This window comes from Pseudoalteromonas sp. L21 (genome assembly GCF_021728035.1).
In the GTDB taxonomy this organism is placed as follows: Bacteria; Pseudomonadota; Gammaproteobacteria; order Enterobacterales; family Alteromonadaceae; genus Pseudoalteromonas; species Pseudoalteromonas arabiensis.
In genome coordinates this window covers 917,561-1,147,479 of record NZ_JAKKCV010000001.1, presented here as the reverse complement: position 1 = coordinate 1,147,479, position 229,919 = coordinate 917,561, and the positions used below count along the sequence as shown (strand labels likewise).

General features: G+C 41.6%; 213 protein-coding genes, 5 tRNA genes, 1 other RNA gene, 2 pseudogenes and 1 riboswitch (1 of these 222 cut by a window edge). Of the genes and pseudogenes, 139 read left to right on the top strand and 82 right to left on the bottom strand.

From position 1 onward, the window contains the following. A pseudogene (locus tag L3V41_RS05280) lies at positions 1 to 269 on the top strand (elongation factor Tu); the annotation flags it as partial. A gap of 1,018 nt (positions 270 to 1,287) precedes the next feature. Here the strand turns inward: L3V41_RS05280 and L3V41_RS05275 are convergent. After that, positions 1,288 to 1,431 carry a hypothetical protein gene (locus L3V41_RS05275; RefSeq protein ID WP_193987902.1) on the bottom strand — a complete coding sequence of 48 codons (144 nt, stop codon included), beginning with the start codon at positions 1,429 to 1,431 and terminating at the stop codon, positions 1,288 to 1,290. A 38-nt stretch (positions 1,432 to 1,469) separates the two neighbouring features. Between L3V41_RS05275 and L3V41_RS05270 the strand changes: the two genes are divergently transcribed. From L3V41_RS05270 to L3V41_RS05215, 12 genes are all read left to right on the top strand, one after another. Continuing rightward, positions 1,470 to 2,429: a TOMM precursor leader peptide-binding protein gene (locus L3V41_RS05270; RefSeq protein ID WP_237127261.1), complete on the top strand. Its 960-nt coding sequence runs from the start codon at positions 1,470 to 1,472 to the stop codon at positions 2,427 to 2,429. A gap of 187 nt (positions 2,430 to 2,616) precedes the next feature. Then, positions 2,617 to 3,759 carry a YcaO-like family protein gene (locus L3V41_RS05265; protein WP_237127260.1) on the top strand — a complete coding sequence of 381 codons (1,143 nt, stop codon included), beginning with the start codon at positions 2,617 to 2,619 and terminating at the stop codon, positions 3,757 to 3,759. Positions 3,760 to 3,769: 10 nt separating this feature from the next. After that, a complete protein-coding gene (locus L3V41_RS05260; RefSeq protein ID WP_237114528.1) occupies positions 3,770 to 4,597 on the top strand; it encodes a SagB/ThcOx family dehydrogenase in 828 nt (275 codons plus the stop codon). After that, positions 4,594 to 5,922, top strand: a complete 1,329-nt coding sequence (locus L3V41_RS05255) for a hypothetical protein (protein ID WP_237114527.1) — start codon at positions 4,594 to 4,596, stop codon at positions 5,920 to 5,922. The genes L3V41_RS05260 and L3V41_RS05255 overlap by 4 nt, the downstream gene beginning before the upstream one ends. A gap of 10 nt (positions 5,923 to 5,932) precedes the next feature. Then, positions 5,933 to 6,829, top strand: a complete 897-nt coding sequence (locus L3V41_RS05250) for an ATP-binding cassette domain-containing protein (RefSeq protein ID WP_237127259.1) — start codon at positions 5,933 to 5,935, stop codon at positions 6,827 to 6,829. A gap of 2 nt (positions 6,830 to 6,831) precedes the next feature. Then, on the top strand, positions 6,832 to 7,935 hold the full coding sequence (locus tag L3V41_RS05245) for an ABC transporter permease (RefSeq protein ID WP_237114525.1): 1,104 nt from the start codon (positions 6,832 to 6,834) through the stop codon (positions 7,933 to 7,935). Continuing rightward, positions 7,935 to 8,363 carry a DUF2141 domain-containing protein gene (locus tag L3V41_RS05240; RefSeq protein WP_193987895.1) on the top strand — a complete coding sequence of 143 codons (429 nt, stop codon included), beginning with the start codon at positions 7,935 to 7,937 and terminating at the stop codon, positions 8,361 to 8,363. The genes L3V41_RS05245 and L3V41_RS05240 overlap by 1 nt, the downstream gene beginning before the upstream one ends. An 8-nt stretch (positions 8,364 to 8,371) precedes the next feature. After that, the gene (locus tag L3V41_RS05235) at positions 8,372 to 9,055 is read left to right on the top strand and encodes an ABC transporter ATP-binding protein (RefSeq protein ID WP_228074345.1); all 684 of its coding nucleotides are present in this window, start codon (positions 8,372 to 8,374) and stop codon (positions 9,053 to 9,055) included. Beyond that, a complete protein-coding gene (locus L3V41_RS05230) occupies positions 9,055 to 10,278 on the top strand; it encodes an FtsX-like permease family protein (RefSeq protein WP_193987894.1) in 1,224 nt (407 codons plus the stop codon). The genes L3V41_RS05235 and L3V41_RS05230 overlap by 1 nt, the downstream gene beginning before the upstream one ends. Further along, positions 10,271 to 11,005 carry an outer membrane lipoprotein-sorting protein gene (locus tag L3V41_RS05225; RefSeq protein WP_193987893.1) on the top strand — a complete coding sequence of 245 codons (735 nt, stop codon included), beginning with the start codon at positions 10,271 to 10,273 and terminating at the stop codon, positions 11,003 to 11,005. Before L3V41_RS05230 ends, L3V41_RS05225 begins: the two co-directional genes overlap by 8 nt. Before the next feature lie 11 nt (positions 11,006 to 11,016). Beyond that, entirely contained in the window at positions 11,017 to 12,276 is a 1,260-nt protein-coding gene (locus L3V41_RS05220) for a hypothetical protein (RefSeq protein ID WP_237127258.1), read from the top strand. Positions 12,277 to 12,290: 14 nt separating this feature from the next. After that, positions 12,291 to 13,490, top strand: coding sequence for an aromatic ring-hydroxylating dioxygenase subunit alpha (locus L3V41_RS05215; RefSeq protein WP_193987891.1), 1,200 nt, complete (start codon positions 12,291 to 12,293; stop codon positions 13,488 to 13,490). Here L3V41_RS05215 and L3V41_RS05210 read toward each other — a convergent pair. Next, a complete protein-coding gene (locus L3V41_RS05210; protein ID WP_193987890.1) occupies positions 13,468 to 14,214 on the bottom strand; it encodes a LytTR family DNA-binding domain-containing protein in 747 nt (248 codons plus the stop codon). The genes L3V41_RS05215 and L3V41_RS05210 overlap by 23 nt on opposite strands. Before the next feature lie 33 nt (positions 14,215 to 14,247). Then, positions 14,248 to 15,255 carry a histidine kinase gene (locus L3V41_RS05205; protein WP_193987889.1) on the bottom strand — a complete coding sequence of 336 codons (1,008 nt, stop codon included), beginning with the start codon at positions 15,253 to 15,255 and terminating at the stop codon, positions 14,248 to 14,250. A 631-nt stretch (positions 15,256 to 15,886) separates the two neighbouring features. Here L3V41_RS05205 and L3V41_RS05200 point away from each other — a divergent pair. From L3V41_RS05200 to L3V41_RS05170, 7 genes are all read left to right on the top strand, one after another. Continuing rightward, complete coding sequence (locus L3V41_RS05200; RefSeq protein WP_062568487.1) at positions 15,887 to 17,476, top strand: alkaline phosphatase; 1,590 nt, start codon at positions 15,887 to 15,889, stop codon at positions 17,474 to 17,476. Between the two features lie 11 nt (positions 17,477 to 17,487). Further along, a complete protein-coding gene (locus L3V41_RS05195) occupies positions 17,488 to 19,284 on the top strand; it encodes an alkaline phosphatase (RefSeq protein WP_237127257.1) in 1,797 nt (598 codons plus the stop codon). Positions 19,285 to 19,362: 78 nt separating this feature from the next. After that, complete coding sequence (locus L3V41_RS05190) at positions 19,363 to 20,079, top strand: hypothetical protein (protein ID WP_237127256.1); 717 nt, start codon at positions 19,363 to 19,365, stop codon at positions 20,077 to 20,079. Between the two features lie 98 nt (positions 20,080 to 20,177). Further along, a complete protein-coding gene (locus L3V41_RS05185) occupies positions 20,178 to 20,843 on the top strand; it encodes an SDR family oxidoreductase (protein WP_062568490.1) in 666 nt (221 codons plus the stop codon). A gap of 137 nt (positions 20,844 to 20,980) precedes the next feature. After that, complete coding sequence (locus tag L3V41_RS05180; RefSeq protein WP_062568491.1) at positions 20,981 to 21,361, top strand: hypothetical protein; 381 nt, start codon at positions 20,981 to 20,983, stop codon at positions 21,359 to 21,361. Next, the gene (locus tag L3V41_RS05175; protein WP_237127255.1) at positions 21,358 to 23,694 is read left to right on the top strand and encodes a fatty acid cis/trans isomerase; all 2,337 of its coding nucleotides are present in this window, start codon (positions 21,358 to 21,360) and stop codon (positions 23,692 to 23,694) included. Before L3V41_RS05180 ends, L3V41_RS05175 begins: the two co-directional genes overlap by 4 nt. Before the next feature lie 94 nt (positions 23,695 to 23,788). Further along, the gene (locus tag L3V41_RS05170; RefSeq protein ID WP_237127254.1) at positions 23,789 to 25,537 is read left to right on the top strand and encodes a response regulator; all 1,749 of its coding nucleotides are present in this window, start codon (positions 23,789 to 23,791) and stop codon (positions 25,535 to 25,537) included. Positions 25,538 to 25,552: 15 nt separating this feature from the next. Here L3V41_RS05170 and L3V41_RS05165 read toward each other — a convergent pair whose 3' ends face one another. After that, a complete protein-coding gene (locus L3V41_RS05165) occupies positions 25,553 to 26,176 on the bottom strand; it encodes a hypothetical protein (RefSeq protein ID WP_237114521.1) in 624 nt (207 codons plus the stop codon). Between the two features lie 130 nt (positions 26,177 to 26,306). On the opposite strand from L3V41_RS05165, the gene modF reads away from it, so the two are divergent. Next, complete coding sequence (modF, locus tag L3V41_RS05160) at positions 26,307 to 27,764, top strand: molybdate ABC transporter ATP-binding protein ModF (protein WP_237127253.1); 1,458 nt, start codon at positions 26,307 to 26,309, stop codon at positions 27,762 to 27,764. Positions 27,765 to 27,801: 37 nt separating this feature from the next. Here modF and L3V41_RS05155 read toward each other — a convergent pair whose 3' ends face one another. Then, positions 27,802 to 28,680 carry a TraB/GumN family protein gene (locus tag L3V41_RS05155; RefSeq protein WP_237127252.1) on the bottom strand — a complete coding sequence of 293 codons (879 nt, stop codon included), beginning with the start codon at positions 28,678 to 28,680 and terminating at the stop codon, positions 27,802 to 27,804. A 536-nt stretch (positions 28,681 to 29,216) separates the two neighbouring features. Here L3V41_RS05155 and ilvG point away from each other — a divergent pair. The 7 genes from ilvG to can all read left to right on the top strand — a co-directional run bounded on the left by ilvG (position 29,217) and on the right by can (position 37,667). Continuing rightward, the gene (ilvG, locus tag L3V41_RS05150) at positions 29,217 to 30,866 is read left to right on the top strand and encodes an acetolactate synthase 2 catalytic subunit (RefSeq protein ID WP_237127251.1); all 1,650 of its coding nucleotides are present in this window, start codon (positions 29,217 to 29,219) and stop codon (positions 30,864 to 30,866) included. After that, positions 30,863 to 31,108, top strand: coding sequence for an acetolactate synthase 2 small subunit (ilvM, locus tag L3V41_RS05145; protein ID WP_054554110.1), 246 nt, complete (start codon positions 30,863 to 30,865; stop codon positions 31,106 to 31,108). Before ilvG ends, ilvM begins: the two co-directional genes overlap by 4 nt. A 104-nt stretch (positions 31,109 to 31,212) precedes the next feature. Then, complete coding sequence (gene ilvD / locus L3V41_RS05140) at positions 31,213 to 33,069, top strand: dihydroxy-acid dehydratase (RefSeq protein WP_237127250.1); 1,857 nt, start codon at positions 31,213 to 31,215, stop codon at positions 33,067 to 33,069. A 2-nt stretch (positions 33,070 to 33,071) separates the two neighbouring features. Then, positions 33,072 to 34,625 (top strand): threonine ammonia-lyase, biosynthetic, encoded by a 1,554-nt coding sequence (ilvA, locus tag L3V41_RS05135; RefSeq protein WP_062568499.1) that lies wholly within the window; start codon positions 33,072 to 33,074, stop codon positions 34,623 to 34,625. Between the two features lie 128 nt (positions 34,626 to 34,753). Then, positions 34,754 to 35,758, top strand: coding sequence for an ABC transporter substrate-binding protein (locus L3V41_RS05130; protein WP_237127274.1), 1,005 nt, complete (start codon positions 34,754 to 34,756; stop codon positions 35,756 to 35,758). 49 nt (positions 35,759 to 35,807) lie between these two features. Further along, positions 35,808 to 36,986 (top strand): methyltransferase, encoded by a 1,179-nt coding sequence (locus tag L3V41_RS05125; RefSeq protein ID WP_062568500.1) that lies wholly within the window; start codon positions 35,808 to 35,810, stop codon positions 36,984 to 36,986. 18 nt (positions 36,987 to 37,004) lie between these two features. Further along, positions 37,005 to 37,667 (top strand): carbonate dehydratase, encoded by a 663-nt coding sequence (can, locus tag L3V41_RS05120; protein WP_062568501.1) that lies wholly within the window; start codon positions 37,005 to 37,007, stop codon positions 37,665 to 37,667. A 51-nt stretch (positions 37,668 to 37,718) separates the two neighbouring features. Here can and L3V41_RS05115 read toward each other — a convergent pair whose 3' ends face one another. Continuing rightward, entirely contained in the window at positions 37,719 to 37,982 is a 264-nt protein-coding gene (locus tag L3V41_RS05115) for an accessory factor UbiK family protein (protein ID WP_054561163.1), read from the bottom strand. Between the two features lie 111 nt (positions 37,983 to 38,093). Here L3V41_RS05115 and rep point away from each other — a divergent pair, with 111 nt between their 5' ends. Then, a complete protein-coding gene (gene rep, locus L3V41_RS05110; protein WP_062568502.1) occupies positions 38,094 to 40,106 on the top strand; it encodes a DNA helicase Rep in 2,013 nt (670 codons plus the stop codon). On the opposite strand, the gene L3V41_RS05105 is transcribed toward rep, so the two are convergent. From L3V41_RS05105 to elbB, 3 genes are all read right to left on the bottom strand, one after another. Continuing rightward, positions 40,096 to 42,660, bottom strand: a complete 2,565-nt coding sequence (locus L3V41_RS05105; protein WP_237127249.1) for a diguanylate cyclase — start codon at positions 42,658 to 42,660, stop codon at positions 40,096 to 40,098. The two genes, rep and L3V41_RS05105, sit on opposite strands and share 11 nt — an antisense overlap. A 202-nt stretch (positions 42,661 to 42,862) precedes the next feature. After that, positions 42,863 to 43,255: a cytochrome c5 family protein gene (locus tag L3V41_RS05100; protein ID WP_062568504.1), complete on the bottom strand. Its 393-nt coding sequence runs from the start codon at positions 43,253 to 43,255 to the stop codon at positions 42,863 to 42,865. 171 nt (positions 43,256 to 43,426) lie between these two features. Then, entirely contained in the window at positions 43,427 to 44,077 is a 651-nt protein-coding gene (gene elbB, locus L3V41_RS05095; RefSeq protein ID WP_237127248.1) for an isoprenoid biosynthesis glyoxalase ElbB, read from the bottom strand. Between the two features lie 511 nt (positions 44,078 to 44,588). On the opposite strand from elbB, the gene polA reads away from it, so the two are divergent. The 3 genes from polA (at position 44,589) to L3V41_RS05080 (ending at position 49,001) form a co-directional block, all read left to right on the top strand. Next, on the top strand, positions 44,589 to 47,324 hold the full coding sequence (polA, locus tag L3V41_RS05090) for a DNA polymerase I (protein ID WP_237114517.1): 2,736 nt from the start codon (positions 44,589 to 44,591) through the stop codon (positions 47,322 to 47,324). 571 nt (positions 47,325 to 47,895) lie between these two features. After that, on the top strand, positions 47,896 to 48,483 hold the full coding sequence (locus L3V41_RS05085; protein WP_062568508.1) for a YceI family protein: 588 nt from the start codon (positions 47,896 to 47,898) through the stop codon (positions 48,481 to 48,483). Further along, positions 48,483 to 49,001, top strand: a complete 519-nt coding sequence (locus L3V41_RS05080) for a DUF1285 domain-containing protein (protein WP_237127247.1) — start codon at positions 48,483 to 48,485, stop codon at positions 48,999 to 49,001. The genes L3V41_RS05085 and L3V41_RS05080 overlap by 1 nt, the downstream gene beginning before the upstream one ends. A 4-nt stretch (positions 49,002 to 49,005) precedes the next feature. Here L3V41_RS05080 and yihA read toward each other — a convergent pair whose 3' ends face one another. Then, positions 49,006 to 49,653 carry a ribosome biogenesis GTP-binding protein YihA/YsxC gene (yihA, locus tag L3V41_RS05075; RefSeq protein WP_062568510.1) on the bottom strand — a complete coding sequence of 216 codons (648 nt, stop codon included), beginning with the start codon at positions 49,651 to 49,653 and terminating at the stop codon, positions 49,006 to 49,008. Positions 49,654 to 49,936: 283 nt separating this feature from the next. On the opposite strand from yihA, the gene L3V41_RS05070 reads away from it, so the two are divergent. The 3 genes from L3V41_RS05070 to L3V41_RS05060 all read left to right on the top strand — a co-directional run bounded on the left by L3V41_RS05070 (position 49,937) and on the right by L3V41_RS05060 (position 52,436). Beyond that, a complete protein-coding gene (locus L3V41_RS05070) occupies positions 49,937 to 50,569 on the top strand; it encodes a c-type cytochrome (RefSeq protein ID WP_062568511.1) in 633 nt (210 codons plus the stop codon). Positions 50,570 to 51,321: 752 nt separating this feature from the next. Continuing rightward, complete coding sequence (gene yihI / locus L3V41_RS05065) at positions 51,322 to 51,924, top strand: Der GTPase-activating protein YihI (protein ID WP_062568512.1); 603 nt, start codon at positions 51,322 to 51,324, stop codon at positions 51,922 to 51,924. Continuing rightward, the gene (locus tag L3V41_RS05060) at positions 51,921 to 52,436 is read left to right on the top strand and encodes a DUF2489 domain-containing protein (RefSeq protein WP_062568513.1); all 516 of its coding nucleotides are present in this window, start codon (positions 51,921 to 51,923) and stop codon (positions 52,434 to 52,436) included. Before yihI ends, L3V41_RS05060 begins: the two co-directional genes overlap by 4 nt. 72 nt (positions 52,437 to 52,508) lie before the next feature. On the opposite strand, the gene hemN is transcribed toward L3V41_RS05060, so the two are convergent. Beyond that, complete coding sequence (hemN, locus tag L3V41_RS05055) at positions 52,509 to 53,882, bottom strand: oxygen-independent coproporphyrinogen III oxidase (RefSeq protein ID WP_237127246.1); 1,374 nt, start codon at positions 53,880 to 53,882, stop codon at positions 52,509 to 52,511. Positions 53,883 to 54,153: 271 nt separating this feature from the next. On the opposite strand from hemN, the gene L3V41_RS05050 reads away from it, so the two are divergent. The 3 genes from L3V41_RS05050 to L3V41_RS05040 all read left to right on the top strand — a co-directional run bounded on the left by L3V41_RS05050 (position 54,154) and on the right by L3V41_RS05040 (position 55,337). Further along, positions 54,154 to 54,230 (top strand) — tRNA-Ile (locus L3V41_RS05050). 202 nt (positions 54,231 to 54,432) lie between these two features. Further along, positions 54,433 to 54,918, top strand: coding sequence for a hypothetical protein (locus L3V41_RS05045; RefSeq protein WP_237127245.1), 486 nt, complete (start codon positions 54,433 to 54,435; stop codon positions 54,916 to 54,918). Further along, the gene (locus L3V41_RS05040) at positions 54,915 to 55,337 is read left to right on the top strand and encodes a hypothetical protein (protein WP_237127244.1); all 423 of its coding nucleotides are present in this window, start codon (positions 54,915 to 54,917) and stop codon (positions 55,335 to 55,337) included. The genes L3V41_RS05045 and L3V41_RS05040 overlap by 4 nt, the downstream gene beginning before the upstream one ends. Before the next feature lie 136 nt (positions 55,338 to 55,473). On the opposite strand, the gene galE is transcribed toward L3V41_RS05040, so the two are convergent. After that, positions 55,474 to 56,487: a UDP-glucose 4-epimerase GalE gene (gene galE / locus L3V41_RS05035; protein ID WP_062568517.1), complete on the bottom strand. Its 1,014-nt coding sequence runs from the start codon at positions 56,485 to 56,487 to the stop codon at positions 55,474 to 55,476. A gap of 211 nt (positions 56,488 to 56,698) precedes the next feature. On the opposite strand from galE, the gene L3V41_RS05030 reads away from it, so the two are divergent. Continuing rightward, positions 56,699 to 57,202: a DUF3016 domain-containing protein gene (locus tag L3V41_RS05030; protein ID WP_237127243.1), complete on the top strand. Its 504-nt coding sequence runs from the start codon at positions 56,699 to 56,701 to the stop codon at positions 57,200 to 57,202. A 134-nt stretch (positions 57,203 to 57,336) separates the two neighbouring features. On the opposite strand, the gene L3V41_RS05025 is transcribed toward L3V41_RS05030, so the two are convergent. Beyond that, on the bottom strand, positions 57,337 to 57,627 hold the full coding sequence (locus L3V41_RS05025) for a prephenate dehydrogenase (protein WP_237114499.1): 291 nt from the start codon (positions 57,625 to 57,627) through the stop codon (positions 57,337 to 57,339). Positions 57,628 to 57,699: 72 nt separating this feature from the next. On the opposite strand from L3V41_RS05025, the gene L3V41_RS05020 reads away from it, so the two are divergent. Continuing rightward, the gene (locus L3V41_RS05020) at positions 57,700 to 57,912 is read left to right on the top strand and encodes a hypothetical protein (RefSeq protein ID WP_193987872.1); all 213 of its coding nucleotides are present in this window, start codon (positions 57,700 to 57,702) and stop codon (positions 57,910 to 57,912) included. Here the strand turns inward: L3V41_RS05020 and epmB are convergent, their stop codons facing one another. Then, entirely contained in the window at positions 57,913 to 58,926 is a 1,014-nt protein-coding gene (epmB, locus tag L3V41_RS05015; protein WP_193987871.1) for an EF-P beta-lysylation protein EpmB, read from the bottom strand. 41 nt (positions 58,927 to 58,967) lie between these two features. Here epmB and efp point away from each other — a divergent pair, with 41 nt between their 5' ends. After that, complete coding sequence (efp, locus tag L3V41_RS05010) at positions 58,968 to 59,534, top strand: elongation factor P (protein ID WP_062568522.1); 567 nt, start codon at positions 58,968 to 58,970, stop codon at positions 59,532 to 59,534. A gap of 67 nt (positions 59,535 to 59,601) precedes the next feature. Beyond that, positions 59,602 to 60,576, top strand: coding sequence for an elongation factor P--(R)-beta-lysine ligase (gene epmA / locus L3V41_RS05005; RefSeq protein WP_237114497.1), 975 nt, complete (start codon positions 59,602 to 59,604; stop codon positions 60,574 to 60,576). 68 nt (positions 60,577 to 60,644) lie between these two features. Here epmA and L3V41_RS05000 read toward each other — a convergent pair whose 3' ends face one another. After that, positions 60,645 to 62,744 (bottom strand): TonB-dependent receptor, encoded by a 2,100-nt coding sequence (locus L3V41_RS05000; RefSeq protein ID WP_062568524.1) that lies wholly within the window; start codon positions 62,742 to 62,744, stop codon positions 60,645 to 60,647. Positions 62,745 to 62,895: 151 nt separating this feature from the next. Here L3V41_RS05000 and L3V41_RS04995 point away from each other — a divergent pair, with 151 nt between their 5' ends. The 8 genes from L3V41_RS04995 to L3V41_RS04960 all read left to right on the top strand — a co-directional run bounded on the left by L3V41_RS04995 (position 62,896) and on the right by L3V41_RS04960 (position 70,447). After that, positions 62,896 to 63,285 (top strand): acyl-CoA thioesterase, encoded by a 390-nt coding sequence (locus L3V41_RS04995; RefSeq protein ID WP_062568525.1) that lies wholly within the window; start codon positions 62,896 to 62,898, stop codon positions 63,283 to 63,285. 189 nt (positions 63,286 to 63,474) lie between these two features. Further along, entirely contained in the window at positions 63,475 to 63,810 is a 336-nt protein-coding gene (locus L3V41_RS04990) for an META domain-containing protein (RefSeq protein ID WP_284438293.1), read from the top strand. Between the two features lie 65 nt (positions 63,811 to 63,875). Further along, positions 63,876 to 63,977, top strand: a riboswitch (TPP riboswitch). 146 nt (positions 63,978 to 64,123) lie between these two features. After that, the gene (gene thiC / locus L3V41_RS04985) at positions 64,124 to 66,076 is read left to right on the top strand and encodes a phosphomethylpyrimidine synthase ThiC (RefSeq protein WP_228074338.1); all 1,953 of its coding nucleotides are present in this window, start codon (positions 64,124 to 64,126) and stop codon (positions 66,074 to 66,076) included. Between the two features lie 68 nt (positions 66,077 to 66,144). Then, a complete protein-coding gene (locus L3V41_RS04980; protein WP_193987868.1) occupies positions 66,145 to 67,149 on the top strand; it encodes an FAD-dependent oxidoreductase in 1,005 nt (334 codons plus the stop codon). A gap of 8 nt (positions 67,150 to 67,157) precedes the next feature. Continuing rightward, entirely contained in the window at positions 67,158 to 67,355 is a 198-nt protein-coding gene (gene thiS / locus L3V41_RS04975) for a sulfur carrier protein ThiS (protein ID WP_237127242.1), read from the top strand. 1 nt (position 67,356) lies between these two features. Beyond that, on the top strand, positions 67,357 to 68,139 hold the full coding sequence (locus tag L3V41_RS04970) for a thiazole synthase (protein ID WP_237127241.1): 783 nt from the start codon (positions 67,357 to 67,359) through the stop codon (positions 68,137 to 68,139). Between the two features lie 15 nt (positions 68,140 to 68,154). Then, on the top strand, positions 68,155 to 69,678 hold the full coding sequence (gene thiE, locus L3V41_RS04965; protein WP_062568530.1) for a thiamine phosphate synthase: 1,524 nt from the start codon (positions 68,155 to 68,157) through the stop codon (positions 69,676 to 69,678). Between the two features lies 1 nt (position 69,679). Continuing rightward, positions 69,680 to 70,447 (top strand): HesA/MoeB/ThiF family protein, encoded by a 768-nt coding sequence (locus L3V41_RS04960; RefSeq protein ID WP_237127240.1) that lies wholly within the window; start codon positions 69,680 to 69,682, stop codon positions 70,445 to 70,447. A 51-nt stretch (positions 70,448 to 70,498) separates the two neighbouring features. Here L3V41_RS04960 and asd read toward each other — a convergent pair whose 3' ends face one another. Both asd and rsgA read right to left on the bottom strand, forming a co-directional pair. Further along, a complete protein-coding gene (asd, locus tag L3V41_RS04955) occupies positions 70,499 to 71,365 on the bottom strand; it encodes an archaetidylserine decarboxylase (protein ID WP_171038291.1) in 867 nt (288 codons plus the stop codon). A gap of 18 nt (positions 71,366 to 71,383) precedes the next feature. After that, the gene (rsgA, locus tag L3V41_RS04950; RefSeq protein WP_237127239.1) at positions 71,384 to 72,442 is read right to left on the bottom strand and encodes a small ribosomal subunit biogenesis GTPase RsgA; all 1,059 of its coding nucleotides are present in this window, start codon (positions 72,440 to 72,442) and stop codon (positions 71,384 to 71,386) included. A gap of 122 nt (positions 72,443 to 72,564) precedes the next feature. Between rsgA and orn the strand changes: the two genes are divergently transcribed. From orn to L3V41_RS04925, 5 genes are all read left to right on the top strand, one after another. Then, entirely contained in the window at positions 72,565 to 73,110 is a 546-nt protein-coding gene (orn, locus tag L3V41_RS04945; protein WP_237127238.1) for an oligoribonuclease, read from the top strand. A 260-nt stretch (positions 73,111 to 73,370) separates the two neighbouring features. Then, positions 73,371 to 73,446 (top strand) — tRNA-Gly (locus L3V41_RS04940). An 85-nt stretch (positions 73,447 to 73,531) separates the two neighbouring features. Continuing rightward, positions 73,532 to 73,607, top strand: a tRNA-Gly gene (locus L3V41_RS04935). Positions 73,608 to 73,708: 101 nt separating this feature from the next. Next, positions 73,709 to 73,784, top strand: a tRNA-Gly gene (locus tag L3V41_RS04930). A 256-nt stretch (positions 73,785 to 74,040) separates the two neighbouring features. After that, a tRNA-Gly gene (locus L3V41_RS04925) sits at positions 74,041 to 74,116 on the top strand. A gap of 69 nt (positions 74,117 to 74,185) precedes the next feature. On the opposite strand, the gene L3V41_RS04920 is transcribed toward L3V41_RS04925, so the two are convergent. From L3V41_RS04920 to L3V41_RS04910, 3 genes are all read right to left on the bottom strand, one after another. Next, complete coding sequence (locus L3V41_RS04920; RefSeq protein WP_237114491.1) at positions 74,186 to 74,611, bottom strand: secondary thiamine-phosphate synthase enzyme YjbQ; 426 nt, start codon at positions 74,609 to 74,611, stop codon at positions 74,186 to 74,188. Then, on the bottom strand, positions 74,608 to 75,075 hold the full coding sequence (locus L3V41_RS04915; RefSeq protein WP_062568535.1) for a chemotaxis protein CheX: 468 nt from the start codon (positions 75,073 to 75,075) through the stop codon (positions 74,608 to 74,610). The genes L3V41_RS04920 and L3V41_RS04915 overlap by 4 nt, the downstream gene beginning before the upstream one ends. Before the next feature lie 76 nt (positions 75,076 to 75,151). Continuing rightward, entirely contained in the window at positions 75,152 to 75,586 is a 435-nt protein-coding gene (locus tag L3V41_RS04910; RefSeq protein ID WP_062568536.1) for a transcriptional repressor, read from the bottom strand. 95 nt (positions 75,587 to 75,681) lie between these two features. On the opposite strand from L3V41_RS04910, the gene L3V41_RS04905 reads away from it, so the two are divergent. Further along, positions 75,682 to 76,302: a MarC family protein gene (locus L3V41_RS04905; RefSeq protein WP_062568537.1), complete on the top strand. Its 621-nt coding sequence runs from the start codon at positions 75,682 to 75,684 to the stop codon at positions 76,300 to 76,302. Positions 76,303 to 76,400: 98 nt separating this feature from the next. Then, positions 76,401 to 76,880 carry a hypothetical protein gene (locus L3V41_RS04900; RefSeq protein ID WP_237127237.1) on the top strand — a complete coding sequence of 160 codons (480 nt, stop codon included), beginning with the start codon at positions 76,401 to 76,403 and terminating at the stop codon, positions 76,878 to 76,880. Between the two features lie 238 nt (positions 76,881 to 77,118). On the opposite strand, the gene L3V41_RS04895 is transcribed toward L3V41_RS04900, so the two are convergent. Further along, a complete protein-coding gene (locus L3V41_RS04895) occupies positions 77,119 to 78,504 on the bottom strand; it encodes a HipA domain-containing protein (RefSeq protein WP_237127236.1) in 1,386 nt (461 codons plus the stop codon). Further along, complete coding sequence (locus L3V41_RS04890) at positions 78,491 to 78,757, bottom strand: helix-turn-helix transcriptional regulator (RefSeq protein WP_083515294.1); 267 nt, start codon at positions 78,755 to 78,757, stop codon at positions 78,491 to 78,493. The genes L3V41_RS04895 and L3V41_RS04890 overlap by 14 nt, the downstream gene beginning before the upstream one ends. Positions 78,758 to 79,371: 614 nt before the next feature. Here L3V41_RS04890 and dusA point away from each other — a divergent pair. From dusA to L3V41_RS04855, 7 genes are all read left to right on the top strand, one after another. Next, entirely contained in the window at positions 79,372 to 80,385 is a 1,014-nt protein-coding gene (gene dusA, locus L3V41_RS04885) for a tRNA dihydrouridine(20/20a) synthase DusA (protein ID WP_267135527.1), read from the top strand. 236 nt (positions 80,386 to 80,621) lie between these two features. Then, complete coding sequence (locus tag L3V41_RS04880; protein WP_237127235.1) at positions 80,622 to 81,296, top strand: PspA/IM30 family protein; 675 nt, start codon at positions 80,622 to 80,624, stop codon at positions 81,294 to 81,296. A 10-nt stretch (positions 81,297 to 81,306) separates the two neighbouring features. Further along, positions 81,307 to 81,513 carry a PspC domain-containing protein gene (locus L3V41_RS04875; protein WP_193988998.1) on the top strand — a complete coding sequence of 69 codons (207 nt, stop codon included), beginning with the start codon at positions 81,307 to 81,309 and terminating at the stop codon, positions 81,511 to 81,513. A gap of 9 nt (positions 81,514 to 81,522) precedes the next feature. Continuing rightward, the gene (locus L3V41_RS04870) at positions 81,523 to 81,849 is read left to right on the top strand and encodes a hypothetical protein (protein ID WP_062568543.1); all 327 of its coding nucleotides are present in this window, start codon (positions 81,523 to 81,525) and stop codon (positions 81,847 to 81,849) included. A gap of 80 nt (positions 81,850 to 81,929) precedes the next feature. Continuing rightward, on the top strand, positions 81,930 to 82,436 hold the full coding sequence (locus tag L3V41_RS04865) for a copper chaperone PCu(A)C (RefSeq protein WP_062568544.1): 507 nt from the start codon (positions 81,930 to 81,932) through the stop codon (positions 82,434 to 82,436). A gap of 8 nt (positions 82,437 to 82,444) precedes the next feature. Then, positions 82,445 to 83,431 carry a DUF2333 family protein gene (locus L3V41_RS04860; RefSeq protein WP_062568545.1) on the top strand — a complete coding sequence of 329 codons (987 nt, stop codon included), beginning with the start codon at positions 82,445 to 82,447 and terminating at the stop codon, positions 83,429 to 83,431. Between the two features lie 4 nt (positions 83,432 to 83,435). Next, entirely contained in the window at positions 83,436 to 84,203 is a 768-nt protein-coding gene (locus tag L3V41_RS04855; RefSeq protein ID WP_130149630.1) for a TIGR04219 family outer membrane beta-barrel protein, read from the top strand. 30 nt (positions 84,204 to 84,233) lie between these two features. On the opposite strand, the gene L3V41_RS04850 is transcribed toward L3V41_RS04855, so the two are convergent. Both L3V41_RS04850 and L3V41_RS04845 read right to left on the bottom strand, forming a co-directional pair. Continuing rightward, positions 84,234 to 85,121 carry a TIGR03899 family protein gene (locus L3V41_RS04850; protein ID WP_237127234.1) on the bottom strand — a complete coding sequence of 296 codons (888 nt, stop codon included), beginning with the start codon at positions 85,119 to 85,121 and terminating at the stop codon, positions 84,234 to 84,236. Next, positions 85,090 to 85,575: a hypothetical protein gene (locus L3V41_RS04845; protein WP_237114486.1), complete on the bottom strand. Its 486-nt coding sequence runs from the start codon at positions 85,573 to 85,575 to the stop codon at positions 85,090 to 85,092. Before L3V41_RS04845 ends, L3V41_RS04850 begins: the two co-directional genes overlap by 32 nt. A 277-nt stretch (positions 85,576 to 85,852) precedes the next feature. Here L3V41_RS04845 and L3V41_RS04840 point away from each other — a divergent pair, with 277 nt between their 5' ends. Together L3V41_RS04840 and L3V41_RS04835 are read left to right on the top strand one after the other, a co-directional pair. Further along, the gene (locus tag L3V41_RS04840; protein ID WP_237127233.1) at positions 85,853 to 88,048 is read left to right on the top strand and encodes an EAL domain-containing protein; all 2,196 of its coding nucleotides are present in this window, start codon (positions 85,853 to 85,855) and stop codon (positions 88,046 to 88,048) included. Positions 88,049 to 88,170: 122 nt separating this feature from the next. Continuing rightward, positions 88,171 to 90,351: a YgiQ family radical SAM protein gene (locus L3V41_RS04835; RefSeq protein WP_237127232.1), complete on the top strand. Its 2,181-nt coding sequence runs from the start codon at positions 88,171 to 88,173 to the stop codon at positions 90,349 to 90,351. A gap of 35 nt (positions 90,352 to 90,386) precedes the next feature. Here L3V41_RS04835 and mgtE read toward each other — a convergent pair whose 3' ends face one another. The 12 genes from mgtE to L3V41_RS04775 form a co-directional block, all read right to left on the bottom strand. After that, positions 90,387 to 91,745, bottom strand: coding sequence for a magnesium transporter (gene mgtE, locus L3V41_RS04830; protein WP_062568551.1), 1,359 nt, complete (start codon positions 91,743 to 91,745; stop codon positions 90,387 to 90,389). Positions 91,746 to 91,954: 209 nt separating this feature from the next. Beyond that, positions 91,955 to 92,227 carry an HPr family phosphocarrier protein gene (locus tag L3V41_RS04825; RefSeq protein WP_062568552.1) on the bottom strand — a complete coding sequence of 91 codons (273 nt, stop codon included), beginning with the start codon at positions 92,225 to 92,227 and terminating at the stop codon, positions 91,955 to 91,957. Positions 92,228 to 92,240: 13 nt separating this feature from the next. Beyond that, positions 92,241 to 93,086 carry an RNase adapter RapZ gene (gene rapZ / locus L3V41_RS04820; RefSeq protein ID WP_062568553.1) on the bottom strand — a complete coding sequence of 282 codons (846 nt, stop codon included), beginning with the start codon at positions 93,084 to 93,086 and terminating at the stop codon, positions 92,241 to 92,243. Beyond that, positions 93,087 to 93,539: a PTS IIA-like nitrogen regulatory protein PtsN gene (gene ptsN / locus L3V41_RS04815; RefSeq protein ID WP_062568554.1), complete on the bottom strand. Its 453-nt coding sequence runs from the start codon at positions 93,537 to 93,539 to the stop codon at positions 93,087 to 93,089. Positions 93,540 to 93,542: 3 nt separating this feature from the next. Further along, positions 93,543 to 93,830, bottom strand: coding sequence for a ribosome hibernation promoting factor (gene hpf, locus L3V41_RS04810; protein ID WP_062568555.1), 288 nt, complete (start codon positions 93,828 to 93,830; stop codon positions 93,543 to 93,545). A gap of 26 nt (positions 93,831 to 93,856) precedes the next feature. Then, positions 93,857 to 95,356, bottom strand: a complete 1,500-nt coding sequence (locus L3V41_RS04805) for an RNA polymerase factor sigma-54 (protein ID WP_062568556.1) — start codon at positions 95,354 to 95,356, stop codon at positions 93,857 to 93,859. A 108-nt stretch (positions 95,357 to 95,464) separates the two neighbouring features. Then, positions 95,465 to 96,190: an LPS export ABC transporter ATP-binding protein gene (gene lptB, locus L3V41_RS04800; protein WP_062568557.1), complete on the bottom strand. Its 726-nt coding sequence runs from the start codon at positions 96,188 to 96,190 to the stop codon at positions 95,465 to 95,467. Then, positions 96,187 to 96,708 carry a lipopolysaccharide transport periplasmic protein LptA gene (gene lptA / locus L3V41_RS04795; protein WP_062568558.1) on the bottom strand — a complete coding sequence of 174 codons (522 nt, stop codon included), beginning with the start codon at positions 96,706 to 96,708 and terminating at the stop codon, positions 96,187 to 96,189. Before lptA ends, lptB begins: the two co-directional genes overlap by 4 nt. Next, entirely contained in the window at positions 96,698 to 97,252 is a 555-nt protein-coding gene (gene lptC, locus L3V41_RS04790; protein WP_062568559.1) for an LPS export ABC transporter periplasmic protein LptC, read from the bottom strand. Before lptC ends, lptA begins: the two co-directional genes overlap by 11 nt. Further along, positions 97,249 to 97,800 carry a 3-deoxy-manno-octulosonate-8-phosphatase KdsC gene (kdsC, locus tag L3V41_RS04785; protein ID WP_062568560.1) on the bottom strand — a complete coding sequence of 184 codons (552 nt, stop codon included), beginning with the start codon at positions 97,798 to 97,800 and terminating at the stop codon, positions 97,249 to 97,251. The genes lptC and kdsC overlap by 4 nt, the downstream gene beginning before the upstream one ends. A gap of 2 nt (positions 97,801 to 97,802) precedes the next feature. Further along, positions 97,803 to 98,774 (bottom strand): KpsF/GutQ family sugar-phosphate isomerase, encoded by a 972-nt coding sequence (locus L3V41_RS04780; protein ID WP_062568561.1) that lies wholly within the window; start codon positions 98,772 to 98,774, stop codon positions 97,803 to 97,805. Positions 98,775 to 98,777: 3 nt separating this feature from the next. Beyond that, on the bottom strand, positions 98,778 to 99,749 hold the full coding sequence (locus L3V41_RS04775; protein ID WP_193987852.1) for a calcium/sodium antiporter: 972 nt from the start codon (positions 99,747 to 99,749) through the stop codon (positions 98,778 to 98,780). 246 nt (positions 99,750 to 99,995) lie between these two features. On the opposite strand from L3V41_RS04775, the gene L3V41_RS04770 reads away from it, so the two are divergent. From L3V41_RS04770 to murA, 7 genes are read left to right on the top strand one after another with little or no spacing between them, the layout of a single operon-like run. Further along, positions 99,996 to 100,814, top strand: a complete 819-nt coding sequence (locus L3V41_RS04770; RefSeq protein ID WP_083515295.1) for an ATP-binding cassette domain-containing protein — start codon at positions 99,996 to 99,998, stop codon at positions 100,812 to 100,814. Beyond that, complete coding sequence (mlaE, locus tag L3V41_RS04765; protein ID WP_062568564.1) at positions 100,807 to 101,586, top strand: lipid asymmetry maintenance ABC transporter permease subunit MlaE; 780 nt, start codon at positions 100,807 to 100,809, stop codon at positions 101,584 to 101,586. Before L3V41_RS04770 ends, mlaE begins: the two co-directional genes overlap by 8 nt. Positions 101,587 to 101,599: 13 nt before the next feature. Further along, positions 101,600 to 102,148 (top strand): outer membrane lipid asymmetry maintenance protein MlaD, encoded by a 549-nt coding sequence (mlaD, locus tag L3V41_RS04760; RefSeq protein ID WP_062568565.1) that lies wholly within the window; start codon positions 101,600 to 101,602, stop codon positions 102,146 to 102,148. A 2-nt stretch (positions 102,149 to 102,150) separates the two neighbouring features. Further along, positions 102,151 to 102,828, top strand: coding sequence for an ABC transporter substrate-binding protein (locus tag L3V41_RS04755; RefSeq protein WP_062568566.1), 678 nt, complete (start codon positions 102,151 to 102,153; stop codon positions 102,826 to 102,828). After that, positions 102,821 to 103,114, top strand: a complete 294-nt coding sequence (locus tag L3V41_RS04750) for an STAS domain-containing protein (RefSeq protein ID WP_062568567.1) — start codon at positions 102,821 to 102,823, stop codon at positions 103,112 to 103,114. The genes L3V41_RS04755 and L3V41_RS04750 overlap by 8 nt, the downstream gene beginning before the upstream one ends. Before the next feature lie 5 nt (positions 103,115 to 103,119). Beyond that, complete coding sequence (locus L3V41_RS04745) at positions 103,120 to 103,377, top strand: BolA family protein (protein WP_062568568.1); 258 nt, start codon at positions 103,120 to 103,122, stop codon at positions 103,375 to 103,377. A 15-nt stretch (positions 103,378 to 103,392) separates the two neighbouring features. Continuing rightward, positions 103,393 to 104,652: a UDP-N-acetylglucosamine 1-carboxyvinyltransferase gene (gene murA, locus L3V41_RS04740; RefSeq protein ID WP_062568569.1), complete on the top strand. Its 1,260-nt coding sequence runs from the start codon at positions 103,393 to 103,395 to the stop codon at positions 104,650 to 104,652. A 55-nt stretch (positions 104,653 to 104,707) separates the two neighbouring features. Here the strand turns inward: murA and L3V41_RS04735 are convergent, their stop codons facing one another. The 3 genes from L3V41_RS04735 to L3V41_RS04725 all read right to left on the bottom strand — a co-directional run bounded on the left by L3V41_RS04735 (position 104,708) and on the right by L3V41_RS04725 (position 107,851). Then, positions 104,708 to 105,790: a trypsin-like peptidase domain-containing protein gene (locus L3V41_RS04735; RefSeq protein ID WP_062568570.1), complete on the bottom strand. Its 1,083-nt coding sequence runs from the start codon at positions 105,788 to 105,790 to the stop codon at positions 104,708 to 104,710. A gap of 98 nt (positions 105,791 to 105,888) precedes the next feature. Then, complete coding sequence (locus L3V41_RS04730; RefSeq protein ID WP_062568571.1) at positions 105,889 to 107,241, bottom strand: Do family serine endopeptidase; 1,353 nt, start codon at positions 107,239 to 107,241, stop codon at positions 105,889 to 105,891. 166 nt (positions 107,242 to 107,407) lie between these two features. Further along, positions 107,408 to 107,851, bottom strand: coding sequence for a YhcB family protein (locus L3V41_RS04725; RefSeq protein WP_062568572.1), 444 nt, complete (start codon positions 107,849 to 107,851; stop codon positions 107,408 to 107,410). 176 nt (positions 107,852 to 108,027) lie between these two features. Here L3V41_RS04725 and zapE (L3V41_RS04720) point away from each other — a divergent pair, with 176 nt between their 5' ends. The 8 genes from zapE (L3V41_RS04720) to L3V41_RS04685 all read left to right on the top strand — a co-directional run bounded on the left by zapE (L3V41_RS04720) (position 108,028) and on the right by L3V41_RS04685 (position 114,582). Next, the gene (gene zapE, locus L3V41_RS04720; RefSeq protein WP_193987850.1) at positions 108,028 to 109,116 is read left to right on the top strand and encodes a cell division protein ZapE; all 1,089 of its coding nucleotides are present in this window, start codon (positions 108,028 to 108,030) and stop codon (positions 109,114 to 109,116) included. Positions 109,117 to 109,392: 276 nt separating this feature from the next. Next, entirely contained in the window at positions 109,393 to 109,821 is a 429-nt protein-coding gene (gene rplM, locus L3V41_RS04715; RefSeq protein ID WP_062568574.1) for a 50S ribosomal protein L13, read from the top strand. Positions 109,822 to 109,829: 8 nt separating this feature from the next. Then, a complete protein-coding gene (gene rpsI, locus L3V41_RS04710; protein WP_095209788.1) occupies positions 109,830 to 110,222 on the top strand; it encodes a 30S ribosomal protein S9 in 393 nt (130 codons plus the stop codon). A gap of 624 nt (positions 110,223 to 110,846) precedes the next feature. Continuing rightward, positions 110,847 to 111,437 carry a ubiquinol-cytochrome c reductase iron-sulfur subunit gene (petA, locus tag L3V41_RS04705; RefSeq protein ID WP_062568575.1) on the top strand — a complete coding sequence of 197 codons (591 nt, stop codon included), beginning with the start codon at positions 110,847 to 110,849 and terminating at the stop codon, positions 111,435 to 111,437. Then, entirely contained in the window at positions 111,437 to 112,702 is a 1,266-nt protein-coding gene (locus L3V41_RS04700; protein WP_062568576.1) for a cytochrome b N-terminal domain-containing protein, read from the top strand. The genes petA and L3V41_RS04700 overlap by 1 nt, the downstream gene beginning before the upstream one ends. Continuing rightward, a complete protein-coding gene (locus L3V41_RS04695; protein WP_062568577.1) occupies positions 112,699 to 113,436 on the top strand; it encodes a cytochrome c1 in 738 nt (245 codons plus the stop codon). Before L3V41_RS04700 ends, L3V41_RS04695 begins: the two co-directional genes overlap by 4 nt. A gap of 79 nt (positions 113,437 to 113,515) precedes the next feature. Continuing rightward, the gene (gene sspA, locus L3V41_RS04690) at positions 113,516 to 114,142 is read left to right on the top strand and encodes a stringent starvation protein SspA (protein ID WP_062568578.1); all 627 of its coding nucleotides are present in this window, start codon (positions 113,516 to 113,518) and stop codon (positions 114,140 to 114,142) included. Then, positions 114,142 to 114,582 carry a ClpXP protease specificity-enhancing factor gene (locus tag L3V41_RS04685; protein WP_062568579.1) on the top strand — a complete coding sequence of 147 codons (441 nt, stop codon included), beginning with the start codon at positions 114,142 to 114,144 and terminating at the stop codon, positions 114,580 to 114,582. The genes sspA and L3V41_RS04685 overlap by 1 nt, the downstream gene beginning before the upstream one ends. Before the next feature lie 59 nt (positions 114,583 to 114,641). Here the strand turns inward: L3V41_RS04685 and dolP are convergent, their stop codons facing one another. From dolP to L3V41_RS04665, 4 genes are read right to left on the bottom strand one after another with little or no spacing between them, the layout of a single operon-like run. Continuing rightward, a complete protein-coding gene (dolP, locus tag L3V41_RS04680) occupies positions 114,642 to 115,208 on the bottom strand; it encodes a division/outer membrane stress-associated lipid-binding lipoprotein (protein WP_062568580.1) in 567 nt (188 codons plus the stop codon). After that, positions 115,201 to 115,794 (bottom strand): SIS domain-containing protein, encoded by a 594-nt coding sequence (locus tag L3V41_RS04675; protein WP_062568581.1) that lies wholly within the window; start codon positions 115,792 to 115,794, stop codon positions 115,201 to 115,203. The genes dolP and L3V41_RS04675 overlap by 8 nt, the downstream gene beginning before the upstream one ends. A 32-nt stretch (positions 115,795 to 115,826) precedes the next feature. Next, positions 115,827 to 116,198 (bottom strand): YraN family protein, encoded by a 372-nt coding sequence (locus L3V41_RS04670; protein WP_062568582.1) that lies wholly within the window; start codon positions 116,196 to 116,198, stop codon positions 115,827 to 115,829. 24 nt (positions 116,199 to 116,222) lie between these two features. Next, positions 116,223 to 118,100, bottom strand: a complete 1,878-nt coding sequence (locus tag L3V41_RS04665; RefSeq protein WP_062568583.1) for a penicillin-binding protein activator — start codon at positions 118,098 to 118,100, stop codon at positions 116,223 to 116,225. Between the two features lie 61 nt (positions 118,101 to 118,161). Here L3V41_RS04665 and rsmI point away from each other — a divergent pair, with 61 nt between their 5' ends. From rsmI to L3V41_RS04645, 4 genes are all read left to right on the top strand, one after another. Beyond that, the gene (gene rsmI / locus L3V41_RS04660; protein ID WP_062568584.1) at positions 118,162 to 119,019 is read left to right on the top strand and encodes a 16S rRNA (cytidine(1402)-2'-O)-methyltransferase; all 858 of its coding nucleotides are present in this window, start codon (positions 118,162 to 118,164) and stop codon (positions 119,017 to 119,019) included. Between the two features lie 42 nt (positions 119,020 to 119,061). Continuing rightward, positions 119,062 to 119,427: RNase P RNA component class A (gene rnpB, locus L3V41_RS04655), an RNA gene on the top strand. A 283-nt stretch (positions 119,428 to 119,710) separates the two neighbouring features. Next, positions 119,711 to 119,953 (top strand): DUF465 domain-containing protein, encoded by a 243-nt coding sequence (locus L3V41_RS04650; RefSeq protein WP_062568585.1) that lies wholly within the window; start codon positions 119,711 to 119,713, stop codon positions 119,951 to 119,953. Positions 119,954 to 120,122: 169 nt separating this feature from the next. Beyond that, positions 120,123 to 122,807, top strand: coding sequence for a M14 family metallopeptidase (locus L3V41_RS04645; RefSeq protein WP_062568586.1), 2,685 nt, complete (start codon positions 120,123 to 120,125; stop codon positions 122,805 to 122,807). A gap of 29 nt (positions 122,808 to 122,836) precedes the next feature. On the opposite strand, the gene L3V41_RS04640 is transcribed toward L3V41_RS04645, so the two are convergent. Both L3V41_RS04640 and L3V41_RS04635 read right to left on the bottom strand, forming a co-directional pair. Continuing rightward, positions 122,837 to 124,681, bottom strand: a complete 1,845-nt coding sequence (locus tag L3V41_RS04640) for a metallophosphoesterase (protein ID WP_237127231.1) — start codon at positions 124,679 to 124,681, stop codon at positions 122,837 to 122,839. Between the two features lie 49 nt (positions 124,682 to 124,730). Then, positions 124,731 to 127,487: a TonB-dependent receptor gene (locus tag L3V41_RS04635; RefSeq protein ID WP_193987840.1), complete on the bottom strand. Its 2,757-nt coding sequence runs from the start codon at positions 127,485 to 127,487 to the stop codon at positions 124,731 to 124,733. Between the two features lie 233 nt (positions 127,488 to 127,720). Between L3V41_RS04635 and L3V41_RS04630 the strand changes: the two genes are divergently transcribed. From L3V41_RS04630 to L3V41_RS04615, 4 genes are all read left to right on the top strand, one after another. Further along, positions 127,721 to 128,260 carry a sigma-70 family RNA polymerase sigma factor gene (locus tag L3V41_RS04630; protein WP_062568589.1) on the top strand — a complete coding sequence of 180 codons (540 nt, stop codon included), beginning with the start codon at positions 127,721 to 127,723 and terminating at the stop codon, positions 128,258 to 128,260. A gap of 45 nt (positions 128,261 to 128,305) precedes the next feature. Further along, the gene (locus L3V41_RS04625; protein ID WP_193987839.1) at positions 128,306 to 129,187 is read left to right on the top strand and encodes a FecR domain-containing protein; all 882 of its coding nucleotides are present in this window, start codon (positions 128,306 to 128,308) and stop codon (positions 129,185 to 129,187) included. A gap of 71 nt (positions 129,188 to 129,258) precedes the next feature. Further along, complete coding sequence (locus L3V41_RS04620) at positions 129,259 to 132,123, top strand: TonB-dependent receptor (protein WP_237127230.1); 2,865 nt, start codon at positions 129,259 to 129,261, stop codon at positions 132,121 to 132,123. Between the two features lie 99 nt (positions 132,124 to 132,222). Continuing rightward, positions 132,223 to 133,143 carry an NPP1 family protein gene (locus tag L3V41_RS04615; protein WP_237127229.1) on the top strand — a complete coding sequence of 307 codons (921 nt, stop codon included), beginning with the start codon at positions 132,223 to 132,225 and terminating at the stop codon, positions 133,141 to 133,143. 62 nt (positions 133,144 to 133,205) lie between these two features. On the opposite strand, the gene L3V41_RS04610 is transcribed toward L3V41_RS04615, so the two are convergent. Next, complete coding sequence (locus tag L3V41_RS04610; protein ID WP_237127228.1) at positions 133,206 to 134,666, bottom strand: Gfo/Idh/MocA family oxidoreductase; 1,461 nt, start codon at positions 134,664 to 134,666, stop codon at positions 133,206 to 133,208. A 274-nt stretch (positions 134,667 to 134,940) separates the two neighbouring features. Here L3V41_RS04610 and L3V41_RS04605 point away from each other — a divergent pair, with 274 nt between their 5' ends. From L3V41_RS04605 to L3V41_RS04575, 7 genes are read left to right on the top strand one after another with little or no spacing between them, the layout of a single operon-like run. Further along, positions 134,941 to 136,206, top strand: a complete 1,266-nt coding sequence (locus L3V41_RS04605; RefSeq protein ID WP_193987835.1) for a D-tagatose-bisphosphate aldolase, class II, non-catalytic subunit — start codon at positions 134,941 to 134,943, stop codon at positions 136,204 to 136,206. A 23-nt stretch (positions 136,207 to 136,229) separates the two neighbouring features. Then, entirely contained in the window at positions 136,230 to 137,348 is a 1,119-nt protein-coding gene (locus tag L3V41_RS04600; protein WP_237127227.1) for an SIS domain-containing protein, read from the top strand. A gap of 17 nt (positions 137,349 to 137,365) precedes the next feature. Then, positions 137,366 to 138,289, top strand: a complete 924-nt coding sequence (locus tag L3V41_RS04595) for an ROK family protein (RefSeq protein ID WP_237127226.1) — start codon at positions 137,366 to 137,368, stop codon at positions 138,287 to 138,289. Beyond that, positions 138,267 to 139,430: an N-acetylglucosamine-6-phosphate deacetylase gene (gene nagA / locus L3V41_RS04590; RefSeq protein ID WP_237127225.1), complete on the top strand. Its 1,164-nt coding sequence runs from the start codon at positions 138,267 to 138,269 to the stop codon at positions 139,428 to 139,430. The genes L3V41_RS04595 and nagA overlap by 23 nt, the downstream gene beginning before the upstream one ends. Positions 139,431 to 139,445: 15 nt before the next feature. After that, the gene (locus tag L3V41_RS04585; protein WP_237127224.1) at positions 139,446 to 139,757 is read left to right on the top strand and encodes an FAD-dependent oxidoreductase; all 312 of its coding nucleotides are present in this window, start codon (positions 139,446 to 139,448) and stop codon (positions 139,755 to 139,757) included. Continuing rightward, positions 139,758 to 141,140: a GMC family oxidoreductase gene (locus L3V41_RS04580; RefSeq protein ID WP_346656314.1), complete on the top strand. Its 1,383-nt coding sequence runs from the start codon at positions 139,758 to 139,760 to the stop codon at positions 141,138 to 141,140. It abuts the gene before it with no gap. Beyond that, on the top strand, positions 141,133 to 141,645 hold the full coding sequence (locus L3V41_RS04575) for a hypothetical protein (RefSeq protein ID WP_237127222.1): 513 nt from the start codon (positions 141,133 to 141,135) through the stop codon (positions 141,643 to 141,645). The genes L3V41_RS04580 and L3V41_RS04575 overlap by 8 nt, the downstream gene beginning before the upstream one ends. A gap of 30 nt (positions 141,646 to 141,675) precedes the next feature. Here L3V41_RS04575 and L3V41_RS04570 read toward each other — a convergent pair whose 3' ends face one another. Further along, a complete protein-coding gene (locus tag L3V41_RS04570; protein WP_237127221.1) occupies positions 141,676 to 143,007 on the bottom strand; it encodes a sugar MFS transporter in 1,332 nt (443 codons plus the stop codon). Between the two features lie 160 nt (positions 143,008 to 143,167). On the opposite strand from L3V41_RS04570, the gene agaR reads away from it, so the two are divergent. From agaR to tatA, 3 genes and pseudogenes are all read left to right on the top strand, one after another. Continuing rightward, entirely contained in the window at positions 143,168 to 143,932 is a 765-nt protein-coding gene (gene agaR, locus L3V41_RS04565) for a transcriptional repressor AgaR (protein ID WP_062568600.1), read from the top strand. 314 nt (positions 143,933 to 144,246) lie between these two features. Further along, a complete protein-coding gene (locus L3V41_RS04560) occupies positions 144,247 to 147,063 on the top strand; it encodes a TonB-dependent receptor (RefSeq protein WP_062568601.1) in 2,817 nt (938 codons plus the stop codon). A 69-nt stretch (positions 147,064 to 147,132) separates the two neighbouring features. Beyond that, positions 147,133 to 147,282: pseudogene (tatA, locus tag L3V41_RS04555) on the top strand (twin-arginine translocase TatA/TatE family subunit); the annotation flags it as partial. 18 nt (positions 147,283 to 147,300) lie between these two features. Here the strand turns inward: tatA and L3V41_RS04550 are convergent. Further along, on the bottom strand, positions 147,301 to 148,374 hold the full coding sequence (locus tag L3V41_RS04550) for a mechanosensitive ion channel domain-containing protein (RefSeq protein WP_062568602.1): 1,074 nt from the start codon (positions 148,372 to 148,374) through the stop codon (positions 147,301 to 147,303). Between the two features lie 122 nt (positions 148,375 to 148,496). On the opposite strand from L3V41_RS04550, the gene L3V41_RS04545 reads away from it, so the two are divergent. The 3 genes from L3V41_RS04545 to L3V41_RS04535 all read left to right on the top strand — a co-directional run bounded on the left by L3V41_RS04545 (position 148,497) and on the right by L3V41_RS04535 (position 151,371). Further along, positions 148,497 to 149,474 carry a YihY/virulence factor BrkB family protein gene (locus L3V41_RS04545; RefSeq protein ID WP_062568603.1) on the top strand — a complete coding sequence of 326 codons (978 nt, stop codon included), beginning with the start codon at positions 148,497 to 148,499 and terminating at the stop codon, positions 149,472 to 149,474. A gap of 73 nt (positions 149,475 to 149,547) precedes the next feature. Next, positions 149,548 to 150,390, top strand: coding sequence for a pirin family protein (locus L3V41_RS04540; protein WP_237127220.1), 843 nt, complete (start codon positions 149,548 to 149,550; stop codon positions 150,388 to 150,390). A gap of 9 nt (positions 150,391 to 150,399) precedes the next feature. Then, complete coding sequence (locus L3V41_RS04535; protein WP_062568605.1) at positions 150,400 to 151,371, top strand: glutathione S-transferase family protein; 972 nt, start codon at positions 150,400 to 150,402, stop codon at positions 151,369 to 151,371. Between the two features lie 31 nt (positions 151,372 to 151,402). Here L3V41_RS04535 and L3V41_RS04530 read toward each other — a convergent pair whose 3' ends face one another. The 4 genes from L3V41_RS04530 to L3V41_RS04515 form a co-directional block, all read right to left on the bottom strand. Continuing rightward, the gene (locus L3V41_RS04530) at positions 151,403 to 151,978 is read right to left on the bottom strand and encodes an AAA family ATPase (protein ID WP_237127219.1); all 576 of its coding nucleotides are present in this window, start codon (positions 151,976 to 151,978) and stop codon (positions 151,403 to 151,405) included. A gap of 95 nt (positions 151,979 to 152,073) precedes the next feature. Continuing rightward, the gene (locus L3V41_RS04525; protein WP_062568607.1) at positions 152,074 to 152,331 is read right to left on the bottom strand and encodes a hypothetical protein; all 258 of its coding nucleotides are present in this window, start codon (positions 152,329 to 152,331) and stop codon (positions 152,074 to 152,076) included. Further along, entirely contained in the window at positions 152,328 to 152,777 is a 450-nt protein-coding gene (locus L3V41_RS04520; protein WP_062568608.1) for a hypothetical protein, read from the bottom strand. The genes L3V41_RS04525 and L3V41_RS04520 overlap by 4 nt, the downstream gene beginning before the upstream one ends. A 5-nt stretch (positions 152,778 to 152,782) precedes the next feature. Continuing rightward, positions 152,783 to 153,124, bottom strand: a complete 342-nt coding sequence (locus L3V41_RS04515; RefSeq protein WP_130149392.1) for a DUF883 domain-containing protein — start codon at positions 153,122 to 153,124, stop codon at positions 152,783 to 152,785. Positions 153,125 to 153,594: 470 nt separating this feature from the next. Between L3V41_RS04515 and mraZ the strand changes: the two genes are divergently transcribed. The 16 genes from mraZ to lpxC all read left to right on the top strand — a co-directional run bounded on the left by mraZ (position 153,595) and on the right by lpxC (position 171,320). Further along, on the top strand, positions 153,595 to 154,053 hold the full coding sequence (mraZ, locus tag L3V41_RS04510; RefSeq protein ID WP_036971213.1) for a division/cell wall cluster transcriptional repressor MraZ: 459 nt from the start codon (positions 153,595 to 153,597) through the stop codon (positions 154,051 to 154,053). 30 nt (positions 154,054 to 154,083) lie between these two features. Further along, complete coding sequence (gene rsmH, locus L3V41_RS04505; protein WP_062568610.1) at positions 154,084 to 155,019, top strand: 16S rRNA (cytosine(1402)-N(4))-methyltransferase RsmH; 936 nt, start codon at positions 154,084 to 154,086, stop codon at positions 155,017 to 155,019. Then, complete coding sequence (gene ftsL, locus L3V41_RS04500) at positions 155,019 to 155,345, top strand: cell division protein FtsL (RefSeq protein ID WP_062568611.1); 327 nt, start codon at positions 155,019 to 155,021, stop codon at positions 155,343 to 155,345. The genes rsmH and ftsL overlap by 1 nt, the downstream gene beginning before the upstream one ends. Next, positions 155,342 to 157,159, top strand: a complete 1,818-nt coding sequence (locus L3V41_RS04495) for a penicillin-binding transpeptidase domain-containing protein (RefSeq protein ID WP_062568612.1) — start codon at positions 155,342 to 155,344, stop codon at positions 157,157 to 157,159. The genes ftsL and L3V41_RS04495 overlap by 4 nt, the downstream gene beginning before the upstream one ends. After that, entirely contained in the window at positions 157,152 to 158,630 is a 1,479-nt protein-coding gene (murE, locus tag L3V41_RS04490; protein WP_193987824.1) for a UDP-N-acetylmuramoyl-L-alanyl-D-glutamate--2,6-diaminopimelate ligase, read from the top strand. The genes L3V41_RS04495 and murE overlap by 8 nt, the downstream gene beginning before the upstream one ends. Further along, positions 158,627 to 160,015 carry a UDP-N-acetylmuramoyl-tripeptide--D-alanyl-D-alanine ligase gene (murF, locus tag L3V41_RS04485; protein WP_237114463.1) on the top strand — a complete coding sequence of 463 codons (1,389 nt, stop codon included), beginning with the start codon at positions 158,627 to 158,629 and terminating at the stop codon, positions 160,013 to 160,015. The genes murE and murF overlap by 4 nt, the downstream gene beginning before the upstream one ends. Next, positions 160,009 to 161,091 carry a phospho-N-acetylmuramoyl-pentapeptide-transferase gene (gene mraY, locus L3V41_RS04480; RefSeq protein WP_193987822.1) on the top strand — a complete coding sequence of 361 codons (1,083 nt, stop codon included), beginning with the start codon at positions 160,009 to 160,011 and terminating at the stop codon, positions 161,089 to 161,091. Before murF ends, mraY begins: the two co-directional genes overlap by 7 nt. Beyond that, a complete protein-coding gene (gene murD, locus L3V41_RS04475; RefSeq protein ID WP_062568616.1) occupies positions 161,092 to 162,417 on the top strand; it encodes a UDP-N-acetylmuramoyl-L-alanine--D-glutamate ligase in 1,326 nt (441 codons plus the stop codon). Beyond that, positions 162,414 to 163,586, top strand: coding sequence for a cell division protein FtsW (ftsW, locus tag L3V41_RS04470; RefSeq protein ID WP_062568617.1), 1,173 nt, complete (start codon positions 162,414 to 162,416; stop codon positions 163,584 to 163,586). The genes murD and ftsW overlap by 4 nt, the downstream gene beginning before the upstream one ends. Further along, positions 163,583 to 164,659, top strand: coding sequence for an undecaprenyldiphospho-muramoylpentapeptide beta-N-acetylglucosaminyltransferase (gene murG / locus L3V41_RS04465; RefSeq protein WP_193987820.1), 1,077 nt, complete (start codon positions 163,583 to 163,585; stop codon positions 164,657 to 164,659). Before ftsW ends, murG begins: the two co-directional genes overlap by 4 nt. Further along, positions 164,659 to 166,110, top strand: coding sequence for a UDP-N-acetylmuramate--L-alanine ligase (murC, locus tag L3V41_RS04460; RefSeq protein ID WP_062568619.1), 1,452 nt, complete (start codon positions 164,659 to 164,661; stop codon positions 166,108 to 166,110). The genes murG and murC overlap by 1 nt, the downstream gene beginning before the upstream one ends. Continuing rightward, positions 166,107 to 167,027, top strand: coding sequence for a D-alanine--D-alanine ligase (locus tag L3V41_RS04455; protein WP_193987819.1), 921 nt, complete (start codon positions 166,107 to 166,109; stop codon positions 167,025 to 167,027). The genes murC and L3V41_RS04455 overlap by 4 nt, the downstream gene beginning before the upstream one ends. Before the next feature lies 1 nt (position 167,028). Beyond that, complete coding sequence (locus L3V41_RS04450; protein WP_237127218.1) at positions 167,029 to 167,808, top strand: cell division protein FtsQ/DivIB; 780 nt, start codon at positions 167,029 to 167,031, stop codon at positions 167,806 to 167,808. Then, on the top strand, positions 167,805 to 169,037 hold the full coding sequence (gene ftsA / locus L3V41_RS04445) for a cell division protein FtsA (RefSeq protein ID WP_062568622.1): 1,233 nt from the start codon (positions 167,805 to 167,807) through the stop codon (positions 169,035 to 169,037). Before L3V41_RS04450 ends, ftsA begins: the two co-directional genes overlap by 4 nt. 21 nt (positions 169,038 to 169,058) lie before the next feature. Beyond that, positions 169,059 to 170,306: a cell division protein FtsZ gene (gene ftsZ, locus L3V41_RS04440; RefSeq protein WP_062568623.1), complete on the top strand. Its 1,248-nt coding sequence runs from the start codon at positions 169,059 to 169,061 to the stop codon at positions 170,304 to 170,306. 102 nt (positions 170,307 to 170,408) lie between these two features. After that, a complete protein-coding gene (gene lpxC, locus L3V41_RS04435; RefSeq protein WP_062568624.1) occupies positions 170,409 to 171,320 on the top strand; it encodes a UDP-3-O-acyl-N-acetylglucosamine deacetylase in 912 nt (303 codons plus the stop codon). Between the two features lie 59 nt (positions 171,321 to 171,379). Here lpxC and yjjG read toward each other — a convergent pair whose 3' ends face one another. The 3 genes from yjjG to L3V41_RS04420 are packed head-to-tail and all read right to left on the bottom strand — an operon-like array spanning position 171,380 to position 173,554. Further along, positions 171,380 to 172,054 carry a pyrimidine 5'-nucleotidase gene (yjjG, locus tag L3V41_RS04430; RefSeq protein WP_062568625.1) on the bottom strand — a complete coding sequence of 225 codons (675 nt, stop codon included), beginning with the start codon at positions 172,052 to 172,054 and terminating at the stop codon, positions 171,380 to 171,382. 11 nt (positions 172,055 to 172,065) lie between these two features. Beyond that, positions 172,066 to 172,605, bottom strand: a complete 540-nt coding sequence (yjjX, locus tag L3V41_RS04425; protein WP_193987818.1) for an inosine/xanthosine triphosphatase — start codon at positions 172,603 to 172,605, stop codon at positions 172,066 to 172,068. A gap of 49 nt (positions 172,606 to 172,654) precedes the next feature. Then, complete coding sequence (locus L3V41_RS04420; protein WP_062568627.1) at positions 172,655 to 173,554, bottom strand: phosphoribulokinase; 900 nt, start codon at positions 173,552 to 173,554, stop codon at positions 172,655 to 172,657. Positions 173,555 to 173,720: 166 nt separating this feature from the next. On the opposite strand from L3V41_RS04420, the gene L3V41_RS04415 reads away from it, so the two are divergent. Together L3V41_RS04415 and L3V41_RS04410 are read left to right on the top strand one after the other, a co-directional pair. Continuing rightward, positions 173,721 to 174,590 (top strand): hypothetical protein, encoded by an 870-nt coding sequence (locus tag L3V41_RS04415; RefSeq protein WP_237127217.1) that lies wholly within the window; start codon positions 173,721 to 173,723, stop codon positions 174,588 to 174,590. A gap of 64 nt (positions 174,591 to 174,654) precedes the next feature. Beyond that, positions 174,655 to 175,020, top strand: coding sequence for a hypothetical protein (locus tag L3V41_RS04410; protein WP_062568629.1), 366 nt, complete (start codon positions 174,655 to 174,657; stop codon positions 175,018 to 175,020). Between the two features lie 41 nt (positions 175,021 to 175,061). On the opposite strand, the gene L3V41_RS04405 is transcribed toward L3V41_RS04410, so the two are convergent. From L3V41_RS04405 to L3V41_RS04380, 6 genes are all read right to left on the bottom strand, one after another. Continuing rightward, positions 175,062 to 177,632 carry a M1 family metallopeptidase gene (locus L3V41_RS04405; RefSeq protein WP_237127216.1) on the bottom strand — a complete coding sequence of 857 codons (2,571 nt, stop codon included), beginning with the start codon at positions 177,630 to 177,632 and terminating at the stop codon, positions 175,062 to 175,064. Between the two features lie 112 nt (positions 177,633 to 177,744). Then, positions 177,745 to 178,422, bottom strand: coding sequence for a hypothetical protein (locus L3V41_RS04400; RefSeq protein WP_062568631.1), 678 nt, complete (start codon positions 178,420 to 178,422; stop codon positions 177,745 to 177,747). 102 nt (positions 178,423 to 178,524) lie between these two features. After that, complete coding sequence (locus tag L3V41_RS04395) at positions 178,525 to 178,875, bottom strand: DUF2750 domain-containing protein (RefSeq protein ID WP_062568632.1); 351 nt, start codon at positions 178,873 to 178,875, stop codon at positions 178,525 to 178,527. A 17-nt stretch (positions 178,876 to 178,892) separates the two neighbouring features. Next, a complete protein-coding gene (locus L3V41_RS04390) occupies positions 178,893 to 179,471 on the bottom strand; it encodes a glutathione S-transferase N-terminal domain-containing protein (RefSeq protein ID WP_237127215.1) in 579 nt (192 codons plus the stop codon). A 57-nt stretch (positions 179,472 to 179,528) separates the two neighbouring features. Beyond that, positions 179,529 to 179,810, bottom strand: a complete 282-nt coding sequence (locus tag L3V41_RS04385) for a peptidylprolyl isomerase (RefSeq protein WP_062568634.1) — start codon at positions 179,808 to 179,810, stop codon at positions 179,529 to 179,531. Between the two features lie 77 nt (positions 179,811 to 179,887). Further along, entirely contained in the window at positions 179,888 to 180,457 is a 570-nt protein-coding gene (locus L3V41_RS04380; RefSeq protein ID WP_237127214.1) for a glutathione peroxidase, read from the bottom strand. A gap of 73 nt (positions 180,458 to 180,530) precedes the next feature. Here L3V41_RS04380 and L3V41_RS04375 point away from each other — a divergent pair, with 73 nt between their 5' ends. The 3 genes from L3V41_RS04375 to L3V41_RS04365 all read left to right on the top strand — a co-directional run bounded on the left by L3V41_RS04375 (position 180,531) and on the right by L3V41_RS04365 (position 184,269). Beyond that, entirely contained in the window at positions 180,531 to 181,022 is a 492-nt protein-coding gene (locus L3V41_RS04375) for a GNAT family N-acetyltransferase (protein WP_062568636.1), read from the top strand. 142 nt (positions 181,023 to 181,164) lie between these two features. Next, positions 181,165 to 183,120, top strand: a complete 1,956-nt coding sequence (locus L3V41_RS04370) for an ATP-binding protein (protein WP_062568817.1) — start codon at positions 181,165 to 181,167, stop codon at positions 183,118 to 183,120. A 21-nt stretch (positions 183,121 to 183,141) separates the two neighbouring features. After that, positions 183,142 to 184,269, top strand: a complete 1,128-nt coding sequence (locus L3V41_RS04365) for a response regulator (RefSeq protein ID WP_193987813.1) — start codon at positions 183,142 to 183,144, stop codon at positions 184,267 to 184,269. A gap of 18 nt (positions 184,270 to 184,287) precedes the next feature. Here the strand turns inward: L3V41_RS04365 and queG are convergent, their stop codons facing one another. The 7 genes from queG to L3V41_RS04330 form a co-directional block, all read right to left on the bottom strand. Further along, on the bottom strand, positions 184,288 to 185,421 hold the full coding sequence (queG, locus tag L3V41_RS04360; RefSeq protein WP_193988992.1) for a tRNA epoxyqueuosine(34) reductase QueG: 1,134 nt from the start codon (positions 185,419 to 185,421) through the stop codon (positions 184,288 to 184,290). Positions 185,422 to 185,493: 72 nt separating this feature from the next. Beyond that, the gene (locus L3V41_RS04355; protein ID WP_237115275.1) at positions 185,494 to 186,711 is read right to left on the bottom strand and encodes a methyl-accepting chemotaxis protein; all 1,218 of its coding nucleotides are present in this window, start codon (positions 186,709 to 186,711) and stop codon (positions 185,494 to 185,496) included. An 84-nt stretch (positions 186,712 to 186,795) separates the two neighbouring features. Beyond that, positions 186,796 to 187,494 carry a glycerophosphodiester phosphodiesterase family protein gene (locus tag L3V41_RS04350; protein ID WP_193987812.1) on the bottom strand — a complete coding sequence of 233 codons (699 nt, stop codon included), beginning with the start codon at positions 187,492 to 187,494 and terminating at the stop codon, positions 186,796 to 186,798. After that, positions 187,491 to 188,357, bottom strand: coding sequence for a DMT family transporter (locus L3V41_RS04345; protein WP_193987811.1), 867 nt, complete (start codon positions 188,355 to 188,357; stop codon positions 187,491 to 187,493). Before L3V41_RS04345 ends, L3V41_RS04350 begins: the two co-directional genes overlap by 4 nt. 87 nt (positions 188,358 to 188,444) lie before the next feature. Then, positions 188,445 to 189,971 (bottom strand): polyamine aminopropyltransferase, encoded by a 1,527-nt coding sequence (locus tag L3V41_RS04340; protein ID WP_193987810.1) that lies wholly within the window; start codon positions 189,969 to 189,971, stop codon positions 188,445 to 188,447. Beyond that, on the bottom strand, positions 189,961 to 190,779 hold the full coding sequence (locus L3V41_RS04335; RefSeq protein WP_237127213.1) for a hypothetical protein: 819 nt from the start codon (positions 190,777 to 190,779) through the stop codon (positions 189,961 to 189,963). The genes L3V41_RS04340 and L3V41_RS04335 overlap by 11 nt, the downstream gene beginning before the upstream one ends. A gap of 20 nt (positions 190,780 to 190,799) precedes the next feature. Next, a complete protein-coding gene (locus L3V41_RS04330) occupies positions 190,800 to 191,648 on the bottom strand; it encodes a DUF350 domain-containing protein (RefSeq protein WP_228074320.1) in 849 nt (282 codons plus the stop codon). Between the two features lie 181 nt (positions 191,649 to 191,829). Between L3V41_RS04330 and rnr the strand changes: the two genes are divergently transcribed. From rnr to L3V41_RS04315, 3 genes are all read left to right on the top strand, one after another. Continuing rightward, positions 191,830 to 194,313, top strand: a complete 2,484-nt coding sequence (gene rnr, locus L3V41_RS04325) for a ribonuclease R (protein ID WP_237127212.1) — start codon at positions 191,830 to 191,832, stop codon at positions 194,311 to 194,313. Next, entirely contained in the window at positions 194,310 to 195,056 is a 747-nt protein-coding gene (gene rlmB / locus L3V41_RS04320) for a 23S rRNA (guanosine(2251)-2'-O)-methyltransferase RlmB (RefSeq protein WP_062568643.1), read from the top strand. Before rnr ends, rlmB begins: the two co-directional genes overlap by 4 nt. Before the next feature lie 168 nt (positions 195,057 to 195,224). Then, positions 195,225 to 197,129 carry an alpha/beta fold hydrolase gene (locus L3V41_RS04315; protein ID WP_237114452.1) on the top strand — a complete coding sequence of 635 codons (1,905 nt, stop codon included), beginning with the start codon at positions 195,225 to 195,227 and terminating at the stop codon, positions 197,127 to 197,129. A 97-nt stretch (positions 197,130 to 197,226) separates the two neighbouring features. Here L3V41_RS04315 and L3V41_RS04310 read toward each other — a convergent pair whose 3' ends face one another. After that, positions 197,227 to 198,153 (bottom strand): manganese-dependent inorganic pyrophosphatase, encoded by a 927-nt coding sequence (locus tag L3V41_RS04310; protein WP_062568644.1) that lies wholly within the window; start codon positions 198,151 to 198,153, stop codon positions 197,227 to 197,229. Positions 198,154 to 198,303: 150 nt separating this feature from the next. Here L3V41_RS04310 and L3V41_RS04305 point away from each other — a divergent pair, with 150 nt between their 5' ends. Further along, positions 198,304 to 198,795: a hypothetical protein gene (locus L3V41_RS04305; RefSeq protein WP_062568645.1), complete on the top strand. Its 492-nt coding sequence runs from the start codon at positions 198,304 to 198,306 to the stop codon at positions 198,793 to 198,795. Positions 198,796 to 198,806: 11 nt separating this feature from the next. Beyond that, positions 198,807 to 199,616: a bifunctional DNA-formamidopyrimidine glycosylase/DNA-(apurinic or apyrimidinic site) lyase gene (gene mutM, locus L3V41_RS04300; protein WP_062568646.1), complete on the top strand. Its 810-nt coding sequence runs from the start codon at positions 198,807 to 198,809 to the stop codon at positions 199,614 to 199,616. A 45-nt stretch (positions 199,617 to 199,661) separates the two neighbouring features. Here the strand turns inward: mutM and L3V41_RS04295 are convergent, their stop codons facing one another. From L3V41_RS04295 to L3V41_RS04280, 4 genes are read right to left on the bottom strand one after another with little or no spacing between them, the layout of a single operon-like run. Further along, on the bottom strand, positions 199,662 to 200,117 hold the full coding sequence (locus tag L3V41_RS04295) for a DUF3299 domain-containing protein (protein WP_228074505.1): 456 nt from the start codon (positions 200,115 to 200,117) through the stop codon (positions 199,662 to 199,664). A gap of 41 nt (positions 200,118 to 200,158) precedes the next feature. After that, entirely contained in the window at positions 200,159 to 201,427 is a 1,269-nt protein-coding gene (locus L3V41_RS04290; protein WP_237127211.1) for an ABC transporter permease, read from the bottom strand. Beyond that, a complete protein-coding gene (locus tag L3V41_RS04285; protein WP_062568649.1) occupies positions 201,414 to 202,112 on the bottom strand; it encodes an ABC transporter ATP-binding protein in 699 nt (232 codons plus the stop codon). The genes L3V41_RS04290 and L3V41_RS04285 overlap by 14 nt, the downstream gene beginning before the upstream one ends. 16 nt (positions 202,113 to 202,128) lie before the next feature. Then, complete coding sequence (locus L3V41_RS04280; protein ID WP_193987804.1) at positions 202,129 to 203,202, bottom strand: CDP-glycerol glycerophosphotransferase family protein; 1,074 nt, start codon at positions 203,200 to 203,202, stop codon at positions 202,129 to 202,131. A 217-nt stretch (positions 203,203 to 203,419) separates the two neighbouring features. On the opposite strand from L3V41_RS04280, the gene L3V41_RS04275 reads away from it, so the two are divergent. The 5 genes from L3V41_RS04275 (at position 203,420) to L3V41_RS04255 (ending at position 208,898) form a co-directional block, all read left to right on the top strand. After that, a complete protein-coding gene (locus L3V41_RS04275) occupies positions 203,420 to 204,526 on the top strand; it encodes a phosphoribosylaminoimidazolesuccinocarboxamide synthase (protein WP_237114450.1) in 1,107 nt (368 codons plus the stop codon). A 171-nt stretch (positions 204,527 to 204,697) separates the two neighbouring features. After that, positions 204,698 to 205,351, top strand: a complete 654-nt coding sequence (locus L3V41_RS04270) for a methylamine utilization protein (protein ID WP_062568651.1) — start codon at positions 204,698 to 204,700, stop codon at positions 205,349 to 205,351. Further along, entirely contained in the window at positions 205,344 to 207,659 is a 2,316-nt protein-coding gene (locus tag L3V41_RS04265) for an EAL domain-containing protein (protein ID WP_237127210.1), read from the top strand. The genes L3V41_RS04270 and L3V41_RS04265 overlap by 8 nt, the downstream gene beginning before the upstream one ends. Further along, positions 207,646 to 208,479 carry a DUF3034 family protein gene (locus tag L3V41_RS04260; protein ID WP_193987800.1) on the top strand — a complete coding sequence of 278 codons (834 nt, stop codon included), beginning with the start codon at positions 207,646 to 207,648 and terminating at the stop codon, positions 208,477 to 208,479. Before L3V41_RS04265 ends, L3V41_RS04260 begins: the two co-directional genes overlap by 14 nt. After that, on the top strand, positions 208,479 to 208,898 hold the full coding sequence (locus L3V41_RS04255) for a group 1 truncated hemoglobin (protein ID WP_062568654.1): 420 nt from the start codon (positions 208,479 to 208,481) through the stop codon (positions 208,896 to 208,898). The genes L3V41_RS04260 and L3V41_RS04255 overlap by 1 nt, the downstream gene beginning before the upstream one ends. On the opposite strand, the gene L3V41_RS04250 is transcribed toward L3V41_RS04255, so the two are convergent. Next, positions 208,895 to 209,899 (bottom strand): glycosyltransferase family 9 protein, encoded by a 1,005-nt coding sequence (locus tag L3V41_RS04250; protein WP_193987799.1) that lies wholly within the window; start codon positions 209,897 to 209,899, stop codon positions 208,895 to 208,897. The two genes, L3V41_RS04255 and L3V41_RS04250, sit on opposite strands and share 4 nt — an antisense overlap. Positions 209,900 to 210,283: 384 nt before the next feature. On the opposite strand from L3V41_RS04250, the gene L3V41_RS04245 reads away from it, so the two are divergent. Next, complete coding sequence (locus L3V41_RS04245) at positions 210,284 to 211,123, top strand: sulfurtransferase (RefSeq protein ID WP_237127209.1); 840 nt, start codon at positions 210,284 to 210,286, stop codon at positions 211,121 to 211,123. Here the strand turns inward: L3V41_RS04245 and L3V41_RS04240 are convergent. The 3 genes from L3V41_RS04240 to L3V41_RS04230 all read right to left on the bottom strand — a co-directional run bounded on the left by L3V41_RS04240 (position 211,098) and on the right by L3V41_RS04230 (position 215,714). Beyond that, on the bottom strand, positions 211,098 to 212,636 hold the full coding sequence (locus L3V41_RS04240) for a sulfotransferase (RefSeq protein WP_237127208.1): 1,539 nt from the start codon (positions 212,634 to 212,636) through the stop codon (positions 211,098 to 211,100). The genes L3V41_RS04245 and L3V41_RS04240 overlap by 26 nt on opposite strands. Before the next feature lie 108 nt (positions 212,637 to 212,744). Further along, the gene (locus L3V41_RS04235; protein WP_237127207.1) at positions 212,745 to 215,177 is read right to left on the bottom strand and encodes a TonB-dependent receptor; all 2,433 of its coding nucleotides are present in this window, start codon (positions 215,175 to 215,177) and stop codon (positions 212,745 to 212,747) included. A gap of 180 nt (positions 215,178 to 215,357) precedes the next feature. Then, positions 215,358 to 215,714, bottom strand: coding sequence for a DUF5522 domain-containing protein (locus L3V41_RS04230; RefSeq protein ID WP_193987795.1), 357 nt, complete (start codon positions 215,712 to 215,714; stop codon positions 215,358 to 215,360). Positions 215,715 to 215,757: 43 nt separating this feature from the next. Between L3V41_RS04230 and L3V41_RS04225 the strand changes: the two genes are divergently transcribed. Beyond that, a complete protein-coding gene (locus L3V41_RS04225) occupies positions 215,758 to 216,081 on the top strand; it encodes a hypothetical protein (RefSeq protein WP_062568660.1) in 324 nt (107 codons plus the stop codon). A 40-nt stretch (positions 216,082 to 216,121) separates the two neighbouring features. Here L3V41_RS04225 and L3V41_RS04220 read toward each other — a convergent pair whose 3' ends face one another. After that, entirely contained in the window at positions 216,122 to 217,090 is a 969-nt protein-coding gene (locus L3V41_RS04220) for a class 1 fructose-bisphosphatase (protein ID WP_062568661.1), read from the bottom strand. 161 nt (positions 217,091 to 217,251) lie between these two features. On the opposite strand from L3V41_RS04220, the gene L3V41_RS04215 reads away from it, so the two are divergent. Then, positions 217,252 to 219,681, top strand: coding sequence for a zinc-dependent metalloprotease (locus L3V41_RS04215; protein WP_237127206.1), 2,430 nt, complete (start codon positions 217,252 to 217,254; stop codon positions 219,679 to 219,681). A gap of 104 nt (positions 219,682 to 219,785) precedes the next feature. Next, a complete protein-coding gene (locus L3V41_RS04210; protein WP_062568663.1) occupies positions 219,786 to 220,568 on the top strand; it encodes a YggN family protein in 783 nt (260 codons plus the stop codon). A 53-nt stretch (positions 220,569 to 220,621) separates the two neighbouring features. Here L3V41_RS04210 and L3V41_RS04205 read toward each other — a convergent pair whose 3' ends face one another. Beyond that, positions 220,622 to 222,247: a methyl-accepting chemotaxis protein gene (locus L3V41_RS04205; protein ID WP_062568664.1), complete on the bottom strand. Its 1,626-nt coding sequence runs from the start codon at positions 222,245 to 222,247 to the stop codon at positions 220,622 to 220,624. 115 nt (positions 222,248 to 222,362) lie between these two features. Continuing rightward, positions 222,363 to 223,061 carry a 16S rRNA pseudouridine(516) synthase RsuA gene (gene rsuA / locus L3V41_RS04200; protein ID WP_062568665.1) on the bottom strand — a complete coding sequence of 233 codons (699 nt, stop codon included), beginning with the start codon at positions 223,059 to 223,061 and terminating at the stop codon, positions 222,363 to 222,365. Between the two features lie 58 nt (positions 223,062 to 223,119). Here rsuA and zapE (L3V41_RS04195) point away from each other — a divergent pair, with 58 nt between their 5' ends. Next, positions 223,120 to 224,232 carry a cell division protein ZapE gene (gene zapE / locus L3V41_RS04195; RefSeq protein ID WP_062568666.1) on the top strand — a complete coding sequence of 371 codons (1,113 nt, stop codon included), beginning with the start codon at positions 223,120 to 223,122 and terminating at the stop codon, positions 224,230 to 224,232. Between the two features lie 58 nt (positions 224,233 to 224,290). On the opposite strand, the gene L3V41_RS04190 is transcribed toward zapE (L3V41_RS04195), so the two are convergent. Further along, the gene (locus tag L3V41_RS04190; protein ID WP_062568667.1) at positions 224,291 to 227,311 is read right to left on the bottom strand and encodes a TonB-dependent receptor; all 3,021 of its coding nucleotides are present in this window, start codon (positions 227,309 to 227,311) and stop codon (positions 224,291 to 224,293) included. A gap of 336 nt (positions 227,312 to 227,647) precedes the next feature. Between L3V41_RS04190 and L3V41_RS04185 the strand changes: the two genes are divergently transcribed. Beyond that, entirely contained in the window at positions 227,648 to 229,777 is a 2,130-nt protein-coding gene (locus L3V41_RS04185) for a winged helix-turn-helix domain-containing protein (protein WP_062568668.1), read from the top strand. A 2-nt stretch (positions 229,778 to 229,779) separates the two neighbouring features. Here L3V41_RS04185 and L3V41_RS04180 read toward each other — a convergent pair whose 3' ends face one another. Further along, positions 229,780 to 229,919 carry the 3' portion of a 5-carboxymethyl-2-hydroxymuconate Delta-isomerase gene (locus L3V41_RS04180; RefSeq protein ID WP_062568669.1) on the bottom strand. 190 nt of this gene lie beyond the right edge of the window, so 140 of the gene's 330 nt are visible here — the last part of the coding sequence; its start codon lies off the right edge, out of view; it ends in the stop codon at positions 229,780 to 229,782.

The window sequence follows — 229,919 nt, the reverse complement described above, 5'->3', positions numbered from 1 at the left end:
CTTCAGAAGTATACGTACTTTCTAAAGATGAAGGTGGTCGTCACACGCCATTCTTCAAAGGTTACCGTCCACAGTTCTACTTCCGTACAACTGACGTAACAGGTGACGTACAGTTACCAGACGGCGTAGAAATGGTAATGCCTGGTGACAACATCAAGATGACTGTAGAACTAATCGCTCCAATCGCGATGGACGAAGGTTTACGCTTCGCTATCCGTGAAGGTGGCCGTACAGTTGGTGCTGGTGTTGTAGCTACTATCGTTGAGTAATCAACTATAGTGATGCATTAAGCATTAAGAAAAACCCGAGCTTAGTCTCGGGTTTTTTTATGGCTGTGGAAAAGGTATTCGCTGATGAAAGGCTAATCTTCCGCCTTCACATTCTCAATGGACGAAGATTTACGCTTCGCTATCCGTGAAGTCAAAGAGCTCAGCGATGAGCCGTAGGCCGTACAATTTATGCTGTTGCAACTATCGTTTACTATCACATCTTTAATTTTTGTAGTGCTTAAGCCTATTTTAATGTTGAGCCTCTCATCGCATCTTCACTAGGGATCTCTTTGACTGCTTTAAGACTAGTGCTTAACTAAGCTTATATATGGTTTTACAACTTAAATAACTATGATGCTCAGGTAGCAAAATTGTGAATAGCTACGAGGGCAGCGAATAAAGTGATACCAATCTACTTAAATATATGAGCTTAGTCGATGAATTCTCAAACATGAGAATGACTTTCTTTCCGTGCTAAACGGGTGAAAAATATGTTATCTAGTGTGAATTAAGTTGACTTAATCTTTATACAGGTTGGTGTGTTTGGGCAAGGTATGCTTGTTCCTAAAAGAGGAGGTAAACAATCTTGATATCAATATGTTATTAATTTATCCAAACAAAAATGTCTTAACTTAAACAAATAACTTCAAAACTTTCTAAAATTAATGAAAACTGTATGCTCACTACTTTAAGTGAGTTTTTGATAGATACATTTTCATTACTATTTCTATTTACCTATAAATTAACTTTTATAACTATAAGTTGATTCAACTTACACGCCCCCTTGCTATGTATGAAAAGCTGTATCTTCAGTTGTACGTATATTTATATGATTTTTCTTCTCACATACTTATTTTGTCGATTTAAGTTGTTTTTGTGTCGGTTAATGTGAAGTTTGAGTTTTTCATAATAATTTTTCTTTAGTTTAGTATCGTCGGCAAATAACTGACTGACAAAATTTACGTTAATAACAGGAAATAAAAATGAAAAATGTAAAAACTTCTAAAAAGCTCTCATTCTATGTTTCTAATGATCGGTCTCGTGGAGTGAGTTCCTTTGGCTTAGCGATTAAAGCTGGACGCTGTTCATCAACATCAAGCACATGCTGTTGCTGTTGCGCATCAGCTAACCCCCAGTAGTACTCAAGGCGAAGTCTTCGCAATGAAGACTTCCTTTTCCAATAATAAAAAAGGCAAGGGTATGAGACAGGTAGAAAGCTTACTATACGTTCACTCAGCTGTTTCTTGGTTACAGTGCGATGATAAACGCCTCCAAATTCGTGTACCAGATGGGCAGAACCTAACCATTGATGAGTCATCTTACGAGGTCGAAAAAATTTTACAGCGTTTGAGTAAGCCTCATACGTACAATAACACTGTGCAATGGGCACTGAAAAATAATATTGACCCTGAAGTATTGGATATAGCGTTAAGCACGTTGAATGAATACTCGATTATTTTGGAGACTTCAAACAATAACGATACTTCATTACCAAGTATCTTCAAAAGCGTGCTGGATTTTAATATTAACTCAAGCAAAGCACTTCGTTCAGGTTTACCGTTTCCCTATTTCAATCATATTGAGGTTTCTGGAAAGGGGGATTTGAAACATCTAACTGAGGACGTTGCTCAGGACGTTAGGAAATTTTTAAATGCATACAACCAGCCTTCTGAATTACGCTCATTGCGAGTGGTGTGTTCAACACCTGGTGATCAACAATACCTTCGAGAACAAAACAGAAAGGCTGTAAAAGGTGGGGTTCCCATGCTAACGGTGCAATGGAGCGATGAGATGCTATCAATTGGGCCACTATATATTCCTAATGAGTCTGCATGTTATGAATGTTTAACGGTTCGCCGTCGTGCCGCCACAAATTTCCTCATAGAGGTGGATGCATCATTAAACAGCCAGATACAACGAGCACATGAATTAAAACTGGATAAGGTAATATCCCAGCTTGCAGGTTTCGTAATTGGTAGATACCTCTATATTGTTACCACGGGTATGTTCCATCTAATTAAGCCCAATGAAGTTGAAACTTGGGATGTTGTTAAAGGCGAGAAGCATATCGGTGAGGTTTTGAAAGTACCTCGCTGTGATGTGTGCGGTCGGAAAAAAGCTTCTGATCCTATTCGCGCCATCCGTGACTTAAACAGCTAAGTGGATTGTCATCATGGAACAATTAACTGATATATTAGCGCGTCTAGTTGCGCCACATTTCGGGCTTCTGACATATGTGAGTGAAGTGCAAATTCAAGCAACCGAACCCAATATTTTTGTAGCGGTAGCCGAATATCAAGATTCTATAAAGGTGTCGGAATATACACGTCATTTAAACTTGAAAAGTATGGATGAACGGCAAGCCTCGGGAGCCGGTTTAGATCGCGAGTCTGCATTATGGTCGACGATTGGTGAAGCTATAGAGCGTTATGCAAGCAGTGTTGTCGATACGAGCAATCTGGTATATGCATCACTGCATGAACTAAGCGGTAATGTTCTTGATCCCCAAGACATGATTCTATTCGCGGATTGGCAATATGAGCAAGCCGACTTTCCTTTCGCACGGTTTGACGAAACGAAGCCGTTTGGTTGGGTGAAAGGATTCAATCTTACAAAGAATGTCGAATCTTATTTACCGGCACGTTTTGTCTACCTTAACTATGTCTCACGTTTTCAACACGAGAATATAGATAATGGATATAGCACAGGCTTGGCTGCTGGCCCATCAATAGAGTCTGCAATTTGTTCAGGTATTCGTGAGGTGCTGGAGCGTGACGCTTTCTCTTGTTATTTTCTAAATGGTATTTCGGCACCGAGGATTGCTAAGGAGCTGATTTGGGACAACTTACCTGAAAAGCTTCAAAAAGCGATGTCGGTATCGAATATTGACTACAGCATTAGCAATATTACTACTGAGTTCAACGTGCCAACTGTGATGTCTGTATTGAAGTCAGGAAAAAAATTGGGATTTTCTACAGGCACGTGCTGTCATACAAAAGCGGGTATCGCGCTTGAGAAAGCTGTTGTTGAGTCATTTCATACTTTTAACTGGGTGCTTGATATCAACCGTTGGCAAGAACCTATCACTAAACCAGAGGATATACGTTCTTTTGCTGATCACGTTGCATATTATTTAGATTCATCTCGTCATGAAGAGCTAGACTTTATGATGAATTTGAAACCACCTACGATATTTAGCGTTGCGCCAGAAGATTTTACCGCTTCAGCCTTTGGCGATAAAACAGAGTTAAATACGCTAGTTAATATGCTTGCCACACATGGCTATCAAGTATTCGTGACCGATTTGACCACTGATGATATTGATTCGTTGGGTTTCAAAGTTGTGAAGGTTGTGGTCCCAGGTCTTCAGCCACTTTATTGCGGCTATGGAAATCAACATCTAGATCCACGCAGATTGAACAAGTTCACAGAAAACATGGGTTACGAGGCGCCTATGAAGTTTAATCAAACCTTACATGCCTTCCCATAGGAGAACAACGATGAACACGGACTATCAACAATATATGACCAATATAGGCTTGAGTGCAGCGGATACTGATTTGCTTGAGCTGTTTCATGAATCATCAAAGGTAATGTACACCACTGCGCTTAAACGAGATATAAGAATAGGTGCTTACCTTTACGATCCACGCTGTGTGCTTGAAGCGAGCCGTAATAAAAAATTGTATCAGACATGTCCAGTCGTCACGCTACCTATACCTAAACGCCTAAATATGGCACTTGATGACGTGTTTGATAACAGAGCATCGTGCCGTGCTTTTTCCGGCAAAGATATAGGTGCTCAGTCACTTATAAATATTTTGAACTCACTACGTGTAACACGTCGTGGTTACTCGACAGAGTTTGAAGAAGTGCCAATGGCTATGCGTTCATATCCTTCTCCAGGTGGTTTGTATCCTGTAGAAGTTTATATTCTATCGATTAACAGTGAAGACGTACCGCAGGGTGTATATCACTTTGATTTTGATACGCAAGAATTAGCTTTGATTAATCCTTTACCAAAAAAGGAAAAACTACGTTATATGGTGGGTGATCACGACAGTATGTGTATTGATACGGCAAGTTTCGCTGTGGTTATTACAGCTGTACTGCCAAGAATTACGGTTAAGTACGAGTCACTTGGTTATCGTTTTTCAATGATTGAATCAGGTATCGTTGGGCAGCACTTATCACTGGCTGCTACTGCTGAAAATGTTGGCAACTTATACTGGGGTAGTTATTACGACAACGAAATTCATGACATTCTTGGCGTAGACGGTGTTGAAGAGATAGTGACTAATTTCATGTGGTTGGGAGATAAACAATGATCAATCCGACAACCACAGTAAACAACATACACAAAAATACCATCAATGACATCTTCACAACGTTTTGTAAAGCAGCTGCAGACCGACATTTAGTTATTTGTGATGAACTTGCACGTTTGCTCACGGCAGTAGCGGGGCCTGGCGAAATGGCTGCATTGTTAGTAAGCATCGCAAATGGTGAACGGTCTTTCGTAGAAAGAGGCGGATTGTTTTTCACAGGTCAAGTTGAGGATGTCAGTATTTCTATTGTAGAAATGATAGTCAGAATGAGGGAAAAAGTTGTGTCGCAATTTGGTTGTGCGTCACCCCTTATATTGATCAATATGCTAGATGATGCATCGCTTCCTCCTTATTTTCAGCAGCTTTCTTCAGGTGTCGGTGTACTTGCAGCGCATAAATATTGCTACTCTGAAAAAGTCGTTATTCATGAGCTCACACATGCTGCAGTATTAACAGGTCACCATGGTATTGATGAGGCTCTAGCATACTACATGGAGAGCACACAGGATAATACGGTATCGCTACCTACACCAAAGCTAGTGGATGTGGAATCATTGCTAGCATTACAGCACATCGAGTCTGTAGTGCAAGACAGAGCAGTTGCTGAGGCGATGTATAAAGATGGGGCTGCATTTATTCATTGGCTCGTGGCACATAGTAGTGTGGCAAGTGTCTATGAGTACTGTCGTCAATTTTCTTACTTAACTGCAGGGCAAAGTGTGAGAAATACAATTGAACAGTACTTTAATGTCAATTTAGATGCGTTGCGTAGCAAAGAAAAGGGATTACAAAACAATGGTTTTGAGCGTTCTATTAATGAGCTAAATGAAGCTTATTTTAGCGGCAATTTAGATAATATCTCGTCACCATTAGCTACGTTACAAACCCATGTAGACGTTTTGGAGCTTCGAGCGTTTGCCGCATTACTGCGTGGCTTATTTGCCAGCATTAATTATTTCAATGATCACACCGCTCAGCGCGAAGCTCAGTTTATTGCGTTGGCACAACGCTACTGTGAGCAGCATTCAGCGCCAAGTGCTACCGTGTACTCAGTGAATATTATGGTCGCATGTATCCAAATGCGCTCTGTGTCGTCTTACATCGAAATTCAGGAACTGGTTACGCATATTAATTACTGCTTTGATGAGGGGTTAACACAGTTTCCCCACAATGGTGAGCTTGCGCTGATGAAAGCGAAAAGTCTACATGATACACCTACTTCACAAGGCGGTGATCGTGAACTAGCTAAAACGTTTTTTATAAAAGCACAAGAAGACGCTGAATTTGGCCAGTATATACAGCGTTTCGTGAGAAAGTATATTTAGGAGTGTTTCTATGAAAGCTGTTGTTTCTATTGTTGAGTTGCAGGTTTTATATAGTCAAGGTACGTTGCTCGATATTCCTAAATTAGATATGTATAAGGGAAGTCAAATTGTCATAGTCGGGGGTAATGGTGCGGGTAAAACAACGTTTTTAGAGACGGTATTGGGGTTGCGTAAAACGCATCATGGAGAAGTGCTTATACAAATTGACAAGCAAGATCTCGGCGTACAGCTACAAAATGTAACATATAACCCAGAGATATTGGTGAGTGATGTAGTTGCGATGCATAAATGTGTATATCGCGTTGCAAATAGCGCGTTAAAAACAGCGTTTAATTTGAGTGAACTTGTAGATAAGCGCTATGGGAAGTTATCTCGTGGTCAGAAGCAACGTGTCGATTTATATGTTGCAATGGCACATCAGCCTTCTACGTTAGTTCTAGATGAGCCAGGCACTGGTTTAGACCGAAAGTACAGTGATTTGTTTATCAACCTTATTAACGAATATCGTCAAAGAGAAGGCAATACACTGTTGATGGCATCACACACTTCAACAGAACTAGAGCAGGCGTCACATATTCTGTGGATAGCAGATGGGAAGGTTGTCGACTTTACACCTGCTGCTCTAATGCTGAATAAGCACTTAGGAGAATTCAAGGCCAGCTTTACATTTCCTTGTTCAAAGGTGCAAAGCCTTATTATTGATGAACTGCAAAATTATAAAGGTATACAGCGCATAGATGCTTCATCGCAGGGAGAGTTGCTGATTTATGGCAAGGAAACTATTCGTGGATCACTACTTGCGCTCATTCAGCGTTACCATCTTGAGAATTTCTCATTTAGTAAGACCTGTTATGACGACTTTCTAAATCTTGTATCACAAAAACAACACACTCGAAAAGGAGAGTAGCCATGCCAATAATAACAACGTTAGCAATGATTGAGATCAAAGCTTTTCTCAGAAATTGGACTGCTATTTTTTGGACTTTTGCATATCCTGTTGCGTTACTTGTGATTTTGAGTTTGGTTTTTGGTGGCTCTAATACCGTTAAAGCAAAGATCGAAGTCATTGATGAGGCGAAAAATATATATTCAGAGCGCTATCTAAACACTATACATGACAAAATTGATATGGTGCCAAGAATGTCATTAGCCACGGTCTATGTCAAATTAGACAAACCCATAACACCTAGTGTAATCCGCCTACATTTGCCTAAAGGTTTCGGTGAGCAGTCAATGCCATCAGCAGTGAAAGTAATAGTCAAAGGTGCGCTTGATCCAGATATAGGTGGGTTGCTAGCAATAATCTCTGAAGCTACTGAAGTATATAACCGCGCAACAACAGGTTCACCGCAACAGTTTTATTTAGATTATTCGCAAAGTAACTTCGAGCAATCGAGTGGACAAGGATACAATGCATTCTTAGTAAGTGGACTTACGGCACTGACAGTGGTATCGACGGCTATGTTTGGCTTCACCTCTGTTTTGGTGGAGATGAGACAAAATGGTGCACTAAAGATGTTTCAGGTCTTTCCCATGAAAAAGCATCATTTTATAGCGGGGTTTGTGCTTTCTAGAACGTTAGTACTTTCCTTTTTTTGTGTCTTATTCTTTTATATCTCCAATTGGGTACTTGGCACAAATGTGAGTGTATCAGCTTTACATGTTGCTAGTTTCGCGTGGCTTTTATTCTTGGGTATAGTAGCGTTTCTTGGAGTGGGCTTGTTGTTAGTCAGTATGGTTAAGAAAGGGGCTACCGCCATCGCCATCATAAACATCATCAACTTACCAATCATTTTTCTCTCAGATCTTTTTATTCCTGTAGCGTCAATGCCAGAGGTTATTCGAAGTATCGCTGAATGGTCACCAGTATACCTGTTCGTTAACGCAATGCGAGGGGTGACACAAGCCGAATTTGTGCTTTCTGAACTTATGATTCCGTCAGTTACGCTTCTTTTGGTGGCTGCGCTGACACTTGGTGTTTCATCAAAATTATTCCAGTGGAGGACGTCATAATGGGGAAATTGAATACAGAACTTTCCTTGATAGGCTTAGTGTTAGTGGCGTTTAGTGGTTCTGCAGAGGCTGGTAATATTGAAGTGACTGTTAATAACCTTCAAGCTAATAAGGGAAAGCTATATGCAAGCTTATGCACTCGTGACAGGTTTTTTAAGGGCCGATGCCATTTTGAAATAGTTCGCCGTGTAACGGCTAATGTGCATGTGCTGACATTTAGCCAAGTGGACGAAGGTGAATATGCAGTGAGCTTGTTTTACGATGTTAATAATAACGAAAAGCTTGATACCAACATGTTCGGTATTCCTAAAGAGCCTACCGGTGTAAGTAACAATGTACCTGCAACTAATGGGCCTCCAAGTTTTGAGGCTACGAAGTTTTCTGTTACCGCTAACAGCGAAGTAAGACTCTATATCAGTGTGTTTTAAGGGAAGTCATGACTAATCAGCGCGAAGAAATAGCAACCTGTTCACAGGTAACAAAATACTATAAAAAGGGCGAATTCACAGTAACTGCGCTGAAAAGAGCCTGTTTATCTCTTTTCAGCGGAGAGTTAGTTGCCGTTACAGGCCCATCTGGCAGTGGTAAAAGTACGTTACTCAATGTATTAGGATTGCTTGACGCACCGTCCGATGGAGAGCTTCACCTATTTGGTGAAGCGTGTCACAGTATGTCTCGCAACGAAAAGCAATCTATGCGTCGTCGTTATATGGGGTTTATTTTTCAAAACTTTAATCTTTTGCCGGTATTAAGTGCGGTAGAGAATGTTGAGTTGTCGCTCTATGGGCTATCGCTTAGCAAGACAAAAATGCGAGAGGCTGCAATAGCTATGCTGGCAAAAGTCGGGTTGGAACAACGTGCTTATCACTACCCAAGCGAGTTATCTGGTGGGCAACAACAGCGTGTAGGTATTGCCAGGGCCTTGGTGCATAACCCTAAATTGGTGATGGCTGATGAACCAACCGCAAATCTTGATTCGGAAACAGCCAGTCAAATTGTGCAACTTATGCGTAAATTGGCGCATGAGCAGGGCACAACGTTCTTGGTTTCGTCACATGATGCACGATTAATGAGCAAGGTTGATCGAACCCTCTCTCTTACCGATGGAGTGCTTATGTAATGATTTGGTTAACATTGGCATGGCGCAACTTTATCCGAAATACACGTAAATCTTATTTCACACTATTGATTATCATTATAGGTACAGTGGCTTGTTCTGTTGGTATTGCGTATATCAATGCCACTTATTTGCTTGTGAAAGAAGGAACTATTAGAGGTGGTGTAGGGCATCTTCAGATAGCGACGGCAGACTACTTTGATAGCTTTGAGGAGTCGACATTAGAAAATGGCATGAATGATGACCAAGTGAATCGAGTAATGGCTCAGCTTGATGGTAATAGTGCGGTAGATATTGTTACACCTCGTATCGCTTTTCATGGACTTATTAGCCACGGCGATAAAAGTTTAGTGTTTGTTGGGGATGCAGTGAATTCGAAAAAAGAGCGTCGCTTATCCCAATCTTTTATAAGTACTGTAGACGGACGAGGCCTCGAATATTTAGCTAATGATGATATTTATCATATTGTGATTGGTAGTGACTTGGCACGTTTGCTTGGCGTTGTGCCTGGTGATTCTGTTACTTTGATGGCCGTTACAGCCCTTGGCGGACTTAATGCTATAGACGTTACAATTCAGGGTATCAGTAAAACAGGAAGTCCTGAAGTTGATAAGATGCAGCTAAAAGCACCATTGCAAATGGCTCAAGAGCTACTGCTTACCGATAAAGTATCTCGCTTAGTTATACTACTGAATGACGAATCTCAACTTAAAAATCTTCAAGGTAGTCTATCTCAAACATCGCCTGAACTATCAACACGAGCATGGCAGCAACTAGCTCCTTTCTATGGTCAGATGGTGGCACTGTACACTCGTCAATTTCTTGTGTTTGGTGTAATTATGGGGTTAGTCGTTACGCTTACCATGGGCAACGCTATGTTGATGAACTTATTCGAGCGTAAGCGCGAACTTGCCACTATGGCCAGTATGGGACTTCCTCAATATGGCATTCGTGCAAGCTATTTACTGGAGGCCGGAATATTAGGCGTGTGTGCGGGTGTTCTTGGACTTTTAGTTAGTTACTTTTCGTCATTAGGTATAAATTCATTGTCTATTGACATGCCGCCCCCCCCAGGAAGAACCGAGGGATATCAATTGTTCGTACTGTTCGACCTGAATTCTAGTGTCTTATTACTTCTAGCTGTGGCAATACTTTGTGTCATTGCTGCTTGGTTTGCGACAAGCCATATTTCAAAAATTAGTCTTTTGGAGGCAATCAATGATTAAGTACATTTTTATTTCACTTAGTATCAGTTTAGTTTTTTCACCTTTAGCATTAGCCGAGCACAGCACTGATAGCCTTGAAAAGGCAAAAGCTATTTTAACCTTTATAGATAAAGGCAGAACGGCAGACTCTGCATTTGAAACCGTTATGGAAGTGTCAAATGAAAAGGAAAATAGTACCCTTAAATATCGCTTAGTGGACAATGGAGAGAATAAGTCGATTTTATACTTTCTTGATGAGCGTCAAAAAGGACAACGCATACTCACAACACAAGATGAAACATGGCTTTTTACAAATAAAACAAAGCGAGCAATAAAAATTCCATCTATTCAAAAGCTGTTTGGAGACGCAAGTATTGGTGATGTTGCCCGTCTGCGTTTCTCGAAAGATTACGAGACCAAAGAAATAATGTGTACGAATCGCATATGTCAGCTGGTGCTAAAAAGCTTAAATGCGCAATCTACTTATGCTGCTATTACACTTGATGTGGATGCCAAAAACTGGCTTCCTATTAGCGCCGAATTGTATGCAGCGTCAGGCAAGCAATTGAAAAGTATGCGCTTTACTTCGGTGCGAATTGAAGACAATACGCCAGTAATTGAAGAATGGCTACTATATAGTCCAAGTCAACCCGAGAATGTCACTAAAATAAATGCTTCATCATTTTCTTTAGTTTCAATTCCTTCAGTGACATTTACTAAGGCTTACTTGCTCATGTCTAACAGATAGGACGCGAAGTTATGATATTTAGGCGACTATTTTTGTTATATGTGGTTATGCCTCTTTCTGTACAAGTATCTGGCCAGACAAATGAGCTTCTTCATACAGTAACTTGGACTGAGCAGCAAGATACATTACTTGATCCTTCAGGTGCAATTTCGATTCGCTCTCCTGTTAATAAGACTGCGTTAGTGTCTTCGAACAGTATGGCGATAGCCGAAGAATATATATTTAATTACCGAGTGCGCTTTGAGTACGACCAAGCGCAAGAGGCAAACCGGTTTGATGCGCAAGTGCAAGAATTCTCTATAAGCACTTTTGCTTTTGAACAGTGGCTTTTTAATGCGGGCAAAACCCAAATTAGCTGGGATATGGGAAGCTCCTTTCAACCGCTAGGTTTTTTTCAACCTACGCAAAACTTATTTGACTTGAATGATCAGCAAAGCTTATTCGGCGGTTTACCACTTGTTGCAGCTACTTATTTGAACGACGGTTGGAGCACTAGTTTTGTATATAGCAATGACTACTGGTCAAGTGATGATGGCTTTAATAGCGGCGTTGAGCAATGGGCTTCGCGTATACAATGGATGAGTGATAGCTTCGACTGGTCATTAGTTATACAAAAACCATCAGGTCAAAATAGTGGTATAGGTACGAGTGTTATTACATCGTTTAACGAGCATACGGTATCATATTTTTCTGCATTTTATCGTCAGGGGACACGTCAGCCTCAGAATATGTTGTTACAAGCTAACATGCCGGTGTTTGCTGATTTCTACCCTTTTCAAACGAACCTAAAGCAAGCAAATGTTCCATTTTGGCGAGGCGTAGTCGGTACTTCTTTGAGCACATCTATAGGGGATTTTACTTTTGAATTTACTTTTGATGAACGTAACCTTGATGAGCAAAAATGGTCTCAATTAACTTCACTTATTGATTTGCATGGTAATACGGTGGTAAATGATACAGACCCTAGCTTACAACAGCTTGCAGCAATGAATTTGTTCTATGATAGTCAATCTTTGCGTTCTACAGGGGCTCAACAGCGCTATGCTTTTGTCAATTTTCAGCGACCCTTTTTAGATGGTAGTGTTTCATTATTCACTCGAATTTCTATGCAAGATAAAAGTGGATTTTATGGGTTTTCCTACACTAAAGAATTAAACCGAAAACTGAATCTATTCTCATCGATACAAATCTATATGGGTGAAGATAAGGATGAGTTTGGCCTGATACCTATTAACAGTTCTATACAACTTACGTTACGGTATTTTATGTGATAAGAGGATCTATCATGCAGACACATCGCGTCTTACAACATACGCTAGCCCCTGTTTATTATTTCGATGACAGTATATTTTCATCTGAGCGCACACGAATACTTGCAAATCAATGGTTTTTTGTTGGGCATAGAAGTGAATTTTCATCTGTGGGTGACTTTAAACGCGTAACCTTGTTAAAAACGGATGTGCTAATTGTTCTGCAAGAAACGGGGCGAATTGAAGCCGTATCGAATCGTTGCATACATCGAGGTGCAACGATTGTAAGTGAATCATCAGGTCGGGCAGAGTGCTTTACATGCCCTTATCACGGATGGTGTTTCACGCAAAATGGGACACTGAAGTCTACTCGCGGACAAGCCAAAAACTTGGAAGACAACTCTGCTTTACCTCGGTTTGAAGCAACAGAAACGGCGGGAGTGATTCTGCTTCGGTTGAAGAAAAAACAGAAATCAAATAATAAAGCGATTGATACACTCACTCCCTACTGGCAATTCTATGGTATGGAATCAGCCGAAAAGCTTCATTATAAGATCATCACTTGTAAAGCAAATTGGAAAATAGCGGTGGAGAATTTCTTAGAGTGCTTTCATTGTTCGTCTAACCATCCCCAATTGTCGGAAGCAGAAAAACACGTAGAGTTGCTAGAGTCGAACAATATTCAAAAGTTTATCTCTTTGCAACAGGCGTATTTTAAACGTGCTGAGTCGCTTGGACATCCCATTCCTCCTTCACAGTTCATTGATAGTAGCACTGAAGAATATGCTGTCATCAATGCAGTACCATTGTGCGGCGATGTTGAAACGGGTACGCAAGATGGCAAGCTTCAGGCTCCATTGATGGGAGAGCAGAAAACCTCAGACGGCGGTTTTCTATATGGCTCCTTAGGACCATTAGTTCATTTTAGTTTGTACTCTGACTACTGTGTTTTTTTCAGTTTTATACCCACTTCTGCGACAACTACTGATATAGAAGTAACATGGTGGGTGAAAGCGCTGAATAATAATCGAGAGTTAATCAACAAAAATGCGATTTGTTGGCTCTGGGAGCCAACGATTAAACAAGATGCCGCTTTGTGTGAGTTGGTACAACAACAGGTAGAGAGCTTTGAAGCGCGGCCCGGAGTTTATACACAGATGGAAGAAGATTCAGCAAGTTTCTGTCGCTGGTATCAACAGCAGATGCCTATTCTTAAAAATGAAACTGTCGTTTGAGGATACGAGCGCCATCGCGACTACTCGTAATTTCTGTTTTGTCGTTATCCGACATGATAACGAGTAGTTTTGCCCCAAACCAGCGTTGTACTTCTTTGATGTAGTTTACATTAATAATAAAACTACGGTGGAAGCGAACGAAATCTTTGGTAGGAAGTGATAATGCTAGCTTTTCCATGCTCATGGCAATAGGAAAAGCTTTACTTTGAGTGTGTGCCATAACCGAACCTTGTGATGAGTTTATGTAATAGATGTCATCGATGTTGACGAAAAACATGCGTTCGCCTTGTTTTGAGATAAGTTTCCTATGTTGCATTAAGTTATTACTGGTATCTGGGTGGTTAGCGTGTCTAGTAGTCAATGCTAACAATGCTTTGTCTAGACACTTTAATAGACGCTTAATACTTACTGGTTTCAATAAATAGTCGATAGCAGGAGTATCAAATGCGTCTGCTGCATACTCTTGGCTGGCGCTTACAAAAGTAAATAAACAGGTTTCAGGTATAAATGAAATGATGTCGAAACCATCAAGTTCGGGCATATTGATGTCGAGAAAAATAAGATCAGGCTTGAGTTGTTTGATCTCTCCTACACCTTTACTTGGTGACTGTGATGAGCCAATTAGCTCAACGGAATCAATATTTGAAAGTTGCATCGAAAGTTTATTAATGGCAGGGAGTTCATCATCAATGATGTACACGCGCAGCTTTTGATCATGCTCCATAACTACCTCTCTATTTGATAAGTTCTGATATACTTACGCAATAGCAAACGATATTGTGATGTTGGCACCACTACCTAAAACTTCAGAGTGATTAGCAAAATTTACTCGCCCTTCACGCAACAGTGCTATTTGTGCTTGGATGTTTGATAACCCTATACCGCCAACTCTCTCTTTTCGCTCGTTTTGAAACCCTTTGCCGTTGTCTGATACCATCAGATTTACTCGTCCATTGTCTATAAAACAAGTAATGTTAATATATAACTGTAACTTAGTAGCGTTATGCTTGATGGCATTTTCAACCAAGGGTTGTAGAATGAGAGGTGGAACACGAATATTTAAACATTCTTCGTCGACTAAAATAGTGTATTGAAGGCTATCGCCGAAACGCACACACTCAAGTTCAATAAACTTCTCTAGAATCCCAAGCTCTTCATAAAGCGGAACACGTGTTTTGCGGGACATGCTCAAGGTATAGCGGAGCAAGTCAGCCACATCGTGGAGCATTTGATCTGCTTTCTCTGGTTGAGTGTAAATGAGGCTGGAGATAGAGTTAATGCTGTTAAACAACATATGTGGATTGATTTGATAACGTTGAGCTTCAATTTTGGCGATAGTTTCTTGAAGCTTAAGTGCAACCAGATTTTTACTAAGTATGATAAATCTGTCGGTACCGTAAAAGAATGCGGTCCACCAAATACTCATGGCAAGTAGGCTATGAATGTCAGTATCTCGGGCGCCGAAATAATAGCGATCAAAGGCCGATTTCATGATTGAACCAAGAAAAAGTAAAACTAACAAAATAATGATTTCTATGGCAACGTAACTTTTGGTCTGTTTTCTTAGGTGCGTGATGCAATAAACGCTTGTCCAAAGAGGTATAAGGAAAACTAAGAATAACCAAGTAAGAGTGTTTATGATGAAATCATGAATAGTTATGCCTGATTTTATAAAAAATAGCGAAGAAAATAGCACAATGACAAATGACAGTGCAAAGGTATTGAGATAGTAGTTTTTAAAAATAGAAGTAAGTTGCAAACTCATATGAAACCCAGCTTCTTTGCGAAGTTTTTAATACATCAGTGATACTGATAAATAATGTACTTGAACGTTTTAGTACTTAAATGCATGCCAATTACTTATTCAGTATAAAACGATTTGTACCTGTATACTACCCATTATTATTGTTTATAAATCAAAACCGCGATTAGTTAACAAAAATAAGAGTTATCGTTATGGATAGAATGATGTGTGTCCTTTATGCTTGTGGGTATAGAGCAAGAAAACATAAGGATTACTGATATTGCTCACCAGAAGAGCACTATATTAACAAGACATTCTGTGCGGCAATGATTATTGGACCCAGTAACAGGTTCTGTGCAACCGCTTATTAGTTAATATGGCGTTCGAGGCATTCCTCTAATAAGCCGATAATAAAACGACTTATTGCCTGACGTATGTGCAAAGACAGTTTGATACCTTATCGTTGTTACCACTTTTTATTTTTTAAAACTGATCACTTTACCCCTAGGCTTCCTCTTTTGTTTCATCATTTCGTCATGAAAAGTCACTTTTTAAGTAACAAAACCTTTTTACCATAACCGCGCTGATTACTCTTGTGCAGTTTAGTTAGCACTCTAACTCTTTAAAAATAACGTACTAACGGAACGTAACGATGAAAATTAATAAAATTGCCACTGCAATTGGCTTAACGTTGGCATTCTCAGCCACCGCCAATGCGGGCGTGTTACCAGATAGTCAAAAACAAAATGATTGGTATAGTGCCGCAGAAGCTAAAGTAATAAAAAAAGAAGCGGCAGCTCAGGCTGAGCAAACGTTTAAAGCGAAGAATGTCATTCTATTTGTTGGTGACGGTATGGGTATCTCAACGCTCACTGCATCCCGCATCATGGCAGGGCAAATGGAAGGTAAGACGGGTGAAGAAGGCCTACTTAGCTTTGAGGAGTTTCCTTATTCTGCGCAAATTAAAACGTATAACGTTGATGCGCAAACCCCTGATTCAGCGGGGACGATGACGGCCATTATCTCAGGGGTTAAAACGGATGTTGGCGTAATTGGGGTTAATGAAAATATTGAACGTGGCAAGTGTGCGACAGTTGCTGGCAATGAGTTAATCACGGCGACTGAACTGGCTGAAATTAAGGGCCTAGCAACTGGGGTAATATCAACAGCACGTATCACACACGCAACACCAGCAGCGACCTATGCAAAATCGGCTGATCGTAATTGGGAAGATGTATCAGATATGCCAGCGGATGCAATAGAAGCTGGTTGTGAAGATATTGCCTCACAACTGGTTAATTTTGAGAAAAATCTAGAAGCGCGTTTCGTTGGTACGGATGTAGATGGTCTTGATGTGGTAATGGGCGGCGGTCGTCGCCACTTCTTACCAAAAGATGTGTCATTTAATTCGGCTGATGCTGTCAGCAGTGTTGAAGGTGACCGTACCGATGAGCGTGACTTAACTGCTGAATGGCAAGCAATGTACCCTGATGGCAAGTATGTGATGGACCAAGCTGGCTTCGATGCACTGGTTGGCGATGAGAAAAAAGTTTTTGCATTGTTTAACGAATCACATATGCAGTATGAAGCAGATCGTGATAATGACGTTGCAGGTGAGCCTTCACTTTCACAAATGACAACTAAAGCAATCGATATATTGAAGAATAATGAAAAAGGCTTCTTTTTAACTGTTGAATCAGGTCGTATTGATCATGCCCATCACGCAGGCAACGCTTATAACGCGTTAAACGATACTATTGAATTTGCTAAAGCGGTGCAATCAGCAGTCGATAACACGAACCCTGAAGAAACATTAATCCTTGTTACTGCTGATCACAGCCATGTATTTACGATTGCTGGCTATCCCAAGCGTGGTAATCCAATCCTAGGTCAAGTAGTTGCAGTGGGTAGCGAAGAGCCAAGTCTTGCTGCAGATGGTATGCCTTATACCACCGTTGGTTATGCAAATGGTTTAGGGTTTCGTGATTTAGGCGATGAAACTGATGCAGATGCATCATATAACGACGCTGCTTTTGCAGGCCGCGCTGATTTAGTGGGGGTTGATACGACTGCACCAGGTTATCACCAAGAAGCCATCGTGCCGTTAAGTTCAGAGACTCATGCTGGTGAAGATATTTCACTGCATGCGAAAGGTCCAGGTGCGCAACTTGCGCAAGGGGTTGTGGAGCAGAATGTAATTTTCCACATCATTAATCAAGCTCTCGAACTAATTGAAGAATAATGGCGACGACGATGAAAAAACTAAATTTAATTTCTCTTGCTGTAGTAGTGGCATTAACGGGTTGTTCTGATGATGATGACAACTCACCAAAAACGTTAACGGTTGAAAACACACTCGCTGTGGGGTCAGAGCAGTGTGTAAACGGTGGTACAGAAACGCTAACTGGCACCGATAGCAATGATAACGGTACATTAGACTCAGCAGAAGTTACCGATACAACTTTGTCATGTAATGCACCGGCAACCACCTTAACAGCAGCACAGCTAGCGCCGCTTACGGATAATGACTGGTTTAAAGAAGCGCAAGTCAAAGTGGCTACTAGCGAAGAAAACATTGCTGCAGTTGCGAAAGACTCAGGTAAAGCGAAAAACGTGATCCTGTTTGTAGGTGATGGCATGGGTATTTCGACCGTGACTGCTGCACGTATTATGGCAGGTCAGCTAGAAGGTAAGCTAGGTGAAGAGCACCAACTTAGCTTTGAAGCTTTACCGTTTTCTGGTTTTGCTAAAACCTATAACGTGGATGCGCAAACACCTGATTCAGCGGGCACGATGACGGCAATGGCATCAGGTGTAAAAACCGATGCAGGTGTTATCGGCGTTGATGAAGATATCGAACGTGGCAACTGCGCAACGGTTGCGGGCAATGAGCTGGTAACGGCGACGGAGCTGGCTGAGATTGCTGGTAAGTCGACAGGGATTGTATCGACTGCGCGTATTACACACGCAACGCCTGCTGCAACGTATGCAAAATCGGCAGATCGTAACTGGGAAGACGTATCAGATATGCCTGAAGCTGCAGTTACTGCTGGCTGTGAAGATATTGCATCGCAGTTAGTTAATTTTGAGGCAAACTTAGAAGCACGCTATGCCGGCTTAAATGTTGATGGTTTAGAAGTTGTGATGGGCGGCGGTCGTCGTCATTTCTTACCTAAAGGCGCTGCATTTAACTCAGCAGATGCTGTGAGCTCTGTGGAAGGCGACCGTACCGATGGTCGCGACCTAACTGCAGAATGGAAAGCGAAATACCCAGCGGGTCAGTACGTGATGGACCAAGCAGGTTTTGATGCAATCAATGCAGATACAACAGAGCGCGTATTTGGTCTGTTTAATGAATCACATATGCAATACGAAGCAGACCGCGCGAACGATGTTGCTGGTGAGCCGTCACTTTCTGAAATGACCGCAAAAGCAATTGATGTACTCGATAACAACGACAATGGTTTCTTCTTAACTGTTGAAGCTGGTCGTATTGATCATGCTCACCATGCGGGCAATGCATACAATGCATTAAGCGACACAGTTGAGCTTTCAAAAGCTGTGCAAGTTGCCCTTGATAAAACCAGTATTGAAGACACGTTAATAATCGTAACAGCTGACCACAGCCACGTATTTACCATTGCAGGCTACCCAAAACGTGGTAACCCAATACTAGGTAAAGTGGTACCAGTGGGGAGTGATGAACCATCACTTGCCGCCGATAATATGCCGTACACAACGGTTGGTTATACCAATGGCGGTGGTTTCCGTGACCTAGGTGATGAAACCGATGCTGATGCAGGTTATAACTTTGCACCGGTGACAGGTCGCGTTGACCTTACCGATGTTGACACAACAACACCAGGCTTCCACCAAGAGGCTGTTGTACCATTGGGTTCCGAAACACATGCTGCAGAAGATGTGGGTGTGTATGCAGTAGGCCCTGGCGCGCATTTAGTAACGGGTACTAATGAGCAAAGCCTTATTTTCCATGTAATGGATTATGCCGCTGACCTTGTTAAACAAGCCGATGCTAAATTAGCACAGTAATGAGTTTTTGGGAGGCACTTAGAGCCTCCCTTACTCTGTAAGTTATTGATAGAAAACCGCAGATAAAAAGAGAATACCGTGAAAGCAGCTATCTTAATTGCTACATTAATGAGTCCACTCGCCGTTGCTGGCCAATGCAACATGAACACAGGTTTTACGCAAGCCAACTACAAAGTGACGACAGATACTATTACTAATAAACAGCACACAGAAAGCATTTTTACTCTTTGGCGTACGCCGCATCAAGTGGCTAAACAAAACCCACAGTTTATTGAATTATGGCAAGAGTTACGGAATCAACAAATAAGACCAATTCGTTACTTTCAAGAGGCTCAGCGCGGTATTGAGTATCAACCCTCAGAAGTGCAAGGCAAGCAAGATTGGAGTAGTAAGTATCAGTTAGTCAGCGATAAGCTTTTAGCCTCAATGACGCACCAGAAAAGTACAGGTGAAGGCTGTGAGCTGGTGGAGTATTATACAAAGCAGCAAGGTGAGAGCAAGATAGAGCTAAGCTGGCTTGCGAATCAAAAATTACTAAAATCAATTCGCATTTCATCACCACGCTATAGTCGTGAAATTGTTTTAACAGCCAGCAATCATAATCAACAAAAGGTGAAGGCACAGTTTGCAGAGTGGGATAACTATCAAACCACAGATTACGCAGACATTGGCGACAATGAAAACGACCCATTCCTCGCAAAAATGATTAACCAAGGCTTTGTTGAACATGGCGCTAGTGGTTTTTATGATGCTCAAGGTAACCAGTTACAAGGCTCACACAAACATCATCATTAATAAGAGTTATTGGCCATAATTGCTTATGGGCTTTAGCTCTTGGTTTTTTCTTATTAACCCCAAGGTTATAGGATACAAGATAATTTTAGGAGTGTGTGATGACAAAGCATGTTGTGGTAACAGGTGCAAATAAAGGTATTGGCCTTAATTTTTGCAAGCAATACGTGACGAAAGGGTATCGAGTAACCGCCGTTGTTCGTTCCCCTAGTGAAGAGCTTAAAGCATTAGATATCAAAATCATTAGTGATATTGATGTGGCCAACGCCGATGATGTTACCACGTTAGCAAATCACCTCCATGGTGACAAAATTGATATTTTGATTAACAACGCAGGTGTTTTTCATAACGAAACTTTAGACGATATGGACTTTAGTGCAATTGAAAAACAACTTCACGTGAATGCTATCGCCCCTGTTCGAGTCACTCACGCACTACTACAAAGTTTGGGCCTTAATGCGAAGGTTGCGATGATCACATCACGAATGGGGTCAATTGCCGACAATAGTTCTGGTGGTTATATTGGTTATCGTATGTCTAAGGCTGCACTGAATGCCGCAGGGGTAAGTTTGGCGCACGAGCTTAAAGATAAAAAAATTGCGGTTGGATTATTTCATCCTGGGTTTGTGCAAACGCAAATGGTTAATTTTGCAGGTGATATTAGCCCCGACACAGCAGTAGAGCGTTTAATAAAACGTATTGATGAACTAAACCTGAGTAATACCGGAGGCTTTTGGCATTCCAATGGTGAAACCTTACCTTGGTAAGGCAAGCTCACCTTGTTTAAAAATAGGGTAGTTAGTGGTTAAATTGCTACTAACTACTGATAACTTTCGCTAATTTTTGAACTTATTGTTTGCTATACTCGTACAATTGAAAGCCATATCGATGTAGAGAGCAGCACATGGAATTAGAGCAGAATAGCGATTTAACTCTTCCCCTTTTTTATTTTGACGAGAACCTTCACCGTCGTGACATTGAGTCCCCAGATTTACTTTTGCATGTCACGCTCAGTGAAGAGTTGCTGACTCAGCTTTGTCAAAACCCTGCGCAAGATAGCAGCGTAGCTATAACACTGACAGATTACCGTGTTGATGTTCTTAGCGTTGATTACCAATCGCTTATTGATACAGAACACGATGCCCAATTAACCCTTGTTCGAGGCCCCTTACTAAGTGCAATGTTAAGCACCGAAGGGGAGCATAGCTTTGTTTCGCCACAAGTCGATATGATGCCAACATTTGATTTGGGTGATGACATCGAAGATAGTGAGGAAGAAGGATGAAAAAGGCCTTAACCACGCTGTTTGGTTTAATATTATTAAGCGGTTGTGCTTATTTAGGTGCAGCGCATTACGATGAACTTTTTGGCAAAGAGCAGCCTCAAGAACGAGTAGTCGCTGCAGCCTCAGCTGAAGGTGTAGAGTTTTTAACGGATGTAAAACCTGTGCTTGATAGCCGATGTGTTGTGTGCCATGGCTGTTATGATGCACCGTGTCAGTTAAAACTATCATCAGTAGAAGGAATTGATCGTGGCCTTAGTAAAGAGCGCGTTTATGATGGGACACGTTTACTTGCTCAGGAGCCTAGCCGACTACTGTTTGACGCACTTGATACTGCTCAGTGGCGTGAAAAAGGTTTTACTCCGGTGCTCAATGAGCGCATTCAAACTGAAGAAGCCAACCTTGCAGGCAGTGTGCTTTATAATGCCCTAGTGCTTAAACAAAGCAGCCCATTACCTGCGCAAGCAATTTTAGGCGATGAATTTGATTTCAGCCTTGATCGCGAGCAAACCTGTACCACAATGGGTGAATTCGATTCATTTGCTAAAAATAACCCTCACAGTGGTATGCCTTATGGTTTACCGGGGATTTCAACTGAAGAGTTTCAGCATCTTGCTAAATGGTTAAGAAAGGGGGGCTATTTAGCTCACATCGAGCCACCAGAGCCCGATGTTCTTGAGCAGGTTAAGCGTTGGGAAGCATTTTTTAATCAAGATGATCTAAAAGCTCAGCTAGCTGCGCGCTATATTTATGAACATTGGTATTTGGCTCATATTTACTTCCCTGAGCATGCTGATAAGCATAGTTATTTTAAACTCGTGCGTTCATCAACTCCGCCAGGGCAAGATATCAAAGTAATAAGTACTCGTCGCCCGTATGAAGATCCTAAAGTTGAACGAGTTTACTATCGCTTAATGCATGATCGCTCAACTATCTTAGCGAAAACGCACCTGCCTTTAGCACTTAATGATGAGAAGCTTGAACGCTTACATTCGCAATTCATTGAGGCTGAGTATCAGGTAAATAAGCTACCGAGTTATAAACCTGAGGTTGCATCAAACCCATTTAAAGCATTTGCTGCAATCCCTGTTAACTCACGCTATCAATTTATGCTTGATGAAGCTGAGCTGATAATTATGGGCTTCATAAAAGGGCCTGTATGCCGTGGTCAAATAGCCTTAAATGTTATTAATGATCAATTTTGGGTGGCCTTTGCAAAGCCTGAAATGGCAGCTACACCTAAAGTGGGTGAGTTATTATTACAGCACGAAGATGCACTTGCGTTGCCAGCTGAAGAAGAGAGTAATGCTTTACCAATTTCCAGTTGGGTAAAATACTCTAAACGTCAAAACCAGTATTTGTCGGCAAAAGTCGCGCTGGCCAATAAAATGTTTGAAAATGGCCAACATTTAACAACAGACTTACTTTGGCAAGGTGACGGGCATAACCAAAATGCGGCGCTAACAGTTTTCCGTCATTTTGATAGCGCAACGGTTGTCAAAGGTTGGATAGGCCAGCAGCCAAAAACAGCGTGGGTGCTTGATTATGCGTTGTTTGAACGTATTCACTACTTGCTGGTGGCAGGCTTCGACGTGTATGGCAATATAGGCCATCAGTTACTTACCCGTTTATATATGGACTTTTTACGTTTAGAAGGTGAAGCTAATTATTTGGCACTGCTACCAGAGGCAAAACGTAAGGAAATTAAAGCGCAGTGGTATCGTAAATCGCCACCTAGCTTAACTAACTTCTTCGAAGATGAGTTATCGTTTAGTCAACCAACAGGCATTGATTATAAAACATCAGATCCGCAAGCTGAGTTGTTCACTATGTTAAAAGCAAAGTTGCAGTCTGTTTTGAGCCCTCGATTTGACTATACAAAGGTACCAGAGCCGTTAGCCAGTATTAATCATTTACCTGTTAAGGCAGTGAATCTATTGCCACAAATATCGTTTGTGTTAGTAAAAAATGGCAGCGATAAACACAAGGCATACACACTTATTCATCATAATGCTCACTATAATATTTCGAGCTTGTTGAATGAAGAAGGGCAACGTGCTTATGCAGAAGACACTGTCACTATTGTGCCTGGTTTTATTGGTGATTACCCTGAAGCTATTTGGTATCTACACAATGAACAGCAAGTCGCTGCGTTTGCATCTGGACTTGCAAAAGTAACGGATGAAGCTGCATATCGAGATTTAAAAAGTGAGTTTGCAATTCGCCGAACCCATCCGCAGTTTTGGCAGTACAGTGATATTTTGCACCAAACAGCGAAAGAATACCGTGGTGTTGAGTTTGGCCTATTCGATTACAACCGCTTAGAGAATAGGTAATAACGAGTAAGTAGTCTGATTTATAAAGCCTACAGCTATAGGCTTTATAAATCTTTTTATACTACACTGAATATAAAAAATACTTGAGTCGGATATGTTAGATCTGGTTGTAGATATCAGGAAACGATATCGCTGGGGATTGTTGGCAATCGCCATTTTAATTTCGGTATCTGTGTCTTTGATGCAGTATTTACTTTATATTCAAAAAGGTGATGCGCAAGTTATTAACATCGCTGGTAAACAGCGCATGTTGTCACAAAAAATAGCGCTTTATGGAAATGCGCTTATCTTCGAACCATCAGGGCAAACACAGCAGCATCGCATGCTATTGCAGCACGCTGTAGAGCAATTCGTGGCGGGTCATCAGTTTTTACTTCAAAAAGATAGCAGTGGACAGTTTCTTTATTTAAATGATGCGCTAAAGGCTCACTATTTCTCTTCTCCAACACAGCTAGACTTGCACGTTAAGCAATACATTAGTAAAGCGCAGCAGCTATTAAATAGTCGCTCTAATTATGGTACTCAAGGTCGCTCCCCATTTAGCAGTGAACATTTAGAAAAGCTTTTAATGGACTTAGATAAAACTGTTTATCTCTTAGAGCAAAGCGCTGTTACCAAGGTAAAAGTCATTTCTATATTAGAGATTGTTTTTTGGGTTATTGCGATTGGATTGCTGATTGTGGAGCTTATATTTATCTTCAAACCAATGGAAAAGCTCATTGCAAAAACAATAAAACAATATCAGCAACAAAAAGAAGTGGTAGAGCGTGTTAGCCATAATAAAGAGCGTTTTATAGCTCGCGCCAGTCATGAATTTAGAACACCATTGCAAGGATTGACAGCGTCAATAGGGGCGCTGGATATTAATGATAATCAGCAATTCACAAAAAAGCAGGCTTTATACTGCGTAAATAGGTTAGTCTCAATGCTGGATGAGCTACTTGATTTGCAGAAGCTTACTACAGGGGAGTGGCAGCTGAATTTAGCACAAGGCAATTTATTAACTAGCCTTCAGCAGGCCGTTACTCCGTTTGAATATGCGTGTAATGATAAAAAAATTACTTTTACGATTAACTTTGCAGAATCAGTAAACAAAGAGGTTATTAGTGATCATGGGCGACTCCAACAAGTATTTGCAGAGCTTGTAAACAATGCTGTCAAGTTCACTCCAACACAAGGGCGTATAGCGGTTACAGCCAGTTGCCAAGGTGAGAAAGGTTTTGTATTTGAGGTGCAAGATAATGGTAAAGGGTTTGACCACTCATCCAGTGATTTTTTAAATGACGAGCAAGATGCAGAGCAGAATTTTCAAGGTTTAAAAACGGGACTGCTTAGGGTAAAACAAATTATTAAAGCGCTTGAAGGGGATATTCAGTTTTTTAATGTCCAGCCCCATGGCGTGAAAGTGGTAGTAAAGCTAACCTTTAAGCAAGCATCCAAAGAGGCAACTAAGGCATTATTACCTAGTAGCTTGCATTGTTTAATTGTTGAAGATAACACTTTAAATGCGACAATATTAGGCCGCATTCTGAGCCAATTTAATTATACTTATGATATAGCGCCAAACGGTTTAATCGCGACAGATATGACCGAAACTAAGCCATATGATGTGATATTCATGGATCTCAACATGCCTGTGATGGATGGCTTTCAAGCAATCGACATAATTAGAAATGAGCAATGTCAACTGACGCCTATTTTGGCTGTAACAGCCAATACCTCCAGTGAAGATTTGCAACGCATCTATGCGTTAGGTGCAAACCTTCACTTATATAAACCAATAACAGCCGATACAGTAGAAAAAGCCTTGACGATTATGTTTGCTGAAAATAGACCAGAATAAGCGCCATTAAAGGTTTTAATTACTGACTTTTATATCGCCGACGCCCACCTCAACATCAATCTCAAATTGCCCATTACCACTATACTTTGAGTGTGAACTGACAATTTTTCTGCTTTGTTTTGCTTCATTTAGCATGCCACGAATTTTTGTATCACCCACACCTGTTTCCAGCTCAATACGTTTGTAGTCATCAAGTGCACTATCGATACGCACCGCTCCCACTCCAAGCTCAATATCCACAGAGTTACTTGTATCATTTATTTCAATGTCACCCACACCTAGCTCTACATCAATCGCCATAGTGCTGGGCATTTTTACTAACCAATTTTGTTGAATATCATCGTTATCAAGCTTTAAGCTCAGTGAGCCTGCGCTTTGTGAATGACTTAGTTTAATATCTGATAAGTCCATTTCAGAGCCAAACCAACCTGTATCGTTTTTTGGCTCAATACGCACTGTGACCACCACTTCGCTGCCTGCGTAGTTTTGTACTTCTAAGCTGCCAACTGGAAAATCGATTTCAAGCTGGCTTGCGCCATTAATTGCAAAGGTGTGATTGAGCTCTCGTGAATCTTTTGCTGTAGAGTCTGAGGTTGCCAATATCAGGCCTATTGCAGCCACACAAAGTAATTTTTTCATTGTTTTTTTTCCTGTAAATGACCTTTTATACCTTAGTCGCAGCTGTATTCAAAAAAGGTTTAAACGATTTTTAATTTTTTATCGAATGGGGTAACGTCAAGCTAACGGTAACTTAGAATGAGGATTCAACGTGCAACAAGTGCAGTTGGTTAATGTTAAAGCCAGCCTAAAGGGGCAGGGTAATGATATTTATTTTTTAGATGATCTCAATATTAATGTATCGGCATTGCAGCAATGGGTTTTACTTGGCGCCAATGGCGCGGGTAAATCAGCAGTGGCTGCAGCCATTGCCGGTTTTGCTAAAATAGAGCAAGGCCACTATGAGAATAGCTTTGAGCGCGTTGCATTGGTCTCACCAGACAGCCAAAAGCAGCTACTCGCGGCGGAGCTAACAAAAGATCAAGATGACATTGTTGAGGGTGTTACTGTCTCTAGCACCGTTTACGAGATTATGATTGCTGGCCGTGATGAGCAGCAGCTTGATAATGAGTTGCTACAACAATTAATTGCCATGTTTGATTTTAAAGATAAGCTTAGCAAGGCATTTCGCGATTTATCAACCGGAGAAACCCGTAAATTATTGTTAATTCAGGCTTTGGTAGGGCGACCAGATTTACTTGTGCTTGATGAGCCGTTTGATGGTTTAGATGTCACAGCGATGGCTGAGCTAAATCAATTATTAACAAGGTTAAGCGCAACAACAACTCTCATTTTTGTACTCAATAGATTAACTGAAATCCCTGATTTTGTTGATCACTACGGCTATGTTAAAGCGGGTCATGTGGCTCAGCAATTAGCAAACCCCACAATTGAGCAGCGCGATGATTTATTAAAGCTATTGCATCTAACTCATACAGAGCTACGAATACCTGACGCAGATAGTGATCATCAAGCACCCACACTGACTGATTCGATGTTAGTAAAACTAAAAAATGCTTCAGTGAGCTATGCGGGTGAGACAGTTTTTGAAAACCTAAACTGGCAAATAAATCAAGGCGAACATTGGCAGTTAACCGGCAAAAATGGCTCAGGTAAAACCTGCTTGCTGAACCTTATCACTGGCGATAACCCGCAGTGTTATAACAACGATATTAAGGTGTTTGGTTTTCAGCGTGGCAGTGGTGAGAGTATTTGGCAAATTAAACAGCACATTGGTTATATCTCTAATGCGCTGCATATGGATTATCGAGTCAGTATCACGGCACTCAATACCCTTGTATCGGGTTTTTATGACAGTATTGGCCTTTATCAAAAAGCCACTGATAAACAGCTAGAAATTGCTACCAAGTGGTTAGCTTTGCTGGGTTTAAGTGACAAAAAAAATAGCTCTTTTAGTCAGCTATCCTTTGGTGATCAGCGATTATTATTGATTGCGAGGGCAATGATAAAACACCCTAATTTATTAATTTTAGATGAGCCTTGCCTTGGTCTTGATGAAGCAAATAGGCAGCGAGTGCTATTACTGATAGAAAAAATCTGCGCCGCAGGGACAAGTACTGTTGTGTACGTTAATCATCATGCAAGTGACAAAATCACAGGTATTGAACACTATTTAGAGATGGCTGATTTCACAAAAAAAGCGCCATAAAAGGCGCTTATAAAATTTGAATTTGGTTATAGAACATTTAGATACGTGTAACCGTGAAGCCTTTATCGGTTAGCTGCTTTAGCAAACCATGTTGTTCAGGCAAGTGCAAAGCACCAACGGCAATAAATAGTTTTTCTTTGCCAATACGTGATGAAAGTTGCTTTACCCAATTATTATTGCGATCGATTAGCATTACTTGCTCACTTAGTTCACCATATTGAGAATCATCAAAACTTTCGTTATAAAACTTTGCTAGCGTTTTCATATCGCCAGATTTCCACGCATTGATAAGGCCAAAAAAGTAAGTGTCGACATCAGCTAGTTGCTCAAATGTTTCTTCAATCATCTTATCGTTCATAACTGCTAAATGAGTAAACATTTCCATTTGTAGCTCAAGAGTTTCTAATTCACCGATAGGTTTATTGTGTGCTTGCGCATAAGCAAGTACTTGTTTGTCTATACCATACTGGTCAGAGAATCCCACATTTTGAAACTCCATCTGCATCATGGTGACCATCACAGCCCACGGTGCTAAGTTTTTAAACATTGCGATATCGATAGACTTATCGGCAAAGTATTTTTGTAGCTTATTGAAGTTATCTACAGAAAGCTCTGATTGCAGTGTTTTTCCATCTTTAAGCATCATAAAAGGCAATGAGCGGCGCTGCATTTCGGTTGCTGAAATGGTGCTGATATCTACCTCAACAATCACTTCATCACTATCCTCAATTGCAGATGTAACCTTATTTGGTAGACCTTGCATGCTTTTATCACCCACATGCACGGTGCCAAATAAATAGGATGAAATACCGTTTTTTTCTATTTTCCATAGTCCAGGCTCTGCCAATGCACATTGGCTAAAACCAAGTAATAGCACCATAAAAAACAGAGCATTAAAGCGCTGAATGAATCTCATAATTTTCTCTTTCAAATTGTGACTGTTTTCAATACTAAACTAATTTTCCACAAGCAGTTAAATTAAATCGAATGAAAGCAGAAAAAATACCAGACAAGAGCTAAAAATTAATCAGCTATAGAATAGCTAATAAACAGGTATGAAATTTCCATATTTGTATAAAAGTGAAATATAAACCCTTTTTAAATCATATTTTAAATATTAATTTCTTTTTAAGTGTTTTTTATATGTTTTTTTGAATTAATTTTATTGTTGACTTGAAGGGCTTAGCGCGGTACTAATAGAAAAAGGCAGCGGGATGGCTAGATTTCCGCTACAAATGAACAAAATTTGGTTACAGATAAATGCTTACAAACAAACTTTCTCTAATTCTGATTAACGTCGTGGTGATTATTATTACCGCGGGGGCGAGTTAGTGCTTAGAGAAAAGTGAAGCATTTAAAAAGCCCCCCGCACTTAACAGTTCGGGGGGCTTTTTCGTTTTAAGGTTTGAGTTGCAGCAAATACACAATGTCACTGAAGAATGAGGATTTACGATGACAGGCGCAGAGTTAACAATCGATTTATTGGCCAAACATGGCGTTAAGGATGTTTTTGGTTACCCAGGTGGTGCCATCATGCCTATTTACGACGCTTTGTATGGTGCGCCAGTCAAACATTATTTGACGCGCCATGAGCAAGGGGCTGGCTTTGCAGCGGTGGGCTTTGCGCGAAGCACAGGTAAGTTAGGCGTGTGTTTTGCAACTTCCGGTCCAGGGGCGACCAACTTAATAACCGCGCTTGCCGATGCGATGATGGATTCGGTGCCATTACTTGCTATCACAGGTCAAGTACCAACCGCAGCGATAGGTTCCGACGCCTTTCAGGAAGTGGATGTGTTAGGCATGTCGTTATCATGCACTAAACATAGTTACATGGTTGAAAGAGCTGAAGACTTAGCCGAAATCCTACAAGAAGCCATTCATATAGCACAAAGCGGCCGCCCAGGCCCTGTATTAGTTGATATCCCTAAAGACATCCAAATGGCTCAAGTACCATTCCACCCTTGGTTAGCCGCCGAAGATCACTTACCAACATTAGATTCAAACCAAGTTACTATTGCCAATCAAATCTTAAGTGAAGCGCAGCGCCCTGTAGCGTATATCGGTGGTGGTGTACAAGCTGCCAATGCGCAAGATGAATTAATGCAGTTTTTAGAAAAAACACATATGCCTGCAGTATCAACGTTAAAAGCGTTGGGTAGTGTATTACCTGATTATGAATATGACTTAGGCATGCTAGGTATGCATGGCGGTAAAGCGGCTAACTTAGCGGTGCAAGAGTGTGATGTTTTGGTCTGTATTGGTGCCCGCTTTGACGACCGTGTCACTGGCAACTTAAGCAAGTTTGCGGCAAAAGCAAAGGTTATTCACCTTGATATTGATGCGGCAGAGGTTGGTAAGCGTAAGCCTGCAAAAGCGTCATTAGTGGCAGATTTAAAAACGTCTTTACCGCAACTTGATTGTTTTGTTACACCAGATGAGTGGCTAACGCATATCGAAAGCATGATGAAAGAGCATGCGTGGCGTTATGACTATCCAGGCGAAAAAGTGTTTGCCCCTTACTTATTAAACCAGCTAAGCCAAAAAATGCCATCAACGGGTGTTGTGTGTTGTGATGTGGGTCAGCACCAAATGTGGGTGGCACAGCACATGAAGTTTAGCCACCCAAGTAATCATTTAAGTAGTGGTGGAGCTGGTACCATGGGTTTTGGTTTACCAGCCGCTATTGGCGCGCAAGTTGCTCGCCCAAATGACTTTGTGATCACGGTCTCGGGTGATGGCTCAATCATGATGAACATTCAAGAACTGGCAACAATTCGCCGTAACAATCTGCCAGTTAAAATTCTAATCTTAGATAACCAGCGCTTAGGCATGGTACGTCAATGGCAGCAGCTATTTTTTGAAGGTCGTTATTCTGAAACAAACCTTTCTGATAATCCTGATTTTGTGCAGTTAGCAGCGGTGTTTGGCATTCCAGGTCAAACTATCACTAAAGCAGATGAAGTTGATGCTGCGGTTGATGCGTTAGTAAATAGTGAAGGCCCATACATTCTGCATGCCTGTATCGATGATAAAGAAAATGTATGGCCGCTTGTACCGCCCGGTGCTGCCAATGATGAAATGATGACGGAGACAGTAAAATGAAACACACCCTAACGATTGCACTAAAGAATCAAAGTGTTGCGGTAGAGCGCTTTTTACGCGTAGCGCGTCATCGCGGCTTTGACCTAACAACCATGAATTTAGAAATGGCTGACGAAGCGTTTCACGTCACTATGACGGTAGACAGCGATAAGCCAATTTATCTACTAACATCACAATTAAATAAATTGGTCGATGTTAAACACGTTAATGTTGAAAACCAATTTCAACAACAAGCAATCTAGTAAAAAATCAACAGGTAACTAGAGCAATCAGATTGATGTTTTAGTGAGAAATAAATTAGGAATGAGGAAGTCAGTGGCATGCCACTGCAACAACTGAGGTAATTATGGCTAAATTAAGAAGTGCAACAACAACAGAAGGTCGCAAACGTGCTGGGGCGCGTGCTTTATGGCGTGCAACAGGGATGACAGATAAAGACTTTGGTAAGCCAATTATCGCTGTTGTTAACTCGTACACTCAGTTTGTACCAGGGCACGTTCATCTTAACCAACTCAGTGAGCTAATGGCCGAAACCATCACCGAAGCGGGTGGTGTACCAAAAGAATTTAATACCATTGCAATCGATGATGGTATCGCAATGGGTCACGGCGGCATGCTGTATTCACTCCCATCGCGTGATTTAATTGCTGACTCAGTGGAATACATGGTTAATGCACACTGTGCCGATGCCATGATCTGTATTTCTAACTGCGACAAAATCACCCCAGGGATGATGCTGGCAGCACTGCGTTTAAATATCCCCGTTATTTTTGTATCAGGTGGTCCAATGGAGGCGGGTAAAACACGCCTTGCTGATATCGACATTAAACTTGATTTAGTGGATGCCATGGTAAAAGGCGCAGATACCTCAGTAAGCGATGAAGACTCAGACAAAGTTGAGCGCTCTGCCTGTCCTACTTGTGGTTCATGTTCGGGCATGTTCACTGCCAACTCAATGAACTGCTTATTAGAAGCGATTGGCTTGGCACTGCCGGGTAACGGTACCATACTTGCAACGCATAAAGACCGTAAACAACTTTACGTTGAAGCGGGTGCGCGCATTGTTGATTTATGCCGTGAGTATTATCAAAAAGATAATGCAGCAGTATTACCGCGTGCTATTGCTAATCGCACTGCCTTTATGAATGCCATGGTGGTTGATATTGCCATGGGTGGTTCATCAAATACGGTTTTACACTTATTAGCTGCAGCGCAAGAGGCAGGTGTTGATTTTGATATGTCGCACATCGATGCGCTTTCTCGCAAAACTCCTTTCCTTTGTAAAGTGGCACCCGCAACCAATAAATATCACATTGAAGATGTACACCGCGCTGGTGGCATGATGGCAATTATTCGTGAATTAGGTAAGGCAGGCCTTGTCGATTTATCTGTTGATCACGTGGCGGGTCATACTATGGCTGAAATGGTGACTAAATGGGATGCGACTGACCCTAATAATGAAGTGGCGCAAAAATTCTATAAAGCAGGCCCAGCGGGTATCCGTACAACAAAAGCAATGAGTCAAGAATGCCGCTGGCCAGAACTTGATAATGACCGTGAAAACGGCTGTATCCGCAGTGTTGAAAATGCCTTTCGTCAAGATGGCGGCTTAGCAGTACTATCAGGTAACTTAGCCCTTGATGGCTGTATTGTTAAAAGTGCCGGTGTCGTTGAAGAAATGCTGCACTTTGAAGGCCCCGCAGTTGTATACGAATCACAAGATGATTCAGTTGAAGGGATTCTTAACGGTGAAGTGAAAGCGGGTGATGTGGTTGTTATTCGCTACGAAGGACCCAAAGGCGGCCCAGGCATGCAAGAAATGCTGTATCCAACGAGTTACTTAAAATCAATGGGCTTAGGTGAAAAATGTGCGCTTATCACAGATGGTCGTTTCTCGGGTGGTACATCAGGTTTATCCATTGGTCACGTTTCACCAGAAGCAGCAAGCGGTGGGGCAATCGCCTATGTTGAAAATGGCGATAAGATAGTGATTGATATTGCAACCCGTGAAATCACCTTAGCCCTGTCTGATGAAGAGCTTGAAGCGCGTAAACAAAAGCAGCTAGCACGCGGTAAAGATGCGTATAAACCACTGGACCGTGATCGCTATGTTTCATCTGCACTTAAAGCTTATGCGTTACTTGCAACCAGTGCAGACAAAGGGGCTGTGCGCGATTTAGCAAAACTTGAGGAGCTCAGTTAATTATGGTTTCTCAAGAGCTCGATTATTTTCGCGCTATCATTCAAGCGAACATGGAGCCGCTTGCAAAAGTCACCGAGGTCAGCGAAATGGCTGATCTTAGTGCACGGCTAGGCAACCATGTGTGGTTAAAGCGTGAAGACCAACAACCGGTTTATTCATTTAAACTTCGTGGTGCCTTTCATAAACTGAGCAAGTTGCCAAAAGGCTCTGATGTGATCACCGCTTCAGCGGGTAACCATGCGCAAGGTGTCGCACTCAGTGCCTCATTTTTAGGGCATAAAGCAACGATTGTAATGCCAGTCACAACACCAGAAATTAAAGTGAATGCAGTGCGTGCGTTAGGTGGTGAAGTGGTATTACACGGCCATCATTTTGATGCAGCAAAAGCCCATGCTTTAGAGCTTACTGAGCAGCGTAATGGGGTGTTTGTGCCACCGTTTGATGATCCCGATGTGATTGTTGGCCAAGGTACGGTTGCCCGTGAATTAATGCAGCAACTGAATGACCTTGATGCCGTCTTTATTCCTGTTGGCGGTGGTGGCTTACTTGCAGGCATGGCTGTGTATATAAAGTCGTTACGTCCTGATATCAAAGTCATTGGTGTTGAAGCTGATGAGAGTGCTTGCCTAAAAGCCGCGCTTGAAGCAGGCAAGCCCGTTGAGCTTGATCGTGTTGGTAGCTTTGCAGATGGCGTAGCCGTAAAAGTTATCGGCACAGAAACGTTTCGTTTAGCACAAAAATTTTGCGATGAGGTTGTCACTGTAACGGGCGATGAAATCTGCGCCGCAATGCAAGATATCTTTGTTTCAACCCGCGCTATAGCGGAGCCTTCAGGGGCGCTATCAACAGCGGGTCTGAAAAAGTGGTGCCAACAAAATGGGGTGAAAGGCTTAAACGTGGCTGCGATTTTATCGGGTGCGAATTTAAACTTTGACCGCTTACGTTATGTTGCTGAGCGAACGGCGCTAGGTGAAAAGAACGAAGCACTCCTTGCTGTGACGATTAAAGAAGAGAAGGGCAGCTTTAAGCAGTTTTGTAACTCGTTAGGCGGCAGGGCCATCACCGAGTTTAATTATCGCTATGCAGGTCCTGGCGAAGCGCAAATTTTTGTCGGTATTGCACTAAGGCAAGGCCAACAAGAGCTTGATGAGCTAAAAGCGGCACTGACAGAAAATGATTATACATTTTGCGATCTATCAGATAACGAGCTGGCTAAATTGCATATTCGTTATATGGTGGGAGGTAAAGCGCCAGCCCAACTTCATGAGCGATTACTGCGCTTTGAGTTTCCTGAATACCCAGGTGCATTAGCACGATTCTTAGATACCCTTGGTAGCAATTGGAATATCACTTTATTCCATTACCGCAATCATGGTGGATCGATTGGTAATGTGCTGGCTGCCTTTGCGATTGAACCGAGTGATTATGAGGTATTCAATGAGCATTTGAACCGTTTGGGATACAACGTTCAAGATGAAACGAACAATCCATGTTTCACCCAGTTCTTAACTAGCCAAGGTCAAGAATTGAGTGAAGTCAAAGCAGCTAATCAGTAACTAAATATAATCAAGACTGCTAATGAGGAGTCTTGATTTTCCCTCTATTTTTCCTATAGTTAATGCACGGTTTCAAGCAAGGATGTTGCGTGCAAGGTATAAAAGGCCTACTAGGGTTAACCTGTTTAATGCTCTCTATGAGCGCACAATGCGCTGATAAAGTTAGCCTACAACTAAAATGGACTCACCAGTTTCAATTTGCAGGCTACTATATGGCTGCAAAAAAAGGCTTTTATAAGGAAGCGGGCCTCGATGTTTCCATAATACCTGCCGATCCGAATGCGCCAGATACCTTCCCAAAACTGTTAAGTGGCGAAGCCGATTTTGCCATCACTCACTCAGGCATATTACAAAAGCGCCAGCAAGGCGCGCCAGTTGTTGCCCTTGGAGCCATACTGCAGTTTTCGCCATATTGTTGGATGGTAAAAAATAACTCAGATATTTTTCAGCCCAGAGACTTTGCTGATAAGAAGCTTAGTAAAATCGGTTCAGTTGAAAATGCAGAGTTATTGGTAATGTTGCAACGCGCGGGGCTTGATCAACAAAGTTTAATAGCTGCAAGTCATGAAGGGGGCATTGAACAGTGGCTTGCCGGTGACTTAGATGCGGTGCAAGTTTATGTCACCAATGAGCCCTACACGATGACATTACAAGGAGTGGGTCATCGACTCATTTGTCCGCAAAAGTTTGGTTTGAATGTGTATGGTGATATTTTATATACCAGCGAAGCAATGGTTGAAAAAAATCCAGATATCGTTGAGCGCTTTTATCATGCAAGTATTAAAGGCTGGCGTTACGCGTTATTACATTTAGAAGAGAGTATTGCCGTTACTCAACATGATTATGCTATTCATAAAAGCTTACAAGAGCTTGCTTATGAAGCAAATGTATTAACGAGTTATATTAAGCCGCCAGGCGTAAATCTTGGCAGTATGTCGATGGCAAAGTGGCGTTTAATTGCTGAACTATATGGCCTAGATCAAACCGAGTTTGACCGCGCGTTTAAAAACTTTATGTATCAACATCAAGACGATGGCGGCTTTGAATTATCTTGGATGCTTATTCTAGCTATTGTACTGAGTATTTTATGCATCCCTCTTTATATCCGTTTAATCAGCAGTGGTAGGCGTTAAAGGGTGAAAAACTGTTATAATCACTTTTATTTTTTGTCGTTTAGAAGTTATGACGCTTGCTCAGCAATTTATTGCCTTAGATACGCTGCTTTTTAAAACTCGCCAATACTGGCAATGCACCGCCTTCGATTTTGATGATCTTCCTTGGCCTGAATTAGCCAACTTACTATGGACGCTGGATGACCAACAAGTTAGCGAGCTTGATGCCGATCAGCCAGCTTTATATCGTTATTTTGCTGAGGCAATTGAGGGCATCGACCAGTTGGCTCTGTTGTGTGAACTGCCAGCGATCAGTACTGCCCGTAATGAGTTTCCGTTTTGGATAAGTAATGGCATTAAAGGTCGTAAATTTGAGCAACTACAAGACTTTGTTGCAGCGATTAGTCAGCAGTCATTAAACCGGCCTGTTTTAGAGTGGTGTGCAGGTAAAGGGCATTTAGGTCGTATGCTGGCATTCAATGGTGCGCCAAGTGTACATAGCATTGAGCTGCAACAGCACTTATGTGAACAAGGCCAGCACAGCGCTACACAACAGCACTTGGCAATGCAGTTTTCACAAGCTGATGTATTAACCGACAATACCGATGATTTTTTTGAAAGCCAGCAGCATGCTGTGGCTCTCCATGCCTGTGGTCGTTTGCATCAAACATTTATGCAGCAAGCAAGCAAAGCGAAAACCCAGCAAATCAGCTTTTCACCATGCTGTTATCATTTATTCACAGATAACGCTTATCAAGCAATGAGCGAGCCAGCAAAACAAAGTCAGCTTGCGCTTACGCATCGTGATTTAAAACTGGCACTACAAGAAACGGTAACGGCACCGAGTCGCGTCGATAAGGTAAGAAAAACAGAGGTTGAATGGCGTCTTGGGTTTGATGCGTTACGTAAATCAATCACTGGTGAATTACACTATGTGAGTGTGCCGTCAGTGAACAAGGCAATCTTCTCTGATTCTTTTGAATCATTTTGTTTATGGGCGGCTGAGAAAAAATCATTACCCCTACCTAAAGGTATTGATTACAATGAATTTTTAGAGGTAGGCAAAAAGCGCAAAAGGGTCACCGAGCGAGTTGAACTCGTCCGACATGTGTTCAGAAGGGCAATTGAAGTTTGGCTCGTGCTCGATCGTGCTTTATATTTGCAACAACAAGGATATCAAGTAACGGTGAGCACGTTTTGCGAGAAACAACTGACACCAAGAAATATCTTGATCCAAGCTAATTATTAAAAACCGTAAAGAGGCGCAATGAGAAAGTTAAAAAATTTATTCGAAAATAATAGACGTTGGGCAGCACGTACGAGTGAAAATGACCCTGAGTTTTTTAAAATTCTATCAATGCAGCAAAATCCAGAGTACTTATGGATCGGTTGTTCTGACTCGCGTGTACCTGCAAACGAAATCGTAGACTTGTTACCGGGTGAGTTATTTGTCCACCGTAACGTAGCAAATGTGGTTGTTCATACCGACCATAACTGCCTTTCAGTGATGCAATACGCTGTTGAAGTGCTAAAAGTAAAGCACATCATGGTAGTAGGTCACTATGGCTGTGGTGGTGTACAAGCGGTATTAAACGAAGCACGTTTTGGCTTAATCGATAACTGGCTACGCCATGTGGGTGATGTAAAAGAAAAACATATCGAACAACTCAATGCATTACCTGAGCAAGAGCGTTTAAATAGCTTGATCGAACTAAACGTTATCGAACAAGTGCGTAACGTATGCCGTACTAATATTGTGCAAGATGCTTGGGCGAAAGGCCAAGAGTTAACAATTCATGGTTGGGTGTATGGTTTAGCAAATGGTCATTTGAACGACCTAGAGTCGGTCGTAACCTGTGCTGAAGAAGCCAGTGATACCTATGGCATTGCAGTAAAGCGCGTTTTTGAACGTGTTGCTGAAAAAAGCTAATAACCAAAACTAGCTAGATAGAAAAAAGGAGAGCGAATTCGCTCTCCTTTTTTATTGTTCGTCTTGTTTGCTAGCAAGTTGTTGCTCTAATAAAGCCACTTTTTCTTCAAGCTCAGTGAGTTTTTCACGAGTACGAATAAGTACTTGGCTTTGAATATCAAATTCATCACGGCTTACAAAGTCCATCTCAGCAAGTTTGTTTTGAATAGCTTGCTTGGTTTTACCTTCGACTGTTTCGGCAAGGTTTTTCACGCCTTGCGGCATGTTATCGGTGATTTGCTTAGCGATTTCTTCAAGTTTTGCTGGGTTGATCATCTTCGTCCTTTGAGTCACGTAAAAAAACAATCTTACCTTATTGGCTAGGCGTAGTGTAGTGATTACGGTAAAATTGCCCGTCCTGTCTTTGGATAATTTCTTTAGGGGCTTATGAAACTCAACCCAAAACAAGATGAAGCGGTAAAGTATATTAGTGGGCCGTGCTTAGTATTAGCCGGTGCGGGCTCAGGTAAAACGCGTGTTATTACTAATAAAATCGCTTACTTGGTGCAAAAGTGTGAGTATCAAGCACGCAATATTGCTGCGGTAACCTTTACCAATAAAGCGGCAAAAGAAATGCGTGAGCGTGTAACGCAAACACTTGGCAAGCAGGAGTCGAAAGGCTTATGGGTTTCAACGTTTCATACCCTTGGGCTTGAGATCATCAAAAAAGAGTTAACGACGTTAGGTTTTAAACCTGGGTTCTCATTATTTGATGATCAAGATACCAACCAGCTATTAGCTGAACTGACCGAAGAAGAGCTTAAAAAAGACAAAGATCTACTCAACCTTCTGAAGATGCAAATAGGTAGCTGGAAGAACGAATTGATTCTACCAGAGCGTGCTATTCGCGAAGCCCGTGAGCCACAAAAAGCGTTGTTTGCTCAGCTGTATGCGCGTTATCAAAATCAATTGCGTGCTTACAACGCCCTTGATTTTGATGATCTGATCATGATCCCTACCTTATTGTTAGGCCAAAATGCTACGGCACGTGAACGTTGGCAACAGCGTTTTCGTTACTTGCTGGTGGATGAGTATCAAGATACTAATACCAGTCAGTATCAACTGGTTAAGCTATTGGTGGGTGAACGCGCTCGTTTTACCGTGGTAGGCGATGACGACCAGTCTATTTACTCTTGGCGTGGTGCTAAGCCACAAAACCTTGTGCTATTGAGTAAAGACTTTCCGGGCTTGCGTTTAATTAAGCTTGAACAAAATTACCGAAGTGCTGGGCGAATTCTTAAAGCGGCGAATATTTTGATTGCCAATAATCCTCATGAGTTTGATAAAAAGCTATTCAGTGAGCTAGGTTATGGTGAGCCTATTAAAGTGATTGGCTGTCGTGATGAAGAGCATGAATCTGAACGAGTGGTCGCTGAGATCATTTCACATAAATTTATGAAGCGCACCAGCTATAAAGATTACGCGATTTTATACCGTGGTAACCATCAAGCGCGTGTGTTTGAAAAAGCACTCATGAGCAACCGCATTCCTTATAAGATCAGCGGCGGCATGTCGTTTTTCTCTCGTTCAGAAATCAAAGACATCATGGCGTATTTACGTTTGTTAGTGAACCAAGATGACGACAATGCCTTTTTACGTATTGTAAATACGCCTCGCCGTGAGATTGGTACGGTGACACTGGAAAAGTTAGGCACCCTAGCTAATGAAAAACACATTAGTTTATTTGCTGCCTGTTTTGAACCTGAGCTTGCGCACCGATTAAAAGGGCGTGGCTTTAATGCCTTAGCTGGCTTTGCTCGCTGGGTGGTTGAGCTTTCTGATAATGCGGTACGGGGCGATACCCTTGAAGCTGTAAAAGAGTTAGTTAGGCAAATTAATTACGAAGCATACCTATATGAGTCGTCACCGAGTGCAAAAGCCGCTGAAATGCGCATGAAAAACGTCTCTGAACTTTATCGTTGGATCACCGATATGTTAACAGGGGACGCAGACAATCCACCGCTGAACCTTGCTGAGGTGGTCAGTAAACTGACCTTGCGCGATATGCTTGAGCGCAACGAAGAAGAAGATGAATCTGATGCGGTACAATTGCTGACTCTGCATGCTTCAAAAGGTTTGGAGTATCCGTATGTGTTCATGGTAGGCATGGAAGAGGGCTTATTACCGCACCAAGTGAGTATTGATGAAGATAACGTTGAAGAAGAGCGTCGTCTTGCTTATGTAGGGATCACGCGTGCTCAGCAAGAGCTGGTCATGACCTATGCTAAGTTACGCCGTCAATTTGGTGAAACCTCAGACACAGAGCTGAGTCGCTTTGTGCAAGAATTACCACAAGATGATCTAGCCTTTGAAGCGAAGAAACCACCGTCTTCACAGGCTGAGCGTATGGAGAAAGGCCAAGCACGAGTCGCTAATCTAAGAGCCATGCTTAAGAAGTAATACTTTGTACTGTTTGTGAAAAAGGACTAAAAGGGGCTAGGGCGTGTTGTTTGCCTATAAACAAGGATAAACCGTGCTTATCTAACAAGGTGCGGTAGTTAAAAATCGATGGCCCCTTGGCGATTACCTGAATATTTTGGATATTCGTAATGGCCAACACGCCTTGCAATTGTAGGTGATAATTATCTTGTTGGAGCACACGTTTACTGAAAGTAGAACTAAGTAGTAAGTAATCAAAGTTAAACTCAGTCAGTAAATTAAGCTCACATCTGTCTTTTGCGAACTCGTTTAGTCCTACCGAAAACCCTTGTTCAATTAAGCTTTTTAAGTTTTCAATTTGTACCGCAGATGCATAACGTATTTCTTGCTCATTAAATAACAAACACATTCTCTGTGCGTTGTGTGCATTTAATAATTGGCGTAACGATTGAAAATTAATACGTTCTAACACTAAGCCTGAACAGGGGAAGAGTACTTTTTGTAAGTTAGCATTATGGGCTAATTCGAAAGCTTGTTTTAATAAGCTAAGCTCCACTTCGAAATGTTGAACTTTATCGGTTGCAAACTTTTTCAATACCTCAAAACTGGTACTGCCAAGCACGGGGTGTTCACCAAATGCTTCCAATAATGACTCAGCTCTAGATTCCTCATTGAGTGTGATGATTTCTGCGCTTCTAAAATGCATTGGCAGATCATCAAGATGATGCATACTCTCGGTTTCATGTTGAGAAGTGGTTGTTTTCAATAAAGGGTGGAAGCACTCAAAACGATTACGCCCTGCATTTTTTGCATAATACATCGCAGCATCTGCATCACGAATAATTTCATCGGTATGTTTATAACTTGCTTTTGAGTAAGTAATGCCAATACTTGCGCCACTTTGAACGCACTGACCTTTCATGCAGAAAGGTTTTTTCATTATCTCAATAATACGTTTTGCAACATCTTCTGCTTGCTGTCTTTCGGTTAAATGATTTAACAGTACCACAAACTCATCACCGCCTAGGCGAGCTAATAAGTCGTGCTCTCTTATACAATGTGAGAAAGACTCGGCAACACCAATTAAAAATTGATCCCCTGCTTGGTGACCAAGTTGATCATTTATATCTTTAAATTTATCTAAATCAATAAATAAAACCGCAAATTGTTGCTCAGGATAACGTTGATAATGTTGTAATGTTTTTTCAAGTTGAGTTAAGAATAAGCTACGATTGGGCAAGCTGGTTAGTGAGTCATGATGTGCATCATGATATAGCTGTTGTTCTATTTTTTTACGCTCTTCAATTTGCATTTGTAAATGCATATTTGCTTGGCGGAGTTCTTTCGTTTTTTCTGTAACCCGTTGCTCAAGTTTTTGGTGGCTCAGCTTTAACTCTTGGCTTGCTAAATGAGCCTGAATTACGCTTGCTATTTGATGTGATACAAAAGTAATTAATTCGCAATCATCTTGGCTAAATTCATGTTTATTACAATAAGCTTGGCAAACAATAAGACCAATGACCCCTTGTGACGTTTTTAGTGGTGCGCCTAACCAACTGGTTGCTCTTCTTTGTGGTGGGACATCGATAGGGCGTTCAATGACGCCTAGTTTTATTAAATCTTTTGCTCTTTGCTCATCTATCACTTGGCACTTTTCTGTACTAAGTACTAATTCACTGTAGCCTTTGGCGAAAGGCCTAGGTTTTGCGTTGTCATTAAATTCATCGACGCAATAGGGGAAGCTTAACCAATTAGTTGTTTGATCATACAAGGCAATGTATAGGTTATCGGCATAGGTGATGGTTTTAATAATTTCATGCACATGGGCATAGACGTCTTCAACGTTTTTACTCAAAGTTGCCAGCTCTGAGATTTTGAATAAAATTTGTTGGCGATCGAGTGCTTTTTTACGTTGTAAAATTTCATCATTTAAAGCTTGGTTACTTTGCGTCAGTGCACGGGTGCGAATTTTTACTTCAGACTCAAGTAACTCGCGTTTTTTCACCCGTTCGATTGCTGTTGCAAGGTAAAGCGACATGACTTCTAGTAGTTCTATTTGCTGCTCTGTATAGTTTTGTGCCTTGTCATAACTTTGCGCGACCATGACACCAATGATGGCTTTCTCACGGTAAACGGGTACGCCTACCCAATGCTCTGCTGGCGTGCCGTATGCTTTAAACAACCCCTTCTCAACGGCTTCTTGTGTTTGCTGTTTAGAAAAATAGCTTGTTTTGCCGTGCTTAAATACGTACCCAGTTAAACCATCTTTGAAGAAATGTTCATATTTTAGAGGGACAGACAGGCCATCTTTTTCATCGGCAAAATAAGAAAGTTCAAGGTTATCTGTAACAGGGTTATTTAGTACGACATAAAAGCTTTTACTGGGTATAAAGTCTTGAAGAATATTATGAATAGCAGGGTAGAGCAGGGTTAATTCGGCAACAGTACTTGCTTGCTCTGAAAGTTGTAGTAGAGCATGCTGCAAGTGATGTGATTGCTTATATTTCTTTATAAGCGATTTTAAGCGAGCATTTTTATGGGCTAGCTTTTCAATGTGTGTTGCTGAATCTTCCAATGATTTAGAACCAGTTATTATTTTTGTTTATTTATTGTTCTCTATAGTTCCACTTTTTTCGTAGATCGTCAAGTAGATGATGGTCTCTATTAGTAGTGAAGATATGCGATTATAGGTACGAATTGCTTGGGTTTGAGAGGAGTTAAAGAGCAAAAAAAAGGGCTTAACAGAGTTAAGCCCTTCATCGTTATTTATTTAGCAATTATTTGCTAGTCATAAAGTCGATTGCTGCACTGATTTCTTCATCAGAACAGTCCATACACGTCCCTTTCGGCGGCATGGCATTGAAACCATTGATTGCGTGATCTAATAAGGTATCTTTACCTTTCGCAATTCGAGGAGCCCAGTCATCTGCTGATTTAGGTGCGCCAAGAGCACCTGTGCCGTGACATGCAAAACATGCGGCTTGATAAACTTGTTCACCAGAACGTGGACCTGTTGGCTCAGCAGCTGCAGCCGCTTTATCACCTTCTAGATATACAGAACCAATTGGCGCTAGACGCTTTTTAATGGCATCTTCAGTCAAAGAGTTGTCATATGCTTGCGCATATGCCGTTGTTGCTAGCAGTAATAATGCAGCTGATAGTTTTTTCATTTTGCCTTGCTCACTTCGATTTGAACGTGATCAATCACGATATATATGACGGAAATTAGAACGATTATAACGCTAAGCCACAATTTATAAAATGATCTGAAAGGCTTTTTCTTTATAAAAAGCGTCATTTTTTGCGTTAGCGCAATAAAAATTAGCTGCTTAAATAGCGCACTATGCCAATTCGAGTACTTTTTTAACGAGTTTTTGAATCCCTGCATCAGCATCTAATAAACTCTGCGCTAACATATAGGCGGGTGTGGTGACGACTTTATGTTGCTCATCAATAACAATATCGTCAACAGCACACGCTTGGTGATCGCCGCCTAGCTTTTCGATGGCAGAGGCTGTGTCTGTATCATTACCAATGGTTGTTTTAACACCTTGACCGTAAATAAGAGGTAGCATAGCGGGCGCAATACACATATAACCTGCGGCTTTATTAGCTTTAACAAAATCTGTACAGGCTTTTAGTACGTCATTTTGCACCTGAGCTGCAGGGCCTTTTACTGCAAAGTCAGATAGATTTTTAGCGGCACCAAAGCCACCTGGGACAATTAACGCATCAAATTCATTTATCTTTAACTCTGTAATTGCTTTTATATCACCACGAGCTATGCGAGCAGCTTCTACTAACACATTACGGTTAGGTGCCATTTCTTCACCGGTTAAATGGTTGATTGTGTGTAGTTGGTCAATATCGGGTGCAAAGCATTGATAAGATGCACCTGCTTTTGCAATGTGCAACAGGGTAAGTACTGCTTCGTTAATCTCTGCGCCATCGTAAACACCGCAACCTGCTAAAATAACAGCCACTTTTTTCATTTGATATCTCTCCTTAATGCAACTGGGTTTAGTGTAGCAAGTATCTAAGTAAGACCACAAAATAAAATAATTTTGTCGTTAAAATGCTCGCAACATACGATGAATCGCTGTTTATGCCTTTTCATAAAATACTAACGTTAAAAAAAGTATAAAGGATCGCTATGATCTTTGATCCATTGTGCTAGAATACTCCTCCGGTTATGGAAAGGGACGTTATATTCGTTGTCGAATAGACACAGGACGTGAATAGATAAAACCGTTTTCCACATTGGGTAAAATAATAAAAAAAGAACCTCGTATTATCTTTTTTAAATAAAAACATAAACTTACATAAAATTCCTAAGTGTAAATCTTCTTCGGGAGGATTGCTTGTGGGTTTTATCTACAAAGTTATCCACAGCTTGCTATTATAGAAACCGTTATTGGTTAATAATTCACAGTCGTTTTCTTCATAGCCTTATGGCATGCTTACAGACAATTTAATGTTATTCAATTAGGATCCAATTTCACCATGGCTCAGATCCCTGAAAATCCACTTGTTCTTGTTGATGGTTCTTCTTATTTATTCCGTGCATATCATTCGCCACCACACCTTACTAACTCAAAAGGTGAAGCGACAGGCGCAATCTATGGCGTAGTTAATATGCTGAAAAGTTTGATCAAACAATATGATCCATCACACATGGTGGTAGTGTTCGATGCCAAAGGTAAAACCTTTAGAAATGACATGTACAGCGAATATAAAGCCAACCGCCCACCAATGCCGGATGACTTACGCACACAGATCGCACCACTGCATAACATTATTAAAGCAATGGGTTTTCCACTTATTAGTATTGAAGGTGTTGAAGCGGATGATGTGATTGGTACCTTTGCACGTATTGCCTCTGAACAACAACGTCATGTGCTGATCTCCACGGGCGATAAAGACATGGCGCAGCTTGTTAATGAGCACGTAACGCTTATTAACACGATGACCGATAGCATTTCAGATCCAGAAACCGTGGTTGAGAAGTTTGGCGTGGGGCCTGAGCTGATCATTGATTACCTTGCCTTAATGGGCGACAAAGTCGATAACATTCCTGGTGTTGATGGTTGTGGTCCAAAAACGGCGGTGAAATGGCTACAAAAATATGGATCATTACAAGGGGTGATTGATCATGCTAGTGAAATCAAAGGCAAGATTGGTGAAAAGCTTGCTGCAGCACTTGATCATCTACCACTTAGCTATGAACTAGCGACGATTAAATGTGATGTTGAGGTTGAATCGGAGCTTGAAAATTTCAAACTACAAGAGCCTAATCGTGATGAACTGATTGCACTCTACGGCGAATGTGAATTCCGCCGTTGGTTGGCAGAACTACTGGATAACCCTAAAGACGCTGACACACACTTGGATGTGCCAACAGAAGCTAACGAACTACCAAAAGTCGCTGATGCACACTACGAAACTATTTTAACTGAAGAGCAACTTGATACTTTAGTAAAGCAATTAAATGACGCTGAACTTTTTGCTTTTGATACTGAAACAACCAGCCTTGACTATATGCAGGCGCAATTGGTTGGCATGAGCTTTGCGGTTAAAGCGGGTGAAGCAGCGTACATTCCAGTTGCTCACGATTACCCTGATGCGCCTGAGCAATTAAGCTTAGAAACCGTTATGGCAAAAATTGGCCCAATCCTCGCGGATGAAAACAAAGCCAAAGTCGGACAAAATCTTAAGTACGATAAAAGCGTATTAGCTAACGTCGGCTTTGAATTAAACGGTATTAAGTTCGACACTATGTTGGAGTCGTATGTTTTTAATAGTGTGGGTAGCCGTCATGATATGGACTCGTTGGCACTTAAATACCTAGGCCATAAAAATATCAGCTTTGAAGATATCGCAGGCAAAGGTAAAAAACAGTTAACGTTTAATCAAATTGAGCTAGAAAAAGCGGCGCCGTATGCCGCAGAAGATGCTGATATAACACTTCGTCTTCACCAAGTGCTATGGCCAAAAATTGATGCTGACAGCCAATTAAAATCAGTCTTCGAAGACATTGAGTTACCACTCGTTTCTGTGCTGTCTGATATTGAACGTACCGGTGTAGCGATTGATAGTAATATGCTTGCTGCTCATAGCCAACGCTTAGGCGAACGCCTGTTAGAGCTTGAGCAAGAAGCTTATGATATGGCTGGTGAAAAGTTTAACTTAGGCTCGCCTAAGCAGCTGCAAGCAATTTTGTTTGAAAAGCTAGCACTTCCCGTTATTAAGAAAACACCAAAAGGCGCACCTTCAACAGCTGAAGAAGTATTGCAAGAGCTGGCTCATGACTATCCGTTACCTAAGGTGATTATCGAACACCGTGGTTTATCTAAACTAAAATCAACGTACACAGATAAACTACCGCTAATGGTTAATGAACGCACAAAGCGAGTACATACCTCTTACCATCAAGCAGTAACAGCAACAGGGCGCTTAAGCTCAACGGATCCTAACTTGCAGAATATTCCAATTCGTTCGGAAGAGGGACGTCGTATTCGTGAAGCCTTTGTTGCTGCAAAGGGGCATAAGATAGTGGCTGCGGATTACAGCCAAATTGAATTACGTATCATGGCGCATTTATCACAAGATAAAGGTCTACTTACCGCGTTTGCTAATGGTTTAGACGTACACAGTGCAACGGCCGCAGAAGTCTTTGGGGTAAATCTTGAAGACGTAACCAGCGATATGCGCCGTAAAGCAAAGGCTGTTAACTTTGGTTTAATTTACGGTATGTCGGCGTTTGGCTTATCACGTCAATTAGATGTACCACGTCATGAAGCACAGCATTATATTGATAAATACTTTGAGCGTTTCCCAGGTGTGCTTGAGTACATGGAAACAACCCGTGAAAAAGCAGCTGATAAAGGCTATGTAGAGACTATTTTTGGTCGCCGATTACATTTACCAGAAATCAACGCAAGAAACGGGGCTCGTCGTAAAGCGGCAGAACGCGCTGCTATCAATGCACCAATGCAAGGCACCGCTGCTGATATCATCAAAAAAGCGATGCTGAAAGTTCACCAGTGGGTAAACGCACAAGCTGAAGGTTCTGTTAAATTACTTATGCAAGTACACGATGAATTAGTGTTCGAAATTAAAGAAGAATCTGTGGACGATTATAAAGCAGAAATTTGTAAGCTAATGTCTGAAGCCGCCACGCTTGATGTACCACTGATTGTTGAAGCCGACAGTGGTGACAACTGGCAACAAGCTCACTAATCGCTGAATTAGGAGCCGCGAGTATAAAATACAAGTGGCTCTGCAGGATTAAAATGTAGTCGCGGGTTTATCCCGCGCTTTCACTTTTATAGATTTCGCGACATACAATCACTCCTCCCAGTTTGGCCGACTTACAGCCACAAGATCACTCACGTAAATGATTAAGTACTTCACGGCAAAACGACTCCTTATAAAGGAAAAGTTACTTACGCCACACGTTGAATAACCGATAATGTAAAACGGCTTTCATTGTAAAATTAAAGTTAACAAGAAAAGACCGTTTTATCGTTTCGTTATATGTTTATCAATTCGTGTTTTTTAGTAGCAGATTTAATTTATTTTTAACTGAGTATTTGCTAAAGTCCGCGCCGTCCTCATCCTGTAGGACATCCTGTTGATGATGCATCTGAAAAGATGCAACGTATTGATAGCTTCTCCCCAGTTTGCTATACCGACTCACTCCTTGTTGAGTGAGTCGCTTTTTCTTTGTCTTATCATACAATTCATTGCACAAATTAACCTAGATGATACCATCAAAAGTGATTCTTATTTACTTTCGAAGGAATGCGTTATGTTTAAATCTATGGCAATTGCTGCCTTTTCATTATCGAGTTTATTAGTTGCCCCTTTAGCCAGCGCAAACTGGCAAGTTAATAATGAGCAAAGCAAAGTGAGCTTTGTCTCTATCAAGAAGAATTCAATCGCTGAAGCACACCATTTTAAAAAGCTATCAGGAGGCTTGAACGAGCAAGGTCAATTAAAATTAATGATTGATTTGACGTCTGTTGAAACTCTCATTCCAATTCGTAACGAGCGTATGACTAAATTACTGTTTGAAACACATGAATTTCCAAACGCAATTTTGACGGCAGATCTCAGTAAAACACTTGCAACCCTTAAACCAGGCCAACATGTACTAAAAGGTTTAAAGGCTGAATTAGACTTTCATGGTAATAAGAAAGAGTTAACGATTGATGTACTTGCTAATATGTCACCGAAAGGCGATGTAACCGTATCATCTCTTACGCCAGTTATTATTAATGCAAGTGATTTCAAAGTAACAGAAGGCATCAGCGAATTACAAAAGCTAGCGGGTTTACCATCCATTGCAACAGCTGTCCCTGTTACTTTTTCGCTCACGCTTGATAAAGAAAAGTAATGCAATCGCTTGCTGAGTTAGAAGCCGCCCTTCAGACACCCGATAAACCGTTTGATCAATGGCAGCCACAAAGTTGTGGGCAATTGCCAATAACGATTGATGCGCAAGGGCGGTGGTTTTATGCCGGCAGTGAAATAAAACGCGAGGCAATGGTTAAACTCTTTGCCTCCGTGCTTTGCCAAGAAGCTGACAGCTATTTTTTAAAAACGCCTGTTGAGAAAATGGCTATCACAGTCGATGATGTCCCCTTTATTATTGTTGATTGGCGTTTTGAAGAGACTGAACAAGGTCGTGCGCTTTGCTGTGTTGATAATTTACAGCGCAACTGGTTGGTATCAGAAAAACAGCCATTAGAGCTACGTGAATTTGCTGGGGTGAGTGTACCTTACTTACAATTGGCCCATGGCTTGGCTGCAAGGGTATCGAGAAAGGTGTATTATCAGTGGGCGGAAATAGCCTGCTCAGACGAGCAGGGCTATTACATAGAATCATTAGCCAAGCGTTATTACTTAGCCTGATTGGTTACGCTTCTGGTTGTTCTTCAGACTCAGGTGCTTGAGCTTCAATTGGTCCTAAAAACCACTCATCTAGCTTTTTAGCAACTTCAGGTAAGCCTGTGCCTTTTAGTGAAGAGAAGGCATGAACTGTAATATCACCCTCTAAGCTACTTAACTCACGGCGAACGTGTAAAACTTGCGCTTTGCGTGCGCCTTGTTTGAGTTTGTCGCACTTGGTTAATAGTGCCAGCACTGGAATTTCACTGCCCACAGCCCAGTCGATTAAGTCACGGTCTAAATCTTTTAACGGATGGCGAATATCCATTAAAACAACGATACCTTTTAAGCTTTGACGCTTTTGTAAGTATTCACCTAGCGACTTTTGCCATTTTTTCTTCATTTCGATAGGAACTTTAGCGAAACCGTAACCCGGTAAGTCGATAAGGCGTTTATCGGCATCAAGTTCAAAGGTATTGATCAACTGAGTACGACCTGGTGTTTTAGAAGTACGTGCTAATTTTTGATCTGTTAAGGTATTAAGGGCACTTGATTTACCCGCATTCGAACGACCAGCAAACGCGACTTCAATCCCCGTATCAGCAGGTAAGCGTGAGATATCAGGTGCGCTAGTAACAAAGGACGCAGTATTATATTTGATACGAGATTTGAGCACAGGCTCTCCTAGTCTTTTAAAAATAATGGTAGTCAGTGGCCTAAATCCACTCAAGGCTCGTATTTTATACTATTAAAGCAGCATTCAAAAGCGTATTTAAGAGTGCTAAGCTGGCTTTGAATGAGGAAAATTTCTAGGTAGAAACTTAATCTAAGTCAAATCCCTATAAATTATGAGCTTAATGTGGGCAGAAAACGTGCCAGAGAATTTATTATCGTGTAGAATATAGAAATCACAACATCCATATTGTAGATGATACAGGGTCGGAAACAGAGAATTCACCATGAAAAAAATAGCACTATCTTTAACTATATTGCTTGGTACGTTGTCAGCAAGCAACGCAACAGCATTTGATGGCGATGTAAACGCAGGTAAAGAGAAATCGGCAACGTGTGCGGCTTGTCACGGCCCAGACGGTAATGCACCGGTTACTATCTACCCTAAAATTGCAGGCCAACACGCAGATTATATCTATAAACAATTACAAGAGTTTAAATTAGGTATGACATCTGGTGGCAAAGAAGGTCGTATGGATCCAGTCATGAGTGGCATGGCAATGCCACTTAGCGATCAAGACATGAAAGATCTAGCAGCTTACTTCTCTTCTTTAAATATGTCTGAAGGTACAACACCTAAAGATGTAGTCGAAGTAGGTCAACAGCTTTATAAAGCAGGCGATGCTGAGCGTGGCATTCCAGCATGTGCGGCGTGTCACGGTCCTCGTGGTAACGGCACGTCACTTGCTAAATTCCCGAAAGTTTCGTTTCAACATCCTGAATATATTAAGTCGCAACTTGAAAAGTTCCGTGATGGCACGCGTAATAACGACTTAAACGGTATGATGCAAGACATCGCTAAAAAACTAACAGATAAAGACATCGAAGTGCTTTCAAAATACTTAGGTGGCTTACACTAAAGTCTGATTGCGAGCTGTATTGCTTCGCACTAAAATTTATTTAGTTTGGAAAAAGCAGCGTAAGCTGCTTTTTTTATCTTTATCCTGTGTCGAAATATCCTACTCTTGTGTGAGACATTGACCATACCTTGGTGTGAGCTAAGTCTTATTTTTATTTTATCTTTAAATGTAACTTATTGTTATTGAATGAAATGAGCTTGTTTCAATATCTTCAATGTAAGAAAAGTTATATAAATTAGTTGTAACAAAATTATTAATAAGTAAATTAACCACTGTCGCTGAAACAATAAAACAACATGGACAATGTTAATAAGGAAAGTCATTGCGGCGAATCTTTAGGGGTAGACACTGGTTAGGTGTCCTAAAGGAAATAACAAAAAAGTGTCAGGATTGACCGAGAATAATAAAAGCTCATGGAAGTTTAATAATAAAAACAAAATGGAATGCTACACGGAAGGTAAAAATAATAACAAAATGGAAAACAATAATAATAAAAATAATAAAGACTAAAAAAGTCGAAGGGAGAAGTGTCCAGATAACTGGCGCTCAGATTAGTAGGCGGTAGAGATGTTTTCTCTACCGCCTTTTTATTTGTCCTGTTACAATAGCCCCCGTTTATACGATAAGTATAAAAAGTGCGCAGGTTATCGTGTTGACCAATATCATCCGCACACACCAAATTCTTCTGGTTATGCCAGCATTACAATGCCTAGAGGCGTTGTGCACAACCTCTTAAGTGAGACGATCAAGATATGAGTAGAAAGAAAAAGTCGCGTAAAATTCCATCGAATGGTCCAGTACGTCTAAGTAAAGAAAAGCTTAGAGAAATGCGCGCATTAAAAGAGCAGCGAGTAAAGAAAACAAAAGGGGCAAAAGCCGGTACTCGCAATGCACCTGATGCTTTAAAAGATGATAAAGCGACAACAAACAGTCAGCCTAAAGATAAGCGAACGGGCAGTAAAAAGCCTGTTTCATTGGTGGCACCAAAAGCTGAACCAAAAGTTGAAATGAAACGTAACTTAAAACCAATGGTTGAGCTCAAAAAGGTGAATGAGCCTGAGTTAACGCCAGAGCAAGAGTTAGAAGCACTTGAAAGTGACGAGCGCCTGCTTAAGCTTGTTGAGCGTCATGAACGTGGCGAGTTACTAACAGGCAAAGATGCCAAATACTTTAACAGCCGTATTGCGCGTCACCAAGCGCTCTGTGAGCTTTTAGGTATTGAAGATGAAGATGATGATTACGAAGACGACTTTGAAGATGACTTTGACGCTGAAGGTGAGTCTGATTTTGATAAGTACCTATCAGATGACTTAGCCAACGAATGGTTTGATGAAGACGATGAGGATGAGCGATGAGCACGAGCTTGATTATTGCCATAGTAATTGGTGCGGCAATTATCGCAGGGCTTGCGTTTTATGCAGGACAACTTCTGTATAAATTAAAAGAGCAAAATAAGCTGATCGCCAAGAAGCAGGCTGAGCATGAGCAGCAGCTTGCAGCATCAAAAATGAAACGTAACGCAAAATTGGCTGATAGCATTCACTTGATAGCGCGTGCTATGAATGAAGAGCAGTGTGAATTTTCAGAAGGCTGCTTACGTATCTGGGTATTGATGTCTCAATACAGCTTTGCTGAAGAGTTCGAGTTGAGTGAGCGCTATCCTGGCATTTTTAAAATGTACGAAGTGGTCAAAGATATGCCAACTCACGATGCCCGTAAAAAATACTCTAAAAAAGAGGTTTTCAAGATGGATACAACTCGTTGGCGTGCAGAAGAACAACATAGCGACGAGATAAAAGCAGATTGTGCACGTTTGATCGAAGAATTTAAAGCTGCACCTGGCAGTGAAAACGTCGTATTCAATTAAGCGGGTTGGTAAAGCCGTTATAAAAAAGCAGAGCATTTTATTGCTCTGCTTTTTAGTTTGGGCGTGAAAATATCAAATAACCCGTGAAAAACGTGTTTGTTTGATTTGTTGTTGTAAGTGCGCATCAAAGCACATACAAATAATACGAATAAATAAGTTACCACGTGCAGTGACCGTGATTTTATCTTGGCTAACTGACACTAAACCATCAGCACGTAATGGCTCGAGAGCGAGTAGAGCTTCACTGAAATAGCTTGTAAAGTTAATTTTAAACTGCTGCTCGATTACAGGAATATCAAGCTCAAACTGACAAATCAGTTGTTTTATTACAGCTGCACGCAAGGTATCGTCATCACTGAGTAAAACACCTTTACATACCGCGCTGCCAAAATCTTCTTGCACAGCTTTATAATAGTGCTTAAGCTCTTTTTCATTTTGTAAAATGGCATTGCCAATTTGCGAAATTGACGACACACCTAAGCCTAATAAATCACATTGACCATGCGTGGTGTAGCCTTGGAAGTTGCGGTGTAACTGACCTTCGTTTTGTGCAATAGCGAGCTCATTATCTTTACGGGCAAAGTGATCCATACCGATAAACTGATAGCCTGCAGCTAACATCTGCTCAAGCGTATTTTTAAACATTGTGAGCTTGTCACTAGCAGACGGTAAGTCGGCATCCTTAATTTTACGCTGCGCTGCAAATCTATCTGGTAAATGAGCATAGTTAAATACCGAGACGCGATCTGGGTTTAATTCAATTAACTGCGCAATCGTCTCTTTAAAGCTCTCTGGAGTTTGTAGTGGCAAACCGTAAATCATATCTGCATTAATTGATTTGAAGCCAAGCTTACGAGCCTCACTGATTAAACCTTTTACTGACTGCACGCTTTGCGGGCGATTAACTGCCAGCTGTACAGCATCATTGAAATCTTGAATACCAAACGAGACACGATTGAAGCCAAGCTTGCGCAGGTGTACTAGCATGTCATCAGCTAAAGAACGAGGGTCAATTTCAATACCGCGCTCGGCATCATCAGCAAAATTAAAGTGCTGCTCAACCAACGCCATTAAACGGCTCATTTGCTCTGCCGATAGAAAGGTTGGTGTTCCCCCCCCTAAATGCAGTTGTTCAACGCTATAATCAGCAAATAGCGTTGCCTGCTCAGCAATCTCAAGCGCCAAGTTATCCAGGTATAAATCGGCTTTCGATTGATGACGAGTGATCACTTTATTACAACCGCAGTAATAACAAAGCTGACTGCAAAATGGGATATGGATATACAAAGATAAAGAACGGCTCTTCGAGGCCGCAATCGCATTGATCATATCTTGTTGTTTATAACCATCAGCTAAAGACAATGCGGTGGGGTAAGAAGTGTATCTAGGCCCAGAAATATTGTATTTGTTGATCAAAGATTGATCCCAGCTTGGTAAATTTATCACAGTCAGCACTCCGCAATTAATAGAGTGACCATTTTAACGAGTTTACTCATTCTGCTATTTGATCTAGGACAATATCGACGCCTACAAACTAGCCAGCATAGCAGAGGTAATTGAAAAATAGATAAGTTTACTATTTGAGCAGTTAGAGTATTGATTGTTAAAATAAAGAGTTTTGCTAGTGACAAGGCTAAAAAAAGTTTTTATACTGCAACCCGCTTTAGAGACTTATGTCTACAAACGCATCTAAAAAATTAGCTTTCGCTAATAGCATGGCCCCTTAGCTCAGTTGGTTAGAGCACACGACTCATAATCGTTAGGTCCCCAGTTCAAGTCTGGGAGGGGCCACCATTTTTACAGGCTTTCCAAGTAACCACCTACTAACAGAAATTACCCAAACTATTTTTACAATAATTTACGAGCTGTATTGGCTTTTGACCAACAAGAACATTCAAGTATAGAAAGTAATCAAAAATTGATGTCCCCTTTTTCTTTTATTAACGAGGGAATGTTATGTCAACTGAAAAAATGATCGAACGAAATAATAGGTGTATTGCGCGATAAAATCAGAAATGCAGATACAAAAACCGTTATGGGCTGTGTTGCGATTGCAACGAGCGCGGATATGTTATCTGGTGCAAAACTATCTAAGTCACAATATAGTCATATTGTTAATAACCCTCAGCGATGTAATTTAATTAAAATCGCTTTATATAAAGATTTAACTAGATTAATAACAGAGAAAGCTATACCCAAATTATTATCTGCTGCAGATCCAACTTCAGATTTATCTGAAGTAGCTTTTATGTCCGAAGCATTAGCTGATGCTGCTGGCAAGACTTTAGAATTAAAAACTGGTATACCTGCATTTAAAACAGTAGCTGTTTTGAATGCATTAAGTGCAGGTATTCAAATTAAAACCATGTGGGATATACAGGCGATTGAAAGTAGCTTTGCGCAAAGTCCCATGCAGTTTGAAAAGTTATTCGCCGATTGGAGAAGCTGGAATATCGCAGAGCGTTATCAGGTGGCACAATGAAAAAGTTTTTAGTTTTATTATTACCAAGTACATGCTTTGCACAGTTTTCAGATTTATCTTTGTGTGAGGATAAGCAAACTATGCTAGGTATGGACTTTTATGATAAGTGCGTAGGTGTAGCAGACGCCTCTGTACAAAAGTTAAAGTCTGATATAACAGCGAAGCAACTTTATGATTACATCACAATGGGCATCAAAGATGTGAACGCTTTGGAAAAACACCTTTCTGATGACTTGATTGGTATAGTGCACGCATTAATATCGATTGACCCAAACCCGCTTTATTACACGACTGTTGGTAATAATATTTTAGTGAACACAAGAGAAGGGCTAAATATTTTTGAAAAGCATGATGGCTACTGGTTGCAAAAGTTAGTATCAAATAGACCTCGTGAGGAATATGATTCATCCGAAAACTAATTCCATATTGAATAATCATTTAAGTAAACCTCACTTATATAGTTTAAGGTTTAGTGCAGATTAAAAGTTATTCGCCGCTTAAAAAGCCGGCATAAACACCGGCTTAAAACATATTTAAGGCGCTAATACTGGCTGATTACTTATAACCATTAGGGTTATTGCTTTGCCAACGCCACGTATCTTGCATCATTTCATCAATACCTCGCTCAGCTTGCCAACCTAGTTCATTGAATGCCTTTTCAGTTGCAGCATAACAGGCGGCTATATCGCCAGAGCGACGTGGTGATATTTGGTAAGGTACGGCTTGACCACTGGCTTTCTCGAAAGCGTTGACCATCTCTAGTACTGAATAGCCGTTTCCTGTGCCAAGATTATAAATATGGGCGCCTGTATTATCGGCAATGCGTTCTAGTGCTTTTAAGTGACCTAACGCCAAATCAACCACATGGATATAATCACGAACACCGGTACCATCTTTTGTATTGTAGTCATCGCCAAATACGCTGAGTTTTTCGAGCCTTCCTACAGCAACTTGTGAAATATACGGCAACAAATTATTTGGAATATCATTAGGGTCTTCACCAATGAGGCCTGATTTGTGCGCCCCTACAGGATTGAAGTAGCGTAGTAATGCTAGGGCAAAACGGTCATCTGATTTAACAATGTCTTGCAGTATCATTTCAACCATAAGCTTAGATGTGCCATATGGGTTGGTTGTGCCACCCACAGGAAAATCTTCACGAATAGGTAAACTCGCAGGGTTACCATAAACCGTTGCAGATGAACTAAAAACTAATTTGAATACACCTGCATCACGCATGGCATCCACTAATGTAAGGGTACCTTGTACATTGTTTTGATAGTACTCAATAGGTTTAGCAACAGATTCGCCTACAGCTTTTAAACCAGCAAAGTGGATGACGCTATCAATGTTATGATGCTTGAAAATCTCATCAAGGCATTCTCTATCTTGTACATCACCTTGATAAAAAGTAATTTCTTTTTCAGTGATTTGCTTAACGCGTTTAAGCGATTCGTTGGATGAGTTACTTAAGTTATCAAGAACAATAACTTCACTGCCTTGTTGGAGTAGCTCTAACACTGTATGAGAACCGATGTATCCAGCTCCGCCGGTGACTAAAATGGCCATAAAAGCTCTAAGATTAATACGTGGTTGAATAGCCTCTATTTCATCATACTTTGTAGCAAAATTATATTCTAAATTTACAATAGTAAGGGGTGTCTATTGTCTTGCTTTGGGTTACATTTTATACCATATTGGTTACAAGTGAACGATGTGGTTAAGCTATAGTTAAAGGTGACTGTTTAGTTTATATAATCGTATTTCGATGGAGAGAAAGATGAATACATTAAAGAAAATAACTCTCGCTATGATATTTGTATTGCCAGCCTTCACCTATGCGGGAGAGGCAAAGGTAAAATGGCACGACTTTGATGATTATCGGGATGTACGCCCAGGGAATAACTCAACTAAAGGATCATTTCATAAAAGCGTAGCGAACAACCTTGAAAAACACTTTAGCAAGCTTGCTGAAAAACTACCAGAAGGGTATACGCTTAATGTTGAGGTGACGGATCTTGATCTTGCTGGTGATGTTCGTTTTGGTTCGATGAACGAACTGCGCATTATTAAGCCAATTTATTTTCCTAGAATCGATTTAAATTATTCAGTGACAGACAAAAGTGGCAAGGTATTAAGCGAGGTCAACGATGTAAAACTCAAGGACATGGGCTTTATGGATCGTATGAAAATGGGCCGTGATGAAGCTTATTATTACGATAAACGTTTAATCACGGATTGGTTTGAAGATGAGCTATTACCATCGTTAAACCTTGGCGAGTAATCACTATAAGCTGTAAGCCGTCAGCCATCAGTTAGGCACGGCCAAGCAGGCTTGACGTCTACGTTTGATGTAGGCGTGAAATTTATTCCGCGCGATAGCCTCTATTTACAATAAATGAAATAGAGGCTTCTACGTTACTTGAACGTCGCTAATAGTTGTAATAACTGTTGAAGCTTAATAACTGTTTTTTTCAGTTTTTCTTCGTCCATCCCGTCGTTGCTTAAGCTTTCTACATCAGCAGCAACATCGAGAACATAAGGTTTAAAGCGTTTGGCTTCAAATTCAAAACCAGCGTCTTGTGCAAATAAGGCTTTAAACTTACCATGGCCTTGTTGTTGTAGGTCATCTAATTTTTTATCGGCATCAAGTGCCTGACGATAAACAATTTTTAAATTAGCATTGAGCTGTTCAATGATCGAATCCATTTTTTTCCTAAAGCTTTAGACTGCAATGCCGATATAGTACGTGGATTGTTATAAAAAGTCAGGTAGTGAACTATGAATATATCAGGATCAAATTTACCGGCAATGAGTGGCGGTGGCGAAAGTGCGGAGCTTTATAGTGCTGCTCTTGCAAAAAAACAGCAAAAAGCTGAAGGTGCTGCTGCACTTGCGCTTATTGAAGGTGCTGCAGTAAATACGAGCGCCGCACAAACACCTGCAAAGTCTGTAACCGCAACGCTGGGTAATAATATAAACGTTTACGTGTAACTAAACTAGATTGAGGTCGATAGGGGTTTTACTTTTTTCGCCACCGATCTCTCTAACTAGTTTGGGTACTAAAAACCCAGGTAATGCTGCTAGCATGTCTGACATTATTTTTTTTGCTAGTTGCTCAGGTATATCAAAATGACTCGCCCCTTCCACTTTATCGAGTAGGTGCAAGTAATAAGGCAGTATGTCAGCATCGAATAGAGCCTCACTGAGGGCTATTTGCGCGCTTGCTGTATCATTTATATCTTTTAATAACACCGCTTGATTTAACAAAGTGACCCCCACTACTTTTAGCTTTTGCATAGCCGCTTTAAAGTCATCATCAATTTCGTTTGCATGATTAATATGGTTGATAAACACCACTTTTAAAGGTGATGCTGCAAAACGGGCACACAGCTCATCGGTAATTCTTGCTGGGATCACCACAGGCAAGCGGCTATGAATACGTAGGCGTTTAATTTGTGGAAGCTGTTCTAACTCATCCATAAACCAACTAACAGCATCATCTTTAGCCATTAATGGGTCGCCACCACTTAAAATAACTTCGTTAATGTTGGTATCTGCTTTTATATAGGCGAGGGCTTCAATTAAGCTGCGCTTATTCAATTGATTTTCTTGATACGGAAAGTGGCGTCTAAAACAATAACGACAATTGACCGCACAGCCTGTTTTAAACATAACCAAAACACGAGAGCGATACTTGTGTAATAAACCAGGTTGGTCGTTATCTTGCTCTTTTAATGGATCTTTGTTGTATCCTGTTTGTGCTAAAAATTCTTGGTGCCTTGGCATTACTTGCAGCAAAAGTGGGTCGTTGATGTCGCCATAACGCATTTTTTTGATAAAAGGCTGCGGCACGCGGACAGGAAAAAGACTGCGTGCTTTGAGGTCTTTTTCGTCTACTTTGCTTGATAATCCTAGCATTTCTAGCAAGCGTTCAGGGCAAGTGACAACATTTGCCAATTCTTTTTGCCAGTTTTTATGCAAATTTACTTCATTTCTTTGTATCATTGACACGTAGACTACTCGAAATTATTTAGACAGAGGAAACGATGGCGAATTATAGCACCAATGAGTTCAAGGGCGGCCTAAAAATTATGTTAGACGGCGAACCTTGCAGCATCTTAGAAAATGAAATGGTAAAACCAGGTAAAGGCCAAGCGTTTAACCGTGTTCGTATTCGTAAACTTATCACAGGTAAAGTACTAGAAAAAACATTCAAGTCAGGTGAAACAGTTGAAGGTGCAGACGTAATGGATACAGATTTAGCGTATCTATACACTGACGGTGAGTTCTGGCACTTTATGAACAACGAAACATTTGAGCAAATCGCTGCTGATGAAAAAGCGCTTGGCGACAATGCAAAATGGTTAGTTGAAAATGACGTGTGTACAATCACACTTTGGAACGGTAGCCCAATCGCTGTGACGCCACCAAACTTTGTTGAATTAGAAATTACTGAAACAGATCCAGGTCTAAAAGGTGATACAGCGGGTACTGGCGGTAAACCAGCAACATTAAGCACAGGTGCTGTTGTTCGTGTTCCTCTATTCGTTCAAATCGGCGAAGTGATCAAAGTTGATACACGTAGCGGTGAATACGTGAGCCGTGTTAAGTAATAGGCTTAATTAAGCAATTTATTATAAAATCCCAGCTTCTGCTGGGATTTTTTTTGGGAATCACTTTATGTCTAATGTCCTTTGGCAACCAAGCGCCGATATTGAAACATTACGCGAGCGCGCTGCAATCATTCGCTGCATTCGTGAGTTTTTTTACACTCGTGATGTGATGGAGGTTGAAACGCCCAGCCTTAGTGCTGCCAGTGTAACCGATGTGCATTTAGCCACATTTAGCACAAAGTTTGTTGGCCCAGGCCATGCTGGTGGCTTGCCATTGTATTTACAAACGTCACCTGAGTTTGCCATGAAGCGTTTACTTGCTGCGGGCTCTGGTGCTATTTTTCAGCTTTGTAAAGCATTTCGAAATGAAGAAGCAGGAAGCCATCATAACCCTGAATTTACAATGCTTGAGTGGTATCGCCCTGGTTTTGATGAATTTGCGCTTATGGATGAAATGGATGAGCTTATGCAATTAGTGCTCGGCGTAGAACCCGCAGAGCGACTAACTTATCAGCAAGCCTTTATTAATGCTTTAGCTGTAGACCCTTTAACGGCTGATATCAGCACATTACAGCAACTAGCAACAGAGCAGGGTTTTGCCGATATTGCTGCGCATGAAACACATCGCGATACCTTGTTGCAGCTATTATTTTGTATGAAGGTAGAGCCAACGATTGGCCAAGAAAAGCCTTGTTTTATCTATCATTTTCCGGCTTCGCAAGCAGCGCTTGCACAAATTTGCCAGCATGATGAGCGGGTAGCAGGGCGCTTTGAGTTGTATTTTAAAAATATGGAACTGGCAAATGGCTTTAATGAATTAACGGATGCTAAAGAGCAGGCTGCTCGCTTTAAAGAAGATAACCAATACCGTGAAGCGAATGGCTTAAAACAAGTGCCAATGGATGAGCGTTTAATAGCAGCACTTGAAAATGGGCTACCGCAATGTGCGGGTGTGGCACTGGGAATTGATCGACTCATTATGCTGGCAACGAATAAGCAAAAGATTAAAGACGTACTCGCCTTTGATGTTGAAAGGGCTTAATTGTAGAGCGGGTTTACCCCGCGATTTTCGTTGATTTTAAAAGCGCGACATAAAGTCGCGCCTACGATTTATAGCTCGTAAATAAATGTCACGCCGGCAACCATAGGTTCGCCTAGTTGTGTGTAAGTGTGAGTCGCGTAACCATCTAATGGGTCGTTACCAAACTCAAAGCCACGGGTTGGTACGTCTTCGTCAAATAAGTTACGTGCCCATGCATTAATGCTCCAATTATCACTTTCATAACCAAACGAAGCATTCACTAAGTTAGTGCTTGGCGCTTTTGAGTTATGGCTATCAGAGAAGTAGTAATCGTCTTTGCCTTCTACACCAATTGATGCGTAAAGTGCTGGCGTAAAGTTATAGCGCGCAGTGAATGCATATTGGTATTTAGGTGCTTGTGCTTGGTCACGACCATCTTGATCAAGGCCTGATTGTGCAACAAAGTCATTAATTTCAGTGTGTAGATAACCCGCACTACCAGTGAGTAGCAGATTATCGGTGGCTTGGAAGCTGCCTTCAATTTCTAAACCGTAGTTTTCGCCAGAGCTTGCGTTATCGATATAGCCTGTGAACTTTTGACCTTCAACTTGCCACGATTTTAGCTGCATATCTTCGCGATACATGTAAAAAGCGGCGAGGCGTAATACAAATCTATCGTCAAGTGAGCTGCCTTTCACACCAAACTCACCGCTCCATAAATATTCAGGGGCAAATGATGTGTGATTCGCAAAGAAATCAGCATCTAGATTTAAGCCTTCATCTTTTGCTTTTGCCAGTGCTTCAGAGTTAATACCGCCCGCTTTGTAGCCACGAGTAATACTGGTGTAGATCATGGTGCGATCAATCACTTGGTATTCAAGTGCAAGCTTACCACCTACCATGACATCATCGGTTTCTTCAATAAAGCCATTGTTATCAATGTAGTCGCCTTGGTATTGCTCAACGCGCAGACCCGTAATTAAGGTTGTTTTTGGTCCTATAGGGGTTGCTACTTGACCATATGCAGCGATGTTGCTGGTTTCATAATTTGAGGTAAATGGTTGTGTCAGCCATGTGTATTGGCGTTCTAAATCAACTTCACGACCTTGATAATAAATGCCCGCTACCCATTCGCCAGACTTGCTATTAAATTGTAGTTCGGCCGCTTGATCTTTACGATCGCGCAAGTAAGTATCTGTTGAGCTATAGCCCCACTCATGTAAACCTGCGGCGCAAAGCTCTGGCTGAGCTTCATCATTACACACCCAATCTTCGTCAAAACTGTAAAGTAGCTCACTGTCGATACCTGACACATTAAGGCTTACATCAAATAAATCGAAGCCGGTGTACGTATTGGCAAGGCCAACTGCAATGCTTTCTTGGTTATCTTCGCCAGGCTCATCAGCAACACTGTAACGGCTATTATCGAGTGTGAATGCATCGTAGCCATTATTAATATCAATATAGTGAACACTCAGTTCTGTGCGTAAGTTGTTTGTTAGCTGGCTGTGTAATTTAAAGCGAGAAACGAGCTCGTCTTGTTGCTGGGTATCTTTATTTAAATAACGGTTTTCAACATAACCATCAGACTCACGTTGATAAATGCTGGCGCGCACTGCGGTGTCGTCGGTAATACCCGTGCCGGCAGCAATACCTGCCTCATAGCTGTTGTAATTACCTGCGCCAAGCTGCACTTTTACACTTGGATCAAGGGTTGGTGCCGCTGATTCCATTTGAATCATACCGGCAAGTGCATCAGCACCAAAGCGTGTACCTTGTGGTCCACGGTAAATTTCAACTTGGTCAACATCAAATAATAATGAACTACCACCAAGGCCAGAGTAGTTAATACCGTCGATCACCAAACCTACGGATGGGTTAATTGGGTCAACAAACTGTGAGCGTAAACCAACACCACGAATTTGCACATAACGACCACGTGATGCGCCAGACGTAAAGTTTACATTCGCGGCACTTGCTAGCATCTCATCTAAAAACTTAGCGCCTCGCTGATTGATCTCATGATCAGAAAATAAGCTGGCGCTGGCGCTAAGTGTTTGAATACTTTCTTTTTGGAAATCACCAGTGACTAAAATTTTTTCTAGCTCACCGTCTTCAGCATAAGCGATTGTTGATGCTGCAAATAATGGCAAAATAGCAGCAGATAATAATGATAAACGTCGTTTCATGCGGTTCTTAACTCCATTTTAGGGACTGCTATTCTAGCAAGCCTGCTGGCCAAATGGCTATTGCTACCCAAACAAAGTGAATCTTTAGGTTGTTTAGGTATTTATGATATAAACGCAGGCAATTATACGTAAATTGATTAGGAATACGACTATGACCTTTAAAGTTGACTTTAAAGTGCGAGATTATGAGTGCGATTTACAAGGCATTGTTAACAACAGTGTGTATTTTAATTATCTTGAGCACGCACGTCATGAGTTTTTACATGCTAAAGATATCGATTTTGCAAAATTAGCCAAAGAAAAAGTGAATCTTGTAGTGCTTCGCAGTGAAATGGATTACAAAGCCTCTTTAGTACCTGGCGATGAATTTTATGTTGTGGTAGAACCTGAGCGAGTTAGTCGACTAAAGTTTGCTTTTAGACAAACTATTTATCGTAAATATGATGATAAAGTTATGCTGCAAGCATTTGTAATTGGCACGTCAGTTAATGAAAAAGGTCGTCCTTTTTTACCAGAAGAAATCGATAAGTTATTCAAATAACCCGTGTTGTTCTATAAAGAGCTAGCTTAGAACATTTTTTTACAGATAAAACATGTTTTTTTAACGATCAAACACGTTAAATATTGTTATCATTACTAAATTGAAAATAAAGTCGAAAAACATATGAAGCTAGTCGCCTTGCCAATTCTTTTTGTATTATTTTGTGTGGGATGCTCATCAACTGGGAGCGTGTCAAGCGAACACTTAAAATACACACAATGGCAGCTATCAAAAATAAATGGTTTATCTATCCCTGTGTCACAAAGTGCATCAATGCGTTTTATTGAAGCCATGCAAATCAATGGCTTTGCGGGCTGTAATAAATTTTTTGGTGAAGGGCAGCTCGTCGAAGACACATTGAAAGTAAATAAGCTAGGTATGACTCGTAAGTCATGCGGTGAAAAAGTGGATGAGCTAGAACAGAAATTATTAATGACTTTAAAGCAAGGCGCAGCAATTTCACTGAATGATGAAAAGTTGGTGTTACAAGGCGAGCATCACTTCACTTTTATCGTTAAAAACTAAAACGCTTAGCTTGCAGCTATTTTTTAACTCACGTACACTCATTGTGTTTTTATAAAACAACGAATTTAAACTTGTCGGAGTGCCTTTAATAAGGCTGAGATCGCGAAAGCGGGATCCGTGAACCTGATCAGGCTAACACCTGCGTAGGGAACAAGCTGCCTCACCGGGCGCTTGTGCGCCAAATATAGGGGCATAAGCGGCATATAGGCTGCAACAGTAAGTGTTTATCTTACTAACGATCCAATGGCGTTTGCCACTCTCTATTGCACTTGCAATATCTGACAAGACAACCCTTAAAGCAATGAGGTAAGTCATGTCAAACACACCAACTAAACCGTCTCGCCGCGAAACACGTGCGGCTGCATCAGATTATATTTACAACCTAACCGGTCAACCTTTTCCTAACTCACATAAAGTCTATGTTGAAGGCACACAAGAAAACGTACGTGTGGGAATGCGTGAAATCACCCTCAGCGATACCTTTATCGGTGGTACTGAAGAGAACCCCGTATTTGAACCCAATGCGCCAATTCGTGTTTACGATACTTCGGGCCCATACACTGACCCTGATTTTCAACTTGATGTACGTAAAGGTCTTGAAAAGTATCGTGAAAAGTGGATTGAAAAGCGTGGTGACACTGAAATTTTAGACTCAGTGACGTCGCAATTTTCTCAGCAGCGTATGGCAGATGAAGGGTTAGATCATATCCGCTTTGAACATCTACCAAAGATCCGCCGTGCCAAAGCGGGTAAAAACGTTACCCAAATGCATTATGCGCGACAAGGTATCGTGACGCCTGAAATGGAATATGTGGCGATCCGTGAAAACATGGGACGCGAAAAAATTCGTGAAGAGTTACTCGCAGCCCAGCACAAAGGCGAATCGTTTGGCGCTAGCATTCCTGATTTTATTACCCCTGAATTTGTGCGTGATGAAATTGCCCGTGGTCGTGCCGTGCTTCCTAACAACATCAATCACCCAGAAACTGAGCCGATGATTATTGGCCGAAACTTCTTAGTTAAAGTGAACGCGAATATTGGTAATTCGTCGGTCACTTCATCAATCGAAGAAGAAGTAGAAAAAATGGTGTGGTCTACTCGTTGGGGCGCTGACACGGTAATGGACTTATCAACGGGTCGCTATATTCACGAAACCCGTGAGTGGGTGGTACGTAACTCACCAGTACCAATTGGTACCGTGCCGATTTATCAAGCCCTTGAAAAAGTAAACGGTGTTGCCGAAGACCTAACGTGGGAAATTTTCCGCGATACCTTGATTGAACAAGCAGAACAAGGTGTTGATTACTTTACTATTCATGCTGGGGTATTACTGCGTTACGTGCCAATGACCGCAAAGCGTGTGACCGGTATTGTTTCGCGTGGTGGTTCAATCATGGCGAAATGGTGTTTAGCGCATCATAAAGAAAACTTTTTATATACTCACTTTGAAGATATTTGTGAAATTTTAAAACAGTATGATGTGTGTTTCTCATTAGGGGATGGCTTGCGTCCGGGCTCTATTGCCGATGCCAATGACGAAGCCCAGTTCAGCGAATTACGTACTTTAGGTGAGCTGACCAAACTTGCTTGGAAACATGATGTGCAAGTGTTTATCGAAGGCCCAGGCCATGTGCCAATGCATATGATCAAAGAGAACATGGAAGAGCAGCTAAAACACTGCGAAGAAGCACCGTTTTACACTCTTGGCCCATTAACCACGGATATTGCCCCTGGCTATGATCATTTCACATCAGGTATTGGCGCTGCGCAAATTGCGTGGTACGGCTGCGCCATGCTGTGTTATGTAACCCCTAAAGAGCATTTAGGCTTACCGAACAAAGAAGACGTTAAAGAAGGTTTGATCACCTACAAGATTGCTGCCCATGCCGCCGATTTAGCAAAAGGCCACCCTGGGGCGCAAGAGCGCGATAACGCACTATCAAAAGCGCGCTTTGAGTTTCGTTGGCACGACCAATTTAACATCGGTTTAGACCCTGAACGCGCTCGCGAATATCATGACGAAACGCTGCCGCAAGAATCGGGCAAGATAGCTCATTTTTGCTCTATGTGTGGTCCTAAATTCTGCTCAATGAAGATCACCCAAGAGGTACGTGATTACGCTAAAGATCTTGAACAAAGAGGTATTGATTTTAATACCTTGGGTGAAGGCATTGAAATCAAAATGGTTGATGTCGAAGCCGAGATGAAAGCGAAATCAGATGAGTTCAAAAAAACAGGATCTGAGATTTACCACAAAGCAATTTAGGCTAGTTGTAGGCGCGATTTTATATCGCGCTATTTGCTTAAATCTTATCGTTTAAGGCTGAGGTTAATATGTCTTACAACATTGCAGTGATTGGTTTTGGCTTAACGGGGCGCTTAGCGGCATTGGCGTTAAGTAAGCAGCATCAAGTTACGGTGTTTGAGCAAGATGATGAACATGCTAGCAACAGTGCTGGTAGCGTTGCTGCAGCGATGTTAGCCCCCCTTGCTGAATCAGTCCTGTGTGAACAGGATTTAGCCCTACAAGGGCTTAATAGCATCACTCGTTGGCAGCAAATTTTAAGTGAACTTGATGACGCTGTGTATTTTCAACAAACAGGCAGCTTGGTGGTTGCTCATCAGCAAGATAAGGGCGATTTACACAGTTTTGTGAGTCGCTTAAAACCGCTTGAAAGCTATCAAGCACAGACATTGGTTGGCACTCAAATCGCTGACCTTGAGCCAGAGCTAGCTGGGCGGTTCCATCAAGGTGTGTATTTACCTTGTGAAGGGCAACTCGATAATCAGGCATTTTATAGCGCTAGTTTTAAAAAGCTTACCTCGCAAAGAGTGCAATTTAACTTTGGCTGTAAAATTGCATTGAACGCTCATCAAGTGAATGGGCAAAGCTATGATTATGTGTTTGATTGCCGCGGCTTAGGTGCTAAACAATCTGAACCTTTACTGCGTGGAGTAAGAGGGGAAGTGGCGCGTTTATATGCACCAGAGGTGAACCTAACCAGACCGATACGACTGATGCATCCGCGCTATCCAATTTATATTGCTCCTAAGCCAAATCATCAATTTGTGATTGGTGCGACTGAAATCGAATCGCAAGACCGAGGTAAAGTCACCGTACGCTCGGCGCTGGAGTTATTGTCTGCTGCTTATACGGTGCATAGCGGCTTTGCTGAAGGGCGTATCGAGAGCTTGCAATCGGGGCTTCGTCCAGCGTTTGCAGATAACCGCCCGAAAGTCACAAAACAAGGTCGAGTGATCTGCATTAATGGCTTATACCGTCATGGCTATTTACTTGCGCCTCAGGTGGTCGATGATGCAGTGAGCTTAATTGCTTAAGGATAAAAATGAATATTTTAATTAATGGTCAGTCAGTTACTGTGAATGATAATACATTGCTGACTCAGGCGTTAAGTCAATTTGGCGCAAGACCGCCATTTGCCGTTGCCGTTAATGGTGACTTTGTGCCGCTCAGCCAGTGTGACGCTAAAACCCTCAACGAAGGCGACAGCATTGAGCTATTGTCGCCAATTCAAGGAGGCTAAGATGGATAGTTTTTCGGTTTATGGTGAACAATTTTCCAGTCGTTTACTGATTGGCTCAGCATTGTATCCTTCACCGAGTGTTATGCAGGATTCGATAGTGGCCTCACAGGCTGAGATTGTAACCGTTTCACTAAGACGTCAGCAAAGCGTTGCTGCGGGTGATGATTTTTGGCAATTGATAAAAAATACCGGGTTAAAAGTGCTGCCAAATACGGCGGGTTGCCATAGTGTGAAAGAAGCGGTGACCTTGGCGCAAATGTGCCGAGAAGTGTTTACCACTGACTGGATTAAGTTAGAACTGATTGGTGATGAATATAATTTACAGCCTGATCCAATTGCACTGCTCGAAGCCACTAAAATTTTATTGGCTGATGGCTTTAAAGTTTTACCTTATTGCACTGATGATTTAGTACTGTGTCAGCGCTTAGCTGATTTAGGCTGCGAAGTACTTATGCCTTGGGGCGCACCGATTGGCACGGGTAAAGGCTTGCTGAACCCTTACAACTTAAAAATGATCCGTGAGCGCTTGCCAAACCATACTTTAATTGTTGATGCAGGCTTAGGTTTACCATCTCATGCCTGCCAAGCGCTTGAATTAGGGTATGATGCCGTATTATTAAATTCGGCAATTGCAGGTGCAGGTTGCCCAGTGACGATGAGTAAAGCGTTTAAGAGTGCTGTAGAGGCGGGGCGGTATAGCTATGTGGCCAAAGCGATGCCAGAGAAAGACGTAGCAAGCCCATCAACGCCGACGCTCGGTATGCCATTTTGGCATCAAGAATAAAATGTGAGGAATAACATGAATCAGGTTGTATGGACCATAGCAGGCTCAGATTCGGGCGGCGGTGCAGGAATTCAAGCCGACATTAAGGCAATGCAAAGTTTTAATGTACATGGCTGTACAGTTATTACTGCTTTAACGGCACAAAATAGTTTAGGTGTAGAAGCGCTAAACCCGATTTCAACAGAAGTGATTGAGTCGCAACTATTAGCCTTAGCCAGTGATATGCCTGCCAGTGTGATTAAAATTGGCATGCTTGCCAATGTGCAGCAAATACAGCTTATTAGTGAGCATTTAAAACATTATAAAGCAACTTGGGCAGAACCGCCTTTGGTTGTTTATGATCCGGTTGCCATTGCCTCGAGTGGTGATTTATTAACAGAAGAAGATACCGTTAGTGCCATCAAAGAGTGTTTATTGCCATTAGTCGATGTTGTAACACCGAACACCCACGAAACGCAGTTATTAACCGGTGTTTATTTGATTGGCCCAAGTGCAGTGAAAGAAGCCGCTGAAAAGTTAACAAGCTATGGTGCAAAAGCGGTGATTATTAAAGGGGGTCATTGGGATTACCCAAGTGGCTATTGCATTGATTACTGCGTGCAAGGCGAACAAGCATATTGGCTTGGCAACGAAAAAATTCAAACTCCGCATAGTCATGGCACTGGATGTAGTATGGCGTCGGTAGTTGCTGCTTGCTTAGCAAAACAGTACCCACTTAAAGATGCCTTTATTTTAGCGAAAGCCTATATAAACCAAGGTTTAAAAGCGGCTGTTCGCTATGGTGAAGGTATTGGTCCTGTTGCACATACTCGCTTTCCAACAACACTGGCGGATTACCCACAAGTCATCGAAGCGGGGAGTTGGTTAGGTGATGAGCTCGACTTTGATTGCCCGGCTAATTTTACCATGGCAGCAGGCTTTGCAGAATGTGACTCTAAACAGCTTGGGTTATATGCCGTTGTTGATACCCTTGATTGGTTGGAGAAGTGTTTAGCCGAAGGGGTTAAAACGGTTCAATTAAGAATGAAAAATGCAGACGATGCAGCACTTGAAGAGTCGATTGCAAGTGCGGTTATGCTGGGGCAGAAGTACGATGCGCAGGTGTATATTAATGATTATTGGCAATTGGCGATTAAGTACGGCGCTTATGGTGTGCATTTAGGACAAGAAGACTTACAAACCGCTAATTTAATTGCCATAAAAGAGGCAGGGTTACGCTTAGGTGTTTCGACCCATGGTTTTTATGAGATGCTACGCGCGCATAATTACAGACCAAGTTATATGGCGTTTGGCGCTATTTACCCAACCACCACTAAAGACATGACGGGGCAAATTCAAGGCTTAGAAAAGCTCGAAAAATTTGTGCCGCTAATGGCCGATTATCCAACAGTCGCAATTGGTGGGATTGATTTATCACGTGCAGAGCAAGTTGCGAGTACGGGGGTTGGCAGTGTTGCAGTAGTACGTGCGATTACTGAAGCCGAAGACTACCAAACAGCCATTGCCAAGTTAAAACTGCTGGTCGAAGGTCAGTCTTAATATGAGCGCGTTAAGCGACAAAGAGCAAATTCGTTATAGCCGCCATTTACTATTAAAAGAGGTGGGGCATGCGGGCCAGCAAAAGTTAAAGTCTGCGCATACTGTGGTTGTCGGGGCGGGGGGACTTGGCTCTCCAGCACTGTTTTATTTAGCGGCGGCTGGAATCGGAACGCTCACTTTAATAGACGATGATAAGGTTGAGCTTTCAAACCTACAGCGACAAATACTGTATAAAATAAACCATATGGGGCAGGCAAAAACACAGGCAGCTGCCAAGGTGTTAAGCAGTTTAAATAATCAAATAACGGTTAAACCTTTATGCCAAAAGCTTGATGAAAGTAACTGTGCTGAGCTTCTTGAGGGTGCTGACATCATCCTTGATTGCAGTGATAACTTTGCTACCCGTTATTTGGTTAATCGTTATTGTTTAGCTAAATCTATCCCACTTGTATCAGCTGCTGCTATTGCAACACAGGGGCAGGTGATGAGTTTTGATTTTCGTCATAAACATAGCCCTTGCTATGGTTGTGTGTTCCCGCAAACGGATGAACAGACAGCGCTTAATTGTGACAATGCTGGGGTATTGAGCCCGTTGCTCGGTGTTATGGGGAGCATGCAAAGTTTATTGGCTATCAATATATTACTTGGCCATAAAGCGGGCAGTGAGTTTATTCAATTTGATGGGCTAACACTAAAACAGCAGCGCTTTAATATTCAAAAAGATAGTGAATGCTCAGAGTGTAATCGTGAGGGTAGGCGCGATTTATAGTGAATTTTAAGCAAACCACTTTTGCTAAAGTGGTTTGCTTAATTGAACTTATTAGTCGTTAATTTTCGCAAAGGGTGTGCCCATACGCGTCACTGTTTCTGGGTGTTGATCTGATAAGAACTCAGCTTGATTTGCACCCCAAGCTAAAATAACGGTAGAGCCTAACTTAAAGCGGCCCATTTCTTCACCCTTCTTAAGGGTAATCGCATTGTCACCTTCAGTTGGGTAATTCCAACTAAATACATCTTTACCCGCTGGTGGCGTTACAGTGCCTGCCCAGATAGTCTCGATGCTAGCAACAATTGTCGCACCAACCAGCACCATAGCTAGTGGGCCAATTTCGGTTTCAAAGATAGCCACAACACGCTCGTTACGAGCAAATAGGTTAGGTACATTTTGTGCTGTTAACGGGTTTACCGAAAATAAATCACCCGGTACGTAGATCATTTTGCTCAGCGTACCATCAACAGGCATGTGAATACGGTGGTAATCTTTTGGTGCTAAATAAATAGTCGCAAACTTACCGCCTAAAAACGGCGCTGTGTCTTCTTCTTTGCCACCAAGTAGTGCTTGTAAGCTGTAGTCGTGGCCTTTTGCTTGGATGATTTGACCGTCGACTACATCGCCTAATTGGCTAATTGCACCATCAACTGGGTGAGCAATAATGTCGCTTTCTTCAGCAAGTGGACGAATGCCTTCTTTTAATGGGCGAGTGAAAAACTCATTAAAAGTTTTGTAATGAGCTGGATCTGGGTATTTAGCCTCACTCATATCAATTTTGTATTGTTTGATAAACAATTTAATTAAGGCCGTTGTTAAGCCACCCGCTTTTGCTGCTGCTAACTTGCCAACCATGCGCGAAATGAAATGTTTTGGCATGGCATATTGCATAGCAATTTTGAATTTATCTAAACTCACTTGTTATTTCCTAAATAGTTATACGCGAGGAGCGCGTGCACCAGCACGGCCGTCGGCCATAGTTTCTAAAATTCGGTGGTAACTGTCAAAGCGAAGTTCTGAAATTTCACCATCATCAACAGCTTGGCGAATTATACAGCCAGGATCGTTTAAATGCTTACAATCGCGAAAACGACAGCCACCAATAAAATCACGGAACTCTTTAAAGCACCACGTAACGCGCTCAACATCTAAATGCCATAAGCCAAACTCACGAATTCCTGGTGAGTCGATTAGGTTACCGCCATTTGGTAAATGGTGTAATCGCGATACGGTGGTTGTATGCTGGCCAAGGCCGCTGTTTTCAGAGACTTCTTGAGTTAAAATTTCAGCGTCGGGTAGCACTGTATTGACTAAGGTTGATTTACCCACACCACTTTGACCAACAAAAATGCTGTTTTTATCTACCAGCTTTTGCTTTAGCTCATCTATGCCATGACCTGTTTTATTACTGACTAACAGTACTTGATAACCTAGCTCACGATAGATATCGAGAATTTCATCAATAAAAGCAAGGCCTTCATCGTCTATTAAATCTATTTTGTTAAGTACCAAAATAGGCTCAATACCCATGTCTTCACAGGCAACTAAATAACGGTCAATAATGTTTGGCGTAAACTCAGGCAGTACCGCCGAGACCATTAAAATTTGGTCGATATTGGCAGCGACGACTTTCACTCCGTCATAAAAATCAGGGCGTGTTAGTTGTGAGCGACGTTCATGGGTTGCTTCAATAACGCCTGCTAAGTCGCCTTCGCTGACTTTTGCACGGCGAAAAATAACTTCATCACCACACACAAGGCTTGATACGGTTCTGCGTATATTACAGCGCAGCACTTCGCCTGATTCGGTTTCGATATCGGCATGTTGGCCAAATCGACTGATCACAACCGCATTTTCGGCAGGGCCTAAATTATCATTTTGCCATTGCACTGCAGCCCCTTTCTGTTGCTTTTTATCTGCATTAGAGAGGCGTTTTTGGTGATTGGCCTTAATTCGACGTGATTGGCCTTTACTTAATTTCTTTTGTTTTGCCACTTTTGGCCCATAACTTGATTAAATGTCGGGCTTTTTGAAAAAAAAGCTTTAGGTCGACTGATGATACTAATATGATATATCTAAATGCGTTGGATCTAAAGGAAAGCACCGCTAAGGTAACTATGTCTTTTCATAAATCAAATCTTATCTGGCTCGACCTGGAAATGACTGGCCTCGAACCAGCAACAGATAAAATACTCGAAATTGCCACTGTTGTCACCGACAGTGATTTAAACATCTTGGCTGAAGGCCCTGTTATTGCTATTCATCAAAGTGATGAACTGCTTGATGGCATGGACGAGTGGTGTACAACTCAGCACGGTCAATCTGGTTTAACAGCTCGTTGTAAAGCAAGCACATTCACTGAACAAGATGCTATTGATCAAACACTGGCATTTCTAAAGCAATGGGTACCTGCGGGTGCTTCACCTATGTGTGGTAATTCTATCGGCCAAGACCGCCGCTTTATGAATAAGTACATGCCTGAATTGGAAAACTACTTTCACTACCGTAACCTTGATGTGAGTACAGTTAAAGAACTTGCACGTCGTTGGAAACCTGACGTATTAGCGCAAGTGAACAAAAAAGGTTCACATCTAGCCCTCGACGATATCAAAGATTCGATCATGGAATTAAAGATTTACCAAGAAAAATTCTTTAATTTGTAAAAAACATTTGCAAACACATCGGATTATTGTAGAATCCTGCCCCGCTTAAGACGTTAACCCTCGCGGGGTTCGTATGTCTCTAAGTAATTGAATGCGGCACTAGCTCAGTTGCCAGAACGTTTTACCGCAACCTTCAAGGTTGTGCAGCAACGGACAAATTACTGATTACTTTTGAATGCGGCACTAGCTCAGTTGCCAGAACGTTTTACCGCAACCTTCAGGTTGTGCGCCAACGGACAAATTACTGACTACTTTTGAATGCGGCACTAGCTCAGTTGGTAGAGCGCAACCTTGCCAAGGTTGAGGTCACGAGTTCGAGCCTCGTGTGCCGCTCCAATTTCTAACCAAAAGAAATTGGCTTAAGTTTCAAGAAGAAAGTAATTAACTTGAAGCTTGTAACTTAAAACTAGTAACTTATTTTGCGGCACTAGCTCAGTTGGTAGAGCGCAACCTTGCCAAGGTTGAGGTCACGAGTTCGAGCCTCGTGTGCCGCTCCAATTTCTCACCAAAAGAAATTGGCTTAAGTTTCGAGGGGAAAGTTGAAAGCTCCAAGCTATTCCAACTTTTAACTTGAGTCTTATAACTAGTAACTTATTGTGCGGCACTAGCTCAGTTGGTAGAGCGCAACCTTGCCAAGGTTGAGGTCACGAGTTCGAGCCTCGTGTGCCGCTCCAATTTCTCACCAAAAGAAATTGATATAAGTTTCAAGGGGAAAGTTGAAAGCATTAGCTTGTAACTTGAATCTTGTTACTAGAAGCTTTTTGATGCGGCACTAGCTCAGTTGCCAGAACGTTTTACCGCAACCTTTAAGGTTGTGCGCCAACGGACAAATTACTGACTACTTAAAAGCGGCACTAGCTCAGTTGCCAGAATGTTTTACCGCAACCTTCAGGTTGTGCGCCAACGGACAAATTACTGACTACTTATAAAGCGGCACTAGCTCAGTTGGTAGAGCGCAACCTTGCCAAGGTTGAGGTCACGAGTTCGAGCCTCGTGTGCCGCTCCAATTTCTAGACAAATCCCAAAACACTTTTTCAAAACAATACAATCAAAAGCTAAGTTTTACTTACAGCTTTTAGAGTTGACCTTGAATCGTCGCGACAATACGTCTTGCACCACCCTGATCTCGGTGTTCACCTAAATAGATACCTTGCCAAGTACCTAGCATTAAACGGCCTTGATTAATTGGAATGGTGAGCTCAGCACCTAATGTACTGCTTTTTATGTGGGCTGGCATATCATCATCACCTTCATAATCATGACGATAATAACTTTGTCGTTCTGGCACAAAATGATTGAAGTGACTTTCCATATCCATTCGTACAGTAGGATCTGCATTTTCGTTAATAGTTAAGCTTGCAGAAGTATGCTGAATGAAAAGATGTAACAAACCAACTTTGTATTGCCTTATTTCAGGAAGTTGACGAAGTAGCTCGTCATCAATGATGTGAAAGCCTCGTGAACGAGGCTTCAATTGAATGGTTTTTTGCTGCCAGCTCATAGTTTATCAAAGCTAACTTCAATATTAGCGTTACCATCAGCTGAAGTGAATGGAATTAACACCTTAGCACCCTCACATTTATGAGCGATTGTATGTCCTTTACCAGACACAACGACAGGTGTTGCCATATCAAACTCATAGCCTTTTTCGCCGAGTAGGTTTTTAGCGCCACCTGTTACCATATTGGTAATTTCGCCCACCATGTCAGTGACTTCTTCATTGACTGAGTCTGGTCGCTCACCTAGCATTCTTTCCATAATGGTTAATGCTAGATTTTCATCAAAAGTAATTGATAGTGAGCCTTTTGTTTGTGGCCCCACCATACCAATCAAGCCCGACACATCGCCACGGGCTAACTCATCTTTTTTTAAACTTGGTTTACCCGGTTTTAATTCTGTTTGAGCCATGGTGCTCAATACATTCAATAATGATGATAAAAAAGGGTTGATGAACTCTACATTCATTGTTTATTTTCCCTCAGATTACGCAGTTAAACTGTTTTTCTAACTATAAGTGTAGTGGCTGTATGTGACAGCGCACTTAATCTTTGCAATTTTCACATTTACCGTGAGCTTCGATAGTTTGTCCTGAGACAATAAACCCACTCTCTGCGGCTAGGTTATTTAGTTCGTGTGAAATAACGGTTGAGTGTAATTCTTTAACATAGCCACAACTGTCACATATGAGTAATTGTACAGGGTGAATATGATCAAAATGATGGCACAACATAAATGAGTTGGTACTTTCAATTTTGTGAATAAAGCCAAGTTCTGACAAGAAATCGAGAGCACGATAAATAGTGGCAGGTTTTGCGCCTGACTCTGTTAATTTAAGTTGTTCTAATAAGTCATAAGCACCAACGCCACCCTGAGCACTTGCTAGCAGGCGGAATACTTTCTCACGGATAGGTGTGAAACGTGCCCCACGATTATCGCAGACTTGTTTTGCTTTACTGACGAGTGATTCTATATTCATCTTCTCTTATCCTTACGCTACCGTGATATACTAACATACTGTATTGTAGTTGCAGTGTTTTTATTCGCTAACACGTTTTATAGGGAGTTTTCTTAATGAATGAATTGCTTGCTGCATTCATTTTCTTTTTTGCCGTCATTGACCCTATTGGTACAGTGCCTGTATTTATTGCTGTTACTCGTTGGGATGATGCTAAATTTAAGCGTAAAGTTGCGTTAAAGGCAGTTGGCGTTTCTGCATTAGTTTTATTGTTCTTTGTGATTGCTGGTGAACTACTTTTAAACGCGATCAATATTCCGCTTTCAGCGTTTCAGATTGCCGGAGGTATCGTATTATTAATTTTTGCCTTGTCGATGATATTCGGTGAAAGTAAACCTGAAACTGAAATCAAAAGCGTTCGCGACAGTACCGAAACTGCTATTTTTCCATTAGCCATTCCTTCTATAGCCAGCCCAGGTGCCATGCTTGGTGCGGTGCTAATGACTCGAAATACAGAATACACTTGGTATGAGCAGCTTGTAACATCATCAATCATGCTTTCTGTATTAGTGATTGTGTTGGTTTTATTATTGCTCGCAACACATGTACATAAGTTAATTGGCGATAGTGGGGCAAGTATTATTAGCCGAGTAATGGGATTAATTTTATCTTCCGTGGCTGTGACTAATATTTTGGGGGGAATTGCTCATTACTTTGGTTTAGCTGTGACAGCATAATTTAAATTTAAAGTGCATTTTCAGTAATTTAAATTTTGAATTATTGCCTGCTTTTATCTAACTTAAAGGAAGGCAATATAAAATTTAAGGAACAAAGAATGCTCATTAAAAATGTTATTTTATCTATTTTTCTGATTTTTAGTTTAGGCGCTTGCATGGAGCCAACCTATGATAGTGGTAAGCTAAAAGTGATTGAAGTGACCGACCACGATTTTAAAATTAATGGGGAGAGCGCCGTTACGATAATTGTAGGCCATGCTAATGTGGCGGAATACAGCTTTTCTATTCGTAAAAGTGATCTTAAAAAGGGCACACTTTTGCAGTCTGAGTCTGATAACAATTCAAATGTGCGTGCCGATGGTACTTTCTTTAGCGAGTATTACGTACAGTCAAAAGATCATGATACACATGCATCCATTGAAATTGTAGAGATAGATCCTGCCCAGAAAGTTGCTCGCATTGCAGTGGGTGCTAAATTGGTTAATCTGAAAAATGAAGATTATAAAGAGCTTGAAATCACTGTTTTAGAGCTTACAGGCAAAAACCTTGAGCACCTTCTAAACGAAGTGAAAATGTAGTCTTTACATTTTTATTTTATTCATCGAAGAAGTGAGATTGCAGTACACTTCTTCGCCTCTTTTCATCATCTGATCTTCGATTAAGCCATGTGCCGTTTTTCTGTAGCACCCATGTTAGAAAGTAATCATACACGCGAAAAAATCGATTTAATCATATGATTTATAAGTACTTTTATTCGATGCCTACTTATTGTCATGCCACTTTAATGAAATAAATAGAAATAGCTAGAAATTCACACTAAATTAAGTCGCTCATTTCCGTTATTTTATCCACCTCTGAACTTAGCTCTTCAACTGCTTCATCAATGATTTGAATACAGGTATCAACATGCTGTATTTCAGAATCAGTTAACTGCTGTTTAAGCGCATCAGCTTTGGCTAAATCAACAGAGCTTTGCACTTGTTTAATCATTTGCCTCATCAACAATTGCAGACGTGCGAGCGATATTTCGAATTCTTGGGCGAAGTCAGCCAACATGTAAGCGGTAAATGGGTGATTAAAATTACCTGCACTGCCAGAACCATATTCACCTATAGACATCGCAAATTGGTTTGCCATTGGTATTTTAGAATTTTCCTCAGCTTGTCTTGCTTGGATCTCTCGAATAATGGCCTCAATATTTACTAAATCGTAAAATGGCGTAAGACTTAGCCCTTGTTTACCCACAAAGAAACTGATGTTCTTGCCGTGCGCATCATAGTTGCGTACCAAAATATTAAAGGTCATCCAGCGTATAAGTTGTGTTTGGTACGCTTCGGCATTAGTTGTTTGTACATTAAATAGCTTCACAAAAGACACACCATCACGAATATAAATACCGTCGCCTTCATCACCATGTTGACGTTCGTATTTGTATGATGGGGGTAGGTTGGTTGCTTGGCAGCCATCGATAATGTGACGGCGCATAACACGCTGTTGCTCAGTTATTAACTTGCGGTCAAAACGGTCAATCACAAACGCACTGACTTCTCCGTATTTTCGTACTGCTACGTTTGGTACATCAATACCCGAATGCTTTGCCAATAACATGGTAAATAACTCATTCACGGCGATAAAAGGTGCTTTTCCCGTTTCAAACTTAAAGATCTTATTGGAGCAAAGCTGGCCTTCACCAAACCCTAATTTGCCCTCAATTTCTAATAAGTTGAGTTTATCTTGTACACCCGCGACTGATAGCCTTGTACGACCATCCCAATAAGTAATAGATTCTCCAGCATTCTTAAAACGAGCTAGCTTTTCGGTTAGTTCTTCATTAGTGACTTCTCGAAATGAAGTTTCGGTTTCTTCATTGTTTTGACTTGTAAATGATAACGCGCCAGATGTGTCAGCGCCGATGATCTTGATAAGCCCAAAGGTATTATTTTTGGAGATAGTTGTATTACTAATGATCTCTTCTAACCCTTTACCCTCAGGCAACAAGTTTTGTAAAAAGTTACGGACAGCCCTGTGATCAAACTCACCGTTCAAAGGCAGGTGGGGCGAGATAGCAAAACCCTCTTTGATCCAATCAGGCTCGTAAGTTAAGGTTAATTCGGTTTCAGAGCCTACAGGAATGGTTATTATCGCAATTTTACGACCATGACCGATATAAACGTTCAGGGTATTTAGATCAGTACCAGTCATCACTTACCTCTGTTCCTTCTTTGGAAGTAGCATCATCACAAAGAAGGCTAAATGAAAGACCAAGGTATTCCATTACTTTGAGTAGGTTCGTTAACTTTACATTGGTATTGCCTTTTTCTATTTTCACCAGCGTTGGCTTTGAAATCGATAATGCTTCAGATACATCTACTAAAGACAGCTTCATACCTGTTCGCTTTGCAGTGATCGCTTCAGCGAGTTGAGTCGGGGTAAAGCGTTCTGATAAGTTAGGCATGGCTGTTGCCTTAACCGCCTTACCTGTTCTGTTTGTTTTGGCTAAATTACCCATATAAGTTAATTATTATTTACTTTTAAATATAAAGTAATGCTGAATTGGTTATAAGTCAAATATAATTAACTTATAGGTTTTAAAAAGCCTTTTTTCTTTAAAAGTCAGTTATAATTTACTTTTAATTCTCTGTCTAGAAGTCTAGGGACGTTTTAATAGCACTCCTTACTTCTGCACTTTGAGGACCTTTGTAACCTAACGAGTATTCTTGTATCCAATCGTGCGCCTCTCCAATAGAAATAATATGCATTGAATGGATATCATCACTCAAAATTGCATAGGCTACGTCTAATTCGGAAGTGTTTTTTGCCTAGGCTTTCTGCCAGTACTCTTTTACTGAATGTTTTACTTTCGTTGTGTATAATCTTTCCTTTAGACTTCTCGCGTACTACGCACTTGTAGCGGTAGTCGCCTGAAGCAAGACGGCGTTTTTCGATATTGTATGAAGCCATTGAGTAACCCTAAGTTATCGATCAGTCCTACCCCGCGGGGGTGACTATAGGGTGACTGTATATCGAAACTCGCGGCGATTTAAGGTAATTCAAGGCAATTCAGACTATATGAGTAACACACTAAATAAGGGCTCTAGCCCAGTAATAGCAGGTAATACAGGGTTTAGACGGTTTAGCGTGGCACCTATGCTGGATTGGACTGATCGTCATTGTCGAACCTTTCACCGTAAAATGACTAAGCATGCTGTGCTATACACTGAGATGGTGACAACCGGCGCTATTTTATTTGGTAAAGGTGACTACTTACACTTTAATGAGCATGAAGGGCCTGTGGCATTGCAACTTGGTGGCTCTGACCCAGAAGCGTTGGCGAAGTGTGCTAAATTAGCGGCTGAACGCGGCTATCATGAAGTAAATTTAAATGTGGGATGTCCGTCTGATCGCGTTCAAAATGGTCGCTTTGGTGCTTGTTTAATGGCTGAGCCTAAACTCGTTGCTGACTGCGTTGCAGCAATGAAGGCCGAGGTAACTATTCCTGTTACTGTTAAAACTCGCATTGGTATTGATGAGCAAGACTCGTATGAGTTTTTGTGTGCCTTAATAGAAGCAAGTCATGATGTGGGGTGTGATGACTTTATTATTCATGCCCGTAAAGCATGGTTAAATGGTCTAAGTCCAAAAGAAAACCGTGAGATCCCACCTCTAGATTACCCGCGTGTTTATCAGTTGAAAACAGATTACCCACAACTGCACTTAAGCTTAAATGGCGGCGTGAAAACCATCGCTGATAGCATAGCTCATCTTGAGTATGTTGACGGTGTTATGATTGGCCGTGAAGCGTATAGTAATCCATTTATTTTATCTGAAGTGGATGAAAAAATTTATGGTGATGAAGCTTTTATGCTTAATCGTCATCAGGTTGTGCGCGCTATGTATGACTATATTGAAGATGAAATGAGTAACGGCGCTAATTTTTGGCATATTGCTCGTCACATGTTGGGGATTTTCCAAGGGCAACCAGGTGCGCGTGGTTTTAGACGTCATTTGTCTGAGAACGGGCACGGTAAAGCGGCTGACTTATCTGTTATGGATAAAGCCTTAAGTTTTGTCCCAGAAGCCTAATCATATATCTCGTTAAAAAAGCCACATTTTGTGGCTTTTTTTGATCCTAAAATTTGGTGAAAAAGTTAGCTTTTTAGTCAAATTAGTTATTTTTCATTCAGTCACTAGTCAGCCGAAAGCTAAACTTAAGTAATTTAACGCTTTGTATTTATTTAATAAATTAATTTTATTTGTTAGTTGGCACAAGAATTGGAATCTCCTAGCTGTATTAACCCAATTATCAACAGGAGAGTCACATGGGTGTATTAAATCGCGTAAATGACATTATTCAGGCAAATCTTTCTGCAGCACTCGATAAAGCGGAAGACCCTGAAAAGTTACTTAATCTACTCGTGCAAGAAATGCAGGATGCACTAACTGAATGCCGTGCAACCGCTGCGACATTTTTAACGCAAGAAAAGCAAATGAAGCGTGAAATAGCTGCAAAACAAACGAAAGTAGCAGACTGGCAAGCGAAAGCAGAAAAAGCGCTGAGTAAAGAGCGTGACGACCTTGCCAAAGCTGCACTAGTAGAAAAGCAGCGCTTAATTACAGAGATTGAAGCGCAGCAAGCTGAAATGGATAAGGTGGCTGAATCACTGTCTAAATTAACTGAAGATTGTCAGCGTTTACAAAACAAGCTTGCAGATGCCAAAGCCAAGCAACTGACCTATATGCAAAAAGAGCGCGTCGTTACAGCACGTTTAAAAGTAAAAGAGCAGTTGCATAGCAATAAGGTGACGGATGCACTAGCGCGTTTTGACTACTTAGAGCAGCGCGTTGAAAACATTGAATCGCAAGTCGAAGCGTACGAGTTAACGCACGCAGATGCTGCCAACTCAACCGCTGCTCAAATCGCTGCCTTAGAGAAAAATGAGGCGATCGATAAAGAGCTTGCTGATTTAAAAGCTACGATGAAGCAGTCAGCTTAGGAGGTTAATGATGAACACTTATCATACATCATCACGTTGGTACCGAGATTTAAGCAATAAGAAAATCTCGGGAGTGTGCAGTGGACTCGCTGCGCGCTTAGGGTTTCCAGTATGGTCTACGCGATTGGTGATGATCATATTACTGATTAATATGCCGCTGTTAATAGGCGTGGGTTATTTAGTTGCTCACTGTTCTTTACCAGTAAAAGGTTACTAGGAGTAGAGCATGAAAACGTTAGCTATCATCGTCTTAGCAATGCTATTGCTGTGTACCGATGCAGTGTCATTCGTATCGTTTGACTCGTGGCAGTTGCCGTTATCAATTGCTGATATGAGCTGGGCAGGGCTTGAAGTCATCGGTGCGATAGTGGCAGTGATTGCCGTTGTGGCAGGTGTTGCATTATTCACTATTGGCCTACTTGGCGCTGGTGTTGTTGCTGTGATAGGTGTTGTGCTTGCGTTTCTATTTGGCTCAGTGATGGTTGCATGGCCATTGTTGTTAATCGCCGCATTATGCTGGTTGATTGCTGATAACAAAAAATCAGCGGCTTAGCGCCTTAATAAACTGCCTTAATAAACAAAGTATGCTAAATTTAGCGGGTAAGTTGATGTCTTAACAAGGATTAAAGCACGATGAAGCTGTTACCCGCACTCTCTTTTCTTACTGCAAGTTTACTTTATAGCACTTTTTCATTTGCTCATAGTGGTCATGACCATACTGATAGCGCTGAAATTTCAGTCAGTAATGCGCAAGTCCGTGAGTTTTTACCCGCGAGCAAAGCCAGTGTTGCCTATATGACTATCACAAACCCTAGCAATCATGCTGCTGTTTTAACGAAGGCTGAACTAGATGGTTTGGGGCGCGTTGAAATTCATCAGCATACACATGTGGATGGCATGATGAAAATGGAGCAGGTTTTATCATTAGAGATTGATGCCCACAGCAGCGTTGAGTTTAAACCTGGGGGGTATCATTTGATGGTGTTTGAGCCAGAAGATAAGCTACAAGCAGGGCAAGAACGAAAACTCACGCTATATTTTAAAGATGGAAATCGCGTTTTTACTCAAGCTAAAGTTGTATCTTTACAAACAATGACAGAAGAAAAACCGCAAAAAAGTAAAGAGCACTCACATCACTAGGAGATAATATGTCTGAACACAAAGGAAAAATAGCCAGTGCGTTGCTTATAATTTTAATTATTTTTTATGCAATTGCCGTTTATTGGAGTAGTGAGCCTGCTCGTATGGATGTGGTAAGCAAGGCGAAGCAAGAAGCACAAATGCGCGGCGATAAATTTGTGACGGGCTATACCACGACAAGCACACTGATCAACGTTGCTGATACACTGTTAAATAAACCGGGTGGTTATCTATCTAATGATATTATGCCACCGAGTGTAATGATGGATAATATGCCTGCATGGGAATATGGCGCGCTTGAGATGACGCGAGACTTAGTGTTGTCGATGCGAAAAGATTTTAGCCGTTCACAATCTCAATCAACAGAACATGCAGCACTTAAAAAGGCACAACCACAATTTAATATTAGCTCTGAGGCGTGGGCATGGCCTAGTGCAGAAGCAGAGTATCAAAAAGGTATCAATTACCTCATTGTTTACCGTAGCCAAATTGCCGACCAAAATGACAGAGACAGTCAATTTTATGCTCGTGCAGATAACTTGCGTAGCTGGCTAAAAGAGGCTGAGAAGCGCCTTGGTAGCTTAAGCCAACGATTAAGTGCCAGTGTCGGTCAAGAACGTTTAAACACAGACTTAGCCGGCGATACAGCGGCTCATCAAGCAACGTACACGCCATTGCAAAATCAAGTGAAAACATCTTGGTGGCAAATTGATGATGTATTTTATGAATCGCGAGGTGCAACATGGGCATTACTGCACTTTTTACAAGCGGTGGAGTATGATTTTGCCGATGTACTAGAAAAGAAAAATGCTCGAGTGAGCCTGCAGCAAATTATTCGTGAATTAGAGGCTACACAAGAAACAGTGTGGAGCCCGATGATTCTCAATGGCAGTGGGTTTGGCTTTGTAGCAAACCATTCACTGGTGATGGCAAATTATATTTCGCGAGCCAATGCGGCTCTAATTGAACTTAGCGAACTTTTAGCGCAAGGATAAAATGATGAAAAAGTACTGTTTAGCGGCCGCGCTGTCGATGGCCTGTTTAGCACCTACAGCACAAGCTGATACTTTATTGGGCCTGTACTTGGGTGTTGATGGCTGGCGGTCAGATAATAGTGGTAGTTTTGCTCAAAACGACAACTTACAAAACTTTAATTATGATGATGAGACATTCATTAGTTATTACGCGGCACTAGAGCATCCCGTACCTTTAGTTCCTAACTTTAAATTTAAGTACACTGAGCTTGAGCTAAATGGCTCAACAACCTTAGATGATACGTTTAGTTTTGGTGATGCTGATTACGTTGTTGGTACGCAAGTAGGCACGGTGAGTGATTTATCTCATATCGATTATATTCTTTATTACGAGATTTTTGATAATGATCTCGTTTCGATTGATTTAGGCTTAAACGCAAAGCAATTTGATGGTGATATCGTTGTCACTGGTACGTCACAAAATGGTGGCCCTGCATCAACAGAACGTGTTGATTTTTCTGGCTTCGTTCCTTTAGTTTACGGTCGTGCGGAAGTGGGTTTGCCACTGACAGGTCTGAGCGTTTTCTTTGAAGGAAGTATGCTTGCGATTGATGATAGCAAAGTACAAGACTACCAAGTGGGTATCGCGTATGCGTTACTTGATAATCTTGCGGTTGATTTAGACGTTAAAGCCGGTTACCGCTCAATGACCTTAGAGCTTGATGATGTTGATGATATTTATACAGATATTGATGCATCAGGCCCATTTGCGGGTATTCAAGTACACTTCTAAGCACTTTACTTAGTAAAAGTAGCTGGCAGGTTATTTGTTTACTTGCCAGCTAGTTTCGAATTCCTCTTCTAACGATGTAGATACTATTTGTTTGTAGGCCTTGTTAACAGGTGAGGCAATAAGCTTTCTTAGCTCATCCCCCGTTTGTGTAAATTTATAATAGCTCAGTACTAAGTCATTACTTTTTGCTTTTAGGGTTAAGCGCTGATGCATAAAGCTTAAATTAAATTCCTGTCCGGCTTTTAAAACAGCCGATTCGATCTCTTTTCGGTATAACAGGTTAATATCCATCAGTGTCAAAATATCAGGAAAACTGACAGGTGTTTTACCTAAGTTTAATGACACCTTGTTACCTTTACGTAGTAAATCAAACAAGGAAGGCTTTTTATAAAAGCCCAACAAAATAAGGTTGCTGTTATCTTTTTCATTAAAACCACATAGCGACGTGCAGCGCTGAAGTGCGTCAGCTTCACGCTGAGTCATATGCTTGAGTGTTTGCAGGCTTTTTATGGAAAAAGTACCAGGCGAAACAGTTTCACCTGCCAATATCTTAGCCCAGAGCTTTTGCATTGAAGTATTGGCCGTATCTTCGCATAAACTTATGAAACGCTCTATCCAATCCGAGTCAGGTTGATGGCGTCCTGTTACATCAGGGCAAAAGCCCATTGCCATAGCCATGATTGTTTCTATGTTTTCTTGGCGTTTAATAAATTGAATCTCTTGACGAGTGTGAGCTCGCTCTAATAAGCCGACATCAGCCTTTATTTTGTAGGGAAGTTGTTGTTGCCCTTGTGAAGAATAGCTATCACTGTCTAGGTTATTAATTCTTGCAGAAGGGGACTTATGAATAGAATACCCGAGTTGGTTTTCTATAATATTGGCAAGGTTAACTCTTGCTTGTGCCGTTTTGACTGTCATCGCTGGCATTGGCCTTGTTGGTAGTGGTTAATTGCGCATGTGTTTTTATATTATTAAGCGCAAGCTTTACCGTGTTGTTAAGTATGTATTGGCTTAAAAGGGCAAGGTAGCCACCTATAATTGGGGTGTTTACCTCACCATGAAGCGTGCATATGATTTCAACATCATTGCCTTGATTTAAGTAACGAATAGAACCTCGAGCAATGTGTTCTTGGTTAAATAAAATGTTGAAGCTCATTCCTTCGTCGTTCATTTGTGTAATTGTCATTTCACCCGCTCCCCAGCGACTATCCCAAAATTGATGGGCGCCGACACCTTGACTTGGTTCTGCTATTGTAAACTGAATACTCGGATCGACTGCTTCCCAAGGTTGCCATTGTGGCCATTGGTTCAAGTCCGTAACGAGCGAGGCAATATCGTCACGCTTAGCGGTGACTGTTATTGCTTTATTCACAGTATATTGCTGTGCAAGCATCAGCCCAATTACTAAAATTATAAGGGCACATATAAACAGTGTCTTTATACACAGAACGAAGAGTTTAATAATCTCACCTCAGGTAATAATTTTATAGCTTTCATAACATTATACGTATCATAGACTATAATCTACACAATATAAGTTATCAGCAATGTATCATAGTCAAATTAAGTGGTAGAATTTTCCATCAAGGCTGTAAAATGGGACGGAACCATCGTTGCAGTTTTTAGATGGGTAGTCTAAGGAATTATTAATGGCATCAGAGAGTAACGACTTTTTATTTAGTGATCAGGATGATGAACAGCCGTTAGAGGAGTCTGTTTCGGATTTTTGGGATGTGTTAATCGTTGATGATGACCCAGAAATACATTCTGTTACTAAACTTGCCCTCTCTGGTGTAGAGTTTTGGGATAAAACGTTACGCTTTCATCACGCCTACTCAGGAGCCGAGGCGCTCACTGTCCTTAAAGAAAACCTATCAATTTCTGTTGTATTACTTGATGTTGTGATGGAGTCTGATGATGCAGGCTTGCAGGTGGTTAAACAAGTTCGCGAATGCCTAAATAACCATAACGTACGCATTATTTTACGAACAGGACAACCAGGTTATGCCCCAGAAGAAAAGGTAATTCGTGAGTATGATATTAATGATTACAAGACGAAAACAGAATTAACACGTAGTAAGCTGATTACATCACTGGTTACTGCTATTCGCTCCTATGAGCAAGTTTGTCAACTTGAGTTTCAAAGTCGTGCGCTGAATAACATTCTTTATGCTTCAAAAGCTATTTTAGGGTTTACTGATATTAAAGCATTTACGATGGCTGTGATTAAACAGTTATCGTTTATTTTAGATTGTGAGCCGAAAGGGGTCGTGTGTGGCTCCTTAGAAGATGATAATCAAATATGTGTGTTAGGGGGCTGTGCAGAATATAACAGTTTTATTGGACAAGGTATTGAACAACTTGATGATGGTCGCATTATTTTACAAGTTAAAAATTGCCTAGAGCAGTCACAGCACCAACATACAGATATCGATAGCACTTACTTACTGAAAAGTAAAAACCGTCAAGCAGCAATCTACTTGGAAACAGAGCATATTCCAAGCCCGTCACAACTTCAGTTTGCTGAAATATTCCTCACCAACGTCAGTGTAGGATTAGATAATGTGCGTTTATTTAATCGACTGCGTGATGCTGCCTATAAAGATATCTTAACGGGCCTGTCTAACCGCAATGATTTTATGAACAAAATTGAACGCTTCTACCACCCAAATAAAAATGATTACGTATTTTTATTAATAGATGTTGCGCATTTTTCAGATATAAACAATGGCTTAGGTCAAGAAATTGGCAACCTGTTATTAATGGCCATCGTTGAAAGGCTTGAGCAAGAATACCCTAATGCAGAGCTAATATCGCGTATTGGTGCGGATGTGTTTGGTTTACTATTGCCAAAAGAGCAGTATGATCTTGAGCTACTTCGAGAGCATTTGAGTTTGCCATTCAATGCAGGAGAACATATTTTACCTATTAATTTTAAAATAGGTTTATGTAACCAAAGTGATTTTCAGCAAGCAGGGATCGAGACTTTAAAACTAGGTTATATCGCGCTAAACCAAGCTAAAAAGCAGTCAATGGAAGCTGTGGTAACTTATACGCCTGATATGGAAGAAAAAATGGCGTGGCGATTAGGAATTATTAGACAGTTACGTCAAGACTTTGAGCAACGTAAACTAGAAGTATGGTTTCAGCCACAACTTGATTTAACGACCCTTAAGATTATTGGCTGTGAGGCATTGTTGCGTTGGCCCTCTGGTAATGGTCAATATATTTCTCCGGCTATTTTTGTGCCTATGGCCGAAGATGCTGGCTTAATTGTTGATATTGGCCAATGGGTACTTGAACAAGCATGTATGCAGCAAAAGCGACTTGAAGCCATGGGCATCGAAATTAGTATAGCGGTTAATGTGTCAGTGCCTCAGTTTAAAGTGAAAGGTTACGCGCAGCAGGTAAAAGATACATTAAATCAATACCAAGTTAAGCCGCAATTTATAGAGTTAGAAGTAACAGAAAGCGTGGTTATGGACGAACTTGCAAGTGTCATTACCACCTTAAAAGAATTGAAAGAGTTTGGCATAGAGATTGCGATTGATGATTTCGGTACTGGTTTTTCATCACTCAGTTATTTACAACAACTCCCGTTAGATCGCTTAAAAATTGATAGGGCATTTGTCAAAGACTTACCAGATAAAGATAGTGAAGCAATTGCAGCGTTAATTATTTCTTTAGGTGCAAGACTCGGCTTGAAAACCATCGCAGAAGGGGTGGAAACACAAGCTCAAGCTGATTATCTTCTAGAGCTTGGCTGTGATGAAGTACAAGGCTTTATGTATGCTAAGCCTATGCCAGAAAAAGAGTTAATAACGTATTTGCAAGCCAAGCATTAAGTGGCTCTTTAAAAAATGCACCCACATGCTAACGCCCTTCAAATTGAAGGGCGTTTTGTTTTCTATAATAATGACTCATAGTGGGGTATAATTCGCCCCCTTTTGGTAGCAGAGTACATTTTATGAGCGCATTAAAAGCCGAGCGCGGCCTGTTTTCTTACCCTAAATATTGGGCCGAATGCTATGGCACAGCGCCATTTTTACCCACTACTCGCGCTGAGATGGATGCGTTGGGCTGGGATAGCTGTGACATTATTATCGTCAGCGGTGATGCGTATGTTGATCATCCTAGCTTTGGTATGGCGGTGATTGGTCGCATGCTTGAATCACAGGGGTTTCGTGTTGGTATCATTGCCCAGCCTGATTGGAACTCTAAAGATGCTTTTATGGCATTAGGTAAGCCTAACTTATTCTTTGGTGTAACCGCGGGTAACATGGACTCAATGATCAACCGTTATACCGCAGAAAAGCGTATGCGTCATGATGATGCTTATACACCAGGTAACATAGGCGGTAAACGTCCTGACCGTGCGGTGGTTGTATATAGCCAACGTTGTCGCGAGGCCTATAAAGACGTGCCGTTGATCATCGGTGGTATTGAGGCGAGTTTACGTCGAATTGCTCATTATGATTACTGGCAAGAAAAAGTACGTCGAAGTGTGTTGTTTGATGCCAAAGCCGACATTTTAATTTACGGTAATGCTGAGCGTCCATTAGTTGAGGTTGCCCACCGCATCGCTGGTGGCGAAGCCATAGAGACTATTCAAGATATCCGCGGTACTGCGGTTATTCGTAAAGAGCCTTTACCTGGCTGGCGTGGTAGTGATTCCACTGCCATCGATAAAGTCGGTAAGATTGATCCAATTCCAAATCCGTATGGTGCCGATGATGTTGGTTGTAGTAAGTCTGAGTTTAAACAAGCGGGTATTGATTTAACCGCCGAGGCTGCTAAACCAATTACTATTCAACCTGCACGGCCTAAGCCATGGGAAAAGACATACGTAAAGTTGCCAGCGTATGAGCAAGTGAGTGTGAATAAACCACTTTATGCCCATGCATCGCGTATTTTACACCAAGAAACAAACCCAGGCTGTGCGCGTGCGTTATTTCAGCGTCATGGCGATCGTTCTATTTGGGTCAATCCGCCTGCATTCCCACTTGAAACAGAAGAGATGGATGGGGTATTCGGTTTACCCTATCAGCGTATTCCACATCCAAGTTATGGTGATGAGAAAATCCCTGCCTACGAGATGATCAAAACCTCAGTGAATATTATGCGTGGCTGTTTCGGCGGGTGTTCATTCTGTTCGATTACTGAACATGAAGGGCGCATTATCCAAAGTCGTTCTGAGCAATCAATCATTGATGAAATTGAGCAAATTCGTGACAAAGTGCCAGGCTTTACAGGGGTTATTTCTGATTTAGGTGGGCCGACAGCGAATATGTACAAGCTGCGTTGTAAGAGTAAAAAAGCAGAAAGTACGTGTCGTCGTTTATCCTGTGTATACCCTGATATTTGTAAGCACATGGACACTGATCACACGCCAACTATCGAACTTTATAAAAAGGCTCGTGACGTTAAAGGCGTGAAGAAGATTTTAATTGCCTCTGGCGTTCGTTATGACTTAGCAGTTGAAGATCCTCGTTACGTAAAAGAGTTAGTTACTCACCATGTTGGTGGTTACTTGAAAATAGCCCCAGAGCATACTGAAGATGGCCCGCTCTCTAAAATGATGAAGCCAGGTATGGGTGCCTACGATAAGTTTAAAGAGTTATTTGATAAGTATTCGAAAGAAGCGGGTAAGAAGCAGTACTTGATCCCGTATTTTATTTCTGCTCATCCAGGCACCAAAGACGAAGATATGGTGAACATGGCGCTGTGGTTAAAGAGTAATGACTTTAAGCTTGATCAAGTGCAGAATTTTTATCCATCACCCATGGCAAATGCAACAACGATTTATCATACTGAGATGAACTCGCTGCGTAATATTAAAAACAATACTGAGCAAGTAGCTGTGCCAAAAGGTGCACGCCAGCGTCGCTTACATAAGGCTATATTGCGTTATCATGATCCAGCAGGTTGGCCAATGATCCGTGAAGCGCTGAAAAAAATGGGTAAGGCGAACTTAATTGGTAAAGGACCAAATTGCTTGATACCTGAAGAGAGCCGCAATGAGAAAGCAGCGAAAGGAAAGGGCGGTAAAGGCCGTGCAGCACTGACACGTCACACTGGTTTTAGCCAGTTTAAAAAGGCCAATACTAAACCTAGAGTTGGTAAAAATAAGCAGCGTGCAAGTAAATAGAAATAAAAACGGCCCTTAGAAGGGCCGTTTTTATATTAAATTAATAACCAGGTTGCGGTGCCTAAAAAGGCAAAAATGCCCACAATATCGGTGACGGTGGTCAGCACGACACTGCCTGCAAGAGCAGGGTCAATTTTCATTTTCTTTAAGATCAAAGGAATGCTCGCACCAGCAATACCTGCTGCAACGAGATTCATAAACATCGCAAAGGCAAGCACCGCACCGAGCTTAAAGTCCCACTGCCAGAGTGCGACAACACCGGCGATTAATATCGACCAAATAACACCATTTAGCGCCCCAATCGCGAGTTCTTTGAGTAATAAAAAGCGTTGGTTGGTTTGATTAATATGGCCAACGGCTATACCACGAATAACTAAAGTAAGTGTTTGGCTACCAGCAACTCCCCCCATTGAAGGCACAATTCCATTAAGTACCGCAAGGATTGGTAAGATTGCTAAGGTGTTTTCAAAGAAGCTTGCAACGATGGCAGCTAACAATGCGGTTAATAGGTTCACCCCAAGCCAAATAGAGCGACGCTGCGAGCTTTTCAGAACGGGTGCAAAGGTGTCTTCTTCATCATCAAGACCCGCAAGGCTAAGCATGCTATGCTCTGCATCTTCACGAATGACGTCAACGATGTCATCGATGGTTATACGACCAAGCAAGTGGGCGTTATCATCCACAACAGGCGCTGAAATCCAGTTATGACGCTCGAATAGTTGAGCAACATCACTTTCGTCCATCGAAATGAGAATAGACTCACATTCTTCATCCATTAAATCGCGAACAATTTTGTCTGATGGGCTGGTTAAAAGTGTTGTTAATGACAAGGCACCTAAAAAGCAATTATGTTTATCAACCACGTACAGATCATCTGTACCTTCAGGTAGCTCACCACGTAGACGTAAATAACGCAGTACAACGTCTAATGTGACATCGGGGCGAATAGTGACGGTATCACTATTCATTAGTGCGCCTGCAGAGCGCTCCTGATAAGAAAGTGCTTGGGTCGCTCTTTCTCTATCTTGCGTATCCATAGCCCCGACAACATCTTGATAAACAGTATCAGGTAAGCTACGAAGTACTTCACCTAAGTCATCATCGTCCATGTCCTCAGTTGCGGCGGCAATATGCTCAGGTTCCATCTGGGCAATAATGCCAAGGCGTACATCTTCTGAAAGCTCTTCAAGTACGTCACCACGTACATCTGGATCAACGAGTTGCCACAACATGCGGCGGATTTTATGAGGAGATGACTCAAGTAACAGTGCTGTATCGCAAGGTGCTGTTTTAGCTAGCATACCGCGCACTTGAACAAATTGACCACTATTAAGTGACTTGGTCACCTGTTTAAGTTGTTGTAGTGGGTAATCTTGTTCAAAGGCTTCTGGCATTGGCGTCCTTACAACTAAAAAGTGAGCTCTGGCTAAATAAATACAGCATAGTTGCACAATAATAAATTTGCTGAGTTATCGTTTAAAGCAACCATTATATTAAGAATATTTGTTATATAAGATGAACGAATGACTTAAAAGTAAGATATTTAAGAGGAATTTAAATACCTAAGTTAAGTTTAACGCAAATCTTTCGTGCTTAGCAAATGCTATTCTTGCTCATGAAAGCGTTGTGCTATTAATTCACCTATTGCATTAAGTGCAGCAGTTGCATCAGGGCCTTCGCATACAACGCGTACTTCTTTACCTTGGCTGCTTTCTAATAACATTAGAGCAAGTACACTGTCACCTTCAGCTTCTTTGTCATCTTGATATAACATAATTTTAGCATCAAATTGAAGTGCAAGTTGTGCAAGTACAGTTGCTGCCCGAGCGTGTAAGCCAAGTTTGTTTTGAATTAAAAACGTATTTTCAGCATACATGTTAAAGCCCTTATTATAAGTCTTGCTCACGATGGCGAATTTTTACATTCGCATGGCTTTTCGCGAAACTTTCACCAATCGTCTGTGCTAAGTAAACCGAGCGATGCTGTCCACCTGTGCAGCCAATTGCGATCGTTAAATAGCTGCGGTTATTACGTTCAAGGTGTGGTAACCACGTTTGCACAAAGGTTTGAATCTGCCAAGTAAATTTTTGCACTATGCTATGGCTTGCAAGGTAATCTTTAACTGGTTGGTCGAGACCCGTAAGTGGCTTAAGATCTGGCTCCCAGTGTGGGTTTGGTAAAAAGCGTGCATCAAATACATAGTCAGCTTCTTTCGGGATACCATGCTTAAAGCCAAATGACATAAAGGTAATAATAAGCTTTTTGTCTTTTTTACCGAGAATCTTCTCACGAATTGACTCTGCTAGCTGATGTACACTTAAATCCGTTGTGTCGATCATAAAGTCGGCGCGGGTAATTAGTACATCGAGCAGTATTTTTTCTTGCTTAATTGCTAAATCGAGTGGTAAAGAATCTAAAGAAAGCGGATGTAAACGTCTTGTCTCAGAGAAACGTCTAATGAGTGTTTGATCATCACTATCAAGGTAAAATAAGGTTGGATTGGCGAAACCTGGCAAGTATTCAAGAATATCATTAAATTCTTGTTGCTCTTTTGGCAGGTTACGTACGTCGATACTGACTGCTATTTTGTCGTAATTATCAGAGACGCTGCGCACTAGCGAAGGTAATAGGTTTACAGGAATATTATCAACGCAATAATAACCAAGATCCTCAAGGACTCGTAAAGCGACTGATTTACCTGAGCCAGAACGGCCACTGATAATAATTAATTCCATTTATGCCTCTGATGCAATAACTTGAAACAGTTCCTGATCGGTTTTAGCGCTGCGTAACTGTTTACAAAATTCTTTGTCTTTTAGTCTATCAGCAATTGTTGATAAGGTCTTTAAATGAAGTTGGCAGTCTCCATCAGGTACGATGAGTGCAACAAAAATATCAACAGGGCGGTTGTCAATTGCGTCAAAGTTAATTGGAGATTCGCTCACTATAATAAACGCATGCGGTTTATCAGCACCTGACATACGACCATGCGGAATAGCAATACCTCTACCAATTCCTGTGCTCCCCAATTTTTCTCGATTGAGTAAAGCATTAAGAATATCTTGCTGCGATAGATGAGGAAGCTGCTCATGAGCGAGTTCGCTGATAAATTCGAGAATTCTTTTTTTGCTATTAAAAAGGACCGCAGCTTTGCTGCAGTCCTGGCTAGTAAGTGAACTAAGTTTCATAATTTAGTGTCGAGCTAATTTCTCTTTGTGTTTAATTACTTGGCGATCAAGCTTATCAATTAGCGAGTCGATGGCCGCGTACATATCTTGATGCTCTGTAGAGGCAAACAGTTCGCCTCCGTTTACATGTAAAGTTGCTTCTGCTTTTTGACTTAATTTTTCTACGTCTAAAATGACATGAACATTATTAATATGATCAAAATGCCTTTCTAGTTTCGCAAACTTGGTGTTTACATAGTCTTTTAATGAATCTGTGATTTCTACATGACGACCAGTTAGGTTTAGTTGCATAAGCATTTTCCTTCTATGTAAAACGTCTAAATCAAGCTTTTACGCTGATTAGACGGCGGTATTGCTAGAGACTCTCGGTATTTTGCAATTGTACGTCTAGCTACTTTAATTCCTTGCTCAGCCAATATATCTGCAATCTTACTATCACTCAATGGCTTCGCTGAGTTTTCTGCGGCAATAAGCTTTTTGATTAAAGCGCGTATTGCCGTTGATGAACACTCGCCACCATTTTCTGTGCTGACGTGGCTTGAGAAGAAATATTTCAACTCAAAAATACCCCTTGGGGTATGCATATATTTTTGCGTTGTAACCCGTGAAATCGTCGATTCATGCATTTCGACCATTTCAGCGACATCATTTAGCACCATCGGTTTCATCGCCTCAGGGCCGTGTTCAAAGAAAGCCTGTTGTTGTTGAACAATACAGTTCGTTACTTTTAATAAAGTATCATTCCGGCTCTCTAAGCTTTTAATAAACCACTTAGCTTCTTGCAGATGAGAGCGAATAAACTGACTGTCGCTGCTTGATTTTACAGAGCGTGACATAGCCGCATATTGGCTGTTCACTCTGATCTTTGGCATACAGTCAGGGTTAAGCTCAACGACCCAACGACCTTTTACTTTTTTTACTGATACGTCGGGTATGACGTATTCAGACTCTTCACGTACGATGCTATCCGCGGGCTTAGGGTTCAAGCTATGGATAAGCGTCATGACTTCTTTTAGCTCGTTTTCTTTAAGCTTAGTCTTTTTCATCAAAGTACGATAGTCGCGGCTTGCTAATAATTCGATGTGCTCAGATAAAACCATTTTAGTTTCAGCCAAATAAGGTGTATCTGCATCGAATTGACGAAGTTGAATACATAGGCACTCTTGTAAACTGCGAGCACCAATGCCGACAGGATCAAATAGCTGTATTCTTTTTAGGACCGCTTCGACTTCATCAAGTTCTATTTCTTCTTCTTCATCATCGTTTTGATTAAAGCTTTCAACAATATCCTCACAACTGACGGTTAAAATACCTGAGTCATCAATAGCTTCGACTATAGCAACAGCAATTGCTTCATCAGTTGGACTAAATGGGGTCAACTGTAGTTGCCACATCAGATATTCGTGGAGAGTTTCGGTTGACGCACCTTGATAAATAGACTCATCTTCTGGCATTGGCCCTGAAGAGGTTGAAGGAGCTGCACTCATGTACTCATCCCATGTGACGTCCATTGCTAGGTCGTCACTAACGGTATCTTTATTGAGTGCATCACTGCTTTCTTGCTCGTACTCACTTGGTGCTTCTTCTGCCGTAGCAGTGACTTGTGAATCATCAGAGTCAGATTTTTGTTCGTTTTTACCGATTGCGTCTTCACTGTAATCCGCTTCTTCCACTTCAAGTAGAGGATTACTATCAAGCGCTTCTTGTATTTCTTGCTGGAGATCCAATGTACTAAGTTGCAATAAGCGAATGGCTTGTTGCAGTTGTGGAGTCATTGTAAGTTGCTGGCCCATGCGCAGCTGTAATGATTGCCTCATGTATCCCTAACAATCCTTTTAAATCATTTATTGATACTACTTTGAGTCAATATCAATATGTTGTCATTATTGTAAGTCTAGCAGATGCTCTAGTCGGTGATGTATTGGTTACAACCTGAATTGCTCGCCTAGATAAACATCGCGTACGGTTTGGTCTGCTAATACGTGTTCAGGCGTGCCTGATGCAATTAGCTCCCCATGAGAAACAATGTAGGCTTTTTCACAAACATCAAGGGTTTCTCGAACATTATGGTCAGTTATTAGTACACCGATACCACGGTTTTTCAAATGCTCTATAATTTTCTTTATATCTAACACTGAAATTGGATCAACACCAGCAAAAGGCTCATCTAGCAGAATAAATTTTGGATCTGCGGCTAATGCTCGCGCGATTTCAACACGGCGACGCTCGCCTCCTGATAGCGCCATACCTTGGCTATCTCGAATGTGCTGAATACTAAATTCATCAAGCAGGTTATTGAGTGTTTCTTCTCGTTGCTGTTTTTTAAGATCTTTACGTGTTTCAAGAATCGCCATCAGGTTTTGGTAGACCGTCAACTTTCTAAAAATGGATGATTCTTGGGGTAAATAGCCAATACCTAATCGAGCGCGATTGTGCATGGGTAATAAAGTGATGTCGTTGTCATCAATACTAATTTTACCTTTGTCGCTTGGCACTAGCCCTACAATCATGTAGAAGGTGGTGGTTTTACCTGCACCGTTAGGGCCTAGTAAGCCAACAATACTGCCAGCTTCGACTTCTAGTCCCACATTTTTGACAACTTGGCGACCCTTATAGCTCTTTGCTAACAGCTCTGCTTTTAATGTACTCATGGCTGGCCTTTATCATCTTTTTTATTATCAACAGGCACTAAGATTGTATGCACACGATCCGTTGAATTTTCGTCTTTTTCAGCACTAATGAGTTGTTGTTCCATGTCATAAGTTATACTTTTTGCACTGACTTTTTGCCCTGCTTGTGTCACTTGTGCATCGCCAACTAAGGTGAGTAAACGCTTTGCTACATCGTAACGTACTTCGTCTGCACTGGCGCTCATAACCGTGCCATCTTCTTGTTTTTCTTCAAAGTAGGCTGGCTTACCTGTGGCAATGATAAGTGAAACAGTACCATCAACCTCACCAGCATGTGCTTCTAGGCGATCTGCGGTAATACGACGATTACCATGGGTTATTTCTACATTTTCTTCAAAAATCCCGACTCCATTTTTTAACTGACCTACTTGGCGATCTGAGCTAATGCTGATAGGAGTACCCGCTTGGTCTGCAGCAGCGCTTGAAAACGCAATCAATAAGCTTGGGATTAGAAGTAATTTTTTAAGTTTATTGGTCATAGTATATGGTTCGTGTATGGTTAGTTAACTCGACGATTTCGGCTTTTAAATCAGCTTTTAAACCTTTACCGGTAATCTTTAAGTTTGGGCCTGTTAATGTAACAGGTTGTTTTGAGTACATGGTCATTTTTTCAATATCGACATTGATATTTTCTGCGTTGATATCTTCAATCATGCCATTATGAGTTAGATTTTTTGCAACAACGTCACCTTCAAAAATAAGTTGATCGTTTTCGTACAAGGTAGCCTCTTTTGCTTTCACCTGCCAAACCTGTTGATCCCCATAAATGGTAAAAATAGGCTGTTCAAAAAAAGTAAACCCTAATTGCTGGTATAGCTCCATTTTAGCCGCAGCGACTTTATGGCTGATGTTACCTTGCTCATCATACGCCGTTTGCTTTAGCGCAATGGCGGTGTAATCCGGTGTTGCGATTATCTCGTCTTCACTGTTTATTGCGCCTGTTGGTTGGCTAAAGTACGGATACCATAACCAGATCATGCAACAAACAAAAACAATACTCAGTAAAATACGGGCTATATTCATGCGCTGGTTCCATCAGTTGTTAACGCTTTCGCGTTTTCCAGCATTAATAAATCTGTAAGCTCTCGCACAGCGCCAAACCCTCCGGGTAACATGGTGGTGTAATGAGCGAGTCTTTTTATAAGTGGGTGAGCATCGTTTACAGCAACCGCAAAGCCTACTTTTTCCATGACAGGTAAATCAGGGCCATCATCACCGATATAGGCTATTTGCTCATCGCTCAAAGTCAGTTTGTCTTTTAATTCTTGATACGCAATAAGCTTGTTTTCTTGACCTTGATAAATGTGTTGTACTGTTAGGCTAGTCATGCGTTGCTGAACTATTTGTGAATGTCGCCCTGTAATAACCGCAACCTCAAAGCCACTATTTATTAATGCTTTAATACCAAAGCCATCTTTGGTATTGAACGCTTTGAGTTCTTCACCGTTATTTCCTAAGTAAATACGGCCATCAGAGAAAACGCCATCAATATCGCAAATGAGTAGTTTTATTTTCTGAGCACGTTGGCTTACATCGGTGCTTAATGGCTGATAAAGCTCGGCAAACGTCATCTTTAAAGTACCCCTGCTTTTAAAAGGTCTTGCATATTAAGTGCGCCAATCGGTGTATTACTTTCATCGATTATTATTAAACCGTTAATGCGTTTTCGTTCCATAATATTCAATGCTTCCGCAGCGAGCATATCAGCATGTGCGGTGGTGCATGAGCGCGTCATTACTTGGCTAATCGATGTGTTATGAATATCGACACGTTGCTCTAAAATACGGCGTAAATCACCGTCAGTAAACAGACCTGCAAGCTTTTTGTTTTCATCGACAATAGCTGTCATACCGAGGCCTTTGGCTGACATTTCTATTAGTGCATCTTTAACACTTTGGGATTCGGTAACGATAGGTGTGGCACTGCCAGTATGCATGACGTCTTCAAGGCTCAGTAATAAACGCTTACCTAGGCTCCCCCCAGGGTGAGATAAAGCAAAGTCATCGGCAGTAAAACCGCGCGCTTCGAGTAGGGCAACGGCTATCGCATCGCCCATAACTAATGTCGCAGTGGTGCTGGCAGTAGGGGCGAGGCCCAATGGACACGCTTCTTGGCTAACTTTGATGCACACATGGACATCCGATAGCTTCCCCATAGTTGAGTTAGGGTTACCTGTTAGAGATATCATTTTTGCGCCAATACGCTTAATAACAGGAATAATACCAAGCACTTCACTGGTTTCACCTGAATTTGAAATGCACATCACAACATCTTCACGTGTGATCATACCTAAATCACCATGACTCGCTTCACCTGGGTGAACAAAAAATGCAGGGGTGCCTGTACTTGCTAATGTAGCGGCTATTTTGTTGCCGATATGGCCTGATTTACCCATACCTATGACAATAATACGACCTGTGCAATGAAACATTAATTGGCAAGCATGTTCGAAATCAGCATTGATATACTGTTCAATTTCTCTTAATGCTTGCGCTTCAACTTCAAGAACTCGCTTACCTTGCGCAATAAAGCTTTGCTGCGTCATTTGTTATCCTATTTGACTGAAAATATAGCCTTGGTATGCAATAAATGCGACTAACAATAAACCACCTTCAATTCTATTGATACGACGAGCACCTCTTAAGTTCAATGACATGGCGATTAAAGCTATGGTTGCGCCAATCATAATCAAAGCATCTCGGTTAGCCGCTGAAGGGTCGATGATTGATGGGTTGATAATCCCTGCAAGAGGCAGTACCGCCAATAGGTTGAATAAGTTTGAGCCAACAATGTTACCTAAGGCTAAATCATCTTCATTTTTTAGTACCCCGGCAATACAGGCTGCTAGTTCAGGTAAACTGGTGCCAATAGCAATGATGGTTAACCCAATCACTAAGTCGCTTAAGCCAAAGTATTTTGCAATATCTACTGCCGAACCAACCAGAAAGTGTGAACTGATAGGAAGAAGGATCATACCCACGACAAGCCAAAACAAAGCTGAGCCTGTAGAAACATTATCAGGGATATCTTCACACGCTTCTGAAACGAAAGGGTCATCCGCTTGGTTTTTATCTCTTAAAGAAATAATAACTAAGCCTGCAATAAAAACAATAAAGCCAATAAGGAGCGCAACACCCTCAGCAAATGAGAAGAAGTTATCAGAGAATATGTACCAAGAAGCCACCGACACTAATAGTACTAATGGCATCTCACGTTTGAGTGTTGTTGAAGAAACAGATAAAGGCCTTAACAGTGCTGTAATACCTAATACTAGTAAGATATTAGTAATATTAGAGCCAACAGCATTCCCTACCGCGGTATCTGTTTTGCCTGCAAGGGCTGCTGATGCTGACACCATCATTTCGGGTGCCGATGAACCCATGGCAACAACCGTAAGGCCAATGATTAGGGTTGGGATCCCCATGTTTTTTGCCAGTGCCGCTGCCCCGTAAACAAAACGGTCTGCACTCCATACAAGTGCGGCAAAACCGATAATTAAAATGACAAAAGAAGTCACCATTTTTATACGCCAATATTACTTAAACAGATGGCTGCAAATAGTAACAAAAGCAAACCTGAAAGTATAAGTAAAAGAATAGACTGAATGTTTTAAATGGGTGTTTTTTGGAAACTAAATTTAAGCGTGTATTAAGTTCGACATTTCTAGCATAGATTATTTTGATAGAAAATATTACAAAATTTTACGATTTGTTTTTTCCATCTTGACTAAAAAACCCTTAAAATGGCAAAACTAGTGAAAAAAGTTATGGAGAGCGACTTGTCGCAATCAATAGTAGAAATCAAGGATGTAACCTTTTCACGGGGCGATAGAATCATATATAAAAATATGACTTTTAACATTCCGAAAGGCAAAATTACCGCTATTATGGGACCAAGCGGCATTGGTAAAACCACCATGTTACGCTTAATTGGTGGCCAACTTAAGCCTGACGCGGGTGACATTTTATTCGAAGGGCAGAGTATCCCTAATATGTCACGCAAGGCACTTTATGCTGCCCGTACAAAAATGAGCATGTTATTTCAAAGTGGCGCTTTGTTCACTGATATGACTGTATTTGATAACATTGCTTTTCCCTTACGTGAACACACGCAACTCAGTGAAGACTTAATTCGTCTTGTCGTGTTAATGAAACTACAAGCCGTTGGTTTACGTGGTGCACAAGATTTGATGCCATCTGAGTTATCGGGTGGTATGGCAAGGCGTGCTGCACTAGCGCGTTCTATTGCACTTGATCCTGAACTCATTATGTATGATGAGCCTTTTGCTGGCCAAGATCCTATTTCGATGGGGGTGTTAGTGAAACTCATAAAATCACTTAATCAGGTGCTCGGTTTATCCTCTTTAATTGTGACACATGATGTCACTGAAGTTTTAAGCATTGCAGACCATGTTATTATAATTGCTGAACAAGGGGTGATAGGCGAAGGCTCCCCTGAGCAAATGCAGAACCACGAGTCTGAATTAGTACAACAATTCTTAAAAGGTTTGTCTGATGGCCCCGTGCCTTTTCATTACCCTGCTCCTGAATACAGTGAAGAGTTATTAGGAGTGCGCAATGTTTGATCTTTTGCAAAAGCTAGGACATAAAACCTTAGGGCGTTTTGCGGCACTGGGTCGTTCTACACAAATGTTATTTGGCGCCTTAGTCAATAAGCCTAACTTTAAAAAGGGCACGCCTTTACTTATACGTCAGTTGTATATGGTGGGGTCGCAATCGCTGCTTATTATTATGGTGTCAGGCTTATTTATAGGCATGGTACTTGCGCTCCAAGGCTACACTGTATTAGTTGGTTATGGTGCTGAGGACAGTTTAGGTCCATTGGTTGCACTTAGCCTATTGCGTGAGCTTGGGCCTGTGGTTACAGCACTGCTTTTTGCTGGTCGAGCGGGAAGTGCTTTAACGGCGGAAATCGGTCTAATGAAAGCAACAGAGCAACTATCGAGTCTAGAGATGATGGCAATTGATCCGCTCAAGCGAATTATTGCACCTCGATTCTGGGCTGGCTTCATTAGTATGCCCATATTGGCACTTATTTTTTCTGCGGTAGCTATTATAGGCGCTCATTTAGTGGGTGTTGATTGGCTTGGTGTTGACTCGGGTAGCTTCTGGTCAATCATGCAATCGCAGGTGTCGTTTCAACAAGATATCGTAAACGGCATGATTAAAAGTTTTGTTTTTGCCATGATCGTGACTTGGATTGCTCTTTATAAAGGGTATGACTGTATCCCAACCTCAGAAGGGATAAGCAAAGCCACAACAGAAACCGTTGTGCACTCGTCACTGGCAGTATTAGGTTTTGACTTTATTTTAACAGCGGTAATGTTTACCAGCTAATTAGGGTATAAAGATGAATTCACGGAAATTAGAAATTTTAGTTGGCTTTTTTGTAGCCCTTGGTATTGCTGCATTTGCGCTATTAGCATTTAAAGTTGCCAATGCGGGGATCAGCGGTAATGGTGAGACCTACCAGCTTAATGCAAAGTTTGAAAATATTGGCTCTTTAAAAGCGCGTGCGCCAATTAAAGTGGGTGGTGTTGTTGTGGGGCGTGTCGAGTCTATCTCCATTCATCCTAAAGAGTTTGTTCCTGTGGTTAACATGGCTATTGATGCGAACTATTTATGTAAGTTTTCGGATACGACATCAATCTCTATTTTAACGTCAGGTATTTTGGGTGAGCAATATTTAGGTATCAATCCTGTTATTGCGCCACAGTCAGCTGAGCAACGTTGCATGGGAAGTGAAGTCACTGCCGATGAGCAAGATGCAGGCTTAGATGAACTATTTGGTGTCGAGAGTAAAGCATTAGCTGATGGTGATTATATTACTGATACTAAATCAGCATTAGTACTTGAAGAACTAATCGGTCAGTTCTTATTCAACCAGGGTGGTGAGTAATTATGTTTAAGAAATTTTTGTTATGTTTAAGTGCTGTATGTGCACTAAGTGCCAACGCGGCTGAACCAACCGTCGATTTAAAAGATCCATATAAAATGGTGCGTGAAGTGTCTGACAATACATTCGCACGCATTACTAAAGATCAGCCATTAATTGCTAAAGACAAAGAGCACTTGCGTGTTATCGTTGAAGAAGAATTGATGCCATACATTGATTATAAATACGCAGCGCTGCGTGTTTTGGGTAATCATGTTTCAAAAGTAAGAGCAATCGAGGATAAGGCTGAAAAAGCAAAAGCAATTAAAGAGTTACAGCGCTTTATTGACGTGTTTCAAAAGTATTTAATTGCGACATATGCAGGTGTATTCACACAATATACAAATCAAAGTGTAGAGTTTGGCCCTGCTCAGCCTTTTAAAGGTCAAGACGTTGTTTTAGTTAAGACAAAAATTGTTGAGTCGGGCAAACCTGATATCAAAATTGATTTTAAAGTACGTGAAGATCGTGATGGTGATTGGCGCGCTTACGATATGATTGCAGAAGGGATCAGTTTACTGGATGCAAAGCAAAGTGAGTTCCAAGGTATCTTACGTCAACAAGGTATTGAGCATGTGAGTGACTTACTAGAGCAAAAGAGCCAACTGCCAGTGCAATTTAGAGGTGAGGGTGGGAATGAGTAAAGTATCGATTACTCAACTCGATGATGACCAATTTCGCGTCAGCGGTGAACTGACTCGAAATTCTATCGGTCATGAACGACTTCTGAATATGAAGCCACAAACTAAGCATAAAACATGGTATTTTGACCTTTCTGAGGTCTCTAGGGTTGACACGGCGGGCTTAGCTTGGTTAATTCATTCTTTCGCAGAATTAAAGCAGCAAGGTGTGCGCCTTGAGCTGAAAAACAGCCCTGATCAACTGCAGAAATTAATGCAATTAGGTCAGGTCACAAACCTTTTTGAGTGAGATTTATGGAAACAAGCCAAGTCGAAACGTTATTACGCGACGAATTAAAATTAGATGAAGTAATTGTTAAAGCAAACGGTAGTCACTATGAAGTGATTGCTGTTGGTGAGTGTTTTGATGGTTTATCTCGCGTTAAAAAGCAGCAACTGGTATATGCTCCATTAATGGCGACTATCTCAGACGGTACCATCCACGCAGTGTCAATCAAAGCATTTACACCAACAGAGTGGAAACGCGAACAAAAATTTATACTTCCACAATAGTCACAGGACCTCCTCATGGATCAATTTGTTATTCAAGGTGGTACATCACTGGCAGGTGAAGTCACTATCTCAGGCGCTAAAAATGCCGCTCTGCCAATTCTTTTTGCTGCACTGTTGGGACAAGGCAAAAGTACCTTTAGTAATGTCCCTCGCTTGCGCGATATCGGTACCACAGAAGCCTTGTTAAAAACGCTGGGCGCAAATGTCGAGTGGCAACAAGATAAGCTTGTAATTGATGGCGCAACCGTCAATAAGACACTTGCACCTTATGAATTAGTAAAGCAGATGCGTGCCTCGGTTTTAGCTTTAGGGCCGCTGGTTGCGCGTTTTGGCGAAGCCCAAGTATCACTGCCTGGCGGCTGTGCAATTGGTGCTCGTCCGGTTGATATCCATATTCAGGGCCTTGAGCGCATGGGCGCGGCGATTAAGGTTGAAAACGGTTATATAAATGCCAAAGTTGACGGTCGCTTAAAAGGTGCTGAGATTTTCATGGAAATGGTCAGTGTCGGCGCTACTGAAAACTTATTAATGGCGGCAACGCTGGCTGATGGTAAAACCGTACTTGAGAATGCAGCCCGTGAGCCTGAAATTACCGACCTTGCTAATTGCTTAATCGCAATGGGTGCAAAAATCACTGGCGCAGGTACGAGCCGAATCGAAATTGAAGGCGTTGAGTCGCTATCTGGTTGTGAATATAGCATATTGCCAGATCGTATTGAGACAGGCACCTTCTTGGTTGCAGCGGCAATGGCCGGAGGCGAGGTACTGTGTAAAAATACCCACTACCATAGCCTTGATCCTGTGATTGAAAAACTGCGTGCTACCAATGCATTGGTTGAAGTGACAGATAACAGTATTTACCTAGACATGCGCGGCCGTGATTTAAAAGCCGTGAATATCAAAACCATGCCACACCCAGGTTTTCCAACAGATATGCAAGCACAATTTACTGCACTCAATGTTGTGGCAAAAGGCAGTGCAACAATCACAGAAACTATCTTCGAAAACCGTTTTATGCACGTGCCTGAGTTGCAGCGTATGGGGGCTAATATTCGTTTAGAGGGCAATACAGCGATTTGTGGAGATACCGATAAGTTGTCAGGTGCACAAGTAATGGCAACGGATCTACGCGCTTCAGCGAGCCTTATCTTAACGGGGATTGTAGCGCAAGGTGAAACGATTGTTGATCGTATTTATCACGTTGATCGTGGTTACCAGCGCATTGAGGATAAACTTAGCGCGCTGGGTGCTAATATTAAGCGCCGCTCAAATTAGTTAGAAAACGTTAAGTGTAAAAAAGGCCTAATACTAAGTTAGGCCTTTTTTGTGCTTATAATTTGGTTTCGAGTTCAGCAACTGTCACCATGATTTTCAATATTTTACCATCACGGTAGAGCTCAAATTCAATTTCTTTACCAGGTTCCGTGTTCCCAATTTTTTCAAGAACTTGCTGTGGGTTAGCGACCGATAAACCGGCGATCTTAATCACAATATCTTGCTCTTTAATACCCGCTTGCCAGGCAGGGCCTAGGGGATCGAGGTTATTAATACGCATTCCAGTGACGGGGGTGTAGTTGTCACTCACATCTTTACCCGTGCTATCAACAGCTGTACCCGTAAAGCCAAGATAGCCTCTGACAACTCGGCCGTGTTTAATCAGTTTGTCCATAATATCCTTCGCCAGTGAGTAGGGCACTGCAAAGAAAATACCTTGTATATCTAAATTTTCACGGGTTTTAAATTGTGCAGAAGTAATACCGACTAAGTCACCCCGAGAATTAACTAATGCGCCACCGGAGTTACCCACGTTTATCGCAGCGTCCATCTGGAGCAAGTTATTGTAAGGACTATCTGTAATTTTTTGTTTTCCTGTTGCACTGATAATACCTTGAGTAATTGTTTGCCCTAAATTAAGTGGATTACCAATCGCTAAAACAACATCACCAACGCGAGGCTTGAAGTCATCATTAATCGGGATAACAGGTAAATGATCAGAATTGATCTTTAATAAGGCCAAGTCAGTGATTGTATCAAAGCCAATTAACTGAACATCATAGAAGCGACGACCATCAGTTAAGATAACAATGATTTGATCGGCATTATTAATGACATGGTAGTTCGTTAAAATATACCCGTCTTGCGACATGATTACACCAGAGCCAAGCTCTTGAATGGTATTTTGTCGCTTGTAACGAGGTTGATTACTGATGCTCTCTGAAAAAATAGTCACTACCGAAGGCGCTGCACGATGGACTGCGTCCGCAAAACTCATATGTTGAGTGGATATTGCATCCGGTAGGCTGACATTCGGAAACAGCGCCGCGCGCATCGTAGGACTGAGCAAAACGACTAAAAAGGCAATGCCTAAGCCTGTGAAAAGTGGTGGAAGAATAAATTTTAAAAGTTTAAGCACAGTATTCTTATTATCAGTGAGCAATCCCTTAATGATGGCACAAAAAAAATAACAGCGGCAAGCACCACTGTTATTTTTTCATGATTAATCAATTAAGTTTATTGGATAAGAACAAAAATAAGCTCTCTTCCACGTTTTACACCTAGGACAATATTGCCTTGGGTGTTTTCAATAATCTTGTGCATATCTCGGATATTCTCAACGCGTTGTCGGTTGACTTGCATGATCACATCTCCCTCTTCCAAGCCTACTCGTGCTGCTGGTGAGCGAGCTTCTACCGAGGTAACCTCTACGCCTTTACCATCACTTTTTTGCGTGTTTTCAAGGGTTGCGCCTTGGAAAGCAGGGTGGGTTTCTTCGCCAGCGGACACTGAGCTTGCTGCACCATCTAAGGTAACGCTCACTGTTTTAACTTTACCATCACGATAAATGCCCAGTTTGACTTTTTTACCTTCACCTAGGGTAGCTATCTTACTGCGCAGTTCATGAAAACCACTGATCTCGCTACCATCAACACTAATAATGACATCACCAGCCTTTATGCCTGCTTTACTCGCTGCGGTATCATCCATTACTTGCATCACATAAGCACCTTGTTTCACATCGAGCTTTTGCGCTTTAGCAAGGCCTGCATCAAGTGGACGACCTGAAATACCTAGTGAGCCACGTCGAACCTCACCGTGCTCAATAATTTGGTCAACAAGGTTTTTCATCATGGTTGATGGAATGGCAAAACCAATACCTACGTTACCGCCTGAGGCGCCTAAAATAGCCGTATTGATACCAATTAGTTCACCGTTTAGGTTAACTAAGGCGCCGCCAGAGTTACCTTGGTTAATAGCAGCATCGGTTTGAATAAAGTCTTCATAGCCTTCTATATTTAAACCGCTGCGGCCAAGGGCACTGACGATACCTGATGTCACGGTGTGACTTAAACCAAATGGATTACCAATCGCAACGGCAAAGTCACCCACACGAAGTTTATCCGAATCGGCAATCTTCAGGGCTGTTAAGTCTTCGGCATCAATTTGCAGCAATGCGACATCAGACTCTTTATCACTACCGATTTTTGTTGCTTCATACTCACGACCGTCCTCTAACGTGACGACCATTTTTTCTGCGTCTTCGATCACATGGTTGTTGGTGACTACATAACCCTCTTTTGCATCAATGATTACACCTGACCCAAGACCGCTAAACTGGCGTTTTTGGCTACCACCTCGGGGGACACCAAAAAAGTCATCAAAGGGTGTTGCACGGCGGCGTACTTCTTTTGAGCCAGAAACTTGGATACTGACAACCCCAGGGGTGATCTGTTCAAGCATAGGCGCTAAGGTAGGTAACTGTTGACCATTAACTGCAATAGGAAGTTTTGCAGTTGCAATCGCCGGACTCAATAATAAGCTTGACGATAAAAGGGCAGCACTAATAACAGATAATTTCATTTTCATAGTCTGGGTTTACTCCACTTCAGAGATTTCAGAGTTAAAGCAAATGAGGCGTGTTAATTTTTGATGTTAACTCGCCCAAAAAGAAAAAGGCTGCGTAAGCAGCCCTTTTCTTGGTTTAGATATAAAGCTGTTATACCTAAAGACTATGGGGTCAAAAAAAAGTTCATCAAGAGGCTTTAGAATGTTCTGAAACTTTATTTTCACCGGCAAACAAGCCACTCTCACCAACAACGTAGTCAGCTGGCTGAGCCTCGGCGTTTGAGCGATCGCTGCTGCGATCTTTTAATGAGTTTTGTAGCTGCTCAGTGGTTTCTTTCGAAAAGAAAGGCTCAGCAGGGTGCTGCTTCTTATCAGCAAGTAATAACTTATTTGTTTCTTCAACATGGTTAAGCAATTGGTCATAGTTATCCTTCATTTTAGATACTAGTTTACCTGTGCTTGCGAGATGATCAGCAACATCTTGGCGATATTGCTCAAGTGCATTGTTGGCTTGTTCAACTTGCTCTTCTAATTCGTCTTGTTTAAATTGCTTTTTAGTTACAAATGCGCCAATGAAGAATGCCGAGATTGCAACAATGATTAAAATACCTATCCAGGTAATAGTACCCATAAACCTACCCCTTTGGGAAAAATAACAAAAACTATGCTGTTGAAGCCTTTATAGTCCAATCTATATTAAAAAAAGCTTAATGTGATTGTGAAATCATACTGCGGGTTAATATACCCTGAGATACGATGCGTGTTAATATACTGTGCAAATTTAACTGTGTTTTATTGTAACGACCTATGACTCCTTGGCAAAAATACCAACAAGATTTACAGCGAGAAGACTTTGTACATGATGCAGCGCAAGAAAATGCAGTGCGCCATTTGCAAAGACTCTATGATGACCTAACGGCAGACAAACCCGCCGCGAAGGGATGGTTTGCCAAACTATTCTCTAAAGATAGCACGCCTAGCATAAAAGGGCTGTATTTTTGGGGCGGAGTGGGCAGAGGTAAGACCTATTTAGTTGATACGTTTTACGAAGCTTTACCCACCGAACGTAAAATGCGTGTGCACTTTCACCGTTTTATGCATCGCGTGCATGATGAGCTTAAAAAGTTAAAAAACACCCGTAATCCATTGAACGTTGTTGCCGATATCTTTAAGTCCGAAACAGACATTATCTGTTTCGATGAGTTCTTTGTACAAGATATTACCGATGCAATGCTGCTAGGTGGTTTGATGGAAGCATTATTTGAACGCGGCATTGTGCTCGTTGCGACGTCAAACATTGTGCCTGATGAGCTGTATCGTAACGGTTTACAACGGGCCCGTTTTTTACCAGCGATTGAGTTGGTAAAAGCGAATACCGAAATCGTCAATGTTGATTCTGGCATTGATTACCGATTACGTACACTAGAGCAGGCTGAGATTTTCCATAGCCCGCTTGATAAGCAGGCTGATGAAAATTTATTTGAATATTTCGATAAATTGTCGCCTGAGCCAGGTGTGCTTGATAAGGCAATTGAAATTGAAGGGCGGATGATCAAAACCCGTAAAGTTTCAGACTGTATTGCCATGTTTGAGTTTAGTGAACTGTGCGAAACAGCTCGCAGTCAAGTCGATTATATGGAAATAAGCCGACTTTATAATACGGTGATTTTGTCGAACGTAAAAGCACTTGGTCAGGCTAATGATGATGCGGCACGTCGTTTTATCGCCTTAGTGGATGAATTTTATGAGCGTCATGTAACCCTGATTATCTCCGCTGAAAAGCCAATAACCGAGCTGTATAGCGAGGGAAATTTAAATTTTGAATTTAAGCGTTGCATTAGCCGATTACAAGAAATGCAATCGCTCGAATATTTAGCAAAAGAGCATTTGGCATAAAGCTGTTGGCGCAATTTCTTTCTTTGAAATGTGCCTGACAAGCCTAGCGGCTATGCTTTATTTTTTAGAATAAAAAACGACCATCATATAGCAATGTGGTTTAAGTGCTGGTATACTCCCGCGTCTGCCACGTTGCGTTCTATTGCCTGATATTAGTTTAGCCTCTAATTGATGGCTCAAAGTCTTAAACTCGAAGGGGTTAAAGCATTCAACTTAGAGCGGTAATTAATGATAATTACCTGTGGTTTTAAATAAGAAAACATTGGATTTTAATAAATGAAAACGTTTGTTGCTAAGCCAGAAACAGTAAAACGTGACTGGTACGTAGTTGACGCTGAAGGTAAAACTTTAGGTCGCATCGCTACTGAAATCGCTCGTCGCCTACGCGGTAAGCATAAAGCTGAGTACACTCCTCACGTAGATACTGGTGATTACATCATCGTTATCAACGCAGAGAAAGTGACTGTTACTGGTAATAAAGCAAAAGACAAAATGTACCACGCTCATACTGGTTTCCCAGGTGGTCTTAAGTCTACTACTTTCGACAAGCTTCAAGCTGCAAAGCCTGAAATGATTATCGAAAAAGCTGTTAAAGGCATGTTGCCACGTGGTCCTTTAGGCCGCGCAATGTACCGTAAACTTAAAGTTTACGCGGGTACTGAGCACAACCATGCTGCACAACAGCCTCAGGTTCTAGACATTTAAGGAGCACTATCATGGCAAATCAATACTACGGTACAGGTCGTCGTAAAAGTTCAAGTGCTCGCGTATTCTTACGCCCAGGCACTGGTAACATCGTAATCAACAAGCGCTCTCTAGAAGAGTACTTTGGTCGTGAGACTGCTCGCATGGTTGTTCGTCAAGCATTAGAGCACGTAGAAATGACTGAAAAGTTTGACCTACACATCACTGTTTCAGGTGGTGGTACTACTGGTCAAGCTGGTGCTATCCGTCACGGTATCACTCGTGCACTTATGGAGTTTGACGAGTCACTACGTCCTACACTTCGTAAAGCAGGTTTCGTTACACGTGATGCACGTAAAGTTGAGCGTAAGAAAGTGGGTCTTAAGAAAGCACGTAAGCGTCCACAATTCTCAAAACGTTAATATTTACGTTTATCAGAATACCAAAAACCCAGCTTCGGCTGGGTTTTTTGTTTTCGTGTAAAAAGTGTATTGATTTATTCAGCCGCCACGGTTAACTCACAAACCATATTCTCATTCCTCACTTTAAATGGCTGACTCTCAATTCGTTATAGAGGGGGAGCAAAATCAAGCATCCTTTACGCACAGATGTTTCTTTTTTTCGCTCGATATTTAACCGCTCTTAGTAATTCCTACGTATTACAGTAAAAAAACTTCATGATTTAGCAAAATTAGCTTAAATCCATCAGTTAATTGATGAATTTTTTTGCTACAATTGGAGGGCAAGTAATGTGAGTGAGTTCAACAACAGCTAATACAGAATTCTGTTTCCTCTTAGTGAGGTTGATCTTGGTCAGTATATTGTTTTTTTATATGCGTTATCATAAATAGCGGCTTCATACTCGAGCTAACCCAAATTAATAAAGTATTAAAACGGGTTTATTCAAGCATGAGACTGTGAATAACCTTGTTTTAATCAAGGCTTTTAATTATGATCGCGTCTATTTTGAAATTTCTAAAAATTAACCTGCTGTAACTGATGTTCTCAATATGGCAAGTGTTGGGAATCATAGTGGAGATAAGTGGATGAGCAATGCGCCTGTAGACAATGGCCGACGTCGCTTTTTAACCATAGCTACCTCTGTTGTTGGTGGTGTTGGTGCGGCTGGGGCTGCTGTTCCTTTTATTGCGTCTTGGAATCCAAGTGAGCGAGCTAAATCTGCGGGTGCGCCTGTAGAAGTAGATATCAGCAAGCTTGAGTCAGGACAATTAATACGTGTCGAGTGGCGTGGTAAGCCTGTATGGGTTATATCACGTACCCCGAGAATGCTTGAACAGATGAAAGAGCATGAAGGTCAACTTCGTGATCCTGCATCTGAAGAGCCTCAACAACCTGAATCATCAACCAATGAATACCGTTCACAACGACCAGAGATTTTCGTTGCTGTGGGTATTTGTACACACTTAGGTTGTTCTCCGAGCTTCTTACAAGGTGGCTTTGGTGAAAAAGTAGAGGGCACAGATGACGGTTTCTTCTGTCCGTGTCATGGTTCTAAATTTGATATGGCTGGTCGTGTATTCCAATCTGTACCTGCGCCATTAAATCTAGAAATCCCTCCGTACACCTTCATTGATGACACGACTATCTTAGTCGGTGAAGAAGAAGGAGTGGCATAATGTTTGGTAAAATTATTGGTTGGATCGACGATCGTATTCCAATGACACGTGTTTGGAACATGCATATCGCACAGTATCCAGCACCAAAAAACTTTAACTTCTGGTACTTCTTTGGCTCATTAGCCATGTTAGTACTTGTTAACCAAATCGTAACGGGTATTTGGTTAACAATGAACTTCGTGCCGTCTGCTGAGGGTGCTTTCGCATCGGTAGAATACATCATGCGTGATGTTGAATACGGCTGGTTACTTCGTTACCTTCACTCAACAGGTGCTTCAGCGTTCTTTATCGTTGTTTATCTGCACATGTTCCGTGGCATGATCTACGGCTCTTACCAAAAACCACGTGAGTTACTGTGGTTATTCGGTATGTTCATCTTCTTAGCACTTATGGCTGAAGCTTTCATGGGTTACTTACTTCCTTGGGGACAAATGTCTTTCTGGGGCGCACAGGTAATCATTTCACTATTCGGTGCGATTCCGGTTATTGGTGATGACTTAACGCTTTGGATCCGTGGTGACTACGTAATCTCTGGTGCAACGCTTAACCGCTTCTTCGCGCTTCACGTAATTGCGTTACCTTTAGTTATCGTTATTTTAGTATTCTTACACATTGTTGCACTCCACGAAGTGGGTTCAAACAACCCAGATGGTGTTGAAATCAAGCGTAAGAAAGGTTCTGTTGCTGAAGAAGATAAACCTAAATTCAAATTCCACGAGTATTACACCAACAAGAAAGACATTGTTGATGCAATCCCGTTCCACCCTTACTACACAGTAAAAGATATTGTGGGTGTGGTTGGTTTCTTAATCTTATTCTGTTGGGTTGTATTCTTTATGCCTGCGATGAATGGTTTCTTCTTAGAAGCGCCAAACTTCGAAGCTGCGAACCCACTGAAAACACCTGAGCACATTTTCCCTGTTTGGTACTTCACGCCATTCTATGCGATTCTGCGTGCTATCCCAGATAAACTAATTGGTGTTATCGCGATGGGTGCATCTATCGTAGTGCTTGCGTTACTACCTTGGATTGACCGTGGTTCGGTTCGCTCTATTCGTTATCGTTGTGGCTTACACAAGTTAAACATTGCTCAATTCGTGGTAACTTTCATTATCTTGGGTTGGGTTGGTGCAACACCACAAACTGATTTCAAAACGCTGTTATCACAAATCACGACTGTGACATACTTCATGTTCTTCGTATTGTTATTTGTTTACAGTAAGAATGAGAAAACTAAGCCATTACCAACGAGGTTGACGAAATGATGAAAAAGCTAATTATCGGTTTATTCGCATTGTTGCCATCGTTGACAATGGCAGCAGGTCCTTCGGTTCCGTTAATGGATGCGAACATTGACCTAAAAGACAATGCGTCTTTACAACGTGGTGCTAAATTGTTCATGAACTACTGTCTTGGTTGTCACCAAATGCAGTATCAGCGTTATGAACGTACGTTCCGCGATATCGGTATTCCTACTGAAATTGGTCAAGAACAACTTATTTTTGACGGTTCAAAAGTAGGTAGCCATATCAAAAACGCGATCGGTAAAGAAGATGCTGCTAAGTGGTTTGGTGCTGCGCCACCAGACTTAACACTTGTAGCACGTGTTCGTGGAACTGACTGGATTTATACATATCTGAAGTCGTTCTATAAAGACGAATCACGTCCGTTTGGCGTAAATAATATTGTTTTCCCATCGGTAGGTATGCCTCATGTTCTTCAAGAGCTGCAGGGTTTACCAACACCAATCACTGAAGAAGTCGAAGAACATGGTCATACTGTGACTAAAGTTGTTGGCACTGAAACAGATGGTACCGGTGAAATGAGTGACGATGAGTACGACCGTGCTGCTCGTGACTTAACTAACTTCTTGGCTTATGTTGGCGAACCGTCACGTTTAGAGTCAGAAGCGTTAGGTCTTAAGGTAATTGGTTTCCTAGTGATTCTATTTATCTTGGCATTCATGCTGAAGAAAGAATACTGGAGAGATGTTCACTAATCCTGGGCATGTTGAAAGGTAATTTTGTGATAGGGGCTTAAGCCCCTATTGCTGTTTTTGTAATATAATGGAGGTAGGCATGGCCGTAGCTGCCAATAAGCGCCCTGTAATGACCCTGTTTTCTGGTGCTAACTGTATGTATAGCCATCAAGTACGTATTGTACTTGCTGAAAAAGGTGTAAGTGTTGACATTCACCTGGCTGAAAAGGATAACCTGCCAGAAGCACTTCATGAAATTAACCCTTACGGTACAGTACCCACACTGATCGATCGTGAGCTTGGTTTATATCAGGCAAACATCATCATGGAATACCTTGATGAACGTTTTCCTCATCCTCCACTAATGCCAGTTTATCCGGTTATGCGTGGCCGTAGTCGTCTAATGATGCATCGCATTGATACTGACTGGTATAGCTTAGCTAACAAAATCTCAAGCGGTAGCAGTGAAGCAGCTCAAGCGCGTAAAGAGCTGACAGAAGCATTACTTGCAATTGCTCCTATCTTCTCTGAAGCGCCTTACTTCATGAGTGAAGAGTTCAGCCTAGTTGATTGTTACTTAGCGCCACTACTTTGGCGTTTACCAGAACTTGGTATAGAGCTTACTGGTGCAGGCGCGAAAGAGCTTAAAGAATACATGTTGCGTTTATTTGAGCGCGAATCATTCCAAGCTTCACTAACTGAAGCTGAGCGTGAGATCCGTTTATAATGACGCCTAATCGTCCTTATTTACTACGCGCTTTCTTTGATTGGATTGTTGATAATCAGTGCACACCGCATTTAGTTGTGAACGCTGATTTTCCTGCTGTACAAGTGCCAACTCAGTTTGTTCAAGACGGCCAGATCGTTTTAAACATTAGCCCATCGGCAGTTACAAATTTTGCTATGGATAACCAACAGCTAAGCTTTAATGCACGCTTTGGTGGACAGCCTATGCAAGTATACGTACCCATGGGCGCTGTACTCGCAATTTACGCACGTGAGAATGGTGAAGGGACTGTATTTACTGCAGAAGAATTCATCGAGGACGAAGAAGAGTTTGCTCCGGTATTAGAAAGTGTTGAAACACCTGACGATATTACGCCAGATGATGAGCCGCCGACTAAACCAGAGAAGAAAAAAGGGTCTCACTTACGAGTGATTAAATAACCTTTCAGACTTACAAAAAACCCGCTTCGTAGCGGGTTTTTTATTATTAGTGGTAAAAGTTATAGGTATTCGAATACCTTAATGACTCGTTCAACACCTGAAACATTACGTGCCACTTCAACGGCTAAATTAGCTTCTGTATTGCTCACTAAGCCCATTAAAAAGACTTCGCCATTCTCTGTAACCACTTTTATATTATTGCTACTGATGTTCTCTGTGGTGAGTAATTGCGTTTTTACTTTTGATGTTAGCCATGAGTCGTGAGTTTGCGTGCTCATACCAATATTTGAGCTTATACGAATTTGGTTATGAATTTTACGTATGCCATCCACGCCTTCGATAGCACGTTGTGCTTCGTTTTTCATTTCTTGGTTAGCAACTTGCCCAATCATCAGTACAATGCCATTCACACTGATTACATTGACATTGGCAAACTTGTGTAGGCGCTCATTTTCACTTATAGCAATAGAGCTTTTAATTTCAATGTTGTTGTCATCAATTTGTGAGCCTATTGTACGGCGATCATTGGCTGAGGTAACAGCACCTGCTGTGCCAGCAACGACTGCTGCAGCGCAACCCTGTAGAAGTAATACGGTACTTATGACAATAAGAGACTGTTTAAACATTGTTTTCTTCCTGTGGGAATAAGGTTAAATCAATAAGCTCACCTAAGCAGTGTAAATTAACGAGATGAGATTCAACAATTCGACTTGGGCGTTTTGAAGGGACGCGGATCTCTACATCGTTAGGGCCTAATAAACCAACTAATTCTCCGCCATCATCACCGACTAATACAATGACTTTCATATCGCGGGTTAGCGCAGCCTCTACAGCAGAAATAATTTGTTTCTCATTGCCATTCACTGCAATAGCGAGTAATAAGTCACCTTCTTGAGCAAAAGCGCGAATTTGTCTCGCAAAAGCTTCATGTTCATCGTTATGATTGCTTTGGCCAAGGTTAACTTGCTCTTGTGCAAGCGCAACAGCGGGTAGGCAAGGGCGTTCAGTTTCATAAAAGTTAATCAGTAAGCCTGCCATATGTTGTGCAAGCATATGACAGCTGGCGGTACCGCAGCAAAGTAACTTATTTCCATTTATAAGACTTTGGGCAATGGTAAATGCTGCAGACTCAAGAGCACTTGGCAAAACTTCACCAGCGGCTATTTGGACTTGAATATTTTCGGTAAAAATCTTTTTAATAGTTTCTTGCATAACCTACCAATAAGGCTTGTTGGCCTTTGATGTTAATATACATTTCTAAACCAGTTTATTTCACTATCTTGTTCACCTGTTATGGCGACGTAATCAATGCGCATACGCTGGTTGGGTAATTTTTTATCTGCAAGGTAATGGGCGATAGTTCGCCTAAGCCGTTGCTGCTTTTGTTGGCTAAGCGCATAATTTGCGCCACCACGAAGTTTGTTCTTTCTAAACTTCACTTCGACAAATACGAGTGTATTGCCTTCTCGCATAATGAGATCAAGCTCACCATATTGGCATAAGTAATTACACTCAATGGTTTTTAAGCCGTGCTGCTTCAGGTAGCTTTCGGCTTGCTTTTCATAATATAAACCTTTCTCGCGGCTATTTTGCCATAACTCTTTGAACCACGACATGACCTCATCCTTGAATCTTATTGGCTATTCTGCAGAGCTAATTCCTGAAGCTGACTGCATGAATAACGGTATAGGTTGCTCAGTTGCTAAATCAACAGCAATAATTTGTTTATTCTTATATTGCGCCCAATCTAAAGAACGTGTGACATGGCCATTGCTGGCAATGCTCAACTCGCCGCTGATACCATTAAAGCGCTTGCCTGCAACCATACTCAATTGTTTTACGCTTCCTAGCATACTGGTTGCATCATAGGTCATCGCAAATAAACGCTGGTTAATATCGGCATTTTCAGGCCAAAGGCGCTCATATTGCTGACGCAAGTTATGTTGCTTTATTTGACCTTCGAGCATCCAAGGGAGTTCCGTGAAATAAAGGCCATCTAGGTCACCTTTGTCAGTTCTATCTATTTGCTTACTATGACTTTTTGAACTAGCGTAAAGCGGAATACGTTCAGCAAAAGTACTGACATTAACATCTAAGTAAGGCTTAATTAGGCGTGTCTCAGTTGCATCTCCAAGAATATAGATAACATCCACATCGCTACGCGATCGCGTTTCGCTCTCAACCTCTTGCCTAAATAATGACTTAACTACTTTAATGCGCTCTTTACTTTGGTCTACTTCTAATAAGCCTGTAATAGTTTTAGGCATATCATCTTTACTAGCGTAAAAGCCAACTTGTGGTTTAACCTCACTATAGCGTTGCCACTGCTGGTTGAAGTATTCAACTAAGCGTTGGCCATTACTATTATTTGGTGCCAGCAGCATAGGTTTTTGGTAACCCGCTGTTAAAAAGCGCTCAAGTGCTTGTTGCACTTCATGTTCAGGGTTTAAAGCAAAGAAAAAGTGCTGTTGAGACACTCGTTCACCATCAAACGTATTTAGGTGCATAACAGGGTAATCAATAAGTGTTTGCGCTGTGCTTAATTTTTCAATATTGCTTTTGAGTAAAGGGCCAATAACAAAATCGGCTTTAAATTCACTGAGTTTTAGGGCAATTTCTGCCGCTGACAGCGATTCGTCTATAAATAAGGTTTCTTCTAGCGGATTGTTATCAAGTGCAGCGAGTACTCCTGCTTTGAGTGCATCGCCTAAACGTTCATTCGCGCCTGACTGTGGAATAAGCACCGCTAAACGGTTGACATTAAGAGGCTCAACTTGCACAAGCTCAGTGACTTTCTTAGGTAAAACCTCTGCGGCAGGGTGACCTGGATAGCGTCGCATCCAGTTGTTCATCGCTTGATGCAATTCAACCGGCGCCCCTAAATATACTTGATGATAAAGCGCTAAATTAACCCAACCTTGTTGCACAACAGAACCGCGGTTAAAGCGCTCTAGTGCATACGATGAAAGCTGAGTAAGGCTATGCCATAAATCCTGATTTAAATTTGCAACGCTAAAGTTGTTATCATTACTAATTGTTGAAGCCGCAAAATAATAGGGCATGGCTTGTTTTGGCAAACCTTGTGATGCGTAAACTCGACCCGTTAAATACTGATGCCAAGCCTTATGTTCAGGCAGACTTAGCTCAGGCTCAAGTACTCGTAGTTGCTCAAGTGCAAGATCGCTTTTACCTTGCTGCTCTTGTGCTAACGCAATATAAAGCTTGTTTTGAATTTGGTCTACGCTGGGAGTTGCTTCAAGCTCTAAACAGATATTTTCTAAAAGAGACCAACGCTCTTCACTAATCGCTGCATCTCGGGCTGTATAAAGTAGTTGGATTTTATCAGCACCTTGGCGATTAAGTGCCGTTTGATACATAGATTGTGCGTCGGTTAATTGTGACAGAGCACTACTCGATTGGCTCGATGGATTTTCTGTACTATTTGATGGTTTTTCGGTTGTGCTACAAGCCGATAACCCTGACAATACAATTAATAGACTAACAAGTTTAAGTCGCACAATGATTTCCCAATACGTTAACGCGATTTGCTTATATTACTGACTGACGCAGGAGACCTCAATGTTAAATGAGGACAATTCAGATAAAATCGGCACTCTTTACATTGTTGCCACGCCTATTGGTAACTTTGATGACATTAGCCAGCGTGCCATTCAAACCCTATCTGAGGTTGACTTAATAGCCGCTGAAGATACTCGTCATACGGGGAAGTTGTTAAGCCACTTTAATATCAAAGCAAAAACCTTTGCTTTACATGATCATAACGAGAAACAAAAAGCGCAGCAAATAGTTGACTGGCTTGAGCAGGGAATGAACATTGCACTGGTATCAGATGCCGGCACACCATTAATTAGCGACCCAGGTTATGCAGTTGTCAATTTATGTCGTGAACAAGGCGCACATGTAACGCCTGTGCCTGGTGCTTGTGCTGCGATCACTGCGGTATGCTGCTCAGGCTTACCAACTGACCGTTTTCAGTTTATTGGATTTACGCCAGCAAAAAGTAAAGCCAGACAAACTTTTTTTATGGAAGCGGTAAACTCAGGTATAACCAGCATCATGTATGAAAGCACCCACCGTATTATGGCAAGCCTTGATGATTTAGAAGAGGCGCTCGGCTCAGAGCAGCCTGTGGTGTTTGCGAAAGAGCTAACAAAAACCTTCGAAACCTTCTTTAACGGCAGCGTTGCCGAGCTAAAGCAGTTTTTAACAGATGATCCAACTAAGCAGCGCGGCGAAATTGTGCTTATGCTCCCAGGTAAGGCGAAGCAAAGTGATGATATTCCAGAAGATGCGCGCCGTATGCTTGCTTTACTCGAAGCCGAAATGCCACTGAAAAAAGCCTGTGGTGTCGTAGCTGAGTATTTTGGGTTGAAGAAAAACGCACTTTATAAAGCAATTATTGACGAAAAAGACTAATTCTTTACTGCATAGACGTGCGCGCTCAGGTATACTGCGCGCCGAGTCAGCCGAGATAATCGCTGCCTGCAACGAAAATGCGCAGGGGGAGGAAAGTCCGGGCTCCACAGGGCAGGGTGCCAGCTAACGGCTGGGGGGCGCGAGCCTACGACAAGTGCAGCAGAGAGGAGACCGCCAACTTCGGTTGGTAAGGGTGAAAGGGTGCGGTAAGAGCGCACCGAGCCACTGGTAACAGTTGGTTGCAAGGTAAACTCCACCCGGAGCAAGACCAAATAGGGTTCTATCATTTTAAATAATGAACGCGTGGCCCACGTGAGAACCGGGTAGGTTGCTTGAGCCATAGAGCAATTTATGGCCTAGACGAATGATTATCCACGACAGAACCCGGCTTATTGGCTGACTCACCAAATTAGATTAAAGCCCCGCAGCGATGCGGGGCTTTTGTTTTTTTGGGGAAGAAAATCCACTCCGCGCATACAAAACATCGCTTACTGGCTGACTCATCAAATTAGATCAAAGCCTCGCAGTAATGCGGGGCTTTTTGCTTTCTAAATCACAAGCAATTTTTAACCAAGTACTATTATTCCCTAATCGCCACCATTATTGATCTCGGACAAGGTTGCGACGTTGACTCTATTTTGCACAATGTTACAGTGAATTTGAAATCTAATTCTAGTCAAAGGAGTTGCCCATGCTAGGTGAAAAACACTCGTTATTGAATGAATTCCCAGAGTTTAATGAATTAATCCACAACCTTGCTAAAAGTGATGCGCACTTTAAAAATACCATGCAGCGATATGATGACATGGATAAAGAAATTAGAGAGCTTGAGCTCAATAGTTCTCCGATCGAAGACAGTGAAATGCATGAAAAGAAACATCAAAGAGCGGCGCTGAAAGATAAGCTGTATGATTTCTTGAAGACCAAGGCATAAAATCAAATCACACCTAATACCCCTTGCACTTATGACTCTCGCTGACAAGGGGTGTTATTTCCAGTTAACTCTAATTTAAGCCTTTCTAACGCTTTTAATTCCCTTATTTTCAATAGTTTTATATGTTGATAACTAGTTTATTTACGTTTTTCTAATGGGTGGAATTCATATGTTAGCAAAGGGAGCAATCAAAGCAGTCTCAATGTGCATGATGGCAATGTCTGTCAGCTTTAGTGCCACTGCAAGTATTAACAATACCGAAGTGATGTGGCCTGGTACTGTTTACAATACCGATATACCTACGTTTAAGCAGGTTCTTGGTTATGATGTAGGTGAGCGTATTACTAATTATAACGATATGCGCCGTTACCTCAGTGCCCTTGAAAAGGCGGCACCTAATCGTATTAAAGTGTTTAAGTACGCAAATAGCTGGGAAGGGCGTGAGCTGGTTTATGCGGTGGTTGGCACCGCTGAGCATATTAATTCATTAGAAACCCTTGCGAATAACACACAAGCTTTGGCTGATCCGCGAATTACTTCTGAAAAAGAAGCTAAGTCGCTGATTAAAAACTTACCGACATCAGTGTGGCTTCAGTATGCGGTGCATGGTAATGAAATTAGCTCAACCGATGCCGCATTATTTACAGCGTATCACTTATTAGCAGCCCCTAATGATGCTGTTAACAATAAAATTTTAGACAATACAGTGGTCTTTATCGACCCATTACAAAACCCAGATGGTCGTGAGCGATTTGTTACTCGTTACTATGCAACCGTCGGTCTTGAGCACAGTGCCGATCGCTTAAGTGCAGAGCATAATGAGCCGTGGCCAAGAGGTCGAACAAATCATTATTTGTTTGATATGAACCGTGATTGGTTAGCACTTACTCAGCCTGAAACAAAGGGAAGAGTGGCTGCAATCAATAAATATAAACCACAAGTGGTGGTTGATATTCATGAAATGGGCGGCGATCAATCTTACTACTTTGCACCAGCTGCTCAGCCATTTAACCCACATATGACAAAAACACAAATCGCCAATATGGATGCGATTGGTCAAAATCATGCGAAGTATTTTGATGAGTTTGGCTTTGATTATTTTACCCGTGAAATTTTTGATGCCTTTTACCCAGGCTACGGCGATAGCTGGCCCGTATTTTATGGGGCGTCTGCATCAACTTACGAAGTAGGTTCAGCTCGAGGGCACGTGTTTGAGAAAAACACCGGTGAACTGCTCAGTTATTTTAATACCGTAAAACGTCAGTTTATAGCGTCAATTTCAACCGCAGAAGGTGCCGCCAATCAACGTGAAAAATTACTGGGTGATTTTTATCAATATCAAGTTGATGCGATTGATTCGGGTAAAGATAGCAAAGAGCGTGTTTATATCTTACCTAAACAAAGTAACCGTGAAGGCGCTCACAGACTCGCAACCTTAATGGCTGAACATGGTGTTGAAGTTAAACAAGCAACTGAAGACTTCAAAGCATGTGGCGTTAAGTATAAAGCGGGTAGCTATTTTATTGATACCGCACAGCCGCGTGGTGTATTTGTGCGTACCACGTTTACAGACCAAGTTGATATGGCTGAGGCATTTGTAAAAGAGCAAGAAAGACGCCGTGCGCGTAACCTTGACGATGAAATTTACGATGTCACAGGTTGGTCACTGCCGATGATGTTTAATGTTGATAGCGATAGTTGTGACCGTACCGTTAGCGCAGACAGCAAAGCGGTTCTGGCCGATGTCACATTGCTTGGTAAAGTGAATAATCCAGAAGCTTCAGTGGCTTATGTTGTTGCCTGGGGTGATACGACTGCAGCACGCTTTTTAACAGCAGCATTGCAAGCAGGCATTAAACTGAAAAGTGCTGACCAAGCATTTGTTTTAGGTGATAAAACTAAGTATCCAGCGGGGAGCTTAGTAATCGAAAAGCGTTTAAACGACAAAGAACTACTTGCTAAAATTAGCCAAATTGCTGAGCAAACTGGTGCAATTGTTGATGGTGTCAATTCTAGCTGGGTGATTGAAGGCCCAAGCTTTGGTAGTAACAAAACAGTGCCCATGGTGGCGCCAAAAGTGGCGATGGCATGGGATGCACCCACCAGTGAGCTAAGCGCCGGTAACACCCGTTTTGTTATCGAAAGGCAGCTAGGTTACCCAGTCACGGCGATTCGCACGCCAATGCTCGCATGGGCTGATTTAAGTGATTACCAGGTGCTTATTTTACCGGAAGGTGATTACGAGCAAGGGCTCGGTAAATCAGGCGCGGCTAATTTAAAAAGCTGGGTTGAAGCAGGCGGCGTGTTGATTGCCCTTGGTAATGCAAACCGCTTTACTAGTAATGCCGATTACGGCTTATTAGATGTTAAGCGTGAGCAAGCTTACCGTGAAGATAAAGCCGACAGCAGCGATGATAAAAGCAGTAAAGTGGCAGGGCAGCTGTTCACATCTCGTGATGATTTAAAAGCAGCAAGCATCGAGCCTCACACATCGCCAGACTATGTAGCGGGTGTACTTGCTAATGTTGAAGTAGACCAAGAGCATTGGTTAACAGCAGGGGTTGATAAAAACCTCGTTGCGGTGGCTTACGGTAACGATATTTACACACCAATAAAACTGAACTCAGGTAAAAACTTAGCATGGTTCACAGGTAAGGACGATGTGCTAGCAAGTGGTTATCTATGGCAGCAAAATAAAGCACAGCTTGCGTATAAGCCATTATTAGTTCATCAATCGCAAGGTAAAGGCATGGTGATTGGCTTTACACAATCACCAACCTATCGTGCTTACCTTGAAGGTATGAATGTACTGCTAACTAACACAATTTTCCGTGCTGCAGCACATGCTCAGTAATCGCAAAAAATAATAAAAACGGCATCGACTTAGGTGCCGCTTTTATTTATGGAATCACAGGTTTTTGCTGGCTTATTAGTTTTTAGATTCAGATCAATGATCAAGCAGCGGTCATTTTCACCTGCTGCTAGTTTTTCAAAAATAGTAAGCGCTTTGCTAAGGCCCACTTGTAGAGTACAGACATCAACTGTTTGCGCTATTTTACTCATTTGCCTTGGTAAGCATTGCCCCATAGCATTTAACTGCTGTGTTATCAGCTTATAAGTTTTGAAGTGTTCTTTTGAAATATCTTCAAATGCTAATGAACCTGCATTTCGTAGTAGGTAAAAGTCACGAATAAAATCAAATAAAGTGACTTTACTCAACAAAGCATCTGAAGCTTGCGTTATTGGAGGGCTTGTAGGGCTATCGTAAAGTGTTAATAGCTCCTGGAAGCTATATGAGATTAGCTGGGTTTTAAAACTGTCAGGCCACTCTTTAGGTATAAATCGCCATTTTGCGAGTCCGGCTAGGTGTTGCAAAGTAAATTGCTGATAGTTTTCGCTGCCTAGAATATCCGCAAGCCATTTTTCATCTGGATTACGCTCTGCTAAGTGATCGTATTCTCTCTCATAAGCAGGAAATAATGTGTCAAAGTTAGCTATGGAATCAAGTAGTACTGTATCAACTTTAGCTTCACTTCCAAGTATACTTACGAGCTTGTAAGCTGGACGGTAAGCGCTTATGGATGGAGCTTGAATATTATAAAGCGTGTTTTTCTTTGCTCGAATTATACGGGTGTCATTCATATGCATATGGCCGCCAATATGCAAACGTAGCCCAGTTTCAGCTAACGCACTTTGCGTCTGATTTGTGGGTTTTCGAGTTAGTTGAAAAGCGTTGTCGCCGAACAAGTCCTTAATAGATTCACTTTGCTGATCGTAAAACTCTCCCATTGGAAAGTGACTAAATGCAATCAGTGTTTTGTGCTGTTCTTTTGCTGCGGTAACAAGCTGTTTTATCCAACTTAATAAGTACGGCTTTTCCGTTAAGACCTTGTTGTATCCTGCATTGCCTGATCCCTTGAAAGTAAGTTGGTTATTCTTAAACTCAGGTAAATAAACATTGGCATCGATAGCTAAAAGCCATAATCCTGCAACAGGTTCAACAAGGTAACTCGTATCAGGGATCATTACACAGTGCTTATTATCATTAGTGCACTGCTGATACTGGCGCTCGGCCAAAGAAGCGTGATTATCTAAAAAAGGTGTTTGCCATAGCAAGTCTTGGCTCTGTGGCTTTAAACCAAATTCAGACATCGCGTCCATGATTTCTTGATAGCCACCGTGGCTAATAGCATCATCGCAAAACAAGAAATCAGTATGAGGGGTTTTACACATAGCGTGGTCGTTACTAAAAATTGCCACCTCACGGCCTTGCTCATCTAAAAAGTCTGATTTACCAGCCGCACTTCTTATTGGCTTAACAGGATCATGATTGCCTGGAATAGCAAAAAAGCGCATTCCATAGCGTTTGCTGTAATCACTTAAAAGAGTTTTTAATCCCTTTAGGTGAACAGGTTGTCCGTCGTCGGTAAAATCCCCCGGTAATGCCACTAATTTCACGCCGCGTGCGGCAATATCATCTAGCGCTGCTATCAGAGCAAAGTAGTTTTCATTAAATAATCGAGTTGAGTGAAGCTGAGATTTCATGCTGCGAATAGAGACAGGCTTCGATTGGTTATCGAGCTTAATGCCAGCGAAGCCAGCTTGGCTAAAGTCAGCGTAAATATCGTGAAAATGTATATCTGGTATAAAAGCAATTTGCGTGTTTAGCTCTTTGGCATAGAGTTGAAACGTCGCAAAAAGCAGTGAAAGTAGTGCAAATAATCGCATTAATATAGCCTTACTGAAAAAATCGGGGCGCACCGCCCCGATGATCCGCTTAGAAACTGCCGCGTAAGCCTAATGAGAAGCGACGACCCGAGAACTCATACATAGTTGGGAAAGCAGGTGCTATGGTGTAGCCCGTAGTTTCTTCATCTGTAATATTGATGCCCTCAAGGGTGACTTTTATCGTGTCATTTATTTTGTAGCCAAACGAAACATCTGTTTGACCGTAAGCATCGCGGTAAACTGGATACATATCGCGTTCTATGTATTCAACATATTTATCTTTGTAGTTGTAAGAAATGCGTGCATCAAAGCTGTCATTCTCAAAATAAAAGGTAAGGTTATAGGTTTCGTCAGCTAAGCCTTCTGGTGGTGTTGGAATCGCTAAATCAGAGGCGCCAGTGAGCGAGTTATCAAGCGTCGTATAGTTAGCATTTATACCAAAACCTTGTAACATTGGGTGAAAGCGGGAAAATGGAATTTGTGCAATAAATTCAAGACCACTTACATCATAAGACCCTTCAGCGTTTACTTTTTGATAAACGTCAAAATCATACACGCCATCGACAGTGCCATTGTCGTTATATTTAGTTACGTCATTTACAACACCTGTAAGGGATTCACGTACTACACCTTCAATTTCTTTTTCGAAGTAAGACACAGCAAGTAAACCACCTTCTTCTAAGTACCACTCTAGCCCGGTTTCCCATTGGTCTGCGTAAGTAGGTTTAAGATCAGGGTTACCATCTCGGTATTTAAATTCACTTAAGCTAACTGTACGTTTGTAGGCAATATCAGTCAGTGCTGGGCGAATAAATGTTTCTGATGCAGCAGCGCGGAATAATAGGTTGTCTGTAAGCTCTAAACTAAAGTTAATGCTTGGTAGGGTCTCTTTGTAGTTACCTTCTTTTGAAATAGGCGCAGGCGTATAGCCTGTGCTACCGTCATCACTTTGTACTTGGTGATAGCCAGAAGAATTAACATCGGTATCGATATAACGGACACCCGCGTTTAAAGTAGCTGGTAATGTGCCAATATCAAATACAAAGTCAGCCATAGCGTAAATAGCGGTGGTTTTTTCTGATACTTCGTAAAACTCATCCGGTGCGAAATCTACTGCAAAACCATCGTAACGTAATTCATTTCGTGCATAATTATTTGAAATTTGACTCCAGTCTTGTTTAGACGATACATCAGATAGATACTCACCACCTGACACTAAATCTGAAATATCATGGATTTCGCTATCAGCTAAAGTACGTGTGCCTACCCATGATGAATCACCTGCAGAAGAGCCTGTAACTCTGTTACTACCATAATTACGTTGTTTAGATTTATCTGTATAACGCGCACCGAACTGTACTTTTGATAATGCAGGGAAGAAGTCTAGTTGAAAATGGCGGCTAAAATCGAGCTGAGCCGCATATTTGTCATCAGAGATATCTTCTAAATTTACCTCATAATAGTCAAATGTATAAGCTTCAGGAGAATTATACATGTCAAATGTATCTGGATTATCACTGGGAATCGTTTCGCCACCAGTTGATGTATAGCGAGTACGAGTTGGGCGGTATGCTGTGTGCTTTAAATTAGTTGTTTCTGCTAGTTTGTCTGCACCACTGTAACCAACTACTCCGTAAACTTCCCAATCGCCCAGCATCCAATCAAGGGTTAAGCTAAATTGTTGATAGTCTGTATCGCTACTATTTTCCTTACTTAAAAATTCGTGCTGCGTTGCGGCATAGTTAACATCAGTTAAAACGGTAATACCATAGTCAGCAAGGGTGGTGTTATCGTAATTGTTTATTTTTTCTAATGAGCTGATACTTGAAGCAGAGTAGGCCGCTGCGTCATATTGATCCTCATGATTATCAAAGTTACCAAGTAAAGCATCAAAGGTGAGGCTGAACTCACTGCTCGGTTTATATTGCAGTGATAAGGTTGCGCCCCACTTTTCTTGTTCTGTTAAGAAAGCTCTGTCGCCGACTTTATTCATAAACACTACACGGCTAGTCTCATCTTTATCGAAACGATCATTTATAGTGATACCCGTATCGCGTTCTAGAACATCAGCAGCTTGATCTGATTGCCATTGCGAGGATCCTGACTTTTCTAGCCAGCGTGATAAAGGACGAAAATCAATACCAGAGTTGCTATCTGTTCTGTTGGTACGTTCCGAGTATGCAAATGAGGCAAGCGCACCCCAGTCGCCAAAGGTATCACTTGCTAAGAATGCAAATTTAGGATCGCTCTTTTCTGAGATGTCGTTATATGCCCCCTCAACTGATGCTACGATTTGACGACCATCATAGTCAAATGGGCGCGCAGTAGTGATGGCTACAGAGCCGGCAATGCCACCTTCTTCGTCTGCTGCTGTTGGTGATTTTTTTACAGTGACACTTTGAATTATCTCTGAAGCGAACATATCAAATTCAACATCACGGCCACCACTGCCAGAGGCTGTGGCAAGGTTATTAATAGAAACAAATGTAAACTCAGACGGTAAGCTTCGTACATTGACTTTTTGACCTAGGCCTTTATTACGTTCAATAGTAACACCTGGCATACGCTGTAAAGCTTCCGCTAAGTTTTGCTCTGGGAAGTCAGCAATATCAGATGCCACTATTGAATCTGAGAAGCCAATATTTGTGCGTTTTAAATCAATCGCTTTTTCTAAACTTTTTATGTAGCTGCCAGTGACAACAATTTCTTCAATCGGTTCTTGGTTTTCTTCTGCGTAAGCGGGAGTGATTAATAATGAGCCAACAGCAAGTGCTAAAGGTGATAATGAAAATGCACGATACGTCATGTGAGTTAATTCCTGTTAAATGCAATATTTGGTTTAAATTCGCCTGTAAAGACGCTGCAATAACAAAGAAGGGGACGCCTTTTTTCGTGAAGCTTTCGTGACGTTTTTAAGTCGATAATTACTTAAAACTGTAACCAAATGATCATCAAACAGCTGTCCCCTTTAGGCTAGCATTTGCGTCATATCTAGATAAATAAGCTAGCCTTCACCACTAAATTATGGCTTTACCTTCAATGACTAACGGTTTGAATAATACAGTTACAGCGCATAGCAGAACCTTATTGCAGTGCTTTATAGCCAATCAAGACGCGCTTAAAGGTTTTTTTTGCAAAGCCGTTGCAGAGCGTGCGGATGCGGACGATTTATTTCAAAAGTTACTGCTAAAAGCACTTAACTCTGAGCATTTAGATCCGATAGATAATCCACTGGCATATGGTTATCGAATGGCCCAGCACTTGGTTATTGATCATCATCGTGAGCAAAAGAAAATACCAGAAAGCTTAGAGCATGAGCCGCATTGTGAGGCGTTATCGCTTGAGTCCGCGCTTGAGTATGAGCAGCGTATTGCGCTCTATCAGCGTATTTTGTCACAAATGCCAGCACTGCGTAGAGACGTGTTTATTCGGCGTCGGATTAAAGGCCAAACTCGTTCTGAGATCGCAAGCAGTTTGGGGATCTCTGAAGAAGCGGTAAAAAAACATATTTCGCGGGCAATGGATATGCTAAAAAATGCCATGACTGAGTATTTTTTAATGCATGAGTGTCCCCGTTAGGGCGATTAATCCGTCACATTAGTATTACGAGTAATTGAGATAACGATGAACTCTTCACACCAACATGATTACGAATCGGATAATGCGCTAGAAAAGGCTATTTGGGACGATCCTGCATTATTAGCCGCGCTTGAGCTGGTGGATACGCAACAGAATGAACAACTTGAACAAGCTAAAAAACGTCGTCGTTTAGCGCAATACTCTTGGGGCTGCGGTGCTGTAGCAGCGTGCTTTGCTATTTTCATGTGGACGTTAATGCCACTAAATGAACAGCGCTCGATACCAGCCTCTAATCTTGTAGCTGTGCAGCAATTTAGTAGTGATACAGCACAGCAAGTCAGCTTGTCTGACGGGACACAGGTTGCAATGAATGTGCATGCCCAACTTGAATTTACTGAAAATAGTCAAACTCGAAAAGCAATCTTAACTAAAGGCGAAGCGTACTTTTCTGTGCACCGTGATGAATCGCGGCCATTCACTATTGATGCAGGCAATGCCACGATTGAAGTGCTTGGTACGGCTTTTAATGTGGATAAAACATTGCGTGAAACCTTAGTCGAGGTTTTTCATGGCAAAGTGTCAGTGACTAGTTTAGATGGATTGCAGCATGTTGAATTAGTGAAAGGACAGCGTGCCCGAGTGAGCGATTCTGCAATACAGGTATCGCAATTTAATGCTTTACAACCTGATTGGCAGCAAGGCTGGTTGGACTTAGATAACGTGTCTATCAATGATGCTCTATTTCAGTTAAACCGTTATAGCGAAAAACCGGTCGTGTTAAAAAATGTGTCGGCAGATATACAAGTAAGTGGTCGCTTTGCTGTTAACGATATATTTGGGGCCGCAAAGTTAATTGCTCAGCTAAATACACTCGATGTCAAGCAGTATCCTGATAGCATTGAGTTAAGTAAAAAGGCTCGAAATTGACATGATTTTGTCATAAACCTTTCATCGAAAATAGACACAATGTTTTCCTCTAGTAATGAGGATGCAAGTTAATGGGGCGTATTTTCTGCTTTGCTTTGATGCTGTTTGGTGTGTATGCCAAGCAGCTATATGCTGCACAAAGCACCCTAAAAGCAGCGCTTAATGCACTGGCTGAGCAGTACCAAGTTGCAATTATTTACCCAGATAAGTTAGTGAGTGACGTGGTTTTACCGTCAGCTGAAGTTCCTAAAGCTAACAGTATAGAAGCACGCCTTGATACATTATTACTAAAAAATGGCTTTATTTGGCAGCAAACCCCATCGGGAATTGTGGTTTCAAAGTCTGTTAAAATACAAAGTAAAACTCCATCACAGCTTGTGATGGAAGAAGTGACGGTGACGGGCGATAAGCATAGCAAAGCCTATACACGTTTTTATGACCGAAACTATCAACAAAGTGCAGACTATGCACAGCAACAAAAGCAAAATTACATAGGTGAAGCTGACTTTGCTAATGGCGCAATGCTTTCTTTATTGCCCGCAGAGAATTTAGCTGAGGCATTGCAGGCTATTCCTGGTATGAGTATTTCCCGAGATCGCGGCGAAGCACTTAATATAAGTGCGATGGGACTTGGACCAGAGTATCAATTAACATTGTTGAATGGTCACAGGTTAGCGAATACTGAAAACGTTCGTAACTCGAATCAATACGGTCAGCAGTACCGTTTTGATACATTTAGCGCCGAACTTTTCTCTAATATTGCGGTATACAAATTGGCTGACTCAAGGTTTCCAAGCGGAGCGGCAGGAGCGACAGTTAACTTGGTGAGTGATGATCCGCTTTCATTTGATGGTGATCATTTAAAGGTAACTCTGACCAGTGCTGCACTTGCAGGTGAGCGTAACTTTCAACCAAGTTTTGGTTTAACAGCGAATACTCTTTCAGCTGATGAGGAGTTAGCTGCGGTTGTTAAATTTAATTACGAGAACCGATTACAAAGGCAATTTCAATTTGAAACGTGGCACTGGGGCAATAATGAGGGAGCTCCCGCAGCTTATTATTGGCAGGGATTAGAAAGTAATAGCTTAGTACCTACCGATACGCTAGCACTGACCATCGAAAATGAAGACAGGACACGAACGAGTTACTATGCAAACCTAGCTTGGCGACCGCACCCGCAGTTCGAGTTAGATACGCTATGGCTTCGTTCGGATACAGATTTTACTTACGATGAGCATCGTCTCTCGATTAATCCTCTAAGTGAACAGGCTAAAGCCACCTTAGATGAAAAGAACAATAGTGTTCAAAATGTGCAGTTTGGCGCCACGCAAAGTAAATCCTCACGAGAAGAATCCGGTCTTTATTACCGTAATCAGACCTTTCAAATCATACCAACATGGTATGCAAAAGACGGTAGCCACTGGCAAATAAGTCCGTTTTATAGCCATAGTGAATCACTTAGTGCAACCAAAGCCCCTATTACTCGAACTCATGTTGATTTAAAGCCTGTGCCAGCAGTGGTTTCGATTTCAGGCAAAAAATTGGCTCAGTATGAATTTGCTACAAATCTGGCACTGGTTAATAGTTACTCGCAGTTGTCGCAGTTGAGTCGACGTATGATAGAGGTCAATGACCAAGTAACAGAGTGGGGAGTCGATAATACATGGCAAGTTTCATCTAGTTGGGGGTTGTCGAGTGTGCAGTTTGGTGCCGTAAAATCAGCACAATCTCATCAATACCTGCGCCAAGATATTAATTTATCTAAAGCACAATTAGCTGCTTTACCTGATCTTGATGGCCGTTGGTTGGAGCCTCTGAATAAGCCATTTAAAGCTGATTTTCTATCGCAGCCAATGCAAGCTTGGTTGATCCCAAAACGTGATCTTTTGCAGCTTTATGATATTGAGCTGCCCTTTTCTGAGCGACACACCAATGATTACTTGAATAGCTATGAAAACAAATTTACTGCCTATGAAAGCTATATTCACAGTTTATGGCAGATACCAGAACTTGAAAGCTTAACGGCTGCTTTTGGACTTAGGTATAGTGATACAAGGAGTAAAACATTAGGGTATCAGCTCAATGAGAATAACCAATTAGAAGAGCTTTATAAGCAAGTTAAATTCTCTATGTGGTTGCCTTCTTTGAATATTAAATGGCAATTGTCTGACCAATGGCTTGGTCGATTAGGCTATAGCCGAGCAGTGAATCGACCTAATTATTCTGACTTAAACCCAAAGCTTCATGTTAATTCTGGAGGATTACCTTATGCAGAAGTCGGCAATCCAACTCTAAAACCCGTGGTAGCAGATACGACAAGTCTATCGCTCAATTGGTTAACAGAAGAAAATAACCTGCAACTCATGGCCTTTAATCACCAACTCGATAATTTTATTGTTGAACAAATTAAAGCCATTACCTATCAACAGCAACAGTACCCAGCTTTACAGGCAACCAATGATGGCCAAGCAACAATAAATGGGCTGCAATTAAGTGCTGATTTGAGTTTGCCTATGCTATCAAACTCTTTTTTGCAAAGTCGTATGATAACGAGTGTTAGTCAGTTGCTGGACGCTAAATTAACGGCTAAGCAAATTAACAACCCTGAGATTGAAGGGGTCTCTGAACTAACAGCAAATCTGCGCTTCTTGTTTAATGCTAAGAGATGGCAAAGTGCTGTTAACGTTAATTATCGAAGCGAGTTTTTAGAGCAACGAGACTTATCGAATAATGCTGATGTATATATTGATGAGTTTACCTGTGTTGATCTCAGCTACAGTTGGTTTTTCTCTGATGCGGTAGCATTGCGTTTTGATATTTTTAATGCCACAGACAAAAGTCTTGTTCGAGAGGTGCAAACAAACGATGCTTCATCTCTTATGAAGGTTGAGCAATTTGGTCGCCGTTTTGTACTTAGCCTTTCATTAACTCTGTAAGAAAACTTTCATTGAATTTCTTGTCCACTAAATGGGAAATGTTTCGTCTAAATAGTGGCACTCAAGTGTCACTCATCAACAGAGAATAAGGAACATAATATGGATAAATTAATGGCATTAACCACGGCAAGCCTTTTAATAACGAATGCTGCTTTTGGGCAAGAATTGCCTCGTTTAGATGAAGCCGTGACTTGGTATAATCAAGCAGCAGTACGTAATTTTGCACCGGTATTTGATTTTGACTCGGACGGCTGTTATCCAGCCACACCTTTTGATAAAAATAATAATTTGGCGCAAAACAAAGGCGAAGATGCGGCATGGAAAACGCCTTGGGGAGGATGTAGAGATACTGGCTGGGAGCTATTCGCGAATACTATGCATCGTCAGTTATGCCATCAAACAGATAACCAAGACCAATACTGTGCGCACTTTTATGAGCTCTATTTTGAAAAGGATCAATCAGTTCACTGGTCATTTGCGGGTGGACATCGTCATGACGTTGAAACGGTGATCGTTTGGACTGTGAAAGAAAGTGGTAATGAGTATATTAGTCACGTAAGCACCAGTGCCCATGGTAATTATGATACGCGAGCGTTTAATGAAGTGCTCCAGCAAAACGGTCATCCTATGGTTGTTTATCATAAAGATGGTATTGGTACTCATGCATTTCGCTATGCAAATCAGCAAGACAAAGAAACAGTCGAATTCTTAGGTAACTGGGGAGTGTTCTATACGCCAGTGATTGTTAGTCATTACCGTGGTACAGATACATTTTATAGCGACAGTTGGGATCGCTATTGGGCAAATAAAACTTACCGTGAAACACTCGAGGCCAGCGATTTTGGTTCAGCAAGTTTTAAAACACGTCAAGAAAATGTGATGATAGATCAAGCAAATACAGCAAAACCAAACTCAGGTGGATGGCAACAAGTCACTTTCAGTGCATTTGATGCAGCACAAACTCGCCACGCTGAGTTTCAAGCAAACTATGCTGATATTGCGTCGCAAATTAACGAATAATTATTATTGATTAGGAAAGCTCGCAGCATACGCTGCGGGCTTTATATTTTAGTTAAGGTGTATTAAGCCACAATCCCCAGAGGCTTGCCTGTTTGCCAAGCGCCACGGGTAAAGTCCGGAATTGTTTTGCTGTTACTTCTATCTGCAACCGATGCCATACTTTGCGGGAAGATTGATGACCATGCTGCGGCATCGTATACATCTTGATCGAGTGGCTCATTATTACGTAAGCAGTAGATCATCCGCCAAAGCATAATGAAGTCCATACCGCCATGGCCACCGTTACGAACCGCTTCTTCACCCATGCGTTTCCACAGTGGATGATCAAATTCAGCACGCCATTTTTCCATATCCTGATCCCAGCTATGGAAGTTTTGTAAATGTGGCTTACGACCTTGCGAACCCGCTTTTCCCCACGCTGCGAGCTCAGCTTCATATTGCTGTTGATAAATTTTTGCAATCGCTGGTGGCACATCTTCAAGGGCAATACGGTTAGGGAAACCGGCAAATGTTCCATTCGTACCTTGAATTAGGTTATGGCGGCTGTACGGGCGCGGGCTTGTGGTGTCGTGCTGCACCATAATGCTACGACCTTTCACTGTTTTAATAATACTGGTGTTCATGTCGCCAGCAGTAAATTTTAGTGAACGACGTTCGTGGCCTACAGGGAATTCACGCTCTGCATAAGCGGCGCGGCCAAGTGCTGGTGAACTGACTGATGTAACAAAGTCAAAGCGATCCCCTCGGTTGATATTCATATACTGAGATACAGGGCCTAAGCCATGGGTTGGGTATAAGTTACCGTTCACTTTTGTATGCCAGTAAGTGCGCCACGAGCCAGTACTGCGATCAATTTCTTTCATTTGCCAACGCAGGTCATGAATATAAGCGGCTTCACCGTGTAGTAATTCGCCAAATACGCCTTTACGAACCATGTTTAATACCATTAACTCGTCACGGCCGTAGTTAACGTTTTCCATCATCATGCAGTTCTTTTGCGTACGCTCTGCGGTATTTACTAGTTGCCAACACTCTTCCATCGTAGTTGCTGCAGGCACTTCAACAAAGGCATGTTTACCACTTTCCATGGTCTCAATACTCATCGGTGTGTGCCATTTCCAAGGTGTTGAAATGATCACAATGTCGATGTCATCACGAGCCAGCATGTCTAAATAGGCTTTGTCAGACCCCGTATAAGCAGTAGGTTTAGGTAAGCCTTTTTCAACAACATAGTTAACAGACTTGTCTAGCATCAGCTGATCTGTATCGCAAATCGCTTTAATTTCAACACCTTCAATGTGGCAAAGATGTTTTACATGGCCGCTACCACGTTGACCAACCCCAATAAAACCAACACGTACCACATCCATTGCTGGCACAGCTAAGCCCATTACGCTTTTACCTTGTGCTGCAAGTGGGGTGCTCTGATTATCACCTTGTTGGCTTTTCGCACAGCCAGTCACGACTGTCGCGGCGGTAATGGCTGCGGCAGATTTTAAAAAACTACGTCTATCTATTGTCATAACGATACCTAAATCACTGAGATTATTTTAATAGTGTGTTTCAGTTGTTTCTGTTATATCGCAACTCAAAGTTAATTACAATTAAATGCTTTCAAATTCTTTCGTAAATTTGGTTTTTACTATTTCAATCCTTGTAAAATAACGTGCCTAGTGTATTTTAAGCTTACTTTTTGTCTTTCATTGTCTTTCGTTGTGTTGTGTGTGGTTTCGCTCTGTGCTACTGTAATTTCAAATCAGATATCTAACCATTAGCGTAAGCTGCTTGGAGAAAACCATGAATGCATTAAAAACGATTATAAATAACAATCGAGTAGGGCAAGCGCAGGGTATTTATTCTGTGTGCTGTGCACACCCGCTCGTTATCGAAGCAGCAATGTTGCAAGCTCTCAATGATGACACCGAAATTTTAATTGAAGCTACAGCGAATCAAGTTAACCAGTTTGGTGGTTACACAGGTATGAAGCCCCATGACTTTGTTGAGTTTGTTCATGCAATAGCCGAAGAAGTAGGGTTAGATACCCAGCGCATTATTTTAGGTGGTGATCATTTAGGCCCAGTGTGTTGGGTGAATGAGCCTGCAGACGTTGCGATGATAAAAGCTGTAGAACTAGTAAAAGCCTATGCAAGTGCTGGTTTTAAGAAAATTCACTTAGATGCCAGTATGCCATGTAGTGATGATGGTGCGCGTTTAGCTGATGCTGAAATTGCCAAGCGTGCAGCATTGATGTGCCAAGCTGCTGAGTTAGTCTCAAAAGATAACGATATTCTTTATGTAGTGGGTACTGAGGTTCCTCCTCCGGGTGGCGCTACAGAAGAGCATGAAGTTATTGAGGTATCGCATGTTGAGGGGGTACAGCAAACAATTGAATTACATCAGGCTGCGTTTGCTAACTTAAACATGAGTGATGTGTGGTCGCGTGTTATTGCTGTTGTTGTGCAGCCAGGCGTTGAATTTGATAACCATCAAGTTTTTGACTATCAACGTAATAAAGCGAAAAAACTGAAAGAGTTTATTACTACTGTCGATAATCTTGTTTATGAGGCTCACTCTACTGATTATCAGCCAGAACATTGCTACCACGAGTTGGTGCAAGATCACTTTGCCATATTAAAAGTGGGTCCACAGCTTACCTACGCACTACGCGAAGGGTTGTTTGCTTTATCTTATATTGAAGATCAATTAGTTGAACCTGCTAAACGCTCTCATTTGCGGGATGTGTGTGAGCGTATCATGCTAGAAAAGCCACATTACTGGAATAAGTTTTATCCAACAGAAGGTGCTGAAGCTAAGCTGTTTAGAGCTTATAGTTATAGCGACCGTATTCGCTACTACTGGCCTGAAGATGAAATAAAACAAACAGTAGAAACCTTATTTGCCAACTTAGAAGCGCAAACTATTCCACAGACTTTGCTTAGCCAATTTATGCCAGCGCAATACAAGGCATTGAATAATGGCAAAATTAACTCATCACCGCGTGAGTTAGTACTTAATAAAATAATGGAAGTAACGAATACCTATTCGCTTGCTTGTAATCAATAAGTGGTGTTGAGAGAGAATTAATTATGACGCAGTATCTATCATTAAACGAAACAGAACTTAAGCAACAAAGCGCTTATTGGACAGCAAAAGAAATTTCACAACAGCCAAGTTCATGGCGTAATACAGCAAAACTGGTTGATAATAATCGCGCTGAAATTAATGACTTTTTAGTGCCGATTTTAGCATTTAAAAACTTAAAAATTGTTTTAACTGGCGCGGGTACATCAGCCTATGTTGGCGAAGTGTTAGCACCTCATTTAACGGCCAAAACTGATTTAAATGTGCGTGCAGTTAGCACTACCGACATTGTGTCTAACCCACATGGGTTTTTACAAAAGAGCACACCAACCTTACTTATTTCTTATGCGCGCTCAGGTAACAGCCCTGAAAGTGTTGCTGCGGTTGATATCGCAGAGCAAGTTGTTGAAAAGTGCTATCACTTAGTCATTACCTGTAATGAAAATGGTGAATTAGCTAAAAGGGCGGCAGCTAAAAAAAATAGTTTTAGTGTACTTATGCCAAAAGAAACCTTAGATGAAAGCTTTGCAATGACCAGCAGTTTCACCTCAATGCTGCTTTCAACCTTATGTATTTTTACCCCTGATGTTAACCAGCTTGCACAAGTAGCTACGCAGACAGAGCAGCTACTCGACACTCAACTTGAAGAGATCAAAGGCTTTGCGCAAACTGACATTGAACGTTTGGTGTTTTTAGGGGCTGGCTCGTTACTTGGCTATGCTAAAGAAGCGGCTTTAAAGTGCTTAGAGCTGACCAATGGGGATTTAATTAGTTACTTTGAAACCCCGCTTGGCTTTCGTCATGGTCCTAAAACCATCATTAATGATAAAACCGCAGTGTTGTTAATGGCCTCAAGTGATTTTTATAGTAGTTTGTATGATGCTGATTTACATAATGAGCTATTAAATGACCAACAATGTTTAGCGGTTAAAAAACTGGCGTTAAATACTGAACTGGTCGAGCTAGATGATGTTTGGCAAGGCTTGTATTATATTGTCTATTGTCAGATTTTTGCATTTTATAAATCAATGTCACTCGGTTTAACACCTGATAACCCTTGTCCGACGGGCGAAGTTAACCGTGTTGTAAAAGGGGTAACTATTTACCCATTAACTTCTCGCTAAGTAGTGTTGGGTAAAGTATGGCTGTTTACGGACTCGATATTGGTGGTACAAAAATAGAGACCGCCATTTTTAATGATAATTTAGAGCAACAGCAAAGTTGGCGTATTACTACGCCAACGGATGACTATCAGCAATTTTTGCACGCAATTTATCAGCAGGTAATTAAAGCCGATGAGCTGACAGGTTGCCAAGGTGCGGTGGGCATCGGTATGCCAGGTATCGTTAATGATGAAGGTAAAGTGCTGTCGGCTAATGTGCCGTGTGCCACAGGCAAATTGATTGCCAACGATCTTCAAGCATTATTAAAACGCCCTGTTGCGATATTAAATGACACCCGATGTTTCGCCTTATCAGAAGCTAATGGCGGAGCTGGTGAAGGTTACAGCCGAGTATTTGGTGCTATTGTTGGCACTGGTGCGGCGGGTGGTATGTGCATTGATGGAACCTTGTTTAACCAAGGCTTGGGTATGTCGGGGGAGTACGGTCATTTACCGCTGTCTGCGTATTTGCAGCAAAAATACCAGCTGCCGGTTTTAAAATGTGGCTGTGGTTTAAATGGCTGTGTCGAAAGTTATATTGCGGGGCCTGGTGTACAAACCTTGTATCAACATATTACGCAATCTCCTAAATCTGCGATTGAATGGGCAAACGATATCAAGCGCTCGGATGAGCAAGCCTTAAAGGTGCTCGCTTGTTACTTAGATATTCTTGGCGAAACCTTTGCTGCTATTAGTAAAAGTTTACACCCAGAAGTTATCGTACTTGGGGGCGGTTTGTCGCTCATTGATGCAATTGTAGAAAAGCTCCCTGACGCAATTCAAACTCATTTATTTTCAGGTTTTGCCGTGCCCGACGTGAAGCGCGCAAAATTTGGTGATTCTAGCGGCGTAAGAGGCGCTGCAATAATAGGAAGTGTTCATGCTAATTCCAGCGCATCTTAATCGTTATTACTTAAAAGCCGCAAACGTGGTGACTGCTGATGCGGTTTTACTCGATCATGTGGTCTTGGTCGAGCAAGGTAAAATTAGTGCTATTACCACGCAAATAGAGCCCGAGATCGAGGTAATAGAGTTAGGCGAACATAGCTTATTTCCGGGCTTTATCGATTTGCATATTCATGGCCGTGAAGGCTGCGATATTATGGATGGCACCCCAGAATCACTAGAGACTATTTCTCGTGCTTTAGCAAAGCATGGCGTAACGGGGTTTGTTGGCACCACGGTGACCGCAGACTGGGACGTATCAATTCAAGCTTATAAAAATATGGCGAGTGCCTATCAAAAAGGCTTAGCGGGTGCGCAGTTGCTGGGGGCTTATAACGAAGGTTTATTCTTTGCAGAAGCGCATAAAGGCGCGCATAACGAGTCATTTTTTTTAGAACTGACTAAACAGCGATTTGATGAAATTTATGCCGCATGTGAAGGTTGCTTAAGCTCCTTTGCATTAGCGCCAGAACTACTTAAATCACCTGACATGATCCGCTATATCACTGATAAAGGTGTACGGGTGATGCTGGGTCACACAGATGCTAATTTTGCGCAAACAACACACGCTCTTGCCCATGGTGCCTGCGGTGGTGTGCATATTTTTAATGGTATGCGCGGTATTCATCATCGTGACCCTGGTTGTACTGGCGCACTGTTGATGGACAACGATGCCATGGTTGAGCTTATCCCTGATGGTATTCATTTGCACCCAAGCATCATGAACATGGTTTACCGCTTAAAAGGGGCAGATAAAATTGCTCTAATTACAGACTGTGTAAGTGCCGGAGGCTTACAAGATGGTCGCTACCGCTTAGGAGAGCTTCCTATTGTGGTTGAGCAAGGGGTTGCAAGAACCGAAAGCGGCTCTTTAGCGGGCAGTACATTAACCATGGAAGTGGGCGTTGAACGTTTTTATAACCTAACTGATGCAAGCCTAGTTGAAGCAACTAAAATGGCCAGTTTAGTACCCGCTGAGTTTTTAAATAAAGCGGAGCAAATAGGCAGTATTGCGGTTGGTAAACACGCTAATTTTGCACTGCTCGATAAAGACTTTTCTGTTCAAGCAACGATATGTGCGGGTAAGCAAATCTTTTAAAAGTTAACGATACGAATGCAGGCAAAAGTATTTGATGCCATTGTTATTGGCAGTGGCATTACAGGCGGCTGGGCTGCCAAAGAACTGACTGAAAAAGGGCTCAATGTACTGCTACTTGAACGTGGCAGGCAGGTTGTGCACGGTTCTGACTATTTCACTGCGTTTAAAGACGATTGGCAACTGCCATTTCGCGGCAGAGCTAGCCTGCTAGAAAAGCGGCATCAAGCTAAACAAGCACGCACTGGCTATGCCACCAAACAGTCAATAAAACACTGGTTTGTGAATGATTTGCAGCACCCTTATCTAGAATCGCAACGTTTTGACTGAATCCGAGGGTATCACCTTGGTGGGCGCTCATTAACTTGGGGGCGGCAATGCTTACGCCTCAGTGATATAGATTTTGCAGCCAACAAACAAGATGGTCACGGCGTTGATTGGCCAGTGCGCTATCAAGATATTGCGCCTTGGTACGATAAAGTCGAAGCCTACATCGGGGTTATTGGCGAAGCGCTAAATTTACCTCAGCTACCTGATGGACCTTACTTGCCTCCCTTCGCGCTTAATGCCGTAGAACAGCAACTTAAACACAGTTTATTAACCCACCACACTAATCGGCACCTAACAATCGGGCGAGTGGCGCATTTAACCAAGGCAAAACCTGAGCAAGGTCGTGCCGCATGCACCAAGCGCAACCGCTGTATGCGTGGTTGCCCAACCGGTAGTTACTTTAGTAGTTTAGCCTCGACCTTGCCTGCTGCAATGCGCACTGGGCGACTTACCATTCAGACTCACTCCATTGCCAAAGAGATTATATACAACCCAGAAACTAGGCAAGCCACAGGTGTGACTGTGATTGATGCTGAATCTAAAAAAGAGCGTATTGAACGAGCGAACATTATTTTTTGCTGTGCATCAACGGTGGCAACAACAGCCTTGTTATTAAATTCAACCTCTGCACGTTTTCCTAATGGCTTAGGGAACGACAGTGGAGAGCTTGGCCATAACCTCATGGATCACCATTTTAGGGTTGGCGCAACGGGTGAGCCTAAAGGCTTTGATAATGATCTCAATGATGGCGATAGACCCGTTGGCTTTCATATCCCGCGTTTTCGAAACCTTAATAATAAAGAGCAGCATAGCTTTATTCGTGGCTATGGCTATCAAGGGTATGCAACACGTAAAGATTGGCGGCGCGGTTTTAAAGAACTTAGCTTTGGTAAGTCTTATCGAGAAGAGCTCGCCAAACCAGGGCCTTGGCAAGTTGCATTGATAGGCTTTGGTGAATGCTTGCCTTATCATCGTAATAAAATGAGCTTAGATCCGGTATTAAAAGATCAATGGGGATTACCTTTAGTTAATTTCGATTGCCAATTTGCTGAAAACGAGCAGCGCATGCGCGAGGATATGAAAGCGCAAGCCGTCGAGATGCTGACCAAAGCAGGTTACCAAAATGTGCAAGCGTACGATAAAGGCTCAGCGCCGGGGCAGGCCATCCACGAAATGGGAACTGCGCGAATGGGGCATGATGCGAGAAGCTCTGTGCTTAATCGCTATAACCAAATTCATAGTGTGCGTAACGTCTATGTCACTGATGGCTCGTTTATGTGCTCGTCGGCTTATCAGAACCCTTCGTTAACCTATATGGCATTTACTGCAAGAGCCGCCGATCATGCTGCACGACATTATCAAAATGGGGTGTTCAATGGCTGATTTACAAAGGCGAAATGCGATTAAATGTTTAGCAGCATTATTCGGTGCGGCTATTACGCCAGTGGCTGCGACTCAGCTATTTGATAAAGTGGATGACAATCATTTTGAGGTGCTTAAAACAGCGGCTCACCGGGATGTGGTCACGCAAATGCAGGCGGTTATTTTGGAACTGGAGCCAAATGAACAGCTGTATTTTAATTTAGTCGCTTTCACAGATTTAATGCTAGCAAATACACAAACTACGACTGAGCGTACGACATGCTTAAAAGGCGCAGAGCTGATTGCAGAAGGTGCTCTTTCATCGTCGCAATTAGCAGATAAACTCACAGGTTTATTTACTATCTCTTCACTGCAGCAACAGCGCATAATAGCGCAGCAAGCCTTACCTCTTTCAGAAGTGAGCCCTGATAAGCGTGACGAGTATTTAATTTATAAGTGTATTTTTACCGTGCGTGAATTTTTGCTACTGGGCTATTTCACATCAGAAAAATTGCAGGCTAGTTAAATAGTAAAACAACTAAGCCTGCCCATGTCGTTACTTACGCCAACTTGTTAGTTTGTGACCAATCAGTGCGTAATAAAGAATAAACGCATAGCAAGGGATCAACAGATAATAAGCTTGTTGTGCATTGCCTGTATATTCTGCAAATACACCGTATACCAAAGGCAATAGAGCGCCACCAGAAATCCCCATAATCAGTAATGCTGCGCCGGTTTGAGTTTTATCGCCAAGATTTGCAAGGGCCATAGGCCAAATGGTCGGCCATACCAGCGCATTCGATAAGCCAAGTAATGCAACAAATAACACGGTATCTGGAAAACTGTTATCAGCAAGCCAAAAGAGCACTAAATTCGAAATCGCAGTTTGTTGCGGTTCAATCAAAATGATACCAAGTGAAAACACACAACCACTTAACGCAGAAAATATCAGCGCCTGTTGCTGACTAAAAAAACGAGGAATTAACACGATACCTAAAACATAACCTAGCACCATAAAGCCCATGGTGTAAGAGGTGAGTTCTGCGAACTGCAATACCCCTTGTTCTTTGCCGTAAAGGCCAATAGTGTCGCCGGCAATGACTTCTGCACCTATGTAAAAGAATAGGGCTATCACGCCTAAAACTAAGTGTGGAAATTGCAGTACTGATTTGCTCTCGCTGTTGTTGCTGGTTTTTGGTTGCTCAATATCAGGTAGCGGGGCCAGCATGATTAACGCCGCTAATATTGCTAATGCGATTGCCATTACAAAGTAAGGAGTAATTAAACGATTAGCCAGTTCTTGTAACTGCAATTGTTTTTGAATGCTGTTTAATTGAGCAAGGGCTTCAGGGCTAAAGCTCGCAATATCACTAAACACCATTGCTGAGAAGAGCAGTGGAGCAACCACACCGGCGCTCTTATTGAGAATACCCATAATGCTAATGCGCACCGCAGCCGTGTCTTTAGAGCCAATGAGTACAATGTAAGGATTCGCAGCGGTTTGTAATAAGGTGAGGCCGCTACCGAGAGTAAATAAGGCAACCAAAAACAACCAATACGCTTGAATTTGTGCTGCAGGAATAAACAGCATTGCACCAAATGCCATGGTGCCTAAACCGAATGACATACCCTGTTTATAGCTGAAGATTTGCAAAATCTTCGCGCTTGGCATTGCCATCACAGTATAGGCGATATAAAACACCAGTGTCACCATGTAAGCTTCAATATGATTGAGATCGCAGACCATTTGTAAAAATGGGATCAAGGAGCCGTTTAGCCAGGTTATAAAGCCAAATAAAAAAAACAAGCCACCTATAATCATCATAGGCAGTAATTGCGTGCGATTGGTGTGTTCTGTTTGCTCTAACAGTGAGCTTTGTGTTGTCATTTTTGTCACCAAAGAAGTTTATTGTGAAATAATCATAAAACATATTCCGTAAGTTTTGAAAGTTTTATTTTATTTCGAAACTAATTTTGGCTTTGGAACTGTAAATTGTGTAATATTGAACTACGAATTTGAAAGCAGCTATTAAAACAACAGGCCAGCTATGTTAACCACAATAGAAAGAAGACAAAAAATCGTTCTGATGACCGAGGAAAATGGCAAAGTAAATGTTAAAGATCTTGCAAAGATCTTTGATATTTCGGAGGTTAGTATTCGCCATGATCTTAACGAGCTCGGTAAACGAGGCTTAGTTGTCCGTTCACGTGGTGGGGCAATTGCCTGCGATAAATTGGCTAAAGAGCTTTCGGTAAAAGATAAGCATAACGAAAACTACGCTGTGAAAGTGTTATTAGCGAAAGCTGTGGCAAGTTTAGTTGATGATGGCGACTCATTAATTATTGATTCTGGCACCACAACAGAAGAAGTTGCTAAAGCATTAACCAATAAACAGGGCCTTACTGTGATGACAAACGGCCTTAATATTGCCCATGTACTGGCTGATATTGATGATGCAAATGTGTTTATGCTGGGTGGACAATTACGAAAGAAATCAATGTCTTTCTACTCAAATGAAGTTGAACAAGCACTCAGTAAGTATAACTTTAAAAAGGTTATTTTAGGGGTTGATGGTATCGACTCAGAAGCAGGGATCACCACCCATTATGAACCCGAGGCAATGTTGAATCGCACTATGTGCACTCGCGCGGATAAAGTCATTGCAGTAACCGATTCAAGTAAATTTGGTAAGCGTGCTTTGTATAATGTATTGCCGCTGAAATCAATTGATGTGCTGGTAACCGATAAAAGTATGCCGGCAGAGTTCGTTGAGTCATTAACAAGCTTAGGTATTGAGGTGATTACCGTTTAATTTTCTAGTTAAATAGGATCATGAAAAGGCAGCGTTAGCTGCCTTTTTTATTATCCTAAAAAACCGTACCAGCTCACTTAAAAGACAACCTTCAAAAAAAATTGTTATCGTAACTTTCGAAATTAAATTCACGTCCATAAAGGCTTTTAAAGCCATTTTTGTCATTTTTAAAACTCATTTCGTAACTATCGAAAGTTTCGGTAGGTGATTTATTGTTGCCAATTTGTTTCGTTTTGTTATAGATTAAATATAAGGCCTTACTCATTACCATTTTAATGGTGAAAAAAACTGAACATTAAAAACAGGAAATCATCATGGCAACAACAACTAGAAAAACATATTTGAGTGTGCTGATAAGCTCGATTCTGGCCTCATCAATCAGTTTTGCTGCAACTGCTCAACAACAAGAAAAAGATAGTAAGGCCGAAGAGGATGTTGAGGTTATTGAAGTTACAGGGATCCGTAGCAGTATTAAAGAATCAAACTTTCGAAAGAAGGAAGCAACGACAGTCGTTGACGTCGTTGTCGCTGATGATATCGGTAAGTTCCCTGATGAAAACTTAGCCGAAGCATTGCAGCGTATACCGGGCATCACCATTACTCGTAATGGCGGTGAAGGGCAAAATATCCTCGTGCGTGGCTTAGGTGGTGGCTACAACATTACCACTTTGAATGGTCGTAAACTGGCGTCTGAAAACTCAGGCCGCGACTTTAACTTTGACACAATTGCCTCAGAATTAGTAGGAGCGCTTCAGGTTTATAAGTCGCCAGAAGCACGTTTAATTGAAGGGGGCATTGGTGCGGTTGTTGATATTGAAACTCGCAAACCATTAGACCAAGACGGCTTTACTTTGAGCGCTTCTGCAAAAGGAATTTATGAATCACGAACAGGCGATGTACATCCGCATGCTTCATTCATCATTGGTGACAACTTTAATGATGATACCTTTGGTGTACTTTTCTCGGGTGCTTATTCAAAGAAAACCTTACGTGCAGACACATACTCTGCTAGCGGCTTTTTTGACGAAGAAGAAGGTTGGGGGGCAGACAGCGCAGGTGTGCCAGTCGATATGAATGGCAACGGAGAAATTGATGGGCAAAGTGAAATATTTGCCTCAAAAATCCCGAGTTACATGTATTTTGCGAACGCGCAGGATGTGCGTGAGCGCGTCGGTGCGACGTTAGCAATGCAATGGCGTCCAACAGATACCCTAGATATAAACTTTGATGCTCTTTATTCACGTTACAATACTGATGGTCATCGCTATCAAATCGGTTTTGTAAACTATGATGAAAGCTGGACGCCAGGCACGCCAGTGTTTACTGATGCAGAATTTGATGACACAGGCCGTGTAGTATCAATGACGCAAACCGGTAATACCATGGTGGAGTTACTCAACTTAACCAACCCTCGTAAAACTGACACTTATCAGTTTGCCCTTAATGCCAAATGGTATCCAATGGATGGTCTAACATTGGCTGTGGATGTTGCACACTCAAAAGCGAAAAACGAAAACGGTGGTGATAATCGCTTCGTGGTAGCGCGTGGTTTTATTGACTCGATTGGTATCGATTACACCACAGGTAATATGCTACCAGATGTGACTTTATCGCCAGGCTTAACTGCGGATCAATCTTACGGTGCTCACTATAGCCGTAACACAGGTACCGGTGTTGAAGACACGGTTAATGACTTTAAGTTTACCGGTACGTTTGTGCCGGAAAGTGATTTAGTTACCCGTGTTGATTTTGGTTTAACTTATCTTGAACAAACTAAGAGTCAACTTGAATATGCATCAAAAAATGCCAGCCAATTTAGCAATGGTGGTCAATACTTAGAGCGTGATGGTTATGAATTTGATGACAGCACCGTGGTGAATGTCGGTGACTTTAACCTATTTGAAATCCCAAGCGATGTGTTCGTTGAGGCCAATTTCGATAACTTCTTAGAAGGCGAAAGCAGCATTACACCTGAGCCTTGGCCAAGTTTTGATTACGATAAGTTACTTGCTTATTATCGTTCAATTAATGCTGAAGCAACTGATAAAAGTATCGTTGCATCGCTTAATTCATCGGGCACTTATGAGGTAACCGAAGAGGTTCTTACTGCGTATGCGCAAGTGACGCTCGAAAGTACCCTTGCAAAAATGCCGTACATGTTAAACGTCGGTATTCGCGGTTCGCAAACGGAAGTGAGCTCTAAAGGGTCGGTGTATGATTTATCGTTAATTGATTTACAAGATGATGGTAAACCACTCGAAAATGGTTGGCGCGATACCGTTGAGCAATCATTTAAAGGTGATTACAGCAATATTTTACCTAGCATGAACTTTAAACTGAGTATTACAGATGATTTTATTTATCGTTTTTCAGCCGCTAAAGTCATTAGCCGCCCATCTTTAGCTTATTTACGCCCATGGCTTGCGCCAAACTTTGATACTTATCGTGAAGGTTTACCACAACTTTCGATGGGGGATTCATCGTTAACACCAGAAGAAGCTAATCAAGCCGACATGACCTTAGAGTGGTACTTTGAAGACAGCAGCTCGTTGAGTGGTGGGGTGTTTGTAAAAGACCTGAAATCATTTATCGATTACGTCGAAAGCCCGGTTGAAATCGAAGGCGTTCGTTACTTTGCATCTTACCCTGGTAAGAGTGAATATGGTGCAACTATTAAAGGAGCTGAGTTTGCTTATCAGCAATCGCTTGAGAACTTATTACCTGAACCCTTCAATGGCTTAGGTTTTCAGCTTAACTACACTTATGTTGACAGCAGCTACGAGGAGCCAGAGCTGAAAGAGTCAGGCTTGCCATTTAGAGGTATGTCGAAAAACTCATACAACGCCGTGGTTTACTATGAGCAATATGGTTTCCAAGCGCGTTTAGCGTATAACTGGCGTAGCAAATTCTTGTCGGATCCTGATGCATGGGGTGGTCCATATTGGATCTCTGATTATGGTCAGTTAGATGCCAGCATGAGCTATAACATCAGTGACCAATTCACTGTGTTTGCCGAAGCAACGAACTTAACGAATGAGCGTTATTGGGGTTACACAAAGCGTACTGACCAAGTGAGTTATCTTGAGCGTTTTGGTACTCAAGTTGCCTTAGGTGTTCGAGCTAGTTTCTAATTTTAGTATTCCTAATGTTAGTGTTGTACAAGCGCCTGCAAGGGCGCTTTTAATTTAAAAAAGGTCGTTATGGCAGGAATTAGTGTTTGGCAATTAGTCATTATTGCCGCAATTGTGGTGCTTTTATTTGGCACAAAAAAACTATCTCGAATAGGTGGCGATTTAGGGACGTCAGTCAAAGGGTTTAAACGCGCTATGCAAGATAAACCTAATGATGAAGCCTAGTTCGCAATTACTTTAAATTATATTACTCCCCTGTTCAGGGTCACGAGATTGATCTGCCTGTTCGCGAATATCATCGGCGTCACTGCTAACGTCATCAAGGCTGTGGTCGTCGAGTGATTTTGTTGCTTTTACAGGCGCACTTTCGGTGTTGCTTGGTTGATCGGTATCGCTATTTAAAATAATTCGCTCGCGAGCATCATCAGGCATGCTTATTTGCTCGGCTAAGTAAGTATTGACCAGCTCTCGCATTAATTGTGAGGCGACTTTTACAGTGCTATGCTCGTTGCTGTTCACCCAAAAATATATTGTTAAGTTGAGAGTGGCAGAGCCAAGCGATTCAATCAAGACCTGACTCGGTGGATCATTAATAACAGCAGGGTTTTGATTAACCACTTTCATCGCTAGTTGCTGAGCGTAGCGAATGTCATTGTCGTAACCAATGCCAACAGTAAAATGGCCTCGCATTTTGGGGTTGGCTGTGAGGTTTTTAATCACGTTTTTATACACGGTCGCATTGGGTATTTGAATGTGATTACCATCAAAATCAACCAAGGTAGTAGCGCGAGCCGTAACCTTTTTAACGACCCCTAAACGACCATCCACTTCGATAACATCATCAATACGAAAAGGGCGTTGTACACTGAGCAGCATGCTTGAGATAAAGTTTTCGGCAATATCGCGAAAGGCAAAACCTAAAATAAGCCCGACTAATCCTGTACCGCTCATAATGGCTACAGCAAAACTGGTGAGCCCTGCAAGACGCAAAAATAAGTACACGCCAAACAAGATTATAATGATGCTAAAAAAACGCCGTGTCACCACATGTAATAGTTTACTTTCACTTACAAAACCAAGCGGCTTTATCAATAGATACGATAAAGGGCGAGCTAATAAGTAGCAGATAATGATGGCTGTAATACCGAGTGTCAGTGCGGGTAACATTTGCCATGCAGTGTGTAAAAACTGCGTAACTTGTGAGTTTAAATCTTGCCAAGATAAACTATCTACGACCGCCTTTGGTACTATAGGTGTGTTCGATATAAGTAGATTAGCTAATTGATTTTTAAAGATTAAATAATAACTCATTGCACCGTTCCCTGGATAATTGCTTTACTCTTATAAGCTTAGCTCAATGCAAATTAGGCGCCATTACGATTGGCAAGTTGTTTGCACCTTTATAATCATCTAAGCAATTTTTTAGGTCACATATGACTAAAGACAATCGCGGTTTTCAGGCTCACTCGCCGGTGGAAATTCCAATGCGAGGTTGGTGGGATATTAGCAAGCGGGTGTACCATAATTTATCACAAGATAACTTATCATTTGTAGCGGCTGGTGTGGCATTTTATGCACTATTGGCTATTTTTCCCGCTTTGGCTGCGATTGTATCTGTTTATGCTTACTTTGCCTCACCAACTGATATTCATGATCAGCTTGATAAAGTGATTGCCATCTTACCTGCTAGTAGTCGCGATATTATTCTGATGCAAGTCAGTGAGGTGACACAGCAGTCGCAAAAAGTGTTAAGTATGAGTGCAATAGGTACGTTGTTATTGACTGTTTGGAGTAGCAGTAAAGGCTGCCAAGCGCTAATCACAGCTTGTAACATTACCTATCATCAATATAACAAACGACAGTTTTTTGTGGCATTACTGGTACGTTTTCTATTTTCACTTGGCGCGATAGTTGTTGCGCTGGTGGCATTATTGATCATTGGTATCTTACCGATAGTGCTTAATTTAGTAGGCTTAACTGAGCTTATTGATTTAATGATTAAACTCATTACTTGGCCGTTGCTAGCTATTATTTTTAACTGCGCACTGGCATTCTTATATCGGTACGCACCTCACCGTACCCCCGCAAAGTGGCGTTGGATTACGCCAGGTTCGATTATTGCCACTTTATTGTGGATCCTCGCATCCATTGGCTTTTCATATTATGTCTCGCAATTTGCAAGTTACAACGAAACGTATGGCTCGTTAGGTGGTGTTGTGATCATGTTGATGTGGCTTTATATCAGTGCTTATTTCATTGTTTTTGGTGCGGCCGTTAATGCCAGTATAGAACAGCAAACACTGGTTGATAGTACTGTAGGGCCAGTAAAAGAAGTCGGCGAGCGCGGAGCAACTGTGGCTGATAGATTAACTAGGCAACAAAATGAGCATTCTAATAAAAAGAATGATTAGCGCGAATTTTACGCATGGTTGTTAGTTAAATTAGCGCCTACAATCATTTCATACAATTTACGGGAGTAAAGTTATGAAAGTGATTCAACAGTTAAATAGCCGTGCCACACAAGATGGCGATGGTGTAAATATTAGCCGTATTCCTGGCTTTGATGGTAAATATTTAGACCCCTTCTTAATGATCGATGAGCTTAAGTCAGATGATCACAGTGATTTTATGGGGGGCTTTCCTGCACATCCTCATCGTGGTATCGAAACCTTTACGTATATCATTAAAGGTGGCTTTGAGCATCAAGATCAAATGGGTAACAAAAAAGCCATCCGTGCAGGCGATGTGCAGTGGATGAGTACCGGCTTTGGTGTCATTCACAGTGAAATGCCATTGGCTGATGCTAAAGAGGGCATGCATGGCTTTCAAATTTGGCTAAATATGCCAAGTGCAGAAAAACTCAGAGCGCCACGCTATCAAGATACTACAGAAGCGCCAGCGCCAATGACTCGCAATGAGCAAGGTGTAGAACTTAAAGCACTTGCTGGGAGCTGGCAATTCGCCGGTGAGCAGCAGGTTTCTAGTCTACAAGACTTAGCAGCTGATGGCATGCTCGCTGATGTAACTTTACCGGCTGGTACACAGTTTTACCATGCGCCGCTTACACAAACCAAGGTGATGCTGTATGTCCATACCGGAGAAATTCATACTGAACAGGGCGGTCCAGTTAAAGCAGGCAGCTTACTGATTTTAGAGCCTGGCAGTGACATTGAATTTAACTCACAAACAGGTGCTGGCGTTTTGATACTTGTTGGCTCGCCACTTAAGCAACCAATCGCCCATATGGGCCCGTTTGTAATGACGACTCAAGCAGAATTACATCAAGCAGTACAAGACTATCAACAAGGTAAATTTGGCACACTATAGGAGGTTATTGTGGGATTACTCGTAAATGGCCAATGGCAAGATAAATGGTACGACACAGACAACAACCAAGGTGAATTTAAGCGAGAGGCAGCCCAGTTACGTAACTGGATCACCGCAGATGGCAGTGCAGGACCAAGTGGTGATGCTGGCTTTAAAGCAGAAAAAGATCGCTACCACCTTTATGTCTCTTTAGCCTGTCCTTGGGCGCATCGCACTTTGATTTTTCGCCATTTAAAAGGCCTTGAAGATTATATCAGTGTGTCGGTTGTAAGCCCTGATATGCTAGAGCACGGCTGGACGTTTGATAAAGACAATCACAGCACCGGTGATGCACTTTTCAATAGTGACTTTATGCATCAAATTTATACGCGTAATAAAGCTGATTATTCAGGCCGTGTTACGGTTCCTGTGCTTTGGGATAAAAAAACGCAGCGCATTGTCAGTAATGAGTCTGCTGAAATTATCAGAATGTTTAATAGTGCGTTTAATGCCCTTACAGGTAATGAGCGAGATTTTTATCCACAGTCGCTACGCTCTGAAATTGATGAAATTAACGAGTTTGTTTATCACAACATCAATAACGGTGTGTATCGTGCGGGTTTTGCAACGACACAAGACGCTTATACAGAAGCCTTTGATGATCTGTTTGCCGCTTTAGATAAAATTGAACAGCGTTTAACTGTTAATCGTTATTTAGTGGGCGAAACACTGACAGAAGCTGATTGGCGTTTATTCACCACCTTGATCCGCTTTGACAGTGTGTATGTGGGGCATTTTAAATGTAACTTACGTACTATCGAGAGCTATCCGGCGATCAGCAACTATTTACGTGAGCTATATCAACTTGAAGGTGTGAGTAAGACCGTTGATTTTTATCATATAAAACGTCATTACTATTTTAGCCACACCATGATTAACCCAACTCAAGTTGTGCCAAAAGGTCCTGAAATAGATTACAACCGAGCACATAATCGTGGCTAATTACAGCACGCAATAGCAGCTATTTCAGCTGCTATTGATAACCCTTCATTACGTCTTGAATGGTGTTGATGCCAAAAATCACCTTTTGAATAAATGACTCTGAACTTTTCACTAAGTTAAAATTTGGGTGTTGCGACCAGACGGCTTGAAGTTTGTCGTCAAGTATAATTGCTTGGTTGTCTGATTCATTTCTAACAGGGTTATTTGAGTGGATGCTTTGACCTGATTTAGCCGCGGTTTCGAAAAATATAACAGCGTCGTATTGCGCGAGCTCGGTGTTTAAATCGGTGTTCAGGTATTTGAAAAACTCATCAGGGTTATCGGGCCAATAGGCGAGCCCATCTAAACTGCCACGATCGCAAAGCATTAAACGGTCTGGATGTTTGGTGCGTTGAATATGCTCAAGGTGCTTCTGGAGATTATAAATTGCTTGTTGTTGTGCTTTGATTAGACTAGGCGAATCATTACGCTCTATACCACCACTGAATAGCATAGTTGCGGATTCAGGAACAACTACAATTTGATTTGAAAACTCACGTCGTAATAAATCAATTGCCGTTGTTTTACCACCACCAGGTCCACCTGTTAACACAATCCGTTTTTTCACAATTTATCTATCCTATTAGTCATAATAGCTTTAAGTTAATAGCATAAAGTGAAAATGAGAAGTAGCAAAATAGATTTAGATGATATAAATCATGATTATAGCAATCTTAGCAACCAAGCAAACTGAGTGACTTGCTTAACAGGACCTTTCGAAGGTTCATCACTTTTCATTGCTTGATAACCCATCCCTGCGGTAAAAGCACTTGCGATACCGGCTTTGCTTACTGCAAAGCGTTTTAAACGATAATTAAAAGCTTGATGATGTTGGCGTTTTAATTCATCAGCCAAATCCATTTGTTCGCTAAGTGAGCGTACATTTTTTTGAGGCTTATTAATAAAATAATCAATAATCATGATTCATCCTTATCAATATTAAGAAGCTGTTTAAAACTACGTACTGATTTATCAAACCCAATCTTGCTGCTGACATACCCTATATTCTTCCAAAGCCATACTAAACAAAGTAATTGCAAAGCGATTAATGAAATCGCTGATAATATTAGCGATTGACTTAGGGTGAATATCGCAATGCCGATTGTGGCAAGTAAACCAGCCCATAACAGCACTAGACCACCTGCGAAACAAACCAGCATAATAATAGTGAGTGCCAACGAGCGTGTTGATAAACGCCACTCAGCGGCTGCTAACTCTTTACATATACCCGCTTGTTTTCGGTAGTCGACGTATAGCTGCTTAGAGTAGTCTGAGAGTTTGGCAAGATGATCTTGCCACTGATCAGCGTTTGACTTCTGATCAGTGGCATCTTGCGTTTTCTCATCTGTAGGTTGAGAAGATTGCATAACAATTACTTACGGCGAATAAGTGCAGTTACTAGCATACCCGCTGCAAACGCAATACCTGCTGTTGCAAGTGGGTTTTCTGAGGCAAGCTGACGTGTTTTGCCGCTGTATTCATTAAATTTAGCACGCGCTACAGCTTGTTTTTCAGAAAGCGTTTTAGCAGAGCTTGACGCACCTTGGCGAACACTGTGCTCGGCACTGGCTGCACGAGTCGATAAAGCATCCACAGCGTGATGTGCTGCTTCAGTTGCTTTATCTGTGAATGGCGCTTCAACTTGAGCCGCTTTTGGATCTACATTGCTGTTGCTTGTTGCAGTTGAGTTCGATTTTGTCGTTGCGGTAGTCATAATCATTCCTTAAATATTGCCATTAGTTGGTAAACAACATGTCGCAACCTTCATACCAAATATAAATATCCTTAATTTTTAATGGTTTATGGTTTTTCGAATTGAATGGTTTTTGTTTTAGCACTATTTTCTCGTAACTCTTGCAGGGTAACTGAGTAAAAATTACAGTGCGATAGAAATAGTGTAACTATTCATTGCTCATTCATTCATCATTTTTGCCCAATAGCATGCCAATAAAACAGGTAAAAAAAATTTTTTCTTTGTTTGCCACTTTTTCCCACTTAATTCAGTAGCTTTGCTTGAGGCCTTATTTTTTCTGGCTTTAGAAGGCGAGTATGATGATCAGCTTACTTGACAAAATGGCTTGTCAAGCCCTAAACTGGAGCACTGTGGTAAAAAGTGGTTTTTAGTGGATCAAATTGGATCGGAAATAATCGTCAGCGATTAACAACCTAATTTTAAGGCAAGCTATGTTTCGGGGTGCGAGCTCTCTGAGTTTGGATGATAAAGGACGCTTTGCGGTACCAACCAAGTACCGAGATGCGATCTTGTCTGAAGATCAGGGCACGGTTATTTGCACTGTTGCTTTAAACGAGCCTTGTTTGTGGTTGTATCCATTAGCTGAATGGTTAGAAATTGAATCACGATTATTAAAGATCTCTAACATGAATCCACGCGCACGCCGTATGCAACGAATGTTGCTCGGTAATGCTACAGAATATCAACTCGATAAAAATGGCCGAATCTTGCTTGCGCCGTCGTTACGGGCTCATGCAGAACTTGGAAAAAAAATCATGTTGGTTGGCTTGATGAATAAGTTTGAAATTTGGGATGAAGATCGTTGGCATGAGCAAATGCGCCAAGATACTGAAATTGAACGCCTAGGTGATTTTGAGGCGAACCCTGAGTTCGATAACTTTTCACTCTAACCACAATAATAAAAAGGCAAAAAATAGCTAATGACAGCGCAATTTGAACATGTCTCTGTACTGATGGACGAAACCATAGATGCTTTGGACATTAAACCCGAAGGCATTTACATGGATGGCACATTTGGTCGCGGCGGACATTCAGGTCAAATTCTTGCGCGTCTAAGTGACCAAGGTCGCTTACAAGCAATCGATCAAGATCCGCAAGCGATTAAAGCCGCCGAAAAATTTGCCGACGATACGCGATTTTCAATTGCCCATACCCGTTTTTCAAACTTAAAAACGGTTGCTGAAGATAACAATTTAATCGGCAAGGTTGATGGTATTTTGTTAGATATCGGTGTTTCTTCACCACAGCTAGATGATGCTGAGCGCGGCTTTAGTTTTATGAAAGATGGCCCACTTGATATGCGCATGGATCCAACCAGTGGTCGCAGCGCAGCACAATGGCTAGCTGAAGCTGAACTTGAAGACATCACTCATGTGATCAAAACCTATGGCGAAGAAAAGTTTGGTCGCCGTATTGCTCATAAAATTATTGAGACTCGTGAGCACACTGCGATTACTAGTACCAAGCAGCTTGCTGATTTGGTCGATGAAGCAGTCCCTGTAAAAGATAAACATAAGCACCCTGCAACACGCACATTCCAAGCGATCCGTATTTATATCAACAGTGAACTTGAAGAAATTCAAACTGCACTGCAAGCCGCTGTTGACGTTTTAAAACCAGGTGGGCGTTTAGTCGTTATCTCGTTCCACTCGTTAGAAGATCGCATTGTTAAGCAGTTTATTAAAAAACAGAGTAAGGGAGAGGCGATACCCAGAGGTCTGCCTTTAACGGACGCACAAATAAACAAAAACCTGACGTTAAAGGCTGTGGGTAAAGCCATTAAGCCTAGCAAAACGGAGATTGAAATGAATCCTCGTTCGCGTAGTTCGGTACTAAGGGTTGCGCAGAGATTGTAATGAAAGCTAAAGCGACGCATCGCCAACCAAATTTATTTAAAGAAATTTTTAAAGGCCTAGGAGCGAATAAGCTGACCTTGGCCTTGTTGGTTGTGATCCTTGCATCGAGCTTAGCTGTGGTTCAAGTGACACACTTAGCGCGTCAACAGCTAATTGAACAGGATAAATTATTGCAAGAGCGTGATGAACTCGATTTAGAGTGGCGCTACTTGTTGGTAGAAGAAGAGTTTTACTCACAGCATGCACGCATCGAAGAAGTTGCGACCATGCAGCTTGAAATGAAAAGGCCAACTAGCCAAGATGAACAGGTGGTAGTACTGCAATGAGAAGCAGAGGGAAAAAGCCAACAAATACCTTGATCACATGGCGCTTTACGCTCGTGTGTTCAGTTGTTCTACTCGTCTTTATGACGTTAGTTGCTCGTGCTGCCTATTTGCAAGTGATTGAGCCTGATAAAGCCCGTTCAGAAAGTGATAAACGCACAGTACGGGTTGAAAAACAACATGTACAACGAGGTATGATTTTTGACCGCAATGGTAAAGAACTTGCTGTTAGTGTTCCTGTTGTTAGCGTTTATGCAGATCCAAAAGCACTTCATAAATCTTTAGTAAGCAAAGTACTCCGTCAAGCCCGTAAAAATGGTGAAGACCAAAATGCCCTTGCTGAAAACACCAATGAGCTCAATAAACGTATTGCCACGTACTATAACCACGATTTACGTTGGCGAGAGCTGGCTGATGTGCTTCGTATTGAGCCAAAGAAAATTAATGCACGCCTACGCGATAACCCTAAACGCCGCTTTGTTTATTTAAAGCGTCAAGTGACTCCCGCTGTAGCAAATTATATTGGTGATTTACGTTTACCAGGTATCCATTTACTTGATGAATCAAAACGCTATTACCCTGCCGGTGAAGTGACTGCGCATGTTATTGGTTTTACTAACATTGATGGCCACGGTATTGAAGGCATTGAAAAACTTTACGAAAAACAACTTACAGGTGTCGAAGGGCAACGTACTATCCGTAAAGATGCGCAAGGTCGTGAAGTGGAAGTACTTGATGAGCGTGAGCGTGTTGAACCCGAAAATATTCAACTTAGTATTGATCAACGTATTCAGGCAATCGCCTATAAGGCTGTTAAGTCGGCAGTGTTGACATATAAAGCAACCTCAGGATCAGCGATGGTTGTTGATGTAAAAACAGGTGAAGTGTTAGCGATGGTTAATAGCCCTTCGTTTAACCCTAATAACCTTAACGATGCAGCACCTCATAAGCGTCGTAACCGTGCTATTACAGATTTATTTGAGCCAGGCTCAACTGTTAAGCCGCTAGCCATTTTAGCTGGTTTAGACTACGGCTCGATCCAACCGGATGACATCATTGATACTTACCCAGGCTGGATGCGCGTAGGTGGCAGCTTAGTACAAGACACACGAAACCATGGTGAAATGACTTTAAGAGAAATCTTGAAGTATTCAAGTAATATGGGTGTTACAAAAGTGAGCCAAACCGTACCGAAAGACTACTTTGTTGGTCTTTATCAAAAAGTAGGTTTCGGAAGCGATAGTGGAACAGGCATGGTCGGCGAAAGTAGTGGCTTATTTTACCCTAATCGACGTTGGTCAGATCATGAGATAGCAGCGCTTTCCTTTGGCTATAACCTAGCGGTTAGCACAGCACAAATGGCCCGTTTCTACGCCATGCTTGGCTCGGGTGGTGTAATGCGTCCGCTAACAGTTTTAAAGCAAGATTCAATCCCTGAGGGTGAGCGTGTTTTTCAACAAAAAGACGTTGAGGCCGTAGTTCACATGATGGAGAGCGTATTTGAAAAAGATGGTACGGCTAGAAGCGTTAAAGTTGATGGCTATCGTGCAGCGGGTAAAACCGGCACCTCTAAAAAAGCTGCTGTGGGTGGCTATGGTGACGAATATGTCGGTTACTTTGCAGGTGTCGCGCCGGCTAGTAACCCTCGTTTAGCTGTTGTAGTAATGATTAATGAACCCGGTGGAGATGTGTATTATGGCGGTGCGACGGCAGGCCCTGCGTTTGCAGAGATTGTCTCCAATGCCTTAAGAATTTTAAACGTCGCACCGGACAAAGATGCGGTTGCGTACGTAGAAGGCAAAGATAACGATGCGTGATTTAAAACCGATTCTTAATCATATTGATGTTGAAGCTAATAGCTTATTGGTTAACCAACTTCGTCTCGATAGCCGAGACGTAAAACCTGGCGATGTATTTGTGGCAATTAAAGGACACCAACTTGATGGTGGCCAGTTTATAGATAAAGCCATTGAAAACGGTGCTGTGGCAATCATTGCTGACCGCTTATGTCAGTTTGAGAGCCATTTTGAAGTACTTTTTTTAATTACTGATTTAGCTAAAAAATTGCCTGCTTTGGCCGCTGCTTTTTATGGTCAGCCTTCTAAACAGCTCGAATTAGTGGGGGTTACGGGTACCAATGGTAAGTCAACAACCACAGCTATGATTGCGCATTTAGCCCAGCAGTGTTACAAGTCAGCTGCGGTTATAGGCACCTTAGGTTATGGTCATCCTGATAATTTAACGCCGCTGATGAATACTACGCCTTCAAGTGTTGACTTACAGCGTATTTTAGCTGAATTAAAACAACAGCACACTGACATTGTGGCAATGGAAGTTTCATCCCATGGCTTAGTGCAACAACGTGTTGATCATTGCCAGTTTAAGGCGGCAGTATTTACTAATCTTTCACGGGATCATTTAGATTATCATGGCTCAATGGAAGCGTATGGTGACGCTAAATTGATGTTAATGCGTGACCATAATCCTGAACTTGTCGTTCTTAATCAAGATGATGCGCAAGTTGAATTGTGGTTAGAAAAATACGACTTTAATAACCTTGTTTGTTATGGACACAAAAACTTAACACCTGAAAATGCACGTTTTGTCTATTTCAGTGACGTAACCTATGACAACACAGGTATTTCCGCTAAGTTCGAAACCAGTTGGGGCGATGTACATATTACATGCGCTTTATTTGGTGAATTCAATCTTTATAACTTGGCTGCTGCACTCGCAACGCTTCTTGGCTTAGGATATCCACTTAAATTATTAGCTGATGCGTGTAGTACTTTGCAGCCTGTTGCAGGGCGTATGCAGGCATTTAGTGCGCCAGGTCAACCAACCTGTATTGTAGATTACGCTCACACTCCTGATGCGCTGGCACTTGCATTACAAGCATTGCAAAAACATGTTCCGGGTGGCGTGAGTTGTGTTTTTGGCTGCGGCGGTGACCGCGATAAAGGCAAACGCCCAATGATGGCAAAAGCTGCAGAAGGGAATGCAGACCGTATTATTGTCACCAGCGATAATCCACGCAGTGAAGATCCTGATGCGATTATTGCTGATGTGATTGCTGGGCTTGAACACCCAGAGCAAGCGCATAGTGAAGCAGATCGCGCGCGTGCAATCAGCTACGCAATAGAACAAGCAAGTGCTGATGATGTCATTCTTATTGCAGGTAAAGGCCACGAAGATTATCAAATTATTGGCGAGCAACGTATCGATTTTTGTGATCGTCAATATGTACAACAACAATTAAAAGAAAAATCGCAAGGGGCGCAGTTATGATCCCTATGGATTTTGATTGGCTAGCAAAGGTTCTAGCAACCGATTACCAAGGTGGTAATCAACAAGTTAAAAATATAAATACAGATACGCGCACACTTTGTGAGGGAGACGTGTTTTTGGCGCTTCAAGGCCCAAACTTTGATGGCCACAAATTTATAGCACAAGCCAAAGAAAAAGGGGCGATTGCCGTGATAGTGGCACATCCTGTTAATGTCGATATTGTGCAGTTTGTGGTCACTGATACACGCATTGCGCTAGGTGAAATTGGCTCAGCCGTTATGGCACAAGTTGCACCTAAAACTATTGCGATTACAGGCAGTGTTGGTAAGACAACCGTAAAAGAAATGTGTGCGGCAATTTTGTCAGGGCACGGCGAAGTGCTTTCGACGAAAGGCAACTTTAATAATGACATTGGTGTGCCACTGACTTTATTACGCCTTGAACCACAGCATGAATATGCGGTGATTGAATTGGGTGCGAATCACATCGGTGAGATTGCTTACACTGTTGCAATGACTAAACCCGATGTCGCCGTGGTGTGTAATGTAGCAGCTTCTCACTTAGAAGGTTTTGGCTCATTACAAGGTGTAGCAACAGCAAAGGGCGAAATCTATGATGGCTTAAAGCCAGATGGTGTAGCCGTGGTTAACTGTGACAGCGATTTTGCTGATTTTTGGCTCGCCAAACTAAATGATCGCAACGTAAAACGTTTTTCTACCAGCAAGCAATTAGATTATTGGGCAGAAGATGTGGTGCTTGATGAACAGGCTCGCGCATCTTTTATGCTGTGTAATCAAGATAAAAAAGTACCTGTCACCCTTGCTCTACCAGGTAAGCACAATATTGCTAACGCATTGATTGCCACAGCCTTAACGACTGAGCTTGGCGTAAGCCTTGAAAGCATTGCATCGGCACTGGCAACCATGGGTGAAGTTAAAGGTCGTGTGAATGTGCTTAAAGTCTCTGACACCCTGACTGTGATTGATGACACTTATAATGCCAATGTACAGTCTGTAAAGGCGGCGATTGATTTATTAAGTGATATGCCAGGTCGTCGCATTTTTGCACTAGGTGATATGGGCGAGCTTGGCGAAGAAGCGCGTTTTTATCATCAACAAGTCGGCGAGTACGCACAGCAAAAAGGCATTGATGAGCTATATAGCTTAGGCGTATTGAGCAAGTCAGCCAGTGATGTATTTGAAAAGCCAAACCGCCACTTCTCAAGCCGCGAACAATTACTACAACAATTGCAGAGTGTGCTTGCTCAGTCTCAGCAAAAAACCACGATAGTTGTAAAAGGGTCACGTAGTTCTCGTATGGAACTAGTCGTCGCAGATTTAGTTAATAGCCAGCAAAATGGCAACAATGGAGTATCGTCATGTTAGTTTGGCTGGCAGAGTATTTAACACAATATTACAGTGGTTTTAATGTATTTTCGTACCTAACGCTGCGCGCGATTTTAGGTATTTTAACAGCATTACTGATATCACTTTATTTTGGTCCAATATTAATCCGTGGCTTGCAAAAGATGCAAATTGGTCAAGTTGTTCGTCATGATGGACCAGAGTCTCACCTGTCGAAAAAAGGCACGCCAACCATGGGTGGCATTTTGATTTTAGGTGCGATTTTTACCAGCACACTGTTGTGGGCTGACTTATCTAATAAGTATGTTTGGGCAACCTTATTTGTTGTGGGATCATTGGGTATCGTTGGCTTTATTGATGATTACCGCAAGGTTATTCGTAAGGATCCAAAAGGGCTGATTGCTAAATGGAAGTATTTTTGGCAGTCAGTCATTGCTTTAGTCGTAGCAAGTGCATTGTACTTTACATCCCAGCAAGCAAGTGAAACGTCTTTGGTTGTGCCATTTTTTAAAGATGTACTGCCGCAACTTGGTTTGTTTTATATCGTCATGACTTACTTTGTAATCGTCGGCACATCGAATGCAGTAAACCTGACAGACGGCCTAGATGGTTTAGCGATTGTACCTACTATTTTAGTGGCTTCGGCCCTTGCTATTATTGCTTACCTTACCGGTAATGTGAATTTCTCAAGCTACTTACATATTCCGCATTTACCACTGGCAAGTGAGCTGGTTGTGGTATGTACCGCGATTGTTGGTGCAGGCCTTGGCTTTTTATGGTTTAACACTTACCCAGCACAAGTCTTTATGGGCGATGTCGGCTCATTAGCGCTGGGCGGAGCACTTGGCATTATTGCGGTACTCGTTCGACAAGAACTTATTTTAATTATTATGGGTGGTGTATTTGTAATGGAAGCATTATCGGTGATTTTACAGGTAGGCTCTTACAAATTACGCGGCCAACGTATTTTTAGAATGGCACCCATTCATCATCACTATGAGTTGAAAGGTTGGCCTGAGCCACGTGTAATTGTGCGCTTTTGGATTATTTCAATCGTGCTAGTTCTTGCTGGCCTTGCTACATTGAAGATCAGGTAAATGACAGTTATTAACGAGATAAAAAATAAAAAAATTACAGTGCTCGGACTCGGTGTAACCGGTCTGGGCATTGTGCGTTTTTTATTATCTCAGAACATCAGCCCTAGGGTAGTTGATAGTCGTCAACAGCCACCAGGTGCAGATTGGTTAAGCGAGCATGCTCGTGATTTAACGACTCACTTTGGTGATTTAGATAATGCACAGCTGAGCAGCAATGACATTATTATCATCAGTCCTGGTTTAAGCTTAGCGACACCGGCTGTCGCAAACGCAATTGATGCTGGTGTTGAAGTGATTGGTGATGTTGAGTTGTTCGCGCGCCTAACAAATAAACCCATTGTGGCAGTGACGGGTTCAAATGGTAAGTCGACCGTTGTTACATTGGCGTTTGAAGTGCTTAAAGCGGCGGGTTATAAAGTAGGCCTTGGCGGTAACATTGGCACTGCGGTGCTTGATTTACTGTCGCAAGACTGCGATGTGTATGTACTTGAGCTGTCGAGCTTTCAGCTTGACACCACGCACAGCTTAAAAGCCAAGAGCGCTTGCGTACTTAATGTGAGCGAAGATCATTTAGATCGTTATTCAAGCTATCAAGCTTATATAGATTCAAAACAAAGTATTTATAACGGATCAGAGCTTGCTGTCGTCAATGCTATTGATGTGGCAACGCACACAGCAAAACAACCACAAGTAAGCTTTGCCCTTGCGCATGCTGACTATGCACTGATTGAGCATCAAGGTGAGCAATATTTTGCAGCTCATGGGAAACCCGTGTTACCCGCAAGCAGCTTGAAAGTGGTGGGCTCGCATAATCAACAAAATGCCTTAGCTGTAATGGCATTGCTCAGTCCTTTTGACATAACAGCGGCGCATTATGAACAAGCATTCGGCGCATTTACAGGACTTGCGCACCGTTGTCAGTTTGTTGCTGAAATTAAGGGTGTAAAGTATTTTAATGACTCAAAGGCGACCAATGTCGGCGCAACCATCGCAGCCATTGAAAGCCTAGCCGATCAAGCAAAGCAGTTAGTTGTTATTGCAGGTGGTGATGCGAAAGGGGCTGATTTAGATGCTCTAAAACCGTATTTAAGCAGCAAAGTCAAAGCCTTGGTATGTTTTGGTAAAGACGCCAAAGCCCTCGTGGCACTGAGTGAAAAAGGTCACTTAACCACGAGTATGCATGAAGCTGTGCAGCTAGCGAAAAACCTCAGTGTTAATGGTGATATCGTACTTTTAGCGCCAGCTTGTGCCAGTATTGATATGTATAACAACTACATGCAACGTGGTGATGATTTTACGCAATGCGTATTGGCGGAGGCAGTATGATTGCATTTGCAGATATCCGTGACGCATTAACGCCTAAGCAGTCCGCACAGCTTTATGACGTCCCCTTATTGTATTGCATGATAATGCTGATTGGTGTTGGTTTTGTCATGGTAACCAGTGCTTCTATGCCTACCGCTGAAAGGTTATTTGACGACCCTTACCATATTATTATTCGCCATGCGATGTTCCTTGTTATGGGGTTTATCTTATTTTGGATCACAACCAATGTACCTATGGATTGGTGGAAACGAAGTAATCCCTATTTGTTATTGCTTGGTCTTGCTTTGCTTTTATTAGTCCTTGTTGTGGGTCGCGAAGTGAATGGAGCAAAACGCTGGATCCCGATTGGGCCTGTGGGTTTTCAGGTTGCTGAAGCCGCTAAATTATACTTTTTTAGTTACATCGCTGGCTATTTGGTTCGTAAGCGAGAAGAAGTGCAAGAAAACTTAAAAGGCTTTGCAAAGCCTATGGTGGTATTCGGTGCATATGCTTTATTAATTTTATTACAGCCTGACTTGGGTACCGTAGTAGTACTATTTGTTACGACGGTGGGCCTATTATTTTTAGCCGGTGCGAAGCTATGGCAGTTTTTTGTCTTGATTTTAACAGGCGTTGCTGCCGTTGTCGGATTGATCATTGCTGAACCTTACCGTATGGCACGTGTTGTAGGCTTTTTAGAGCCGTGGGAAGACCCGTTTGGTAAGGGGTATCAACTCGTGCAGTCACTAATGGCATATAGCCAAGGGGGCTGGTTTGGGCAAGGTTTAGGTAACAGCGTACAAAAATTGCAGTATCTACCAGAAGCGCATAATGACTTTATCTTTGCTGTAATTGGCGAAGAACTCGGCTTTTTTGGGGTTATGAGTATTTTATGTGTGTTGGCTGTTTTGGTATTCAGGGCATTATTAATTGGTCAAAAGGCACTCAAATGCGGAAAAGAGTATGAAGGCTATTTTGCGTTTGCGATAGGTATTTGGTTTGCTTTTCAAACCATGGTAAATGTCGGTGCAAGTGCTGGTATTTTACCAACCAAAGGCTTAACACTGCCATTTATTTCTTATGGTGGTTCGAGTTTATTGGTGATGACGATAGCCACAGGTGTACTTTTACGTATTGACTTTGAAACTAAAATGGCCACCAAGCAAGCGACTTCAGGAGGTAAGCGATGAGTAAAAAATTACTTGTTGTTGCCGGTGGTACTGGTGGACATATTTTTCCGGGCATTGCAGTGGCTGACTTTCTCAAACAGCAAGGCTGGCAGGTTAGCTGGATTGGTACACCTGATCGAATGGAAGCAACTGTGGTTCCTAAGCACAACATTGAAATTGATTTTATCGATGTCAAAGGGGTGCGAGGTAATGGCATTAAACGGTTAATTAAAGCACCATTTATGGTGATGAATGCGATTTTTCAAGCACGTAAAATTTTAAAAGCACAACGCCCTGATGTGGTACTTGCCATGGGTGGTTATGTGACAGGACCAACAGGGATTGCAGCAAAAAGTTTAGGTATCCCGTTAGTGATTCATGAGCAAAATGCAGTCGCTGGTATGAGTAACCGTTGGCTAGCCAAGTTTGCCAGTAAAGTATTGGCGGCTTTTCCTTCAGCATTTGCTAAGGGGCAGTGCGAGGTAGTCGGTAATCCAGTGAGGGCAAGTGTTGCTCAAGTTAGTGCAAAACAAACAAGCACACCCATTAATATATTAGTCGTGGGGGGATCGTTGGGAGCGCAGGTGCTTAATCACACTTTACCTGCTGTATTCAGTGCACTTTCAGCGCAAACAACGCTTAATATATGGCACCAAACCGGAAAAAATAATGAACAAAAAGTCACGGCAGACTATCAACAACTAGGTCTTGCTGAAAATACGAAAGTGGCTGAGTTTATTGATGATATGGATAGTGCGTATCAATGGGCTGATTTGGTAATTTGCCGTGCTGGTGCATTAACGGTTAGTGAGATTGCCGCAGCAGGTCGAATGGCATTATTTGTGCCGTTCCCACATGCAGTGGATGACCATCAAACTGCTAATGCTGCTTATTTAGTTAATTCAGGTGCTGCACTGATGATGCAGCAAAACGCGTTTTCTAAAGAGGCGGTGGTGGATTTGTTGACACCGTACTTAATTGCACCAGAAAAAATTTCCATAATGGCAAGCAAAGCAAAACAGCTTGCTATTTTAGATGCCACAGCCAAGGTTGCAAACCGCTGTGAGCAGCTAGTAGATAGAAGAGATTCGTAGTGAAAGAAAGCATGATAAAAGAAAACAACACGCGCCCTGCGATGCGTCGTATCGACACCATCCACTTTGTCGGAATTGGTGGTGCAGGGATGGGTGGTATTGCCGAAGTACTTGCTTTTGAAGGTTACCGTATTACCGGCTCTGATATTGCGCACAGTGCAATGACTGAGCGCCTAATTCATGTTGGCGCAGAAGTGTTTATTGGCCATGATGAAAACAATGTAAAAGATGCCAGCGTTGTGGTGGTATCAAGTGCCATCAATGAGCAAAATCCCGAAATTAAAGCGGCCAGAGCAGCGCGTATTCCTATTGTTCGTCGTGCAGAAATGCTCGCTGAACTAATGCGTTTTCGCCACGGTATTGCTGTGGCAGGAACGCACGGTAAAACAACTACAACCAGCTTAATCGCGAGCATTTATGCGCAAGCAGGTCTTGATCCAACCTTTATAATTGGTGGTCTCTTAAATAGCGCAGGTAGTAATGCCAAAGTCGGTAAGAGTGATTTCTTGATTGCAGAAGCCGATGAAAGTGATGCATCATTTTTGCATTTACAACCTATGGTATCGGTGATCACGAATGTTGAAGAAGATCATATGGATACCTATGGTGGCAGTTTAGAGAAGATGAAAGATACCTATGTCGATTTCATCCACAACCTGCCATTTTACGGTCTCGCTGTTGTGTGTATCGATTCAGACGTTGCTGCTGAGCTTATTCCACGTTTTGGCCGCCCAGTGATCACCTATGGTGAGTCAACGGATGCAGATTATAGAATGCTTAACTTCAGTCAAACAGCTAACACATGCTCGTTCGATGTTGTGAATAAACAAGGTGAAAGCTTACCTGTAACTTTAAATATGCCTGGTAAGCACAACGCTTTAAATGCAACAGCGGCTATTGCTGTTGCCAAAGATCAGCATATTGCTAACCAAGCGATTTTAGAGGCGCTTGCGCAGTTTGAAGGAGTGGGTCGTCGTTTTCAGCATTACGGCACTTTTGATAATGAACGTGGTAATGTCATGTTGGTGGACGACTATGGTCATCATCCATCTGAAGTTGCAGCAACCATTGCGGCAGTGCGCGAAGGTTGGCCTGATAAGCGTTTAGTGATGGTTTATCAGCCTCACCGTTATAGCCGTACACGTGACTTGTATGAAGATTTCGTGAAGGTATTGGCAGATGTCGATCAACTTTTATTACTTGATGTGTATTCAGCAGGTGAAGAGCCAATAGTCGGAGCAGATAGTAAGAGTTTATGTCGTAGTTTGCGTCAACGAGGCAAAGAGCCTATTCATGTTGCCAATAGCTCTGAGCTTGCAGGCGTTCTTGCTAACCTTCTGCAAGATAACGATTTAGTATTAACTCAAGGTGCTGGTAATATTGGTCAGTTAGTTAAGACGCTCGCGGCTACTAACTTATCTATTGAACAACTTAAGCAGGTAAATGTATGAGCCAGTTAAGCGACAAATTTGGCAAAGTAGCAGTACTTTTTGGCGGCACGTCTGCTGAGCGAGAAGTTTCTCTAAAATCAGGCCAAGCTGTGTTGAACGCTTTGCAAAATGTCGGCGTTGATGCCATTGCTTTTGATCCAAAAGACCAGCCGCTGTGGCAATTAAAAGAGTTAAATGTTGAACGTGTGTTCATTGCTCTACATGGTCGTGGTGGTGAAGACGGTACGATTCAAGGTGCACTTGAATTTATGGGGATTCCTTATACCGGTAGTGATGTTTTAGGCTCAGCACTGGCGATGGATAAAGTACGCTGTAAACACTTATTTAAAGCAATGGGCTTAAGTACCGCTCCTTATGCTGTTGTTGATAGCCGTTATGAGTTTGATAGCCAAGCAATTATTAATCAGTTTGGCAAAGTGATGGTTAAGCCGTCACATGAAGGCTCAAGTATTGGTATGGCAGAAGCAAACAGCGCAGAGCAACTAGATACTGCGCTCAACGCTGCATTTAAGTTTGATAGCCAAGTGCTTGTTGAGCAGTGGATCACGGGGCGTGAGTTTACCGTTGCTGTGCTTGGACACGATGTTCAGCCGGTCATTGAGATGACCACGCCAAATGGTTTTTATGACTATCAAGCTAAGTATCAGTCAAGTACAACTCAGTACCATTGCCCTGCGGATATATCTGTGCAAGAAACTGAACTTTTGCAAGATATGGCATTAAAAGCATTTGATTTAGTCGGAGCCAGTGGTTGGGGGCGTGTCGATGCGATGCGCGATGAGCAAGGTAATTTTTACTTACTTGAAGTCAATACAGTTCCTGGCATGACTGAAAAATCATTGGTACCAATGGCAGCAAAAGCCAACGGAGCGAGTTTTGAGCAATTAGTTGTTCGCATTTTGGAGCAAACCCTTTAATATGCATCACTTTTTAGAAAAAGCACAACAGTTAAAGCAGCGGCTCAATTGGTCGTTGATCTTTGGCGTGAGCTTTTTTCTTATCGTGATTTTTAGTTTGATTAAAATCACTACCGGTGTGTCAGATTGGTTGGTCGAAAATAAAGATGCGCAAATAAAGCACTTAGCTGTACAAGGTGAGCCTAAGTATACAGATGAAAAGGCTATTATTAGCGCAATAAAAAAAGCCGACTTATCGAGTTTTTTTGAATTGGATGTTAAACATGTGCAACGCTTAGTACAAAGTTTGCCTTGGGTGGCGACGGCATCGGTCAGAAAGCAGTGGCCTGATACTATTCAAGTGTATGTGGTTGAGCATGAAGCGGTTGCACATTGGAATGATGATTTATTGTTAAATCAGTCTGGTGAAGTGTTTCAAGCAAGCAGTAATAAATTACCAAACACATTACCTAAGCTCTATGGCCCTGAAGGGAGTGAGGTAGAAGCATGGACGGCATTTGGTCAATTTAAAGCGATGCTAAAAGTGAATAATTTAGAGCTAACAAGCCTCGCGCTTTCAGAGCGTTTTTCATGGCAGCTGTGGCTTGATAATGGCATTCGCCTCAATTTGGGGCGTAAAGAAAAAGCAAAGCGTGTACAACGTTTTATAGATGTGTATCCGCGCATGGAACAACGTGTAGATGCACAAATTGATGTTGTTGATTTACGGTACGATACCGGTCTTGCAGTGAGCTGGAAGCCATTGCAAGAGGAACAATTAGAAAATAAGAGTAAGGCATGACTAAGTCAGCAGAAAGAAACCTAGTGATTGGATTAGACGTTGGCACCTCAAAGGTAGTGGCCACCGTTGGTGAAATCACCGCAGATAATAAACTCAGCATTGTGGGTGTTGGCAGCCAAGTTTCGCATGGTATGGACAAAGGTGGCGTTAACGACCTTAACCTTGTTTCTGAATCGATTCGTCGCGCTATTGATGAAGCTGAACTAATGGCAGATTGCCGTATCAGTTCTGTTTATTTAGGTATTTCTGGTAAACATATTCAGTGTCAAAACGAAAGCGGCGTGGTTGCGATTAACAACACTGAAGTCACTGATGAAGATATTGAGAATGTGATTCACATTGCACGTTCAGTGCCTATTTCGGCGGAACGAAAAATGCTACATGCGTTACCGCAAGAATACAGTATTGATATGCAAGAGGGGATTAAAAACCCATTAGGCATGAGTGGGGTACGTATGGAAGCGCGTGCGCACATCATTACTTGCTCAAATGACATGGCTAAAAACATAGAAAAATGTGTTGAGCGCTGTGGGTTAGAAGTTGATCAACTGATATTTACTGCATTAGCGTCATGCTATTCCGTTCTGACAGATGATGAAAAAGAGCTGGGCGTGGCTGTTATGGATATCGGCGGCGGAACGATGGATATCACCATTTATATTAATGGTGCGCTTCGTCACTCAGCAGTTATTCCGGTTGCGGGCAATCAGGTGACTGGCGATATTGCAAAAATATTTAGAACACCTATATCGCATGCTGAATCACTCAAAGTACAATATGCGTGTGCAAGCAGCCAAATGGCAAGCAATGAAGACACTATTGAAGTGCCGAGTGTGGGTGGTCGACCTGCACGTATTATGTCGCGTCATACCTTATCTGAGGTTGTTGAGCCACGATTTAGAGAATTATTTGAGTTGGCAATGGAAGAAATACGCCGCTCAGGTTTAGAAGACCAAATTGCTGCCGGTCTTGTCATAACTGGCGGGACGGCAAAAATGACAGGCGCAATGGAAGTGGCAGAAGACATTTTCCAAATGCCTGTAAGAATTGGCAAACCAATTGGGATAGTTGGTTTGACAGATTATGTTGATGATCCTTCGTACGCAACCGCTGTTGGTTTGTTACAATACGGCCGTACAATGCAATCGATGAATGCACAAAAGTCGAAAGCAGAAGGTGATAATAATTGGTGGAACCGTATTACGAAGTGGTTCCAAGGTGAGTTTTAAGACTCAAGTCGGAGAGTAAAGATGTTTGATATAATGGAACAGCACAGCGAAGAAGCTGTCATTAAAGTAATTGGCGTGGGCGGTGGCGGCGGTAACGCTGTTGAGCACATGGTAAAACAACAAATTGAAGGTGTACGCTTCATTGCGGCGAATACCGATGCACAAGCACTGCGTAATTCATCAGCAGATGTCACTGTACAGCTAGGTACGCAAATCACTTCTGGCTTAGGTGCGGGAGCCAACCCTGAAGTGGGTCGTAATTCAGCGGAAGAAGATGCTGAAACAATCCGTGCAAGCCTTGAAGGTGCTGACATGGTGTTCATCGCTGCAGGTATGGGCGGTGGTACAGGTACCGGTGCGGCTCCTGTGGTTGCTAAAATTGCTAAAGAGTTAGGGATCTTAACTGTTGCAGTTGTAACACGCCCGTTTGACTTTGAAGGTAAAAAGCGTGCCGCAGCGGCGGAACAAGGTATTAATGAATTGTCAGAAACTGTTGATTCACTTATTACAATTCCGAACAATAAATTGCTTAAAGTTTTAGGCAAAGGCACGACATTATTAGATGCCTTCGCAAAAGCAAACGATGTGTTATTTGGTGCGGTTCAAGGTATTGCAGAATTAATCACACGCTCTGGTCTAATCAACGTGGATTTCGCCGACGTACGTACTGTTATGTCAGCGATGGGCACTGCGATGATGGGGACTGCGTCAGCGTCTGGCCCAGACCGTGCGCAAGAAGCAGCAGAAGCCGCTATTTCAAGCCCATTACTTGAAGATGTCGATTTAACCGGTGCTAAAGGCATTCTAGTTAATATCACAGCAGGTATGGATATTGCGATTGAAGAGTTTGAGATTGTTGGTAATCACGTTAAAGCGCTTGCGTCAGAAAACGCAACGGTGGTTGTTGGTGCGGTAATTGACCCTGAAATGAGTGATGAGTTACGCGTTACAGTCGTTGCAACTGGTTTAGGTGGCGAGCGTCGTCCACAGTTTGGTATTGTTGATAATGGCTTTAAAAAAGCATCGGGTTCAGATGTGCAAAGCACAACAAGCCAATCGACTAGCAGCATGTACGTGCCAAGCTTTGCAAGCCAAGGTAGTAGCGACGATGTAAGCGTGTCAGCAGGTGTTGATAAGCAAGAATCTGTGAAGCAAAATACAGCAAGTAGTTCAGTATCAAGTAATACTGAAAGCAGCAAAAAGTCTGATAAGTCAGAAGGTGGCGATTATTTCGACATTCCAGCGTTTTTGAGAAAACAAGCTGACTAAGATTTTTTTATGGTATTTTGCCTGAAAAGTAAACAAATTTGGCAGTTGAGTGTATTTATGATACAATCCGCCGTCTAACTGTAACTATAAGTGAGCGAACCTATGATTAAACAGCGTACGATTGCAGAAGTAGTCAAAGCCATAGGAATTGGACTTCATAAAGGTGAGAAGGTCACTATTACTCTCCGACCTGCGAGCGCAAATACTGGGATTGTATTTCGTCGTGTGGACCTTGACCCGGTTGTTGATTTTGAAACAACACCTGAAGCCGTTGGCGATACGCAATTGTGTACCTGTTTAACAAACAAAGATGGTGTTCGTTTATCAACGACTGAGCACCTTATTGCTGCCGTTGCGGCAATGGGGATTGATAATCTAATTGTTGAATTAGATAGCTCAGAAGTGCCGATTATGGATGGTAGTGCATTACCATTTATTTACTTGTTACAAAAAGGCGGCATTAAAGAAGTAAATGCAGCTAAGCGCTTTATTCGTATTAAAGAAAAAGTACGTATTGAAGAAGGCGATAAATGGGCTGAAATAGAACCCTATGATGGTTTTCACATCGACTTTGAAATTGCGTTTGATCACCCAGCAATCAATGAAAGCCGTCAACGTATCGGTTTAGATATTACTACGCAGAGCTTCACTGAAGAAATCAGCCGTGCACGTACTTTTGGCTTTATGAAAGATATCGAGTATATGCATGCTAATAACCTAGCATTAGGTGGTAGCATGGATAACGCAGTTGTTTTGGATGACTTTAAAGTACTAAATCCAAACGGCTTACGTTATAGCGATGAGTTTGTTAAACATAAAATCTTAGACTGTGTCGGCGACATGTTTATGACTGGCCACAACATTCTAGGTAAAATCACGGCTTATAAATCAGGTCATGATTTAAACAATAAACTACTTCGTAAAATTATGGCGACTGAGTCAGCATGGGAATGGGCAACATTTGAGACCCCAGTGACTATGCCTGCACCAGGCCTAGAAGTAGCGACAGCTTAATCGCAAGCATATTACAGTTATAAAAAATGACGCTTTTAGCGTCATTTTTTTTGCCTTGTTTATAATCCAAGAATAGCTTCAAGCTCTACTAACTGATTGATTTGATAAGTTGGTTTAATATCTTCAGGTAATAGAACACCTGGGTGTTGCAACCAGCAAGTATCGATACCCACATTATAACCCCCTAAAATATCGCTGGCTGCTGTATCACCAACCATTAAGATTTGCTCTTTTGGCGGATTGCCCATTAATTGAAACGTGTGCTGAAAAATTTCAGGAGCAGGCTTTGCTTTACCTACTAACTCCGAAATAACGAGCCAATCAAACATATCTTGTAAACCTGTATGCTCTAGGCGTTTTTGCTGTAATTTAGCAAAGCCATTAGTAATAATGCCCAGCTTTGCATGTGGCTTTAACTTTGCCAACAACTCAACAGCACCAGGCAGTGGCACACAAATTGATGCCATCGCATCTAAAAAGCCATCATTAAGAGTTTTAGCGGGAACATTGAGCTTGTTAGCCCACTGGGTAAAACGGGTTATTTGTAGCTCACTGGCAGTGATCTCATGCTTTTGATAGGCAATCCAAAGAGGTTTATTAGTGGCTTGGTAATGCTGATAGTCTGCATCAGTAAATTTTACGCCATAATTGGCGAACATCACCTTTAACCCTTCAAATGCATTAAAACTGAATAGGGTTTCATCGGCATCGAATAATACGTGGCTATACTTCATGGTTATCCTAACTACTGATTAAATAAGCTCGGGTGTAAAAATGGCGCCATTGCGAGTGTAAGCGCTTGTATATAGGTGCTTTCGCGGGTAGCAAGGTGATTGGTTAATAAGCCAATAGCGCCCCCTTGTTGTTTGATATTAACGGTATTGAATGCCTCATCCATGACATCACCCAGTTCTTTACCGGCCAATAAGGCATCGTAAAAAGGTTGCGGTAAGGGGAGGTTACTACTGCGACCAACACTAAATTGTTGTTTATTTGCAATAACTACATATGCAAAGGTTGCTGCACCATAACTAAACTGTTCTGCGCCACCTTCCATTGCTGCATAAAAGTCAGCGTTAAAGTGAGTTTGGCAGTATTTTACGCGGTTTTCAGCACCTATACGTGTCTCATCTTCACCCAGTGGCTGATCAGGCACATCGGAAGGGGCGTGTTCACCTTTGCATTCAATGATATGGTCTGGGAAGTAAAGGCTAAAGACATGTTTAGCTGCGTTAATTTTAACAGGGTTCTTTGAACCGACAATAACACGTAATGTTTCTTTCAAGCTGACGACTCCATCATTGTTGGTTGAGTCAGCAGTGTACCCGAGTGATTTAAATCGGCAAGTCAACTGGGGCTAAATTTTCCAGTGCACGTTTTTTCAAAATGATGTCTTTGATTAGCGGTGTTAAAACAAGTTCCATCGCTAAGCCCATTTTCCCACCTGGTACAACTAGGGTGTTTATACGTGACATAAAACTACCTTCAATCATGCGTAGATAATATGGAAAATCTACATCTTCAATGCCACGAAAACGGATAACAACAAAGCTTTCGTCTAGTGACGGAATATCTTTAGCGCTAAATGGGTTTGAAGTATCAACCGTTGGCACGCGCTGGAAGTTAATATGAGTACGTGAGAATTGTGGCGTAATGTGGTTGATGTAGTCGTCCATACTGCGCACAATTGAGCCCATGACAGCCTCGCGAGAGTGGCCTCGTTCTGAGGTATCACGGATTAGTTTTTGGATCCATTCAAGGTTGATGATAGGCACCATGCCAATAAGCAAATCAACATGCTTGGCTACATCATGGTCTTGGTCAACTGCACCACCATGTAAGCCTTCATAAAAGAGGATATCGGTATTGGCTTCTAGGTCTTGCCAAGGAGTAAAGGTTCCAGGCAACTGGTTGTAAGGCACGGCTTCATCAAAAGTGTGCAAGTAGCGTCTAATTTTTCCTTGGCCAGTTTCACCATATTGGTAGAATAATTCTTCGAGTGCACCAAAGTCGTTAGCTTCACGACCAAAATAGCTTATGTGCTTGCCCTCTTGCTGTGCTTCACGAACTTTTTTATCCATTTCAGGACGCGTATAACGATGAAAGCTATCACCTTCGATAAAGGCCGCATCAATATTTAAGCTTCTAAAGATATGCTTAATGGCATTCGTGGTGGTGGTTGTGCCTGCACCAGATGAGCCGGTAATTGCGATAATTGGGTGTTTAGCTGACATAATTGTTCTCGTTATTAGTGAAGTCGTGTTATTTGCTCAAGCACTCAGTTAAAGTAACAAAAAACAAACACGCCTTAGTTATAAAGGTCGAGTATAGTAAGGTCAAGTGACTGGCCAATTAAATAACGCTATCATGAGCGAATAAGAATTAAAACGAGAGAGCAACATGAAATTAATTTCGCCTTTATTTTTTGCGCTGACAAGTACATTTTTATCAACTGCAGTGGATGCTGCGATGCCGAAAAGCGAAATATTATTAGCGGATCTTGATACACCTTATGGCATGAAGGTGTCTCGTATTACCGATGATACAAGCTATAACAATCAACCATTTTTGATTGACCAAGGTGTTTATTATACCCATGAAGTAATTGCTGAGCAGGGGCAATCACAAACTGACTTGTACTATTTTGATTTTGCCAGTCAAAGTGCCTCTAACCTAACAAATTCTCCTGTTAGTGAATATTCACCTACTTTAATGCCTGACAAACAGGCTTTATCAGCCATCGTAGTGGAAAAGGATGGTAAGCAAAAATTGTGGCAATACCCTCTAAAATCAGACCAACAAGCAAGTCGTATTTTTGAATGGATAGAGCCTGTTGGCTACCATGCATGGGGAGCCGACAATGATCTTGTTATGTTTATTTTAGGCGAACCACATACCTTACAATACACATCACTCGCTGCTGCTAATCCTCAAGTTATTGCCGGTGATATAGGTCGTACACTTATTTTTGATAAACACACAAACAGCTTTTTGTTTAGTTATAAAAAAGATAACCAGCATTGGTTGGCACGCTTTTCAGCTAAGACGAATGAAGTTGCCGATTTATTCCGACTACCTGACGCAGTACAAGATTTTACATTAGTGAATCACAACACAGTGGCGTATGCGGTTCAAAGCCGTATTTATAAACGTGACTTGAATGATGCAGGGGGGGTATCGCAGTGGCTTGATTTAGGTCGTTATTGTGAAACCTCAATTACACGATTAAGTTATCATAATAGTAAGCTTGCATTTGTGTGCAATAAATAAGTAACGATTTTCAATAGATTACTGTACTGTGTTTATTATTGAACATTTTTAACAAGGCGCGCACTTGTCTTTATCCGCAGCACAACTTAGTGAACAGCTTATAAAATTAGGCTGTCGTAGTAATTTTAAAATAAAAAATATTAACGAGTTCATGCTTGCTCACTCCAAAGAGGCGTTTTATGTGCATGAGCAAAGTGGTCAGGCTAAATTAATTATAAGGCCTGCTTTTGAAGTGTTTAGCGCTGATTTTGAAGCTTTGGAAGGTATCTCTAGAGTTAAAGACTACTTTCATAGTAGTGAAATGACACGCTTCCCTACGCGGATTTATAAAAGTGCTCAGCCCATTCATTATGGTGTTGCTTTTAAAGTGACAACCACCCAAGCCGTTGAATTATTTATTAAGCGGTTAAGTGCTATTTTAGCACAATGAAAAGGGCCACAGATGTGGCCCTAATCTAATGTGGCTGGTTGTTAGCGTTTAAGAAAACTATTCACTGAGCTTAGCTCACGTTTCTTCAGGGCGATACAATCATTCACTCCTTCCTCTAACTTACTCAAAGTGCGAGCATAGCCAGGTTGTTCAGAGATTTTATCAGTAAAGAAGGTTTTGGTTTTTTCTAAACTTTTCGCATCACAGTTTGCGGTTGTGAAGAATGGCAAGTTTGGTATAAAGAACGGCGGTAAGCTCTTAGTGATAGCTTCGTAATTATTGTAGATCCAATCAATGAACAACGCTTGGCGTTCTTTACCATAACTTAGGCCACCTAATAAAGTACGCATATCTGAGGCTGTTACTTCATCTGTTAGGCTATAATCTAATACCGCTTTTTGTAGCTCAGGCTTTCCGAAATACCCCATCGCAGCTAGCATTTTAGTACGTACTTGCGGATCTTTGGTTGTTTTAAAGGTTTGCTTGTACTTTTCAAGGAGCTTTGCATCGCCGTGATAGGCTGCCAAATTTAGGTAGGTTGAAGCTAAATATGGGTCAACATTTTCAGGGTTATTCAAATAAAGCGCTGCTTGTGCTTTTGCTGTATCAATCACTTTTTGATCTTCGCCATCAAAACCTAAACGGCTAATAACCTGTGCGCGTAACTGTGATACAGCAGCATCTTCATTCACTTTTGCTGTTAGACCGTATTGCTTCGCCGCTGGTGCAATGCTGTTACGGATAAATTTAGGCCATAAATCACGGTTGCTGTCATCTTCAAATACACGTTTTTGCGACGCTAAATAACCAAGGGCTGTATTAGCAACAAGCGGGTGCGCATCGCTTACGAATGCTTCAAGAGTTTGCATTAGATTGGCAGCAGAAATAACGCCTGCATCTAATAGAGAGTCTACCGCCGAAAGAAGCGCTAAGCGCTCTCGCACGGTTAGCTTATCCGCTGCGTTGTCGAGTAGGGCACTAAACTGTGCGTCATCTAATAGCCAGCGGTAATAACCCATGGCGCCTTGATCTGGATAAATCCACTCTGGTTCAAAATCGAGGGTTAGCTGTTGTGTCTCTTTGTTCAGCAATATATTGGCTGTTTCAACTTTATCGCCTGCACCATATTTAATCGCAACCGGAACATTCCACAGTTGTGCTGGCGCATCAACACCGGCATTCACAAAGCGGCTTTGGCTAATATTAATTTTCTTACCGTCTTGGGTTACTTTGATAAGTGGGAAAGATGATTGTTCAATAAACGATTTTAATACACTTGCAACGTCTTTATTCGAGGCTTCGCCTAATGCTTGCCAAAGGTCTGCCGCTTCTGCATTTTTATATGAGAACTTCTTCAAGTAAGCTTGAATACCTTGCTGGAATGCCTCTTCACCAATCCAGTTCTCCACCATTGAAAGCACCGCACTGCCTTTACTGTAAGCAAGGCCAAGGCCATCCATGATGTCAGCTTCGGTTTTTATAGGCTTACGTATAGGCTTAGTACTTAAGCGTGCATCGAGTGCCATTACATGGTTTTGTGGTAAGTCTAAGTGTGACTCAAACTCAGGGTTGATTTGTGCGGTGATTTTCGCAGCCATCCAGCTTGCAAACGCTTCGTTTAACCATAAGTCATTCCACCATTTCATGGTGACTAGGTTACCGTACCATTGGTGAGCTAATTCATGGGCAATGATTGATACATTGCGCTCTTTTTTACTACGTGTTGCAGTGGCAAGGTCGACTAGAAGAATATCTTCACGGTAAGTAACAAGGCCTGCATTTTCCATCGCGCCAAATGGGAATTCTGGTACTGCAACTGAATCAAGTTTTTTATAAACGTAAGGGATGCCAAAGTAATCTTCCAGTGCTTTTAATACGCGTGGCATATTTTCTTTTGCGTAATCAGCAAGATGAATTTTACCTTGCGGCGTCAGTACGCGGCCAGGAATTGGCATGCCTTTAATTTCAAGCTCTTCAAATGGGCCCACAGCCATTGCGACTAAGTAAGAAGGAATAGGCGGCGTTTTATCAAAAAAGTGCGTTGTCATCTCGCCATCAACTTTGGTTTTTAATACTGGTGTGTTGGCATACACTTTTTGAGATGTGGGCGCTGTGATTGTTAGCTGGAATGGAATTTTATAGCTAGGCTCGTCAAATACAGGGAATGCACGACGGGCATCGCTCATTTCAAATTGAGTAAATAGGTAAGGCGTACCCTGATCAAGCGTTTTATATAAACCGACACTTTGACGGTTGTAAGGCGCTGTAAAATCAATTTTTAAAGTGTATTTACCAGGCTGAATTTTTTCATCACAGGTGAATTTAACTTTACCTGTTTTTAGCATTTCAGCACTAAGGTCGCAGTTCTCTGCACCTAAAATCTTGGCCATACTCACAGCGTAATCAATACCGTTTAGTTCGATATAATTCGTTGCTTTAAGTACTTCAAGGGCAATGTCGGTATGACCGGAAAAATTGTCTTTTGCAGGATCAAGCGTAAGTTTTACTTGTTGTGAGCTAGGCTTGGCAAGCTTTTCGATAACATATTCATTGGCGTGGGCTGAGCTAACAGCAAGTGCAACACTCACTGTTAATAGGCTTTTTAAGAACATAAGTATCCCTGATTTTTTGTTGTTAGAAAGGCACCTGCTATGAGGGGCGAAATACCATGCTATCAGGTTTTAATTTGAACAGTAATAAATAGTTAGTAACAAAGTTTGTCAGCTAATGATGGCGGTCGATGAAACGTTGCCAATGCAGTTGCGGGTTGATTTGTCGCACATTTTGTAGCACGGTGTTCAATAGTGGCATATCCGTAAAACGTTGCTCATTGAAATCTTTAAAACCAAGTAAGTAGTTAAAGGCATCTTTGCTGTTTGCTTGCAGTGCATGAATACGAATTTGTTGTTCAAAGTTGAGCCGTAAGCTACTAATCGCCGTTTTCATTCCTTGTTGGTCAACATTGGGAATAGCGCATTTTTGTAAATAACCAGCACGTTCACCTTCACCGGAAAACCAAATGCGTACTTTTTCGCTATAGCGGCCTGATTTAGCAGGTAAATCAAACATCAGCCGTTGTTGGTTTTGTTCGCTTAAAAAGTCTAAGTACTGATCAAGTCCAGCATTAAGTAGTGCATTGTGGATGGGCACATAGCGTGGTTTTATCTTGCCATGAGTGTGAAAATCAAAGCAGCGAACACCATCACACGTGACAATGTTATCAAGAGTTAAATGACCAATTTCATCGCTGTAGGCACCGGTGTAATAAGCGAACAAAGGCAGCCAAAAGTGCCAATGCTTTGCTTGCTCACGAGGAAGACGTTGGTCACTGTAGATGTAACCGTTATACAGGGTATGTAATTCCATGGCCGAAAAGGGCCGGCGACCGAGATGGGACTTCAACCTAATACCTTGATAATAAAGACGCTTTAAGGAGTATACCTGAACAACGTTTAGTTTCCAGCCTAACGACACTACGACATAGAGCATAGTGTCGTGATAAAATTAATCACAAAGTGCTTTTGCAAGTCCTACAGGCTCAATTTCTACACATACTTGGTCATCATTCCAGTTTAAACCAACCAGTGCATCATCTTCGTTTAGATCTTCAACCCATTCATCAAGAAACTCATCAAGGCCAATTTCAACTGGCGTATAGTCTTGCCATTCGTCTTTGCATTGCGCCTTTGCAGCATCTTCGGTGCCCCAAAGTAATAGGACATCAGTGTCACTAAATTGGTTTGATTCACAGACAACAAAACCACCATCTTCAGCACCCAGTGCCCACATCGTTTCGTTGAGACGAACTTTTTCAACGAAGCTTACTAATTCTGATTCAATTTCGATATCGCTCATTTGCCTAACCCTTACCTTTATTTTCGTGGATCTGTTTGTTGTACCGCCGCTTGATCGGCGAATTGATGGTAAAAGCCAACTAAATTTTCTAGTTGGCTAAAATCAGTTAATTCGCGGAAGCGGATCCAATCTAGCAAGCAGTATAAACTGATGTTGAGGTATTCACAGCTTTTAAATACTGGCTCAGATAAATGATTATTTAAATAGGCTAATGTTTCAGCAATTCGTTCATTCTGTAAATTAAAAAACAGTGTGTCAGTGTGTGTGTCGAATCCTGAGCGTTGACACAGAAGCATTTCTACTAATGAGTCATTACAGGCATTAATGATGGTAAGAAAATTCTCTTGTCGCCAACTCAACAGTGGTTGATTGTTTTTTTCGAGTAGGTAGCGAATAATCGAATTTGAATCGGATAGGCTAAAACCATTATCAATAAGAATAGGAATTTTTCTTGCGGGGCTATGAGTTATCATCGTTTGCCTATCTTGCTCAGAAAATATATCTAAATTTTTAAATACTAAAGCAAGTCCATTTAAATCAGCCCATATTCGAATACGTCTCACAAAGGGGGAGGTTGTTGAACCGAGTAATTCCATGACGATCTCCTGTCGAAAAAAAAGCCGCTGTGAGCGGCTCATTTGTTGGTATTTGTATCAATCTGTACGGCTGGTGACTTCAAGTAAGTGATAACCGAACTGAGTCTGAACTGGGCCTTGTACTTGGTTTACTGGAGCAGAGAATACCACTTTATCGAATTCTGGCACCATCATACCGGGTCCAAACTCACCTAATGCACCGCCATCTTGGCCTGATGGGCAATTTGAGTGAGCTCGTGCAAGATCTGCAAAGTCTGCACCTTGTTCTATTTGCTGTTTTAAGTCTAAACAGTGTGCTTCACTGTCTACTAAGATATGCCTCGCGCTGGCTACTGCCATAATTACTCCCCACAATGTGTGTTTTTGTGAATTAAATGAATAGTCTAGTTCAATATTTAACGAACGAACAATTAAATTTATTGTGTAGCTAGCGCTGTTTCTATAGCTTTGCGCAATTTCTCTGACTGCGGTTTGGTTTTGCTGTTAAAGCGCGTCACTGTTTTTCTGTCGGCGGAAACAAGATATTTATAAAAATTCCAGTTGGGTGAGCTAGTTACCTTATTTAAATGCTGGAATACAGGGTTTGCGCCGCTGCCTCTCACTTCACTGGTAGCGAACATGTTGAAAGTGACCCCATAGTTTATGAAACATACATCGGCAGTCTCTTTTTCATCATCTTCTTCTTGGAAAAAATCATCAGATGGAAAACCCAATATAACTAAGCCTTGGTCTTTATATTCTTTGTTTAGTGCTTCTAAGCCTTCAAACTGCGGGGTAAAACCACAGTTGCTTGCGGTATTAACGATTAGCAGTGGTTTATTTTTAAATTGGCATAGGTTTATCGTTTCTTTGGAACGAAGCTTCCGTAATTCAACATTAGTGAAATCATCACATTGTGCTTGTGTTGTGTTTGATGATGCGGGCGTTTGAGCTGCAACCTGAGTGGTTAGAAGAGTTACACTAAGTAACAAAGCAAATTTATACATGGTTATTTCCTGCTAGTTTTTCCAATCGAATATACGCTAATATGCGCAAAAGTGATCACCAAATATTCGTTTTATGACTATTCGTACAGCAACCTATGATGATTTAGCGGCAATCGTCGCAATCTACAATGAAACAATCCCAGGACGTATGGTAACAGCCGATACCGAAGAGGTAACTGTTACAGATAAAGAAGCATGGTTTTTATCCCATTCTATTAATCGGCCTATTTTTGTATATGAACAAGAAGGAAAGGTTTTAGCATGGATAAGTTACAAGTCTTTTTACGGACGGCCCGCTTACGATGGAACTGTTGAAGTGAGCATTTATATTACCGCAAGTGCACAAGGAAAAGGGCTAGGTAAACGATTGCTGACATTCGCGGAGACCCATGCAAGCACACTTAAAATAAAAGTACTTTTAGCATTTATTTTTAGTCATAACCTACCGAGTATTAAGTTATTTAATCTATTTAATTATAAAGTATGGGGTGAATTGCCAAGTGTGGCAATTATGGATGGAAAACCTTACAGCTTAACTATTTTGGGAAAACATTTAGATTCATAGTTTGTTCATAAACTAATAAAAAATACGGTGTAAATTGTGCTGCATCGATTTTTTTCGACTACGCTAATTAAGTAATATGATTAATTGGGCGTAGCGTAAAGTGCGAAAGATATTAATTGTTGATAGTAATAGTGTTTTAGCAATGCGAGTAAAGGTGTTACTAGAGCTCATAGGGTGTAGGGTTGAGCTGATACACTTTTCAATGGTTGATAATGCTGTTTTAGCGCAGCAATTTGACCTTGTTGCTGCTTCACACGGTGTACCAACAGATACTATCAAAAAGCTAATGGGGGTATTTTCTCAAGAGCATCTTTTACTTTTGGCACCTAAAGCACAGCGCAGTGATTTACTTGAGCACTTTAGTGAAATTAATCGCTTACTACCTAATGCGGTGGTCATATACCCTTTCTTTGCCAACAAAGAGATCAGCGCTCTATTAGAAGGCGTGCTTGAACTTGATTCCGATAATATCTTAAAACTTCCTACGGTTTTACTTGTTGATCACTGCCCTGAGCGATTAAATACGATCGCGCACAATTTAAAAGGTGCACATATTAAAACCTTCACCGCAGAAAATATATTCTCAGCGGTAGAGTTAGTGAACCAGCATGCAATTGATTTATTAATTAGTGACTTTACCTTTGAAGATGGTACAGGTCTTGAGCTATTTAATAAATTCAAAACATTGCAACCTAATTGCCGTTGTTTACTTTATACCTCTAAGCCCGATCAAGTCTCTATGGTTGCAGCCATTCGTCAAGGTGTTGAAGATGTTTTAATTAAGCCAATAGATGACAATAGCTTGCTGCAATCGGTCCATAAGCTTTGGCAAACTGAATTGTTAAAACGCCACAATGCAGAGTTGGTAGAGCGTCTACAAAACACGGTTGATGCATTAATCGAAAAAGACAGCTTATTACGTGTTATTTTTAAGCACACCCCCGATGCGATCATTCTATTTGATCGTAACGGTAAAATTATTGAGGCCAATGATGCCTGTGAGTCATTATTTGAGAAATCGTTAAAAGAGTTTGAAAATTGCTCGGTGTATGACTTTTTTGACTTAGCTTCGACTACACGTATAAAAGACAAGGTCAGTACACTTAATAAAAATCGTCAATTTAGTTGTGATTTAAAGGTACTGAAGGAAAATGGTGCATCGGTTCCATTGGTGGGCTCGTTCAATGAAATTGACCATCACGGTGAAATAGCACTTGCTGTCATCTTTAAAAATGTTACGCACCTGAAAGAGAAAGAAGAGCTACTTCTTGAAGCAAAAGATACCCTAGAAGAAGAAGTTAAAGCACGCACAGCCCAGTTAGAGCACGCAAAAAATGTCGCTGAAGCTGCCAATCACAGTAAGTCAGAGTTTTTAGCTAATATGTCTCACGAGCTTAGAACACCTATGCATTCTATTCTTAGCTTCGCACGGTTTGGCTTAGAAAAAGTAGCCAATGATGACCTCAGTAAAGAGAAGCTTAATAAGTATTTATCACGAATAGAGCAAAGTGGTGAACGGTTACTTTCTTTACTCAATAACTTGCTTGACTTATCTAAGCTTGATGTTGGTAAATTTCCTTTTAACCCGCAGAAGCATAGCCTGATGAATATCATAAAAACCAGTATTGATGATGTCTCGGGTACAGCACTTGAACGTAATATCACCATTAAATTAATTGCGCCTAATACAAACATCACCATTGAGTGTGATGAAGAACAAATTAATCAAATTATGCGTAACTTACTTGGCAATGCGCTTAAATTTAGTGAGCCCAATAGCGATATAGACATAAAGCTGGCGCTAAGCAATGGATCGGCTGAAATTGCAGTTGTTGATCGTGGTATAGGTATACCTGACGACGAATTAGAAAAAGTATTCGCAAAGTTCGAACAAAGCAGTAAAACCAATAGCGGTGCAGGAGGCACCGGACTCGGTTTAGCAATTTGCCGTGAGTTTGTTTTGCTACATCAAGGCACTATTGTGGCAAGTAACAACGAATACGGTGGTGCCACTATTTTAGTGACCCTACCTTTAGAAATTGACTTTCCTCAGCATTTAACAAATGAAGAGCGAGTGCAAAGTAATTATGAAGCTTAATTTAAAATGGAAGAGGGTGAGATGGCCTTAAAACGAATTTTAGCAGTTGATGATGAGCCTTTTAATTTAGAGATCATTGAAGAGATCTTAGAAGAGCTCGATTTTGAATTAAAAATGGTTAATAGTGGTCCAGAATGCTTAGCTGTAGTTGAAGAGTTTGACCCACAAGTTATTTTACTTGATGTGAGTATGCCGCAAATGAGTGGCTATGAGGTATGCCGAAAGCTTAAAGAAAATCCAAACACAGCAAATATTATTGTTATGTTTGTGTCGGCAAGAGGCACAGTTGAAGAGCGTATGGAAGGGTATTCTGTTGGTGCCGAAGATTATATTGTGAAGCCATTTGGGCATGAAGAATTAAAACTGAAGCTTCAGCATCTACACCAAGTACTGATTGAAAAAGAGTCCTTAGAACAACAAGTCGAGGATGCAACATCGACAGCGTTTAACGCGATGGCAAATAGCAGTGAGATGGGGCAAATTGTTAATTATATTGAACATATTGGTTCTATTGATAATGAACAAGAGCTAGGAAAGGCATTGCTCCACTGTTTAAGCTCATTTGATTTACAAAGCAATGTTGAGTTTCGTCTTGATTCGGGGGTAGAGCATTTTTCTGTAACAGGGATATGCTCACCTATTGTGGTTGAACTGTTTGAAATGCTAAAAAATAAAGGCCGCTTACATGAGTTTTCGAGCCGCATTTTAGTGAACTATGAAATGATCAGTTTATTGATTCTCAATATGCCTGAACAAGACCCTGATAAGCATGGCCGAATTCGAGATCATATTTGTTTTTTGGTGAGTGTTACCGAGCAACAGCTTAAAGCGATTATTACTAAAAAAGAGCTTATTCGTCAGCAACAGCAATTAAATGACGCGGTGGGTAAAGTACATAGTAAGTTTCGTGGTTTGATTGAGCTATTAAATGAGAACCGTCTCAATAATGAAGCTGTTTTTAAACAACTACAGGAAGACCTTGAACAGCGAATACCAACAATGGGCCTTGATGAAGACCAAGAGGTTTTCATTTATCAAAAAGTTGATGAAACGATTCAAAACTCAGTTGCACGTGAAGAGTCAGTACAAGGTGTTAAAGCGGCATTTAAAGAAATTGAAGCAGATTTATCCTTGTTACTGAAAGGCTAACATTTATGACGTAACGTACTAGGCGTCTCGTGGTAAGCCTTTTTCTACAATACGAATTAGTCGCGCTGTTTTACGTAACTGTTGTTGGCGCTTATGGGTCTGTTGATCAAGCGCCCATTCAATATGCTCTTTTACAAGTGAAGTTGCGCTTTTAAGCGCGTCGCTTAATGTTGCCACTATTTCTTCGTTATATTCAGCATTACCTAAGCCTACAGCGAGATTTCTCTGCCATCGCTGGTGGCCTATTCGCCGGATAGGGCTACCTTCAGTATTTTTTAAAAATGTTGTTTCATCCCAAGCAAAAAGAGTTAACAGGTCTTGATCTTTTAATTGCTTTCGCGGGTGAAAATCAGCTTCATCCGTTATTTGACCATAACGATTCCATGGGCAGACGAGCTGGCAATCGTCACAGCCGTAAACCCGATTACCGAGTAAAGGACGGTACTCTTCAGGGATCGCACCCTGTAGCTCGATTGTTAAGTATGAAATACATTTACGAGCATCCACTACATAAGGCTCTACAATCGCGCCTGTAGGGCATAACGTCATGCAAGCGACACATTTACCACAGCCTTCAAAGGTGTTTTCCTCATCGATAGGCAGTGGAATATCAACAAATAACTCACCTAAAAAAAACCAAGAGCCCGCCTCTTTATTGATTAACAAACTATGCTTACCTCGCCAACCTAAGCCTGCTTTTTCAGCAAGTTGCCTTTCAAGTACTGGCGCAGAGTCGACAAATGGGCGAAACCCTAGCTCGCCAACATGCTGCTCAATCTTTTGGCCGAGCTTTTTTAGGCGATTACGAAGTAGCTTATGGTAGTCCCGACCCAAGGCATAGCGGCTGATGTACGCTTTGTTTGTTTGCTTTAAGTTTTTTGCAAAGCTGGCATCGGGGGGCAGGTAATTCATTTTAACTGAAATGACTCTTTGTGTGCCGGGGACTAATTCAGCAGGGCGAGCACGCTTCATACCATGGGCAGCCATGTACTCCATCTCACCATGATAACCTTTATCTAGCCAGCGCTGAAGCTGTGCTTCATGCTTAGTGAGATCGATATCGGTGATCCCCACTTCGGCAAAACCAAGGTCTTTACCCCATTGTTTAATTTGCAAAGCGAGTTGTTGGTAATCGGTAGTAGGAGTTGTCACAGTCAATAAAAAAGTAGCCAAGAAGTGGCTACTTTACCATAAATAGTTAAAACAAAAGAGCTAAAACAGACCTTAAACAAAGCGTTTTAATTGTTGTAGTGTTTGTTGACTTAGTAAATGTGATTGCTCACAATCAGCCAGTGACTCATCTATTTGCTGTTTCGCTTGTTCACCTAATGTCACAATTTGTTCAACACTTTGATGAGTTTGTGTTTGTGTTTGTTCCAGTAAATGTACTGCACTGACTATTTGTTGTAATTGCTGCTGATTTTGCTCAAATTCGCCAAGCATATTACTAAACCCTGCAGAGGTATCACTGATCGCTGTTTCTGCATCGCTAGAATGACTAATTAACTGCTCAGACTCTTTGTTTGTTTCATTAACTAATGTATTCATTTGATTAATGAAGTCACTTATTTGACGAGTCGCATCATTCACTTTTACTGAAAGTGTTCTCACTTCATCTGCAACCACAGCAAAGCCTCGTCCAGCTTCGCCAGCGCGTGCCGCTTCAATGGCTGCATTTAATGCAAGTAAATTAGTTTGATCGGAAAACTCTTCAACCATTTTTAAAATAGCGCGAATATTTTCACTGTTTTCTTTTAAACCTGAAATAGTCGCTGAGAAGTTAGCTAAAATCTGGCTAATCATCGCAACCTTATTTACAAGTGCAGAGAGCTCTGTAGCTGAATTTTTTACAAATGTCAGATGCTCACTATTAATCGTATGTACACTGTCTGTGTTAGCCGAAATATGTTCTAAGCTTGAAGTAATTTGGTTACTTGAATCAGTAATTGTATGGCTAAATTTAATCTGCTGATGGCTAATCTCTGCTGTCTGTTGCATTGATTGAGTCATCTTTGAACTGCTGTCAGCACTGGCTTGCGCACTTTGATAAGTTGTCGCAAGTAGCTCACCTAAGTGTGCCGTAAAGGTATTGTATTGTTCGCTGAGATCTCTGAATTCATCAAATGTGAAGTGTGGTAACTTAGCAGATAAATCAGCATCATGGCGGTTAATGTGCGCTAGTGTGTCACGCATGGCTTGGACTGGGCGTACAATTAAAAAACGCATATAGAAAATAGTAAAAATAAAGCTCGCGACGATGATAAGTGCCATTAACCAAAACAAGCTCATGCTTGCTTGTTGCTCTGAAAGGCTATTGTAAAGCCAGATTAAAGTGATAGCCTGGAATGCAAACACGAATCCTAAATTACCGACAATTTTACGCGTTAAGGTGTAAAAGAAAGTCTGTTCGATAAAATTATACATGCGCATATAGCTACTCATTAAGGTGTTGTGTTGATTCATTTGGACGTTTCTTAGTCTTGTTCAATGCCACTCAATTCAACAGTATAGCTTACTCTTGCTGAGTTACAGCGATTGAAGTGTCATTTGTGTATGACAGGGGAAATTGGTAAAAATACCATCCACGCCATAACTTAACATTAATTCAATATCTTCTACTTTATCGACCGTGTAAGCATAAACTTGAAGGCCTCGTTGTTTTGCATCTGCAACAAATTCATGGTTTATAAAGTTTTTATCTATATGAATGCTGTAGGCATGCAGTTTTTGAGCAAATTCACTGTAATTGATTGGAATTGAAGCCGTAAGAGCGCCAATTTTTACCCATGGTAACTTTTGTTTGAGCCACATGAGTTGATGATGATCAAAAGATGATACCAAAATATTATCTCTTGATATTTTTCCAATACTAATATTTGACTCTACCATCTCAACAAACTTATCTAAAGAAAAAGTGTGTTTTAGTTCAAGGTTTAAAAGCGTTTTATCTTCTACCCAGTCAATGGCATCTTGCAGACAGGGAACAACTTCTCCGTTACCTGCATCATATTGTTGAATGTGCTCTTTTGTGCAGGCATTTACTTTACCGCGACCAGAGGTTGTGCGATCGAGCCAAGTGTCGTGAATGATCATGTAATCATCAAGGCAGCTCTGTACGTCAATTTCGATACCATCTACTGCCAAATCTACTGCGGCAATAATGGCGCTTTTGGTATTTTCTGGATAGGTACCACTGGCACCTCTGTGAGCGAATACTTTCATCATTGCTTATGTTTCCGAGTCACTGACCATGTTTCATAAAAAGCGGCACTAATCACTAATGTACCACCAATAAGTGTGCTAATTGTAGGTTGCTCATGCAAAATTAAAAAAGCGAAAAACGTACCGTATAAAGGTTGCAAACAAGATATTAAACCAGCGGTTGAAGCGGATAAATGTTTTAAGCTTGCTGCAAACAGTGAATGCGGTGCTGCTGTAAAAATAACCCCTACGGTAATTAATAGCAGCCAATTTATTGTATCAACTTGTAATGGTGGTACTTCGACAAACGCGCATAACATAATACACGCGATCCAAGTTTGATAAAGCATGGTTTGTGGGCCGCCATATTGGCTAAAGTAACGCTTATGCACAATATTTCTAAAAGCAAAAAAACACGCTGACAAAATACCAATGGCAATCCCTAGAGTCACATCATTTCCTAAGCTGGCATCAGGAATGAGTAAGTAAATACCCAACATCACCACCAAGGCACTTGCTATATCTTTGAGTTGCGGTTTGCTGCCATGAAAAAAAGGCTCTAAAAATACCGTAATCACAGGGTAAGTAAAAAAGGCAATCATACCCACTGCAATCCCTGCCAATTGCATACCAGCAAAGTAGGTGAGCCAATGAACTCCAACCGTGATGCCAAGCAACAAGGCAATTAGGTAATCACGGCGAGAATGAAGCTTAATGGCTTTGTGTTGAATTGTGAGTAAAATCAGTAAGGCACAGCCCGCAATCGCTGTTCTATAAACGGTAATATCTAATGCACTTAGGCTGACCAATTTGGCAAATAATGCGGTGCCACCGAATAGTAGCACTGCAATGTGTAAGTACATAAGGCTCTGTTTGTGCGCCTGCATTACAAACCTTATTTTTGTTGTTATTAACTCTCTTTGTAACGGTAATCCTTTACTTTGTAAACTCCCTAAATAGGCTAATCCATTCGGTTAGTTCCAATATTTCCAACCTTGCAAGTAATAATGGAGCACATTAGGCTCATCAAGCGTCGATACTTTTTCATTGTTAGCGCTAATATCGGGGGAGAAAATAAACAGTTGAGCATCATTTTCTGGACGATAAAAGCGAGTGTTAACAGGCAATAACTGGTGGTTACTACACATCAGGTTACACGCCATGACAAAGCCCCATTCACCAAACGACGGTACGTTCAAATGATAAGGCAAAGTATGGGCGAAGCCTGCTGCATTGAGCGTATTGTTGATAGACCAAAATGCCTGCTTCGCAAAAAACGGGCTCGTTGCTTGGGTCACAACAATGCCATTGTCAGGCAAGCTAGCTTTTACTAATTGGTAAAATTGTTTGCTGTAGAGTCGTGCTAAGTTAATCGCCTTAGGGTCAGGTAAATCAATAAAAATGATATCGAACAGTTGCTTGCCTTGCTCAATAAACACATAGGCATCTTGGTGAATAACTTTAACCTTTGGATCATTTAGCGACTGTTGATTAAGGGTTGTTAAATTGTGATTAGTCCTTGCAAGCTTGGCAACAGCAGGGTCTAAATCGACAAGGGTAATAGACTCTAGTTGCGGGTACTTCAAAAGCTCTCTAGCTGCTAAGCCGTCACCACCGCCTAAAATTAGAATTCGTTTTGCGTTGCCATGGCGCACCATAGCTGGATGAATAAGCGCTTCGTGATAGCGATATTCATCAATCGATGAAAATTGTAAGCCACCATTTAAATAAAGCCGAATATCATCTTTATGGCGAGTCAGAACAATTTGTTGATAAGGCGTTTGCTCTGAGTGGACGACACGATCATCATAGATTTGGCTTTGCCAAAGGTGGGTGAGTTGTTTACTAGCAAATAAACAAAGCACCAATATGAGACTAACTAAAATGAGCGTGAACCTTAGCACCTGTCGACGATGGGTGCTGATATGGTCAATAAAGTACCACAGCAATAACAGCGCAATACTTAAGTTCATTAGGCCAAAGCTTAAGGCTGTTTTAAATACCCCCAGCCAAGGTAAAAATAGAAAAGGGAATAGTAAAGTTGCGAGCAGGGCACCAAAGTAGTCAATTGATAGTACATTGGCAAGGTTTGCTTTTAGCGCATAGTGCTTTTCCATTAAGCGACTTAACAGTGGAATTTCTAAACCAATTAAAATACCTATTAAGGTGGTGAGTAAAATACTAATCGCTTGTAGTGGTAAGCCATACGCATAAGCGAAGTATAGTAATGGCACACTCAAGCCACCTAGTAATGCTAGTAGTAACTCAAAACCGATAAAATAAACCAGCAATGGCTTATCAGGCACGAAGCGAGAAAAATAAGAGCCAACCCCCATTGCCGCCATATACACGCCAATTGTCAGGGAAAATTGGGTGATGCTATCACCTAAAAAATAGGCGCCAGTGGTCGCAATTAATAATTCATAAATTATAGAGCAAAGACCGGCGACAAAAATACTAAACAGTAAAATGTGGCTTTCGCGAATTGACTTACTTACCACCTGGGCCGCCTCGTGAACGGAAACCTGCGCTGCCAATACTTTGCTCACGTAATTGTTTATCAACGTTTATATTGAAGTGGTGATATGAATAAACTTGCCAATCGTGCTCATCATCGCCTTTGCTATAAGCCAACAAAGATGCAACTAGCACAGGCACGAAAAACAACAATGCAATTGGCCAAGCTGGGATATGGGTTTCCATTGCTTTCATAGCCTCTGGGCTTAACGTGTTGATTGGTTTATAAGTAAGTTCAGAGTTTTTTCTCTTTGCGCCAAGTCGATGCAAAATAACAATGAAAGAGAAGCCTGTTATTATGCCAGTGATCCAAAGTAGAGGGTCGATGAAGCTGATGTTGCCTTTGATTGGAATGATGCGAAATGTATAATTGAAATGCTTAGCGCTATTACTGGGGCCAAAGCTACTGCTCACATATGCACTATATTGGCCTTTTTTAGGGAAGTGCACATCATGATAAGCTCTGCTCTTATATTCTCGCCATTCACCTTCAGAATCACGCCCTGATTCAGCCCATAGCTCATCAGAATAACTAAATAGATAGTTGCCTTCAGGGTCAAAAATTTCCATATCAATGGCTTTCCATGAATTTAAAGGCAGGCTACCTGTTATTTCTAAACGCATCATTTGGCCATCTTCAGGCACTGTAAATAGGTAGGCTTTGTCTTGTCCATCGTAGTCTTTAAAATTACCATCTTGGCCACTGATTAGGGGCGTCTGTAGGTCTGAACGTATTATTAAGCAGGCCAAAAATGTGATGGCAGCGATAATACAAAGCTTATAGATGTTCATCCGTTACTCCATAAATAAGCTCAAATAGCGATGGTAATGATTACAGCAACACACACTGCAATGCTACTTTCAATAACCGCCACCGCAGTGTTGTTGTCGTGCATTGCTTGGTCGAGGGAGATTTTACTAAAGATAATTTTATCAACGAGGTAGCGCACAATTGGTAAAATTAAAAAGCCAAATAATGCGTCAATAAAGAATAAACTCAGGCTTTGTTGCCAGCTGTGGAAGCCACCAATCAGCGCATGGCATAAGATTATAGCTAATGCCAACATAGTGGCAGAAAAGCTAAGTGCGACGGCTTTATTGCCTTTTTCGAGTTGCTCATGAAGGTTGAAACTTGTTAGGCGATCATAGCCTTTGGCAAAAATGATCAGCATCAGTTGCCCGAGTAAATAGAATACGATGGCTGATAACCACGTTCCTTCGCCTGTTAATGCGCCACCAATAATCAGTGCTGCGGCCATATAGTTAGCTGCTTGTACTAGGCCAACCGCCTCGTTTTGTTGGTTAATTAATTGTGCTTCATTGCAGAATAAGCGCAGTAGTAACTTGTCATTTAAAATGCGTGAGCAAGTAAGTAGCACCATACCTAATACGCTGTAAAGTGATACATTCATTAAATCGCTCAGTAGACCTTGACTAGGCCCTGCTAACACAAAACCATAAATAATAGTAATCGCACCTAAGTAGCCGCCAATGGATAAACCTAAAGCACTGTTGGCATTGTCGGTTAATTGGCTGGTGGTGTTATAAGGGGTCGCTAGGTTATAGGACAATTTTGCAACGGCTATAATCGCAATGAACAAACCAATATAGGCGCTGTTATAGGCCATCGTTGATAGGTAGTGGGTTAAGTTAATATCCATATAAATTTGTTAGTGTGTTGTTATTTACCGAAAATATTAACACAGAGTGTTTGCTGCAAAGAATATTAAAGCCCCATTTTTAGCAGAATTAATCAATTTCTTAAAAGTTTCATAGCTTTTGCCTGTCTCATTGTGAGGTTATGGGTTAAAATAACAACATAACCAACTAACAAGATAGTGAATGTCAAAACAGGATCCCAATCTCAGTCGAGAGCAAGAAAAGTACGAAAACCCCGTCCCTAGCCGTGAGTTTATACTTACTCACTTAGAATCTCGCGCTAAACCAGCAAACTTCACACAACTTTGTGACGAATTACAGGTGAATGATACAGAGCGTCAAATTGCGTTCAAACGTCGTTTACGTGCAATGGAGCGCGATGGTCAACTGTATTTCAATAAGTTTAAATGCTACGCATTGATAGATGAATCAGGCCTCGTTAAAGGCAAGGTCATTGGTCATCGTGACGGATTCGGCTTTTTAGAAGTTGAAGGTGAGAGTAAAGATTGGTTTATCGCAAAGCACCAAATGAATATGGTGTTGCACGGTGACATTGTGCTTGCTAAAGGCAATCGCAAAGGTTCAAGTGGCAAATGCGAAGCACGTATCATTAAAGTATTAACTAATGAACGCGCGCCCATTGTCGGCCGTTATTTTGTTGAGCATGGTATCGCCGTTGTTGTGGCGGAAGACCCACGCATAACGCAAGATATTATGATACTGCCCGGCAGTGAAAATGGCGCGCGCCATAATCAAATGGTGCAGGTGCAAATTACCCAAAACCCAAGCCGACATATGAATGCAGTGGGCACAGTCACCGAAGTTCTCGGTGAACACTTAGCACCAGGGATGGAAATTGAAGTTGCACTGCGTAATCACGATATTCCCCATGTGTGGCCAGAAGCGGTTGAAAAGCAAGTTGCTCATTTAGGGGAATTTGTTGATGAGCAAGCAAAGCAAGGTCGTGTAGATTTACGTGACTTACCACTGGTTACTATCGACGGTGAGGATGCCCGTGACTTTGACGATGCCGTTTATTGTGAGCGCAAGCCATCAGGTGGTTGGCGTTTGTGGGTAGCCATTGCCGATGTGTCGCATTATGTAGGTATGAACACACCACTGAATAAAGAAGCGATCGAGCGTGGTAACTCAGTGTATTTCCCTGAGCAAGTTATTCCGATGCTGCCAAAAGTATTATCCAATGGCTTATGCTCATTAAACCCAGAAGTTGACCGTTTATGTATGGTTGCAGAGATGACGGTGTCAGATGCGGGTAAGTTGTCTGGCTATAAGTTTTACGAAGCAGTGATGAACTCACACGCTCGTTTTACCTACACTAAAGTGAATGCGATTTTACAAGGCGATGAAAAGCTGCGTGAAGACTATGCCGAGATGGTGCCGCACTTAACTGACTTACAGCAAATGTATATGGCACTTAAAGCTGCACGCCAAGAGCGTGGTGCGATTGAGTTTGAAACCTTAGAAACACGTTTTGTGTTTAATGCACACCGTAAGATTGAATCAATCGTGCCTGTGGTGCGCAATGATGCGCACAAACTTATCGAAGAGTGCATGATTTTAGCGAACGTATCTGCTGCCCGATTATTAGAAAAACACGAGGCGAGTGCGCTATATCGTGTGCATGATGAACCGGATGCTGAAAAGCTTGGTTTTTTCAGAAACTTTTTATCAGAGCTTGGTATCGAAACCGCGATTTCTGATGAGCCAACACCAAAAGAAATAACCCAAGTGTTAGCAAAATTAGGCGACCGCCCTGAAGCTGAGCTTATTCAAACCATGTTGCTACGCTCAATGAAGCAAGCGGTTTATCAGCCTGATAATATTGGTCACTTTGGATTAGCGTTACCTGCTTACGCCCACTTTACGTCGCCAATTCGTCGTTACCCAGATTTAGTGGTACACCGTGCAATTAAAGCTGTGCTTAAAGCGCAAGGCCAGCAAACATCCGGTGAGTACGCATACACTGATGACGAAGTTGATATGTTAGGTGAGCAGTGTTCAACCACTGAACGCCGTGCTGATGATGCAACTCGCGAAGTAGCAGATTGGCTTAAATGTGAATTTATGCAAGACCATGTTGGTGACGAATTTGGTGGGGTGATCTCATCGGTGACTAACTTTGGGTTGTTTGTGCGTTTAGACGATTTACAAATCGATGGCATGATCCACGTAACCAACTTAGGCAATGAATATTTCCATTACGATGGTGCTAAGCATTGCTTGATTGGTGAGCAAACCCACACTGTTTATCGTTTAGGCGATAAATTAACGGTTCAGGTATCATCTGTCAGTCTTGATGAGCGACGCATAAACTTAGTGTTAGCAGGCGAAGCACAGCAAGACCGTTATGCCCGTCGTCGTGGCCGTAGCGCCCCTGCAAAACCAAGTGTTCGTGCCCAGCTAAAAGCAGGTAAAATTCCTGGTAAAAAATCTGAATCAAGTCGCTTTGAAGCAAAATCAGGCGATAAAGACAACGAAAAACGTGGCAAGTCTTCTCCTTCTAAAGGGCGCAAAAAGCCAAGTAGTAAAAAAGCTGATGCAGTAAAAGCCAGTAACAAAAAGAGTAAGAAAAAAGCCACTAAAAAGGCAAAAAGACCGGGTAAGAATGCCCGTAAACGTAATGGCCGAGGAGCAAATAATACGTGAGTAATGAATTAATTTTTGGCTTTCACTCAGTTGAAGCAATTTTAGCAAAAGAGCCTGAGCGCTTTTTAGAAATTTATGCTTTAAAAGGCCGTGAAGACAAACGTTTAAATCCGGTTATTGACCAAGCACGTAAATTCGGTATTTCTGTACAGTTTATGCAGCGTAAAGCGCTTGATAATAAAGCCAATGGTGAGCAACACCAAGGCATTATTGCCAATGTAAAAGCGGCGCGTATGTATAACGAGAAAGATCTAGATGAGATCATTGCCCGTGAAGAAACGCCTTTCTTATTGGTGCTTGATGGCATTACTGATCCGCATAATTTAGGGGCCTGTTTACGTAGCGCTGATGCTGCGGGTGTACACGCGATTATTGTGCCTAAAGATAAATCTGCCAAACTCAATGGTACAGCACGCAAAGTAGCATGCGGCGCAGCGGAAACAGTACCATTGGTACAAGTCACTAATCTTGCACGTACCTTGCGTGAAATTAAAGACGCTGGCGTGTGGGTGGTTGGCACTGCCGGTGAAACAGATACGGAATTATTTGATGCAAACCTGACAGGGCCAATGGCTGTTGTTATGGGTGCCGAAGGAGATGGTATGCGCCGCCTGACTCGTGAGCATTGTGATTTACTTGTTAAAATTCCAATGGCAGGCACGGTATCTAGCTTAAATGTATCAGTGGCGACCGGTATTTGTTTATTTGAAGTGTTACGCCAGCGTAATGCGACCCAGCTATAAAGCTGACTGCAACCCACCGAATATCATTAAATAACCACCTTTATAAAGGTGGTTATTTAATATCTAAAAGCTCTTCAAAAACGTTAACTAAAAATTAATGCTGTGTTAGCTTTTCCTGTGTGTTATCCTTTTATTAGTCATTTAACTGATTAATTCAAAAGGGAAAATATGTTAAAAGGAATCGTGACAATCCTGCTTTTGGCAACATTCATTGTCAATGCAAAAGCCCCTGCATGGGAACAATACGCCAAACTTCCAATGGTTGAGCAGCCAAGCTTATCGCCAAATGGTGAGCTTATTGCGACACTCTATAATACTGATTCGGGCCCAACGATTAGTGTTACTAAGTTTCCTGATATTGATTTTAAGGTGCTGGCACGGTTAAAGAAAAACAAAGACCGTGTTGATTTTATTCGCTGGTCAGGCAATCGCTACATTATCGTTTCGGCAAGTTATCCCGAATATGTAAATGGTCAGTTTTTCAGAGTATCTAGGTTGTACTCTATCAATGTAGAAACCTCTGAAACTAAAGTGCTCACATCTCCACGTTTTACAGATGATCGTTGGTATAAGTATCAGTCGTTTGAGTTAGTATCATCACTCAAGGATGAAACCGATTACGCGCTTATTTCCACCTACGACAAAAATGATAAGGGCTATGTTGTCTATCGTGTGCATTTAGGCACATCTGACTTTGATAAAGTTCAGGGTAATAAAAATGATATTGGTAGCTGGTATGCTGATAGTAAAGGGGTTATCAGACTTGGACTAGCCGTTGAAGAAAAAGACGACGTATTTACCGCATCAATTTGGTACAGAGCAAATAAAGACGCAGAGCTAAAAAAAATTCACTCACAGGTGTGGGGCGAAGATGACACTTTTTCTATTCAAGCTTTATCAAAAGATGGCTCGAAAGCGTATGTGCTCTCTAATAGGGAGCTTGGACGTGAAGCTCTTTGGCTCTATAACATAGAAGCAGGCAAGTTTGAGGAGTTGATTTTTAGTAATGATAAATATGATCTCGATGGCGCAATAACTGATAATGAGGGCGAGTTTATCGGTGTATCTTTTTTTGATGACTACTATCGCACTCACTATTTTGATGACAAAGATGGCGCACAAGAGCGTGAGGTAGCAGGCCTATTTAAAGGAAAGCAAGCCACAATCAGCAGCCGTAGCCGAGATCATACGCGATTATTAGTGTCAGTCACTAACGATGTTACGCCGCCAACTTATTATTACTTTGACTTAAATACTCAAAAAGGAGGTGTTTGGTTATCGAAATACCCTTATTTAGTCAGAAAGTCATTTAGCCCTGTACAAAATTATAGCTTTAAAGCCAGTGATGGTCTGGAAATAACGGGTTACTTTACGCAGCCAGCAAATGTTAAAAATCCGCCATTGATCGTTATGCCGCATGGTGGTCCGCATGCCAGAGATTATAAGTATTTTGACAAAGAGCTTCAGTACCTTGTTGAGTTAGGGTTTTCTGTATTACAAGTTAACTTTAGGGGCTCTGCAGGCTTTGGTAGCGCATTCGAAACGGCTGGTTATTACCAGTGGGGTAAACGCATGCAACAAGATGTGTATGAGGCAATGGATTGGGCAATTGCGCAAGGCTTAGCTAAAAAAGACAATGCCTGTATTTTTGGTGCAAGTTACGGTGGGTATGTTGCCTTAACAGCAGCCTTTCAAGAGCCTAAGCGCTTTAAATGTGTGGTGAGTATATCAGGCGTCTCTGACCTTGAAACTTTTGTTACTAAAACCGATAGACAAGGGAAATACTTAGGTAATATTGTTGATGTTAAAGATGATAAGTCTATCGATGCGTTAGCTGAGGTATCAGCAATAAGAAAAATAAACCATATTAAGGCACCTATTCTTTTAATACATGGTAATAACGATACGCGCGTTAATTATAATCAATCGAAAGATTTCTATGACAAAGCGAGAAAGCAGTTAGATATTAAATATGTTGAAATAGAGGATGGAACACACTTTTTTGACGATCAAGAAAGCCAAGTAAAGTTATTCTCTGAGATAACGCCGTTTTTGAAAAAGCACCTATTATAGGTAGCCTTAGTAACATCTAGATAAAATTTAAATAATAGAGTAATAAAAAAGCCGATGTTTGAAGTTACATCGGCTTTTTTGTATCTATTTCGTGAGATTAGATTTTTGCAAAAGCGTCTTGTAGTGGCGGTACTACTTGCTTCTTACGACTTAGTACACCATCTAACCAAACTTGGTCATTTTCAGACTCAACACCGTAAGCTGTTTCGATAACCGATGTGTCATCCGATGCGATCAGCATTTGCGAGCCTTCTTTCATGATGTCTGTTAGTAGTAGTAACACTGAATGACGACCGCCTTCTTCTTTCAGCTTTGCGATATCAGCTTCAAGGTCTGCTTTAATCTCATCAAATACAGCAAGGTCGATCACTTCTAGCTGGCCAATACCTACTAGCTTACCGTTCATGTTGAAGTCTTTAAAGTCACGCATGACTAAGTCGCGTGCAGGTGTGCCTTCAACCGCTGATTTCACCTTGAACATTTCCATGCCAAGCTCTTTAAAATCTTCGATACCTGCGATTTCAGCAAGTGCTTCAACACACTTGATGTCAGCCGTTGTGCACGTTGGTGATTTAAAGATTACTGTGTCGCTTAAAATTGCACATAGCATGATGCCTGCGATATCTTTTGGAATCTCTACATTATAGAAGTCATACATCATTTTGATGATAGTGTTTGAACAGCCAACAGGACGGATCCAACACTCAAGCGGTGTTGATGATGTTAAATCGCCCAATTTGTGGTGATCAACAACACCGACAACACGTGCTTGATCGATGTCATCAGGTGCTTGCGTTTTTTCTGTATGGTCAACGATATAAACGTCTTCACCTGCGTAGCTAAGCTTTAGCTCAGGGGCTTCGAAACCAAATTTATCTAGGATAAACTGTGTTTCAGGCGATACTTCACCTAAACGCGTTGGTATTGCAGGTTCTTCGATTTGGTTTTTTAAATAAGCAAGCGCAATTGCACCGCAAATTGAATCTGAATCAGGGATCTTATGACCCACTACATACATTGACATTGACGGAACTCCTTTAAATTTGGCGGATATTTTAGCAAAGTCTCTACAGATTGATACATAACAGACATGAAATTTTGTTGATCAATTACAACTGCCAATTAACGGGCTTTTTAGTTACACTTTAAGGTATTGAAAAGTGAGGAAGATACGATGCGTTTGAGCCGAAAAGCATGGAATAATGTGGTGATTATTTCGATGCTGTTAATGATTTTTTTCTTTAACGGTTTGCACAAAAAGCTCAATACTCCCCCTGCGAATGAGGGCGTTCAAGCTCTACTGCCTGAGCAAAGCTTTATTTTAGCAATGGCTTTTCCTGAACTGAAAATTGAGCGCATAGGAACTTCGTGGCGGAGCCAAAAGTTACAAAGCATTACCTGGCAAGCCGATGAACAAACACTAGAGCAATTAGTTGAGCGTTGGCAGCGTCAGCAATTAACCATCGCAGCGCTGCCAGTGAGTAAAATTTCAAAGGCGTCAGCGGATTATGTTGCCTCTGTATGGCTTGCTGGTGAGCAATTGCCAGCGGTGTATCAGCTATATAGCATTGAGCAGCAATACTATTTATTGGATAAGCGGTTACAGCGGGTGTTTGTGCTTGAGCAAGCCGATGTCGTTCAGTTATTTCCGCTATACCCGTTTTAAGAGAGTCATAGATGCCTGAATTACCAGAAGTTGAAGTTAGCCGTTTGGGAATAACGCCGCATGTGCTTGACCAAACAGTAACCAAAGTAAATATTCATAACGCCAGCATGCGTTGGCCTGTGCCTGATGATGTTTATCAATTACAAGGGCTTAAAGTTACGTCCGTTGAACGTAGAGCAAAATACTTATTACTTGGCTGTGAACTGGGTAGTGTTATTTTGCATTTAGGTATGTCGGGTAATTTACGTGTTGTGGATGCTACAGAGCCCTTAAAAAAACATGACCATATTGAGTTTATTTTAGCATCTGGTAAAGCGTTACGGCTTAATGATGCTCGTCGCTTTGGGGCTTGCTTATGGCAAGCGCCAAATGAATGCCATACCTTGCTGTCAAAGCTAGGGCCTGAGCCGTTAACAGAAGAGTTTGTTGCAAAGCGCGTTTTTGAGCAGTCACGCAACAAAAAAGTACCTATTAAACAATTTATTATGGATAACGCTGTGGTGGTTGGTGTAGGTAATATCTATGCTAATGAGTCGCTATTTAAAGCCGGAATTCATCCAAAACGTGAAGCCGGCAAGGTATCATTAAAGCGTTATCAGCAATTAGTGCCCATTATTAAAGAAACCCTTGCAGCAGCGATTACACAAGGTGGCACAACATTAAAAGACTTTGCCCAAAGTGATGGTAAACCTGGTTATTTTGCGCAGCAATTGCTGGTTTATGGCCGCAAAGGCGAGCCGTGCGTTAACTGTAAAGAGCCACTAAAGGAAATTAGATTAGGGCAAAGAAGCACAGTTTACTGTGCTAATTGCCAAAAGTGACTCTGAAAGTAACCATGAAAAAGCACGCCTCGGTGTGCTTTTAAATTATAGTTCAAATGGTGCGACACCGACCGCTTTCATTTTATAGCCAACTTGGGCAATTTCACCCGACCACGTTTCTGTGCTAATCACCCCTGTAACAACGATTGCATCATAAAGGCTCTCAATAGGCACACCACCTTCAATTGTGACATGCACAATTTGGTTTGGTGGCGGTGGTGGTACGTGGATACAGGCACCAAAATATGGTACCAGTAAAAACTCAGTAATCACTTCGCTGTCGCCCTCTAGTGGCACTACAAAGCCAGGCAAACTAACTGATTGGCCGTTCAGTTCTTTAACAACCGGCGCATCTAAATCAGGTTGCACCCAATTTTGTTCTGAACCCTCATGGTTAGCTTGTGCTTGAGTGTCAATTTGTACATGCCCTTGAGGGATTAAGTCTTCCCAAAAAATTTCTTTAGGTTTGCCTGCATTCGCAAAAGTGCAAGATAAAAGCATGGCAACAGCAATAAATTTTTGAAAAAATTGCATAAAATTCCTTAAATTTTGATACTCATGCCATCGGCAAGTGAGTAAAAATATGCGCGGGTTGCAGGTATCAACCCGACGATAAAACCTGCAAACATTATCGCAGCTAATAGCATGAGTTCATAGGCCGATAATAGCGCTATATTAAGGCTTATTCCGGCATGGCTTTGCAAGTAACCTGCGCCGAATAGCATTAAACCGTAGAACAAGGCGACACCAACAAGGCAGCCTAGCCCAGTGATGAGTAATGATTCTGCGCTTATCAATGTAAAAATATGCCAAGGCCTAGCGCCTACCGAGCGCAAAATAGCCAATTCTCTGCGACGCTGATTTAAGCTCGACAGCAGGCTGGTCAACATGCCAAGTAAACTAATAATGACCACCACAATTGAAAAAAGTAATAATATTTTTTCGACAATTGAGAGCATTTCCCACAATTCGCGTAAGGTCACACCAGGCATGATGGCAAGTAATGCCTCATCTTTGTATTGGTTGATATTGCGGCGCACTTGTAGGGTGTACAGTGGCGAATCAAAACCAAGTAGAAAAGCGGTTATTTGTTTTGGTGTGCCGATGAGATCGACAGCATCATGCTGGTCGTGGTCGTGGTCGTGGTCATTAGCTTTTTCATGTTGATGATTATGACCCCCATGAATTTCATCAATCGCAGCAAGTGGAATATGTAGGGTTTTATCAACGGGTGTACCCGTTGCTTGTAAAATACCAACAACGGTAAATGGGTTATCATCATGGTTATGAAAGCTAGTATTACCCATGCCGTGAGCAATCACGACCTTATCACCCAGTTGATAGCCAAGGGATTTGGCTACATCAGCACCAAGAACAACGTCAAATAAGTGATTAAACTCATGGCCGTTTGCAAAGCTTAATAGTTGCTTCTTGCCAAAGCGATAGTAAGTAAAGTAGTCCTTGTTTGTACCAAGCACCGCAAGGCCTTTATGGCTATCACCTAAAGACAGTGGAATGCTCCAGCTAACCCCTCGTTGCTTTGCAATATACTGATAACTTTGCCAACTGACGCCGTTATTAGCATGTCCAATACGAAATACAGAAGAGAGCAGCAATTGAATGTCGCCCGTGCGAGCGCCAACGATCAAATCTGTGCCAGAAATGGTATTACTAAAGCTACTTTTGGCATCGATACGAACACGCTCAATCGACATGAGCAACATCACACTAATAGCAATAGTGAATAACGTAAGCAAAGCACTGGCTTTGCGATTGAATAAGCTTTTTGCGGCAAGTTTAAGTAGTAGCATGTCTGCCTCCTTGTAGTTCAACAAGGTCAATGCTGCGTTTGAAAAGGCTGCGCAGGGTCTCATCATGACTGACAAACACGAGTGTGCTATTAGTGGCTGTGGCTTGGGCAAACAGTAACTTCACAAATGCTTGACGGTTTTGTGTGTCCAGTGCCGAGGTTGGTTCATCGGCGATAATGATTTCTGGGCTACCTATAAATGCTCTGGCTGCTGCAACACGTTGTTGTTGGCCAATACTTAATTCACCGACAGCTTGATGCTGTAAGCTGCCTGTTAACCCTAACGCTGTAAGCAGTCGGCTCGCTTCTGCACTAATAGTGGCATTGTTTTGAAGCGCATGGTGTTTGCGAGATGGTGAAAATTGGCAGCCTAATGTCACGTTTTCAATGGGTGATAAGTAAGACAGTAAATTAAAGTTTTGGAAAATATAACCAATATGGTCGGCACGAAAACGGTCGCGTTGGCTATTACTAAGTTGGTTTATTGCTTTGCCAAGTAACTCAATTGTGCCTTTGTTAGGAGTAGCAACACCGGCAAGCAAAGACAGCAACGTTGATTTACCGCAGCCACTCGGGCCATGAAGAAAAACATGTTCGCCTTGATCAATCTGCAATTGTGCAATATTGATCGTTGGCGCCGTTTGTTGTGAGTGCCACTTAAATAGCACATTTGAAAGCGTGATCATAACGACCTATAAGTTGTTACCATCGCCAGTAATTTAATTTTTTACGCATTTTTAGGTTACGAATAAAATTACGTGGTTTTGGCTTAAGTGCTGGATTAGTCAATAGTAATTCATTGCTGGCAGCAAGTACACGTTGACTCGATAAGCCGTCCTGATATGGGTGTAACTGTTGGCAGAAGTGCTCAATTTTAGCCATTAGCTCATCGGGTTCTGTGAGAGCATAATCGATGGCCTGTTCGATTTTGTCTGCATCTGTAATGTCAACGAGATGTTCCCCTGGGTTTTGGTTGCAGAAGGTCACCACAGGCTTACGTTGTAAAATAAACATCAGTAATATCGATGAGGTATCACAGAGCATCACATCCGCTGCTTTTAGAAGCGGTAAAACATTGTCGGTTTCTACAAAGGTTAAGTTTTCATTTTGTAGCGCTTTATATTGCGCAACGAGTTCACTTGGCATTTTAGGATGAAACTGCATTAAAATGCGCCATTTTCCTTGCTCGCTAAAGGCTTTAATTTGTTCATAAAGCTTTGGAGCAAGTGAGATACGCCTAGAAAAAGTCGAGCAAATGAGCAATGTTTTACGCGGATCTTGCTTATCTTCATAGGGGTTATTTTCAATCTCAGAAAAGTAGGGATCAAGTGTTGGCCAACCTGTTTCTTTTACTTGAAAGTAGCCATGCTTCTGAGCAAGCTCTATAAAGGTGGTCGTAGTTGATGGCCCTTGCGTGCAATATAAATCAAAACAGTCACGAATTTTAAAATGATTATCTAGGCCATTATTAACGCGTTTTCCTGAGTTAAAGCCATGAAAAACTTTGACTTTTTTACCAGGGATAAAGTTTGGAACAATATTTCCTGGTAGATAGACAATATCGGGCTGCCATTTTTTTACATCGTTTAATGACATCAAACGTTGTTCTTCTTGGTGAAGAAAATCAGGGTTAACCTCGTCTCCTTCTAGAAACCACTTAACCTCACCGCCATGAGCTAAAATTTCTTGCTGTAGAGGGCGCAAGATGGCGTATGAATAATTCTGTGAAATATACATTAAGTATTTTTTTTCTGCGGTAGCTGCTAAGTAATCCAAGAAAACCTCCTATTGTGAGGGCGCTATTATAGCGAAGTTTTGTTTATGACAGCAAAATTACAGAACATTTAAAGTTTATTGATTTTGTTATGAGAATTGAAAAGCGGATCGTAGCGCAATGATTGAGCTTTCATAGCGTCTAGATTATTATAGGCGGCCATAACCCCAATCCCATACACGTGCTCATTTGAGCATGCCAAATACTTTCGGAGATAGCATGACTAGCTATAAAGTTTTAGACGTAAACGATGATTTACCGATCCGTACCAAAGGTGCGGTACACAGTGGTAAAGTGCGTTCAGTTTATTGGTTAACTGATGAAGACAGCGCTCGTTTAATTAATGAAAAAGGTTACCAAGTTCCAGAGGGAACTGAGCTAGCTATTATGGTTATTTCAGACCGTATTTCTGCGTTTGATTGTATTTGGCAAGGTGAAAATGGCTTAAATGGTGTGCCAGGTAAAGGCATTGCCTTAAACTCAGTGGCATCACATTGGTTTAAGTTATTTGATAAAGCAGGTCTTGCAGGTAATCATATTGTTGATATTCCACATCCTTATGTGTGGATTGTGCGTAAAGCAAGTACAGTAAAAGTTGAAGCAATTGCTCGCCAATATATTACAGGTAGCATGTGGCGTGATTACGCGAAAGGCACACGCAATTTCTGTGGTATTGATTTGCCTGAAGGGCTAACAGCTAATCAAAAGTTAGATGATGTACTTATTACACCATCAACAAAAGGGATTATTACAGGTGTTGCCGAAATTCCTGAGGTGGACGATGTTAATATCACTCGCGAAAACATTACGAATAATCTATCAGTATTTAACTTTAAATCTGAAGATGATGTCGCTAAATATGAGCAATTGCTAGTTGAGGGCTTTAAGCTTATTAGTGATGAGTTAGCACAGCTTGACCAAATCTTCGTAGATACTAAGTTTGAGTTTGGTTACGTAGAAGATATCGATGGCTCAGACAAGCTTATTTATATTGATGAAGTGGGTACGCCTGACTCATCACGTATTTGGGATGGCCCTGCTTATCGTGATGGTAAAATAGTTGAAAATTCAAAAGAAGGTTTCCGCCAGTTATTAATTAATAATGTGCCAGACAGTGATGTATTGTTAAATAAAGATCGCATGGGTGAGCGGGAGCAATTAGCAAAAGACTACACATTGCCTGAATCTGTGATGCTTGAAGTGTCTGATACTTATGTTGGTATCGCAAGTAAAATAGTGGGCGAAAAAATAACGATACCAAGCGACCCGCGTGGTGAAGTGATTGCTATTTTAGACAGTGAATACGGTTTGATTAAACACAGTTAAATACCTTTTTAGGCCTAACATTCCTACAAGGCCTTTCTTATTTTTAAGCCAAGTTTGTATTTTAGGTACATCTGCTTGGCTTTTTTCTTGCTTTTCCTGCTTTCAGTCATTAACTTAACACAAGATTAATCTATACTAATTAGCAGAACAAGCTAAGCAAGGAACCAACCTATGTTTTTATTTGCGCATTGGCTTCGCGCGACGTGTGGTCTTGCACTCTTTACCAGTTCAACTTTGTTTGCAGCGGATATTTCATTTGTTGTTCGTGACCAGCTAGGTAATCCGTTATCTGACGCTGTTATTGAGCAGGTTGCAATAAAAAATAATGAATCTACGCCTCTTCCAGTCGCGGTAATGGATCAAGTTAATAAACAATTTTCTCCTACGGTACTGATTGTTCAACAAGGGCAGTTAGTGGACTTTCCTAATAGTGATGATATTCGCCATCATGTTTACTCTTTTTCGCCTGCTAAAGTCTTTGATATAAAACTGTATGCGGGGCAACCCGAAAAGCCTGAAAAATTTGATACCTCAGGTGTTGTGGTACTTGGTTGTAATATCCATGATTCAATGGTGGGCTATATCTATGTCGCTAAAAATCATCGGGCTACAAAAACAAATCATCAGGGAATGGCAACACTTAACGACGTTATATATCCACTAAGTTTAACTATTTGGCACCCAAACCAAGTAAGTGATATTACTTTTAAGCAGTCACTGATTGTAAATCAACCTCCTAAAAAGTTTTATGAAGTTATTGTTGAGACTGTAGAACCTGCACCACGAAATACATTTGGCGAGATGTTTAAGGTAAATAATGGTTAATAGTTTAAGAGGGCGAATTATTGCGCTATGCGTGGGTTTAGTTCTACTTACCACACTGGTGAGTTTATTAAGTTCTTGGTGGTCAACAAATCGTTTTAATAATCAAAAGTTAGTTGAAGATATCAATGTTGCTGAGAATGTGTTCAAGCAGTATCTTAGCGCCAAAGAAAGCTTATTGTTAACGGCTGCGAAAGTGCTGACTGCTGATTTTGGTTTTAAACAAGCTATTGCCACGCAAGATGCCGACACAATCAGTAGCGTTTTAAATAATCACAGTCGACGTATTAACGCAGATTTAATGATGTTAATTGATTTGTCGGGTCAACTTGTATCGGCAAATACTGACTTAGATCATACCTCTGATGAGTTTACCCCTTTGATGCGTGAACTACTGAAGCATGCTGAGCAATCAAATTTTATTATAATTGATAAAACTTTATATCAGGTGATCCTACTGCCAGTGCGAGCGCCTCGTACAGTGGCATACAGCCTCGTTGGTTTCAAAATTACAGATTTAGTCGCTAAAGAGTTGAAAAACCTGACCACTATGGATGTGAGCTTTATTGGTCAAGAGGATGATGTTGTCGAAACATCGCTCACTGATGAGCTTTATGGAAGCTCAGTACTTGATCACTTCAATAATAAAATGACACATCGTATTTTTGGTGAGAAGCCAGTTTATCGTAATCGTATAATTCAGCTACCTTCATTGTCAGGACATCAGGTTACGGTATTACTTAGTGCAGATTTAACGCTAAGTTACCGAGAATTTGAGCAGCTCTTTTTTACTATCATTATTTTAGCGGTTATTACGGTGTTTATTGGGGTTTTGACCAGTGGCTTTTTAGCTAAAAATTTAACGACGCCTTTATTACAGCTGACATTACTGGCGCAACAATTTGCCCGTGGTAATTATCAGGCAGACTTTGTTGGTAAAAAGCAAAGTAGTGAGATTACAACACTTATCGACGCTTTCAATAACATGGGTAATGATATTAAAGAGCGTGAGCAGCAAATCAGCTTTCAAGCGAGCCATGACTCTTTAACTGGCTTTTTAACCCGCAGTGCCATGCTCGAAAAAATGGAATCTCTGTTAGGACTTGGCATTGATTACACCTTAGTGGCAATTGATATCAGAGGCCTTCGACATATTAACGATAAACTGGGCCCACGGATTGGTGATGAATGCTTAAAAGCGGTGGCAGAGCGAATTTGTGAGTACTCAGAGCAAATTGGCGGAGTGAATGCTCGAATTGGTGGCGATGAGTTTTTAACTTTATTCCCCAGTCAAAAAGCAGGACAACTAAAAAGCAGTGTGATGGAGTTAATGGCACAATTACAAGTGGGCTATTTAATTCGAGGGTTAAATATAAGCTTACGTTTTAGTACTGGTGTCGTCCATTGTATGTCACAAGGCGTGAACCCTGATGATTTAATGCGCCGTGTATTAATTGCCGTTGATACAGCCTCATCTGAACAAAAAAATGTGCACTACTATCAAGAAGGTGAGGACGAAGAGCATCTAGAACGATTGGCTATTATAGATGAACTAAAGCAAGCGTTATTTGATGATGACGGGCAGCTTTTTATGACCTATCAACCCAAGCTAAATATTAAAACGCAATGTATTGATAAAGTTGAGTCACTGATTCGCTGGCAACGTAAAGATGGTCAATGGGTTTCCCCAGAGTTATTTATCGATTTAGCAGAGCAATCCGGTGTGATTGTTGAGTTAACGTCTTGGGTGGTAAAAACGGTAGTATCACAAGTTGCGCAGTGGCAGCAAATGGGCATTTCGATGCAGGCGGCTATTAATGTGTCGGCGCAGGATATTGCTTATCCGAGCTTCTACTCTCATTTGGCTAAACAACTCAAAACACACCAGTTAAGTGGTCATTTAATCACTATCGAGCTTACAGAGCGCGACATGATCGAAAATGAAGAGCAAGGAATAAAAGCGCTTGAGAATTTAAAAGGCTTAGGCGTTAAGATTTCTTTGGATGACTATGGTGTGGGGCAGACATCGCTTGGACGTCTGAAGTCGCTGCCTATTGACGAGTTAAAGCTAGATAAGTGTTTTATTTTAAAGCTAGATCAATCTAAGCAAGACCAATACATAGTTCAATCGACCGTAAGCCTGGGCCATCAACTTGGCTTTTCGGTTGTAGCAGAAGGGGTTGAGAATAAAGCATCTCTTGATTTGCTCACACAAATACAGTGTGACTACGCACAAGGGTATTATTTAAGTCGACCTCTCAAGTCCGAACAATTTATTCAATGGTTAGCACAATACAATGAAACATTGTAAATGGCTTATAGGTTTATACTGTTTAGTTAATGTAGCTTCAAGCCTTGCAGCAACGGGCAAGTTGCTGGCAACACCTGGGGTTTCGCAAGTTGAAGGAAGTGCTGGGGGCGGGTTAGTACCGTGGGCGCAATTAGCGGGTTATGCAAGCGCTGATGAAGTGGCAATCAACGGTTTTTGTAGTCGTGCAGATGTAACTGACTACCGCTTAGATGTGTGTGGCGTGCAGTTTAACTTATTCGACCGTGTAGAACTTAGCTATGCGCAGCAGCAGTTTGATGTGCCTGCACTGGACACTCAAATTGAACAATCAATTAGTGCGGCTAAAATAAGGCTTTATGGTGATATTGTTTACAGTGAATGGCCACAAGTAAGCTTAGGCATGCAGCATAAGGAACTACAAAACGGTGCGCTTGCTTCACTTTTAGGCGCTAAGGATACAAAAGGCACGGATGTGTATATTGCAGCAAGTAAACTCCATTTAGGGGCACTTGCTGGATATAATTGGTTTTGGAACACTACTGTGCGTTACAGCGAGGCTAACCAGTTAGGCTTACTAGGATATGGCGGGGAAAACAGTGCTGAAAAATTGTTATTTGAAGCATCCAGTGCTGTGTTTTTAACGCATCAGGTGGCAGTGGGTATCGAGTACCGTGAAAAAAGCAATAACCTTGGTCTTTCGGAGCAAGATTGGAAAGATATATTTATTGCTTGGTTTCCTAATAAACATATTAGTGTCACTGCTGCATGGCTTGATTTAGGGCGTATTGCGGGGGCAGATGATCAAACAGGTTGGTATTTGTCAGTGACAGGATATTGGTAATGAAATATGGTCTTTATGTTTTTGCACTTGTGGTATTGCTGAGTGGGTGTAGAGCAACAAACCAGCTTAGCCTCTATCAACAACTAGATGGACAGCAAGGTATAGAAAAGCTGGTTGATAGTTTTATTAACCAAATCGGGCACGATAGCAGGATTCTTGAGTATTTTAAGCAAGCAAATGTAGCGCACTTTCGCCAAGGTTTCATTTTGCACCTATGCTCAGTCACTGATGGGCCTTGCAGCTATACAGGCGATTCGATGATTGATATTCATACCGGTATGAATATATCTGAAAAAGACTTTAACCGCGTGGTTGAGCTTTTAATAAACGCAATGGACGAGCAGCAAATACCTCAACGGCTGCAAAACACGCTTTTAGAGCGCTTAGCGCCCATGCGTTCAGAAGTGATCAATATTTAAATTAGCTGGTTAACCGCCTCACAAATTTGGCTAGGCTTGATGTCTCTTATTAGTTCACTGTCTATTAATTGCTGGCCGTTGGCAACCAAGGCAATGTAATTCTTTTGCTTCGGAGCGACGGTACTCCAAGGCGATGTGCCTAACCCGACTAATGCTACAAACGGGATGTTTGCGGCGGCTGCGATATGCATAGGGCCAGAATCAATGGTGATAAATAAATCTAAAGACGCAACTAAGTCGAGCATTTCTAACATAGAAGTTTGACCGGCTAGGTTTGTGATTGACACGTTACTCTTATTAAGTTTGGCGATTAACTGCTCAGCTTCATCCTTCTCAGAAGGGTCGCCAACAATGTAAAAGTCGCAGTCAGGGTGCTCTTCACTGAGTTTTTCTAAGGTTTGAATGGCGAGATCTTCAGGGTAATGACGGCATCGTTTATTTTTACCACCAAAGTAAATCCCCAGCTTTTTCTTTTTATCACCTTTTAAAAAACTACTTTTTTTAGCTTGTACTTCGGTATTGGGGATTTCAGAGAAAGGAGACCCATGTGTCTCGTTTATTAAACGGCAATAGCGGTAAATATAATGGTGATTTTTATTAAGCTTTAATGCGTGAGTTAGTAGTGGCGAACGTCCATTTTGTGCATAGCCAATACGATATTTAATCTTAGCTACAAAACAAAGGAGCGCTTCTGAAAGAGAGTTTCTGAGTATGATTGCTAAGTCAATATCGGCTTTTTTTAATATACTCGCTTGGCTTAAAAGTGAGCAAGGCTGATGCGTATTAAAGCGATTATCAGCAATAACCTCAATCGAGTGATCTCGAGATAGCATTTCAACAAGATGTGGGCGCGCTAACACATAGATTTTTTTGTTCGGGTAAAGTGTTTTAAGCATTTTGATTGCTGGGGTGCAATTAATTGTATCGCCAATGAACTTGGGAAGTACAACCAGTATATTTCCTTGGATTTTTTTACTATCAATTGTTTGGTTTTTGGGCATTTGAATGAGGCCGAGACGTTTTTATTTGCTATGTTCTTGAGAGATTAATCTTTAACTACTTCTTGCTAATGCTTATCTTTTTAACGTCAGATTAGTGAGTTAGCAAGGGCTTTTTTATTCTCAATAAGTTTACTTTTATCTTATTTTTCCAAAGATGATAGAGAGTATGAATGACAATACCCAGCTCATTTTTTGAAAGAATAAGGCTCAATTTTGCTGGGGTTAGACCGTTATTTTCTAATCGAGTTCTTGCCCAGTTATGTATTTATTTGTAGTTTATCATCATAATAAGAAAGTGCGTATGAATATGACATTAAATACAACGTATTATCTAGACTTATTTGAGCTTAAAGTTGAGTTAGTTATTCCAGTTGGAAGGTCAAAATGAAAAATATAATTACGCCAGAGTGGCTCAATAAAAATTATAATAACGCAAATATCATTATTTTTGATGCGGGAATGGTGCGCCCTGGTATGCTTGGTGAGTATGTGCCTCAAGCAATGCTGCCTAATGCACAGCGTTTTGATTTTAAAAAGACGCTAGCAGATAGCACTAACCCTGTACCAAGTATGATGTGCAGTAGCGAGCAGTTTACAGAGCATATGCAGCTTGCCGGTGTAAACCAAGACTCACTGGTAGTCATTTATGAAGACCAAGGCTTATTCAGCTCTGCACGTGCGTGGTGGATGTTCAAAGCAATGGGCTTTGACAACGTTAAAGTTTTAAGCGGCGGTTTGGCTAAGTGGCAGGCACTTGGTTTTGCAACACAAGCAAGCTATTCCGCTGCGACTGGTCAAGGTAACTTTGTTGCTAGCCCCCGTGCTGATTACTTTATCAGTGCAGAGCAAGTGCTTAACTCACTGGATGAACAAAGCACACTAACATTGGATGCTCGCCCTTATGAGCGATTTACCGGCGAACACGCAGAGCCGCGCGAAGGCATGCGCAGTGGTCATATTCCAAATAGTCGCAGTTTGTCACTTGCAAGTGTACTGGATAACGGCGAGCTAAAACCGCTGGGTGAATTACAGGCATTATTTGAGCAACATATTGCAGCGCATCACACCCAGTTACAATTTAGCTGTGGCTCAGGTGTAACAGCTTGTGCAATTGCATTGTGCGCCGATGAATGCGGTTACACCAATTTACGTGTCTACGATGGCTCATGGAGTGAGTGGGGCGCTCGTCACGACTTACCTATTGAAACAGGTCCGCATCAATAAATTTAGCGTAATTTTGCCAGCTGCCGATACTGCTTTTATTCAAAGGCTGGCGAATTTGCTTTTTACTCGCCGTGGCTGAGGCTGCATTGTTTTTATAAAAGGATAAGCAGCTTTCTTGCCAGCTTAAATCACAAAAAGCATAGAGCTTTTGAGTCTGTTGGGTAGGCTCTGCCACGAGTTGTTCATAGCTTTGTAAAAAAACGTTTTCAGGATACTTGTTGGCAAAATGACTGACTAATGCAGAGTAATCTTGATGGTATGAGGCAATATCTTCAATTGCAAAGCTGTAGTGATGAAACACACTTTGCGGGTTATACAGCTGCCTAAAGTTGGCAATGCTGCAATCTCGCCAGTCCCGCTGCATACAAACTATTTTAGCATTAGGAAAAGCCGCTAATATAAAATCAATATAGTAAAAGTTAAATGGCTGTTTATCACAACTTCTAAGGCCATCACTTAGTTGCTCGGCTCTTTGTTGATAGTTGGTAAGTGCTGCCTTTATTGCCTTAGATGTATATGCTTTATCGAGCATTTCGCTATCAATCACATGAACTGATTGTGTGGCGTGTTGTATGAGTTGCGCAATATCGTTTAGCTCACCGATGCCTTTTAGCTGCTCACTTTGATTAAGGATTTTCTCAATTAAGGTTGTGCCAGAGCGGGGCATACCAACCACAAAAACGGGCGAGAACGCAGAGTCACTACTTTCAATTGCTTGCTGTTTGCTCTTGGTAATAAGTTTTTGACAAAAGTGGCGATGCTGTGTGGTTTGATAATTAACTTTACTGGCTATGGCTTGCTTACTTAGTGCAAAGTATTTAAATGCATTTTTGTAGTCATCAAGGTGCTCATAATTAAGCGCAAGACTATGAAAATACACTTGTTGTTCTATAATGGTTTTTTCTTTATTCGCCAAGGCTTGTAGTTTTTGGATATGTAGCTTGGCATCTACATCAGTATTGAGTTCAGCCTGTGAATAGTGGGCTTGATAAAAGTAAGGTTGCTTTGTAGTTAGTTGCTGTAGCACGTTTTTTGCTTCATCGAACAGTCCGTGAATTTTATAACACACCGCCAAATTATAGCTAACTTGTAGGTTATCTTTGTTGCGTTGGTAGGCTGCTTTTTGCAAGCTAAGGGCGTCGTCATAATACCCTAATCGGGTCGCAATATTGGCTAAGGTATCAAAGTCAGCGGCACTCAAGTCAGTTGTTTGCAAAGCGTCTTGATAATGCACAGCTGCATTACTTACTTTGCCTAACAGTACGTATAACTTGGCAAGGGCTAAATGGTATATCGCAAAAGAGGCTAAGCTGAGCGCTTTTTCAAGCAGTTTAATCGCTTTGTTGATATCGCCCGCAGCAGCGTTGACTTCGCTAAGTAAAAAGTAACAAACGTGGTCTTCAGGGTTTTGCTTTAGGCGCTGCACAAGTAGAAAATGTGCATCGTTTAGTTGCTTGTTGGCTAACAACTGTTGGATATGAGCGCGAAGCGCTTGTTGGGTATCATTTAGCATAAGCGCATAGTATACCAATTCACAATAATACTTAATTATTTTAAGGCTTATACCAATCCCAATAAAAGCCCTGCCTAAAGATGGCAAGGCTTTTATGGGTATGTTTAATCACAGCTCAAAGTTGTAGCTAAACTTCATACCAATAGTACGCGGTGTTGTGGTGTAGTGACCATAAACACGCTGTAGTTCAGGTAGTTCTTTGTTAAGTTCAGCATATTGCGACATACCAACCCAAGACTTATCACGACGTACAGAAGTAAACGCATATTTATCGAATAAGTTATCTACGTATAGGGTTGCAGACCACATATCGCCCGTAATTTTGGCTGATAAATTGCTTAGTGCGTAACCTGGTAATACTTCGCCGTCTGCTTTTAGGCCGACTTTGGTGATCACATCGCTTTGCGCTGTAATACCGTAGTTTACGCTTAATAGTTTATCGCCTAGGATATCTTGCTCGTAACGAAGACCAAACGAGAATTGATGCTCAGGCGCACCTGGTAAACGGTCGCCTTTAGTACCATCATAGTAGCTTTGGTATTGCGCTAAGTCGTCGGCTAATACGCCAAATAAGTAGGGGGCATCTTCGGTTAATTCAGCCTTTGCATAAGCGTATGTCGCATAGGCAGCCCAGTTATCACCAATCATAGCGCGGCTTGAAAGCTCAATACCTTTTGAATTAGCAGAACCCGCATTCGAAGTAATTAACTCCTGACCATTTACCGTACTGCTACCAACTTGCGCATCTTTCCAATCAACGTTAAAGAGCGCTGCATTGAAGTGTAGGCGGTTACGTAACCATGATGACTTAAAGCCTAGCTCGTAGTTGACTGTGGTATCTGGTTTGTAATCTTCTTCGTTTGGCAGGGCACAAACAATTTGTTGTTCAGGTAATACATCAGGGCAAGGAGCAATACCGTTACCACCACCAATGCGGAAACCTTCACTCACGGTAAAGTAAGCAAGTACACCATTATCGAATGTATAGTTAGCATTAAACTTAAATAAGTTACCGTTATCGCTAGCGCTCACATTTTCCATAACAAGGTTATCTAGTGAATCAAAATCACCAGAATAGAGCGGTGTTGCAGAACCTGATGTTGTAGAAACATCGTATTCGTAAAAACGTGCACCTAAGGTCACATCAAATTGCTCTGTGATGCTGTAGCCAATTTCACCAAAAAGTGCTTTTTCAGTGGTTTCGCTGTCTGAAATTAGAATGTACTCAAGATCTTGTTCAACGTTAGGAATGCCGCCACCCCAGTACTCAGTTAAACCAGGTGTGTATTCACGATCATCTGAGTGGCTTTCTAATTTGTTGTAAAAGCCGCCCACAATCCAGTTAAGAGCGCTACTACTATTTGATACTAAACGAAGTTCTTGCGTAAAGGTATCGCGCTCTGAGGTATCGTGCGTGTAGCCAACAAATGAAGGGAAGTCGGCATACCCTGACCAAATATCGTAAAGTAGATCGGTTTGATCGCGCTGACCAGATTGCTCATAGCTAGACCAACCAGATGCAGAGACCAGCTCAGCAAAACCAAGATCTGCTTTTACTTCTAAGCTTAATAAATCATTTTCTTCTTCACCAGGCTCAAGTACACGGGCTACGTTTTCGTATTTACCTGGCACACCTTGCAGCGCACTGCTATTAGCAAGTGAGCCGTATTGCGATGTCGAGTTGCCTCCATTTTCTTGTTTTTGATAGAAGTAGTTAAGCGTTGCATCAACATCTTCGGTTGCAAGCCAACGAAGTGATAAACGTGCTGTGGTGATTTGCTCATCGTTAACATCACTGACGCTTTTTAAGTTGGCATTTACATCGCTGCTGTCAGAAAAATCAGGGTCCGGGTTTGATACACCCGGCTTTTGAACTACATGGGTGTAATCGATGTAACCTGGGTTATCGTAATAATTTAAGCTAGTACGTAATGCGAGTTTATCGTTGATTAGTGGCGTGTTGAATACCACGCCAAACTCACCACCGGTACCGTCACTTTCGTTGATGCTAAATACATCGCCTGTTACTTTGCCCTCAGTAATATCAAGCTCAGGTTGCTTTAGTAAGTAACGAATCGCACCGCCTAAAGTGCCTGCACCGTATAGCGTGCCTTGTGGGCCGATGAGTACTTCCATGCGATCAACATCAGTTAAACGTAAATCAATACTAAGTGGAATTTCACCAACATAAGTTGCGACTGTGCCGCTATCAGAAATACGATCAGAGGTATTGGTGTTCAAACCACGAACGATAATCGGAGAACCCTCACGGCCACCTTGATCAGAAATCGTTAGGCCTGGCACCCAGCGTGCAACATCTTCTAAATCACTAATATTTTGGTCGCTAATGACATCGCCATTTAGGGCCGTAATATTGAGTGGTGCATCTTGCACAGAACCTGCTCGTCGTGTTGCGGTAATTTGAATTGTTTCAATTGATTTATCGACTTCGATAGCATCTTCTGCTGCAAATGCCATATTGCTATTGATTAAAACCGCAGAAATTGCACTTGCAAGTAGAGCAGGCCTAAAGGTATTCATGTTTGATTCCGATGTAGTTACAGTAAATTTATGCTTAAAAAATAGGCGTAGCTAGTAATTCAAGCTTAAAAGAGATTGATTTAGTGAATTTATATCCAATTATAGTGTATTTTTATTCTTATAGTCATGCGTTATTTGCAATAAAATGCAAAATAATTGAATAAATACTCTATCTGGATGTTAACTATCGGAAAAAGGGCAATGGGTGCAGCCGTTTTTACAGCAATGGCCGCGCTTTAAAAAGAACCAGCGACTAAATACCATGTAGTTGTTTTGCATCGTGTAATCGAGATTTTCAATTAACTTACCTTGATCATAGAAAGGTTTGGCAAAAGCGAGCTGTTGCTTTAGAGGCTGTTGGTATAGTTTGAATAAAAATAAATTTATTTTCTTAATCGTACAATCACGGCACAAACAGGATGTAGTTGCTTCATCAAGTGGTAAAATGGCGGGTAACTCATTACACCAACACGCATTTATATTGTCGACTTGGCAGTTAAGTGTTGCTTTGCATTGTGAGCAAGTAAGGGTTGTCATTCTGTAAAAAGATGCTTTGAGATTGAAAAGGTAAGCATAGCAAATGGATAAATTAGACGCATTAGATGAGTTTGCTCGATTTGGTGAAAACCGATTTGAGGCAATCGCCATTATTACCAGCAGCCCTGACAATCAAGGTGATGTGTATATTGTTACGCAAGACGTTTTTTGTCAGGTTTTACAGCGTGTTATTGACGGTGAAATAGATATCGATGAATTAGAACTTTGGGCAAATGTATTAGAGTCTCGTCAAGACATCGACGAAAGTGCGGTTGAAGGCGCAATCTTTGCCTTAAGTAATAACGAACAAATGGGTGAGTTGAGTAAAAGTACGCTAAAGAAGTTATTAGAACTGATCTTAGGCTGAAAGAGTCTTATATCTTTCAGCCTAAGGTATGTACTTGTTGCTACTTATGATAGTTCAAGCAGGTTTCAACTTCGTTTTTCGAGCCTAAGATCACCGCAACACGTTGGTGGATAGCGTCAGGTTGAATATCCATGATGCGCTCTGTGCCCGTTGAGGCAATACCGCCAGCTTGCTCGATTAACATTGCCATAGGGTTTGCTTCGTATAGTAAACGTAATTTGTTAGGCTTATTTGGATCTTTCGTATCGGTCGGGTAAGTGAAAATACCACCACGACATAAAACACGGTGCACATCACCCACCATTGCAGCAATCCAGCGCATGTTGAAGTTACGACCACGAGGACCTGTGTCACCAGCAATTAAGTCATTGATGTAATTTTGCATCGCCGGTTGCCAATGGCGCTGGTTAGAGGCATTAATAGCAAATTCGCTGGTGTCTTCAGGTACTTTTGCAAAATCTTCTGTTAATAAGAAGGTACCGTGCGTTTTATCTAAGGTGAAAAAGCGTGTGCCTTTGCCAGTTGTTAATGCCAGCACGGTAGATGGGCCATATAATACATAACCCGCTGCAACTTGGTTTTTACCCGGTTGCATAAAGATACTTGGATCAGCAGGATCCGCGCCATCAGGCGCTGCCATAATTGAGAAAATTGTACCAACCAGTGAGTTAATATCGGTATTTGAAGAGCCATCAAGCGGGTCAAAGGCAACGATATATTTAGCATCAGGATTACCTGCAACGGTAAAGTCTTCTTCCTCAGAAGCAATGGCTTTTACGTAGCCCGATTCGAGTAAAATGTCTTTTAGAAGCTGATTGGTAAGTACATCTAATTTCTTTTGTGTTTCACCCTGAATATTTTCATCAAGAGTTGAACCTAACACACCTGATAAGGCACCTTGACCAACACGGAATGAAATTTCTTTACATGCCGCAAGCACTGTTCTGATCAATGAGATCAGTTCACGAGGGCAGCCATCTTCTAATAATACCGGTGGGAGTCTACGCATTCTATTTTCCTGATAACGTTGTAGCCAGACATTTTTAAGTGTGAGAGAGAATGTCTTAGCAAGCGCTGAATTTCGTCTTAAATAGCTGTTTTTTGTTGGCGATACTTTATACTGCCAAATACCTGTACAGTATTTAAAACGCGAATAACAAAGATAAGATTATGCAAAAAATACCATTACTACGATACCTGCTCTTAGCTGTGCTGCTTACTATAATAACTCAAGCACACGCAGCAATTAAGCCTATAAATGATTTTACTGAAAAAATGAGTCATTTTTCGGGCTATTATTCTTTCTATTATGATTCTGAAAGCGGCAAAGTGTACGTTGCAGTTGATAAACTCAAGCAACCTTTTTTACTTCAGCAAAGCTTACCTTATGGGGTCGGCTCAAATGATATAGGGCTTGATCGAGGACAACTTGGCAATACCTATTTAGTACAATTTGAACGTTTTGGTGATAAGGTGATGTTACGAGCATTGAATACTTATTATCGGGCGAATACGGCCAACTTGGCTGAGCAGCAAAGTATCAAAGAAGCGTTTGCTTCGAGTATTCTTGCGGGCTTTAGTGTTGTTGCAGAGTCAGACTCAGCGGTACTTGTAGACTATACTCCTTATTTATTGAGTGATGTGCACGGTGTAAGTCGTCGTTTAGCTGCAACTTCGCAGGGGAGCTTTAATTTAGATGGTAATCGAAGCGCAGTCTATTTAGCTCGTTCAAATGCATTTGTGAAAAATACAGAGTTAGAGGCAATACTCACTTTTCAAGGTAGTAACCCTGGTGAGTTTGTTCGTCAAGTGAGCGCTGATCCTCACGTACTTACAGTACATATGCATCATTCTTTTATTGAACTGCCTGATGATAACTACACACCACGTCAATTCCATCCTCAATCCGGTTACTGGAGTATTGAGCATAAAGATTATGCCGCGCCACTTGGTGAGTCTATGTATGTACGTTACATTCCACGTCATCGTTTAGCAAAAAAAGATCCGAGCTTGCCAATTAGCGAACCCGTTGAACCGATTGTTTACTATTTAGATCCAGGCGTGCCTGAGCCAGTTAAAACAGCCTTGTTAGAGGGCGCTAAATGGTGGAATGATGCATTCAATGCTGCTGGTTATAAGAACGCATTTATCGTTAAAGTGTTACCTGATGATGCTGACCCTATGGATATACGCTACAACGTGATCCAATGGGTACACCGTGCAACACGTGGCTGGTCGTATGGCAGCTCAGTGATAGACCCGAGGACGGGCGAAATTATTAAAGGCCATGTAACACTGGGTTCATTACGTGTACGTCAAGATATCCTTATCGCTGAGGCATTAGCTGCCCCTTATTTTGAAGGTAATGAAGTTGCTACTCGTTTACAAGCAATGGCTCTTGATCGTATTCGTCAACTAAGCGCTCATGAAATAGGCCACACGTTAGGGATTGCACATAACTTTTCAGCGTCGGTCGCTGATAGAGCATCGGTAATGGACTATCCTCACCCGCTACTTAGTTTCAATGAGCAAGGCAAACTGGATGTGAGCCGAGGCTATGCCTCTGGTATGGGAGTGTGGGACACACAAGTGATAAAATACGGTTATAGCGATTTTACAAACCAAGATGAACCACAACAACTGGCCGCAATTTTAGCTGAAAATAAAAGTAAAGGGCTGGAATTCATTTCGGACAGTGATGCACGTGCTAAAGGGGGCGCTCATCCAACGGGGCATTTGTGGGATAACGGTCGTTCACCAAGTGATGAGTTAATGCGTGTACTTGATGTTCGCAAACAAGCGCTGACGAGCTTTGGTATTGAAAATATCAAAACGGGGACTGCGTTATCGCAACTAGAAGAAATGCTGGTGCCACTTTATTTATTCCATCGCTATCAAGTTGAAGCTGCGGTTAAATTAATTGCCGGTGTTAATTACGAATATGAAGTACGTGATGGCTCAGAGCCAAATGGGGCGCAAGTTGTGGCTAAGCAAACCCAGCAGGCGGCTGTTGATGCACTCCTTGCTACACTAAAAGCTGAGAATCTAGTTTTACCTGAGTCAGTGTTAGCGCTTATTCCACCAAAAGCGTATGGGGAATCTAAATCACGCGAGAGCATCGTCGGTCGTACAGGATTAACCCTTGATGCTATGGCACTGCCTGAAGTCGCGGCTGCACATAGTTTAAGCCTATTATTTAATAACCAGCGTGTTAATCGTCTCGCGCAGCAACAAGCGCGTAGCGATGCATTTTATAGTTTAGATTCATTATTAGCTCAAACTTATCAGCAAATTTTCGAGCAAAAAGTTGCCCAGGGGATGGCGGGTAAGATTAACCAACGAGTGCAGCTTTTAACGGCTAAGCAATTTGCTGATTTAGTAACGAGTGATAAAGTCGCCCCCGAGGTACAAGCACAGTTTCGTTATTATCTTGCCAAGCTTGCAAAGAGTTACCAGCAAGAATCAATGCTAGGAAGTGCATCAGTAGGTGATAGCGCCTTCAAACAATATTTAAGCGAACAAATCAGCCACTTTTTAACAAGCGGTGAGTGGCCTGCAAACTTTAAAGTATTGCCAATGCCACCGGGTTCACCAATTTAACCCACCTTTATTTTAAGACGCCTAGCATAGCTAGGCGTTTTACTTGCATAAAACTGGATTTTTGCTAATCTACCGACCTCTCTTTTTGTCTTCTTGGGGTGTATATGGCGTTTTTTTCTCGCTCGCTGCTTGCGGCAGCTATTACATTCTCGAGTTTTTCAAGTTATGCCTCATTAGCTAAAAAACAATGCGAAGTTGAGCTTAGTCACGGCTTGATCATTACAGATGATGTTATTCGTATTGTTGATAAAGGCCAAACCCGTGTACAAATAAACAACAATACTCAGTTATTTATTCGTGGCTATTGGGTTGACCTTAATCCAGAAGAAAGCAAAGTCGTGGAGCAGTTTAGTTTAGGTATTCGTGACACTGTGCCTGAATTAGTTGAACTGGCCACTGACGGTGTAAATTTAGGTTTGAGTGCTATTGAGCAGGTCGTTGAGGGCATGTCCGACAAAGAACCTGAAGTACTTAAAACGCAATTACAGTATGTTGAACGTGCTTTGATGGATAAGTTTAAGCGTGGCGATGACTTTTTCTTTATCGCCCCGCAATCATTGTCGAAAATCGATGACTTTTTTACCAAAGAGATCAGCCAAAAAATTCACTCAGCTGTACATGGCTCATTAGGGGCTATTTTAGTTTCATTAGGTGATGCGTTTAAATCACGTGAGGGAAATATCGAAGATCGTATTAACGACATGGGTCAGCGTATGGATATTATCTCTAAGGAAATAGATAAGTCACTGCAAAAGAAAGCGGAGCAGCTTGAAATGAAAGCCTCTGAATACTGTGAGTGTTTAAACTCACTAGATGTCACTGAATCTCGATTACAAAAAATAGTGCCAGGAATGGCCGATTTCGATTTGGTACAGATTAAGTCTTAAAAGCCCAGTAAACTTACTGGGCTTTTTATGTCTGGCTTTTGATACGTGAATAGTTAGCTAAATTTAGCTGTTTCTGTCTCTAAATCAGCGGTAAGGCCTTTGATTGAATCGGTTGCCGTATGTGCCTGACTGGATACGTTAGCCGTCTGTGAGGCAGTATCTGAAATGGTGACCACACGTTTTGCTGTATCTTCACCTGCGTCTAATTGCTCTTTAGCTGCTATAGCAATTTGATGGCTCATTTGTGCGATTGCACTTAATGAACTCGCAACTCGGTTTAGTTCTTCATTGGCTTTGGTTGATTTAGCCACAGTTTGTTCACTGGTCGAAATACTCAGTGCAACAGATGACTTAGCATCTTGTGTTGCTGATTGTAATTTACCAATCATGTTGCGGATTTCTTCGGTACTGGTTTGTGTTCGTTGTGCAAGGCCACGGACTTCATCAGCAACAACCGCAAACCCTCTACCTTGTTCGCCAGCACGAGCTGCCTCAATGGCTGCATTAAGGGCTAATAGATTTGTTTGCTCTGCAATTCCTTGAATAACACTTAGCACATTAGCGATATTATTTACTTCATCATCAAGAACTTGAATGTTATTACCAGCGCTGTCAATTTGTTGCTCTAAAAGTGCGATTGTTTGTGCTGCTTCGTTGGTTAAGTGGCTTGCGCTTTGCCCTTGGTTCTCAGCTTCTTGTACTGAGTAAGCTGCTTGTTCGGCATGCTCAACAACTGTTTGCGCTGAGGCGGTTAGCTCAGTAATGGCTGAGGCAACCATTTGTGTTTCTTCATTTAAACTACGGGTGAGTTTATCAAGCTCAATAGAGCGAGACTCGTTATCAACACTTTGATTTTTGAGGCTATCAGTTACATCTTTGATACCATCAACAACGCCGCGTAAGCCTTGTTGCATGTAATGCATGGCCGCAATAATACTTTCACTTGGCGCATCTTGGCGGATAGTTGAGTGGAGGTTGCCACGTGATACGTTTTTAACGATATCAATAACTTCATTGATTTCACCTCCCAATGCATTGGTCAGTGATGAGCCAAAGCGTGCAATTGCAAACGTGAGGGCAATGGCAATGAGCATAGATAAACCCAATAGCCACTTTGCTGTGCTCCAGTATCGTTCATCGACTTCTTTTGCACTAATTCCTGTGCCAACATACCAGCCAAACAGCGGTGTTTTTTGTACAACAGACGTTAAGTCTACTGTTTCACCATCACGGACAGAGTCCCAGTGGTAAGTGATAATTTTATTTGTTGTGTTACCCACGAGTTGTTCGACCATGCGACCAATGCTGTTACCACTGGCATCTTTAAAGTCATTAAAGCTAGTACCATGCAATTCTGGGTCATGTGGCGTGGCAACAAAATCTAAATTATTGTCGACGACATAAACATACTCTGAATCGTGATATTTATTTTCTCTTAAAACCTGAGTTGCCAACTCTTTAGCCTGAGTTTCATCAAGCTGGCCATTTTTTACCATCAATTCGAATTGCTCAACGATATTAGTTGTGCTTTTCATCAATTGGTTAATACGCGCAATGTTATCGCTCTCACTTGCATGACGTAACGACTGTAAACCCAACAAGGCTATTGCGCAAAGCGCAATAAAAATGGCGGTAGCAAATAAGCTAATTTTTGTTTTTAAAGCTAGTCCTGATAACACAGTTAGCCTCCTTTTATTATATCCCCTCTACTTTTCTACCATGTTTATCGGCAACTTGTTAGCTTTTATTAAGTAAAAATGACAGCGTTATCATGATATTTGTTCAAGTACCTATTTAGAGTGAAAGCTCAGCAGCGGTCAAGGGGCGGTATTCACCACTAGCTAGATTTTCATCAAGATGAATATTGGCAATTTTTTCACGGTGTAGTTCAACAACTTTGTTATCAACTGCGGCCAGCATTCGTTTAACTTGATGATATTTACCTTCACAAATGGATAGGCGTAAGCTGTAGCTTGCAAGTTTTTCAACAATGGCTGGGCGAGTTAGCTCTTTTTCGTTGTGTAATTGCACCCCTTGCTCTAACGCTACTATTGCTTCTTCATTAATCGGTTCTTGCGTTTCAACTAAATAAGTTTTGAACTTGTTGTGCTTTGGTGAAGTTATTTTGTGCGACCAGTCACCATCATTGGTGATGATAACTAAGCCGGTGGTGTCTATATCTAAGCGACCAGCAACATGAAAGTCACTCATGTTTGGCTCATCGAGTAAGTCGAATACTGTCGGGTGAAGGTCATCTTTATTGGCACACACATAGCCTGCAGGCTTATGGAGCATGAAGTAGCGCTTGCCTAAAAAGACCAACGGCTCGCCTTGCCAGCGGATATCATCTTGTTCAGTGACTGAAAAGTCAAAAGAGGTGATCACCTCACCGTTTACGGTGGCGTATTTACGTTTTATACCAGCTCTGGTTTTACTGCGAGGTAATTCAGCAATATGACTGATAAATTTATCTAAACGGCATGGGAATTTCATTGGGATCACATTTTTAGTCGGCTACAATGGCCGCGAGTATAGCGGATACTGGTGACCTATGACAGTACAGCAAGGACAAATATTAAGGTATTACCAAGCGCAAATAGCCAAAGGCGAGCTGCATGAAGACCATGCTCAACGCACAGCGATTAATGCGCTTGATAATCTAGCCACAGAATTGGCTGCGCCAAGACATTGGTGGCAAAGCGCTAAGCCAATAAAAGGGGTTTATTTATACGGCCCAGTAGGGCGTGGCAAATCCATGTTGATGGATGTGTTTTTTAAGCTGGTTAACATTGATGCGAAGCAGCGTTTGCACTTTCACCATTTTATGAAGCAAGTGCATGAGCGTTTGATTCAGCTGCAAGGGCAGAAAAATCCGCTGACACTTATTGCTAAGGAGTGGGCACAGAACATTCGTTTGATTTGCTTTGATGAGTTCTTTGTTTCTGATATTGGCGATGCCATGATCTTAGGTGGCTTATTCAAAGCCTTGTTTGAGCACCAAGTGGTGTTAGTGGCGACGTCTAACTGTCAACCTGAGCAGTTGTATCGCAACGGTTTACAACGAGCACGATTTTTACCCACTATCGATTTGTTAAATGATCATTGTCATATTTTAAGTGTTGAAGGCAATACCGATCATCGCTTTCGCTTTGGTAAACAAACCGAACATTACTTTATTGATAACAAAAGTGCCCTAATAGGGCGCTTTTTAAAGCAAGAGCAAGCAGTACAAAAGCAAACAACGATAGAGGTTTGCTATCGTCAGCTTAGCTGTGAGCTGCAAGCTCAAGATGCCATTATGTTTGACTTTATGGCGTTATGTTCAGGTGCTAGAAGCACAGCAGATTACATTTATTTAGCAGAGCGCTTTCAGCGCATTTATTTGCTCAATGTGCCTGTAATGGGACGCGGAGCAACGGGTAAACAAATTGTGCATGGTATTGAAGACAGTTATCAACGTGAAAAACAGGATTTACAAGAGCACTTTTTAGATGATGAAGCCCGGCGCTTTATTGCTTTGGTTGATGAGTTTTATGACCGAGGTCGATTACTGGTGATCTCGGCTGAGGCGGGCATTAGTGATATATATCAAGGACAGAAACTGGCATTTGAGTATGCGCGTACAGAGTCTCGATTAGTCGAGATGCAAAGCTGGAAAAGATAAAAGGCGCATTAAAAAGTGCGCCTTTGTTGTCAGTCTAGCTGGGGTTTATATGAAAATGTTAAAAACTATATTGTGCGCCTACATACACATAACGACCTTTACCCCCACCATACTCAGAGTAATAATTACCACGCCCTGAAGGATAAAAATCACCTTTATTATCAAACACGTTATTTACACCACCGAATACACGTAGTTGGCTTTGTTTACCAAGTGACAAAGTGTAAGACGCTGAAAGGCTGTGCTTTAAGAACGAGCCATAATCTTGGTAGGCAAGTTTTTCTGGGTTACTAATACAGGTATCTTCACCAGCCTCACAGCGGGCATCATTTTCGGCTACATACTCATTGTAATCTTCTTCAAGACTCTGGCTTGCTTTAAACGAGCCTAAGAAATTTGTACGCCAGCGAATACGTAGATCATCATTACGCCAAGTAATCGACATTGACGCTTTATCTTTAGTGCGACCATAGCCTGCGTAATGACTGGTCACTAAGCTACCATCGAGGCCTTCATAGGTCTGTGAGTTTTCAATCACATGATTATAATCAAGCTTTAACGAGAGTTGACCATAACTGTCAAAATCAAACTTGTACTGTGCAACCACATCATAGCCTCTAGCTGTGAGCTCATCGAGGTTATATTGACGTTGTAAAACCTTAATAATATTGCCCTCATTATTACGGGTAATATCATTACAGAAGGTGTTTTCAGCTCCCCACGCAACTTCAGAGTCGTAACATTCACGCATGATGTTTTCATTACTGATTTGCGAAATTGCATCGACAATTGCAATATCATAGTAGTCAACCGCAAGGTTGAAATTGTCTAAAAACGCAGGTGCCACTGTGATGCCAAACGTATACGTATCGGCAGTTTCTTCTTTCAAGTTTTCATTACCAGCACCCGGTGAATAACTGTTATTTTCATCGTTAAATTCGAAATCAGGATCGGCAGCAAGTTGCGCAGCTAAAGTGGGCTCTTTACGACAGTTATCGTGACCAGGTTTAGTCGATGTTGCAGTTAAACCATCACAAATATCATCATAGCTGTCGTAATCGCCACGCGGTGGTGACATAAGTTCAGTGATGGTTGGCGCGCGTTGCGCACGTGCATAATTCGCTCTAAAAGCATAGCCTTCGATAGGCTCCCAAAAAATACCGAGTTTGTAGCTGGCAACTGTATTGACGTTTTCCATGCTGTAATTAGCCAAACGAAGTGACGTTTCAGCACTTAAGTTTTTTGCCAGTGGTGCATCTTTTAACAGTGGGATTGCAAGTTCTGCAAAGGCCTCATAGACCTCAACTTCACCGTAGAAGTTTGGTACATAGTTAAAGGTGATCCCACCGGATTTCATATCATCACTGGTTTTCAGATCTTGGCTATCTTTACGGTATTCACCACCAAATACAGCCGACACTGAGCCTGCTGGTAGTTCAAATAAGTCACCAGCAATGTAACCGACTACGCCATATTGTTTTATTTCGGTATCAATAACCGGATTAGTACGTATCCATGCCGCCATGTCATCAGTGATTGACCCTTCGCCAAACAAGTTGATAGGCACGCAGCCTGCTGCGCGAGCTGCTTCATCAATACATTGGATTGTGCCATCAGCAAGCTCCTCAGCTTGTAAAGCTTGGCTTAGTTTTACTGTGTTTAACTCATTGCTACGAACTTGATGTTGAGTGAAGCGACCGTAGCTGGCTGATACATCCCAATCCCATTCACCGTTAAAGAGTGTCCCCTGTAAACCTGCCCAGCTACGAATCGTTTTACGTGTGTTATCAGTACTGATATTACCCACTTCACTAAAACGACGATCCCAATAAATACGATCTTTATATGGGTTGGCATCTAAGATTTCTTGCGGCACATAAGGATTATCAATTGGAATATAACCTGGTGCAACATCCGAAAGTGGATCGCCAGTGACGGGATCATAGCGAGGTACAAAAGCACCTTCGTACTCATCCTCTGGAGACTTATTGTTAAATGATCCACTGTCACTGTATTGTACCTGTGCGTACAGCATGACATCATCTGTTAAGTCAAAGTCGACTTTCAGTGCCGTTGAGAAGTTATCACTTGGCACATCCAACATCACGTATTGGTTAGAGTTGATGCCGTAAATTTCTTCGTTGCCTTTCCAGTCATCACGAAGAGTTTGACCATCGTACCAAAACTGGGTGTCGTTATTACCGTTTTCTAAGAACACACCGCCAGGAATACCGTCGCTCTTACTTACCCAGTCAGCTTGAGTGATGTCACGCATACATTGGTCGCCATTGGCTGTTTGCATCACATTACACATGCGATCAGGGTCATAATCGTAGCTATCTTCAATCTGGGCACGTTTACGGTCGTAAAACGTCATGCCAAAATCACGGTCCCAGTTAGCGCTGAAATACGCATAGCCGCGATCATCAGCAAATGAGGTGCCATAATTTAAATCAAGGGTAAACTCTTTGCCGCCACCATCAGTGGTTTCACCTGTATTGGCTTTAAAGTCGAAGCCTTCTTTTTTCGATTGAGTAATTATATTTACAACACCTGCGACCGCATCTGCCCCATAGGTTGCTGATGCACCGCCACTAATTATTTCAACGCGTTCAACCATGCCGCTAGGAATGGTATTTAAACTAACGTAATTACCACTGTAGCTGTTTGAAACAACGCGACGACCATCAATCAGTGTCAGTGTACGGTTAGCACCTAAGTCACGTAATTGAACAGTGGATAAACCAGTTGCAGAAACACTTGATTGGCTGGTGGTATTACCAATGCTTTCACTAAGCGCAGGCATGTTATCGACTAAAATATCAGATAAATTCGTTAACCCAGTATCCAAGATAGCGTCACGATCCATAGTAACCAGTGGCGTGGGTATCGAAAAGCTGTCTCGTTTTATACGTGAGCCCGTAACGATAATTTTTTCGGGTGTTTCGTTTTGTTCTTTGATTGCAGGGCTGGTATTAGCTGTGCGTGCAATGTCTGCTTCATTAGCAAGTGCATGTTGGCTAAAACCACTGGCAACAGCAAGCGCTATTGCACACGGCTTAGTTAGTAGATTTCTCACAGGCGTTCCTAGTTGTACTTATTTTATTTTTAGTTGTGTGAAACCAGAGCGCTGCTCTTTTAAGGGCAGTTAAAATTTACAGTGAACAACACCCTGGTTTGTCGGTATTGACGTAAAATTTTTTATAAAAATGTGAATACAACTGCAATCTTTAGTGACTCGTTTATCTCTCTATTTTATATCTATTTAATATCTATTCTTTTAAAATCAATGTGTTGTTATTTTGGCGCTGTCAACTTATTGACAATTATAATGCTGGTTAATCATTGTTATTTGAGATAAATTGATAGCTAAATACACGTCTAGAAATCTAAAAAGAGGTTAAGTTTAGACTTAATGGAAACCACTCATCACGCCTACCGTTTGGGTCGGTGTACAATTAATCCCCTTGAAAATAAACTAGTTTGTGATGATAGTGAGCACGTTTTACAGCCTAAATTCATCGAGTTATTAGGTTGTTTAGTTGCCCGTTATCCTGAGCCAATTACTCGCGAAGAGTTAATTAATCTTGTTTGGGATGGTAACCATTTTGTAGGAGAGAAGGCGTTAACAAATGCTATTTGGCATTTACGTAAGGCGTTTAAAGAATTAGACCCAAACTCAAGTTACATTGAAACCTTGCGTAAAACAGGGTATCGATTGGTTCAATCACCTGAAAAAATTGAACAGCAACCTAAAAAAAATATACCCAGTTTCAAACGTGCTCAAGTTTATGGTGTTGCTGCTGTATTTATGCTTTGCGTATTTGCTGCGTGTGTATTCTGGTATGTTTCTAGTTATCAAACAAAGCAGCACACGGCCTTTGTGATGCCGATAAACAGTATAGAAAGTGTAACAGCAAGCCCTGGGCGTGAAATTTATCCTGCCGTATCAAATGATCAACATTACTTGGTTTATTCATGGCGCCGTTTAGATAAATCTGCGGATTTATATTTACGTGACCTCCATTTTCCTGAGCATCCAGCAAAACAGCTAACCGACAGTGTAGAGACTGAAGGGCGCTCCGTGTTTAGTCCTGACTCAAGCACCTTATATTACTATCGTTATACGCAAAACAGTGCGTGCGAAATAGTGAAACTATCACTTGTAAATGCGACGAGCGTTGTCCTGAGTGAATGTCGCCGCGAAGGTGGAACTGATCTTGATGTCAGTGCCGATGGTAAAACACTCGCTTATATCGGTGAGTATGTAACCGAAGCCGGCGAAACGGTAAGCCGCATTAAGTTACTGAGCCTTGCATCAGATAACCTACATGAAACATCTATTCCTTGTGTTGATTATTGCCATATTAACGATGAGTCCGTGTCGTTTTCACCTGATGCAAAACATGTCGTGGTTACTCGTAATGTTGAAAACGACCAGCAAGCACTTTTTATGATTGATGTACAAACAGGGCAAGCTAAACGACTTACTCCAAACTTTGCCTTTATTCATGGTGTTGATTGGCATCCGAGTAAGAACTTACTGGTTTTTTCGGCAACTAAAGGCGGTAAGCGTTATGGTTTTTTCTACGATATTGAACAGCAAAAGCTGATTAACACTCAAGTGGCAGGGATGAGTTCGCCAAGGTATAGCGCTGATGGCAGTGTCTATTTTCATCAATGGGATATAGACAAGGTGATTACACGGCTAAAAATTGATGAGCAAGTTGCCAGTTCACCTTTTTCTATGCTTTCCACTAATTTTAGTTCGCTTTTTCCAGAATATAATTCGGCGCAGAAAAAGCTATTATATGTATCAAATGAGTCTGGCAGCTCTCAATTATGGATAGTTAACCCAGATGCAAGCTCGCGTAAACAGTTGACGAGCTTTCCACATGTTATTGGGCAAATACTTGACCCAACGTGGTCAAAGGATGGGCGCTACATTTTGTTTTCAGTGCTGGATAAAGGGCTGAGTACACTTTATCTATATGACTTTAAGCTCGATAAGAGGCAAGCGTTAAATATTCCATTTGCCTATGCACGCAAACCAACGTGGTCTAGTGATAACCAATCTATTCTTGTGTCTGACAACGATTATGTTTATCGATTTGATTTAAAAGGTAATAACCTTGGTAAAGTGATAAGTTCTCCTGCTAAATATGCTGTTGAGTTATCATCGGGTGATATTCTTTTTACTGATAACAATAAGGCTATATGGATAAAACACCATGGAACGGGGCAAGAACAGGTACTTGTTGACGATATCCATTTAGCGAGGCATTTTTCGTGGTTATTTGTCGAGAAGAATGAATACAATGATGCGCGTATTTATTACTTTAAAGTACGCGTTGGTGATTATCGTATTAGTTATTATGATTTGGCGAAAAAACAGCATTTTGATGTGATGGCATTACCCGAGCGTGCTTATAGTCGTTCATCAGGGCTGACCTATGTGGATGATGAACGCTGGCTTGTATACACGGGATACCTGTCACCTGAGATTGAAATTAAGCGTCTTCCTGCGGCATTTCTGCCGCAGTAAAATTAGCACTTACGATAAATATCAGGGCTCATATCATAAATGTTTACGCTTAAACTATAAGAACGGCGACAGTACTTTCTTAAGCAATTGAGTAGTTGTTCGCTTAGTTGCTGCTTTTGTTCAACGGTTCTACCTTCCATGA

What these genes read in the sequence shown, in the direction of transcription:
- L3V41_RS04290 (WP_237127211.1), bottom strand. Translation starts at nt 201,427, where the DNA reads ATGCTACTACTTAAACTTGCCGCAAAAAGCTTATTCAATCGCAAAGCC.
- L3V41_RS05195 (WP_237127257.1), top strand. Translation starts at nt 17,488, where the DNA reads ATGAAAAAACTAAATTTAATTTCTCTTGCTGTAGTAGTGGCATTAACG.
- L3V41_RS04310 (WP_062568644.1), bottom strand. Translation starts at nt 198,153, where the DNA reads ATGTCAATGTATGTAGTGGGTCATAAGATCCCTGATTCAGATTCAATT.
- L3V41_RS04600 (WP_237127227.1), top strand. Translation starts at nt 136,230, where the DNA reads ATGACGCAGTATCTATCATTAAACGAAACAGAACTTAAGCAACAAAGC.
- L3V41_RS04570 (WP_237127221.1), bottom strand. Translation starts at nt 143,007, where the DNA reads ATGACAACACAAAGCTCACTGTTAGAGCAAACAGAACACACCAATCGC.
- L3V41_RS04245 (WP_237127209.1), top strand. Translation starts at nt 210,284, where the DNA reads ATGAAAAATATAATTACGCCAGAGTGGCTCAATAAAAATTATAATAAC.
- L3V41_RS04915 (WP_062568535.1), bottom strand. Translation starts at nt 75,075, where the DNA reads ATGAATGTAGAGTTCATCAACCCTTTTTTATCATCATTATTGAATGTA.
- L3V41_RS05100 (WP_062568504.1), bottom strand. Translation starts at nt 43,255, where the DNA reads ATGAAAAAACTATCAGCTGCATTATTACTGCTAGCAACAACGGCATAT.
- L3V41_RS05020 (WP_193987872.1), top strand. Translation starts at nt 57,700, where the DNA reads ATGAATATATCAGGATCAAATTTACCGGCAATGAGTGGCGGTGGCGAA.
- L3V41_RS05245 (WP_237114525.1), top strand. Translation starts at nt 6,832, where the DNA reads ATGCCAATAATAACAACGTTAGCAATGATTGAGATCAAAGCTTTTCTC.
- can (WP_062568501.1), top strand. Translation starts at nt 37,005, where the DNA reads ATGAGAAAGTTAAAAAATTTATTCGAAAATAATAGACGTTGGGCAGCA.
- L3V41_RS04525 (WP_062568607.1), bottom strand. Translation starts at nt 152,331, where the DNA reads ATGATTATTGATTATTTTATTAATAAGCCTCAAAAAAATGTACGCTCA.
- L3V41_RS05025 (WP_237114499.1), bottom strand. Translation starts at nt 57,627, where the DNA reads ATGGATTCGATCATTGAACAGCTCAATGCTAATTTAAAAATTGTTTAT.
- L3V41_RS04780 (WP_062568561.1), bottom strand. Translation starts at nt 98,774, where the DNA reads ATGACGCAGCAAAGCTTTATTGCGCAAGGTAAGCGAGTTCTTGAAGTT.
- L3V41_RS04415 (WP_237127217.1), top strand. Translation starts at nt 173,721, where the DNA reads ATGAAATTAATTTCGCCTTTATTTTTTGCGCTGACAAGTACATTTTTA.
- L3V41_RS04670 (WP_062568582.1), bottom strand. Translation starts at nt 116,198, where the DNA reads ATGTCGTGGTTCAAAGAGTTATGGCAAAATAGCCGCGAGAAAGGTTTA.
- L3V41_RS05040 (WP_237127244.1), top strand. Translation starts at nt 54,915, where the DNA reads ATGAAAAAGTTTTTAGTTTTATTATTACCAAGTACATGCTTTGCACAG.
- L3V41_RS04890 (WP_083515294.1), bottom strand. Translation starts at nt 78,757, where the DNA reads ATGCCTAACTTATCAGAACGCTTTACCCCGACTCAACTCGCTGAAGCG.
- L3V41_RS04640 (WP_237127231.1), bottom strand. Translation starts at nt 124,681, where the DNA reads ATGCGATTATTTGCACTACTTTCACTGCTTTTTGCGACGTTTCAACTC.
- L3V41_RS04270 (WP_062568651.1), top strand. Translation starts at nt 204,698, where the DNA reads ATGTTTTTATTTGCGCATTGGCTTCGCGCGACGTGTGGTCTTGCACTC.
- murD (WP_062568616.1), top strand. Translation starts at nt 161,092, where the DNA reads ATGACAGTTATTAACGAGATAAAAAATAAAAAAATTACAGTGCTCGGA.
- L3V41_RS04455 (WP_193987819.1), top strand. Translation starts at nt 166,107, where the DNA reads ATGAGCCAGTTAAGCGACAAATTTGGCAAAGTAGCAGTACTTTTTGGC.
- L3V41_RS04685 (WP_062568579.1), top strand. Translation starts at nt 114,142, where the DNA reads ATGACGCCTAATCGTCCTTATTTACTACGCGCTTTCTTTGATTGGATT.
- L3V41_RS04635 (WP_193987840.1), bottom strand. Translation starts at nt 127,487, where the DNA reads ATGACGTATCGTGCATTTTCATTATCACCTTTAGCACTTGCTGTTGGC.
- hpf (WP_062568555.1), bottom strand. Translation starts at nt 93,830, where the DNA reads ATGCAACTAAACCTAACTGGTCGTCATGTAGAAATCACAGATTCATTA.
- L3V41_RS04695 (WP_062568577.1), top strand. Translation starts at nt 112,699, where the DNA reads ATGATGAAAAAGCTAATTATCGGTTTATTCGCATTGTTGCCATCGTTG.
- L3V41_RS05155 (WP_237127252.1), bottom strand. Translation starts at nt 28,680, where the DNA reads ATGAGATTCATTCAGCGCTTTAATGCTCTGTTTTTTATGGTGCTATTA.
- L3V41_RS04750 (WP_062568567.1), top strand. Translation starts at nt 102,821, where the DNA reads ATGAGTAAAGTATCGATTACTCAACTCGATGATGACCAATTTCGCGTC.
- L3V41_RS04380 (WP_237127214.1), bottom strand. Translation starts at nt 180,457, where the DNA reads ATGTATAAATTTGCTTTGTTACTTAGTGTAACTCTTCTAACCACTCAG.
- L3V41_RS05070 (WP_062568511.1), top strand. Translation starts at nt 49,937, where the DNA reads ATGAAAAAAATAGCACTATCTTTAACTATATTGCTTGGTACGTTGTCA.
- L3V41_RS04355 (WP_237115275.1), bottom strand. Translation starts at nt 186,711, where the DNA reads ATGAGTAGCTATATGCGCATGTATAATTTTATCGAACAGACTTTCTTT.
- nagA (WP_237127225.1), top strand. Translation starts at nt 138,267, where the DNA reads ATGCTAATTCCAGCGCATCTTAATCGTTATTACTTAAAAGCCGCAAAC.
- L3V41_RS04210 (WP_062568663.1), top strand. Translation starts at nt 219,786, where the DNA reads ATGGCGTTTTTTTCTCGCTCGCTGCTTGCGGCAGCTATTACATTCTCG.
- L3V41_RS05220 (WP_237127258.1), top strand. Translation starts at nt 11,017, where the DNA reads ATGATATTTAGGCGACTATTTTTGTTATATGTGGTTATGCCTCTTTCT.
- kdsC (WP_062568560.1), bottom strand. Translation starts at nt 97,800, where the DNA reads ATGACGTTTGCCGAGCTTTATCAGCCATTAAGCACCGATGTAAGCCAA.
- thiS (WP_237127242.1), top strand. Translation starts at nt 67,158, where the DNA reads ATGAATATTTTAATTAATGGTCAGTCAGTTACTGTGAATGATAATACA.
- L3V41_RS04700 (WP_062568576.1), top strand. Translation starts at nt 111,437, where the DNA reads ATGTTTGGTAAAATTATTGGTTGGATCGACGATCGTATTCCAATGACA.
- L3V41_RS05260 (WP_237114528.1), top strand. Translation starts at nt 3,770, where the DNA reads ATGAACACGGACTATCAACAATATATGACCAATATAGGCTTGAGTGCA.
- L3V41_RS04330 (WP_228074320.1), bottom strand. Translation starts at nt 191,648, where the DNA reads ATGGATATTAACTTAACCCACTACCTATCAACGATGGCCTATAACAGC.
- ptsN (WP_062568554.1), bottom strand. Translation starts at nt 93,539, where the DNA reads ATGAAACTTAGTTCACTTACTAGCCAGGACTGCAGCAAAGCTGCGGTC.
- L3V41_RS04865 (WP_062568544.1), top strand. Translation starts at nt 81,930, where the DNA reads ATGAAGCTGTTACCCGCACTCTCTTTTCTTACTGCAAGTTTACTTTAT.
- L3V41_RS04250 (WP_193987799.1), bottom strand. Translation starts at nt 209,899, where the DNA reads ATGCCCAAAAACCAAACAATTGATAGTAAAAAAATCCAAGGAAATATA.
- L3V41_RS05255 (WP_237114527.1), top strand. Translation starts at nt 4,594, where the DNA reads ATGATCAATCCGACAACCACAGTAAACAACATACACAAAAATACCATC.
- L3V41_RS05235 (WP_228074345.1), top strand. Translation starts at nt 8,372, where the DNA reads ATGACTAATCAGCGCGAAGAAATAGCAACCTGTTCACAGGTAACAAAA.
- sspA (WP_062568578.1), top strand. Translation starts at nt 113,516, where the DNA reads ATGGCCGTAGCTGCCAATAAGCGCCCTGTAATGACCCTGTTTTCTGGT.
- L3V41_RS04595 (WP_237127226.1), top strand. Translation starts at nt 137,366, where the DNA reads ATGGCTGTTTACGGACTCGATATTGGTGGTACAAAAATAGAGACCGCC.
- L3V41_RS04825 (WP_062568552.1), bottom strand. Translation starts at nt 92,227, where the DNA reads ATGTATGCTGAAAATACGTTTTTAATTCAAAACAAACTTGGCTTACAC.
- L3V41_RS05060 (WP_062568513.1), top strand. Translation starts at nt 51,921, where the DNA reads ATGAGCACGAGCTTGATTATTGCCATAGTAATTGGTGCGGCAATTATC.
- L3V41_RS05185 (WP_062568490.1), top strand. Translation starts at nt 20,178, where the DNA reads ATGACAAAGCATGTTGTGGTAACAGGTGCAAATAAAGGTATTGGCCTT.
- mlaE (WP_062568564.1), top strand. Translation starts at nt 100,807, where the DNA reads ATGTTTGATCTTTTGCAAAAGCTAGGACATAAAACCTTAGGGCGTTTT.
- murA (WP_062568569.1), top strand. Translation starts at nt 103,393, where the DNA reads ATGGATCAATTTGTTATTCAAGGTGGTACATCACTGGCAGGTGAAGTC.
- L3V41_RS05000 (WP_062568524.1), bottom strand. Translation starts at nt 62,744, where the DNA reads ATGAAACGACGTTTATCATTATTATCTGCTGCTATTTTGCCATTATTT.
- L3V41_RS05130 (WP_237127274.1), top strand. Translation starts at nt 34,754, where the DNA reads ATGCTCTCTATGAGCGCACAATGCGCTGATAAAGTTAGCCTACAACTA.
- L3V41_RS05205 (WP_193987889.1), bottom strand. Translation starts at nt 15,255, where the DNA reads ATGAGTTTGCAACTTACTTCTATTTTTAAAAACTACTATCTCAATACC.
- L3V41_RS05215 (WP_193987891.1), top strand. Translation starts at nt 12,291, where the DNA reads ATGCAGACACATCGCGTCTTACAACATACGCTAGCCCCTGTTTATTAT.
- L3V41_RS04540 (WP_237127220.1), top strand. Translation starts at nt 149,548, where the DNA reads ATGAAAGTGATTCAACAGTTAAATAGCCGTGCCACACAAGATGGCGAT.
- ftsZ (WP_062568623.1), top strand. Translation starts at nt 169,059, where the DNA reads ATGTTTGATATAATGGAACAGCACAGCGAAGAAGCTGTCATTAAAGTA.
- L3V41_RS05115 (WP_054561163.1), bottom strand. Translation starts at nt 37,982, where the DNA reads ATGATCAACCCAGCAAAACTTGAAGAAATCGCTAAGCAAATCACCGAT.
- L3V41_RS04240 (WP_237127208.1), bottom strand. Translation starts at nt 212,636, where the DNA reads ATGCTAAATGATACCCAACAAGCGCTTCGCGCTCATATCCAACAGTTG.
- L3V41_RS04645 (WP_062568586.1), top strand. Translation starts at nt 120,123, where the DNA reads ATGTTAGCAAAGGGAGCAATCAAAGCAGTCTCAATGTGCATGATGGCA.
- ilvM (WP_054554110.1), top strand. Translation starts at nt 30,863, where the DNA reads ATGAAACACACCCTAACGATTGCACTAAAGAATCAAAGTGTTGCGGTA.
- L3V41_RS04615 (WP_237127229.1), top strand. Translation starts at nt 132,223, where the DNA reads ATGGATAAATTAATGGCATTAACCACGGCAAGCCTTTTAATAACGAAT.
- petA (WP_062568575.1), top strand. Translation starts at nt 110,847, where the DNA reads ATGAGCAATGCGCCTGTAGACAATGGCCGACGTCGCTTTTTAACCATA.
- L3V41_RS05080 (WP_237127247.1), top strand. Translation starts at nt 48,483, where the DNA reads ATGCAATCGCTTGCTGAGTTAGAAGCCGCCCTTCAGACACCCGATAAA.
- L3V41_RS04970 (WP_237127241.1), top strand. Translation starts at nt 67,357, where the DNA reads ATGGATAGTTTTTCGGTTTATGGTGAACAATTTTCCAGTCGTTTACTG.
- L3V41_RS04755 (WP_062568566.1), top strand. Translation starts at nt 102,151, where the DNA reads ATGTTTAAGAAATTTTTGTTATGTTTAAGTGCTGTATGTGCACTAAGT.
- yihI (WP_062568512.1), top strand. Translation starts at nt 51,322, where the DNA reads ATGAGTAGAAAGAAAAAGTCGCGTAAAATTCCATCGAATGGTCCAGTA.
- lpxC (WP_062568624.1), top strand. Translation starts at nt 170,409, where the DNA reads ATGATTAAACAGCGTACGATTGCAGAAGTAGTCAAAGCCATAGGAATT.
- zapE (WP_193987850.1), top strand. Translation starts at nt 108,028, where the DNA reads ATGACTCCTTGGCAAAAATACCAACAAGATTTACAGCGAGAAGACTTT.
- L3V41_RS04215 (WP_237127206.1), top strand. Translation starts at nt 217,252, where the DNA reads ATGCAAAAAATACCATTACTACGATACCTGCTCTTAGCTGTGCTGCTT.
- L3V41_RS04920 (WP_237114491.1), bottom strand. Translation starts at nt 74,611, where the DNA reads ATGAGCTGGCAGCAAAAAACCATTCAATTGAAGCCTCGTTCACGAGGC.
- efp (WP_062568522.1), top strand. Translation starts at nt 58,968, where the DNA reads ATGGCGAATTATAGCACCAATGAGTTCAAGGGCGGCCTAAAAATTATG.
- thiC (WP_228074338.1), top strand. Translation starts at nt 64,124, where the DNA reads ATGTCAAACACACCAACTAAACCGTCTCGCCGCGAAACACGTGCGGCT.
- L3V41_RS04850 (WP_237127234.1), bottom strand. Translation starts at nt 85,121, where the DNA reads ATGACAGTCAAAACGGCACAAGCAAGAGTTAACCTTGCCAATATTATA.
- L3V41_RS04305 (WP_062568645.1), top strand. Translation starts at nt 198,304, where the DNA reads ATGCGTTTGAGCCGAAAAGCATGGAATAATGTGGTGATTATTTCGATG.
- L3V41_RS05225 (WP_193987893.1), top strand. Translation starts at nt 10,271, where the DNA reads ATGATTAAGTACATTTTTATTTCACTTAGTATCAGTTTAGTTTTTTCA.
- L3V41_RS04855 (WP_130149630.1), top strand. Translation starts at nt 83,436, where the DNA reads ATGAAAAAGTACTGTTTAGCGGCCGCGCTGTCGATGGCCTGTTTAGCA.
- L3V41_RS04375 (WP_062568636.1), top strand. Translation starts at nt 180,531, where the DNA reads ATGACTATTCGTACAGCAACCTATGATGATTTAGCGGCAATCGTCGCA.
- L3V41_RS04545 (WP_062568603.1), top strand. Translation starts at nt 148,497, where the DNA reads ATGACTAAAGACAATCGCGGTTTTCAGGCTCACTCGCCGGTGGAAATT.
- L3V41_RS05030 (WP_237127243.1), top strand. Translation starts at nt 56,699, where the DNA reads ATGAATACATTAAAGAAAATAACTCTCGCTATGATATTTGTATTGCCA.
- ftsW (WP_062568617.1), top strand. Translation starts at nt 162,414, where the DNA reads ATGATTGCATTTGCAGATATCCGTGACGCATTAACGCCTAAGCAGTCC.
- L3V41_RS04675 (WP_062568581.1), bottom strand. Translation starts at nt 115,794, where the DNA reads ATGCAAGAAACTATTAAAAAGATTTTTACCGAAAATATTCAAGTCCAA.
- L3V41_RS04405 (WP_237127216.1), bottom strand. Translation starts at nt 177,632, where the DNA reads ATGTTCTTAAAAAGCCTATTAACAGTGAGTGTTGCACTTGCTGTTAGC.
- mgtE (WP_062568551.1), bottom strand. Translation starts at nt 91,745, where the DNA reads ATGCCAGAAGCCTTTGAACAAGATTACCCACTACAACAACTTAAACAG.
- L3V41_RS04995 (WP_062568525.1), top strand. Translation starts at nt 62,896, where the DNA reads ATGACCTTTAAAGTTGACTTTAAAGTGCGAGATTATGAGTGCGATTTA.
- ilvA (WP_062568499.1), top strand. Translation starts at nt 33,072, where the DNA reads ATGGTTTCTCAAGAGCTCGATTATTTTCGCGCTATCATTCAAGCGAAC.
- L3V41_RS04315 (WP_237114452.1), top strand. Translation starts at nt 195,225, where the DNA reads ATGTTAAAAGGAATCGTGACAATCCTGCTTTTGGCAACATTCATTGTC.
- agaR (WP_062568600.1), top strand. Translation starts at nt 143,168, where the DNA reads ATGTTAACCACAATAGAAAGAAGACAAAAAATCGTTCTGATGACCGAG.
- thiE (WP_062568530.1), top strand. Translation starts at nt 68,155, where the DNA reads ATGAATCAGGTTGTATGGACCATAGCAGGCTCAGATTCGGGCGGCGGT.
- L3V41_RS05180 (WP_062568491.1), top strand. Translation starts at nt 20,981, where the DNA reads ATGGAATTAGAGCAGAATAGCGATTTAACTCTTCCCCTTTTTTATTTT.
- L3V41_RS04520 (WP_062568608.1), bottom strand. Translation starts at nt 152,777, where the DNA reads ATGCAATCTTCTCAACCTACAGATGAGAAAACGCAAGATGCCACTGAT.
- L3V41_RS05230 (WP_193987894.1), top strand. Translation starts at nt 9,055, where the DNA reads ATGATTTGGTTAACATTGGCATGGCGCAACTTTATCCGAAATACACGT.
- L3V41_RS04420 (WP_062568627.1), bottom strand. Translation starts at nt 173,554, where the DNA reads ATGTCAGCTAAACACCCAATTATCGCAATTACCGGCTCATCTGGTGCA.
- L3V41_RS04840 (WP_237127233.1), top strand. Translation starts at nt 85,853, where the DNA reads ATGGCATCAGAGAGTAACGACTTTTTATTTAGTGATCAGGATGATGAA.
- L3V41_RS04390 (WP_237127215.1), bottom strand. Translation starts at nt 179,471, where the DNA reads ATGGAATTACTCGGTTCAACAACCTCCCCCTTTGTGAGACGTATTCGA.
- L3V41_RS05200 (WP_062568487.1), top strand. Translation starts at nt 15,887, where the DNA reads ATGAAAATTAATAAAATTGCCACTGCAATTGGCTTAACGTTGGCATTC.
- L3V41_RS05125 (WP_062568500.1), top strand. Translation starts at nt 35,808, where the DNA reads ATGACGCTTGCTCAGCAATTTATTGCCTTAGATACGCTGCTTTTTAAA.
- rsmI (WP_062568584.1), top strand. Translation starts at nt 118,162, where the DNA reads ATGTTAAATGAGGACAATTCAGATAAAATCGGCACTCTTTACATTGTT.
- L3V41_RS05270 (WP_237127261.1), top strand. Translation starts at nt 1,470, where the DNA reads ATGAGACAGGTAGAAAGCTTACTATACGTTCACTCAGCTGTTTCTTGG.
- L3V41_RS04235 (WP_237127207.1), bottom strand. Translation starts at nt 215,177, where the DNA reads ATGAATACCTTTAGGCCTGCTCTACTTGCAAGTGCAATTTCTGCGGTT.
- L3V41_RS04605 (WP_193987835.1), top strand. Translation starts at nt 134,941, where the DNA reads ATGAATGCATTAAAAACGATTATAAATAACAATCGAGTAGGGCAAGCG.
- mraY (WP_193987822.1), top strand. Translation starts at nt 160,009, where the DNA reads ATGTTAGTTTGGCTGGCAGAGTATTTAACACAATATTACAGTGGTTTT.
- L3V41_RS04895 (WP_237127236.1), bottom strand. Translation starts at nt 78,504, where the DNA reads ATGACTGGTACTGATCTAAATACCCTGAACGTTTATATCGGTCATGGT.
- L3V41_RS04770 (WP_083515295.1), top strand. Translation starts at nt 99,996, where the DNA reads ATGGAGAGCGACTTGTCGCAATCAATAGTAGAAATCAAGGATGTAACC.
- L3V41_RS04350 (WP_193987812.1), bottom strand. Translation starts at nt 187,494, where the DNA reads ATGATGAAAGTATTCGCTCACAGAGGTGCCAGTGGTACCTATCCAGAA.
- mutM (WP_062568646.1), top strand. Translation starts at nt 198,807, where the DNA reads ATGCCTGAATTACCAGAAGTTGAAGTTAGCCGTTTGGGAATAACGCCG.
- L3V41_RS05085 (WP_062568508.1), top strand. Translation starts at nt 47,896, where the DNA reads ATGTTTAAATCTATGGCAATTGCTGCCTTTTCATTATCGAGTTTATTA.
- polA (WP_237114517.1), top strand. Translation starts at nt 44,589, where the DNA reads ATGGCTCAGATCCCTGAAAATCCACTTGTTCTTGTTGATGGTTCTTCT.
- L3V41_RS05210 (WP_193987890.1), bottom strand. Translation starts at nt 14,214, where the DNA reads ATGGAGCATGATCAAAAGCTGCGCGTGTACATCATTGATGATGAACTC.
- L3V41_RS04385 (WP_062568634.1), bottom strand. Translation starts at nt 179,810, where the DNA reads ATGGCAGTAGCCAGCGCGAGGCATATCTTAGTAGACAGTGAAGCACAC.
- L3V41_RS04980 (WP_193987868.1), top strand. Translation starts at nt 66,145, where the DNA reads ATGTCTTACAACATTGCAGTGATTGGTTTTGGCTTAACGGGGCGCTTA.
- orn (WP_237127238.1), top strand. Translation starts at nt 72,565, where the DNA reads ATGTCTTTTCATAAATCAAATCTTATCTGGCTCGACCTGGAAATGACT.
- L3V41_RS04225 (WP_062568660.1), top strand. Translation starts at nt 215,758, where the DNA reads ATGGATAAATTAGACGCATTAGATGAGTTTGCTCGATTTGGTGAAAAC.
- murE (WP_193987824.1), top strand. Translation starts at nt 157,152, where the DNA reads ATGCGTGATTTAAAACCGATTCTTAATCATATTGATGTTGAAGCTAAT.
- L3V41_RS04295 (WP_228074505.1), bottom strand. Translation starts at nt 200,117, where the DNA reads ATGCTTTTATCTTGCACTTTTGCGAATGCAGGCAAACCTAAAGAAATT.
- L3V41_RS05265 (WP_237127260.1), top strand. Translation starts at nt 2,617, where the DNA reads ATGGATGAACGGCAAGCCTCGGGAGCCGGTTTAGATCGCGAGTCTGCA.
- L3V41_RS04515 (WP_130149392.1), bottom strand. Translation starts at nt 153,124, where the DNA reads ATGACTACCGCAACGACAAAATCGAACTCAACTGCAACAAGCAACAGC.
- L3V41_RS05250 (WP_237127259.1), top strand. Translation starts at nt 5,933, where the DNA reads ATGAAAGCTGTTGTTTCTATTGTTGAGTTGCAGGTTTTATATAGTCAA.
- galE (WP_062568517.1), bottom strand. Translation starts at nt 56,487, where the DNA reads ATGGCCATTTTAGTCACCGGCGGAGCTGGATACATCGGTTCTCATACA.
- L3V41_RS04725 (WP_062568572.1), bottom strand. Translation starts at nt 107,851, where the DNA reads ATGGGTACTATTACCTGGATAGGTATTTTAATCATTGTTGCAATCTCG.
- L3V41_RS04275 (WP_237114450.1), top strand. Translation starts at nt 203,420, where the DNA reads ATGACTAGCTATAAAGTTTTAGACGTAAACGATGATTTACCGATCCGT.
- L3V41_RS04365 (WP_193987813.1), top strand. Translation starts at nt 183,142, where the DNA reads ATGGCCTTAAAACGAATTTTAGCAGTTGATGATGAGCCTTTTAATTTA.
- L3V41_RS05165 (WP_237114521.1), bottom strand. Translation starts at nt 26,176, where the DNA reads ATGAAAAAATTACTTTGTGTGGCTGCAATAGGCCTGATATTGGCAACC.
- L3V41_RS04960 (WP_237127240.1), top strand. Translation starts at nt 69,680, where the DNA reads ATGAGCGCGTTAAGCGACAAAGAGCAAATTCGTTATAGCCGCCATTTA.
- L3V41_RS04370 (WP_062568817.1), top strand. Translation starts at nt 181,165, where the DNA reads ATGCGAGTAAAGGTGTTACTAGAGCTCATAGGGTGTAGGGTTGAGCTG.
- L3V41_RS04285 (WP_062568649.1), bottom strand. Translation starts at nt 202,112, where the DNA reads ATGATCACGCTTTCAAATGTGCTATTTAAGTGGCACTCACAACAAACG.
- L3V41_RS05170 (WP_237127254.1), top strand. Translation starts at nt 23,789, where the DNA reads ATGTTAGATCTGGTTGTAGATATCAGGAAACGATATCGCTGGGGATTG.
- lptB (WP_062568557.1), bottom strand. Translation starts at nt 96,190, where the DNA reads ATGAGTACATTAAAAGCAGAGCTGTTAGCAAAGAGCTATAAGGGTCGC.
- L3V41_RS04905 (WP_062568537.1), top strand. Translation starts at nt 75,682, where the DNA reads ATGAATGAATTGCTTGCTGCATTCATTTTCTTTTTTGCCGTCATTGAC.
- L3V41_RS04450 (WP_237127218.1), top strand. Translation starts at nt 167,029, where the DNA reads ATGCATCACTTTTTAGAAAAAGCACAACAGTTAAAGCAGCGGCTCAAT.
- L3V41_RS04255 (WP_062568654.1), top strand. Translation starts at nt 208,479, where the DNA reads ATGAAATATGGTCTTTATGTTTTTGCACTTGTGGTATTGCTGAGTGGG.
- L3V41_RS04495 (WP_062568612.1), top strand. Translation starts at nt 155,342, where the DNA reads ATGAGAAGCAGAGGGAAAAAGCCAACAAATACCTTGATCACATGGCGC.
- epmA (WP_237114497.1), top strand. Translation starts at nt 59,602, where the DNA reads ATGTCTAATGTCCTTTGGCAACCAAGCGCCGATATTGAAACATTACGC.
- L3V41_RS04620 (WP_237127230.1), top strand. Translation starts at nt 129,259, where the DNA reads ATGGGGCGTATTTTCTGCTTTGCTTTGATGCTGTTTGGTGTGTATGCC.
- L3V41_RS04230 (WP_193987795.1), bottom strand. Translation starts at nt 215,714, where the DNA reads ATGACAACCCTTACTTGCTCACAATGCAAAGCAACACTTAACTGCCAA.
- ftsL (WP_062568611.1), top strand. Translation starts at nt 155,019, where the DNA reads ATGAAAGCTAAAGCGACGCATCGCCAACCAAATTTATTTAAAGAAATT.
- L3V41_RS04910 (WP_062568536.1), bottom strand. Translation starts at nt 75,586, where the DNA reads ATGAATATAGAATCACTCGTCAGTAAAGCAAAACAAGTCTGCGATAAT.
- L3V41_RS04610 (WP_237127228.1), bottom strand. Translation starts at nt 134,666, where the DNA reads ATGACAATAGATAGACGTAGTTTTTTAAAATCTGCCGCAGCCATTACC.
- L3V41_RS04625 (WP_193987839.1), top strand. Translation starts at nt 128,306, where the DNA reads ATGAACTCTTCACACCAACATGATTACGAATCGGATAATGCGCTAGAA.
- L3V41_RS04585 (WP_237127224.1), top strand. Translation starts at nt 139,446, where the DNA reads ATGCAGGCAAAAGTATTTGATGCCATTGTTATTGGCAGTGGCATTACA.
- L3V41_RS04880 (WP_237127235.1), top strand. Translation starts at nt 80,622, where the DNA reads ATGGGTGTATTAAATCGCGTAAATGACATTATTCAGGCAAATCTTTCT.
- mraZ (WP_036971213.1), top strand. Translation starts at nt 153,595, where the DNA reads ATGTTTCGGGGTGCGAGCTCTCTGAGTTTGGATGATAAAGGACGCTTT.
- L3V41_RS05240 (WP_193987895.1), top strand. Translation starts at nt 7,935, where the DNA reads ATGGGGAAATTGAATACAGAACTTTCCTTGATAGGCTTAGTGTTAGTG.
- L3V41_RS04550 (WP_062568602.1), bottom strand. Translation starts at nt 148,374, where the DNA reads ATGAGTTATTATTTAATCTTTAAAAATCAATTAGCTAATCTACTTATA.
- ftsA (WP_062568622.1), top strand. Translation starts at nt 167,805, where the DNA reads ATGACTAAGTCAGCAGAAAGAAACCTAGTGATTGGATTAGACGTTGGC.
- ilvD (WP_237127250.1), top strand. Translation starts at nt 31,213, where the DNA reads ATGGCTAAATTAAGAAGTGCAACAACAACAGAAGGTCGCAAACGTGCT.
- L3V41_RS04875 (WP_193988998.1), top strand. Translation starts at nt 81,307, where the DNA reads ATGAACACTTATCATACATCATCACGTTGGTACCGAGATTTAAGCAAT.
- lptA (WP_062568558.1), bottom strand. Translation starts at nt 96,708, where the DNA reads ATGACCAATAAACTTAAAAAATTACTTCTAATCCCAAGCTTATTGATT.
- rsuA (WP_062568665.1), bottom strand. Translation starts at nt 223,061, where the DNA reads ATGAAATTCCCATGCCGTTTAGATAAATTTATCAGTCATATTGCTGAA.
- L3V41_RS04650 (WP_062568585.1), top strand. Translation starts at nt 119,711, where the DNA reads ATGCTAGGTGAAAAACACTCGTTATTGAATGAATTCCCAGAGTTTAAT.
- L3V41_RS04265 (WP_237127210.1), top strand. Translation starts at nt 205,344, where the DNA reads ATGGTTAATAGTTTAAGAGGGCGAATTATTGCGCTATGCGTGGGTTTA.
- mlaD (WP_062568565.1), top strand. Translation starts at nt 101,600, where the DNA reads ATGAATTCACGGAAATTAGAAATTTTAGTTGGCTTTTTTGTAGCCCTT.
- murG (WP_193987820.1), top strand. Translation starts at nt 163,583, where the DNA reads ATGAGTAAAAAATTACTTGTTGTTGCCGGTGGTACTGGTGGACATATT.
- L3V41_RS04775 (WP_193987852.1), bottom strand. Translation starts at nt 99,749, where the DNA reads ATGGTGACTTCTTTTGTCATTTTAATTATCGGTTTTGCCGCACTTGTA.
- murF (WP_237114463.1), top strand. Translation starts at nt 158,627, where the DNA reads ATGATCCCTATGGATTTTGATTGGCTAGCAAAGGTTCTAGCAACCGAT.
- L3V41_RS04575 (WP_237127222.1), top strand. Translation starts at nt 141,133, where the DNA reads ATGGCTGATTTACAAAGGCGAAATGCGATTAAATGTTTAGCAGCATTA.
- rplM (WP_062568574.1), top strand. Translation starts at nt 109,393, where the DNA reads ATGAAAACGTTTGTTGCTAAGCCAGAAACAGTAAAACGTGACTGGTAC.
- L3V41_RS04345 (WP_193987811.1), bottom strand. Translation starts at nt 188,357, where the DNA reads ATGCAGGCGCACAAACAGAGCCTTATGTACTTACACATTGCAGTGCTA.
- rsmH (WP_062568610.1), top strand. Translation starts at nt 154,084, where the DNA reads ATGACAGCGCAATTTGAACATGTCTCTGTACTGATGGACGAAACCATA.
- L3V41_RS04630 (WP_062568589.1), top strand. Translation starts at nt 127,721, where the DNA reads ATGACTAACGGTTTGAATAATACAGTTACAGCGCATAGCAGAACCTTA.
- L3V41_RS05175 (WP_237127255.1), top strand. Translation starts at nt 21,358, where the DNA reads ATGAAAAAGGCCTTAACCACGCTGTTTGGTTTAATATTATTAAGCGGT.
- L3V41_RS04395 (WP_062568632.1), bottom strand. Translation starts at nt 178,875, where the DNA reads ATGAGCGATATCGAAATTGAATCAGAATTAGTAAGCTTCGTTGAAAAA.
- lptC (WP_062568559.1), bottom strand. Translation starts at nt 97,252, where the DNA reads ATGAATATAGCCCGTATTTTACTGAGTATTGTTTTTGTTTGTTGCATG.
- L3V41_RS04870 (WP_062568543.1), top strand. Translation starts at nt 81,523, where the DNA reads ATGAAAACGTTAGCTATCATCGTCTTAGCAATGCTATTGCTGTGTACC.
- L3V41_RS04900 (WP_237127237.1), top strand. Translation starts at nt 76,401, where the DNA reads ATGCTCATTAAAAATGTTATTTTATCTATTTTTCTGATTTTTAGTTTA.
- L3V41_RS04560 (WP_062568601.1), top strand. Translation starts at nt 144,247, where the DNA reads ATGGCAACAACAACTAGAAAAACATATTTGAGTGTGCTGATAAGCTCG.
- elbB (WP_237127248.1), bottom strand. Translation starts at nt 44,077, where the DNA reads ATGAAAAAAGTGGCTGTTATTTTAGCAGGTTGCGGTGTTTACGATGGC.
- L3V41_RS04835 (WP_237127232.1), top strand. Translation starts at nt 88,171, where the DNA reads ATGAGCGCATTAAAAGCCGAGCGCGGCCTGTTTTCTTACCCTAAATAT.
- rnr (WP_237127212.1), top strand. Translation starts at nt 191,830, where the DNA reads ATGTCAAAACAGGATCCCAATCTCAGTCGAGAGCAAGAAAAGTACGAA.
- dolP (WP_062568580.1), bottom strand. Translation starts at nt 115,208, where the DNA reads ATGTTTAAACAGTCTCTTATTGTCATAAGTACCGTATTACTTCTACAG.
- rep (WP_062568502.1), top strand. Translation starts at nt 38,094, where the DNA reads ATGAAACTCAACCCAAAACAAGATGAAGCGGTAAAGTATATTAGTGGG.
- L3V41_RS04335 (WP_237127213.1), bottom strand. Translation starts at nt 190,779, where the DNA reads ATGAACATCTATAAGCTTTGTATTATCGCTGCCATCACATTTTTGGCC.
- L3V41_RS04260 (WP_193987800.1), top strand. Translation starts at nt 207,646, where the DNA reads ATGAAACATTGTAAATGGCTTATAGGTTTATACTGTTTAGTTAATGTA.
- yjjG (WP_062568625.1), bottom strand. Translation starts at nt 172,054, where the DNA reads ATGAAGTATAGCCACGTATTATTCGATGCCGATGAAACCCTATTCAGT.
- L3V41_RS04745 (WP_062568568.1), top strand. Translation starts at nt 103,120, where the DNA reads ATGGAAACAAGCCAAGTCGAAACGTTATTACGCGACGAATTAAAATTA.
- ilvG (WP_237127251.1), top strand. Translation starts at nt 29,217, where the DNA reads ATGACAGGCGCAGAGTTAACAATCGATTTATTGGCCAAACATGGCGTT.
- L3V41_RS04730 (WP_062568571.1), bottom strand. Translation starts at nt 107,241, where the DNA reads ATGAAAATGAAATTATCTGTTATTAGTGCTGCCCTTTTATCGTCAAGC.
- L3V41_RS04805 (WP_062568556.1), bottom strand. Translation starts at nt 95,356, where the DNA reads ATGAGGCAATCATTACAGCTGCGCATGGGCCAGCAACTTACAATGACT.
- rapZ (WP_062568553.1), bottom strand. Translation starts at nt 93,086, where the DNA reads ATGGAATTAATTATTATCAGTGGCCGTTCTGGCTCAGGTAAATCAGTC.
- L3V41_RS04185 (WP_062568668.1), top strand. Translation starts at nt 227,648, where the DNA reads ATGGAAACCACTCATCACGCCTACCGTTTGGGTCGGTGTACAATTAAT.
- L3V41_RS04220 (WP_062568661.1), bottom strand. Translation starts at nt 217,090, where the DNA reads ATGCGTAGACTCCCACCGGTATTATTAGAAGATGGCTGCCCTCGTGAA.
- dusA (WP_267135527.1), top strand. Translation starts at nt 79,372, where the DNA reads ATGAGTAACACACTAAATAAGGGCTCTAGCCCAGTAATAGCAGGTAAT.
- epmB (WP_193987871.1), bottom strand. Translation starts at nt 58,926, where the DNA reads ATGATACAAAGAAATGAAGTAAATTTGCATAAAAACTGGCAAAAAGAA.
- L3V41_RS04860 (WP_062568545.1), top strand. Translation starts at nt 82,445, where the DNA reads ATGTCTGAACACAAAGGAAAAATAGCCAGTGCGTTGCTTATAATTTTA.
- zapE (WP_062568666.1), top strand. Translation starts at nt 223,120, where the DNA reads ATGACAGTACAGCAAGGACAAATATTAAGGTATTACCAAGCGCAAATA.